This is a genomic window from Paenibacillus sp. 32352 (genome assembly GCF_002042965.1).
In the GTDB taxonomy this organism is placed as follows: domain Bacteria; phylum Bacillota; class Bacilli; order Paenibacillales; family NBRC-103111; genus Paenibacillus_S; species Paenibacillus_S vulneris.
The window spans coordinates 1-230,686 of the sequence record NZ_MZNT01000002.1; the positions used below are offsets into that span (position 1 = coordinate 1).

General features: G+C 49.0%; 214 protein-coding genes, 1 pseudogene and 2 riboswitches (1 of these 217 cut by a window edge). Of the genes and pseudogenes, 176 read left to right on the forward strand and 39 right to left on the reverse strand.

Annotated features, from left to right (window positions below):
* A partial coding sequence (locus B1728_RS04435) for a group II intron maturase-specific domain-containing protein (RefSeq protein ID WP_306293508.1) occupies window positions 1–317 on the forward strand: 317 nt, incomplete at its 5' end.
* 116 nt (window positions 318–433) lie between these two features.
* On the opposite strand, the gene B1728_RS04440 is transcribed toward B1728_RS04435, so the two are convergent.
* The gene (locus tag B1728_RS04440; protein WP_079908992.1) at window positions 434–1,435 is read right to left on the reverse strand and encodes an inorganic phosphate transporter; all 1,002 of its coding nucleotides are present in this window, start codon (window positions 1,433–1,435) and stop codon (window positions 434–436) included.
* A gap of 27 nt (window positions 1,436–1,462) precedes the next feature.
* A complete protein-coding gene (locus tag B1728_RS04445) occupies window positions 1,463–2,083 on the reverse strand; it encodes a DUF47 domain-containing protein (protein ID WP_079908993.1) in 621 nt (206 codons plus the stop codon).
* Between the two features lie 266 nt (window positions 2,084–2,349).
* Between B1728_RS04445 and B1728_RS04450 the strand changes: the two genes are divergently transcribed.
* The 18 genes from B1728_RS04450 to gyrA all read left to right on the forward strand — a co-directional run bounded on the left by B1728_RS04450 (window position 2,350) and on the right by gyrA (window position 29,781).
* The gene (locus tag B1728_RS04450; protein ID WP_079908994.1) at window positions 2,350–3,648 is read left to right on the forward strand and encodes an amidohydrolase; all 1,299 of its coding nucleotides are present in this window, start codon (window positions 2,350–2,352) and stop codon (window positions 3,646–3,648) included.
* Between the two features lie 51 nt (window positions 3,649–3,699).
* Window positions 3,700–4,191, forward strand: a complete 492-nt coding sequence (locus B1728_RS04455) for a cell wall elongation regulator TseB-like domain-containing protein (protein ID WP_079908995.1) — start codon at window positions 3,700–3,702, stop codon at window positions 4,189–4,191.
* A gap of 257 nt (window positions 4,192–4,448) precedes the next feature.
* Window positions 4,449–4,982, forward strand: coding sequence for a hypothetical protein (locus tag B1728_RS04460; RefSeq protein ID WP_079908996.1), 534 nt, complete (start codon window positions 4,449–4,451; stop codon window positions 4,980–4,982).
* The gene (locus B1728_RS04465; RefSeq protein WP_079908997.1) at window positions 4,975–6,477 is read left to right on the forward strand and encodes an AAA family ATPase; all 1,503 of its coding nucleotides are present in this window, start codon (window positions 4,975–4,977) and stop codon (window positions 6,475–6,477) included. The genes B1728_RS04460 and B1728_RS04465 overlap by 8 nt, the downstream gene beginning before the upstream one ends.
* A 290-nt stretch (window positions 6,478–6,767) precedes the next feature.
* Window positions 6,768–8,372, forward strand: a complete 1,605-nt coding sequence (locus B1728_RS04470; protein ID WP_256865271.1) for an N-acetylmuramoyl-L-alanine amidase family protein — start codon at window positions 6,768–6,770, stop codon at window positions 8,370–8,372.
* Between the two features lie 13 nt (window positions 8,373–8,385).
* Window positions 8,386–8,928: a GerMN domain-containing protein gene (locus tag B1728_RS04475; protein ID WP_079908999.1), complete on the forward strand. Its 543-nt coding sequence runs from the start codon at window positions 8,386–8,388 to the stop codon at window positions 8,926–8,928.
* Window positions 8,929–8,980: 52 nt separating this feature from the next.
* Window positions 8,981–11,716, forward strand: a complete 2,736-nt coding sequence (locus B1728_RS04480) for an S-layer homology domain-containing protein (RefSeq protein WP_079909000.1) — start codon at window positions 8,981–8,983, stop codon at window positions 11,714–11,716.
* Between the two features lie 223 nt (window positions 11,717–11,939).
* Window positions 11,940–12,605, forward strand: coding sequence for an endonuclease III (gene nth / locus B1728_RS04485; RefSeq protein ID WP_079909001.1), 666 nt, complete (start codon window positions 11,940–11,942; stop codon window positions 12,603–12,605).
* A 38-nt stretch (window positions 12,606–12,643) separates the two neighbouring features.
* Window positions 12,644–12,916, forward strand: coding sequence for a hypothetical protein (locus B1728_RS04490; protein WP_028548615.1), 273 nt, complete (start codon window positions 12,644–12,646; stop codon window positions 12,914–12,916).
* 133 nt (window positions 12,917–13,049) lie between these two features.
* Window positions 13,050–16,721, forward strand: coding sequence for a dynamin family protein (locus tag B1728_RS04495; RefSeq protein WP_079909002.1), 3,672 nt, complete (start codon window positions 13,050–13,052; stop codon window positions 16,719–16,721).
* A gap of 336 nt (window positions 16,722–17,057) precedes the next feature.
* Window positions 17,058–18,905: an ABC transporter ATP-binding protein gene (locus tag B1728_RS04500; protein WP_079909003.1), complete on the forward strand. Its 1,848-nt coding sequence runs from the start codon at window positions 17,058–17,060 to the stop codon at window positions 18,903–18,905.
* Complete coding sequence (locus B1728_RS04505; protein ID WP_079909004.1) at window positions 18,902–20,746, forward strand: ABC transporter ATP-binding protein; 1,845 nt, start codon at window positions 18,902–18,904, stop codon at window positions 20,744–20,746. Before B1728_RS04500 ends, B1728_RS04505 begins: the two co-directional genes overlap by 4 nt.
* A 102-nt stretch (window positions 20,747–20,848) precedes the next feature.
* Entirely contained in the window at window positions 20,849–22,222 is a 1,374-nt protein-coding gene (locus B1728_RS04510) for a M23 family metallopeptidase (RefSeq protein WP_079909005.1), read from the forward strand.
* Window positions 22,223–22,484: 262 nt separating this feature from the next.
* The gene (locus B1728_RS04515) at window positions 22,485–23,309 is read left to right on the forward strand and encodes a GDSL-type esterase/lipase family protein (protein ID WP_079909006.1); all 825 of its coding nucleotides are present in this window, start codon (window positions 22,485–22,487) and stop codon (window positions 23,307–23,309) included.
* A 46-nt stretch (window positions 23,310–23,355) separates the two neighbouring features.
* Entirely contained in the window at window positions 23,356–24,318 is a 963-nt protein-coding gene (locus B1728_RS04520) for an ABC transporter ATP-binding protein (RefSeq protein WP_079909007.1), read from the forward strand.
* Window positions 24,311–25,303, forward strand: a complete 993-nt coding sequence (locus tag B1728_RS04525; RefSeq protein ID WP_079909008.1) for an ABC transporter permease — start codon at window positions 24,311–24,313, stop codon at window positions 25,301–25,303. The genes B1728_RS04520 and B1728_RS04525 overlap by 8 nt, the downstream gene beginning before the upstream one ends.
* A gap of 61 nt (window positions 25,304–25,364) precedes the next feature.
* A complete protein-coding gene (parE, locus tag B1728_RS04530; RefSeq protein ID WP_079909009.1) occupies window positions 25,365–27,338 on the forward strand; it encodes a DNA topoisomerase IV subunit B in 1,974 nt (657 codons plus the stop codon).
* Window positions 27,339–27,345: 7 nt separating this feature from the next.
* Entirely contained in the window at window positions 27,346–29,781 is a 2,436-nt protein-coding gene (gyrA, locus tag B1728_RS04535) for a DNA gyrase subunit A (RefSeq protein WP_079909010.1), read from the forward strand.
* On the opposite strand, the gene B1728_RS36125 is transcribed toward gyrA, so the two are convergent.
* A complete protein-coding gene (locus tag B1728_RS36125; protein WP_179135885.1) occupies window positions 29,778–29,945 on the reverse strand; it encodes a hypothetical protein in 168 nt (55 codons plus the stop codon). The genes gyrA and B1728_RS36125 overlap by 4 nt on opposite strands.
* A gap of 260 nt (window positions 29,946–30,205) precedes the next feature.
* Between B1728_RS36125 and B1728_RS04540 the strand changes: the two genes are divergently transcribed.
* From B1728_RS04540 to B1728_RS04555, 4 genes are all read left to right on the forward strand, one after another.
* Window positions 30,206–30,613: a MarR family winged helix-turn-helix transcriptional regulator gene (locus B1728_RS04540; RefSeq protein ID WP_079909011.1), complete on the forward strand. Its 408-nt coding sequence runs from the start codon at window positions 30,206–30,208 to the stop codon at window positions 30,611–30,613.
* A 38-nt stretch (window positions 30,614–30,651) separates the two neighbouring features.
* Window positions 30,652–30,733, forward strand: a riboswitch (ZMP/ZTP riboswitch).
* Window positions 30,734–30,796: 63 nt separating this feature from the next.
* Window positions 30,797–31,633, forward strand: coding sequence for a bifunctional 5,10-methylenetetrahydrofolate dehydrogenase/5,10-methenyltetrahydrofolate cyclohydrolase (locus B1728_RS04545; RefSeq protein WP_079909012.1), 837 nt, complete (start codon window positions 30,797–30,799; stop codon window positions 31,631–31,633).
* A gap of 230 nt (window positions 31,634–31,863) precedes the next feature.
* The gene (locus B1728_RS04550) at window positions 31,864–32,625 is read left to right on the forward strand and encodes an ABC transporter ATP-binding protein (protein ID WP_256865233.1); all 762 of its coding nucleotides are present in this window, start codon (window positions 31,864–31,866) and stop codon (window positions 32,623–32,625) included.
* On the forward strand, window positions 32,618–33,367 hold the full coding sequence (locus B1728_RS04555) for an ABC transporter permease (RefSeq protein WP_079909013.1): 750 nt from the start codon (window positions 32,618–32,620) through the stop codon (window positions 33,365–33,367). Before B1728_RS04550 ends, B1728_RS04555 begins: the two co-directional genes overlap by 8 nt.
* 183 nt (window positions 33,368–33,550) lie before the next feature.
* Here the strand turns inward: B1728_RS04555 and B1728_RS04560 are convergent, their stop codons facing one another.
* The 3 genes from B1728_RS04560 to B1728_RS04570 all read right to left on the reverse strand — a co-directional run bounded on the left by B1728_RS04560 (window position 33,551) and on the right by B1728_RS04570 (window position 36,369).
* Window positions 33,551–34,252, reverse strand: coding sequence for an RluA family pseudouridine synthase (locus tag B1728_RS04560; RefSeq protein WP_079909014.1), 702 nt, complete (start codon window positions 34,250–34,252; stop codon window positions 33,551–33,553).
* Window positions 34,253–34,255: 3 nt separating this feature from the next.
* Window positions 34,256–35,119, reverse strand: coding sequence for a class I SAM-dependent methyltransferase (locus B1728_RS04565; protein WP_079909015.1), 864 nt, complete (start codon window positions 35,117–35,119; stop codon window positions 34,256–34,258).
* Between the two features lie 125 nt (window positions 35,120–35,244).
* Complete coding sequence (locus B1728_RS04570) at window positions 35,245–36,369, reverse strand: peptidylprolyl isomerase (RefSeq protein ID WP_079909016.1); 1,125 nt, start codon at window positions 36,367–36,369, stop codon at window positions 35,245–35,247.
* A 330-nt stretch (window positions 36,370–36,699) separates the two neighbouring features.
* Between B1728_RS04570 and glgB the strand changes: the two genes are divergently transcribed.
* The 5 genes from glgB to B1728_RS04595 all read left to right on the forward strand — a co-directional run bounded on the left by glgB (window position 36,700) and on the right by B1728_RS04595 (window position 43,335).
* Complete coding sequence (gene glgB / locus B1728_RS04575) at window positions 36,700–38,625, forward strand: 1,4-alpha-glucan branching protein GlgB (protein WP_079909017.1); 1,926 nt, start codon at window positions 36,700–36,702, stop codon at window positions 38,623–38,625.
* A gap of 4 nt (window positions 38,626–38,629) precedes the next feature.
* Window positions 38,630–39,796, forward strand: a complete 1,167-nt coding sequence (locus B1728_RS04580; protein ID WP_079909018.1) for a glucose-1-phosphate adenylyltransferase — start codon at window positions 38,630–38,632, stop codon at window positions 39,794–39,796.
* Between the two features lie 15 nt (window positions 39,797–39,811).
* Complete coding sequence (gene glgD / locus B1728_RS04585; RefSeq protein WP_079909587.1) at window positions 39,812–40,912, forward strand: glucose-1-phosphate adenylyltransferase subunit GlgD; 1,101 nt, start codon at window positions 39,812–39,814, stop codon at window positions 40,910–40,912.
* A gap of 63 nt (window positions 40,913–40,975) precedes the next feature.
* Window positions 40,976–42,406 carry a glycogen synthase GlgA gene (glgA, locus tag B1728_RS04590; RefSeq protein WP_079909019.1) on the forward strand — a complete coding sequence of 477 codons (1,431 nt, stop codon included), beginning with the start codon at window positions 40,976–40,978 and terminating at the stop codon, window positions 42,404–42,406.
* An 89-nt stretch (window positions 42,407–42,495) separates the two neighbouring features.
* Entirely contained in the window at window positions 42,496–43,335 is an 840-nt protein-coding gene (locus B1728_RS04595; RefSeq protein ID WP_079909020.1) for a Cof-type HAD-IIB family hydrolase, read from the forward strand.
* Here B1728_RS04595 and B1728_RS04600 read toward each other — a convergent pair.
* From B1728_RS04600 to B1728_RS04610, 3 genes are all read right to left on the reverse strand, one after another.
* The gene (locus B1728_RS04600) at window positions 43,330–43,554 is read right to left on the reverse strand and encodes a hypothetical protein (RefSeq protein WP_144027760.1); all 225 of its coding nucleotides are present in this window, start codon (window positions 43,552–43,554) and stop codon (window positions 43,330–43,332) included. The genes B1728_RS04595 and B1728_RS04600 overlap by 6 nt on opposite strands.
* Before the next feature lie 329 nt (window positions 43,555–43,883).
* A complete protein-coding gene (locus tag B1728_RS04605) occupies window positions 43,884–44,498 on the reverse strand; it encodes a nitroreductase family protein (protein ID WP_079909022.1) in 615 nt (204 codons plus the stop codon).
* Between the two features lie 425 nt (window positions 44,499–44,923).
* A complete protein-coding gene (locus B1728_RS04610) occupies window positions 44,924–45,178 on the reverse strand; it encodes a hypothetical protein (protein ID WP_079909023.1) in 255 nt (84 codons plus the stop codon).
* A 131-nt stretch (window positions 45,179–45,309) separates the two neighbouring features.
* Between B1728_RS04610 and B1728_RS04615 the strand changes: the two genes are divergently transcribed.
* Both B1728_RS04615 and B1728_RS36135 read left to right on the forward strand, forming a co-directional pair.
* Window positions 45,310–46,011, forward strand: a complete 702-nt coding sequence (locus B1728_RS04615; RefSeq protein WP_144027761.1) for a PIG-L deacetylase family protein — start codon at window positions 45,310–45,312, stop codon at window positions 46,009–46,011.
* A gap of 32 nt (window positions 46,012–46,043) precedes the next feature.
* Complete coding sequence (locus B1728_RS36135; RefSeq protein WP_179135889.1) at window positions 46,044–46,217, forward strand: hypothetical protein; 174 nt, start codon at window positions 46,044–46,046, stop codon at window positions 46,215–46,217.
* Between the two features lie 33 nt (window positions 46,218–46,250).
* Here the strand turns inward: B1728_RS36135 and B1728_RS36140 are convergent, their stop codons facing one another.
* Window positions 46,251–46,421, reverse strand: a complete 171-nt coding sequence (locus tag B1728_RS36140; RefSeq protein ID WP_179135890.1) for a hypothetical protein — start codon at window positions 46,419–46,421, stop codon at window positions 46,251–46,253.
* 131 nt (window positions 46,422–46,552) lie between these two features.
* On the opposite strand from B1728_RS36140, the gene B1728_RS04620 reads away from it, so the two are divergent.
* The 12 genes from B1728_RS04620 (at window position 46,553) to B1728_RS04680 (ending at window position 58,354) form a co-directional block, all read left to right on the forward strand.
* Entirely contained in the window at window positions 46,553–47,020 is a 468-nt protein-coding gene (locus B1728_RS04620; protein ID WP_079909025.1) for a DUF2306 domain-containing protein, read from the forward strand.
* 157 nt (window positions 47,021–47,177) lie between these two features.
* Window positions 47,178–47,720 carry a histidine phosphatase family protein gene (locus tag B1728_RS04625; protein ID WP_179135891.1) on the forward strand — a complete coding sequence of 181 codons (543 nt, stop codon included), beginning with the start codon at window positions 47,178–47,180 and terminating at the stop codon, window positions 47,718–47,720.
* A gap of 116 nt (window positions 47,721–47,836) precedes the next feature.
* Window positions 47,837–49,537: a molecular chaperone HscC gene (locus B1728_RS04630; protein WP_079909027.1), complete on the forward strand. Its 1,701-nt coding sequence runs from the start codon at window positions 47,837–47,839 to the stop codon at window positions 49,535–49,537.
* The gene (locus B1728_RS04635) at window positions 49,537–51,513 is read left to right on the forward strand and encodes a J domain-containing protein (RefSeq protein ID WP_079909028.1); all 1,977 of its coding nucleotides are present in this window, start codon (window positions 49,537–49,539) and stop codon (window positions 51,511–51,513) included. Before B1728_RS04630 ends, B1728_RS04635 begins: the two co-directional genes overlap by 1 nt.
* Before the next feature lie 23 nt (window positions 51,514–51,536).
* Window positions 51,537–52,184 carry a DUF1266 domain-containing protein gene (locus B1728_RS04640; RefSeq protein WP_179135892.1) on the forward strand — a complete coding sequence of 216 codons (648 nt, stop codon included), beginning with the start codon at window positions 51,537–51,539 and terminating at the stop codon, window positions 52,182–52,184.
* Between the two features lie 414 nt (window positions 52,185–52,598).
* Window positions 52,599–53,324 carry an FAD-dependent thymidylate synthase gene (gene thyX, locus B1728_RS04650; RefSeq protein WP_079909031.1) on the forward strand — a complete coding sequence of 242 codons (726 nt, stop codon included), beginning with the start codon at window positions 52,599–52,601 and terminating at the stop codon, window positions 53,322–53,324.
* A gap of 6 nt (window positions 53,325–53,330) precedes the next feature.
* Window positions 53,331–53,735, forward strand: a complete 405-nt coding sequence (locus B1728_RS04655) for a GNAT family N-acetyltransferase (RefSeq protein ID WP_079909032.1) — start codon at window positions 53,331–53,333, stop codon at window positions 53,733–53,735.
* 51 nt (window positions 53,736–53,786) lie between these two features.
* Window positions 53,787–54,137 carry a VOC family protein gene (locus B1728_RS04660; RefSeq protein ID WP_079909588.1) on the forward strand — a complete coding sequence of 117 codons (351 nt, stop codon included), beginning with the start codon at window positions 53,787–53,789 and terminating at the stop codon, window positions 54,135–54,137.
* A 104-nt stretch (window positions 54,138–54,241) separates the two neighbouring features.
* Window positions 54,242–54,637: a DoxX family protein gene (locus B1728_RS04665; protein ID WP_079909033.1), complete on the forward strand. Its 396-nt coding sequence runs from the start codon at window positions 54,242–54,244 to the stop codon at window positions 54,635–54,637.
* Between the two features lie 69 nt (window positions 54,638–54,706).
* Entirely contained in the window at window positions 54,707–55,249 is a 543-nt protein-coding gene (locus B1728_RS04670) for a hypothetical protein (protein ID WP_079909034.1), read from the forward strand.
* Between the two features lie 418 nt (window positions 55,250–55,667).
* On the forward strand, window positions 55,668–57,857 hold the full coding sequence (locus B1728_RS04675) for an ABC transporter ATP-binding protein (RefSeq protein WP_079909035.1): 2,190 nt from the start codon (window positions 55,668–55,670) through the stop codon (window positions 57,855–57,857).
* Window positions 57,857–58,354, forward strand: coding sequence for a DUF1854 domain-containing protein (locus tag B1728_RS04680; protein WP_079909036.1), 498 nt, complete (start codon window positions 57,857–57,859; stop codon window positions 58,352–58,354). The genes B1728_RS04675 and B1728_RS04680 overlap by 1 nt, the downstream gene beginning before the upstream one ends.
* Window positions 58,355–58,457: 103 nt before the next feature.
* On the opposite strand, the gene B1728_RS04685 is transcribed toward B1728_RS04680, so the two are convergent.
* Entirely contained in the window at window positions 58,458–59,189 is a 732-nt protein-coding gene (locus B1728_RS04685; RefSeq protein WP_079909037.1) for a TylF/MycF family methyltransferase, read from the reverse strand.
* 336 nt (window positions 59,190–59,525) lie between these two features.
* On the opposite strand from B1728_RS04685, the gene B1728_RS04690 reads away from it, so the two are divergent.
* Complete coding sequence (locus B1728_RS04690; protein ID WP_144027763.1) at window positions 59,526–60,020, forward strand: P-loop nucleotide/nucleoside kinase family protein; 495 nt, start codon at window positions 59,526–59,528, stop codon at window positions 60,018–60,020.
* A 422-nt stretch (window positions 60,021–60,442) separates the two neighbouring features.
* Here the strand turns inward: B1728_RS04690 and B1728_RS04695 are convergent, their stop codons facing one another.
* Complete coding sequence (locus B1728_RS04695) at window positions 60,443–61,429, reverse strand: ABC transporter substrate-binding protein (RefSeq protein ID WP_079909039.1); 987 nt, start codon at window positions 61,427–61,429, stop codon at window positions 60,443–60,445.
* A 226-nt stretch (window positions 61,430–61,655) separates the two neighbouring features.
* Here B1728_RS04695 and B1728_RS04700 point away from each other — a divergent pair, with 226 nt between their 5' ends.
* The 5 genes from B1728_RS04700 to B1728_RS04725 all read left to right on the forward strand — a co-directional run bounded on the left by B1728_RS04700 (window position 61,656) and on the right by B1728_RS04725 (window position 67,697).
* Entirely contained in the window at window positions 61,656–62,222 is a 567-nt protein-coding gene (locus B1728_RS04700; protein ID WP_079909040.1) for a TetR/AcrR family transcriptional regulator, read from the forward strand.
* Window positions 62,223–62,441: 219 nt separating this feature from the next.
* Window positions 62,442–62,999 (forward strand): riboflavin biosynthesis intermediates N-glycosidase, encoded by a 558-nt coding sequence (locus B1728_RS04705; protein ID WP_079909041.1) that lies wholly within the window; start codon window positions 62,442–62,444, stop codon window positions 62,997–62,999.
* Between the two features lie 164 nt (window positions 63,000–63,163).
* Window positions 63,164–65,302, forward strand: coding sequence for an ABC transporter transmembrane domain-containing protein (locus B1728_RS04710; RefSeq protein ID WP_256865272.1), 2,139 nt, complete (start codon window positions 63,164–63,166; stop codon window positions 65,300–65,302).
* Window positions 65,303–65,484: 182 nt separating this feature from the next.
* The gene (locus B1728_RS04715; RefSeq protein WP_079909043.1) at window positions 65,485–66,360 is read left to right on the forward strand and encodes an AraC family transcriptional regulator; all 876 of its coding nucleotides are present in this window, start codon (window positions 65,485–65,487) and stop codon (window positions 66,358–66,360) included.
* A 209-nt stretch (window positions 66,361–66,569) separates the two neighbouring features.
* Window positions 66,570–67,697 carry a sensor histidine kinase gene (locus tag B1728_RS04725; protein WP_079909045.1) on the forward strand — a complete coding sequence of 376 codons (1,128 nt, stop codon included), beginning with the start codon at window positions 66,570–66,572 and terminating at the stop codon, window positions 67,695–67,697.
* Between the two features lies 1 nt (window position 67,698).
* On the opposite strand, the gene B1728_RS04730 is transcribed toward B1728_RS04725, so the two are convergent.
* Window positions 67,699–68,133, reverse strand: coding sequence for a GNAT family N-acetyltransferase (locus B1728_RS04730; protein WP_256865234.1), 435 nt, complete (start codon window positions 68,131–68,133; stop codon window positions 67,699–67,701).
* 201 nt (window positions 68,134–68,334) lie between these two features.
* Here B1728_RS04730 and B1728_RS04735 point away from each other — a divergent pair, with 201 nt between their 5' ends.
* The 3 genes from B1728_RS04735 (at window position 68,335) to B1728_RS04745 (ending at window position 70,301) form a co-directional block, all read left to right on the forward strand.
* On the forward strand, window positions 68,335–68,916 hold the full coding sequence (locus tag B1728_RS04735) for an SUKH-3 domain-containing protein (protein ID WP_079909046.1): 582 nt from the start codon (window positions 68,335–68,337) through the stop codon (window positions 68,914–68,916).
* Window positions 68,917–68,989: 73 nt separating this feature from the next.
* Window positions 68,990–69,802, forward strand: coding sequence for a helix-turn-helix transcriptional regulator (locus tag B1728_RS04740; protein WP_079909047.1), 813 nt, complete (start codon window positions 68,990–68,992; stop codon window positions 69,800–69,802).
* A 76-nt stretch (window positions 69,803–69,878) separates the two neighbouring features.
* On the forward strand, window positions 69,879–70,301 hold the full coding sequence (locus tag B1728_RS04745) for a VOC family protein (RefSeq protein ID WP_079909048.1): 423 nt from the start codon (window positions 69,879–69,881) through the stop codon (window positions 70,299–70,301).
* Between the two features lie 67 nt (window positions 70,302–70,368).
* Here the strand turns inward: B1728_RS04745 and B1728_RS04750 are convergent, their stop codons facing one another.
* Window positions 70,369–71,679 carry an ABC transporter substrate-binding protein gene (locus B1728_RS04750; RefSeq protein WP_256865235.1) on the reverse strand — a complete coding sequence of 437 codons (1,311 nt, stop codon included), beginning with the start codon at window positions 71,677–71,679 and terminating at the stop codon, window positions 70,369–70,371.
* Between the two features lie 371 nt (window positions 71,680–72,050).
* Here B1728_RS04750 and B1728_RS04755 point away from each other — a divergent pair, with 371 nt between their 5' ends.
* From B1728_RS04755 to B1728_RS04775, 5 genes are all read left to right on the forward strand, one after another.
* On the forward strand, window positions 72,051–74,126 hold the full coding sequence (locus tag B1728_RS04755) for a thioredoxin domain-containing protein (RefSeq protein ID WP_079909050.1): 2,076 nt from the start codon (window positions 72,051–72,053) through the stop codon (window positions 74,124–74,126).
* Between the two features lie 111 nt (window positions 74,127–74,237).
* Window positions 74,238–74,424, forward strand: a riboswitch (cobalamin riboswitch).
* Window positions 74,425–74,564: 140 nt separating this feature from the next.
* Window positions 74,565–75,332, forward strand: a complete 768-nt coding sequence (locus B1728_RS04760; RefSeq protein WP_079909051.1) for an energy-coupling factor ABC transporter permease — start codon at window positions 74,565–74,567, stop codon at window positions 75,330–75,332.
* Entirely contained in the window at window positions 75,329–75,613 is a 285-nt protein-coding gene (locus tag B1728_RS04765) for an energy-coupling factor ABC transporter substrate-binding protein (RefSeq protein ID WP_079909052.1), read from the forward strand. Before B1728_RS04760 ends, B1728_RS04765 begins: the two co-directional genes overlap by 4 nt.
* A complete protein-coding gene (gene cbiQ, locus B1728_RS04770) occupies window positions 75,606–76,409 on the forward strand; it encodes a cobalt ECF transporter T component CbiQ (RefSeq protein WP_079909053.1) in 804 nt (267 codons plus the stop codon). Before B1728_RS04765 ends, cbiQ begins: the two co-directional genes overlap by 8 nt.
* Complete coding sequence (locus tag B1728_RS04775; protein WP_079909054.1) at window positions 76,406–77,278, forward strand: energy-coupling factor ABC transporter ATP-binding protein; 873 nt, start codon at window positions 76,406–76,408, stop codon at window positions 77,276–77,278. The genes cbiQ and B1728_RS04775 overlap by 4 nt, the downstream gene beginning before the upstream one ends.
* 188 nt (window positions 77,279–77,466) lie before the next feature.
* Here B1728_RS04775 and B1728_RS04780 read toward each other — a convergent pair whose 3' ends face one another.
* The 3 genes from B1728_RS04780 to B1728_RS04790 all read right to left on the reverse strand — a co-directional run bounded on the left by B1728_RS04780 (window position 77,467) and on the right by B1728_RS04790 (window position 80,296).
* Window positions 77,467–79,398, reverse strand: a complete 1,932-nt coding sequence (locus B1728_RS04780) for a glycosyl hydrolase family 18 protein (protein ID WP_256865236.1) — start codon at window positions 79,396–79,398, stop codon at window positions 77,467–77,469.
* Between the two features lie 153 nt (window positions 79,399–79,551).
* A complete protein-coding gene (locus tag B1728_RS04785) occupies window positions 79,552–79,827 on the reverse strand; it encodes a YxcD family protein (RefSeq protein ID WP_079909055.1) in 276 nt (91 codons plus the stop codon).
* A gap of 31 nt (window positions 79,828–79,858) precedes the next feature.
* The gene (locus tag B1728_RS04790) at window positions 79,859–80,296 is read right to left on the reverse strand and encodes a hypothetical protein (RefSeq protein WP_079909056.1); all 438 of its coding nucleotides are present in this window, start codon (window positions 80,294–80,296) and stop codon (window positions 79,859–79,861) included.
* 155 nt (window positions 80,297–80,451) lie between these two features.
* Here B1728_RS04790 and B1728_RS04795 point away from each other — a divergent pair, with 155 nt between their 5' ends.
* The 5 genes from B1728_RS04795 to B1728_RS04815 all read left to right on the forward strand — a co-directional run bounded on the left by B1728_RS04795 (window position 80,452) and on the right by B1728_RS04815 (window position 84,706).
* Window positions 80,452–80,988 (forward strand): DUF309 domain-containing protein, encoded by a 537-nt coding sequence (locus B1728_RS04795; RefSeq protein WP_079909057.1) that lies wholly within the window; start codon window positions 80,452–80,454, stop codon window positions 80,986–80,988.
* Window positions 80,985–81,725: a response regulator transcription factor gene (locus B1728_RS04800; RefSeq protein WP_079909058.1), complete on the forward strand. Its 741-nt coding sequence runs from the start codon at window positions 80,985–80,987 to the stop codon at window positions 81,723–81,725. The genes B1728_RS04795 and B1728_RS04800 overlap by 4 nt, the downstream gene beginning before the upstream one ends.
* Complete coding sequence (locus tag B1728_RS04805) at window positions 81,718–83,154, forward strand: sensor histidine kinase (RefSeq protein WP_079909059.1); 1,437 nt, start codon at window positions 81,718–81,720, stop codon at window positions 83,152–83,154. The genes B1728_RS04800 and B1728_RS04805 overlap by 8 nt, the downstream gene beginning before the upstream one ends.
* Window positions 83,155–83,419: 265 nt before the next feature.
* Entirely contained in the window at window positions 83,420–84,025 is a 606-nt protein-coding gene (locus B1728_RS04810; protein WP_079909060.1) for a SadB/YajI family lipoprotein, read from the forward strand.
* Window positions 84,026–84,151: 126 nt separating this feature from the next.
* On the forward strand, window positions 84,152–84,706 hold the full coding sequence (locus B1728_RS04815; RefSeq protein ID WP_079909061.1) for a beta-class carbonic anhydrase: 555 nt from the start codon (window positions 84,152–84,154) through the stop codon (window positions 84,704–84,706).
* Between the two features lie 70 nt (window positions 84,707–84,776).
* On the opposite strand, the gene B1728_RS04820 is transcribed toward B1728_RS04815, so the two are convergent.
* Window positions 84,777–85,103, reverse strand: a complete 327-nt coding sequence (locus B1728_RS04820; protein WP_079909062.1) for an iron-sulfur cluster biosynthesis family protein — start codon at window positions 85,101–85,103, stop codon at window positions 84,777–84,779.
* Between the two features lie 141 nt (window positions 85,104–85,244).
* Here B1728_RS04820 and B1728_RS04825 point away from each other — a divergent pair, with 141 nt between their 5' ends.
* The 8 genes from B1728_RS04825 to B1728_RS04860 all read left to right on the forward strand — a co-directional run bounded on the left by B1728_RS04825 (window position 85,245) and on the right by B1728_RS04860 (window position 94,199).
* The gene (locus B1728_RS04825; protein WP_079909063.1) at window positions 85,245–86,765 is read left to right on the forward strand and encodes a carboxypeptidase M32; all 1,521 of its coding nucleotides are present in this window, start codon (window positions 85,245–85,247) and stop codon (window positions 86,763–86,765) included.
* A gap of 209 nt (window positions 86,766–86,974) precedes the next feature.
* On the forward strand, window positions 86,975–87,982 hold the full coding sequence (locus B1728_RS04830; protein ID WP_079909064.1) for a FecCD family ABC transporter permease: 1,008 nt from the start codon (window positions 86,975–86,977) through the stop codon (window positions 87,980–87,982).
* A gap of 1 nt (window position 87,983) precedes the next feature.
* On the forward strand, window positions 87,984–89,027 hold the full coding sequence (locus B1728_RS04835) for a FecCD family ABC transporter permease (protein ID WP_079909065.1): 1,044 nt from the start codon (window positions 87,984–87,986) through the stop codon (window positions 89,025–89,027).
* Window positions 89,028–89,049: 22 nt separating this feature from the next.
* Window positions 89,050–89,925, forward strand: a complete 876-nt coding sequence (locus B1728_RS04840; protein ID WP_079909066.1) for an ABC transporter ATP-binding protein — start codon at window positions 89,050–89,052, stop codon at window positions 89,923–89,925.
* Window positions 89,926–90,152: 227 nt separating this feature from the next.
* Entirely contained in the window at window positions 90,153–91,166 is a 1,014-nt protein-coding gene (locus B1728_RS04845) for an ABC transporter substrate-binding protein (protein ID WP_079909067.1), read from the forward strand.
* 45 nt (window positions 91,167–91,211) lie between these two features.
* Window positions 91,212–92,003 (forward strand): ABC transporter ATP-binding protein, encoded by a 792-nt coding sequence (locus tag B1728_RS04850; protein WP_079909068.1) that lies wholly within the window; start codon window positions 91,212–91,214, stop codon window positions 92,001–92,003.
* Window positions 91,996–92,847 carry an ABC transporter permease gene (locus B1728_RS04855; RefSeq protein ID WP_079909069.1) on the forward strand — a complete coding sequence of 284 codons (852 nt, stop codon included), beginning with the start codon at window positions 91,996–91,998 and terminating at the stop codon, window positions 92,845–92,847. The genes B1728_RS04850 and B1728_RS04855 overlap by 8 nt, the downstream gene beginning before the upstream one ends.
* A gap of 383 nt (window positions 92,848–93,230) precedes the next feature.
* Window positions 93,231–94,199, forward strand: coding sequence for an aromatic acid exporter family protein (locus B1728_RS04860; RefSeq protein WP_079909070.1), 969 nt, complete (start codon window positions 93,231–93,233; stop codon window positions 94,197–94,199).
* A gap of 79 nt (window positions 94,200–94,278) precedes the next feature.
* On the opposite strand, the gene B1728_RS04865 is transcribed toward B1728_RS04860, so the two are convergent.
* Window positions 94,279–94,914, reverse strand: a complete 636-nt coding sequence (locus tag B1728_RS04865) for a hypothetical protein (protein ID WP_079909071.1) — start codon at window positions 94,912–94,914, stop codon at window positions 94,279–94,281.
* Between the two features lie 223 nt (window positions 94,915–95,137).
* Here B1728_RS04865 and B1728_RS04870 point away from each other — a divergent pair, with 223 nt between their 5' ends.
* From B1728_RS04870 to B1728_RS04935, 15 genes are all read left to right on the forward strand, one after another.
* Window positions 95,138–96,178 carry a YheC/YheD family endospore coat-associated protein gene (locus tag B1728_RS04870; protein ID WP_079909072.1) on the forward strand — a complete coding sequence of 347 codons (1,041 nt, stop codon included), beginning with the start codon at window positions 95,138–95,140 and terminating at the stop codon, window positions 96,176–96,178.
* 282 nt (window positions 96,179–96,460) lie between these two features.
* A complete protein-coding gene (locus tag B1728_RS04875; protein ID WP_079909073.1) occupies window positions 96,461–97,027 on the forward strand; it encodes an outer spore coat protein CotE in 567 nt (188 codons plus the stop codon).
* A gap of 142 nt (window positions 97,028–97,169) precedes the next feature.
* Window positions 97,170–98,609, forward strand: coding sequence for a putative amidoligase domain-containing protein (locus tag B1728_RS04880; RefSeq protein WP_079909074.1), 1,440 nt, complete (start codon window positions 97,170–97,172; stop codon window positions 98,607–98,609).
* Between the two features lie 74 nt (window positions 98,610–98,683).
* Entirely contained in the window at window positions 98,684–101,458 is a 2,775-nt protein-coding gene (gene mutS, locus B1728_RS04885) for a DNA mismatch repair protein MutS (RefSeq protein WP_079909075.1), read from the forward strand.
* A gap of 42 nt (window positions 101,459–101,500) precedes the next feature.
* Window positions 101,501–102,673: a S41 family peptidase gene (locus B1728_RS04890; RefSeq protein ID WP_179135893.1), complete on the forward strand. Its 1,173-nt coding sequence runs from the start codon at window positions 101,501–101,503 to the stop codon at window positions 102,671–102,673.
* 40 nt (window positions 102,674–102,713) lie between these two features.
* Window positions 102,714–102,956: a hypothetical protein gene (locus B1728_RS35680; protein WP_483310969.1), complete on the forward strand. Its 243-nt coding sequence runs from the start codon at window positions 102,714–102,716 to the stop codon at window positions 102,954–102,956.
* A gap of 5 nt (window positions 102,957–102,961) precedes the next feature.
* On the forward strand, window positions 102,962–105,049 hold the full coding sequence (mutL, locus tag B1728_RS04895; protein ID WP_079909076.1) for a DNA mismatch repair endonuclease MutL: 2,088 nt from the start codon (window positions 102,962–102,964) through the stop codon (window positions 105,047–105,049).
* Window positions 105,050–105,847: a class I SAM-dependent methyltransferase gene (locus tag B1728_RS04900; RefSeq protein WP_079909077.1), complete on the forward strand. Its 798-nt coding sequence runs from the start codon at window positions 105,050–105,052 to the stop codon at window positions 105,845–105,847.
* The gene (gene miaA, locus B1728_RS04905) at window positions 105,841–106,812 is read left to right on the forward strand and encodes a tRNA (adenosine(37)-N6)-dimethylallyltransferase MiaA (RefSeq protein ID WP_377740741.1); all 972 of its coding nucleotides are present in this window, start codon (window positions 105,841–105,843) and stop codon (window positions 106,810–106,812) included. Before B1728_RS04900 ends, miaA begins: the two co-directional genes overlap by 7 nt.
* An 11-nt stretch (window positions 106,813–106,823) precedes the next feature.
* Window positions 106,824–107,063, forward strand: a complete 240-nt coding sequence (gene hfq, locus B1728_RS04910) for an RNA chaperone Hfq (RefSeq protein WP_028548519.1) — start codon at window positions 106,824–106,826, stop codon at window positions 107,061–107,063.
* A gap of 287 nt (window positions 107,064–107,350) precedes the next feature.
* Window positions 107,351–110,188 (forward strand): transglycosylase domain-containing protein, encoded by a 2,838-nt coding sequence (locus B1728_RS04915; RefSeq protein ID WP_079909079.1) that lies wholly within the window; start codon window positions 107,351–107,353, stop codon window positions 110,186–110,188.
* 161 nt (window positions 110,189–110,349) lie between these two features.
* On the forward strand, window positions 110,350–111,054 hold the full coding sequence (locus B1728_RS04920) for a peptidylprolyl isomerase (protein WP_079909591.1): 705 nt from the start codon (window positions 110,350–110,352) through the stop codon (window positions 111,052–111,054).
* A 193-nt stretch (window positions 111,055–111,247) separates the two neighbouring features.
* Window positions 111,248–112,210, forward strand: a complete 963-nt coding sequence (locus tag B1728_RS04925; protein ID WP_256865238.1) for an ADP-ribosylglycohydrolase family protein — start codon at window positions 111,248–111,250, stop codon at window positions 112,208–112,210.
* On the forward strand, window positions 112,210–112,605 hold the full coding sequence (locus B1728_RS04930; RefSeq protein ID WP_079909593.1) for a VOC family protein: 396 nt from the start codon (window positions 112,210–112,212) through the stop codon (window positions 112,603–112,605). Before B1728_RS04925 ends, B1728_RS04930 begins: the two co-directional genes overlap by 1 nt.
* Window positions 112,605–113,312, forward strand: coding sequence for a YdcF family protein (locus B1728_RS04935; protein WP_256865239.1), 708 nt, complete (start codon window positions 112,605–112,607; stop codon window positions 113,310–113,312). The genes B1728_RS04930 and B1728_RS04935 overlap by 1 nt, the downstream gene beginning before the upstream one ends.
* A gap of 74 nt (window positions 113,313–113,386) precedes the next feature.
* Here the strand turns inward: B1728_RS04935 and B1728_RS04940 are convergent, their stop codons facing one another.
* Window positions 113,387–114,169 carry a GNAT family N-acetyltransferase gene (locus tag B1728_RS04940; RefSeq protein ID WP_079909080.1) on the reverse strand — a complete coding sequence of 261 codons (783 nt, stop codon included), beginning with the start codon at window positions 114,167–114,169 and terminating at the stop codon, window positions 113,387–113,389.
* Window positions 114,170–114,495: 326 nt separating this feature from the next.
* Between B1728_RS04940 and B1728_RS04945 the strand changes: the two genes are divergently transcribed.
* From B1728_RS04945 to B1728_RS04980, 8 genes are all read left to right on the forward strand, one after another.
* Entirely contained in the window at window positions 114,496–115,089 is a 594-nt protein-coding gene (locus B1728_RS04945) for a histidine phosphatase family protein (protein ID WP_079909081.1), read from the forward strand.
* Between the two features lie 258 nt (window positions 115,090–115,347).
* The gene (gene spoVK, locus B1728_RS04950; protein ID WP_079909082.1) at window positions 115,348–116,346 is read left to right on the forward strand and encodes a stage V sporulation protein K; all 999 of its coding nucleotides are present in this window, start codon (window positions 115,348–115,350) and stop codon (window positions 116,344–116,346) included.
* Entirely contained in the window at window positions 116,343–117,665 is a 1,323-nt protein-coding gene (gene hflX / locus B1728_RS04955) for a GTPase HflX (RefSeq protein WP_079909083.1), read from the forward strand. Before spoVK ends, hflX begins: the two co-directional genes overlap by 4 nt.
* A complete protein-coding gene (locus B1728_RS04960) occupies window positions 117,658–118,905 on the forward strand; it encodes a methionine gamma-lyase family protein (RefSeq protein WP_079909084.1) in 1,248 nt (415 codons plus the stop codon). Before hflX ends, B1728_RS04960 begins: the two co-directional genes overlap by 8 nt.
* Window positions 118,906–119,004: 99 nt before the next feature.
* On the forward strand, window positions 119,005–119,418 hold the full coding sequence (locus B1728_RS04965; protein WP_079909085.1) for a MerR family transcriptional regulator: 414 nt from the start codon (window positions 119,005–119,007) through the stop codon (window positions 119,416–119,418).
* Between the two features lie 92 nt (window positions 119,419–119,510).
* A complete protein-coding gene (gene glnA / locus B1728_RS04970; protein WP_079909086.1) occupies window positions 119,511–120,848 on the forward strand; it encodes a type I glutamate--ammonia ligase in 1,338 nt (445 codons plus the stop codon).
* Window positions 120,849–121,027: 179 nt separating this feature from the next.
* A complete protein-coding gene (locus B1728_RS04975) occupies window positions 121,028–121,642 on the forward strand; it encodes a TetR/AcrR family transcriptional regulator (protein ID WP_179135895.1) in 615 nt (204 codons plus the stop codon).
* A 54-nt stretch (window positions 121,643–121,696) separates the two neighbouring features.
* On the forward strand, window positions 121,697–122,608 hold the full coding sequence (locus tag B1728_RS04980; RefSeq protein WP_079909088.1) for an alpha/beta hydrolase: 912 nt from the start codon (window positions 121,697–121,699) through the stop codon (window positions 122,606–122,608).
* Window positions 122,609–122,682: 74 nt separating this feature from the next.
* On the opposite strand, the gene lexA is transcribed toward B1728_RS04980, so the two are convergent.
* The gene (gene lexA / locus B1728_RS04985) at window positions 122,683–123,306 is read right to left on the reverse strand and encodes a transcriptional repressor LexA (RefSeq protein ID WP_079909089.1); all 624 of its coding nucleotides are present in this window, start codon (window positions 123,304–123,306) and stop codon (window positions 122,683–122,685) included.
* Window positions 123,307–123,452: 146 nt separating this feature from the next.
* Here lexA and B1728_RS04990 point away from each other — a divergent pair, with 146 nt between their 5' ends.
* The 4 genes from B1728_RS04990 (at window position 123,453) to B1728_RS05005 (ending at window position 125,766) form a co-directional block, all read left to right on the forward strand.
* A complete protein-coding gene (locus B1728_RS04990) occupies window positions 123,453–123,815 on the forward strand; it encodes a LysM peptidoglycan-binding domain-containing protein (protein WP_256865240.1) in 363 nt (120 codons plus the stop codon).
* A 153-nt stretch (window positions 123,816–123,968) separates the two neighbouring features.
* Window positions 123,969–124,154 carry a DUF896 domain-containing protein gene (locus tag B1728_RS04995; RefSeq protein ID WP_179135935.1) on the forward strand — a complete coding sequence of 62 codons (186 nt, stop codon included), beginning with the start codon at window positions 123,969–123,971 and terminating at the stop codon, window positions 124,152–124,154.
* Between the two features lie 249 nt (window positions 124,155–124,403).
* A complete protein-coding gene (locus B1728_RS05000) occupies window positions 124,404–124,913 on the forward strand; it encodes a hypothetical protein (RefSeq protein WP_079909091.1) in 510 nt (169 codons plus the stop codon).
* 58 nt (window positions 124,914–124,971) lie between these two features.
* Window positions 124,972–125,766, forward strand: coding sequence for an HAD family hydrolase (locus tag B1728_RS05005; RefSeq protein WP_079909092.1), 795 nt, complete (start codon window positions 124,972–124,974; stop codon window positions 125,764–125,766).
* A 131-nt stretch (window positions 125,767–125,897) separates the two neighbouring features.
* On the opposite strand, the gene B1728_RS05010 is transcribed toward B1728_RS05005, so the two are convergent.
* On the reverse strand, window positions 125,898–126,440 hold the full coding sequence (locus B1728_RS05010; protein ID WP_079909093.1) for a 1,2-dihydroxy-3-keto-5-methylthiopentene dioxygenase: 543 nt from the start codon (window positions 126,438–126,440) through the stop codon (window positions 125,898–125,900).
* A 264-nt stretch (window positions 126,441–126,704) separates the two neighbouring features.
* Here B1728_RS05010 and metH point away from each other — a divergent pair, with 264 nt between their 5' ends.
* Complete coding sequence (gene metH, locus B1728_RS05015; protein ID WP_079909094.1) at window positions 126,705–130,148, forward strand: methionine synthase; 3,444 nt, start codon at window positions 126,705–126,707, stop codon at window positions 130,146–130,148.
* 81 nt (window positions 130,149–130,229) lie between these two features.
* A complete protein-coding gene (rnz, locus tag B1728_RS05020; protein ID WP_079909095.1) occupies window positions 130,230–131,195 on the forward strand; it encodes a ribonuclease Z in 966 nt (321 codons plus the stop codon).
* A 175-nt stretch (window positions 131,196–131,370) separates the two neighbouring features.
* Here the strand turns inward: rnz and tlp are convergent, their stop codons facing one another.
* The gene (gene tlp, locus B1728_RS05025; RefSeq protein WP_079909096.1) at window positions 131,371–131,598 is read right to left on the reverse strand and encodes a small acid-soluble spore protein Tlp; all 228 of its coding nucleotides are present in this window, start codon (window positions 131,596–131,598) and stop codon (window positions 131,371–131,373) included.
* 118 nt (window positions 131,599–131,716) lie between these two features.
* On the opposite strand from tlp, the gene B1728_RS05030 reads away from it, so the two are divergent.
* The 19 genes from B1728_RS05030 to B1728_RS05120 all read left to right on the forward strand — a co-directional run bounded on the left by B1728_RS05030 (window position 131,717) and on the right by B1728_RS05120 (window position 149,379).
* Window positions 131,717–132,073: a CidA/LrgA family protein gene (locus B1728_RS05030; RefSeq protein ID WP_079909097.1), complete on the forward strand. Its 357-nt coding sequence runs from the start codon at window positions 131,717–131,719 to the stop codon at window positions 132,071–132,073.
* Window positions 132,060–132,752, forward strand: coding sequence for an LrgB family protein (locus tag B1728_RS05035; protein ID WP_079909098.1), 693 nt, complete (start codon window positions 132,060–132,062; stop codon window positions 132,750–132,752). Before B1728_RS05030 ends, B1728_RS05035 begins: the two co-directional genes overlap by 14 nt.
* 154 nt (window positions 132,753–132,906) lie before the next feature.
* Window positions 132,907–133,695 carry a GNAT family N-acetyltransferase gene (locus B1728_RS05040; RefSeq protein ID WP_079909099.1) on the forward strand — a complete coding sequence of 263 codons (789 nt, stop codon included), beginning with the start codon at window positions 132,907–132,909 and terminating at the stop codon, window positions 133,693–133,695.
* 45 nt (window positions 133,696–133,740) lie between these two features.
* Entirely contained in the window at window positions 133,741–134,715 is a 975-nt protein-coding gene (locus B1728_RS05045) for an LpxL/LpxP family acyltransferase (protein WP_079909100.1), read from the forward strand.
* Window positions 134,716–134,814: 99 nt separating this feature from the next.
* Window positions 134,815–135,783, forward strand: coding sequence for a metal-dependent hydrolase (locus B1728_RS05050; protein WP_079909101.1), 969 nt, complete (start codon window positions 134,815–134,817; stop codon window positions 135,781–135,783).
* A 193-nt stretch (window positions 135,784–135,976) separates the two neighbouring features.
* On the forward strand, window positions 135,977–136,213 hold the full coding sequence (locus B1728_RS05055) for a hypothetical protein (RefSeq protein WP_225947991.1): 237 nt from the start codon (window positions 135,977–135,979) through the stop codon (window positions 136,211–136,213).
* Window positions 136,214–136,745: 532 nt separating this feature from the next.
* The gene (locus B1728_RS05060) at window positions 136,746–138,068 is read left to right on the forward strand and encodes an ABC transporter substrate-binding protein (protein ID WP_179135896.1); all 1,323 of its coding nucleotides are present in this window, start codon (window positions 136,746–136,748) and stop codon (window positions 138,066–138,068) included.
* Between the two features lie 121 nt (window positions 138,069–138,189).
* Entirely contained in the window at window positions 138,190–140,436 is a 2,247-nt protein-coding gene (locus tag B1728_RS05065; protein WP_079909597.1) for a DEAD/DEAH box helicase, read from the forward strand.
* 103 nt (window positions 140,437–140,539) lie between these two features.
* Window positions 140,540–141,982 carry a ribonuclease H-like domain-containing protein gene (locus B1728_RS05070; RefSeq protein WP_079909103.1) on the forward strand — a complete coding sequence of 481 codons (1,443 nt, stop codon included), beginning with the start codon at window positions 140,540–140,542 and terminating at the stop codon, window positions 141,980–141,982.
* A gap of 127 nt (window positions 141,983–142,109) precedes the next feature.
* Window positions 142,110–142,919: an Fpg/Nei family DNA glycosylase gene (locus B1728_RS05075; protein ID WP_079909104.1), complete on the forward strand. Its 810-nt coding sequence runs from the start codon at window positions 142,110–142,112 to the stop codon at window positions 142,917–142,919.
* A 10-nt stretch (window positions 142,920–142,929) separates the two neighbouring features.
* Complete coding sequence (locus B1728_RS05080; protein ID WP_079909105.1) at window positions 142,930–143,769, forward strand: deoxyribonuclease IV; 840 nt, start codon at window positions 142,930–142,932, stop codon at window positions 143,767–143,769.
* 124 nt (window positions 143,770–143,893) lie between these two features.
* Window positions 143,894–144,220 (forward strand): cyclic-phosphate processing receiver domain-containing protein, encoded by a 327-nt coding sequence (locus B1728_RS05085; RefSeq protein ID WP_256865241.1) that lies wholly within the window; start codon window positions 143,894–143,896, stop codon window positions 144,218–144,220.
* 12 nt (window positions 144,221–144,232) lie between these two features.
* Window positions 144,233–145,003 (forward strand): ABC transporter ATP-binding protein, encoded by a 771-nt coding sequence (locus B1728_RS05090; RefSeq protein WP_179135897.1) that lies wholly within the window; start codon window positions 144,233–144,235, stop codon window positions 145,001–145,003.
* Complete coding sequence (locus B1728_RS05095) at window positions 145,003–146,037, forward strand: 23S rRNA (cytidine(2498)-2'-O)-methyltransferase RlmM (protein WP_079909107.1); 1,035 nt, start codon at window positions 145,003–145,005, stop codon at window positions 146,035–146,037. The genes B1728_RS05090 and B1728_RS05095 overlap by 1 nt, the downstream gene beginning before the upstream one ends.
* Before the next feature lie 29 nt (window positions 146,038–146,066).
* Window positions 146,067–146,696 (forward strand): class I SAM-dependent methyltransferase, encoded by a 630-nt coding sequence (locus B1728_RS05100; protein ID WP_079909108.1) that lies wholly within the window; start codon window positions 146,067–146,069, stop codon window positions 146,694–146,696.
* A 30-nt stretch (window positions 146,697–146,726) separates the two neighbouring features.
* Window positions 146,727–147,917: a C40 family peptidase gene (locus B1728_RS05105; RefSeq protein ID WP_179135898.1), complete on the forward strand. Its 1,191-nt coding sequence runs from the start codon at window positions 146,727–146,729 to the stop codon at window positions 147,915–147,917.
* Between the two features lie 121 nt (window positions 147,918–148,038).
* Window positions 148,039–148,779: an MBL fold metallo-hydrolase gene (locus B1728_RS05110; RefSeq protein ID WP_079909110.1), complete on the forward strand. Its 741-nt coding sequence runs from the start codon at window positions 148,039–148,041 to the stop codon at window positions 148,777–148,779.
* Window positions 148,780–148,790: 11 nt separating this feature from the next.
* Window positions 148,791–149,048 carry a hypothetical protein gene (locus B1728_RS05115; protein ID WP_079909111.1) on the forward strand — a complete coding sequence of 86 codons (258 nt, stop codon included), beginning with the start codon at window positions 148,791–148,793 and terminating at the stop codon, window positions 149,046–149,048.
* 37 nt (window positions 149,049–149,085) lie between these two features.
* The gene (locus tag B1728_RS05120; protein WP_079909112.1) at window positions 149,086–149,379 is read left to right on the forward strand and encodes a hypothetical protein; all 294 of its coding nucleotides are present in this window, start codon (window positions 149,086–149,088) and stop codon (window positions 149,377–149,379) included.
* Between the two features lie 20 nt (window positions 149,380–149,399).
* Here B1728_RS05120 and B1728_RS05125 read toward each other — a convergent pair whose 3' ends face one another.
* Entirely contained in the window at window positions 149,400–149,822 is a 423-nt protein-coding gene (locus tag B1728_RS05125) for a hypothetical protein (protein ID WP_079909113.1), read from the reverse strand.
* A gap of 381 nt (window positions 149,823–150,203) precedes the next feature.
* Here B1728_RS05125 and B1728_RS05130 point away from each other — a divergent pair, with 381 nt between their 5' ends.
* From B1728_RS05130 to B1728_RS05185, 12 genes are all read left to right on the forward strand, one after another.
* Window positions 150,204–151,334 carry a P-loop NTPase family protein gene (locus tag B1728_RS05130; protein ID WP_079909114.1) on the forward strand — a complete coding sequence of 377 codons (1,131 nt, stop codon included), beginning with the start codon at window positions 150,204–150,206 and terminating at the stop codon, window positions 151,332–151,334.
* Window positions 151,324–152,547: a TadA family conjugal transfer-associated ATPase gene (locus B1728_RS05135; RefSeq protein WP_079909115.1), complete on the forward strand. Its 1,224-nt coding sequence runs from the start codon at window positions 151,324–151,326 to the stop codon at window positions 152,545–152,547. Before B1728_RS05130 ends, B1728_RS05135 begins: the two co-directional genes overlap by 11 nt.
* A 33-nt stretch (window positions 152,548–152,580) precedes the next feature.
* Window positions 152,581–153,501 carry a type II secretion system F family protein gene (locus tag B1728_RS05140; RefSeq protein ID WP_079909116.1) on the forward strand — a complete coding sequence of 307 codons (921 nt, stop codon included), beginning with the start codon at window positions 152,581–152,583 and terminating at the stop codon, window positions 153,499–153,501.
* Between the two features lie 6 nt (window positions 153,502–153,507).
* On the forward strand, window positions 153,508–154,371 hold the full coding sequence (locus B1728_RS05145; protein ID WP_079909117.1) for a type II secretion system F family protein: 864 nt from the start codon (window positions 153,508–153,510) through the stop codon (window positions 154,369–154,371).
* Between the two features lie 34 nt (window positions 154,372–154,405).
* Entirely contained in the window at window positions 154,406–154,624 is a 219-nt protein-coding gene (locus B1728_RS05150; RefSeq protein ID WP_079909118.1) for a Flp1 family type IVb pilin, read from the forward strand.
* Window positions 154,625–154,733: 109 nt separating this feature from the next.
* Window positions 154,734–155,666 carry a hypothetical protein gene (locus B1728_RS05155; RefSeq protein WP_256865242.1) on the forward strand — a complete coding sequence of 311 codons (933 nt, stop codon included), beginning with the start codon at window positions 154,734–154,736 and terminating at the stop codon, window positions 155,664–155,666.
* 52 nt (window positions 155,667–155,718) lie between these two features.
* On the forward strand, window positions 155,719–158,004 hold the full coding sequence (locus B1728_RS05160; protein WP_079909119.1) for a hypothetical protein: 2,286 nt from the start codon (window positions 155,719–155,721) through the stop codon (window positions 158,002–158,004).
* Window positions 157,968–158,720: a TadE/TadG family type IV pilus assembly protein gene (locus tag B1728_RS05165; protein ID WP_256865243.1), complete on the forward strand. Its 753-nt coding sequence runs from the start codon at window positions 157,968–157,970 to the stop codon at window positions 158,718–158,720. The genes B1728_RS05160 and B1728_RS05165 overlap by 37 nt, the downstream gene beginning before the upstream one ends.
* Window positions 158,717–159,229 (forward strand): A24 family peptidase, encoded by a 513-nt coding sequence (locus tag B1728_RS05170; protein ID WP_179135899.1) that lies wholly within the window; start codon window positions 158,717–158,719, stop codon window positions 159,227–159,229. Before B1728_RS05165 ends, B1728_RS05170 begins: the two co-directional genes overlap by 4 nt.
* Window positions 159,230–159,255: 26 nt before the next feature.
* Window positions 159,256–160,938 carry a DUF6382 domain-containing protein gene (locus B1728_RS37185; RefSeq protein WP_306293509.1) on the forward strand — a complete coding sequence of 561 codons (1,683 nt, stop codon included), beginning with the start codon at window positions 159,256–159,258 and terminating at the stop codon, window positions 160,936–160,938.
* Between the two features lie 3 nt (window positions 160,939–160,941).
* Window positions 160,942–161,829: a PP2C family protein-serine/threonine phosphatase gene (locus tag B1728_RS05180; protein ID WP_079909122.1), complete on the forward strand. Its 888-nt coding sequence runs from the start codon at window positions 160,942–160,944 to the stop codon at window positions 161,827–161,829.
* A 70-nt stretch (window positions 161,830–161,899) separates the two neighbouring features.
* Entirely contained in the window at window positions 161,900–162,190 is a 291-nt protein-coding gene (locus B1728_RS05185) for a Dabb family protein (RefSeq protein ID WP_079909123.1), read from the forward strand.
* A gap of 42 nt (window positions 162,191–162,232) precedes the next feature.
* Here B1728_RS05185 and B1728_RS05190 read toward each other — a convergent pair whose 3' ends face one another.
* Window positions 162,233–162,625: a hypothetical protein gene (locus B1728_RS05190; protein ID WP_079909601.1), complete on the reverse strand. Its 393-nt coding sequence runs from the start codon at window positions 162,623–162,625 to the stop codon at window positions 162,233–162,235.
* A gap of 137 nt (window positions 162,626–162,762) precedes the next feature.
* Complete coding sequence (locus B1728_RS05195) at window positions 162,763–163,095, reverse strand: ASCH domain-containing protein (RefSeq protein ID WP_079909124.1); 333 nt, start codon at window positions 163,093–163,095, stop codon at window positions 162,763–162,765.
* A 103-nt stretch (window positions 163,096–163,198) separates the two neighbouring features.
* Here B1728_RS05195 and B1728_RS05200 point away from each other — a divergent pair, with 103 nt between their 5' ends.
* From B1728_RS05200 to B1728_RS05215, 4 genes are all read left to right on the forward strand, one after another.
* Window positions 163,199–164,239: a M42 family metallopeptidase gene (locus B1728_RS05200; protein WP_079909125.1), complete on the forward strand. Its 1,041-nt coding sequence runs from the start codon at window positions 163,199–163,201 to the stop codon at window positions 164,237–164,239.
* A 72-nt stretch (window positions 164,240–164,311) separates the two neighbouring features.
* Window positions 164,312–166,240: an ABC-F family ATP-binding cassette domain-containing protein gene (locus B1728_RS05205; protein WP_079909126.1), complete on the forward strand. Its 1,929-nt coding sequence runs from the start codon at window positions 164,312–164,314 to the stop codon at window positions 166,238–166,240.
* 18 nt (window positions 166,241–166,258) lie between these two features.
* Window positions 166,259–167,236, forward strand: coding sequence for a C39 family peptidase (locus B1728_RS05210; protein WP_144027766.1), 978 nt, complete (start codon window positions 166,259–166,261; stop codon window positions 167,234–167,236).
* Window positions 167,237–167,345: 109 nt separating this feature from the next.
* A complete protein-coding gene (locus tag B1728_RS05215; RefSeq protein ID WP_079909127.1) occupies window positions 167,346–168,959 on the forward strand; it encodes an ABC-F family ATP-binding cassette domain-containing protein in 1,614 nt (537 codons plus the stop codon).
* Window positions 168,960–169,078: 119 nt separating this feature from the next.
* Here B1728_RS05215 and B1728_RS05220 read toward each other — a convergent pair whose 3' ends face one another.
* Window positions 169,079–169,288, reverse strand: a complete 210-nt coding sequence (locus B1728_RS05220; protein WP_079909128.1) for a hypothetical protein — start codon at window positions 169,286–169,288, stop codon at window positions 169,079–169,081.
* 78 nt (window positions 169,289–169,366) lie between these two features.
* Between B1728_RS05220 and B1728_RS05225 the strand changes: the two genes are divergently transcribed.
* From B1728_RS05225 to B1728_RS05260, 8 genes are all read left to right on the forward strand, one after another.
* The gene (locus tag B1728_RS05225) at window positions 169,367–169,918 is read left to right on the forward strand and encodes a hypothetical protein (RefSeq protein WP_144027767.1); all 552 of its coding nucleotides are present in this window, start codon (window positions 169,367–169,369) and stop codon (window positions 169,916–169,918) included.
* Window positions 169,919–169,968: 50 nt separating this feature from the next.
* On the forward strand, window positions 169,969–170,280 hold the full coding sequence (locus B1728_RS05230; protein ID WP_179135900.1) for a thioredoxin family protein: 312 nt from the start codon (window positions 169,969–169,971) through the stop codon (window positions 170,278–170,280).
* Between the two features lie 57 nt (window positions 170,281–170,337).
* A complete protein-coding gene (kapB, locus tag B1728_RS05235; RefSeq protein WP_079909131.1) occupies window positions 170,338–170,721 on the forward strand; it encodes a kinase-associated lipoprotein KapB in 384 nt (127 codons plus the stop codon).
* Between the two features lie 34 nt (window positions 170,722–170,755).
* On the forward strand, window positions 170,756–172,132 hold the full coding sequence (locus B1728_RS05240; protein ID WP_079909132.1) for a sensor histidine kinase: 1,377 nt from the start codon (window positions 170,756–170,758) through the stop codon (window positions 172,130–172,132).
* Window positions 172,129–172,782 (forward strand): response regulator transcription factor, encoded by a 654-nt coding sequence (locus tag B1728_RS05245; protein ID WP_079909133.1) that lies wholly within the window; start codon window positions 172,129–172,131, stop codon window positions 172,780–172,782. Before B1728_RS05240 ends, B1728_RS05245 begins: the two co-directional genes overlap by 4 nt.
* A 152-nt stretch (window positions 172,783–172,934) precedes the next feature.
* Window positions 172,935–174,011, forward strand: a complete 1,077-nt coding sequence (locus B1728_RS05250; protein ID WP_079909134.1) for a Gfo/Idh/MocA family protein — start codon at window positions 172,935–172,937, stop codon at window positions 174,009–174,011.
* 32 nt (window positions 174,012–174,043) lie between these two features.
* Window positions 174,044–174,541, forward strand: coding sequence for a hypothetical protein (locus tag B1728_RS05255; protein ID WP_079909135.1), 498 nt, complete (start codon window positions 174,044–174,046; stop codon window positions 174,539–174,541).
* A gap of 144 nt (window positions 174,542–174,685) precedes the next feature.
* A complete protein-coding gene (locus B1728_RS05260; RefSeq protein WP_079909136.1) occupies window positions 174,686–175,414 on the forward strand; it encodes a YhcN/YlaJ family sporulation lipoprotein in 729 nt (242 codons plus the stop codon).
* A 66-nt stretch (window positions 175,415–175,480) separates the two neighbouring features.
* On the opposite strand, the gene B1728_RS05265 is transcribed toward B1728_RS05260, so the two are convergent.
* Window positions 175,481–176,167, reverse strand: a complete 687-nt coding sequence (locus B1728_RS05265; protein ID WP_079909137.1) for a response regulator transcription factor — start codon at window positions 176,165–176,167, stop codon at window positions 175,481–175,483.
* A gap of 314 nt (window positions 176,168–176,481) precedes the next feature.
* On the reverse strand, window positions 176,482–176,802 hold the full coding sequence (locus B1728_RS05270; protein ID WP_079909138.1) for a winged helix-turn-helix transcriptional regulator: 321 nt from the start codon (window positions 176,800–176,802) through the stop codon (window positions 176,482–176,484).
* Window positions 176,803–177,105: 303 nt separating this feature from the next.
* Here B1728_RS05270 and B1728_RS05275 point away from each other — a divergent pair, with 303 nt between their 5' ends.
* The 16 genes from B1728_RS05275 to B1728_RS05350 all read left to right on the forward strand — a co-directional run bounded on the left by B1728_RS05275 (window position 177,106) and on the right by B1728_RS05350 (window position 195,848).
* Window positions 177,106–178,011 (forward strand): ATP-binding protein, encoded by a 906-nt coding sequence (locus B1728_RS05275; protein WP_079909139.1) that lies wholly within the window; start codon window positions 177,106–177,108, stop codon window positions 178,009–178,011.
* Between the two features lie 50 nt (window positions 178,012–178,061).
* A complete protein-coding gene (locus B1728_RS05280) occupies window positions 178,062–179,993 on the forward strand; it encodes a vWA domain-containing protein (RefSeq protein WP_079909140.1) in 1,932 nt (643 codons plus the stop codon).
* Between the two features lie 58 nt (window positions 179,994–180,051).
* Window positions 180,052–181,230 carry a formate-dependent phosphoribosylglycinamide formyltransferase gene (purT, locus tag B1728_RS05285; protein ID WP_079909141.1) on the forward strand — a complete coding sequence of 393 codons (1,179 nt, stop codon included), beginning with the start codon at window positions 180,052–180,054 and terminating at the stop codon, window positions 181,228–181,230.
* Window positions 181,231–181,274: 44 nt separating this feature from the next.
* Complete coding sequence (locus tag B1728_RS05290; protein WP_079909142.1) at window positions 181,275–181,763, forward strand: acyl-CoA thioesterase; 489 nt, start codon at window positions 181,275–181,277, stop codon at window positions 181,761–181,763.
* A gap of 59 nt (window positions 181,764–181,822) precedes the next feature.
* Window positions 181,823–182,611, forward strand: a complete 789-nt coding sequence (locus tag B1728_RS05295) for a TIGR00266 family protein (RefSeq protein WP_079909143.1) — start codon at window positions 181,823–181,825, stop codon at window positions 182,609–182,611.
* A 48-nt stretch (window positions 182,612–182,659) separates the two neighbouring features.
* Window positions 182,660–182,932, forward strand: coding sequence for a hypothetical protein (locus tag B1728_RS05300; RefSeq protein WP_079909144.1), 273 nt, complete (start codon window positions 182,660–182,662; stop codon window positions 182,930–182,932).
* 74 nt (window positions 182,933–183,006) lie between these two features.
* Window positions 183,007–184,710, forward strand: a complete 1,704-nt coding sequence (locus B1728_RS05305; protein WP_079909145.1) for a sensor histidine kinase — start codon at window positions 183,007–183,009, stop codon at window positions 184,708–184,710.
* A gap of 4 nt (window positions 184,711–184,714) precedes the next feature.
* On the forward strand, window positions 184,715–186,244 hold the full coding sequence (locus B1728_RS05310) for a response regulator transcription factor (protein ID WP_079909146.1): 1,530 nt from the start codon (window positions 184,715–184,717) through the stop codon (window positions 186,242–186,244).
* A gap of 97 nt (window positions 186,245–186,341) precedes the next feature.
* The gene (locus B1728_RS05315) at window positions 186,342–187,052 is read left to right on the forward strand and encodes an ABC transporter ATP-binding protein (RefSeq protein WP_079909147.1); all 711 of its coding nucleotides are present in this window, start codon (window positions 186,342–186,344) and stop codon (window positions 187,050–187,052) included.
* On the forward strand, window positions 187,036–188,079 hold the full coding sequence (locus B1728_RS05320) for an efflux RND transporter periplasmic adaptor subunit (RefSeq protein WP_256865244.1): 1,044 nt from the start codon (window positions 187,036–187,038) through the stop codon (window positions 188,077–188,079). The genes B1728_RS05315 and B1728_RS05320 overlap by 17 nt, the downstream gene beginning before the upstream one ends.
* 26 nt (window positions 188,080–188,105) lie before the next feature.
* Window positions 188,106–191,027 carry an ABC transporter permease gene (locus B1728_RS05325; protein ID WP_256865274.1) on the forward strand — a complete coding sequence of 974 codons (2,922 nt, stop codon included), beginning with the start codon at window positions 188,106–188,108 and terminating at the stop codon, window positions 191,025–191,027.
* Between the two features lie 2 nt (window positions 191,028–191,029).
* On the forward strand, window positions 191,030–191,950 hold the full coding sequence (locus tag B1728_RS05330; protein ID WP_079909150.1) for an ABC transporter ATP-binding protein: 921 nt from the start codon (window positions 191,030–191,032) through the stop codon (window positions 191,948–191,950).
* Entirely contained in the window at window positions 191,928–194,057 is a 2,130-nt protein-coding gene (locus B1728_RS05335) for a hypothetical protein (protein ID WP_079909151.1), read from the forward strand. The genes B1728_RS05330 and B1728_RS05335 overlap by 23 nt, the downstream gene beginning before the upstream one ends.
* Before the next feature lie 105 nt (window positions 194,058–194,162).
* The gene (locus B1728_RS05340; protein ID WP_079909152.1) at window positions 194,163–194,651 is read left to right on the forward strand and encodes a metallophosphoesterase family protein; all 489 of its coding nucleotides are present in this window, start codon (window positions 194,163–194,165) and stop codon (window positions 194,649–194,651) included.
* A gap of 40 nt (window positions 194,652–194,691) precedes the next feature.
* The gene (gene ytxJ / locus B1728_RS05345) at window positions 194,692–195,033 is read left to right on the forward strand and encodes a bacillithiol system redox-active protein YtxJ (RefSeq protein WP_079909153.1); all 342 of its coding nucleotides are present in this window, start codon (window positions 194,692–194,694) and stop codon (window positions 195,031–195,033) included.
* 11 nt (window positions 195,034–195,044) lie between these two features.
* Window positions 195,045–195,848 carry an alpha/beta hydrolase gene (locus B1728_RS05350; protein ID WP_079909154.1) on the forward strand — a complete coding sequence of 268 codons (804 nt, stop codon included), beginning with the start codon at window positions 195,045–195,047 and terminating at the stop codon, window positions 195,846–195,848.
* Window positions 195,849–195,896: 48 nt separating this feature from the next.
* Here the strand turns inward: B1728_RS05350 and B1728_RS05355 are convergent, their stop codons facing one another.
* The 4 genes from B1728_RS05355 to B1728_RS05370 form a co-directional block, all read right to left on the reverse strand.
* Window positions 195,897–200,669, reverse strand: coding sequence for an AAA family ATPase (locus B1728_RS05355; RefSeq protein ID WP_256865275.1), 4,773 nt, complete (start codon window positions 200,667–200,669; stop codon window positions 195,897–195,899).
* On the reverse strand, window positions 200,551–201,024 hold the full coding sequence (locus tag B1728_RS36705) for a hypothetical protein (protein ID WP_079909156.1): 474 nt from the start codon (window positions 201,022–201,024) through the stop codon (window positions 200,551–200,553). The genes B1728_RS05355 and B1728_RS36705 overlap by 119 nt, the downstream gene beginning before the upstream one ends.
* 150 nt (window positions 201,025–201,174) lie before the next feature.
* The gene (locus B1728_RS05365; RefSeq protein WP_079909157.1) at window positions 201,175–201,618 is read right to left on the reverse strand and encodes a MarR family winged helix-turn-helix transcriptional regulator; all 444 of its coding nucleotides are present in this window, start codon (window positions 201,616–201,618) and stop codon (window positions 201,175–201,177) included.
* A 99-nt stretch (window positions 201,619–201,717) separates the two neighbouring features.
* Window positions 201,718–202,863 carry a polysaccharide deacetylase family protein gene (locus B1728_RS05370; protein WP_079909158.1) on the reverse strand — a complete coding sequence of 382 codons (1,146 nt, stop codon included), beginning with the start codon at window positions 202,861–202,863 and terminating at the stop codon, window positions 201,718–201,720.
* 218 nt (window positions 202,864–203,081) lie between these two features.
* Between B1728_RS05370 and B1728_RS05375 the strand changes: the two genes are divergently transcribed.
* The 3 genes from B1728_RS05375 to B1728_RS05385 all read left to right on the forward strand — a co-directional run bounded on the left by B1728_RS05375 (window position 203,082) and on the right by B1728_RS05385 (window position 206,622).
* Window positions 203,082–205,229 (forward strand): S-layer homology domain-containing protein, encoded by a 2,148-nt coding sequence (locus B1728_RS05375; RefSeq protein WP_079909159.1) that lies wholly within the window; start codon window positions 203,082–203,084, stop codon window positions 205,227–205,229.
* 137 nt (window positions 205,230–205,366) lie between these two features.
* A complete protein-coding gene (locus B1728_RS05380; RefSeq protein WP_079909160.1) occupies window positions 205,367–206,275 on the forward strand; it encodes a TIGR01777 family oxidoreductase in 909 nt (302 codons plus the stop codon).
* A 29-nt stretch (window positions 206,276–206,304) separates the two neighbouring features.
* Entirely contained in the window at window positions 206,305–206,622 is a 318-nt protein-coding gene (locus tag B1728_RS05385; protein WP_079909161.1) for a hypothetical protein, read from the forward strand.
* A gap of 36 nt (window positions 206,623–206,658) precedes the next feature.
* Here B1728_RS05385 and B1728_RS05390 read toward each other — a convergent pair whose 3' ends face one another.
* Together B1728_RS05390 and B1728_RS05395 are read right to left on the reverse strand one after the other, a co-directional pair.
* Complete coding sequence (locus tag B1728_RS05390) at window positions 206,659–208,812, reverse strand: DNA topoisomerase III (RefSeq protein WP_079909162.1); 2,154 nt, start codon at window positions 208,810–208,812, stop codon at window positions 206,659–206,661.
* A gap of 111 nt (window positions 208,813–208,923) precedes the next feature.
* A complete protein-coding gene (locus tag B1728_RS05395; protein WP_079909163.1) occupies window positions 208,924–209,763 on the reverse strand; it encodes an AraC family transcriptional regulator in 840 nt (279 codons plus the stop codon).
* A gap of 136 nt (window positions 209,764–209,899) precedes the next feature.
* On the opposite strand from B1728_RS05395, the gene B1728_RS05400 reads away from it, so the two are divergent.
* Together B1728_RS05400 and B1728_RS05405 are read left to right on the forward strand one after the other, a co-directional pair.
* A complete protein-coding gene (locus tag B1728_RS05400; protein ID WP_079909164.1) occupies window positions 209,900–210,904 on the forward strand; it encodes a Gfo/Idh/MocA family protein in 1,005 nt (334 codons plus the stop codon).
* A gap of 13 nt (window positions 210,905–210,917) precedes the next feature.
* Entirely contained in the window at window positions 210,918–211,859 is a 942-nt protein-coding gene (locus B1728_RS05405) for an aldo/keto reductase (RefSeq protein ID WP_079909165.1), read from the forward strand.
* A gap of 281 nt (window positions 211,860–212,140) precedes the next feature.
* Here B1728_RS05405 and B1728_RS05410 read toward each other — a convergent pair whose 3' ends face one another.
* A complete protein-coding gene (locus B1728_RS05410) occupies window positions 212,141–212,287 on the reverse strand; it encodes a DUF4023 domain-containing protein (protein WP_079909166.1) in 147 nt (48 codons plus the stop codon).
* Between the two features lie 161 nt (window positions 212,288–212,448).
* Here B1728_RS05410 and B1728_RS05415 point away from each other — a divergent pair, with 161 nt between their 5' ends.
* From B1728_RS05415 to B1728_RS05445, 6 genes and pseudogenes are all read left to right on the forward strand, one after another.
* Window positions 212,449–213,069, forward strand: a complete 621-nt coding sequence (locus tag B1728_RS05415) for a class I SAM-dependent methyltransferase (protein WP_256865245.1) — start codon at window positions 212,449–212,451, stop codon at window positions 213,067–213,069.
* 22 nt (window positions 213,070–213,091) lie between these two features.
* Window positions 213,092–213,955, forward strand: a complete 864-nt coding sequence (locus B1728_RS05420; RefSeq protein ID WP_079909168.1) for a carbon-nitrogen hydrolase family protein — start codon at window positions 213,092–213,094, stop codon at window positions 213,953–213,955.
* Between the two features lie 16 nt (window positions 213,956–213,971).
* The gene (locus tag B1728_RS05425; RefSeq protein WP_079909169.1) at window positions 213,972–214,640 is read left to right on the forward strand and encodes a GNAT family N-acetyltransferase; all 669 of its coding nucleotides are present in this window, start codon (window positions 213,972–213,974) and stop codon (window positions 214,638–214,640) included.
* Between the two features lie 179 nt (window positions 214,641–214,819).
* Window positions 214,820–215,458 carry a superoxide dismutase family protein gene (locus tag B1728_RS05430; RefSeq protein ID WP_079909170.1) on the forward strand — a complete coding sequence of 213 codons (639 nt, stop codon included), beginning with the start codon at window positions 214,820–214,822 and terminating at the stop codon, window positions 215,456–215,458.
* A gap of 158 nt (window positions 215,459–215,616) precedes the next feature.
* A pseudogene (locus tag B1728_RS05435) lies at window positions 215,617–215,766 on the forward strand (DUF3900 domain-containing protein); the annotation flags it as partial.
* Window positions 215,767–216,047: 281 nt separating this feature from the next.
* Window positions 216,048–216,680, forward strand: coding sequence for a pyridoxamine 5'-phosphate oxidase family protein (locus B1728_RS05445; RefSeq protein ID WP_079909172.1), 633 nt, complete (start codon window positions 216,048–216,050; stop codon window positions 216,678–216,680).
* Window positions 216,681–216,823: 143 nt separating this feature from the next.
* Here the strand turns inward: B1728_RS05445 and B1728_RS05450 are convergent, their stop codons facing one another.
* The gene (locus B1728_RS05450) at window positions 216,824–218,533 is read right to left on the reverse strand and encodes a vWA domain-containing protein (protein ID WP_079909173.1); all 1,710 of its coding nucleotides are present in this window, start codon (window positions 218,531–218,533) and stop codon (window positions 216,824–216,826) included.
* Window positions 218,534–218,566: 33 nt separating this feature from the next.
* The gene (locus B1728_RS05455) at window positions 218,567–219,868 is read right to left on the reverse strand and encodes an AAA family ATPase (RefSeq protein ID WP_079909174.1); all 1,302 of its coding nucleotides are present in this window, start codon (window positions 219,866–219,868) and stop codon (window positions 218,567–218,569) included.
* A gap of 147 nt (window positions 219,869–220,015) precedes the next feature.
* Between B1728_RS05455 and B1728_RS05460 the strand changes: the two genes are divergently transcribed.
* The 4 genes from B1728_RS05460 to B1728_RS05475 all read left to right on the forward strand — a co-directional run bounded on the left by B1728_RS05460 (window position 220,016) and on the right by B1728_RS05475 (window position 224,379).
* The gene (locus B1728_RS05460) at window positions 220,016–220,492 is read left to right on the forward strand and encodes a glutathione peroxidase (RefSeq protein WP_144027770.1); all 477 of its coding nucleotides are present in this window, start codon (window positions 220,016–220,018) and stop codon (window positions 220,490–220,492) included.
* A 161-nt stretch (window positions 220,493–220,653) separates the two neighbouring features.
* Window positions 220,654–222,348 (forward strand): sensor domain-containing protein, encoded by a 1,695-nt coding sequence (locus B1728_RS05465; protein ID WP_079909176.1) that lies wholly within the window; start codon window positions 220,654–220,656, stop codon window positions 222,346–222,348.
* Between the two features lie 172 nt (window positions 222,349–222,520).
* Window positions 222,521–223,363: an ATP-dependent sacrificial sulfur transferase LarE gene (larE, locus tag B1728_RS05470; protein ID WP_079909177.1), complete on the forward strand. Its 843-nt coding sequence runs from the start codon at window positions 222,521–222,523 to the stop codon at window positions 223,361–223,363.
* Between the two features lie 23 nt (window positions 223,364–223,386).
* Complete coding sequence (locus tag B1728_RS05475) at window positions 223,387–224,379, forward strand: 2-hydroxyacid dehydrogenase (RefSeq protein ID WP_079909178.1); 993 nt, start codon at window positions 223,387–223,389, stop codon at window positions 224,377–224,379.
* A 154-nt stretch (window positions 224,380–224,533) separates the two neighbouring features.
* On the opposite strand, the gene B1728_RS05480 is transcribed toward B1728_RS05475, so the two are convergent.
* Entirely contained in the window at window positions 224,534–226,690 is a 2,157-nt protein-coding gene (locus B1728_RS05480; RefSeq protein WP_079909179.1) for a HelD family protein, read from the reverse strand.
* A gap of 196 nt (window positions 226,691–226,886) precedes the next feature.
* Between B1728_RS05480 and B1728_RS05485 the strand changes: the two genes are divergently transcribed.
* The 4 genes from B1728_RS05485 to B1728_RS05500 form a co-directional block, all read left to right on the forward strand.
* Window positions 226,887–227,843 carry an ABC transporter permease gene (locus tag B1728_RS05485; RefSeq protein WP_079909180.1) on the forward strand — a complete coding sequence of 319 codons (957 nt, stop codon included), beginning with the start codon at window positions 226,887–226,889 and terminating at the stop codon, window positions 227,841–227,843.
* A gap of 32 nt (window positions 227,844–227,875) precedes the next feature.
* Window positions 227,876–228,748 (forward strand): carbohydrate ABC transporter permease, encoded by an 873-nt coding sequence (locus B1728_RS05490; protein ID WP_079909181.1) that lies wholly within the window; start codon window positions 227,876–227,878, stop codon window positions 228,746–228,748.
* A 121-nt stretch (window positions 228,749–228,869) separates the two neighbouring features.
* Window positions 228,870–230,438, forward strand: a complete 1,569-nt coding sequence (locus B1728_RS05495) for a type 2 periplasmic-binding domain-containing protein (RefSeq protein WP_079909182.1) — start codon at window positions 228,870–228,872, stop codon at window positions 230,436–230,438.
* A gap of 67 nt (window positions 230,439–230,505) precedes the next feature.
* Window positions 230,506–230,686 carry the 5' portion of a response regulator transcription factor gene (locus B1728_RS05500; protein WP_079909183.1) on the forward strand. Its footprint extends 839 nt past the window's final position, so only the first 181 of its 1,020 coding nucleotides appear in the window; the start codon lies at window positions 230,506–230,508; its stop codon lies off the right edge, out of view.

The following is a 230,686-nucleotide window of genomic DNA, read 5'->3' on the forward strand; positions in this document are numbered from 1 at the left end:
TCACCCGGCTCAACCGATACCTCATGGGATGGATGGGATACTTCCGACTCGCTTCGGCGAAGAACCATTGCAAGAGATTCGACCAATGGATTCGACGACGATTGCGAATGTGCCTCTGGAAACAATGGAAGCGTGTGAAAACTCGCATTCGTGAACTTCGAGCACTCGGAGTCCCTGAATGGGCGGTCTTAAAAATGGCCAACTCCCGGCGAGGAGCATGGGAAATGTCTCGAAACACAAACAACGCCCTTCCGACGTCCCACTGGGAATCGAAAGGGCTGAAAAGTTTACTTTCTCGTTACTTGGAGCTTTGTTAACCTTTTGGAACCGCCGTATGCGGACCCGCATGTACGGTGGTGTGAGAGGACGGGGGTTAATCCCCCCCTCCTACTCGATTATAGGGAACTTAAAGTATCCGGTGTTATTTTATATCTTATGAGGTTAATTGGAAAATGATTTTGAAAATGATGAACGATAGAACCATGCTGATAGGGATTGTAATGACCCAGGTCATAACCATTTTCGTAACGGTGGCCCACTTCACGTCATAGAATCTCATGACTGCGCCAGTCCCGATAATGGATGACGAGATAACATGCGTTGTGGACAATGGCATTCCCATCGCTGTAGATACTTGAATCACGATGGAGGAGTTCAAGTCCGAAGCAAAGCCGTTAATAGGTTCGATCTTGATCAGCTTTTTACTCATGGTTTTAATGATTTTCCAACCGCCGATAGACGTTCCTAGGCCCATTGCCGTAGCTGCACACAATTTAACCCATAGCGGAACATCCAGTGTATCTTGATAGCCTAGAGCCACCATACCGAAGACGATAATCCCCATTGCTTTTTGCGCGTCGTTGCCTCCATGGGAGTACGAAAGCAGTCCGGCGGAGAAAATTTGAAAAATCCGGAAGGTTCGGTTCAGCTTTGATCTGGAGTGATTGCCGCTAAGAAGAATGAGCTGACGGATAATCCACATGATGATAAAGCCTGTAGCAAAAGCAATGATTGGAGAAGCGACCAAGATAATAATAATTTCCTTGAAACCGCTCCAATTGACAGAAGATGCACCTGCACCTGCGATAACGGCACCGGCAAGAGCGCCGATCAACGTATGAGAGGAGGAAGAAGGGATGGCAAAGTACCATGTGATGAGGTTCCAAATAATAGCCGTTAATAATGCCGCGATAACTACTTGTACACCATTATCAATGGTTGCCGGGTTGGCAACCTTACCTCCGACCGTTTTAGCAACTTCTGATGAATAAATAGCTCCTACAAAATTCAAGGTAGCCGCGAAGAATATGGCGAATTTAGGTGACAACGCTTTGGTTGAGATGGAAGTTGCAATCGCGTTGGCCGTATCGTGAAAGCCGTTGATGAAGTCAAATATCAGGGCTAGCGCGACAATGATGATTAAAAGGGTTAACATAATTACCTCCTACCAAGTTCGAACAGCTTACGAATAACGCAATACGACGCTTTCCAAAATATTTGCGACGTCTTCACAGGCATCCGTTGTTTGTTCGAGCCGCTCGTATAGCTCCTTCAATTTGAAATCATGGTAAGGATCTGTCGGGTTCATAAAGATTTCTCTTATGCCCTCGCGCATCAAACGGTCCGCTTCATTCTCGAGACTGTTGATTTGAACAGTATGCTCCGTAATTTGCATATATTTCTTTTTGGACAGCAGCTTGAAGGAGTCCAGGATATGCTGGCAGCTATCGACGAGAACAGCGGAAAATTCTCTCATATAGTTGTCGCTGACGTTAATGTTCATGTAATCAAATCTGGCGATGGATGCCTCAATTCCATCTATTACGTCATCCACCTTGGAAGCAAGCTCCATAATGTCCTCGCGTTCCAAAGGAGTAATGAACACTTTGTTCAACCCTTTGAAGATTTGGTGCGTAATTTGATCGCCCTTATTTTCCAAATCCTTCAACTGAGGATAAAAGGCTGCAGGCGGTTGATCTCCCATGACGGCATTGCGGAATATTTGCGCCGCGTGAAGAGTGTTCTCTGATGCTTTAATCAACAGCAGCAAAAAATCGATGTCGTTCTTCTTGGCAAAAAGCATGAAAGAGCCTCCCTCAAAATTGTATCTTAATGAAAACTTCATATTCTAACGCAAATTATGTAGAAAAAAAGCGATAAAATTCACACAAAAATAAAAATAACACAACATACTAATGCTTTGCAATCATAGTTTATCCAATTGAAGATATGTTCATGAATCTGTTTATATGTTGTCACAACCCTGCGATTTCGCCAGCCCGCTTGATTTATAGAGTTCGAAGTTGTACAGTGAAGATTGATGCTACGGTTCGAAAGGATAAGGTGATCATGAAAAAAACGATTATAACAAACGGAACGTTTCTTACAATGAACCCCGAGAAGCCTGTAATCCAAGGCTGCATGGTTTTGGAAGGCAATCTTATTACATATATAGGTGAAGAAGCGCCGCAGCCGCTCGATACATATGATGAGCAGATCAACGGCAAGGACAAGCTGTACATGCCCGGTCTGGTGAATACACATTGTCACGCGGCGATGTCTCTTTTGCGCGGCTATGGCGATGATCTTGCTCTTCAAGTATGGCTTCAGGAAAAAATGTGGCCGATTGAAGGCAAGTTTACCGCTCACGATGTCAAATGGGGGACGCAGCTGTCCATTCTGGAAATGATAAAAGGCGGAACAACGACGTTCGTAGATATGTACGATCATATGAATGAGGTGGCCCAAGCCGTTGAGGAAAGCGGTATGCGCGCCTGCCTGACGCGCGGTGTTATCGGATTATGCCCGCCGGAGGTTCAGGACGCCAAGCTGAAGGAAGCCACTCAGTTCGCCCGTGATTGGCACGGAAAAGCTGGAGGACGCATTACAACTATGATGTCTCCTCACGCCCCTTACACTTGCCCTCCCGATTATATTGAGAAGATTGTGCAAGTCGCCCATGATTTGAATTTGCCGCTGCACACCCATATGTCGGAGACCGCTCGTGAAGTCCAGGATAACGTCGATCAATACGGGGCGAGACCGGTAGCGCATTTGGAGAAGCTCGGTTTGTTCTCCAGACCTGCTTTGGTCGCTCATGCGGTACACTTAACAGACGATGAGATTCAAGTGCTGAAACAACATGATGTTCGGGTATCGCATAATCCGGGAAGCAATCTGAAGCTGGCCAGCGGCATCGCACGAGTGCCTGAATTATTGAAGCAAGGTGTGAAGGTGTCCCTTGGCACGGACGGAGCGGCAAGCAACAACAATCTGGATATGTTCGAGGAGATGCGTTTGGCTGCTTTGATCCATAAAGCTGTTACAGGTGATCCTGTAGCTGTTCCCGCAGAAGCGGCAATCCGTATGGGAACCATCGATGGGGCCCAATCCATCTGGCTGGAGGATGTAGGTTCTCTCCAACCGGGGATGAAAGCTGATTTCATCTCCCTGAACCTGAATCAGCCTCACTTCTTCCCTAAAACCAACTACATTTCGCATGTTATTTACTCTGCTTCGGCGAAGGATGTTGCTGATGTGTGGGTAGATGGACGAATGCTGGTGAAGAACGGGGAATGCCTTACATTGGATGAAGAAAAGGTGCTTTACGAAGCGCAGCGCTGCTTTGAGAGACTTACGAGTCAATAATCGCAACAGTAGTGCAGCATTAGCGGGAAATAGTTGCAGGAGGTTCCCTCTATGAAAATCAAAATAACCATTGCAGCGGTGGCTGTTATCGGACTTATTTTGTTTTTTGGAGGCCGGTTTATCAACGCGGTGCAAGAGGATGAATGGAAAATTCAACGAAATGCAGTGCAAACGGCTTATCAAAAAACTCTACTGACGAAAGCTGTAAAAGTGGAAAGGTTCGTCGGAGAAAAGCCCTATACGGTAATTCGCGGGGAAGATAAAATCGGGCAGCAGCTCATCGTTTGGGTAGGGGAAGATGAAATTTATTCCCAGATGGCAGCAGACGGTGCGTCGGAGGATCAGATCAACTCCACGCTGGAGTCGAAGCATCCCAACGCGGATATCTTAAGAACCATACCCGGAGTGCTTGGCGGTAAGCTTATTTGGGAAGTATTGTATAAGCTGCCGGCAGACGAATCCGGAAGCGAGAAATATTATTACGATTATTATTCATTTAATGATGGAGCCTTTTTGGATACATGGCGTTTGAGTATTCAATAACATGGAAGCCGATGCAGGTTTCGGGAAACAACCCCGGACTGGCAGAGGCTTCTTTTTTCATGTGATTCAATATAATTCAGGAACCCGCCCCAATAGCATTTTAGTCTGCCCCGGTGACAGGGCTTCGCTTTGTGGTATTCATGCTGGAGAAGGAAAGGGTTCATTACCACACATTACATCAACCATTTTGATATATCATGTGATATACTCAATGTATGCTTTTTGATATATCACATTAGAAAGGGGGACGTCAGCTAATGAAGTTACGTCTCTTACCTATAGTATTGAGTGTTGCTATTTCTGCTACCGTGTTGTTTGGCGGTTGGTTCGCATATCAAAGCTTTGCCATGGAGAATCCTTTGGCAGGTGTCGTAAAATCTACCCCGGGTGTTGAACTGGTAAGTACAAAGATCAATACAGATGATGCCGAAATCGAAGTGAAGCTGCAGCCAGGCACTAGCTTGCGAGAGGTATATGATAATATAGAAAATAAAGGCTCTTCCATTATCGGGAAAAAAGCCTTAAAGCTTAAAGTAGTCAATGAATCGTCGCAGCAGCTGGACCAATGGTGGTCATCCGCTCTCTTTGATGTTGCCCAAGCTATGGAAACGAAGCACTATGCTGAAATTCCGACTACACTACAATCCCGTGTCGCGGGTTCTTCGAATTTGAAAATTTCTACGGAAATGAACGATAAATTCGTGTTTGTTACCATGACGGACGGAGACAAAAGCAAATTCGTAATGCTTCCTCGCACACCGGAGAAGATGGGGGTGTGGCCGAATGAGTAAGATTTATAAGGAGATCTTTATTGGGGCTATTCCCGTTGTCATTATTTTTCTCTTCTTTATCGGCGTCAATGCGTTACCGTTGGTGTTTCTTGCAGTTATTTTAGGAACCATCTTCTATATGAACCAGATGCGCAGTGCCAGCGCAGGCTTTGGCGGCCAGGGCAAATCGCGCAGACAGCAAGCCCCGAGCTACTTGACCTTTGATGATATAGGAGGCCAGCAGCGGGCCAAGACCGAGCTCAAGGAGGCGCTGGATTTCCTGATCAAGCATGAAGAAATACGCAAGCTAGGGATCCGTCCGCTTAAAGGGATATTGCTTGAGGGTCCTCCCGGAACGGGGAAAACCTTGCTGGCCAAAGCAGCTGCTCATTATACGAATTCGGTATTTATGGCAGCCGCAGGCAGTGAGTTTGTGGAAATGTATGTCGGTGTCGGCGCAAGCAGGATCCGTGATTTGTTCAAGGATGCACGTAATCGTGCCGTGAAGGAAAATAAAGACAGCGCCATCGTGTTTATTGACGAGATCGATGTTATCGGCGGTAAAAGAGACGGCGGGCAGCATAGAGAATATGATCAGACCCTGAACCAGCTCCTGACGGAGATGGATGGGATTCATACGACGGAAAGCCCGCGAATTCTGATTATAGCGGCAACCAACCGCAAGGAGATGCTGGATAGCGCCTTGCTGCGTCCAGGCCGATTCGACCGTCATATTGAAGTGGATTTACCGGATAAGAAAGGCCGTCTGCATATTTTGAACATTCACGGCAAAAATAAACCTTTGGCACCGGAAGTGAATCTGGAGCATGTTGCCGAAGAGACTTTCCAATTTTCCGGAGCCCAGCTTGAAAGTGTTATGAACGAAGCTGCAATTTACGCTATGCGTGAAGAGTCGGACTTTATCCAACAAAGCCATTTGTCCCAAGCAGTGGATAAGGTCATGATCGGGGAAAAAACAGACCGCGAGTCTACGAAAGAAGAACGGGACCGGGTTGCCCTCCATGAATTGGGGCATGCTATAGCAGCGGAAGTCGTACGCCCGGGCTCGGTATCTCAGGTGGCTTTAAGCCCTCGGGGAAAAGCTTTAGGATATGTACGTCATAACCCGCAGCAGGATCAGTATTTGTATACCAAGGAACAGCTGGAAGAGCAGATCATCATCGCCTTGGGCGGAGCTGTGGCCGAGGAAATGTTCTACGGCGGACGTTCCACAGGGTCGCGCAACGACTTCGAACAGGCGCTGCATCTGGTACGGACCATGATGGATTCCGGCCTGACCAATCTTGGCATTATCGATCGCCAAATGGTAACGAAGGAAGAGCTGATGAAGGAAAACACAGCTATTCTTGAGCAGCTGACCGTGAGAACGCGTGAGCTTCTGGAGCAGCATCGCATTGTTTTTGAACAATCGCTGTATATCCTGGTCAAGGAAGAAGTATTATCGGGAGACCAATTCCGCGAGCTGCTGGAGCATTCCAAACTGCAGACTGCATAAACGATGAAAGCAAGAGCTTGAAGCACAGGCGTAAGCCGGGCAGCTTCGGGCTTTTTTTATTTTATAAACGGGATTGTTTTACATCGTTTTCCATAATGGTTCATTGTTGGCAAGAAATGCGGAGGATTAAGGGGAAATCTATCAATTCTCGCAACTTTTTCCCCTTTTTTAAGTCTATAATTATGGTAAGTTTCGCCATAATGAGATCATTTATGTCATAATAGAATCTATCGTTACAAAAAATTTATATACATAAACTGAGGTGTATGATGAGAGTAATAACTACGTTGATGTCTTTTTTGCTGGTCTCTCTGCTTGCTTTTCCGATGATGGCATTTGCCGCCGTACCCAAGATCCAGCTGTACCTGAACGGTAAGCAGCTCGCGGCGGAAGTAGCTCCCCAAATCGTAAAGGATAATACGATCGTCCCTGTTCGGATTATCGCGGAATCTACAGGAGCCAAAGTCCAGTGGGACGGAAAGAACCGCAAAGTCACCGTAGATAAGTCAGGCACCAATATCCAACTGTTTATAGATAAGCAGGATGCTTTGGTGAACAATAAGAGCTTTAAACTTGAAACCGCACCCATGATCATTGACGGCAATACGATGCTGCCTCTTCGTTTTGTCAGCGAGCAGCTCGGGGTCAAGGTCACATGGGATGAGCTAACGCGCTCGGTATTTTTATTTCAGGCCGATGAGGACGTGAAGGAGGTTGTTTCATCCCCTGTAGAGGGTGGAGAAACTAAGCCGGATTCAGGCGCAGTGGCTGCACCGGGCGATAGCTCCAAGCAGCCGGTAGTAAACGGCAAGCCTTCGAATGAACCGGGGGATAAACCGGCCGCCAAACCTGGCGATAAAGCCAGCGAGGGGGATGCATCGAAAGATAAGCCATCGGATAAGGACAAGAACAGCGGGGCTTCTACCGGCAAAGAAACAGCCGCTTCTTCGGATAAAACCGGCTCATCTGGTTCCCAGGAAACCGGTCAGGCTAAGCCAGGAGAAAAAGCCAAGGAGCCTGTGACAACCGTTCGCTCCATTAGTCTTCAAGGAGACCAGTTCGTCGTCAAAACAAGCGGGGCAGAGAGCCAGCCCAACGTAACCAGAATGTCTAATCCGAACCAGATTGTTATCGATATCCCGTACAGCCAATTGGATCCATCCCTGAAGCTGAACGAAAAAGGCGAGGGTACCATCAAAGGGAATGAAAATAATGTCTCGCAGGTACGATATTTGCTATTTTCAAAAGAATCGTCTATCGTTAGAATAATAATAGATTTATCTAAAAAAGTAGATTTCAAGCTGTCTTCTGCCAAAACACCGAATCAGCTGACATGGACATTGTCACAGGCCAAGGAGAAGTACAAGGTGGTCATAGACCCTGGACATGGAGGAAAGGATACGGGAGCAGTCTCCGTCGCGAAACGCCATGAGAAGGATTTCGTATTATTTCTAAGCAAGAAAGTGAACAAGTTATTGGAGAAGGAATCCAAGATTGAGCCCGTTATGACACGCGAGGACGACACGTTCGTGGAGCTGGCGGACCGGGTCTCATTTGCCAATGAGATGAAGGCGGATCTATTCGTTGCGATTCATGCCAATTCTGCGGGAAAAGAATCTGTTGCAGGTACAGAAACCTATTATTATACCGAGCAAAGCTTGCCTTTTGCCAAAATCATGCATGAGCAATTGCTGAAATCTACGCAATTTCCCGACCGCAAGGTGAAGCAGAACAATTTCTATGTTGTGAAGAACACGACCATGCCTTCACTTCTGCTGGAAATTGGCTTTTTGACCAACCGTTCGGAAGAAGCAGCTATGTTCCAAGAGGAATTTCAGGATCAGGTTGCCGCGTCTATCGTTGCTGCTATCAAACAGCAGTTGAATATCGACTAAGGAGAGGATAGCGATGCAGAGACGGTACCTACACGGCGCCCTAGTCGGTTTATCGTTAGTAGTTTTATTGTCCGCCTGCGGACAAGCCAAGCCATCCCCGAATGCTTCCGGCGATTCCAAGGCCGGCACGGCTACCGTTCAGTCACCGGCTCCGGGAGCCGAGACGAACCAGACAAAGATTAAAGTCTATTTCGGTGATGAAAACGGCGAGCAGCTGGTAGAGCAAGAGAGCACCATTTCGTATAAAGACAATAACGAGAAATATGCTTCTGCTCTAAAAGCCTTGACCACAAGTCCCGACAGCAAAAGGATTGCGTTGTTGAAGGGCTTTACGTTCCATACGGTTTCGTTGAAGGACCAGACGTTAACCGTAGATTTGTCTATGGCGCCGGAATCCAGATTAGGTGCAGGCGGAGAAGATTTGGTGCTGCAGGCTTTGAAAAAAACGATGTTTCAATTTTCAGAGATTCAAAATCTGGATATATTACTCGACGGCAAAGCCGTTGATAGTTTAATGGGACATATGGAGCTTCCGCATCCGATGAAGCGCGGTTAACCGCGCTTTTTTCGGGGGCTTCGCACATCAGTTAACCGAGAGGAGCAAACACATGAGCAACAAGCAAAAGCATACGAAAAAAGTAGCCGCAGGATTAATAGCCTTATCTGTACTTGCCAGCAGTCCTGTATACGCTGCGGAACCAGTCAAGTCGAACAGTACGGTTACAACTACGGCGAGCTCGGCATTTACGGATGTCAGCAACGATCACTGGGCGATCAAGCATATAACGAAATTGGCCGCATTAGGAATCATTCAAGGTGTGGATAAAGGAAAATTCAGCCCGGACACCCAAGTCTCCCAGCAAGACGTTGTAATTATGGCAATTCGCATGATGGGTCTTGAGGATGAGGCGTTGAAGAATAAAACCGAGACCATCCTGCCTGTCACTCTTGATCAAACGTACGCCAAGCCATACATAGCCTATGCATTCGATAAAGAGCTTCTCGACGTGAAGGAGGAAACGGAGGCATCCGGATCCAATTCCAAGACGGCATGGGGTTCCCGTCCTGCGACACGCGAGTGGGTAGCCAAGCTTGTTATACGCGCCATCAACAAGCAGGACCTGGCAAAACAAAAAAATGCGGACCCATCCATATTCAGTGACTCGAAGGATATGTCTTCCTGGGCAGTCGGTTATATCAACGCGGCGGTAAGCCTGGGCATTGTCAATGGAGTTGATGACAATAACTTCCAGCCGAAAGGCAATGTAACCCGAGCCCAAATGGCAACCTTCCTGAGCAGAGCGGATAAAGAGCTGACGACTCGCTCCGACCGCGTCGTGATCGGTTATATGATGAGCTTGAAGGATCGCAAGATGACGATTCTTGATAAGAAGGGCAAGACGACGGAATATACGGTTTCTACCGACACGGCTTTCTATAATGCCAAGGACGATAGCCGAATCCCGTCAACGCAATTGAAAGAAACGAATGAAGTGTACGTCATTCAATCCCAAGGGAATGCGGCCTATGTAGAGCTCACGAATGATGCGGAACAAATGGAATCTTACGAGGGAACGCTGGATCAGCTATACATTCCTAAGATGATGGTTTCCATCGCCCAGGGCAGTAACAAGGACCTGAAGGAGCTGGAGCAGAATGTCACGGTTACCGATAAAGACGGGGGCGGTCTAAGCCTGAGCTCTATTCCTATCGGAAGTATTGTCGAGCTGAAACGCAATCTTCTTATTCCTAATGCCAAATATTCCAAAATCATTGTTAAGCAGGTTCCGATCAGCAAAAATGCATCCGGCTCTATCGTAAGCATTGACAAAAACGCCAGCACCATTACGTTCATGGAACAAACGACCGGGCAAAACGAAACCTTCCCCTTCAGCGTAAAACTGGCAATTACTCTAGCAGGCGGAGCATCCGGGGATTTGTCCAAGGTTCGTGTCGGAGATGTTGTTTCCTATGAGATTAAAAATAATGAAATCGTTGGCTTAAAGGTCAACCAGCAGGCTGATGTTGGAAGCTCTGTCGAAGGTACTATGACCAGCGTAAGCGACGATAAAAAAATACTGACGATTAATAAGCAGGACAATTCGCTAGGCGCTTACTATATCGCGGATAATGCCATCGTATCCATCGACGGACTAGGCAGTGCAGGTCTCTTTGATCTTGAAGTAGGGGATACGCTTAAGCTCGATCTGGTGAATGATAAGGTCGTGAAAGTTTCGGTGACAAGCCGATCCATCAAGCAGCTGGCCTTCGCCAAAATTGTCAACTACGATGCGGAGACAAAGCTCTTGACTGTTACCGATGACAATGGTACTCCTTATGCTTATAGAATGACCGATCAAACGGGAATCAGTTATTGGGATGCTCCGATGAACCTGGCTGATTTCACGGATAAGTTCGTTAAGACCAAGGGTACGAAGGTGGATCTCAAGGTATCCAAGGATAAGATTGTGAGCATTAAATATGCCATGAACGCGGAAGGCACCGTGACCCAAATCAATTCGGAGGCTAACCAAATTACTTTGCGTGCTCCGGGAGGCCAAAATGTAACCTTCGGCTTGATGAATGCTATTGGAGTTGAATCTCTGGCCAAGCCGGGAGCGACAATAAAGGATTTGAAGGTTGGCGACAATGTCGTCGGCACTTTGAACCGGGATCAAGATCTCATTACACTCATCCAAGTGAAGAAAACGGCTGTATATAAAACGCTGATCAGCAATAAGACAGAAAGACAATTAAGCGTGAAAGACGAGAGCGGCGGACTGCTTGTATTCACAGTTGATAATAATGATAAAATCGTAAATCCGGGAAAAGCCACCCATAGCTTTGAGGATATTCTTATCGATGAATACATCAAAGTAGCCTATACGGGCAAAAAGCTGGAAAGCGTAGAAATGCTGAATACCGTTCGCGGTAAAGTAACCGGCGTAGATGCTGGTTCGGGAACGATTACCGTACAAGATTATTACAGTGGTGTTCAGGTCTTGCCAGTCGGTAAAAAGTTCGTCATTAATCAAAACGGAACGGCTTCGGCAGATTTGAACTCGATTAAAGTTAATGATCGTGTGGAGATCATTAAAGATGCCAACGATCAGCTGATTATCTCGAAAGCTACAGCTTCAAAACGTAAGGTAGCATCCTACGATTCGGTTCTGAACCTGATGCAGCTGAAGCCGGGCGGCTCCAACGAGAAGACAAACTACAATTTTTATGCAAAGGCTTATCTGCATCAAGGTACCACTACAGTTGCTCCGGGTTCATTTGCTGAAAATGATGAAGTTACGATTTATGTTCTGGATGATAAAATTTACGAGATGGAAAAATAAGTTTACTTTTTCGTCGAAACTAAGGAACTTAGATTAAGAGAGCACCGTCTAAAGGGGAGAAGCCTTTAATGATCTTCCCTTTGACGGTTTTTTCTGTTTTCCTGACTAATTTTTTTGTAAATTTTCTAGAAATGTTCGCATTTTGTCGGATGAAGTCATTGATTCCTTTCTCATGTTTCGGTAAACTGAATTTTATACTACTAGAAAGAGGTAGCTTGTAACTATGAACAAAAAGCAGGTTCGCAGCATTCTAGATACGATCGCCGAGATGTTTCCGGATGCCCATTGCGAGCTTAATCACTCCAATCCATTCGAGCTGACTATCGCCGTACTCTTGTCGGCGCAATGTACGGATGAAACCGTCAATAAAGTGACTGCTGATTTGTTTCAAAAGTACAAGCGGCCCGAGGATTATCTTGCCGTTCCCATAGAAGAGCTGGAGCAGGATATTCGCAGAATCGGGTTGTTCCGAAATAAGGCGAAAAACATTCAGGCGTTGTGCGCCATTTTATTGGACAAGTACGGTGGTGAAGTACCTGAGCTGCACGAGCAGCTGGTCGAGCTTCCTGGCGTTGGCCGCAAAACGGCTAATGTGGTTGTATCCAATGCTTTCGGTGTTCCCGCCATTGCAGTTGATACCCATGTCGAACGCGTGTCTAAGCGTCTGGGCATGGCGAATTGGAATGATTCGGTTCTTGAAGTGGAAAAAAAGCTGATGAAGCTGGTTCCGCGTGATGAATGGACATTGACCCATCATAGGCTCATATTTTTCGGAAGATATCACTGCAAGGCACAAAACCCGCAATGCGATAGCTGTCCACTGGCTGATGCATGCCGTGAAGGAAAAAAACGTATGAAATCCGGTAGTCGTAGGAAACCTATACAGTAGCAATCTTTACCACAGCAAACAATAAGGATGGGATTATTATGAAGTGCATATCGGTTTATACAAGCAATTTCGAAGTGTTCTCTGACATCTATGAAGAAATATTGAAAACGCCATTGGCCGAAAATGAAGAGAAGCAAGTGGAAGGCGTAACGGTAATGGAATCCGGAGACGTTCCTGATAATTATTTGGACCGCATGAAAACAAAGCCGGAAGTTGTCGTGATGAAAGTGAAGGATAAAGATATTACGATCTTGCAGCATCGCAATTTGTTTGAAATTTTTATTCCTGTTAACGAAAGTGTGGTACACTAAAAACCGAAGAAATTCGGTTTTTTTTGTTGATTGGGGAATGCCGAACGACGAACCTTATCGCACGAAGGAAAATATGTTGTAAAAAAATAAGGCGATTAAGGACGGTAGACTAAAGAGATACGGGGAGAATGGAATGAGCAATTTGACGGTTGTTGGGGATAAGATGGAGAGCACCATTCGTGCACTGCTTGAGCAGGTAGAGAAAGAGAAGGATGCAGAGAACGGGAAGAAGATCAAACAGCTGCTGCAAAAAGCACAAAGCGGCAGCTTCTATATAGCGTTTTGCGGACATTTCTCGGCGGGCAAATCAAGCTTGATCAATAAGCTTTGCGGACATCAACTGCTTCCTTCAAGTCCGATTCCTACCAGCGCCAACATTGTGTCCATTACCAATGGGGAATCCGGCGCCAGAGTCGTTCACAGGGCGGCGGATGATGCAGAGCCTAAAGTGCAAACGGTCCCGCTTGCGGATCTTGCCGCATACTGCAAAAATGGCGAGGATATTGAAACGGTTAACCTTCGCTATCCGATTCCGTTCCTTGGGGAGCATGCGGCTTTGTTGGACACGCCGGGAATCGATTCGACGGATGATGCGCACCAGCTGGCTACGGAGTCGGCGCTGCATTTGGCTGACGTTGTATTCTACGTGATGGATTATAACCACGTCCAATCGGAGATTAACTTCGCCTTCACGAAGAAAATGAAAGAGTGGGGCAAACCGCTTTATTTGCTGATTAACCAAGTAGATAAACACAGGGATCAGGAGCTTTCGTTCGAGACTTATAGAGCGGGAGTCAAGGAAGCTTTTGCGAATTGGCACATTCAGCCGGATGGAATTTTATATACTTCGGTTAAGGTTCCGAACCACCCGCACAGCGAATGGGGGAAGCTGGATTGGCTTCTTGGCAAGCTGATCGAAAGCCATAAGCCCCTATCGGCGCTTAGCCTGGAAAAATCAGCGAAGCATTTGGCCTCGGAGCATGCCCGCAAGATGGCCGAGCGCAATGAGCCGGCCAAGGAGCAGCTGCGTGCTCAATTGGCCGCGGATGAGGAATCCGGGAACGCGCAGCAGCAATGGGCGGAATTGAGCAAGGAGCTGGCTGAAGCGGAGGCGAAGCCGGAAGCGCTGCGGACTTCCCTGCGCAAAGAGATTGGGCATATATTGGATAACGCCAATATTACGCCTGCGATTACGCGCGATTTGGCTCACGAATATTTACAGAGCCGCAAGCCCGGATTTAAAGTGGGATTTTTCGCAGGAGCCGCGAAAACGGCAAAGGAAATAGAGCGCAGATTGCATGCGTTCCACAGTGATTTCTCCAATCAGATCGCTACGCAGATAGAGCGCCATTTGCAGCAGACCATATCTAAGGCGGCAGATGCAACAGCGTTGCTGCATGCAGATCAGGTGAGAGAAACTGTTGAGCGTCTGCACGTGGAGATCGAACCGCAATGGCTTGCAGAGCAGGTGAACGAGTCGGCCGGCTTCGGCGGTGACTATACTTTAAATTATTCAAAGCAGATCGCATCCGAGGTGAAGCTTCTATACCGTAAGTGCGCGTTTGATCTGGTAGATGAGCTGTCGGAGGCTATGGCAGCGGCTCTGAAGTCGAAGATTGGCGGCCTGAAGGAGCAGCTCGATGGCCTTGAGGGGCGCCTGGGCAGCCTGCGCGAGCTTGAGCGGCTTGCAGCAGCGGAGGAGGCTTACGCAGCCCAGCTGCAGGCGCCTCTGGCCGCGCTGCATGCCTCCGCGCCGCAGCTGCCGGACCCGGCGGCTGCTGTCGCCGCAGGCGCCCCTGCAGCGCCGCAGGCCGCCAGCGATGCCGGCGCTGCTGCGAGCGATGCGCTCGCGGCGGTGGCCGTCGCGGCGAACCGCAACGCGCGCACCGGCGCTGCTCCGCTCGCGCAGGGCGGGCATCGCGCCCGCTTGCGCGAGGCTGCGGCTAAGCTCGCGGACGGAGCGCGTGAGCTTGCGGGTCTCTCGCAGCTGCAGAGCATCTGCCGCTCCTTGCAGGAGAAGGCGGAGCGGCTTGAGAACAATCGCTTCACGATCGCGCTGTTCGGCGCGTTCAGCGCGGGCAAATCCTCGTTCGCCAATGCGCTGATCGGCGAGCGAATTTTGCCGGTGTCTCCAAATCCGACCACCGCGGCTATTAACAAAATCATGCCGCCGGAGCCAGAAAACGGCTGGCCGCACGGAACGGCCAAAGTCAAGATGAAATCGATGGAGCGTCTGACGGACGATGTCCGGTATTCTCTGGAAGTACTCGGCATACCGACCACCGATTTTCAGGACGCGTTAAAAGCGATTCATCGTTTATCGGCGGATCAGGTATCAGCCAAGGGCAAGCCTCACTATACGTTCTTGAAGGCCGTAGAACGGGGCTGGTCGGCGGTAGAGCAGGACATTGGCGGCGAGCTGAAGGTAGATGCCGAGCAATTCGGCCATTATGCCGCAGATGAATCCAAATCGTGCTTTGTCGATTTGATTGAGCTGTATTATTCCAATCCTTTGACCGATCAGGGGATTGTTCTGGTGGATACGCCTGGGGCGGATTCCATCAATGCGCGCCATACGGGCGTTGCCTTTAACTATATCAAGAACGCGGATGCCATTCTGTTCGTGACTTATTATAATCATGCATTCTCGCATGCGGATAAGGAATTTTTGCTCCAGCTGGGCCGGGTAAAGGATAGCTTTGAGCTGGATAAAATGTTCTTTATCGTCAACGCGGCTGATCTTGCATCGTCGGCCGAGGAGCTGGAAGGCGTGGTTGCTCATGTGGAGAGCAATTTGCAGCAGCACGGAATTCGACATCCGCGAATTTATCCTTTATCAAGCTATTACGCTTTGGAAGGCAAGCTGCAGCGGAGCGACGAAACCATTCAAGCCTCCGGCATCGCAGCGTTCGAGACAGATTTTGTCCGTTTCTCGCTCGAAGAGCTTACAGAGATTGCGATCCGATCCGGCCATGGTGATCTGAACCGGGCTGCCGATGTGTTAAAGCAATGGATTGTCAGTGCCCAATCCGACGAATCCGAGCGGCAGAGCAAGGCCCGCGCCATTCGTCAGGCGTTGGATGAGGCCGTTCAGCTCCTGCAAGGAATCTCGACAGAGCCGGAGGAACGGGAGCTTCGCAAGGAAATTGAGGAGCTGCTCTACTACGTGAAGCAGCGCGAAGTGTTCCGGTTCGGAGAGCTGTTTAATCTGGCCTTCAATCCTTCCGTCTTTGCCGAAGAAGGCAAGGATGTGAAGAGTCTGATTCAAGCGGCATGGGACGATCTGCGGCGCATGATTTCCTTTGACCTGTCCCAGGAAATTCTCGCTACGACCTTGCGGGTTGAGAATTCGATCAACAAAACCGCCAAGAAGCGGAGAGAACAGTGGATGCAGTCCTTCGGAGCGGATCTTGCGGATTTCCAACCGTCGGCTTATGAGCCGCATACTTTCACGCCGCTGGAAGAAACCGAGCCATTTGGCGCGCAAGAAGCGGTTACGGTGAAGTGGCTATCCGGCTTCTATAAGAATGCGAAGCATTTCTTCGAGGGAGACGGCAAACAAAAGTTACGTACCGAGCTTGAAGCCAGGTTGAATGATCCGTTAACGGGCTATGTGCAGCGGCAATCGGATCGGCTGGAGCTTTTCTATCAGGAGCAGCTTCAGGCTTGGTATAAGGATATGTCTGCTCAGCTGCAGCAGGAGCTGACAGAGTATGCTGAAGGCCAATTGGCCGCTTTGGAGATGCAAATCGATATCGGCGAGCTGCATCAGAAGCTGGGACGCCTGCAGCAAATACTCGGGTAAAAAACGGTTATAATGAAACATTATCTTTTTTCAAAGCGGTGGAAGAAATCGGTTGTCCAAGTCAGGACAGCCGATTTTGCCTGTTTTGTTGAAAGGGTTTTCATTTGGCGAGATATGCCAATAATCCTATGATATAAGTGGATTGTTCTGGCATTTTGTGAGGAAATGCGTTATTTTCTCCCGTTAAGGAGATTTATGACAGCATTGGATGTTGCTGTACCCCAGGGATGATGATAATATTCAAAAAAGCGAACGCTTTCGAACGCAGAAACTAGCTGCCTCGAAAGCAATTTTTGCTTAAAGCGGCCTTAAGTGCTGCTAATGGAGGGGGACACCATGGAAGTCTTTAGGCAGTTAAAGGAGTTTTACTGGTCAGAGAAGAAGTATCTGTTCGCATCGATCTTCTCATTAATGACCGCAACGGCGCTTGGTTTGGTCTATCCGAATCTGCTTCGTTATTTGATTGATGATGTGATTGCGAAGAAAAATTTTTCCGTGGTGCCGTACTTGTCTTTGCTGGTTGTCGGGGTCGTAAGCTGTAAGGCGCTGTTTCAATTTCTTCACGGCATGAGCAGCGGGAAATTAGGGAACAAGACCGCATTTAATCTAAGGAATGCGCTGTACAAGAAGCTGCAGTATTTGTCGTTTCAGTACTACGACAAAGCCCGTACAGGGGATTTGATGTCTCGTCTGACGGCGGATTTGCAAGCGGTAAGGGATTTTGTCGGATTCGGCTTCGTGCAAATTTTAAACGTTTTCATGATGTTTACCTTCGGGACGATTATGATGATGACGATCAACTGGAAGCTGACTCTCGTTACGATGATCTTTATGCCGTTTCTTGTTTTTACCGCGATCCGGTTTGAAGGCAAGATTCATCCGGCGTTTCGTTCGATTCGAAAATCGATGAGCTCCATGACAACCTCCGTTCAGGAAAATATTACAGGGGTTCGTACCGTGAAATCGTTTGCCCGCGAGCCTCATGAAATCGACAAGTTCTCGGAGCGAAACGAGGAATACAAGGTTAACAACGTAACGACTTCTGGAATATGGGCAAAGTACTTTCCTTTGATGGAGTTGTTCGCGAATATGAGCGTCGTCGTCCTGTTAGGGATCGGCGGCATGATGGTCATCAACCATTCAATCTCGCTTGGCGAGCTTGTTGCCTGCTTCAGCTTAATTTGGTACATCATCGGTCCGATGTGGGGGATCGGATTCCATATTAATAACTTTACCCAATCCAAGGCGGCTGGGGAGCGGATCCTCGAAATCTTGCACCAATACGTCCACGTGAAGGATAAGGACAACGCCGTTGCCCTGACTTCGGAGCAAGTGAGCGGACATGTGCATTTTGAGAACGTAACGTTCGCCTATACGGATAAACAGCCGGCACTGCAAAATTTTGAGCTGGATGCTCCTGCCGGTTCTGTTATCGGCCTGCTGGGGGGGACGGGTTCAGGGAAATCAACGGTCATTCAGCTGCTGCTTCGTGCTTATAACGTCAAGGAAGGGCGCATAACGCTGGACGGACGGGATATCCGCGATGTTACCTTGGAAAGCCTGCGCGACCAGATGGCCATTGTGTTCCAAGAGACGTTCCTCTTCTCGTCGACGATTCGTAATAACATCGCTTATGGCGTAAAAAATGTATCGATGGATCAAATCATACACGCCGCCAAGCTGGCAAAGGCCCATGATTTCATTATGGAGCTGCCGCTCGGCTACGATACCATTGTCGGTGAACGCGGGCTGGGACTCTCTGGCGGGCAGAAGCAGCGGATCGCTATTGCGAGGGCCCTGCTCAAAAATCCAAAAATTTTGATCCTAGACGATGCCACGAGCGCGGTGGATATGGAGACGGAGCATGAGATCCAGCAAGGCTTCCAGGAAGTGATGAAAGGCCGGACGACATTCATCATTGCCCATCGTATCTCCTCGCTGCGTCATGCGGATGAAATCCTCGTACTGGATCAGGGACGTATCATGCAGAGAGGCACACATGAACAATTAATGCAGCAGGAAGGTCCTTATCTGGACACGTACCATATCCAATTCGCCGATCATCCCGATGAATCGGAAGAATCATTCGCAGCAAAGGACGCACAAGGTCAACCTGAGCCGCAGCAGGCCGCGAATCAGGTGGCAGCAGCAGGACATGTCAAAATGAGGGGGTACGCACAGTGAGCAAGTCTGCAAAATCGGCGACCGCAAAGGCTAACCCGACTGGGCAGGAAGGTCAAAGGTTTGTCTATCAGGACGACGAACAGTTAGATAAAGAATTCGACTGGGTCCAGGTGAAGCGGCTCAGTCAGTACATAAAGCCCTATTCGAAGCAAATTCTTCCCGTTATCATTACGATGATGATCGTAGGCGCCCTTACCAAGCTGCTAAATCCGCTGCTGATCGCGTACGCGATCGACCATGCGCTGCGTGAAGGAAACACGAAGCTGCTTCTGCTGTGTGTGAGCGGGATGCTGGCGCTGTATCTGATTCAGTGGGCCGCCAACAATTACCGCATTCGTTACACCAACATGATAGGGCAAAAGGTCATCTATGATTTGAGACATGATTTGTTCAGCCATGTACAGAAGCTCTCCTTCAAATTTTTCGATAAATGGCCGGCAGGCTCGATTCTGGTAAGGATTACGAACTATGTCAACTCCCTGCAGGATTTGTTTACAAACGGGGTTGTCAACCTGCTTATTGACTGTGTTCAGCTCATTGGTATTATCGTGATTCTCCTGTTCTATAACATTAAGCTGGGCACCGCGATCATTGTTACCGTTCCGATCATGTTCGTCATCTCTACGAAGCTTCGCGTCCATATCCGCCGTTCCTGGCAGGTTGTGCAGACGAAGCAATCGAGAATCAACGCGCATTTGAACGAATGTATTCAAGGCATCAAGGTAACGCAAGCCTTTACGCAGGAAAAGGAAAATATCGCATTCTTCGATAACATGAATCTTGACAACCATAAATCCTGGAACCGGGCTTCGACCTTAAACCAGTCGTTCAACCCGATTATTGAAGTGACGGGAGCCATCGGCTATTGTATTTTGTTCTGGTTTGGTGCTCATTTGATTCAACAAGGTGAGATTACGGTAGGCTTGCTGGTAGCTTTTGCAACTTATATCGGGCACTTTTGGGAGCCTATCAACCGGCTTGGACAAATGTATTCCCAAATGCTGATTGCGATGGCCTCCTCCGAGCGGATTTTTGAATTCATCGATGAAAAGCCGAATGTGGAAGAAGCGCAAGAGGCTAAAGTACTACCTCGAGTTCAAGGGGATATTGAGCTTAAAAAAGTCGAATTCGAGTATGAGCCGGGCAGACTTGCGCTCAAAGGCATCGATCTCAGCGTTAAAGCAGGCCAATCCATAGCGCTCGTCGGCCATACCGGATCCGGTAAAAGTACGATTATCAACTTGCTCTGCCGTTTTTACGATGTCACTGGAGGGTCTATTACGATAGACGGCCATGATATCAGGGATGTCGCGATTTCCAGCCTGAGATCCCAGGTGGGGATTGTGCTTCAGGATACCTTTATTTTCTCGGGAACGATTAAAGATAATATTCGTTTCGGACGTTTAGACGCGACGGATGAAGAGATCGAATTCGTGGCTAAAGCCGTCCGGGCGCATGATTTTATCGTCAACCTGCCTCAAGGCTACGATACGGAAGTACAGGAGCGCGGCAACGTGCTGTCAATGGGTCAAAGGCAGTTAATTTCCTTTGCCAGGGCGCTGCTCGCAGATCCCCGCGTGCTGATATTGGATGAGGCGACCGCAAGTATCGACACGGAGACCGAGCTGAAAATCCAGGAGGCACTGAAGACGCTGCTGGCCGGTAGGACCTCCTTCATTATCGCGCATCGGTTATCGACAATCCGCAATGCCGATCATATCGTCGTTCTCGATCATGGGAACATTATGGAGCAGGGCAATCATGAGGAATTGATGAAGCAAAAAGGCATCTACTACGGCTTGATTCAAGCGCAGTATCGTTTTCTGCGCGAGGTTGGATAACGAAGAAGGCACCTTACAAGGTGCCTTTTTTGTGCTATTTGACGAGCGTCAGGAATAGGATAGGGAGGTGGACATTTCAAAACCTGATTGCGGGAGGTACATGTGGATTACATAGTAGGCTGGAAGAATAAATGGTTGGTCGTCGGCTTTAGCTTTATGACGGTGCTCATTATATTTTTGTCCTCTGCTTATGTCTATATGCTGAACCATATGGTAACTCGTTATCAAGTTTTTGTGGGAACGGAAAGAATTGGAGCCGTTGATTCGACGGACGTCGTCCGCGACTGGCTGTTCCGGAAGCAGGAGCAGGCCAGGCTCTCGTTTCCCTCCGTGCAGACGGAGCTTCGTATCGGAGATATTCATTATGTCCGGGAACGCGAATACAAGGCGGCATTTGATAATGCGCAGGTATTGGAGAAGCTCGAACAAAGAGCGACCGTTCGGACAAGCGGCGTTCAGATTCTTATCGACGGCAAGCCTCTTGGCGTTTTAAAGGATGAGGAGGCTGTGAACGCGCTGCTGAACCGGTATAAAACTAAATTTGTGTCCCCTGACTCTGCGTCGAATCTCCAATCCGTAGAGTTTGTTCAACAGGTGGAGCTGGCGAAGCTGGAAATCCGGCCCGAAGAAGTCGCGAACAGTGACGAGCTGCTTGCGGCCATCGAAACGGGAGGTGTCCAGCCGATTCAATATACCGTTCAACGCGGGGACTGTGTGTCTTGCATCGCGTATAAGTTCCATATCAGCCAGAAAGTAATCTATGATAACAACCCATTTATCAAAAATTCAGTTATTCATGTCGGAGACGTGCTGAATCTCACGGTTCTTCAGCCTTTGCTTGCCGTAAAAACGGTTGAGCGGCATGTCGAAACGGTCGATGTGCCTTATGATATAGAGTACATAGAGGATAGCACCATGAAAGCCGGAAACCAGGAGACGATGGAGATTGGTGAAAACGGTTTAATGGAGAAAAGCTACCTGATCACCAAAATTAACGGCGAGCTTGTTGGAGAGAGTCTTTCCGGGGAAAAAACGATTCAGCCGGCCAAGAAAGCCGTGGTGAAGAAAGGTACGAAAATCATTCCGGGAGTTGGGACCGGTACGTTCATATGGCCGGTTTATCGTCCCAAGCTGACCAGCGACTATGGTCAAAGGTGGGGCTCGTTTCACCCGGGCACGGATATGGTATCCGAACAGTCGAACATTATGGCGGCAGACTATGGGACTGTCAGCTTTGCCGGATGGAAGACCGGGTATGGCAACTGCATCATCCTCGATCATCAGAACGGATACAGCACGTTATACGGGCATCTAAGCAAACTAGCGGTTACAGAAGGGGAAAACGTGCAAAAAGGCGAAAAAATCGGAATCATGGGAAGTACGGGGAATGCAACGGGGGTCCATCTGCACTTTGAGGTGCGGAAAGGTGACGTACAGCAAAATCCGCTAAAATATCTCGGGAAACTATCTGATTAACGCAGTTGGAACGGAAAAGAAATGCAGGCAACACGTAGTTTGAAGCGGGAAGCCTGGGGTTATAATAGAATGCAGGAACCGGGATTTGATGGAAATCTCCCGGTTTTTTGCTGTTTCCGGAAACTCTGCAAGGCTTATACCTATTGCGTTCGCATGAATCACCTTTTTACGGGACGCACATTTGCAAATCTGCTCATAAACCGCTACTCTAAAATGAAAGCGACTTTTATATGTCGAATGTTGGTAAAGGGGAGAAGTTGTCTTGCTATCCACTCGATTTTTGTGGCGAACCGTCGGGTTGGCCGCATTATTGTCCACTTTGCTGTGCGTATTTGGCTTTGTTTATGCAATCAACCAGATTATTTATCCAAAGAAGGTAGAGCAGACGGAGGCTGCACCCCCGCAGGAGGCGGCCAAGCCCCAGGACTCGTCGCTTGTTTCGAAGGATAAGATCCAAATCGTCGCCTTAGGCGATTCCTTAAGTGCGGGAACCGGCGATTTATCGGGAAGAGGCTATGTCGGTCAAACAAAGGAAAAGCTGGAGAAGCAGCTCGGTAAGCCGGTGTTTATTCTCAATAATTTTGCCATACCGGGATTTAGAACCGGCGATATTTTGAAGGATATGGCAGCGAAAAAAGACATGAGCACCGCGATCGCCCAAGCCGATCTGATCCTGTTAACGGCGGGAGGCAACGATTTGTTCGAAGGCGGGCAAGGGATCTTTACGGGGCAGAAGGATGAGGGCTTTAACCCTAAAGCCGCGCTGGACAGAATGCCGGAAGCGTTAAAGCGGCTGGAACAGATTCTGGATACGATCGCCAAGCAAAATCCGAATGCTATTGTTTGCTATGTCGGGCTATACCATCCGTTTCTTGATTTGGATGAGAAAAGAGAAGGCTCGCTGCTGATTCAAAAATGGAATCAGGCGGCATTCGAAATCGCGAACCGCTATCCTCATATGGTGGTCGTCCCTACGGCGGATTTGTTCGAGCTGAATCTCAACAAATATTTGTATACGGATCATTTTCACCCTAATCAGGACGGCTATGAAAGGATAGCCGATCGAATCGTCCAAATCGTCAAATAGCCAAAAGTGCATCACCGGACCATGAGATAAGGGAGAGAACAGAGCAATGGGAAGCCAACCGGAAGTTGTCCTGTCAGTCAATAATGTCAAAAAAACGATTAAGAAAAAGCAGATTATCAAGGGAGTCTCGTTTGAGGTATACGCAGGCGAAATCTTCGGGTTTCTTGGCCCTAACGGCTCGGGGAAAACGACGACAATCCGCATGCTGGTCGATCTCATCACCCCGACGGAGGGGTCGATTACGATTTGCGGGCATGATGTACATAAAAATCATGACGAAGCGCTCCAATATGTCGGTTGTATCGTTGAAAACCCTGAGCTGTACTCCTATCTAAGCGGATGGGAGAACCTGGAGCACTTTGCCCGGATGCTTCCCGGAATCGATGAGCAAAGGATTCAAGAAGTGGTCGATATTGTCGGGATGGATGCGCGGATTCACGATAAGGTGAAAACCTACTCGCTCGGGATGCGTCAACGGCTTGGAATCGCCCAGGCGCTGCTGAACCGTCCGAAGCTGCTGATACTCGACGAGCCCACGAACGGTCTTGATCCTCAGGGGATCAAGGAGATGCGGGAATTTATCAAGAAGCTGGCTCAAACGGGCTTAAGCTTGTTCGTTTCAAGCCACCTGCTGAGTGAAATCCAACAGATGTGTGATCGGGTAGCGATCATTACGCACGGGGAGGTCATCAAGGTCGGCGCGGTAGAGTCACTGATCGATGAGTCGGCAAGCCGTGTGATTTGGCGTGTAGCGCCGGTAGTGAAGGCCGTTCAGCTGCTGGAAGCGAAGCCGGATATTCAGGTGCTGGAAATCGTTCTGAAGCAGGAAGAGACTGGCGGGGGAGATGCGGCTGTACACGATATTATTACGCAGCTGAATCCCGATGACATTCCTGCATTGACACGTGCTATGGTAGAGGCCGGTATCCAGCTGTACGGGGTCGAAACGAAAAGCCCTACGCTCGAGGATTTATTCTTAAGCTTAACGGAGGGGAAACGTATTGGTTAGCGTATATCCGTTAGTGAAAAACGAATGCATCAAAATTATAAAAAAGAAGCGGCTGTTAGTCGTGCTGCTCATCTTGGCCGCCCTCATCCCGATGTTTACTTATGCCCAGCTGAAAGTATCCCAAAATAATCTTAAGCAGTTCGGTACTACCGACTGGCGGGCGGAGCAAAGGCAGAAGATTGTCGACTATACGAGAAGCATCGGCAGTGCGCGTGTTCCGGAAGAATGGAAGCAGTTCCGCAAGGTTGAAGTTATGCTCGCGCAATACTACTTGGATAAAGATGTGAATCCGGCGTCGCCAAACGGGGTAACCTTTACAAGAGAATTTATTAAAAACGCAGTGGGGCTGTTCATTCCGCTGATGGTCATGGTTATCGCCTCAGACCTCGTGTCCTCCGAGCATTCGACGGGTACGATAAAGCTTCTCTTGACAAGGCCCGTCGGAAGATGGAAAATCTTGCTGAGCAAGCTGATCAGTTTAGTTTTATTTACATCGCTGGTTGTTACCTGTACCGCACTGCTTTGTTATTTGATTTCAGGCATTGTGTTTGGCTACGGCGGCTGGGACATGCCTGTATTTTTCGGCTTTAAAATTGTCGGCTCCGAGGTGGACACCTCCTACGTTCGGCCGGTGCAGCAATGGCTGTACTTAATCATGGAGTTCGGCCTGGTGTGGTATGCGGCGATCATTGTAGCTGTCATGTCCTTGATGGTTTCCGTGCTAATCCGCAGCACCGCCGCGGGAATGGGACTTATGCTCGCCGTGCTGATCTCCGGCACCATCTTGACAAATATGGTATCCTCTTGGGAGACGGCAAAATATTTATTTATGGTCAATTTGCGTCTGACCGACTATTTAACGGGCAGTCTGCCGCCGATAAAGGGCATGGATTTACCGTTTTCTTTGATGGTTTTGACCGTTTGGGGAGTCGTATCTATTATCGTATCCTTTACGGTTTTCACGAAAAAAGATATATTGAACTAACACAACGAGATGTTATAATGCACAATAGAACTAGAGCTTCAGGAGTAAAGGGGGGGCTTCGATGACGGAACAGGTAGATTTGTTTACCGACTCCACCACCGAGCGCACGGACTACGGCGCCGATGATATACAAGTACTCGAAGGACTTGTGGCGGTCCGCAAAAGACCGGGAATGTACATAGGCAGTACAAGCACTTCGGGTTTGCACCATCTGATTTGGGAAATTGTCGATAATGCCGTCGATGAGCATCTTGCCAAATTTTGTACAAAAATCGACGTGACGATACATAAGGACCAATCGATAACGGTTCAGGATAATGGCCGCGGGATCCCGACAGGCATGCACAAGATAGGAATCCCTACGCCGCAAGTCGTCTTTACGATTCTGCACGCCGGAGGCAAGTTTGGCGGAGGAGGATACAAGAAATCCGGGGGCTTGCACGGCGTAGGTGCTTCCGTTACGAACGCGTTGTCTGAATGGCTGGAGGTTACGATCTATCGGGAAGGTAAAACTCATCGTCAACGGTTCGAGTATTGGGTTGACGACAAAGGCGTAGAGCATGTCGGCGAGCCGACAACCGGTCTTGAGGTCATTGGCAACACCCGGCAGACAGGAACCAAAGTAACGTTCAAACCGGACAAAAGGGTGTTCCAGGGCGGAACGTCTGTTAACTACGATACGCTGCTGGAGCGCTTACAAGAGATTGCCTTTCTTAATTCCGGCTTGCAGGTGACGATTAAGGACGAGCGTTCCGATAAACAGGAGACGTTTCAATACGAGGGCGGCGCCAGCCAGTTCGTCAAGTTTTTGAATGAAGAAAAAAATGTGCTGCATGAAGTGATTCATTTTAGCGCTGAGAAGGACGATATCGAAGTCGAAGTGGCGCTGCAGTACAATGACGGCTATACCGAAACGATCGTTTCCTTCGTGAACTCGATTCCGACCCGCGGCGGCGGTACGCATGAAACGGGCTTCAAAACGGCATATACCCGCGTTATGAACGATTACGCCAGAAAATCGGGCATCTTGAAGGAAAAGGATAAAAACCTTGACGGCCAGGACCTGCGTGAAGGCATGATGTGCGTAATCAACATTAAGATGGGGGAAGTAGAATTCGTCGGCCAGACGAAGGATCAGCTGGGCAGCGCTTCGGCTCGCAGCATAGTGGATTCCGTCGTATCGGATAAGATGGCGGTTTTCCTGGAGGAAAATCCGCAAGTAGCGCAAATGATTATGAAAAAAGCCGTTCAATCCGCCAAGGCCCGCGAAGCCGCGCGGAAGGCGCGTGAAGAAGTGCGCAGCGGCAAAAAAGGAAAGAGCGAAAGCTCCAATCTGGGGGGCAAGCTGACGCCGGCTCAATCCAAGGATTATTCGCGTAATGAGCTGTTTATCGTGGAAGGTGATTCCGCCGGCGGCTCTGCCAAGCAGGGGCGGGATTCGAAGCATCAGGCGATCCTGCCGCTCAAGGGAAAACCGATGAATCCGGAAAAGGCCAAGCTGCTCGACATCATGAAGAACGACGAGTATAAGGCGATCATTGCCACCATCGGGGCTGGCGTAGGACCGGAATTCGACGCATCAGAAAGCAACTATGCGAAGATCATTATTATGACGGATGCCGATACAGATGGCGCTCATATTCAAGTGCTGCTGCTTACGTTCTTCTATCGCTATATGAAGCCGCTGATCGATTCAGGCAAAGTATTTATTGCTCAGCCGCCGCTGTATAAGCTGACGAAGAAATCAGGGAAAAATACTACAGTCCGCTACGCGTGGACGGATGAGCAGCTCCATGTACTGACCAAGGAATTGGGCAAAAACGTGGAACTGCAGCGTTACAAAGGCTTAGGGGAGATGAATCCGGATCAATTGTGGGAAACGACGATGGACCCGGCAACCCGGACGCTGCTGCAGGTGAAGATTGAGGACGCGGCTAAAGCGGAACGGCGCGTTTCGACGCTAATGGGGGAAAAAGTAGACCCGCGGAAGCGTTGGATTGTCGAGAATGTCAACTTTACCGAGTTCGAGGAGTAGGTGAATCGTGACGATACTGGAAAATTTTTTACCCGCATTTTTGGAAGAAGTCGTTGGCGACCGGTTCGGTCGCTATTCTAAATATATTATTCAAGACCGTGCGATTCCCGATGTGCGGGACGGCTTGAAGCCGGTGCAAAGACGTATTTTGTATGCGATGTATGATTCGGGCAACACCCCGGATAAACCGTACCGCAAGTCGGCCAAAACGGTCGGTGACGTTATGGGTAACTATCACCCCCACGGAGACGCTGCGATCTATGAAGGTATGGTACGGATGGCGCAGCCGTGGAAGATGGGCCATATGCTGGTTGACGGCCATGGCAACTGGGGCTCGATCGATGATGATCCGGCCGCGGCCATGCGTTATACCGAAGCCCGACTGTCAGAAATCGCGATGGAGTTATTGCGGGATATCGAGAAGCGTACGGTGCTGTTCAAGGACAACTTCGATAACACAACGAAGGAGCCTGTAGTCCTTCCTGCACGCTATCCGAACCTGCTTGTCAATGGAGTCAGCGGGATTTCCTCCGGCTTTGCAACGGAAATTCCTCCTCATAACTTACGAGAGGTTATTGATGCGTGCATAGCTTTGATGGATCGGCCTGCGATGCCGATCGACGAGCTGATGCAGATCATGAAAGGTCCGGATTTCCCTACAGGCGGCATTATTATGGGCTCCGAGGGAATTCGCGAGGCATTTGAAACGGGCAAAGGGCGCATACATCTAAGATCACGGACCGAGATTGAGACGCTGCGCGGCGGCATCCAGCAGATTGTTATTACGGAGATTCCGTACCAGGTCGTGAAGTCGAGGCTGGTCACCGCGATGGAGAATATCCGTCTGGAGAAAAAAATCGAGGGCATCTCCGTCGTAAGAGACGAGAGCGGCCGCGATGGTCTGCGCATCGTAGTGGAACTGAAGAAGGAGGCCGATGCGCAAGGTATCTTGGCCTACTTGTTCAAAAAGACGGATTTGCAGGTCACCTATAACTTCAATATGGTGGCGATTGTAAACAAAACGCCGAAGCAGCTGGGTGTCAGAGAGATTCTGCAAGCCTATATCGAGCATCAGAAGGAAGTTGTGACTTTTCGCTCCCAATATGAGCTTGAGAAGGCTGAAGACCGCGCGCATGTACTCGAAGGCCTAGCCAAGGCGCTAAACATCCTGGATGAAGTCATTGCGACGATTAAAGCGTCGAAGAACCGTCAAGACGCACAAAACAACTTGGTTTCCCAATTCGGCTTTACCGAGCGCCAGGCGGATTCCATTCTTACCTTGCAGCTGTACCGCTTGACGAATCTGGAGATTCATGCGATTGAAAAGGAATTGAAGGACGTACAGAAGACGATCGCGCAGCTGCGCGGTATTCTGGGCAGCGAGAAGAAGCTCATGGCGGTCATTAAGGATGAAATGACCGAAATTCGTAATAAATACGGCATCGACCGCCGTTCCGACATTCAGAACGAGGTTGAGGAGCTGAAGGTCAATCTGGAGGTCATGGTATCGGCCGAGGATGTTTTTGTTACCCTATCCAACGAAGGCTATATTAAACGGACGAGCAAGCTTTCTTTTACCCGTTCCGGTGGGGAACTGGAGAAGACCGGCTTGAAGGAAGGCGATTATGTACGTTATTTGCTGGAAGTGAACACACTGGATAACCTGTTGATCTTTACGCAGAGAGGCCAGTATTACCTCCTGCCGGTGCATCAGGTCCCTGAGTATAAATGGAAGGAAAACGGAACGGCCATAGTCAATGTCATTCCTACGCCTAAAGAGGATCGGATCGTCAACGTCATTCCGGTACGGGATTTTGACGAACCGGGCAAATCGCTTGTATTCGTAAGCAAGCGGGGACAGGTGAAGCGTACGGAGCTGAAGGAATACATGACGAATCGCTCGATCGGCATCGTAGCCAGCAAGGTAGGAGAGAACGATGCGATCCTGGACGTTCGCGTCAGTACGAATGATCAAGATATTCTTCTTGTAACGAAGCAAGGAATGGCTATCCGTTTCAGAGAGGATGAAGTGAACCCGATGGGACGCGCCGCAGCCGGGGTTCGCGGAATTCAGTTAAAGGATGATGACGAAGTCATCAGCGCTGAGTGGATTGATGGGGAGGAGGGAGAACTGCTTGTCGTCACCGATCTCGGGTATGCCAAGCGTTCACTGATCCTGGATTATCCGGTTCAAGGCCGGGGCGGTAAAGGAATAATCACGTTCGAATTCAAGGACGGCAAACGGGTCAAGCCTAACGGAACAGCATTAGTGAAGGCATATGCCGTGAAAGAAGAGATTCTGCTTACCGCGGTATTGCAAAGCGGTGAACGGGTATCCTTCTCGTCGGAAAGCACGCCGATTGAACAGCGTAAATCAACCGGCCGGCAAGCCGTTCCTATCTCCAAAACGGATATGATTACGGATCTGCTCAAGATCGATTAATCGTAGCTGCTGTAATCGGAGTCCAAACGCTCCAAGCATTTCAACATAAGCTCCAGTACGACCCACACAGGCATGGGCTCATCCAATTTATCCAGCCATTGTGGGTCGTTTATTATTCCTTTTTGCAGCGCCTTTTCTCCAATCAACTGCTTCCACGTTTCCATTCGCATATCACTCCTCCGCATGAATTGACAAGCTCCGCTTCTCTTGAAAAGCCCATGTAGCAATATATGTTGAATAGGGTCTAATGTTCCTCTTTTTTATCGTTTAATGTCTTAAAGTATTTATGCTGTTAACCTTTAAACCGCGCGATGACAATGGTATAATAAGGTTACTAGCCAAGAAAACTCGGATCTAATATAGCAGAGCACGCAGCAATAGAGAGAATCGATTCAAAGAATAGTAGATGCAGGAGTGATGATCAGTGATTACTCAGGAATTTGCTAAGTTGTGGTGGAAATTATCCAAGGATTTGCGTAATCATATGGAAACCGAGCTGTCACCTACCTTGACGGAAGGACAGCTAACGGTTTTGGAGCTATTGTCCGGTCATGAGAGGATGAAGCCGTCGGATTTTATAGAATACCTGGATACGACACCCGCAGCGATCACTACATTGCTGGACCGGATGGAAAAGGCCGGATTAATAAGCAGGGAACGCGACGGCAAGGATCGGCGCATCGTTTGGGTACAGGTGACGGATAAAGGGAAACAGGAGTGCGAGCGCGGAGTTATTATCCGCGAACGGTTTTTACAGAGCTATTTGAGCCGTATTTCCGCTCATAATCAGCAGCTGCTCGTTTATTTGCTCGGAAAAGTGGCTAACGCCTAGTTGCCTTCTAGGGAAATTAAGGGTATTATAGGGATAACTGAGCTATGTGTAACTGGCGGAACATGGGGAACCATGAGGGAGCACATAGGATATTTGTGGCCGTACGCCTGGGCTAAGGTAAGAGGAATGCTCCTCTTGCCTTTTTGCGTTTTTACCACTTCCAAATGGAAAGGATGACGGAACATGAGCATCATTTTGGATGGCGCAAGTGTAGCTGCACGTATCAAGGAGCAGCTGGAATCAAGAATTAGGAGATTGACCGAACGGGGAGTCATCCCGTGCTTGGCGACGATTCTGGTAGGTGACGACCCGGCATCGGAGACCTATGTCCGTATGAAGGGAAATGCCTGTAGAAGACTCGGGATGGAATCAAGACGCATTCACCTTGAACCGGGCACAACTACAGAGCAGTTAGTAGAAGTCATTCGACAGCTGAATGAGGATTCGACCGTCCACGGCATATTGCTTCAGCATCCGGTACCTCATCATATTGATGAACGGGCGGCATTTGAGGCAATTCGTATCGAGAAGGACGTAGATGGGGTAACGACGCTTGGTTTTGCGCAGACGGCATTCGGGTTCGGCCTGTACCCGTCCTGCACTCCTGCGGCCATTGTGGCGATTCTGGATGCGTATCAGCTTCCAATCGAAGGCAAACATGCCGTTGTAATTGGCCGAAGCCCTATTCTGGGCAAGCCGGTGTCCCTGATGCTGTTGAACCGCAATGCCACAGTTACGATCTGCCATTCGAAAACGAACCAATTATCCGACATCGTCCTATCGGCGGATATCGTCGTTGCAGCGGTAGGAAAGCCGAGGTTCGTCCAAGGCAGCTGGATCAAACAGGGAGCCGTTGTTCTCGATGCAGGCTACAACCAAGGGAATATCGGCGATGTTGATTACGAGGCCTGCCTCGGTATCGCCGGTGCCATAACTCCGGTACCTGCGGGTGTAGGTCCTGTGACCATTGCGACACTGTTGAAGCATACGGTAGACGCGGCGGAGAGATGCGACTTATAAGATGGGTTAAAACCGTTCGGGAGGATGCTCCTGGACGGTTTTTTCAATATCTATAGAGGATTTACATTTTGGGGCTTCACGCAAGGCGCCTGAATCTACTTCGTGGCCAAGCCATCCTTAAGGTGGCTCATTAGTTTGGGCTGTGCGAAACCTTATGGAAAAAGTTATAATATATAGAGTTTTTGTTATCGGTCAGACATTTATTTTTGGGCGGCAGGAAGGAGTACCTAGTGAATGATTATCCGGTTTTAGAAATAAACGGCTTGAAAAAAAGCATCCAGCAGCAGGAAGGATGGAAATGTTTATTTTCCAATGTGAGCACACGCGTAGCGGAGCCTTCGATAATCTCACTCCTAGGGTTATCGGGTCAAGGAAAAAGCACGCTTCTGAGGATTATTGCGATGCTGGATGCCGCGGAGGAGGGCACGATTCGGTACGATGGGCGTTCTTCGACGCAGTGGAACCCGCAGGCTTGGCGTAAGAAAATTGGCTTCGTTGCACAGCATGCAGTCATGCTGGAAGGCTCTGTAGAGCATAATCTGAAGACGGTCAGTCTTTTGCATCGGCAGTCCTTCAATGCGTCATTAGCGATGGAATTGATGCGGAATGTTGGTCTGGAGGAAATGGATTGGAGCAAGAACGCGCAGGATTTATCCGGAGGAGAGAAACAAAGAGTAGCGTTGGTCCGTTCCTTGCTGATGCAGCCGCAACTACTGCTGCTGGACGAAATTACGGCTTCCCTGGATTTGCACAGCAAACAGGCTGTGGAGAAGCTGCTGCAAGCGTGGCATGAGAAATACGGAACCTCCCTGATCTGGGTTACCCATGATCTGGAGCAGGCGCGTGCAACGAGTCACAGAGTATGGTTTATGGCAGAACACACTTTGCTGGAAGACCGTCCAACCAGTGATTTCTTTGAGAGACCGGATACGGAAATCGGGCAAAAATTTCTCCAGGTCACAAAGAGCGGTGAAGGAGGCACTTATGAATAATGTGGCATTAAGCTTCACGCTTGTATTTATTGCCATAACGATCCTGATTTCGATGTGGCAAAAGCTAGGCTTGGGCAAAGAAATTGCCATCGGTACGGTCCGTTCTGCCGTACAACTGCTGTTCATCGGCTATGTGCTTCAATTCGTATTTAACGCCCGGCAGCCAGTGTTTTTAATTCTCATCTTGTGCATGATGATCGCCGTAGCTTCCTGGAATGCAGGCTCGAGGGGAAAAGGGCTCTCCGGCATCCGATGGCGAATCGCCATTGCGATTTCTACGACGGAAGGGCTAACCATGGCACTGCTGCTTGGTTTGGGAATCATAGAGAAGACCCCTCAATATATTATTCCAATCAGCGGGATCACCATAGGAAGTGCAATGGTCGTATCCGGCCTCTTTATTAATCAAATGAAGCGGGAGGTTCAGGCGTCCAAGGGGGAAATTGAGGTGCTGTTGTCGCTGGGAGCGACGTCGCGCCAGGCGATACACGAACCGCTGAAGCGATCCGTCAAATCCAGCATGATCCCTACGATTGACGGGATGAAAACAGTGGGTCTGGTCCAGCTGCCCGGCATGATGACCGGGATGATAGTCGCGGGAGCGGATCCGGTTCAAGCCGTTAAATATCAAATTCTTATTATGTTTACTCTCGTATCGTCGGCTGCATTAACCAGTATTATACTAAGCTTACTAAGCTATAAGCTGTGGTTTACGAAAGATGATAGACTTCGATCGCTATAAGTCCGGTTGATCCGGCTGTTGAAAGTGGAAAGAACGGCGGCAAATCGCTGTCCGTTTGGACCTTGGAGAGGTTAAAAAAGACAGCGGAGACCGCTGTCTTAGTGATTGGAAATCATGTCATACAGTAGGAAAGCTCTCATTGAGTTATGACATGGATGCCGCAATGCGGATCAGATTAGCTCATTACTGGAATCTATCGCCCCAAAGAAACCAAGGATACGCTTTGGGCGGATTCGAGCGAAAGCGCAGCGTTTCCTTTGTAGTAGGGTGCTCGAAGCTAAGCTCGGTTGACCAAAGAGCGATTTGCTGCCCGGGCTTCGTCAGGTGAGCGCCATAGCGCTGGTCACCAACGAGCGGACAGCCTATCGCAGAGAATTGAACCCGGATTTGATGAGGTCTCCCGGTGTGAAGCTCAACCCGGACAAGAGAGAGTCCTTCACTATGATCGACAACCGTATAATCCAATATAGCTTCTTTGGCTCCAGGTTTGTTAGGCGGCACTACGGAAACGGTGTTCGTCTTGGAGTCCTTGAGCAAGTAATGGGTCAAGGTTCCTTGCGGCTGTTTCGGCTTGCCATTCACCACGGCCGTGTAGATTTTGCGTATGGAACGGGTTCGAACGGCATCGGATAGCCGCGAGGCGGCTTTGGAGGTTTTGGCAAATACCATAACGCCGCCTACAGGCCGATCCAACCGGTGAACGAGTCCCAAATAGACGTTACCGGGCTTCTGATGCCTGTGTTTCAAGTCCTGCTTAATCATCGTAAGCAAATCCGGATCCTGTGACTGGTCCTCTTGGGTCGGGACATTCACCGGCTTAACGACGACAATTACATGATTGTCCTCATATAATACCGGAATGGAGGGGAGAGAGGCTTGACCCATAGGTTAAGCCTCCCAGCGTCCTAGAATGCCGCACGGGAGCATAAGCTTGGAAGCTGTAATCGGGAGTCCGATTTCGCCGCAGGTAATATTGCCTCCGTAGGATCTGCCCATGGACATGGCCAATATATTTTTCAGCACGGTTGCCGAAATCCCCGTTGTGTAGGAGTTGATCAGCATGAAAAGCGGCTTGTCCGACATAATTTGCATGCAGGACTCTACGAATGGGTAGAGGTTGGTTTCGAGCTTCCAAGTCTCTCCGTTAGGACCACGGCCATAGGAAGGCGGGTCCATAATAATGGCGTCGTACCGGCTGCCGCGGCGCTGCTCCCGCTGGACGAATTTGAAGACATCATCCGTAATAAACCGGACAGGACGGTCGCCGAGCCCGGACAGCTGCAGGTTTTCCTTGGCCCATTGAACTACGCCCTTCGATGCATCCACATGACATACTTCCGCGCCGGCATAAGCGCAGGCTACGCTGGCTCCACCGGTGTAAGCAAATAAATTCAGAACGCGAATGCTGCGTCCGGCCCCCTGAATCTTATCGATCATCCATTTCCAGTTCGCCGCCTGCTCCGGGAAAAGACCGGTATGTTTAAAGCTGGTCGGCTTGATATGAAATTTCAGCTTATCGTAGGAGATGGTCCAGCGTTCCGGAAGATCCCGTTTATATTCCCATTGACCGCCGCCGCTGGAGCTTCTATGATAGTGGGCATCGGCGTTTCGCCATTGACCGGTTTCCTTGCCAATCGGCCAAATGATTTGCGGGTCAGGACGCCGAAGAACGATTTGTCCCCAACGCTCCAGCTTTTCCCCGTTACCCGTATCGATTAATTCATAATCTTTCCAATCGTGTGCTGCAAACATGACGTTACCTTCCTTCTAGGGCTATACCCATGCATATCTTTGATCCTACCACATTTTACACTAATTGCTTGCACAATGCCATGCAAGAAGACCGGGGAGCGTCCCCGGTCTTTTGGAGTGTTTATTTATTTGGGCAAATCCACATGCTCAATCAAGGCAGGCAGCTCTTTTGTCATGAATTGATTGTAGTTCTTATCGATGAGCTGATTTTTGATGGTTTCCTTCACATCGTCATAAGAACGCGTGGTGCGAGACTCTACGCGGATGATGTGGTACCCGTACTCGGTTTCTACCGGATCGCTGATTTTGTTCAGCTCGAGAGAGATGGTCGCTTTCTTGAAGGCATCCGTCCATTTGACTACAGGCTCGTTCGTGTACAAGCCTCCGTTGTCGCTGGAGCCGGGGTCTTCGGAGTACTGTTTGGCCAATGCAGCGAAATCCCCGCCATTTTTCAGCTTATCCTGAACCTCCTTAAGCTTCTGGGAAACTTCGGCCTCCGTGCGTGCCTTTCCGTTGTCATCTTCCTTCATAATCAGAATATGACGTACCGAGGCGCTGATAATGGACTCGTCGTTATTTGCCACCGCCTGGTCGTAAGCCGCTTTGACAGTAGGCTCGTCCGCCTTCGAATCGAGCCATGTCTGGGTAGCTACCACACCCTGAACATAGTTACGGATATCCGACTCGGTAATTCCTTGTTTACTCATGTCAGCCGCACGAGCGTCAAGAAATGTTTTGGCTTCTGCGACTTGCTTATCCGCGGACTCGAGGGCTTCCGCGCGATCCGTTTCATTTAATTTAGCATTGATGATGCGGGAAGCGATAATCTGGTTAATAACATATTGTTTGAATGCATCGTCAGGTTCTTTGGCACCGTATTGCGGATTGGTCATACGAAGAATGTAGGCGAATTTCTCGTAATCCCCGCGGGTTACCTGGCCTCCTTCATAGGTGGCCACAACGGCAGCCATATCGACTTTTTTGCCGACCCATACGGTTTGGGTATCGCCGTCCCATTGGACTTCCTTGCCGAGGGCTTCGCTGACGAAGCGGAGCGGCACATACGTGGTCCCGTTATAGATAAACCCTTGACCCTGTTCTTCGGTCGGCGTTTTCACGATTCCGTCAAACATATATTTGATGTTTTGAAAATATACTTCAATCTGTGTCCCGCTCGCATAAGCGACCGATCCGGTCAGCATGACGCCAAGGGATAGTCCAAGCACGAGCCCTTTAAACTTGTCGTTCATTGGGGGAATTCATCCTCTCTTTTACTAACTCATGATATAGTCCAGTAGAAGATATTCAAGCTCAAGCAGCAATTTCCTGCATACCTGTTAGAAAAAGGTCAACTAATGTCAATTTTATAGAGATCCGATCGCTTTTTAGCGGAGCTTGTAAAATAAAGATTTTCTTCGAGAATACATAGGAAATGAAATAAAAATTTACCATGTAGTGGAAAATAAGGATGTTTTCAGAATTGCTGTAGAATTTGAAAAGTACGGAAAGGAATTTGCAGCCCGATGTAGTATTTGATTAATAGAGGCCGCAAAATTGAACAAAAAGGGGATGTATGACCTATGATGAGCGTAATCCCCGGTCCGGAAGATCTTTACCTCTTCCATGAGGGGAGCTTATTCCGCAGTTACCGGGTGCTGGGAGCGCATTTTACGGAACATGAAGGCACCCTTGGCGTTCGGTTTACCGTCTGGGCGCCGCATGCCCGTGAAGTCCGAGTCATTGGGGATTTTAACTTTTGGAACGGAAGCAGCCACGTTCTCCGTAAGGTGAGTACCTGGGGAGTATGGAGCTTGTTCGTTCCGGGAGTCAAGGAAGGCGAGTACTACAAGTACGAAATCGTAACCGCCCAGGGCACATTGGTATGGAAGGCGGACCCGTATGCTTTTTACTCTGAGCTGAAACCGGGTACGGCCTCGCGTGTGACATCGTTGGAGGGCTATGAGTGGCATGACCAGGAGTGGCAGCACAAGCAGCAGTCCCCCTATGCACAGCCTATGAACATTTATGAAGTCCATTTGGGAACATGGAAAAAGAAGCCTGAAGACCAGTATTACTCCTATCGGGAGCTGGCTGATGAGCTGATCGACTATGTCGTGCATATGGGATACACGCATGTGGAGCTGCTTCCCTTGGCCGAGCATCCGTATGATCGCTCATGGGGATATCAGGCTACCGGGTACTATTCGGTCACGAGCCGATTCGGAACTCCGAAGGACTTCATGTATTTCGTGGACCGATGCCATCAGTGCGGAATCGGCGTTATTATGGACTGGGTTCCGGGTCATTTTGTTAAGGATGATCACGGACTGCGCCATTTTGACGGCCAACCTCTCTATGAGCACAAGGATCCTTCGAGAGCGGAGAAGCCTCAGTGGGGGACGATGTCGTTTGACTTTTCCAAGCCTGAGGTGGTTAGCTTCCTTATTTCCAACGCCCTCTTTTGGATGGATGTGTTCCATATTGACGGATTGCGCGTCGATGCGGTAGCCAGCCTGCTGTACTTGAATTTTGGCAAGCCGCGCAATGAATGGATTAAGAATGAGCAGGGCGGGGATGAAAATCTGGAGGCGATCGCTTTTTTGAAAAAGCTGAACCAGACCGTGTTTGCCCACTACCCTAACGCGCTCATGATGGCTGAGGATTCCAGCGATTGGCCGCTTGTAACTGCTCCGGTTCATTCCGGGGGTCTTGGCTTTAATTACAAATGGAATATGGGATGGATGAACGATATGCTCCGCTATATGGAGACCGACCCGTATTTCCGCAAAGGCAAGCATAATATGCTTACCTTCTCATTTATGTACACTTACTCCGAAAATTACGTGCTGCCTCTATCGCATGATGAGGTGGTTCACGGCAAAAAATCACTACTCAACAAGATGCCTGGTGACTATTGGCAAAAATTCGCTAACCTCAGGGTGCTGTTCGGCTACATGATGGCGCACCCCGGCAAAAAGCTGCTGTTTATGGGCGGCGAATTCGGTCAGTTCGATGAGTGGAAGGATCTCGAGGATTTGGATTGGGAGATGCTCACCTATGACAGCCACCGCAGTATGCATCAATACGTCCACGATTTAAACCACCTTTACTTGCAGGAGAAAGCGCTATGGGAGCTGGACCATAGGCCCGAGGGCTTTACCTGGATCGACCCGCATGACCGCGACCAAAGCATCGTTACCTTTATCAGACATTCCAACGACCCGGATGATTTCTTAGTTGCCGTTTGTAACTTTACACCGGTAACCCACGCCAGATACCGAATCGGCGTACCTTATGCAGGAGAATATAGGGAGCTCTTTAACAGTGATACCCCTGTCTATGGCGGGTCCGGACAGTTGAATACGGGCAAGCTGAAAACCGAGAAGGTGGAGTGGCATTCACAGCCCTTCAGTTTGCATATCACGATTCCACCGTTAGCAACCGTCTTTATAGAGCCTGTCAAGATTCGACGTAAAGCAATCGCTGGTAAAAGAGAAAGGGGATAGGTTGATGCGAAAAAAAGAGTGCGTGGCCATGCTGCTTGCAGGGGGAGAAGGACGTCGTTTAGGCGTATTGACCAGTAAATTGGCTAAGCCTGCCGTTCATTTTGGAGGGAAGTACCGGATCATCGATTTTACGCTTAGCAACTGCACGAATTCAGGAATCGACACCGTTGGTGTACTTACACAATATCAACCATTGGTTTTAAATACATATATCGGCATTGGAACCCCTTGGGATCTTGACCGCAAAAACGGCGGCGTTACGGTGCTGCCTCCCTATATGGAGCAGCAAGGCGGGGATTGGTATAAAGGAACGGCCAATGCCATTTACCGGAACATATCGTTTATCGAACAATACGATCCGGAGTATGTGCTGGTGATATCAGGCGATCACATCTATAAGATGGATTACGATATGATGCTTGATTTCCACAAACGAAAAGGCGCCGACGCAACGATCGCCGTCATCGAGGTGAAGTGGGAGGAAGCCAGCCGCTTCGGGATTATGAGTACGGACGATGATGACCGGATCATCGAATTTGCCGAAAAACCGAAGGAGCCCAAGAGCAACCTGGCTTCGATGGGCATTTACATATTTAACTGGCAGGTGCTCAAATCATATTTGGGCAAGGATGAGATGAATCCTGATTCCAGCAAAGACTTCGGCAAGGATGTCATTCCGCTCATGCTGCGGGAGAGGTTAAATATGTTCGCCTATCCATTCGAAGGGTACTGGAAAGACGTGGGTACGATAGAAAGCCTGTGGGAAGCCAATATGGATTTATTGGAGAACCAGCCGTTATTTAATCTGAATGATCCCGAATGGCGTATCTATTCCGTCAACCCGTGCCAGCCCGGGCAGTATGTGGCTCCAACCGCACAAATCCGCCGCAGCTTGATTAATGAAGGATGCAGCGTGCTCGGAGAAGTAGACCATTCCGTCTTGTTCTATGGCGTGCAGGTCGGGGAAGGAAGCTTTATAAAAGATTCTGTCATCATGCCGAATGTACGCATCGGGAGTAACGTAAAAATATACAAGGCTATCATTGGCGAAAACACGACGATAGAGGACGGCTGCGTTATTGGCGAGCCTGACGAGCAATCCAATATTATTTTGATCGGCAGTAACGAGACTATCACAATGGCAGCAACGATGGCCAATTTGAAAGGGTGAGTTCTTATGAAGCGTATGATGGGCGTAATCAATCTGGTGAACGAGCCGGATGATCTGGAAGAACTGACCTACTCTCGCTGCGTGGCCTCCGTGCCTTTTGGAGCGAGATACCGATTGGTCGATTTTACGTTATCTAATATGGTGAATTCTGGCATCGAGAATGTTGCGGTGTTTACGCAGCATAAATACCGCTCCCTGATGAACCACTTGGGCTCAGGCAAGGAATGGGATCTGGATCGCAAGCGGGGCGGACTATTCCTGCTGCCTGCGATTCTTCATGAGACGACAGGCATGGCGCGCGGCGATTTATTTCAATTTTATAGCCATCGGGATTATTTCTACCGCGCCCGGGAAGAGTATGTCGTTATTTCACGCAGCCATATCGTGTGTAATATTGACTTGAACGACGTGTTGGATCAGCATCTGGAGAGCAATGCGGATATTACCGTTGTGTATAAGCAAGCGGACGATGAGGAATTCGCCAAATTCCGACGGCTTGCCGTCAAAGAAGACGGCCAGGTCACTGTAATGGAGGATCAATCCGGCCGCCTGCGTAACGACAGCATTTCTATGGAAATGTATGTCATGAGCAAGGAGCTGCTGCTTGATATGGTAGAATCCTGCCTGGCGCAAGGATACGATCATCTGGTAAGAGACGGTATTATGAAAAATATCGATAAGCTGAGCGTCTACGGCTATATGCATCAAGGGCATACTGGCATAGTGAATACGATTCAAAGTTACTATAAACACAGCATGCAGCTGTTGAATCCGAAGGTATGGCGCGAGCTGTTCTTCCAGAAGCACCTGATATATACAAAGGTTAAGGATGAGCCTCCGGCGCGGTATGCGGAGAATGCTCATGCTCGCAATGCTCTGATTGCCAATGGGTGCACAATTGAAGGCAAGGTAGAGAACAGCATATTGTTCCGGGGCGTAAAAATACGCAAAGGGGCTTATGTAAAGAACAGCATCATCTTGCAAAACTGCGAAATTGAAGAAAATGTCATTATAGAGAATGCGATTCTGGACAAAGATGTGTTTATTAGTAGAGGTCGTGTACTGACTGGAGACAAACAAGCACCGTTTATCGCTTCCAAGACCAAGGTTATATAGAAAAAACAGCGTGTTGGAAGAAGACTTCCAGCACGCACTATAATAAAGGAGTGGTAGGAAGCCATGAAAGTGTTATTCGCTGCGTCGGAAGCCGTACCTTTTGCCAAAACCGGAGGCTTGGCCGATGTTATCGGATCGCTGCCGAAGGAGCTGGCCAAGCAAGGGATTGACGTAAGAGTTATACTGCCGAACTACGAGGATATCCCAGAGGTCTACACCAAAGCCATGGAGACCGTGGCGACCTTTACTCTGGAGATGGGATGGCGGCAGCTGTACTGCGGGATTCTGAAGCTGGAGCATGACGGCATTATCTTTTATTTTGTCGATAACGAATATTATTTCAAGCGCCGTGGCTGTTACGGATATGGCGATGATGCAGAGCGTTATGCCTACTTCTGCAGGGCGGTTATGGATTCGATGCAGCACATCGATTTCATTCCGGATATTCTTCACTGCCATGACTGGCAAACGGGGATGGTTCCTGTGCTGCACAGAGTTCACTTCAGCTATCAGCCTGAATATGCGAACATCAAGACGATCATGACTGTTCATAATTTAAAATATCAAGGGGTGTTCGCCAAGGAGCAGTTCAAAGACTTTTTTGCTCTAGGGGACGAGCATTTCACCGGGTATGCGTTAGAGCAGTATGGAGGCGCTAGCTTTATGAAGGGCGGGCTGTTATACTCCGACTTTATTACTACCGTTAGCCCTACCTACGCTCAGGAGATACAGACACCGTTCTATGGAGAATATTTGGACAGTCTTATGCGAAGCCAGAGCGGAAGACTTCTTGGCATCATAAACGGAATCGACTACGAAGAATTCGATCCGATGACCGATCCGCATCTGGAGGTCAATTACCGTGACTCCCTTCCGAAGAAGCAAATGAACAAACTCAAGCTGCAGGAGAGGCTGGGATTGCCGGTTAATAAGGATGTGCCGTTGATCGCTCTGGTAACGCGTCTGGTGGAGCAAAAGGGCCTTGCGCTTATCGACCGCGTCATTGAAGAATTAATCCAGCTGGATGCGCAATGGGTTATTCTGGGTACCGGCGAACATCGTTATGAGCAGCTGTTCCGGTGGGCAGCCGACCGTTATCCGGACAAGCTGTCGGCGAATATTCTGTTCGATGAAGGATTAGCTCGTCAAATGTATGCCGGCTCAGATTTGTTTCTGATGCCGTCCCAGTTCGAGCCCTGCGGGATTGGACAGCTTATAGCCATGCGCTATCGCTCTGTTCCTATAGTCCGTGAAACCGGCGGGTTGAAGGATACCGTGCAGCCCTATAATGAATCTACAGGGGAAGGAACCGGGTTCAGCTTCGCGCATTATAACGCTCATGATATGCTGTATACGGTGGAAAGAGCTGTACAGCTGTACCATGACGAAGAGGCTTGGACCCGAATCATGGCGAACATTAAGAAGAAGGATTTCAGCTGGCGCAAGTCTGCGCAGCAATACGCTGCCCTGTACGACCAGCTGGTAGAGGCATAAGCGAGACGAGGAATATGCAACGACCTTAAACCAACGCCGTCACGGCGTTGGTTTACTTATTCCTGCACAAACCGGAGAGGGGATTCCGATTGAAAACCAAATATGTAGTCACCGACTTGGATGGTACACTGCTTCGTTCGGACGGCGTGCTGTCTTCCTTTGCCACGAACGCCCTGAATCAGGCGTTGGATCATGGCATTATCATTACCTATGCAACAGCCAGAAGCTATAAGAGCTCTACAACCGTAGCAGGGAATGTGGATTGGAAATATCCGTTAATCTTATACAATGGGGCCCTCTTATTCGATCCTGTCGGCATGAAACAGCTGGATGGAGCGTTTCTTAGTCCAAGCTTGACCGGGCAAGTGATCCGGTTAGGCAAGTCGTTTGATTTAAGTCCTCTTTGGTTCGCCTTAGACGAACCGTTCGAGGAGCGGGTGTTTCATGAACGGCTGAAGCGCAAGGGTGAATTGCAGTTCGTCTCCAGCCGTCCTAACGATCCGAGATTCCAGGAGCTTCCGGAGCTTCTTCATTCAGATCGGTATTCTACGCTAACTCTTACCTATATTGGGTATAAAGAAGAGCTCGAGCCTTTGATGAATGCAATCCGCCAACAGTTTGGGAACACTATTCATCTTCATTTCATGCCGGATGCCTATATTGCAGATCATTATTTTCTTGAAGTCAGCCACCCCAAAGCTAATAAAAAGGAGGGGCTGCTGAAGTGGGCGCAACGGATTGGATGTGACCCGGGGGACATCATTGTGTTCGGCGATAATTGGAACGATATCGGATTATTTGAAGCAGCCGGAACCGCCATTGCCGTTGCGAATGCCCAGAAGGAGCTTAAAGCGATTGCGGATCAGATTATTGAATCGAATGAGGAAGACGGTGTAGCTAACTATGTGCTGAACTTGATTCCGTCATGAATGATCAGCAGCCAGGTCATCATAATACATCGTTTCATTATTAAATGAACGATTGATAGACAAGAACGTATGGATGAGCTCGAAGAGCTCGGATTGATCCAATTGCAAAGACACGGTTTCTTCACTCGACGGATGGGCCGAAACGTTAAGCAGGATGGATTTGTGATCCTGATCGACTTGAATTTCCCATTGGTCTTTTTTTAGTACGCTTTCCCACACGTGCAATCACGCTCCCCTTTTTTTGCTATAGGCTCATGCTTGTTCCATAATTGGACATGATATTCATTATATGATTTCTTTTTCACAAATATGTCTTCGTGATAGAGCAACCCTTGTTTGGAAGCTTCAAGTTTTTTCTTTGTGTTGTGTGATAGACAAACACTCAAAAAAGAGAGCAGTTGAAAGATAAATTGCCGTAATGAATTGAAAAAAGCGGAGCAGCCTATGCTCCGCTTTCGTATACCATGATAGAATTCATTATTTTCGGGGCTCGCGCAAAGTGCCTGTATCAGCTTCGATGCTAAGGCAATCGCTTTTGCGGGAATATATTATTTAGACACGCTTCCTTCAAAAATAACCTCTTGAAGCGGCCGGCGGTTATTAGGTACCTCGCGCTCCTGGAGAGGCTCTGGCAGTATACCTACATCGCCCTGGTAGCCCAGCGTTACTACGGCGTGCAGTTCGAATTCTTCCGGAACGTTCAGTAAAGAACGCGCCAATGTCTTATCGAAGCCGCCGATAGCATGAGTAGCCAGACCGAGTAATTTGGCTTGCAGCGCCAAGTACCCCCAGGCTGTGCCGGCATCGAAAGTGTGAGCCGGATTCGCATCTCCATTAGCTCTTGTTTTGTCGGAAGCAACCAATATCAGGACTGGGGCTTTATCGGCCCATGAACGGTTGAATTCATTTAGAAATTGGTGGAATACGGCCAATTGCTCCTCTGTTTTAGCTACGATAAACCGCCAAGGCTGATCGTTGTAGGATGACGGAGCCCAGTGAGCAGCTTCCAAAACGGTGAAAAGGTCGGCATCCGAAACTTGTTGATTGGAATAGGCACGAGGCGACCATCGATTCAGAAACACCGGGTTAATAGGATACTCGGATTGCCGATGGGCTTGAACCTCTTCTTGAACCTGATTAAGAACCAAACTGGATTGACTCATATAATAATACCACCTTTCCAATAGGAATTATATGTAATATAACATACTTATCATTAGTAAGCAACCGCACTATAATAACTTCTTATAGTAAACTATACCTTACAGCGAGAACCATTTGTCATGATTTACAGATATTTCACAAAAATCTGCATGATTATCATATTTTCTTCATAAAAGTATGTGTAAATGGAAGTGATAAAGAAAAAAAGAGGTGCGGCCATGTATTATTGTATCTGTTGTAAATATTTGCATTCCTTTCACCATACAAAGGAAGAAGTTGTATTTAAAAGCGGGTTTCACTATGTACAATCCAACCTGTATCCTGCAGGATTATGCGGATTAGGTAAGCTTTACACGAAAGAGGATCAGCCTGCAACGGCTTAAGAATCAAAAAAGCCCCTCATGGAAGAGGGACTTTCGTGCTATTAATAGATAGGGCCAAAACGGGGTCTGTCCAATAAAGCGATAACCAGCAAATCAAATAGAACCAATGGAATGATGAACGGGAAAAAGGAAATGGTAGCTTGGTTGCGTCCGCTCGGACGAATGGCTTGAATATACACTTTATCGTGCGTTACTTTCATGATTTTTCCTTCATAGGTATCTCCTTGTACGGTTGTGATCCTGACGTTTCGATGCATATATTTTTTGCATTGGTTATAGGGATGGGAATGGGACATAATAACCCTCCTTTCTAGCGGGACATGATATACTATATGCGATTCTATTAATGAAGGTTCGGGATTCATATAGCTCTACTACCCTTATTTCTATCGCGCAGAATTGATATAATAAGTGGGAGGAGATGATGATGATGGGGCGAACGGCCGCTTTTATTTTTGCGCATCCGGATGATGAGTCTTTTTTGTGCGCTTGTTTAATTAAACAGCTTGCAGAGAACGGGGAGAATCCTGTACTTCTGCTGGCTACCCGAGGCGATGCCGGAAAAAAGAATGGCGATGTAGCCCATTTGACGAATGAGGAGCTTGGAACGCTTCGGGAGCAGGAGATGGCTGCTGCGGCTAACATTATTGGTATAAGCAAAGTCGAGCACCTGGGATACCCTGACGGGAAATTAAAGGAGGTAGAGGAGAACGAATTCGTGGGGCGTGTGGTTGATTTTATTCAAGAGCATCAGCCTCAAGTGGTCGTCACCTTTCCGGAGGACGGAGGCAACTTTCACCCCGACCATATGACGATTTCCAAAATAGCGACTTCGGCCGTTCTAAGCGGGCGGTGCCCATCGGTTCAGAAGCTTTATTACATAGCCTCCAGCACGCTGCAAGAGAGCGGCCATCATCCTTCTATTACGTTGGATACGGAACCATATTGGTCCATGAAAGCAGAAGCGCTGCGAGCGCATCAATCGCAAATTTATGCGATTCAGAGATATTTCGGCGATCTGGAGTCGTTTCCGGAGAATCGCCGGTATGAATCCTTTGTTCTTGCGTGGGAAAGAGGTGCTTGGTACCCTGCAAGATTAGAGCAGTCGATTTATGATGGGATCATCTGATAGAGGCTGAACCAAAAGGGGAGAAGATTCAATTGACAAGGCAATATGCTATCGATATGGCAAAAAAGTTATTTAGAGAAACCGAGAAGTCCCATTACGTCATATGGTTTCCGGATTCGAACGAATATGTTGTTATGGATCAAGACGAATTTGCCAGAAATAAAGACGAACTGAATAGATCGGTTGTATTCAGCATTGAAAATTGATGGAAGTACAGGAGAGGAGGGGTTCCCCTCCTGCTATTCCCATCCCTTGGGTTCCGTCTTCGGCTTCTTGAACAGCGATATTTTTTGCCACCATTTTTGGTGCTGATTCTCGTTCAGAATGCACCTTACCTGCTGCATCAACAGCTTGGCCCTGTCCTCACCGCGATAAAGCTTCAGTTCTTCGTAAAATTTTTCCGAATCCATTGATTTCACCTGATGTATGTAATTTGCGTAGAGCACTATCGTAGCAATTAATTGCAGCCAATTCAAGAATAGAACTGGGAGGTCAAGGGAATACCAGCGAACCGACATAAGAAATGAGGAAGTTATTAGACGTGAATACCTATGGTTTGATCCTGACGCTCCATATCGTTGCAGGCACAATATGCCTTATAACGGGCGCGATATCTGCTTTCGCCCAAAAAAGAAAAGGGCTGCATACTGCCGTGGGTGAGCTTTATCACGCTTGCTACGTCGTTATTCTTCTAAGCTCCGTTATCATGGCTGTCATGCATTGGGCGGAGAGCGTCTATTTGTTTTACATCGCCATTTTTTCATACGGGCTGGCCTTTTACGGGTATATCGCCAAAAAAAGACGCCGTCCCGGATGGATAGGACAACATATCGGCGGGATGCTCGGTTCATATATCGGGATCATAACCGCTGTACTAGTCGTTAACGGACATCACATTCCTGTGCTGAATCAGCTGCCTATTCTGGCCATCTGGTTCCTGCCCACCATTATAGGAACCCCGCTTATTGTTATGGTGGGGAGACGATATAAACGAAGGAAGAAGGCTTGAGGAATCAAGCTTTTTTTTCGTTTCGGGGTCTCCCGCAAAGCAGCCGAATCGGCTTTGAGGCCAATCCCACCTTGCAGTATTGTCACTGCTGGATATTACGACCAATTCTGGTATGTGTTATGATAGAGTGTATAGGCCTAATAAGGGGGAACGAGCTATGGCTGTTTTTTATCTCGTCAGACATGGAGAGCCGGATTGGGGCTTGAAAGAGGAGAAGCAATTGCAAGGAGCGATGAGAGACTTCGTTCCGTTGACCGCGACGGGAGTGCTTCAAGCTGAGAAGGTGATGAACTGTCATCCGTATTTACGGGAGTGCGATCTGATCCTATCTTCACCGTATACGCGAGCGCTTCAGACAGCTGCCATCATGAACCGAACGTTAGGCAAACCTTTGCAGGTAGAATTTGACCTTTATGAATGGACTCCGGATCAGTGGGAGGCAGCTTCGGCCGATGAAATTCACGAGCTGTGGAAGGATTATATGCTTCACGACGGTTGCTGGCCGGAGGGAGAAACGCGGCTATGGGAGACCAAGGCAAGCTTATGGAGTCGAATTAATGGGGTTCTTGCCCGATACGAGAGTTATTCCAACGTCGTCGTCGTCTGCCACGGGATGGTTATTTCCACTCTATTGGGGCTTGCTTCGACGGAAATCGAGCTTTGCGGGGTTTATGAGTACTGTCATAGCCGAATGCCTTAAAACAGGCTCCCCAGGTAGGCAGACTTTAAAAACAAGCTTCAAATTCCGATAAATAGCTTTATGGAAACGAGAGGGTTTTCCTATTACAACATAATTTTGAAACGGGGTAACAGACAATGACAATGATTGGTATTGATTTGGGAACTACGAACAGTCTGGTTGCCTATTGGACTGAAGAAGGGCCCAAGATTATACCGAATGTGCTCGGGGAAAATCTGACCCCTTCCATAGTCAGTGTAGATGAAAACGGAGAAATTCTGGTCGGGCAAATCGCGAAGGAAAGGCTAATCACACACCCGGAACTTACAGCAGCTGCCTTCAAGCGGTACATGGGGACGGAGAAAATATTTCGTCTTGGCCGGTACTCCTTTACCCCTGAGGAGCTGTCTTCGTTCGTCGTCAAATCTTTGAAATCCGACGCGGAAGCGTTCCTCGGCCAAGAGGTGACAGAGGCGGTCATCAGTGTTCCTGCTTACTTTAATGATACGCAGCGGAAGGCGACCAAGAAAGCGGCGGAGATTGCCGGTCTTAAGGTAGAGCGGCTTATCAGCGAGCCGACAGCGGCGGCCATTGCCTACGGACTGCACCAGGAACGGTCGGATACAAAGTTCCTTGTCTTTGATTTAGGCGGAGGCACCTTCGATGTATCGATATTGGAGTTTTTCGAAGGGGTTATGGAGGTGCAGTCCATTGCCGGGGATAACTATTTGGGAGGCGAGGATTTTACTCAGCTCCTCGTTTCCTATTTTTACGAAACCAAGGGTATCGACTACCAGGAGCTGGATTTCAAGGCGCGTTCCGCGCTATTCAAGCAGGCGGAGCTGTGCAAGCGTGCATTGGGCAGCAATCCAACGGGACAAATGAGCTTTACCTGGCAGGATCAGGAGTACGAGCTGACTTTGGATCGTGCCGGTTTTGAGAAAATTGCCGGCCAGCTCATATTTCGTCTGCGGCATCCCATCGAACGCGCGCTGCGGGACGCTTCCCTCTCGCCGGATGAGTTGGATGCGGTCATTCTTATTGGCGGAGCAACGAGAATGCCAGTTATCAAATCGGTTGTCAGCAAAATATTCGGCAGGCTGCCGTTCAGCCAGATCAATCCGGACGAAGCGGTAGCTCTCGGGGCTGCCATTCAGGTTGCGCTTAAGGAAAGAAACGAGGCGCTGAAGGAAGTCGTTCTGACAGACGTGTGCCCTTATACATTAGGCATCGAAATAACGAAGCGATTGGGGAACGGCCACTTTGACGACGGTCACTTCAGTCCGATCATTGAACGCAACACACCGATTCCCGTGAGCAAGGTGGAAAGGTTCTACACTATACACGATCAGCAAAAAGCGATCCAGGTCGTTGTATTCCAAGGGGAGAGCCGTAAGGTAGACCAAAATATTAAGCTTGGCGAGTTGTCCGTTCAAGTACCCCCGGATGAGGCAGGCAGGCAAGCGATCGATGTCAGATTCACCTATGATATTAACGGGATTTTGGAGGTGGAGGTGACTTCGGTTAGCACCGGGGTCAAGCAGAAGACCATCATAGAGAAAAATCCGGGCAAGCTGACGCAGCAGGAAATCGAGAACAGATTGAAGGAGCTGCAGGATATCAAGATTCACCCCCGTGAACGAACGGAGAACAGGCTGCTTCTTGCCATGGGAGAAAGGCTGTATGAGGAAGCGTTGGGAGAGAAACGGGCGGAAATTGCCTTTTTGCTGGAGCAATTCGAAAGGGTTCTGGCTTCTCAAAACGAGCAGGAGGTTAAAAAGGCTGCCTCAACACTCAAGAAGCAGTTAGAGCATTTGGAGAGGTGGCGTGACTTTTAATGCAATTGTGGGACATACTCGGGATGGAACCGACGGACGATGTAGCTGCCATCAAGAGAGCGTATGCTGCCAAGCTGAAGCTGCATCATCCCGAAGAGGACCCGGAGGGCTATCAAAGGCTCAGGGAGGCTTATGATCAAGCCGTAAAATGGGCTAAAAAGCGAAGCAAGGAGCGCAGTTCCGAACAGGAACAACATAAGCTCGAGGCCTCCGCAGCCTTGGATTCGGAGCAAGCAGAAGCCTATGGAGGGAACGAAGAGCCTGAGGAGGACGAATGGGAAGAGGACGACGAGTATGATGACGAGGAATATGAGGAGGAATCGGATCAGCCTTTTCAAGTTCGTAGGCTATTATCCTATATTGAACGGAACGAACCTCTGGATGCCAAAAGTCCGGTAGATTCGTTTCTGTCGCAGGTAGAGGCATTATACCGGAATTTTAACTCGCGGGTGGATACAAATGCTTGGATAGAGCTGTTGAATGCGGATGTCGTATGGAACGTAAATTTACAAAGCAGCCTGTCCCAAAGCATGCTTGACTTTTTGGAGGAAGAGCATTATTTCTTGCCGGAGGCCGTATGGAGGCTCCTCGAACAGGCGTTTCATTGGAAGGAGCAGGCCGCCCAAGATCCGGATTGCTTTCAGGAGCATTACCCCAAAGTATATGCCTACGCTGTAGCACATGAACAGCCATTGCACAGGGGATATTCGGTTCTTCTCCAAGCTTCGGATCTGGATTATGATGCTTTTCTAGCTTATAGGGAAAAAGGTCTGCTTGCTTTTCTGGAGCAAAATTATCATTTGGCCGCAAGCCTGCTAAAACAAGCGGAAGAACGGTTCGACTCTGATCCCGATGTCATTCGGCTGCAAATGGAATGTTCGATACGGTTAGGTCATTGGGAAGATGCGTTGTATGCATGCAACCAATTAATGAAGGTAATACCGGATTCGCTGGAAGCGTATTTGAGCCGGGCGCGGGTTAGGCTTGAAGAGGGACATGCCAGGGAGGCATTGCAGGATCTCTCCAGGGTTCTCGAGCAAGCTCCAAGCCACACACTCGCTCTTTCCCTTGCCGGGAGTTCTTACAAAAAGCTTGGGGAGCCTGACAAGGCGCTGGAATTATATCAACGTCTTCTGCAAGCGGACCCTAATGATATCGAAGCTATGCTTTCCATAGCGGAAATTCAGGCGCAAAAAACAGAGGAGCTGCAAAGGCGGGGAGGAAGCGGGAAGAGAGCGGAGCTGAAGCGGCTTAAGGTGGAGCTTGGAAGGACTCCGCTAGGATTTAGATTGAAGCGAAGCGCCTACTTGCTCATTGGAGGAAAGTGGTTCACTTTGATTGCGATCCTTGCACTTCATATTTTCATTTCTTCTTCCTTTGTGAAGCATACGGGGGAATCTCCCCTGGGTTATATAGCCAATCTCGTAAAGCCTGTGGAGCTAAAGAAGATTACCTCAGCAGCCGACCTGGAGCTTCTACCTCCGAAAGTCAATGCCGTGAAGATGCAGCTGTCCAACGCGGCTTACATGGGGATTAATGAAGTGGTGACGAAGGACGCTAACGGAAAGCCTCTAACATTGTACCTTTCCACAGCCGAGGTAGAAAAACAGGGGCTGTCATCCCAGGTGGAAGGCTACCTGAACATCGGTTATTTGAATGGAGACCCTATTCTTATCGTCAGCAATTATAAGCAGGCCAAGGACATCTATGATAACAAATCGATTGAAATCAGTGGAACCGTTCGTCCGCTGGAATCGGAAGAGATGCTGGGAGAATACGATAAGTGGAAAAAGAAATTCCCTAAAACGGTACAGAATCCGTTATATGAAAAATATTTGGATTCAAAAAAGAAGCCCGTTCCTGCCCGGACCAGCCTTCCGTTCCGCATCTACGTATATACTTTTATTTTGTTTCTGTATTACATTTCATTATTTAAAGAAGTGAGAAGAGTGTGGAGGTTCCTCCGCTATACTTAATGAATAAAAAGAGAGGATCAACAATGAACCCTGGTGCCGAGCAAATCAAATTAGCTTCCCTGCCTTATGTAGAGGCTTTGACAGCCATGTGTATTGTAGGACGGGACGGAGACTACCATGTACAAAACCCGGAATGGATTTATTCGAAAAGAAGCTTTATGCGCAACATGTTCGCCCACTGGGGAGTCGGAAGCTCGGACGAGCTTAAGCAGAATATAGAATGGTCCCTAGCAACGGGTCAAAGAAAAGAATTTGATGATATGACCCTGCTGCTGTCTTCCCTTTCGGAACAGGACAGAATGCGGTATTTGGAATCGCAAAAAGGGGATACGGCTCAAAGCTTTAAGATGTCCATCGTAAACAGCTATCTTGGGAGAATGCCCGCTGGAGGTATAGCGGCTAACGACTATACGTGGGCTGTCTTTAAATGCTGCGCGGGACATAAGATGGATTATTTAACCGAGGATGAAAAATGGACTTATATAGGAGACATTATCCAATTGGTCAAAAGTCAGTATTCGAATTGGAAAGACTATCTGATCAGCTTTACTGTTGGCGGCGCTTTTAATTCCACGCTTCAAAGCAGCGATTATATCAGCGAAAACCGGGCAATTATAACTAAGCTGCTGGTATCTGATTACAGTCCCTTGCGGCAGGCGATTTTAAAGTAGCGGGGGAACAAAGGAGGCGGGTTACCTTCTGGGTTTGTTGAAAAAACTGTGGGGCTTGAAAAATTGCGTCGGTACCCCGGTAGGGTATCCCCCTCCGGTCGCTGTTGTTCTCGGGAAATTTTGATTATATTCGCCATATAGCGGGAATTTCCCGAGAACAAAGGCGAACGCTATCGCTCCTACAGTGGACACCCCACCTATAACCTTTTGCATTTTTCGTATGATAAAGTTCCTCAACAACCAGGGAGGCGGATTGCAGCCTCTCTTTGTTTTTTGGGAAAATAGGAAAGGAAAGACAAGATGGAGATAAAAGAAAGCATGGACACAAAGCAAGAAGAGTATGGTATAATCTCCCTGTTCTGACATCGATTATTCATGACTTATCAACCCTTCTAGAAGGAGATGCATATTTTCATGTCGTTTATTCAAGTGCTGGATAAAGGTTACGTAAGGCTTGTTAATCATATGGGATCGGATTTATCGGTTGTGAACGCAGCGCGCGTGTCGTATGCCAAAGAATCGAAGGAGCTGGAGCCTAAGGATATCCGGTTACTTCAATTTTTGGCAAGAGAGGGCCACACGTCGCCTTTCAGGCATGTAATGCTGCAGTTTGAGGTCTACGCCCCGTTAATGGTGGCCAGACAATGGTGGAAGTATGTTGTCGGTTCCGCTCATATGGAAGGGACGGGTGACAGCCTGGAAGGCTGGAATGAATCCAGTCGAAGATATATTACGGAGGAGCCGACCTTCTATATTCCCGGGGATGAAGAATGGAGAAGCAAGCCGGCTAATTCCAAGCAAGGAAGCGGCGAACCGATAGATAAAGAAATCGGCATGAAGCTGACACAGCAATTAATCGATTATATCGAGCTGGGCATTCAAAAATATGAAGAGGCGCTCAATAACGGAGTATGTGCAGAGCAGGCGAGGTTATTTTTGCCATCGTACGGTATGTATGTTCGTTGGTATTGGACGGCTTCTTTGCAATCCGTGTGTCATTTTCTGAATCAAAGGCTGGAGCATGACGCTCAGAAGGAAATACAGGAATATGCAAAAGCTATTTTGGAGCTGAGTAAGCCGTTATTTCCTTATTCCGTAGCAGAGCTAATGCAGCAACATGCTGCTACCGGCCAGGAGTAATCAGGGATGGAGCTGAGCTTCCAAGATAATGCGGGATGTACCGCTGTAGAGGTCGCAGAGCTATTCAGGCGTTCCGGTATTCGCAGGCCGGTTGATGATTTGGAACGGATTCAACGGATGATAGCTCATGCAGATGAAATATTAACCGTAAGGGATGGCTCCAAGCTAGTCGGTATAGTTAGAGCGGTAACTGATTATGCGTACTGCTGCTATATTTCGGACTTGGCTGTAGACCGCGCCTATCAGGGAATGGGGATCGGCAGACAGCTTATCAAGAGGTTAAAAAAGAAGCTGGGGGAAGAAGAAATTCAGTATGTGCTGACCTCGGCTCCCAAGGCAGTCGGATTTTATGAAAAAATAGGCTTTGAACGGTCCGACAAGGCTTTTATAATAAAAAGGAAGAAAAACTAGAGTGCCCTAGGTTCATACGAAGTTGCCATTGAATGGAGGCTGGTGATGGGAATGATCGTCAAACGTATTGTAGCCAATATAGCTGCTCAGGATATTGCTGCGGCCAAGAGCTTTTATCACGACATTCTTGGTCTTGATTTATGGATGGATCATGGCTGGATTGCGACCTATGGATCCAATCAGGAGATGAATGTTCAGATTAGTGTTGCATCCTCAGGGGGCTCCTCGACACCAACGCCTGATTTATCCATTGAGGTCGATGATGTTGATGTTGCTTATGGCCTGATGAAGGAAGCGGGATTTCGTATTGAATACGGGCCTGCCAATGAACCTTGGGGTGTCCGCCGCTTTTATGTCAGGGATCCGTATGGCAAATTGATTAATATACTCACTCATACTTAAGTGGACTTTTACCCTGATTCTTAAAAACCGCAATCCATAAGAAATACGGACGATAGTTGCATGCTATGATGGGTTTATCAAAATTGTAAGAGAGGTTGATGACCATGAATGTAACGATCTCAAAAGGCCGGCTGTGGACGGGAAGAATCTTGAGCTGGGTAACGATTCTGTTTATGCTGTTTGATGGTGTGTTCAAATTGATCAAGCCCGCTCCGGTTATTGAAGGAACCGTCACGCTGGGCTATGCCGAGCATCATATTATGGTAATAGGAATTTTGGGGCTGATTCCGACTATTTTATACGCGATCCCGCGCACATCGGTTTTGGGTGCATTGCTGCTTACCGCTTATTTTGGTGGTGTGGTTGCGACACATATACGGATGGATGCGCCTCTGTTCACCCATACTTTATTCCCTATCTATCTGGCAGTTCTGACCTGGGGCGGCATTTGGTTAAGGAATGACAAAGTGCGAAAGCTTCTTCCTTTCATTCAAGCCTAAAAAGCTTAAGGACCCTCCACTGGAGAGGTCCTTTTTGCAGATAGTTACCATTAACAAAGGGGGCTTGCCATGAACGAGCATTATTTATATCACTATTACGAAGCGGATAGGGGGGCTTTTCGTAACTTATCCAGCTTAAGCGATGAAGAGGCGAATAAAGTCATGAATGACTTAAAACGGGACCCCGCGTTGTTCGCTAGTCGACGTTCGGATTCCTATTTGGCCGTTAGGCGTGAATTGGAGCATAAAGCCAGAGAGCTGTTTATAGCGAAAGGCGGAAAACCGCTAAATCGTTATCCTCATTATATGACGCTAGGTCCGTGTAACTGGATCAAGGAATGGTATAAAAGCGGGGCCGAGCTCCGGATCGCTTTGAGAGAATTTGATGATCGCAGCATAAGCTTCACTTATGGGGACTTATTTCCTGCTATGAGATATAACGACGGCAAGCCGTACCGAGGAAACGTCTATACCAAATCAGAAATATTCGGTTTGATTCAGGAGTTCGGATTTCCCCAGGAATGGAATGCGGACGGCACCTGCGGACCGGAGAGATATATCGAGGTTCAGATATGGGATGAGGCAGTCATCGGGAAATATGCCTTAAGATAAGATTCAGTCCAGTATTGGCTCATATTCGGTCCACGATAACCCGAATCGTTTCCAGCCTCATTGAACTCTCCCTAAGGCATTTTTATCCTCCCGACAGTTAGACATATTTCCCTTATTATTCCATAAGGCATGGGTCATGTATAGGGGTTCATGATGCACTAATTAAGAAGATAAGGAAAATAATGGTTTACAACCCCAAGGCGTTTTGTTAAAATACTCGATGGGGAACGTATGTTTGTTTTTTGTTTGGGGTATTTTGTTATAAGTGATCTTTCCCTTGGTATTTTGCAAGCCGGCATCATAAGATAAGTAAGGTCAGAGGAGTCAATGACTCTCAGCGATTCGAAGATTAGCTCCCTGCAGAGACATCAGAATCGGTTTCAAACCAGATGCGCTCAGGTAAAGGAGAGAAGAATTCATGTCCATTTTGGAAAAGCTTCCGCAGGCCATTGAAGCCAGTCTGCCGGCACAGCCCTTATTCGCCGCGTTGGCTGATGTGGATGAGGAAGGTCATTACGGTGAGCGTTGGCTCATTGTTATGGATGATGAAGTAAGGGTTTTCAATGCGCAAGGAGTGGGTCTTAAGGAGTTGCCCATCTCGGGGATAACCGAGTGTCGTCTTGTATCGGCGATAGGAGGTGGCACCTTAATTGCCGATACGGCAAAAGGGCCGGCAGCCCTTATCCGTTATACCTCCAGCCATGCGGGAAAATTCGGATTCGCAGCGAAGCTGATTAAAGCGCTGTCAAACCAAGAGGAGCTTCCAGTGGCATCCGTGAAGGATTTGCCCAGAAGATGCTCCCAATGCGGAACGCCTTTGCTAGAGGGAACGCAGGTATGCTCCGTCTGTACCGATAAAGGCAAGGTGGCTGCGAGGCTTCTCAGCTATGCGAAGCCTTACCGCGTACAGATGACAACGGCAGCACTAATGCTTATTGCCGCGACTTTAATGGAGCTAATACCGCCATTTCTTACCAAGATCATAGTGGACGATGTGCTGCAGCCCAAGAGCTTCGGACTCGCGCTTCTCTGGTTTGTGCTTGGACTTGCAGGAGCCAGAGTCATGCTGTCCTTGATGCAAACCCTCAGGGGCTATATGGGAGTATGGGTCGGAGGCAAGCTGATGGGGGATATCCGCAAAGATATTTATTCCTCGCTCATGCGGCTGTCTCTTGGGTTCTTCGATCGCAGACAAACCTCGCAGTTTATCGGCCGGGTTAACAGCGATGCGGAGGCCATGCGGCAATTTTTAACGGACGGAGTCATGTGGATTACAGGCCAGGTGTTGATGCTCGCCGCGATCATTACGATGATGGCCAGCCTGGATTGGAAGCTTGCCATTTATGCGATTATTCCTACTCCACTGATCGTCATAACCTCCATGATCATTTGGCCGACGATCCGTGCGCGTTGGTATAGGCATTGGAGAGCCATTAATCGGCTGAATATGCTGGTGGGTGATGCGCTGCAGGGGATTCGCGTCGTGAAAGCGTTTGGTCAAGAGCCGACGGAGATGAGACGATACGGTGATGCCAATAAAGATCTGGTCGAGCAAAATATTCGTGCCGACGGCATGTGGCAGGGGGTATTTCCTTTATTTGCCCTGATCTCGACCTCTGGCGCTATATTGGTGTGGTATTTTGGAGGCTGGATGGTGCTCCGCGATGAGATTTCACTCGGTACCTTGATGGCTTTTACCGCTTATCTCGGCATGCTGTTCGGACCGCTTCAATGGTTCAGTCAAGCGTTGAACTGGACCAGCAGAGCGATGGCTGCCGCAGACCGCGTTTTCGAGATTATGGATACGCCGTCGGATGTACCGGACGATATAGAGCCGGTTCTGATGGATTGGGTAGAGGGGCGAGTGGTGCTTCATCAAGTATCTTACGGCTACGAGGCTCACCATCCGGTATTGAAAAATATCGACCTGAACGTAGCCCCCGGCGAGATGATCGGTCTGGTCGGTCATTCCGGTGCAGGGAAATCAACGTTAATCAATATGATCTGCCGCTTCTATGATCCGAACCAGGGACATATTACAATAGATGGGATTCCGCTTAAGAAGATTAAGCAGGAGGATCTGCGGAAAAAAATCGGCGTGGTCCTGCAGGAGACCTTTCTGTTCGATGGGACCATCACGGAGAACATCGCCTATTCCAAGCCGGATGCTACGCCGGAAGAGATCATGAGAGCGGCCAAAATCGCCAATGCCCACGATTTTATCGTTCGGCTGCCCGATGGCTACGATACGAAGGTAGGGGAGCGGGGGCATCGTCTTTCCGGTGGTGAAAAGCAGCGTATCGCAATTGCGAGAGCCATTGTGCATGATCCGCGGATTCTTATTCTGGACGAAGCGACAGCTTCGGTCGATACCGAGACCGAAAGGCAGATTCAGGAAGCCATTTCCCGCCTTGTAAAGGGTCGCACCACGTTCGCGATTGCCCACAGGCTTTCTACGTTAAGAAACGCTGACAGGCTCGTTGTGCTGGATAAAGGACAAATTGTCGAGATAGGTACCCATGAGCAATTGATTGAAAAAAAAGGAGCCTATTACAAGCTGGTAGAAGCCCAGAGAGAGCTGTCCAAAATTAAGGGGGTGCAGAGCTGATGCGTGATCCATATGAAATTGTTCTGCTGGATTCCCGTAACGTCTGGCTCGGAAGAAGCGCGGGAGGCGTCCTGATGGCTGTTATCGATGGGGTAGAATATCCGGAAGTTCTCTTATACCGTGCCTACCCGTTCTCGAGGCCGACCGAATACATCTCCGTACGCACCCCCAAAGAGGAAGAAATCGGCATCATTCACAAGCTTAACGAGCTTGAAGCGGGCAGCAGGGAAGAGGCGGAGAGAGAGTTGAATCTGCGGTATTTGATTCCCCGAATAACTCATATTGAGAAAATAGCCCAGAAGCCGGCATTATGGATTTGGAAGGTGGAGACCACGCTAGGACCGATGACACTGGCTCTGCGCAATCTTCATGAGCATCTCCAATCACCTGCACCGGGACGCTATTTAATCTCCGACATTGAGGGCCGCCGCTGCGAGATTGAGGATATCAACGCATTGGACTCGCATAGCCGTAAGCAGTGGAGCAAAATATTGTAGGTCAGGTTCAAATGCCAAAAAGCTATTGCTCTTTTTAAGGAGGCAATAGCTTTTACATTTTGCATTCTTTCACGTTGATTATCCTTCCATTTCCTGGTAGGTGTTATCTCGATTTTCTCCAATACACGCCATAATAATCAATAGGGACAATAGGTTCGACGATGTTATACTGTGCCCTAAAGTCGTGAACGGCTGCCGCGCAGTTGGGTAAGCCGTAATCATCAATAATAAGGTAGCCGCCGACAGACAGTTTTGGATAGAGGCTAGTTAGGCTTTGCATCGTAGACGAATACATATCTCCGTCCAATCTGGCAATAGCCAGCTTTTCGATGGGTGCAGTAGGTAAGGTGTCTTTAAACCATCCTTTGAGGAAGCGAACCTGCTGGTCGAGGAGATCATATTTGTGGAAGTTGCTGGAAACCTCATAAAGGGATACCTTCAGGTAGTCAATGGTATGGAAGATGGCGCCTTCATCTACAGGATAATTTACGAGGTCCGGGGCAGGCAGACCTTCGAAGGAATCGGCAACCCATACGGTTCGGTCTGTAATACCGTAGGCTTTGAGGAACCCCCTCATAAAGATACAGGAGCCGCCTCGCCAGACACCCGTTTCAATAAAATCTCCCTCAATGTTATCAGCGATGACCGACTTCATGCATTCATGCAATTGGTCCATCCGGATTCGGCCTATCATACTGTGAGCTATAGCAGGCCAATCAAGCCCTTGTCTTCGGTTCTCCGGGGTAGCCCCTTGTTCATGCTCGATCCATATTTCATATAAAATGGTTTTCTTTAATAATTCCAAGTAAAGCTCTTGTGCTGAAACAGCGGTCATGCAGGCAACATCCTCTCCACATTTCGCTACGATAAAACCAATATATTCGTTATTTCCAAATGTGTATAAGCTATTGCCGTATAAAGTCACAAAAAGCTATGCTGATTGACGGGAAACGATACCAAACATAAAAAGGCTTGCCGGAGAACTTGTCATAATCCGGAGAGCCTCTGCAAGGAGAAATGAAATATTGTCAGCAGTTGTTAAGCCGATTGGTATATTTGGAGAGCATCACCCAAGCATAGGGAATGGAATGAATAGCTTAAATCAAACCTTACCTTTCAGAAGATAGACTATGGATATAATATATATTTATGTAATTATTAGGGGGGGCATATGATGAATAAAATTCCATTGTTTATTGTCACTGGAGCGAGTGGTGTTGGAAAAACAACGGTTATGCAAGAGCTGCGCACTATAATGCCAGAGTTTGACGTATTTAGCACCGATCTTGATAATTTCGGAACAACAGCCTCCAAGCTGGGACACCAGGATAGGTTTAACATTTTGTTTCATTTTGCCAATGCGGTTGCAAAATCCGGAAGAGGAACAATCATTTGCGGCACGCTGCTGCCTTGGGCAGCTGAGAAGTGTGATACTTACAGTAAATTCAGTGAAGTATGCTTTATTAACTTACATTGTGACGATGCTACCCGTAACCACCGTTTGCGTAACCGGGCTGATAAAGCAATTTGGACTGAGGATAAGCTAAAGGAGCATGAAGAATTTGCTCAGTGGCTAATTCATAACGCAGAAACAGCATACAACCCGCCCATGCCCACGATTGATACTACATCAACCCCCCCCCTCACAAGTGGCAGAGCAAATTAAACGATACGTCTTAAGTAAATGGGATGATCGCAAAAGGGATACAGAGGATAAGGTTGAGGGATAAGATAGTTAATCAAACCTCCTTGTTAAAAAAAACGGTCAGGCTGTCGAGAAACCCTATCGTACAGAAAAATGCGAAAGGCAATAGGTGGGGTATCTCCTGGAGGAGCGATAGCGTTCGCTTTTGTGCTCGGAAATCACCGCTGTATAGCGATTATAATCAACATTTCCCGAGAACAACAATGTCCGGAGGGGACACCCTACTGGAGTACCGAAGCCATTTTTCAGGTTTCTCGACAAACTCAGCCGCCTTGTTAAAAAAGGCAGTTTTATTTTGTTTTTAACCGACAACATTGCCAAGAAAAAAAGCTTTCTTCGATGAGAAGAATATTCCCACGAAGAAAGCCTGGGTTGTTGAAAAATCAAAGGCTCAGCTTTTCGAATCTGGTTGTAATATCCTTTATTAACAGCTTCGCTGCCAGGATGCCGCCGGATGTGTTCCATATAGGCTCATTGACATTGAAGGCCCGCTGCTTTTTGACGACGTTCAGGTTTTTGCCGAGAGGACTATTCAGCCATTCTTCAGCTGTCTTGGTTGCCCCGGTTTCTCCTTCACGATCGGAAGTGAAATAGAAGAATACATCACCATCCAGCACCGACATTTGCTCCGTAGTAATATCGGCGGAGAAATCATTTTTATCTTGCGACTCAGGGCGCGCAAAGCCCAGCTGTTCCAATATGACGCCGGCAAAATTATTTTTGTAATAGACGCGAACCTTTCCAGGCTGGAAACGCGCCAATGAAATGCGCATTTTCGTTTTATCGCCAAGCGCCGCTTTGGCCTGCTGGATCGCTTGGTTATAGCTGTCGAGGCTTGCTTTGCCTTCCGCTTCCTTATTTAAGGCTTGAACATACAGCTTGAAATTCTCAACCATGCTGTCGCCGAGATTTTCTGTAAACACGGTAGGAGCTATGCTGGATAGCTGAGGGTACACCTTTTCCTGACGAACCTTGGTTCCGAGGATGAGGTCCGGCTTGAGACTTGCAATAAGCTCCAGATTCGGCTGGGTTTCGTCCCCTACAACCTGAACCCCGGTCATGTGGTCCTTGATATGATCGAACCACGGATCACCAATCCACGATTTAACAGCCCCGACCGGCTTGATCCCAAGCTCGAGCAAAGATTCCGTTCCCTGGTTCGTCAGCACGACTATGCGTTGGGGGGTACCGGATATGGCCGTTTCTCCCATAGCATGCTTGACCGTGCGTGTAACCGGCGTGGATGCTGTGGCTTTGTTGTCTTCAGGTGCTTTGGTAGCTGTCGGACTTGATGGGGTGCCGCAGGCTGAAAGCAGCAAGGACAAGACAAGAATGATGGTTAGCGACACCCATTTTTTTGAACGTAACAACAGAAAAATCCCCTTTCATTTCCTTTTGATGTATAATGATAATCATTATCATTTAAAAATACGCAGACGAATGCCTTGAATTAACGGAACAGTCGTTTACGAAAATGCATAAGGTTACACGTGTAACTTATGATATAGTTGTAACATTAATATAAAAATAATGATCACGCAATGCTTGCTGCATGGATTTTTATCAAAATGGACAGATAAGGGGAAGTGTCACACTTTGAATGAGCAAACCGGCAAACAGGCTTTACGGTCACAGGAATGGATGCAAACGGCTTTATTCCAGCTTATGGAGAAGAAGCCCTATTCCATGATATCGGTAACAGAAATTACAGAAAGAGCTGGGCTTGCCAGACAGACCTTCTACCGGAACTACCAGGACAAGGATGAGATTCTCCTTCAATACCTGCATGGATTATGGAAGGGAATGCGGGATAACGCAGCAAAGCCGGCTGCTTTCGACGAGGAGATGTTCGTCACTCTGTTCCGTCATTGGAAAGCCAATGCTCCTTCCTCGCTGCTGCATAACATAGAATTAAAGGACCGCAAAATCAGACAGCTTATGTATAAAAGCATATGCGATTTTTTTGACGAGTTGTCTGAACAAATGATACAGGAGAACACCCAGGTCACTGAAGGTGCCTACCGGTTCTATGCCCATAAGTCGCTATCCTCTGTGGTTCATATGATGCTGATGGAGTGGACCTTGAATCAATTTCACCTGGCGCCGGAGGAAATCGGACGGATGGTAAGTCATTTCACCGATTCGATTCGGAAGCATCTATAGATCTAAGGTGATATGTTTGGATTTATCGAGCCAATGGAAAAATGCGGTGTAAACCTGTTGACAAAACTCGCTAAATCCTATATTTTGATAGTAACAATATGATAATAACAATTTAGAAATAATAAAAACCATGAATAGAACTGTTTCATTAATGCTAGTGTTTTGTTGAGATATAGGGACAGCAGGTCGATCGAGTTATGGCAAGGGAGTGGAGATTTGATGATCTACAATATGGAGGATTTACAAAAGGCTTGGCAAGCAGGGGAAAAGCCAAAGTTCGTGTTCTTCTGGGGGCATACTCCGGCGGCAAACGGCACTGTGAATGCAAGCTGCTTTAGCCAGTGGTGGAGCAGCCATTTTACTGTGGAAGATGTGACCTACTGCTGTACAGAGCAGTATATGATGGCGGAGAAGGCGCGATTATTCGGAGACAATAACATGCTAGAAGCCATAATGAACACAATCTATCCGAAGGAGATGAAAGCGTACGGCCGGGCAGTCAAATCTTTTGATTCCAGGGTTTGGGACAGTCGATGCTATGAGATTGTTAAGCGCGGGAATATGGCGAAGTTTGAGCAAAATCCGGAGCTTTGGAATTACATGAAAACAACAGGCAATCGAATCTTGGTGGAAGCAAGCCCCGTCGACCGGATCTGGGGAATCGGGCTAGCCAAGGATGATCCCTGTGCGCATAATCCAATGAATTGGCAAGGCAAAAATTTGCTCGGATTTGCTTTAACCGAGGTGCGGGACCATTTGTCCAAGCAATTAGTGTAAATCATGTCCCACAAACCTGATCTTTGTTTAGTCTGCAAAGATCTTTTTCTTTTTCATACAGTAATTCCGGCAGCCATCGTCCTACTTATCTGTAATACCGTTTACAGCCAGTTTAAACTGCGGTAATCTAGTATAACGGGGAGGCGCGATCCAGATTGAACGTTATGTCCACATTACTGCAGTATGTAATGAAATATAAGCTGCTGAGCGTAATCTTTATTCTCAGTATAATCATAGAAGTCGCCTATGCAGTAGCGGCGCCTCTGAGTCTTAAATATATGGTAGATGATGCATTTATTCCCAAAAATCCTCGTATATTTCTTATCATTTTGGGTATTTTGGTTGGCGGGGGCTTGTTGAACATTGCAGCAGGGTTAAGCGGGGATCTATCCTTGGGCAGGCTGAGCGGAGAGATGATTCGCGGCCTGAGAATGAAGCTGTTCCACCATGTGCAACTGCAATCGCTGCCCTTTTTCCAGAGGTACCGTGTCGGTGACTTGGTAACCCGCTTTGCTTCGGATATGGGTTCTATAGAACGGGTCATCCGCGGGGTGATGCCGCTGCTATTAAGGGAAGCTATGAGCGTTACGCTAGGAATTGCTTTACTGTTATCGCTTGAATGGAAACTGACGCTTGCTGTTCTTGTTGGCTCTATGCTCATGATTGTTGGTCCCAGATGGATGCAGCACAGGGCGGAGCATGCGAATATCCGCTTTAAGGAAGCACAGGAGCGATTCTCTAACACCATTGATGAGATGGTTAAAGGCCATAAAACGATAAAAGGACTGCACTTGCACAATCGGTTCAAGGCACTGGCGGCCAGGCAGATTCAAGAGCTGCTTACCTTGGGGTTCAAGCTGCACCTAACCAATTCCATCATGGAACGGATGCCGCTAACGACGCTGCTTATTTTGAATGGAACTATGATTGGCTTCGGGGGTTATTTGATCTTCCATGACGAGATGACAGTTGGGGGCTTTATGGCCTTTTTTACCTTATTTATGAATGTCGGGCAATCCGTGTCCAACCTGACGTACCTGTACCCTAACTGGATTGAATCGCAGATCAGCTTCCGGCGTATCGGAGACCTGTTCAACGAACGTCCCGAGGTCATTGAGGCGGCCCAGCCAATAGACCTTCCTATAACTGTACCATCCGTTTGTATGGATCGGGTTGCCTTTGGCTACAATGATCACATTCTTCAATTAAAAGAGATAAGCCTGCATATCGAGGCGGGGGCCTATGTTGCTTTTGTCGGGTCGAGCGGGTCTGGAAAAAGTACGGCCTTACAGCTCCTAGCACGGTACTTCGATCCGAGGCTAGGAACCATCTCTATTCATGGTCATGATATAAGATTGGTGAGCGAGAGTTCTTTACGCAAGCTGTCTACGCTTGTTTCCCAGGATACGTTTTTATTTCATACAACGGTCCGTGATAATCTGGTGCTGGACGGCGAGAATGTTTCTGATGAAGAAATGATGGAAGCCGCTCGAATGGCCAAAATTCACGACGTCATATCCGCATGGCCTGAGGGATACGATACATGGGTTCATCAAGAAGGCGGGACCTTATCCGGCGGTGAGCGGCAGCGTATGGCTGTTGCAAGGGCACTTCTAAGGCGGCCGAAGCTGCTCCTGCTTGATGAGGTCACGTCCGCGCTGGACCCGGCCACGGAAGCAGACATCAATCAGCTGATTCAGCAGCTGCGCGGAGAGATGACCATCGTCTCGGTTACTCATCGGCTAGCATCCGTCATCCATGCCGATCGGATCTATGTATTCGAGAAGGGACAGATTGTTGAATCCGGAACTCATCAGGAGCTTCTTCAGCTTCACGGGACCTATCTGACGTTGTGGGAGAAGCAGCATGGCTTCCATTTGTCGCAGGATGGACTTAGCGTTACGGTGGATGCGGAAAGACTGTCCAAGCTTCCGTTCTTCGAAGGAATTGGAGTGGAGCTGCTCCAAAGCATAGCTCCGTTATTTATAACCGAAAGAATCCCGGAAGGGGAGACGATCATTCGTCAAGGTGAAGAGGGAGCTAAGTGTTACATCATTGTCCGAGGCTCGGTGGAGATCTTGAAGCATGTGGACGGCGAAGGGAACAAGCGGGTCGCGGTTCTCCAGGATGGCGATCATTTCGGCGAAATTGCGCTGCTTACTAACAGTCCCCGTAATGCGACCGTTCGCTCCATAAGTCCTGCCGTCTTACTATCCGTACGACGTGAAGAATTTCATCAGTTAACCAAGCTCTACCCGCAAATGCTTCAAACATTGGAGAGGACCCTTCTGCAGCGCATGTGATCTAAAGCAAGGCCATCATGATTACCCCATCTTTTGCAAGGTGGGGTCTCTTATTTATCCGTTGAAGGGGCACGGACCGATTGGAATGGAGATCATAGAAATTCCGCCGATGATGTTGTGCATGAAATGTCGGATGGTTGAAGAAAGCATCTGCTAATCTAGATGTGAAGGAGGGGAAGCCGATGAACGTGCTAGACCATATGAACAAAGCGTTGAGCTATATTGAGGAGCATCTTGCAGATGAGATTGACTTTCAGGAAGTATGCAGGCTCGCATATTGCTCGGAATATCATTTTCGAAGAATGTTCTCATTCCTTGCCGGTGTGTCGCTGTCTGAGTATATCCGGCGCAGACGGCTTACTCTTGCCGCATTGGAGCTTACGAACAGCCAGGCCAGAGTCATCGATATTGCCATTCAATATGGATACGATTCAGCGGATTCATTTGCAAGAGCCTTTCAAAGTCTGCATGGCATTACGCCGTCGGAAGCAAGAAATAAAGGCCAGTCGTTAAAGGCGTTTCCCCGCATGTCCTTTCAACTTACTGTTCAAGGAGGAAGCGAAATGAACTACCGTCTGGAAGAGAAAGAGGCTTTTCGTATTGTCGGGCTGAAGAAGAGAGTTCCCATCCAATTTCATGGGGTTAACCCGGAGATTGCATCTATGTGGAAGAGCTTGACCCCGGAGTCCATTGCCGAGCTGAAACGGCTTTCCAATGTAACGCCATCGGGCTTGATTAGCGCGTCCGTGAACTTTGCCGAAGGCCGGATGGAAGAGAAGGGGGAGCTGGACCATTATATCGGCGTGGCAACGACACAGCAATGTCCGGCTCATTGGGAGGCGCTCGAGGTGTCTGCAACGACCTGGGCGGTTTTTGAAGCTGTCGGCCCATTCCCACAAACGCTCCAGCAAATCTGGGGCCGTATCTATTCCGAATGGTTTCCATCCTCCAGCTATGAGCTGACCGAGGGTCCGGAAATTCTGTGGAACGAGCATAAAGATACCTCTTCCCCGAATTATAAAAGTGAAATCTGGATTCCCGTCGTCAAAAGAGCCTAAACGATAGCAGCTTCACCCCATCATGAAGGATATGGAGTTTCCTATTGAGGAAAAACTTCTCCATATCCTCTTTTTGTTGCGGTTCTTCATTGAATTGTCTTTTTTGCTGCCAATTCGGTACAATAAGCATAACCACGATTTTTTAGAAAATGCGGAAGGAATAGGCTTCATCCATTTCGGTTCCGCTTGGGGAGTGAACCTTTGATTTCATGGCTGAAATGATTCGCAGCTTCCGCTCGAAAATGATCCTGCTGTTTGGCTTGAGCATGTTATTTTCCGGAAGTATAACTTATTTGCTCTATAAAATTCTACAAATGTATTACCACACGACCAAGTATGAAGATCCTTTGACAAAGGTTCGTTTTTTCATGAGAGAGGTAGGCGATATAAACTGCTTCTTGCTTATTTTTGTCCCCCTTTCGGTCTTATTTTTCTTTCTTCTGACCAAACGATACGCCATGTATTTTCACGAAATTTCGAACGGTATTTACCAGCTGGCTAATGGTGACTTTAACAGTCGAATTTATATTCCGACCAATGATGAGTTCGGGGATATTGCCAGAGACATCAATCTGGCGAGCGAAAAGCTAAAGCAGGCGGTGGAGAGAGGAGATTTCGCGGAAACGAGCAAGGAGCAGTTAATCCTGAATCTGGCCCACGATTTGCGTACGCCTCTTACCTCCGTGCTAGGGTATCTGGATTTTATTTTGAAGGATGATCAGCTGAGCCAGGAACAAGTGCAGCATTATACGAGCATTGCTTTCACCAAGTCGCAGCGGCTGGAGAAGCTGATTGACGAGCTGTTCGAGGTGACCAGAATGAACTACGGCAAGCTGACGATCGAGATGAATCCGCTTGATCTAAGCGAGCTGCTCAGCCAAATGAACGAGGAGCTGTACCCTCTCTTTGAGAAAAACAACCTGATCACCCGTTTGGAAGTGGCTCCGGGTCTCAACATTAGGGGGGACGGTGACATGCTGGCGCGAGTGTTCGAGAATCTACTGACGAATGCCGTACGGTATGGGAAAGACGGTAAGTTCATCGATATTATAGGCCATAAGGAAGAGAAGGAAGTGGTTGTTCAAGTCGTAAATTACGGTGATCCTGTCCCGTCAGATGAGCTGCCACATATCTTTGATATGTTTTATACCGGAGACAAAGCAAGAACCCATCAAGAAGGAAGTACAGGGCTTGGCTTATTCATTGCAAAAAACATCGTCGTTAAGCATCATGGAACCATTTCAGCCCAAAGCAGCCTGATCCGTACGTTATTTGAGGTGCGATTGCCTGCGGAAGGCTCAGCATCAGGGCCCAAGGCCAATTCTCGTCAGGAATGATTTAAAAGGGCAAATCCTTGATGAAGGTAACCCGGTGAAAGTCGGCTTTGAAAAAATCCTTTTCCAATAAGGTTTCTTTAAAACCGATATTTCGGTAAAAATGTAAGGTATCTTCGTTACCGATATGACCAAGTGTATACAAAATAACCTGATCTTCCCCCAGCGAATGCAGCTTATTGCAGATCGTCTTGATCAGTTGAACGCCAATACCTTGACGCTGGCGGTTCTTACTCACGGCGACTCCCACGATCTCATATAAACCGGCTTCTTCGTTCAATACGTATCCGGCATGACCCGCAACTTCATCCGCCTGAGCAACATAATATCCGCTTCTTCTATCGTCACGGGCGTTCAAGTACTCGTTCCAACGTTCGGGATATCGACTTCTAACAAATGCGGGGAATTGAAGCGGATGCTCAGCCATGATTTGATCCACGACATAGGGATCTCTTTGTTCTAATGGACGAATAAGAATAGAAATAGGAATCACTCCTTTTAAAATATTATCATGCGGTTTACCAAACCCTGCGAATTCCTTGTTTTCAATGACTGACTATGACAAAAATTACCATGAAATATATATATCAGATTCCTGAAAACCTAGCAATGCTTTTCATAGAGTCGGGGAGGAGGACAGATGGAACAAGCCATGAAGAAACCGAACAAGAGGGAGCAGATGAAATTGCTGCTGAAAAAAGCGGGTTGGCATGAAGGCAGGCACGTAGATATTTCGGGCTTTGAACGACGCTGCAAGGAACAAGGCATTGATTTATTCGATAGCGCCAAGGCTTTTCTGCAAGAGTTTGCCGGCATTGATGACACCGTCTATTTCAAATATCATCATAACCAAGATTCTTCATTCTCCGATTCCTGGTACGATTATACGTTTGATTTCACGCCGGATGCGCTTGAGGAGCTAACTTCAACGGAAGATTATCATGACATAGTGAAATTTGCTCAAGAGGACTGCTTCCGTTTAGGCGAATCGGGCTATTACTATCCTGCCGTTGCAGCCATCGGGCGGTCGGGCAAATTGTATTTCAAGCATGATTATGAAGACGTGGTCCGTGTTTTTGACGATCTGCTGGAAAGCATGGAGCATGAATTAAACGGGCATGAGCTCGTCCTTTCTTCGCTGTTCGAAGAAAATAGGGTCATAGTTTCCACTCTGTGGGGAAAACGCGTTTCTCCCGAAAAACGGCCGAATCCTTTCCAATAACGTTAATGCCACGGAGTATACAAATCGAGGAAAGAAACAAACCTTACCAATCAAAAATAAGGTGGGGAATGCTATGCGACGGTTTTACCCTATCCAGCCGCCTGTCCTTCAACGCAGATTCTCGGAATCTTCTCCTTACCAGTATCGCGAATACATGCCGGGTAAAGGCTTAGAGTCTTATGTGGCTTGTTATTGGACTTTGCACACTTGTGCAGCAAATTATAATGCTTTGCACCGTATCATACCGGACGGATGCGTAGACATTATTATGGATCTCCAGGCCACCTCTACGTCAAAAGGTGCCTTCGTGGTAGGAATCATGACCAACTATGAAACGATGACCTTATCTGCACCGACATCCATGTTCGGGATCCGATTTTATTCCGATAAAGTATCTCGGTTGCTGAGATATCCGGTTTCTGAGCTGACAGGAAATCCCGTACTACTGACAGATTTATGGGGAAGGAAAGGGGAGATATTTGTAGATGAAGTACATTCATCGGAGGGTATTTCCGAGATAATCGAACAGGTTGAGTCCATTTTGCAGACATGGCTGCTGAATTTAGACGATTCTTCCCATTCGCTTCTGCCAACCTTCATGCAGTACATCTATGCTAATCGGGGCAGCACGACGGTTCAAGCTTTGGCGGATCAACATTGTTACAGCGAACGGACGGTTAGAAGAATCTTTCAGGAAGGGCTGGGGATCAGCCCGAAAGAAATGCTAGATATCATTCGGTTTCAATATCTATTACGGGAATGGTATGGCGGCAACCGTATCCCTTTCAGTGAAATGGCTTTATCCTACGGCTACTATGATCAACCGCATTTTATCCGCCAGTTCAAACGTTTCTATGGAATGACTCCCGGAGAAGTACTTGTGTAGTTGTCCGTTTTTTACAATCAAACCAGGTTTGCCTGTGAAATAATAGAAGCATAACTATGGAATGGAGGATAACGAAATGAAGCCGAGTATATCTGTGCTGACACTAGGAGTAGATGACTTAGAGAGGTCGTTGACCTTTTACCGGGATGGTCTGGGGTTGCCCACACAGGGGATCATAGGCAGGGAATTTGAGCATGGGGCGGTTGCCTTTTTCGATTTGCAAGCGGGTGTAAAATTAGCCATCTGGAATCGCCGCGACCTCTCCCACGAAGCCAAGGTTCCATTGTCAGCGCCGAGCTCTACCGAAATGACGATCGGGCATAATGTGGGCAGTAAGGAAGAAGTGGACCGAATTATGGAACTGGCCCATAAGGCCGGAGCTGTTATAACCGATCCTGCGCATGATACGTTCTGGGGAGGTTACTCCGGTCATTTCATGGACCCGGACCATCATTTGTGGGAAATCGTCTGGAACCCGGCGTGGGAATTTGAAGTCTGATCTTCGGATGATCCGCTCAGGACTAGGATGCGGCTGCAGACATGGGTCGGCAGCCGCGTTGCGTTCTCTACAAATGGGGGTTACCCATGCCCTGCTTTTCCATATCCTTGGCTTCTTGAATCGCTTCGTTCATCTGATCCTGAACCATCCGCAGCGCCGTCTGGCTGTCCTTCGACTCCTTAAAGATCAGAGGCTCGAAAACCGAGGAAGTCTTGGGATCGATAAAAGTCAGACCCGGTTTGCGTGGAGCAGGCATGGCGCTCTTTAAGGCAAACAACGACTGCAGATTTTTACCTTTCAGCTCCGGCAAACCTTGCCCGTACGCTTGTTGAACGGCCGGGCTGAGTAAGGGAGAACTGATGCCTTGCTTGGCGCGTTCGATTTGAACTTCTTCCGAAAGAAGATAAGCAATAACCTGGAAGGCAAGATCTTTCTTCTGGGATTGGTTCGTAATAAAAGCACCTACCGAATAGGGCTGGTATTTAGCTTCTGGCGCCTCCGCGAACACGGGAACGGAAGTGACGTCGAAATTCAAATTCTTAGTCTGCATCCAGCCTACGAGGCTCTCTTCCACATCCACCGCCATAGCCATATGGCCTCGGGGAAAGTCCTTCACCGTAGTGAACTGGTTGCCGGGAATATCGTAAAACCGCCTGAGATTGTCTACAATCTTTACGTCCGAGACCATGGAAGCCTTATCTTCCTCTGGATCCAGCGCGGGCTCGGAAAGCTGGTTATAAGTCATGTAGTAGGCAGGGTGCTGCTGAAAGCCTTTATAGGTAATTTCGCCTTCCTGACGAGTCAGCTTCTTCGCCAATTCATAGATCTCGTCATACGTCATCCCTGGTTTAGGGTAATCCACCCCAAACTTTTCAAAGATATCCTTATTGTAATAAAGCAAATAATCGCTTCCTTCAAATGGTAGAGAATACAGCTTTCCGTCCGACGAATTGACCGATTGACGGAGCCAGGCCGGATCCAATTTGCCGGTATCGAAATTGTACTTTTTGACCAGCTCGGTCATATCCCATTCTAGATTGTTCTTGCGGATAGACCGGTACGTGTTCCGCCGGGCATCCTCCAGAATAATGTCGGGGATCGTTCCCGCAGCAATCAAATTCTCGTACCGCCTGCCCGGATTATCCCATTGAACATGCTTAATCTTGATATCGAGAAAGCGCTTTCGAATAAACTGTCCGATAAGCTTGTCAAAGTTTTCTTCCTTGGTGTAGCGTTTGTTAAACAATTGATCGCCCGTAAAAATAAACAGTTCGTTATCCGCGGATTCGGATATTTTGTTCGTTTGCGGATTTAGCTCAGAAACTGCCGGTACATCCTTGCAGCCCGCCAAGACAGCGATGGTAAGGCCGATCAACAAAGGTAGGGAAAGCCTCCTGCTATACATGACAAAACTCCTTTCATTTTCGATTTGTGGGATCACAGGATTCCTAGTTAGCTCACCTCCGAAAATTAGTTGGACATACAACCACTTACTGTAACTTTTTCTAACTTTAATATGGAACAAAATACAAATCATGCAGAAGGAGCTATTAAATCTGAGGTGGGTCTTGAAAAAGCTGCTGTCCTTGCAGGGCTTGGAATTGAATTTCGTTGGGCAGACAAATAAAAATCACCGTTCTTGCCGCAGCCAAACCTCCGCACCCTATGGAAGGTTTTTTCTTTTCAAGGTGGTATGCTAAACTGGAATCTATAACAAAAATATTCCAGCAACCAAGGAGGTGAGGCCCCATGACAACGAACGGCAAATCCAATAAATTAGCCAAGGAGAAGTCGCCATACCTGCTTCAGCACGCACACAACCCGGTAGACTGGTTCCCTTGGTCAGAGGAAGCTTTCGAAATCGCCAAGCGCGAGAACAAGCCCATCTTCTTATCCATCGGGTATTCAACCTGCCACTGGTGCCACGTCATGGCGCACGAATCGTTCGAGGACGAGGAAGTCGCGGCTATTCTTAATGAGCATTACATATCGATCAAGGTGGATCGCGAAGAAAGACCCGATGTGGATCATCTCTACATGACTGTATGTCAAGCGATGACCGGGCAGGGCGGATGGCCGCTGACGATTGTGATGACGCCGGAGAAAAAGCCGTTTTTTGCCGGGACGTATTATCCCAAAAACCGTCGCTACGGGCGTCACGGAATGATGGATATTTTGCCGCGGCTCGCGGGGAAGTGGAAGGAAGACCGGGAGCGGGTGATCGAGACCAGCGATCAGATTGTGACGGAAGTGGAGCAGCGGATGCTATCGAACCTGAAGGGCGAGATCTCGGAGCGCACGCTGGATCAGGCCTATGCCCAGTATGAGGAGCTATTTGACTCCACGTATGGCGGTTTTGGCGATAAACCCAAGTTCCCTACCTCACATAATCTTTCGTTTCTTATGCGCTATTACCATCGCACCGGCAAAGAGCTTGCGCTGCAGATGGCAGAGAAGACACTGGATGCGATGCAGCGGGGCGGTATGTATGATCATGTCGGCTTCGGATTTGCAAGATACTCTGTAGACGAGAAGTGGCTGGTCCCGCATTTTGAGAAAATGCTCTATGATAACGCGCTGCTGGCCTGGACCTATCTGGAAGCCTACCAGTTGACAGGCAAGACGAAATATTCCCGTACGGCCGAAGAGATATTCGCTTATGTGCTTAGGGATATGACCGACCCGGCAGGCGGCTTCTACTCTGCGGAGGATGCCGACTCGGAAGGGCACGAGGGGAAGTTCTACGTATGGGAGCAGGATGAGATCCTGAAGGTATTGGGCCCCGAGGACGGCGAGCTTTATTGCGACCTTTATGACATTACCAAGGAAGGCAATTTTGAAGGTCAAAATATTCCTAACTTGATCCAGCATGATGTGGAGACTTATGCCCGGCTCAAAGGATTGGATCCCGATCTATTATCTGAAACCATCGGGAGATGCCGACAAACCTTGTTTGCATACCGTGAGCAGCGCGTACATCCGGGTAAGGACGATAAAGTGCTGACCTCTTGGAACGGACTTATGATCATGGCCTTGTCCAAAGGCTATAAAGTGCTGAAACGGCCTGAATATCTGGAAGCGGCTGCCAAGGCAGCTCGTTTTATTGTCTCCCGATTAAGGCGTCCGGATGGAAGGCTGCTCGCCAGATACAGGGATGGAGAAGCGGCATTCGCCGCATACCTGGATGACTATGCGTTCCTGGTATGGGGGCTAATCGAGCTGTACGAAGCATCCTTTGAGCTCGAATTCCTGCAGCTGGCTGTGGAGCTTAACGGGCAGATGATCGAATTATTCTGGGATGAGGAACATGGCGGCTTGTTTTTCTACGGAAGCGACAGCGAGCAGCTGTTTTCCCGGAACAAGGAGATATACGACGGTGCGCTGCCTTCCGGCAATGCGGTGGCGGCCATGAATTTCTTAAAGCTCTCCAAGCTGACTTATGACGCCAGGCTGTCGCAGATTGCCGAGAGGCAATTGCAAGCCTTCGCAGGCTCGGTTGAACGGTATCCGACAGGGCATTCGATGCTCCTGATCGCTCTGGATTATGCGTACAGTCCTTCCAGCGAGATTGTCATTGCCGGCGATCCGGAATCCGGGACAACCAGGGAGATGCTTGCTGCGGTGCGCCAAGGCTTCAGACCCCACTCCTCCGTATTCTTGGTCCCGCCGGGGGAAGAAGGCGAGAAGGTTCGTCAATTCCTCCCTGTAGTTCAGGACAAACAGGCAATCGGCGGCAGGCCGACGGCGTATGTTTGTGAGAATTTTGCATGTCATTCCCCGATTACGGATTTGGAAGAGCTGGAAGAAGTGCTGCATTCTTCTTAAGAACGGCCTCCTTAATGGAAAGCCTCCTTTTTTATCAAGGAGGTTTTTTGTATTCCAAGAAGGAATTCGACGACATACCACGAATATGGAATAGCGTTACTAATATTATTGGATCATGAATATCCATTAGGTGCCTTTGTGAAGACAAAGGGTAACAGGGAATCGGGTGCAAATCCCGAGCGGTCCCGCCACTGTAAACGGGGAGTTTCTTTCATAATGTCACTCGGTGCAACGCCGGGGAAGGCGAAAGAAGCAACGATCCGTAAGCCAGGAGACCTACCTGATGGTATGCACCCAGATCCCTTCGCGGAAAGGAGAGGTGTACGAGAATGAATCGGCAAACATTAGAGGTGTTGTCGTATTTTCACGCGTACCCGTGACCTATCCTGCTGGATAGGTCTTTTTGTTTCATCACATTTATTATGGAGGATGTATCGGATGAGTAGAAGAAAATGGGCCAGCAGCCTGCTGCTGGTGTTAGGGTTCGTCTTGTACCTGATGGTTAATGAGCCGCAATCGGCTTATGCCATGCATATTATGGAGGGCTTTTTGCCGCTCGGCTGGGCTGTGTTTTGGTGGGTCGTCTTCATTCCTTTCTTTATTCTAGGATTGAGAGCTTTAATCCGCATTACGAAAGAAACCCCTGAGCTCAAAATTATGCTGGGCTTGGCCGGAGCGTTCACCTTCGTATTATCTGCCCTGAAGATCCCTTCGGTCACTGGCAGCAGCTCGCATCCGACCGGAACCGGTCTCGGAGCTGTGATGTTCGGCCCTCTGCCGATGAGTGTATTAGGCTCCATTGTATTGCTGTTTCAAGCCTTGCTATTGGCACATGGCGGATTAACGACGCTGGGAGCCAACGCGTTCTCGATGGCTGTTGCCGGACCGGTCGTAGGGTATTTTGTCTACAGATGGATGATGCAGGCGACAGGGAAACAAAAATGGTCCATTTTCATAGCAGCAGCTTTGGCAGATTTATCCACCTATGTAGTCACTTCCATGCAGCTGGCGCTGGCATTCCCGGCGGAGCAGGGGGGTATCGCGGCTTCCTTCGTGAAATTCGGTGGTATTTTTGCCATTACCCAAATCCCTCTGGCTATCAGTGAAGGCCTTCTGACGGTATTGATCTGGAACTGGCTTCAAGCTTACAGCCCGAATGAATTGTCCCTGCTTCAACGCAAAATGAAAGGAGCCCGCGAATCATGAAAACCAGCTCGAAAAATATGCTGATACTGGCTGCCGTAGTCTTATTGGCCGCTTTACCATTGCTGCTTGTCAAAGGGGATTTCGGAGGCGCGGATGATGCGGCCGAGGAAGTGATCAAATCACTGCATCCGTCCTACGAACCTTGGTTCTCTTCCTTCATAGAGCCTCCTCCGGAAACGGAAAGCATGCTGTTTGCCCTGCAGGCCGCCCTGGGAGCCGGGTTTATCGGATACACGATCGGTTTATTCAAAGGAAGAGCGACCAAGCGTAACCATGATTAAACAAATCGACGTCATTTCTTATAGCAATAAGCTGCGAGCCGTTTCTCCCATGTGGAAAAGCGGTTTCGCTGCTCTTTTGCTCCTGCTGTCCTATCTGTCTCATCCTGTTGTTCAGCTTCTGATGTTCATCTGGATTTCGGCATGGATTGCAGGTTATGCCAAGGTTCCGCTCAGGTTATATAGTACACTTCTGTTCAGTTCGCTTCTATTGTTTGCAGCAAGCTTGCCCGCTTTATTGTTGGAAATTCATTCATTTGAACAAGGGCAGTTCCGGGCAGAAGGCCTGACGCTGCTCGCTTATTCTCATTGGTCTCTGAGTTTGAATCCATCGGGCGTAGAGCTGACGGTGAAGCTGCTGTGCCGAATTATGGCTTGCGTAGCCGCATCCATGCTGTTGATTCTGACTACACCCATGCCGGAGCTGTTCCAGGTCATGAAAAAGCTGCGGGTGCCTTCTCTGGTGCTCGAATTGATGCTGATCACTTATCGCTTCTTGTTTCTTCTGCTGGATACGGCTCATGACATGTATACCGCTCAACGGGCTAGGGGAGGGCAGCAGGGCTTCACAGGAAGACTGAGAGACACGGCCCTGCTAATCGTCCGGATGTTTGCCAAAACCATGCAGCGCTATCAAGGGCTGGCGAACGGAATGGTGTCCCGGGGCTTCACCGAAGAGATTCGAATGGCCCCTTACCAAGTCGGGGAGGTACCGGCAAGGTATAAGTGGGAAGGCAGCATCGGTTGGATTTTGCTGGCAGGGTTGGAATGCTGGCTTAGATGGAGGGAAATCGGATGAAATCGATATTGGAAGCACGTGGTCTAAGCTACAGCTACCCGGGCACAGCCTCTCAGGCGCTTCAGAATCTGAACGTGAATATACCTGAGGGGAAAAAAACGGCGATCTGCGGCCATAACGGCTCGGGGAAGTCTACCTTTTTTTTACAGGCCATTGGCATTCATCGTCCGGTGGAAGGGGAGCTGGTCTGGAAGGGGAAGCCGCTTTCCTATGATCGAGGTACACTCAGGCAGCTCAGGCAGCAGATCGGCCTCGTATTCCAGGACCCCGAACAGCAGCTGATATTGAATACTCCCGCAGAGGATATCTCTTATGGGTTGCGTAATGCCGGTATGAGGGAAGAGGAGATTGTCCGCCGAACGAATCAGATGCTCGTCGCTATGGAGCTGGAGCAGCTGGCGGATCAACCGATGCATCACTTGAGCCTGGGGCAAAAGAAAAGGGTTGCGCTGGCCGGTGTATTGGCGCTGGAACCGGAGCTGCTGCTGCTGGACGAGCCGACCGCCTATTTGGACCGGCGTTCCGAGCAGCAGCTGATAGAAGAGCTCGACCGCATACACCTGCAAGGCATTACGGTCGTCATGGCTACGCACGATATGAATTTGGCCTATGCCTGGGCTGATTGGGTATTGGTCATGGATAAAGGCCGGTGTGTGAGGGAAGGGACACCGTATGAAATATTTCGCCAAGAAGAGGAGCTGAGGCTGCTCGGCTTGGAGCAGCCCATACTTCTGGAATTATGGAGCGCGCTGCCTGAATCCTTGAGACAAGGGAAGGAAGCTCCCCGTGACGTGAAATCATTTAAACGGTTCATGCAAATAAACGGTGCAGACCTATTTCAAAATGCAGCAGGGACCATGAGAGCGTAGACCCAGGCCGTTTGCTTGGCATCCGGACCTACTGGAAAGAACAAAGCTCCAAACGGATAGCGACAACAATTCGTCGCATCGTTTGGAGCTTTTTTACATAGAAAATAATATAAGTACGGGACTCCCGCAAAGTACCTGAAGCTGCGTCAAAGCCAAGGCTAATTTTGTGAGGTTTTCTTATGCCATCATTATTTTTCCTGAATCATTGTTTTCCACAGATCAGCTGTATCATAGCCTAGACGCCAAGCGGCAACGCCGGCCAAATTGTATTTCTTTGCCAATTCCAGACGGGCTTTGACCGTATCCTCATTTTCCAGCCAGAATACGTAGGTATCCCCATCCTGAGTATACTGCACCCGATACTGCTGGAACTTGTCATCCCATGTTTTCGTCGCATTTTTGCTTGCCATCAGGGCAGGCAAATCTTTCATTAATAGCGCGCGGTTATTAACAAGATTGCCGGAGCTGTCAATCTGCCATTCACGAACATAGAACGGAATGCCGATGATCAGCTTGTCCCGCGGGATGCCGTAAGCGAGAAATTCCTGAATTCCTTCCTCTACCCACTGCAAGCCTGCAACGGAGCCGGCTTCCGTACTTCCTTTCCAATGCTGGTCATACGTCATGGTGATAATATAGTCGACAATGCCGCCGAGCTTTTCATGGTCGAATGCGGTTTGGGCATTCCATTTGGCGCTGCCGCGAGGCAGGTCGATGGAAATCAGGAGCCCTTTCTGGTGGGCGGTGTCGGTCAATTTTTGAATGAAGCCGGTGTATGCGGCCCGATCTTTGCCCGATAAGCTCTCAAAATCGATATTCAAGCCGTTGACGCCAAGAGCGGACGCTTTGTTAACTATAGCATTAATGAATTTAGTCTGTGCGTCTGCACTGGACAGGAATTGAGTAGTCAGCGCGGAATCGAACTGATTGCTCACTAGCGGCTGAACCGAGTAGCCCTGGGCTTTAAGCCACGCAACCGTATCCTTGTTCGACGTATCCGTTAAAGCGCCTGAAGCATCCGCTAATGTAAAGTAGGTCGGTGAAACGACATCCAGCCCGGCAGTGTTGCTGACCTGACTCCGGATCGTATCATTGCTGGAGCTTCCGTTCCAGCCCCAAAATTGCAGCTTGTTGAAATTATCCCAGATCTTGGTGCCGTCATCCAGAAGGCGAATGGACGCGTTGCTGTAGCCCATCGCATAGCTGACCGCATTAGTAATGCTGGAGGAGTCCGAGATCCAGTTATCGCTCTGATATACCTGATAATACGGATAATTAGACCATATGACCGGCTTGGAGCCTGGCTGTCCCGGATCCTCATTCACAATATTCGTATGGGCATACTGCTGTGCGTAACGGATAGCATCCTCTACGTTCAGGAAGGAGTCCAAATACTGGTTGTATTGATACACCTTATACGTCTTGACGTTGGAAAATACAATTTGATTCCCCTTCGAGGTGTTCACAACGGTCGAGTTGGACCATTTCAAAGATTCCTGGATAGCGTCCTCCAGGTAAGCGAACGACCATGCGTCGCTGGTATTCGTTCCTTGGTAGACGCGATAGATTCGATCTCCGGAACGGAGCGCAGCCTTGGTATCGGCGGATAGGTTATCCCATACCCACTGGTGATTGGTCAAATCAATAATGTGGGAATTGCTCCATTTGGCCGCTTCCGCCATAGCCTCGTTTAGCGTCGCGAACTGCCACGAGGAAATGGTGTTATCCCCTTGATATACCTGATATTTAGGGTAATTATTCCACACCCAACCATCCGATTGCAGGTCTCTTATGCTGGCATGCGTCCAGTTAGCCGCTTCCCGTTTGGCCTGGTCCAGTGTAGCGAATTCCCAGGAGGAGCGGCTGTAGCCGTTTTGATATACTTTATAACGGGGGTAGTTGTTCCATAGCCATTTGCGGGAAGCAATATCTTCCACGTGACTGCTGGCAAATTGCTTAGCATAGTTCTCCGCAGTCTTGTAATCGGAGGTTTCGAGCAAAATCCGGTCGTCCTGATAGACCCGGTACTTGGACGTCTTGTCCGCAGCCATAGCATGTCCAGCGGAAGAAAGGAACAAAGCCATGACAGATACGATCAGTACGGTCTTGCGATTCAACATGCATCAGCCTCTTTCTACTAAATCTATCCTATTAAACGCTCAACCACCCCAAGAAGTTGCGATGGTAATTAGTAGAAAGTAAGATTCGCAGCTTTTGCAATACAAAAAAACCCCAGGCAGGAGCTGAATGGCTCTTGCTTGGGGGCGTGACAGCTAGGCTATATCCGCAACGATCTCATCTTCAAGCTTCAGCTGGATTTGATCGCGGAATACCCGGATGTTCATCTGAGTCAGCAAATACCGCTCGATCGCCTCCAGGATGTTGGCGGCGATAATAATTTGACTTCTGCCTTCCGAGAACACTTCGGCGGAAAAGCCGTAATCATCGTCAAACATTAGCTCCACTTCAACCTGATTAGGCTGAATTTGCTTGCGCTCCGCAAAATGAACGCAAATCGCATTAATAATATCCTGTTCCGATAATCTCATAATAACTAGGACCTCGCCGTTTCTTTCAGAATTAATAGCGTTTAGGCTGGTTGTTGAATTTGCGCTTATCCCGGAAATATTGTACCAGCTTGACCACGATGGCAATCAGAGCGAAGATCGCCAAGATATTGACCAGCAATCCGAGAATATTGCCTAGCATTCCCATGTTGCCGAACAATCCGCCAAACAGCATGCCGGCCAGACCGCCGATGAGCATCCCCTTGAAGAAGCCGCCGCCGCTAAAAAATCCAGGCTTGGTAGCTGTCGTAGGATTCGTCGTTCCGTTGGTCGTCTGCTTCGAAGCAGCAGGATCGTTCTTGTTCACACCGCTATTCGGTGTTTGCGTCGTGTTGCTCGGGCTGTAGCTCTTCTTCGGCGACTTGTACTTAGCCGCATCCGCAACGCCAACCGCACTGAACGAGAAAGCTACGGCACAAGCCATCATGATGATTGATAATCGTTTCCACATAGTCTTGACCCTCCAAGTAATTTTGTAAAAATAGAGCGTTTCTAAAAGTTACTACGAATAATCTGGGCAAAGGTTTCAGTTTTTATCCCTTCTTGGTACAATGGTACTAGTAAAATATAAAAAACTATTATTCAACCATAAGAGGCGGTTGCTTTATGTCACAATATCCTCAAGCTTATATCGATTATTTAATTTATTTCCACGCGGAACGCGATTATTTCGAATGCCATGAGGTTATGGAAGCTTACTGGAAGGAGCATCCGGGAGACCCGCTGGCTTCTTGCTATGTCGGTCTTATTCAAATTGCCGTTGCACTCTACCATCAACGGAGAAATAACCTGAACGGAGCGCGAAAAATGATGGCCAGCGCTATGACGAATCTGACTGACGAAGGAATGCAAGCGCTTGGCATCGATCCGAAATCGCTAAGGTCAATGCTTCAGGAACGGCTGACCCAGCTAGCTGCCGAAGCTCCCGTTTTCGAAGATATCAATCTGCCTTTAACGGATGTACAGCTTGTAGAGGCTTGCAGAAAACACTGCGAGGAAAGCAGTCTGCATTGGCAATGCGTCAGCGACTTCTCCAATGGAAGGCTGATTCATAAGCATAAGCTTCGTGACCGGAGCTCTGTCATTGCAGAAAGGGAGCAAAGCCGTTTGAATAAAGCGCAGCAGCGGGGTAGATCCTCATGACCAGTCTGACGAAGCTTGGCAAAGTCGTCGTCGTAGACGATGAACCGAATATTGTAGAAGTGATCCGATTATATCTGGAGCATGCAGGTTACGAGCCTTTTATCGTGTATAGAGGCAATGATGTGATGCAGATGATTCGGGAGCAGACGCCGGATATCGTACTGCTGGACGTCATGCTGCCAGACAAGTCGGGCTTCGAGCTATGCAGTGATATCCGCAATGAACCGGGGCCGCTGTCAGCTACGCCTATTATTTTCCTGACGGCCAAGGGGGAATCGATCGATAAGCTGAGGGCGTTTAACCTCGGTGTAGATGACTATATTGTCAAACCGTTCGATCCTAACGAGCTCATCGCCCGAATCAAGGCTGTGCTTCGCAGGACGCAGGCTCAGACCGCTTCTGTGATGTCATCCTCGGCGAAACCTCTCAAAACCATTCTTCGGATAGGGACACTCATGGTGGACCCGGAGCAGTATAAAGTGACGATCGGAGGGGAGCGGATAGATCTGACGCCCAAAGAAATTGAACTGCTCCATTTCCTGGCTTCCAACCCGGGCCGAGTCTACTCGAGGGAAGATTTGCTCGGGTATGTGTGGAATTTTGACTTTAGCGGCGGCACGCGAACAGTCGATGCCCATGTCAAAAATTTGCGCAAGAAGCTCGGCACGAATCCCGACTGGGCCATTCAAACTTTATGGGGCATAGGATACTCCTTCGAGGTCTCCCGTCATGCTTAAACGCTGGTACCGAAGCTTTTATATCAAGATCTTTTTGTCGTTCCTGGCGACATGTATCCTGTTTTTTATCGGATTGGCGCTCTTTTGGAACAGTTATTTCACAGATCTTTTATATAAGGACAAGAAGGATTTGCTTTCTTCCCGGATGGCCGAAGTGACCAAGCTGCTGCCTTCCGTTGCGGACGGGACGATCTCCACTCGGGAGCTTCGCTTCGGCATTAGAATTATCGCTAGAAGCATCAACGGCCAGGTGTGGCTGATCGATGCCAAAGGAAATGTGCTGAACGGATCGTCGGAGCGGGAGGGCACGGTCATACCGAGTGCGATGGACAGCTTGTTTATCGAAGGACTGAAGGGCCAGACCGGCTTCGTTGCGGGACAATACAAGTTTGAGCACCGGCCGCGGGAAGGGATATTGACGTATTATGCCCCTGCGCAAATGAACGGACAGCCGATCGTTGTGTTTTTGAATGTTCCGATATTGGAGGTTAGCGAGGCGCTGGCTACCGTGCGCTGGAATATCATTGTCCCGCTGGTGTTCTCGTTGATTGCCGTTGCTATCATTCTGTTTATTTTATCCCGCAAGCTGGCCGGACCGCTCCAGCAGATGAACCGTGCGGCGCTTGAGGTGGCCGGAGGGGATTTCTCCACGCGCGTGCCCGTCACATCGGAGGACGAGGTCGGCGAGTTGGCGAAGAGCTTTAACTTCATGGTGGACCAGCTGGTTCAATGGGAGGATGCGCGGCAGGAGTTCCTGGCTAATGTATCCCACGAGCTGAGATCCCCGCTGACGACCTTACGCGGCTTCATTATTGCGATGAATGACAAGGTCATTCCCGTAGAGAAATACGATCATTATTTGAAAATATGCGACAATGAGGTACAGCGGCTGCAGCGTCTTGTGAACGACCTCCTGGACCTGGCAAGAATTCAAAACGGCAGCGATGTATTTCAGACGAGGCCGATCTCGTTAAATGAAGTGCTGGGCCACGTTCTTACGCTCATGAAATCCCCGATTCACGAGAAGCAGCTGGTGCTTCACGAGTTGATTCCTTATAAGGAAGAACCCGTTATGGTCGAGCTGGACACGGACAGGTTTATTCAAGTCATGCAAAATTTAATCTATAATGCGATTCAATTTACGCCGACAGGCGGGATCATCACGGTAGAAATGTACAAGGAAGGCGATCAGGCCGTCATCTGGGTCAGGGATACAGGTATCGGGATGGAGCAGGAGGAGCTTCATCGAATCTGGGATCGTTTCTATAAGGTGGAGCATTCCCGTACATCGGTATCGGGCGGAACGGGTCTTGGCCTTACCATCGTCAAGCATCTGGTCAGCGGGATGAAAGGGAGCATCAGCGTGACCAGCAAACCCGGCGCCGGGACCGATTTCAAGCTGATGTTTCCGTTGAGTGAGGAGATGTGATTTTTACATAATTTTCACAAATCACTCATAATTTCATCAAAGTTAGCAAGTATCCTGTCTCTATACGAATAGAGCGGGATTTTTTTTCGCATGGGGAAGTGAGGCCATACATGAGCGGGCCTTGCAAACGATTGCTTCCTTTACGATCATTATTCCGCCGCTACGCGGTTATGTTTCCATGGCAAAAGACGTCGGCAGAGAATAATCACATGGAGAACCGCTTGTTCGAAATGGACGGCAGCGTCCTTGATACAGGGGGTGGCTTATGTTCACTTGTTTCACCCGGTTGGGAATATGGATATGTATCGCCGCAGCCCTGTTGGCCGGATGTGTCAGGAAAGAACCGGTCAAACCGTCGCAGCAGTCCGCCTCAACGTTGAAACAGGAAGATGTCCAGAGCGACAAGGAAAGGGAAATGGTGATTCTGTTTCAAGGTCTGGTTCAAATGGATAAACAGGATCATCTTGCGATTAATAGAAAACAAGCCGAGGAGCTGCTTCCTGCGGTCAGACGCAATAGCAGTATGGGCGAGCTGTCCATGGCCGAACAGCAGATCATCGTAGGCATTCTGACTGTCGAGCAGAGGCGGTTTGTTACGGATTATCAAAACAGTGTTCATGATCATATTCAGGCGATGAAGGACAGGAAGGATATGGATGAGCTGAATAAGGAGGAAAGGGAACGTATGGTTCAGGAGTTCCAGCTTCGCCGTCAAGAGCAGGGTCATCAGGAGCACAACGCTCAGGAAAGCAGCAATGCGGACTCTGATGCTCCATTGCCCCCATCGGATCCTGCAAGAAAGTCATCAAACAACGTAGAGCAAAGGCTGATTCGCCTGTTAGAAAATAAATTGGAGGAAGAGAAAAAGTGACTAAAGTTTGCAAATAAAGGAGTATTTTTTCTTGAAAATAACGCTGAAAAGCGATAAAGTAATTCTCACAGGACAATCTGTTGAGACAGTTTCTGTAAACGGCTATCAGAAGAGGTGTGAAGTTCTATGAGTAAATTACTACAGGAAATTCTTGAGTACAATCGGTTCTTTGTCGAGGAGAAGAAATACGAGCCTTACTTGACGTCCAAGTTCCCGGACAAGAAGTTCGTTATTCTAACCTGCATGGATACCCGGTTAATCGAGCTTCTGCCGGCTAGCATGAATATTAAGAACGGTGACGTGAAAATGATCAAGGCGGCCGGCGGCGTTGTATCAACTCCATTCGGAGGCATCATGCGCAGCTTGATCGTAGCCATTTATGAATTGGGCGCTGACGAAGTGTTTGTTATCGGACACTACGATTGCGGTATGAGCCACTTGAATCCGGAAGCAACCAAGAAGAAATTTGTTGAGCGCGGCATCAAGGAAGAAACGCTCCAAACTCTTGAGTATTCGGGTCTGAACATCGAGAGATGGTTGAGAGGATTTGACGATGTAGCTGAAAGTGTTAAAAACAGCGTGAATCTCATTAAGCATCATCCGCTCGTACCAGATATTCCGGTTCACGGCCTGATCATTGATCCGGCTACAGGCAAGCTGGACGTCGTATCGGCTGACTAACTGCTGAGGGCAGTGCACGGCCAGCTTCGATACATGTCGAAGTGCTGGTCGCGCCTCTCTTGCCCGGCAGTTAGTGGGTTCTCTTATCAATCAGGCGCATGTAGGCGTTGTAGATTTGGCCGCTGCTTTTTAGAATATAGCCTCCATTGTCGCTGTAACCCAGTGTCATTCGCTCTTCAAAATAGACCTCATGCTTTTTCTCATACAATACCTCGTAAGGGGTACCCTCCGCAGTCAGGTCACGATCATCCGCCTTATCGACAATCCATAAAGTAGGAACGCCGCTCACCGCGCATCCGCATCCTTCCGAATCGTACACCAGCTTCAGCTTCTCTTGCCCATTGATTTGATGTTTTTGCAGCTGTTCGACAGCTTGCTCTGTAAAAGTAATATGCATAAGTAGTCCTCTCCTTTTTGTACCCATTATTGTAGCATAGATGGCCCTTGGATGTCTTCGAGCTTATAGCAGGGAGTCGAGTTGCTTCTCTTTTCCAGACGAAGTATCATTTAGATATCGCTTTGAAAGGGGTGCTGTCCAATGAGTAAGCCAGGATTTGAACAGAAGCTGACAGATTTCAAGGAATATTTGAAAAAAATGAAGAGCTACGAGGAAGCCATTGGCCTCTTATATTGGGACATGAGGACAGGAGCGCCCAAGAAAGGCATTGCGACCCGTTCGGAAGTTGTCGGTATGCTGTCAGGGGAATATTTCGCCTTGTCCGTGTCTGAGCAAATGGGAGAGATGCTGGAATATTTCAAAGAACCGGATACCTATGCGCAGCTCAGCCGAACCGATCGCACGATCGTCGATGAATGCAAAAAGGAATATGACCGAAGCAAAAAAATTCCACAAAAGCTGCATCAGGAATACGTCGTATTGACCTCGCAGGCCGAATCCGTGTGGGAGGAAGCGAAGGAAGCGTCCGATTATAAGATGTTCCAGCCGTACTTGGAGAAGATCGTGGCGACCAATCTGGAGTTCATTAAGCTATGGGGCTATGAGGGACATAAATACAATACGCTGCTGGATATGTACGAGCCCGGGATGACTGTATCCAAGCTGGATCAGGTATTCGGCGCCCTGCGGGATAAGGTGGTTCCTCTTCTGGCTGCTATCCAGCAGTCGAATCACAAGCCGACGACCGGATTTCTTCAGCAAACGTTTGAGAAGGAGAAGCAAAAGCAGTTCAGCTTGTTCATTCTGAAGCAGATGGGATATGATTTTGAAGCGGGACGGCTGGATGAAACGGTGCATCCGTTTGCTACGGGGCTGAACCCGGGTGATGTAAGAATCACCACGCGGTATTTGCTCGATGACGTGAACAGCGCACTCTTCGGAACCATTCATGAAGGCGGCCATGCGTTGTATGAGCAGAATATTTCGCCGAAGCTCATTGGAACACCGCTCTGTACGGGTACGTCGATGGGCATTCATGAGTCGCAGTCCCGCTTCTGGGAAAATATGATCGGCCGCAGCCGTCCTTTCTGGAGACGTTATTTCGGCGATTTGCAGCAAAATTACCCGGGGCAATTCGATTCGGTCTCCGTGGAGGATTATTACCGCGCGACGAACGAAGTGAAGCCTTCGTTGATTCGTATTGAAGCGGATGAGCTCACGTATAACTTACATATCATGGTTCGCTATGAGATTGAGAAGGCGCTGTTCAGTGAAAGCGTAAGCGTTGCGGATCTGCCGGATGTTTGGAATGAGAAGTATAAGGAATACCTCGGCGTCGTTCCTGATAACGATGGAGAAGGCGTTCTGCAGGATGTTCATTGGGCAGGAGGCTCGTTCGGCTATTTCCCGTCCTATGCTCTCGGGAACATGTACGCGGCGCAAATTGGGAGGACGCTTCGTAAGGAGCTGCCTGATTTTGACCAGCTCATAGAAGGGGGCAAGCTGCTTCCGATCAAGGACTGGCTCACCGATAAGATTTATCAATATGGCAAAGAGCTGTCACCGAACGAAATCATCCTGCAAGTAACGGGGGAAGAATTGAACCCTGATTACCTGGTGGATTATTTGACAGAGAAATACTCGGACATCTATAAGCTGTAAAGCATCCGCTCCCATATAAAGGGATACGTTATATTTATAGGAAGAAGCCCGGCGCAAGAGCTTAGATAAGAGCTCCGCCGGGTTTCTTTTTTGCATAAAATCATGATAATGATTTTCAAATTCATTGACAATTGATAACGATTCTCATAGAATGAAAAAGAACCAATTATTCCTTCATCATATTACTAGAGAGACAAAAGAGGATCTGCATGAAAGCTTTATTTCGAAGTACCCGGGCCAAAGTCGCCGGACTTATCTTTTTTATGATCCTGTGTGCCGTTTCCTGCGCATGCAGCGTTATGTTCGGGGTCAATAACTATTCTTGGAATACAATAGTGGAGGCCTATACGGCCTTTAACAATTCTAACGATCATCTGATTATTCAAACCGCAAGAGTACCGAGGGCGCTTATCGCCATAGCGGTTGGTGCCAGTCTGGCGGTTGCCGGAGCGTATATGCAAGCTCTAACCAGAAATCCGCTGGCTTCGCCGAGCCTCTTCGGCGTCAATTCGGGGGCCGCCTTTTTTATTGTGCTGCTGGTTGGCTTCGGACCTTCGGCTTCGATGATGACGCTGACTTGGGTCGCTTTCCTGGGTGCCGCCATAAGCGCGGGTATCGTGTATATGCTCGGATCATTAGGAAGAGACGGGCTGACCCCTGTGAAGGTTACATTGGCTGGTTCGGCCGTCACAGCCTTCTTCTCTTCTTTAACGCAGGGCGTCCTGCTGACGAACGGAAAAGCATTCGATCAGGTGCTCATTTGGCTCGTCGGCTCGGTTGCAGGAAGAGAACTGAGGATGCTGGGTGCTGTAGCGCCATACCTTGTTATCGCTCTGGTGGGAGCCTTGATTCTTGCCCGCCATATTAATATTTTGGCCATGGGTGACGATGTCGCCAAAGGCCTTGGCCAAAGAACGGCTTACATAAAGCTTGCCGCAGCCGTCATTATCGTCATATTGGCAGGGGGCTCGGTGGCCGTAGCGGGGCCTGTCGTCTTCGTAGGCATCATCATCCCGCATATTGCCCGTTATTTGGTAGGCAACGACTACCGCTGGCTTGTGCCTTATAGTGCGGTACTCGGGGCCATCTTGATTCTTGCCGCCGATGTGGGCTCCAGATTTATTGCGATGCCGAAGGAAGTTCCTGTAGGGGTTGTCACCGCATTGCTCGGCGTTCCTTTCTTCGTGTATATTGCACGTAAAGGAGGGAGATCGTAGTATGAGCAAGTATTTGACAGTACGCAGTAAAAAAGCCGCCTTCTCTTTTCTTATTAGCAAGAGAATGTTATGGGTCATATTAGGCTTGATCATCGTTAACGCGATTGTGTTTGTTATAGGAACCGGTGTTGGCTCCGTAAAAATTGCGCCGCTCGAAGTTATCAAAGTGTTATTCGGAGTCGGCTCGGGTACCGAGACATTGATTGTGAACTCACTCCGACTGCCGCGGATGATTATTGCCGTATTAGTCGGCGCTTCATTGGCGGTATCCGGTGCGATCCTTCAGGGATTGATCCGGAACCCGCTGGCTTCTCCCGATATTGTCGGCATTACAGGGGGCGCTTCGCTTGGTGCGGTCTGCTTCTTCTTTTTCCTGGGCAGCACGATGAGCATTCAGTGGCTTCCGCTAAGTGCCATTATAGGCGCTTTTGTCTCTACGTTTCTTATTTATATACTGGCCTGGAAGAAGGGCGTATCACCGCTTCGTATGGTCATGATCGGAATCGGGATGTCCTCGGCCTACAGCTCCATTTCCTACATGCTTATGATTTCCGGCCCTGTCATTCTGGCCAATAAGTCAATGACCTTCATGACGGGCAGCATTTACGGGGTTTCCTGGGAGAAGGATGTCTGGGTCATGCTTCCCTGGGTCGTCGTGCTTCTGCCTATCGTGCTGCTCTTGGCTAGGGAAGTGAACGTGCAGGAGCTGGGGCAGGATATTGCCGCAGGAGTGGGCAGCGCCGTACAGGCCAAACGGGCTTTGCTTATTCTGCTCAGCGTTGCGTTAGCTGGAGCGGCAGTAGCCATTGGAGGCACGATCGGCTTTATCGGCTTGATGGCGCCGCATATAGCGCGCAAGCTCGTTGGCCCGGCCTTCGGCGGAGTACTGCCTGTGTCGGCATTGGTCGGCGCATTCATATTACTAATAGCGGATTTGGCGGCAAGAACGCTGTTCTCGCCCCTTGATATACCTGCAGGAGTATTTACGGCGGTAATCGGCGCACCTTTCTTCGTCTATTTGTTGTATAAAAACCGCCATTCATGAAGATTAAAGGAGATGACTTCGGATGCACGCTTTGGAAGCCAATGGCTTGAGCTTATCCTATGGAACCGTACCTATATTTCAAGATTTGAGTGTGAACATTCCAAAAGGAGAAATCACCGTGCTCATCGGCAGCAACGGATGCGGGAAGTCTACGCTGCTCCGTTCTTTGGCCCGCTTGCTAAACCCGCAGAAAGGGACGATTGTTCTTGACGGGCATGAGCTGGCTAAGCTTCCTACCAAGGAGATTGCCAAACGGTTAGCGATATTGCCGCAAGGCCCAACGGCTCCGGAAGGACTTACCGTATTGCAGCTGGTAAAACAGGGGAGATACCCCTACCAAAGCTGGCTTCAACAATGGTCGCATGAAGACGAGCGGATGGTGCGCATGGCGCTGGAGAAGACCGGCATGACGGAATACAGCGAGCGTACGGTAGACTCATTGTCAGGCGGTCAGCGTCAAAGAGCGTGGATTGCCATGACTCTGGCCCAAGGAACCGATACGGTTCTGCTGGATGAGCCTACCACCTATTTGGATTTGACGCACCAGGTCGAGGTGCTGGATCTGCTGTATGAGCTGAATGAGAAGGAACGCCGTTCCGTCGTCATGGTGCTTCATGATATTAATTTGGCTTGCCGGTATGCACATCATATGATTGCCGTAAAGAATGGGGCTATCTGGGCGCAAGGGAAGCCGGAGGATATCGTCACGGAGGCCATGATCAAAGGGGTATTCGAACTGGAATGTCAAGTATTGAAGGACCCGTTCTATGGCACGCCGCTGTGCATTCCCTACGGGAAGGGCAGAACTGTCGGTCTGGAACCGGAAGCACCCGAGGCGTCCGCCAAGCAGCCAACAGCGAATCAACGTACAGAAGCTCGTGTACCTACGACTGCTTAGGGTCGAATCTTTTAAGCAAATTAGCGAAACCGTCTTACTCTCTTCTAATGAGGGTACAGGCGGTTTTTTTTGTACATTAAAGAGCTTATGATTCTAGGGTTTCTCTGATCAAAGCACTTGAATCGGCCTTGAAGGCAAGCCCAACTTAGCAGGGTTATGGTTTTAACCTTTTTATGGGCTAGTGCATAGACTATCACATCAAAGAAAACAGATGGAGGGACTTGCCTATGAACAGGAAAAGATGGAGTGCGGCCATAGCCATCCTTCTTGCGGTCGCTATGTCATTGACCGCCTGCGGACCTAAGAAGGCCGAAGAGGTCACGAAGGTGCGGATCGGAGAAGTTACAAGGTCCATATTCTACGCACCGGAGTATGTAGCGATCGCAAAAGGATTTTTCAAGGAGCAGGGGCTGGAAGTAGACCTGACCACAACGTCCGGCGGGGATAAGACTATGACGACGCTTCTTTCCGGGGGGATTGATGTGGCGTTGGTCGGTTCGGAAACGTCGATTTACGTACAGCAGCAGGGCAGTGGCGACCCGGTTATCAACTTTGCCCAATTGACTCAGACGGACGGTACGTTCCTTGTGGCGCGCAAGCCGCAAAGCGGCGCCTTTGACTGGAACACATTGAAAGGCAAGACGTTCCTGGGTCAGCGTAAAGGCGGCATGCCGCAAATGGCAGGTGAATTTACTTTGAAGAAGCATGGCATTAACCCGCAGAAGGATCTGAATCTCATCCAGAACGTGGATTTTGCCAATATCCCTTCCGCTTTTGCTTCGGGTACGGGAGAGTATGTGCAGCTGTTTGAGCCCCAGGCCACAGTGATAGAAAAGGAAGGAAAAGGGTATGTTATTGCTTCCTTCGGTGTAGAAAGCGGCAAATTGCCGTATACCGTCTTCATGGCGAAGAAAAGCTTTATCGATAAAAACAGCAATACGATTCAAAAGTTCACCAATGCGATTCAAAAAGCGCAAAACTGGGTGCAATCGGCCAGCGTCGATGAGATTACCGACACGATAACTCCGTTTTTCCAGGATACCGATAAGCAAATTATAAGCGGAGTCGTCAAGCGCTATAAAGATCAGGGCTCATTCGCTACCGACGGCATTATCGACGAGCAGGAATGGAACAATTTGCAGGATGTGATGCAGGCTGCCGGAGAATTGAAGCAGCGTGCGGATTATAAAACACTGGTCAACAATCAATTCGCTGAGAAGGCGAAGCAGTCGGTGAAGTAATGATGCTGGTAAGACCAACTTGCGATTCGGGAGGAGGGGTATCATATGCAAGCCGTTGTGGAGCTGGATGGGCTATCTCATGTATATGTAAACGGCCGCGGAGCGACAATGGCTCTTAAGGAAATCAGTCTGCATGTGAATCAGGGGGAATTCGTCAGCATAATAGGCCCCAGCGGCTGCGGGAAGACAACGCTGCTCTCTCTGATCAGCGGGCTGTTGACGCCGACACAGGGGAGTGTGCGCATATCCGGGGAGTGGATCGAGCAGCCGTCCCCCAAAGTAGGCTACATGCTGCAGCAGGACTACTTGTTTCCATGGCGCACCATTTATGAGAATGCATCCATTGGGCTCGAACTAATGGGAAAGCGTGGAGCCGACTCCAAAGCAATCGTCATGGAGCTGCTGGATGACATGGGGTTATCGGACTATGCGGACAGCTACCCTCAGCAGTTATCCGGGGGCATGCGGCAGCGGGTGGCTTTGGTACGGACATTGGCGACGGAACCGGACATCCTGCTGCTCGATGAGCCGTTCTCCGCTCTGGATTATCAGACCAAGCTGCAGCTGGAGGATCTTGTTGCCGTTACGCTGAGATCGCGCAATAAGACGGCTGTGCTTGTCACTCATGATATTTCCGAAGCGATAGCGATGAGTGACAGGATCATCGTGATGCAGCCTCGTCCAGGGAGAATTCGCGCCGCGGTGGAGGTTCCACGGGCGATACGGACGGCTTTGCCGCTGAAGGCAAGAGAGGAAGCCGGATTCCACGATCTGTTCCATCAGCTGTGGGGGCAATTCGAAGAAATGGATGCGGACAGGAGGGATTCGAATGAGTGAGATAACTCCATTGAACCCGTCTTCCGGCAGTGCCAACGACGAGCAGCTGACCCAGCGGGAATATAAACGTTATCAGGCACGGGCGCGCAAAACAACTCGGCAGGTTCGGCTTACCCAATGGACCTTATTGCTGCTATTTATGGGATGGTGGGAAGCCGCAGGACGATTGCAGTGGATCGATACGCTGCTGTTCAGTTATCCGAGCCGGATCGGCGCGCTTCTTTACACCAAGCTGTTGGATGGTTCCTTGCTGCTGCATGTGGGGGTAACCCTGTGGGAGACGATTGCCGGCTTTCTGTTAGGAACCTTGTTCGGTACAGCCATCGCTACCTTGATCTGGTGGTCTCCTTTTCTTTCACGGGTGTTGGATCCCTATATCGTTGTTTTGAACAGCTTGCCGAAGGTAGCTCTAGGTCCCTTATTTATCGTAGCATTGGGACCCGGAGTGCTATCCATTATAGCGACCACCTTGTCTATAACCGTTATTATTACGATTTTGACGGTGTATGGAAGCTTCAAGGAGGTTGATCCCAACTATACGAAGGTGATCCGAATCTTCGGGGGCAATAAGCGGAAAGTGTTTCAGCATGTCATCCTGCCGGCTTCCTATCCGACCATCGTTTCCACGCTGAAGGTGAACGTCGGTCTGTCATGGGTCGGGGTGATCGTCGGCGAGTTTTTGGTATCGAAGGAAGGCCTCGGTTATTTGATCATATATGGCTTTCAGGTGTTCAATTTCACCTTGGTTATCGGCAGCGTCATTATTATTGCGCTTGCGGCAACCGTGATGTATCAGGGCGTTGCCTACCTGGAAGGCAAGCTGATAGGGAATAAGCGGCGCTAATCTTCTTTAAAGCTTCGAAAGGAGCTTGGTTGTTGAAAAAACTATCGGAAAAATGGTGAAAGGTGAAAGGTGGGGTATTCCCTGTAGGAGCGATAGCGATCGCCTTTGTTCTCGGAAAATCACCGCTATAAAGCGAATATAATCAAAGTTTTCCGAGAACAACAGCGACCGTAAGGGGATACCCCACCGAGGTACCGACGCGATTTTTTCAGAACATCAGGTTTTTCAACGGAATCAATCTTCGAAAGAAGCTTTTTTTCCTCCAGTTCCTTGGACAAGCGCTGCTCACGACTCATTGGCGGGTATTTTTGCCGGAGATGGGGAAAACGATAAGAAGAGCCATATTCGATCAGAATGGCAAACGATTGAAGAGAGGTTGTTCTATGGGTATCCGCGTCATCAAAACGGCCGTAGCCGTTCTTGCCTCGATCTATATCGCCCAGTGGTTCGGGGTTCGATCTCCGTTATCCGCCGGTTTGCTGGCGATTCTGGGTGTCGATGTGACCAAGAAGAAGGGCTTGCGAACATCCTTTCAACGCATTGCCGCCTCTCTTGTCAGTGTAACCTTATCATCCATCCTTTTTGGCGTGTTAGGATTCGAGATATGGGTCATCAGCTTATGTATCTTAATATTATATCCGATACTTGTCCGATTAAAGTTAAAGGAAGGGGCTGTAACAAGCTCTGTCGTTATGTTTCACATCTTTATGGCAAAGCCGATCACGATTGATCTCATATTAAATGAAGTCGCCTTGCTTCTGGTCGGGCTGGGTACGGCAACCCTGATCAATATTGTGTACATGCCACGGGAGGACAAGCAGCTGCACGCAATCAGGAAAAGGCTGGAGGTATGCTTGTCCGGCATTCTTATGCAAATCTCTATGCATTTAAAAGATACTGATTATATCTGGAGCGGAAGCGAGCTATTGGAAGCGCAGGAATTGCTGGAGCAGGGGCTTGAAGCTGCTCGTCGTTCCATGGAGAATTCTTTGTTACAAGAGGAGTCGTTGTGGACGTCTTATTTTATTATGAGAAATGAACAAATGGATTCCATAGACCGCATGATTCAGCTGGTAGCTCAAGTATACAAAACCTTGCCGCATGGAGAGCTATTGGCCGCTGTGTTTGAACGGTTAAGCGAAGACGTCAAGGTAGACTATTACACCGGGCGATCCGAAAAGGCCATGGAGTCATTAATCGGAAGCTATAGACAAATGCCTCTCCCGCTCAGCCGCGAGGAATTCGAGGTGCGATCAGCGCTGCTGCAGCTCATGATGGAGCTGAAAGCGTTCCTCGGCGTGGCCAAACGGGAGAAGAAGCAAATAACCGCTGAAACTATGAAGAAGGCGTAGATTACATCTAGAAGGAGGTTGAATAAGGGGAGGATGGTTATCCGGTCTCTCTCCCCCGAATCAGCTCGATAGAAGCCTGTTAAGCTAATTTTTCGATAACAATAGATGCACTTACAACAGGCGTGCCGCCGCCGATAGTGCTTTCCAGTGTCAAGGCGCCCATGTTATCAATCCGATTCAACGTTAAGGTTCCGCCGGCAGTTAAGCGTGCAACGACCTGACCTTGATAAGGCTGATTGCCTGCGCTAGTACCGTAATTGCTGCATGGAACCAAGGTTGCTGGAGCAGGTCCTGCTCCGTCTGGGTCAAAAAATAAACCGAATGCATTATTTCCTGGTGTAGGAAATACTTCCCAGCTAATGTTATAAGTCCCGGTTTCAACGATGTTGATGGTTGACGGCGAGGTGAAGGTAACTGCAGTACCCCCGATAACGGAGTTGTTAAACGTTACGGCTCCTCCTTCGCCACCCGGGGTTGGTGCTGCGGCAACAATCTGATCCACGGTGCTGCACAGGAACGCAAACGATGCTATTCCTCCGGCAGGCCCTGGAGGTCCTGCTGGTCCAGTCTCACCTGTCGGTCCCGTCGGCCCAGTTGGTCCGGTCTCGCCAGTTAGTCCCGTCGGCCCTATGGGTCCTGGAGGCCCTGGAGGTCCTGCTGGTCCTTGAGGTCCTTGGGGCCCTGGAGGTCCGGGAGGTCCCGGTAATCTACCCATACTAATCACACTCCTCAATTATTTCCAAGCGGCGACTATCAAGGCAGGGCGAAGATTCCCTAGCATCTATCTAGTCTAAGAACAACGTATTCAGCAGGAATGGATTTGGTGCGAAATCTATGTAAACGCATATTTTCTCACCCATTGTATTGTTGTCCATACCTGTCCTCTCCGGCGACATACATTAATTTACGACTCTCTTGGGACAATGAGGAGGAAAGTGATGAATAAGACAACCGGTTACGTCGGAATTCTGGTTGCAAGCCGTAAGCAAAGAAAGTATATGCTGAAGCAATATCTTGACAACAATGCTTCTAATATGAAGCTTTATTGTTTCACACCTACTTCCATTAACTGGGGACAAAAGAGAATCGTTGGGCTTCATCGGTTGAATGGCCAGTGGGTTGAGTCCCTCTTTCCATTTCCTCAAGTCGTTTATAACCGCTGCTACAACAGGGATTCCAAGCTCATCGAACGTCTGGAAGCCGTCATAGGACGCAACAAATGCTTTAATCATATCAATCGGTTCAATAAGCATATCGTTTCTAAGAAGCTAAGCCGTTGGCTTGCTCCCCATTTGCCGGAAACGGTTCTATATGATAAGGAATTGGCCGTACATTTTTTGGGGACCCACAGACATATGTATTTTAAACCTTGCTTCGGAAACAAAGGGAAGGGGGTTTATCGCGTAGAGCTGAAGGATTCAGGGGAAATCGAGATCGGATACCATCATTATACACCGCATATTATAGTAGGGGATATGGCGCAGTTTCAAGAAAGAATCCAGCAGCTTCTTGGGTCAAGGCCGTATGTTATGCAAAAAGGGATTCATGTAAAACCGTTAGGAGAGCAGACCTTTGATATCCGCGTGCTTGTCCAGAAAAATAAATCGGGTCAATGGGCTGTTACGAATGTGGTCAGCAGAATCGCGCATAAGGGCTATTTTAATACAAGTATTTGTGAGAACGTATGTTTATCGCAGGACATACTTACACAGCTATACTCTCCTGAAGAGATGAATGCTATTCTATGTTCTATCTACGATACCAGCTTGAGAGCAGCGGAAATTCTGGAGATTGACGGCAGGTATCATCTAGCGGAGCTTAGTGTGGATTTCGTGTTGGACAACGAGGGACATGGCTGGATCATTGAAGTGAACGGCAAGCCATCCAAAGATTTGTATGATGGGATTCATAAGCGGTATCGAGTGTATAAACGGCCTATGGAATATGCAAAATATTTGTCCAAACATAGGTCCAATTGAAGAGAGTAATCCACTTCCCTTTTCTATAAAAGGGTTTTTTTGTTTTTAGGGGAGTGGCAGTTAGCAAAAAGAATGTCTCTTGAGACAGAACCATAGGGGAATATCTTCATGATGAAAGAAGGAGGGCAAGACGGGGGATTTTGTTGAAGAGATTTCAAGCTTTGAAAGGCATTTCATAATGAATTTACGAATAATATTAATTCACGTGAATTTGTTTTATCAACATTTGCCTATGTCCTGCATACAATTGTAATGAATGATTGTATGGAGGAGGTTGAAAAGATGTCAATAGATAAAGATTTGCATTACAGAGAGATCTATACGAAGGCTGTCTGCGGCAAAGGTCGTAAATTTTCGCAAGTAACGAACACGGTCACACCACCTCATGCTCCGACGAGTATTTTGGGTGCTTGGATCATCAACAACCAGTATGATGCGGTGAAGTCCGGAGATCACGTGGAAGTAGTGGGTACTTACGACATCAACATTTGGTATTCGTATGATAAAAATACCAAAACCGATGTTGCGAAAGAAACGATTTCTTATGTGGAAGCAGTGGGTCTTTCTTATCTCGACAAAAAGCACAGACCGTCAACGGCCGAAGTCACGGCAATGGCCACTCAAGAGCCGAATTGCGTGGAGGCGAGCATTTCCTCAAGCGGCGACAGTGTCATCATTCGCGTGGAGCGCGAATTCAAGGTCGAAATGATCGCGGAGACCAAGATTTGGGTTGTGGTGAACCCTCATGGCAGCGATGATTACGAGGACAAAGCCGTAGACTTCGACGATGCGGAGGACGGGGATTTCGAGGATCTGGATCCTGATTTCTTAGATGACGATTTGAACTGATTCCTGATTTCATTATATGTAGCTGAAGTTCATTTCGGGAGAGGGCGTCAGCCCTCTTTTTTGTTTCAAAGGTTGTTCGCCTAAAAAATAGGCATGAGTACAGCTGGATGGCATAGGAATCCCCCAAAGGAGGCTGCTAATCATGGGTGTATATATCCTGCATTCTAATGAACCGACCTTGCATTTGCTTCTGGAACGAGTCGAGGTTCCGCACGGAACGAGATTGGCAGCTTCTTCGGAATCCGCCTGTGTCATCCACTGGGGCTGTTTTCACGCGGAAAAATCAGGCCGAAGCGTTCTGCAATCGGTCAAGTATATATTACGTGCTTCCAATCCGAGGAGGGCGGCAGACATTCTGCAGCTTCACGGGATTCGTATGGCCGACGGGGAGGAAGTCGGGCAGCTGCGGTTTACCTATGAATTTCTTATCCCTGTCTTCCATCTTCAGGCGCTTGCGCTGTTTCAAAAGTCGAAGGGCGTGTTCATCGGCATGCCCCATCCGCTGAATCAGCAGCGCGAGACGGAATTTGAAGAGGTGGGGAGCGAGACCTCCTCCTACCACGGGATGAGAGCGAAGCGGGAGGCCATCAAGAGCATCTATGCATTGGGTCTGGATTATGGCGTTGTAAAAGTAGGAGTTCGTCCTGGAGGCGAACTAATCATATTGGAAGTTTCGGCTGTCCCCGAGCTTACGGAGAGGCTTGCCGAGCTGTTTGCCGATGCCATTAACCGGTATGCTAAGGAATTGGAGACCAGCTCCGATAAGCATGCCGATGAGGTCATGGTAGGGGCGGACCCGGAGTTTTTGCTGCTCAATGCTCAAGGAAAGGTCATTTTTGCTGACAAATTCATGGACAAAGAAGGTCCCATCGGCTGCGATGCGATCGTTCTTCCGAACTTTCGTAAAATCTATCCTTTGGCAGAGCTTCGTCCTGAGCCGAGCAAGGATATTAGGCAGGTCGTCATGAATTTGCGACGTACGATGCAGCTGGCGGCAAGAAGCATCAACGACGGCAATTTGCATTGGGTCGCGGGAGGGATGCCGGTGAAGGGCTTCCCTCTTGGAGGGCATATCCATTTCAGCGGCGTTAGATTGAGCAGCGAGCTGTTGAGGGTGCTGGATAATTATTTGGCTCTGCCGATTGTCCTGTTAGAAGGAGAAACGACGGGAGGAAGAAGGCCGAAGTACGGATTTTTAGGGGATTTTCGCAGGCAGCGCCACGGCGGCTTCGAATACAGGGTTCTGCCAAGCTGGGTCATATCTCCGACGGTGACCAAGGGGGTACTGGCGCTTGCCAAGCTCATTGCGGATCATTACCAGATGCTTCAGGCAAGACCGCTTTCCGAGACGGATGTGCAGGAGGCCTATTACAAAGGTGATAAAACGCGGATTCGCCCCTTAATCCCGGCATTGTGGAGCGATCTTATGAGACTGCCGGGTTATCGCAGGCACGAGTCGTATATTGCTCCTCTCAAATCGCATTTATTGAAAATGAAAGCATGGAACGAGCAGGAGGATATCCGCCCCAAATGGAAAATCGGGCCTTTTCAGAGAAAAGAAGAATCGTCTATTAATTCGTGATATAATAGGGAGCAAGCTAGTAGAAGCAGCTTACATAAAGCAAGTCAGAGATGAAGTAGCATGGAGGAACGAGCATGGCCAAATATACGCCGATGATCGAGCAATACCTCAGCGTCAAGGCCGAGGTGCAGGATGCTTTTTTGTTTTTTCGCCTAGGCGATTTTTATGAAATGTTTTTTGAAGATGCAGTTAATGCCTCCAGGGAACTAGAAATTACACTGACCGGAAGGGAAGGGGGAGCCGAGGAACGCATTCCCATGTGCGGCATTCCCTATCATTCGGCGGATAACTATATAGCCCGGTTGATAGAAAAGGGGTACAAGGTTGCGATTTGCGAGCAGGTGGAGGATCCTTCCCAGGCGAAAGGCGTTGTGAAGCGGGAGATCGTTCGCATTGTGACTCCGGGAACAGTGATGGATTCAAGGCTTCTGGGAGAGTCAAGCAACAATTACATGGTGTCGGTGACGGAAACCGGACACGGCATGTACGGCTTCGCGGCTTGTGACATTTCAACGGGCGAGCTGTTCGTGACCCGCTTGGAAGGGACGCTCTCTCTTGTTGCCGATGAGATGAATGTATATCATCCCTCGGAGCTCCTCGGAACGCCGGAGCTGCTGGAGCGGCTCAAGGAGCACATGTCCGCCTCAGCGGGACAATCGCTGGTCATCACTCCTAGACCTGGCAGCAAGGTACATAACGGCATTCAGCTTAGTGATTTTTTTGCGGCCGAGGAGCTGTCTGCCCTTCATAGAGAGGGCCAAGCCTGCGTGGAGCAGCTCATGCTGTATCTTACAGAAACGCAAAAGAGATCCCTTGTGCATATCAAGCACATCCGGGTCTATGAGCCGAATCAATATATGATTATGGACCCGTTCACAAGACGGAATCTGGAGCTTGTGGAGACGGTTAGAGACCGGACCAAGAAGGGGACGCTGCTGTGGCTCCTGGATAAAACGATCACGGCTATGGGCGGCCGTCTGCTGCGCAGATGGATCGAGAAGCCGCTCATGAGCGAATCGGCGATTCAGGAAAGGCTTGAGGCGGTGGACAGGCTCTATCATCAGCTGATTGTCCGCGATGAGCTGAAGCAAGCCTTGAAGGAAGTATATGATCTGGAGCGCTTGGTGGCGCGTATCTCCTACGGCAGCGCGAATGCAAGAGATCTGCTCGCGTTGAAGTCATCGCTGCAGCAGGTTCCGAGGCTTAAGCAGGTGTGTGAAATGTCGGGCTCCGAGACGCTGACGAAGCTCACCTCAAGAATGGACCCCTGCCAGGATGTCATGTCCTGGATTGAAGAGGCCATAGCGGAGGAGCCTCCGGTGTCCGTTAGAGACGGCGGTATGATTAAGCCGGGCTACCATGCCTACCTGGATCAGCTTCGCGAAGCCAGCACGAACGGGAAACGCTGGATTGCGGAGCTGGAGAAGCAGGAGAGGGAGCGCACCGGCGTCAAGTCGCTTAAGATCGGTTATAACAAAGTGTTCGGATACTACATTGAGGTTACGAAAGCGAACTTGTCCTCCCTGGAGGAGGGGCGCTATGAACGCAAGCAGACCCTCGCTAATGCGGAGAGGTTCGTCACCCCGGAGCTGAAGGAAAAAGAAGGACTTATTCTCGAAGCACAGGAAAAAATGGTGGATCTCGAATACGAGCTTTTCATGCAGCTGCGGGACAAGCTATCCGCTCACATTACAAGGCTTCAGCAGCTTGCCGAGCTGATTGCGACGGTAGACGTATACCAGTCACTGGCAGCGGTAAGCGCGGCGAACCGTTATACGCGTCCTCAGATCGGAGAATTTTACGAGCTTCAAATCCAAGAAGGACGGCACCCCGTCGTAGAAGCCGTCATGCAGGACGGCGTGTTCATTTCCAACGATACGAAGCTTAGCACGGATGAAGGGCATATGCTGCTGATTACCGGACCGAATATGGCAGGAAAAAGCACCTATATGCGTCAGGTTGCCATCATCTGCCTTATGGCCCAAATCGGCTGCTTCGTGCCCGCCGAGTCCGCTAAAGTCCCGATTCTGGACCGAATCTTTACAAGAATCGGTGCGGCCGACGATTTGATAGGCGGTCAGAGCACCTTTATGGTCGAGATGATGGACATTCAGGTGATGACGGAGAAAGCGACGGACAAAAGCCTGGTCATCATCGACGAGCTAGGCAGAGGCACCTCGACAGGGGAAGGAATGTCCATTGCTCAGGCAGTCATCGAATACCTGCATGATCGCATAGGCTGCAAAACGCTGGTGTCCACCCATTTTCACGAGCTCGCTCATCTCGAAGACACACTGAAGGGCCTGCGGAACTGCTGCATGGCCGTTAAGGAAAGCGGACGGCAGGTCACCTTCCTGCGCAAGCTGATTCCGGGCGCCGCGAGCACTAGCTACGGTATCTACTGCGCCCAAATTGCCGGGCTGCCTAACGGCATCATTGACCGTTCCTACGAGCTGCTTCACGCTTTTGAAGCGCGTGCTGACCTGGTACAAGGCCATGCACAGGCGGCTGCAGCCATGGAGGATGCAAGGGATAAGGCACCGGTAACGCAGGGGGATAGCGATCACTCTTCACATGAACCGGCAGCTGCGCAGGAATCGCAAGGCGTTGGCGAGAAGGCGGATTCATCTGTGATACCCGCACTGACTCCGTCCGAGCAGGTTAAAGAGACCTCCTACGTTCAATTAAGCCTGTTTCAAGAAGCGCAGCCGGTGTCGGACAAGTCGAAGAAAAAGACGGATCCGCGAATGGAGCAGGTTGCAGAGCAACTGAAAACGACGGATTTAATGAATATGACACCAATGATGGCCATGAACTTTTTATATGAATTGAAAAGACAATTATCATAAAGCTCTAAATTCCAGTTTCCTATCTTGAAAGGATGAATGTCTATGAACAGGATCGGCAACCGATCCATGGTACGGCGCACCGCTGCTGCCCTAATCTCTCTTTCCTTATTATTTCCAACGGTTCCTACGGTATTTGCCGCCGACAAATCGGATGCCGATACGACACGCCTGACCGAAGTGCTGGATCTGATCGAGCAAAATCATGTCAGCGCCCCGAGCAAGCAAAAGCTGACCGATATCGCGATTCAATCGATGGTGGAGTCCTTGAATGACCCATACACTATTTATTTCACACCGGAGGAACTGAAGCAGTTTCAAAATTCGTTGGAAAATAATTACGTAGGCGTCGGAATCCGCGTTCGGGCGGAGGACAATAATGCCTATGTAACCGAGGTGTTCGACGGGCCTGCGCAGAAAGCAGGGATGCTTCCCGGGGACAGAATAACCGCTGTTAACGGCGAGTCGGCCGAAGGGCTAAAGCTGGATGATGTCACCAAGAAAATTTTGGGACCGGAAGGTACAGCTGTATCTGTTACGGTGGAGCGCAATAAGCAGTCTCTGGTCCTTCAGATGACCAGACAAACGATTCAGGTACCTGTCGTCACCCATAAACGGTTCGATCCGGGGGTCGGATATATTCGCGTCACCGGATTTTCAAGCGAAGCCGACGAGCAGACCGCTGCCCAGTTGGCCGAGCTAAAGCAGCAGGGAATCCAGAGTCTGATCCTGGATTTGCGAGATAATCCGGGCGGCCTGGTCGAGTCCGCTCAAAATATGGCCAGACTGTTTGTAAAGGAAGGCGTGCTGATTCATACCAAAGATAAAAACAATGTGGATACTCCGGTCAAGTTCTCCAATGGGACAACCCAGCCGTTCCCTCTGTATATCCTGGTCAACGAATACAGCGCCAGCGCTTCGGAGGTTCTGACGGGAGCCTTGCAGGATTACAATGTGGTGGCCAAAGTCATCGGCAAAAAGACGTTCGGCAAGGGAAGCGTTCAGTCCGTTTATCCGCTCTCTAGCGGGGGCGCGTTGAAGGTGACGATAGAAGAATACTTGACGCCGAAGCTGCGCAAAGTGAACAAAGTCGGACTGAATCCCGATGTAGAAGTCGATGGAGAAGTGCCGCAGCTCATTACGGCGCTGCATGAGGCAGGCGTTAGCAGCGTGAATGTGGAGCTGAGCAAAAAAAGGTGTATCCATCAACAAGATTGACGTAGAGGACAGCTTTAACGTTGTTCGTGACAACGGAGAACTGTATGTTCCTTCCAGATTGCTTAGCTCACTGTTGAACGCATCGATCCAATGGAATGCCGAGCAGCAGGCGGTTGAGGTGTCCGTGAATGATTCGAAGCATACTTACAGCACCGCAGACGGTTCGCTTCTGCTTCAGAACGGGTCCAGCTATTTGAATATGAACCGCTTTAAGCAGGACTTTCCAGAACTGAATTGGTCCGATACGGACGGTCAAGTGGAGTTAAGCGTTACTAAGGGGTAATAGCTATGGGTAAAATAAAAATTTTGGATGAGCATATTGCCAATCAGATAGCAGCCGGCGAGGTTGTGGAGCGGCCCTCCTCCGTAGTTAAAGAGCTGGTGGAAAATGCCATTGATGCGGGAAGCACCCGGATTGATGTCGCGATCGAAGAAGGCGGACTTGAGCTCATTCGCGTTACGGATAATGGCACCGGCATGGAGAGGGACGACTGTGAGGTTGCCTTCTTCCGGCATGCGACTAGCAAGATTGCGAGCTCTCAGGATCTGTTCTCGATACGGACGCTGGGCTTTAGGGGGGAGGCGCTGCCAAGTATCGCGGCGGTGTCGAAAGTAACCTGCGTGACTTCCACGGAAACGAACGGCCTGGGCTACAGGATGGTCATCGAGGGAGGCACGGTCAAGGAATTTACGGACGCCGCTTCCCCGAGGGGCACGGATATACAGGTGCGCGAGCTGTTTTATAACACTCCGGCCCGGCTCAAATATATGAAGACGATACAGACTGAGCTTGGCCATGTTTCGGACTTTATCTACCGGTTAAGTCTGGCCCATCCGGAGATTGCTTTCACTTTGAAGCATAACGGGGGCCAGCTGATTCAAACGCTGGGTAACGGAGATATGCTGCAGGTGATCGCGGCCATCTATGGAACGGCAGTGGCCAAGAATATGCTGCTGATCGAAGGGGAGCATCTCGATTATTCTATTCGGGGATATATCGGCAAGCCCGAGACGACGCGGGCCAACCGTAACGGCATCTCGACGGTTATCAATGGAAGATATATCCGCAATTACACCCTGATTCACGCTCTAATGCAGGGCTATCATACCTTGCTGCCCATTAACCGCTATCCGATAGCCGCTTTTCATATCGAGACGGATCCGACGCTTGTCGATGTTAACGTCCATCCGGCGAAGCTGGAGGTGCGGTTCAGCAAAGAGCAGGAGCTGATTCAGTTCGTTGAGGAGCAGGTTCGGCAGGTCCTGAATAAGCAGGTGCTTATTCCTTCCGCGGCCACGGCAGGCAAAACGAAGAAAGAAGCATTCGTGCAGGAGCAGATGGAGCTGTACCGGGCTTCTGGCCTGCCTCCGGTTCCGCCTGAACCGGTAAGCGGGCAGGCAGCTTCTGTTGAAACCAGCGAAGCGTTTCGGTCTGGAGCACCAGGAGCATGGGGAGCCGGCACGGCCGGCAGTATTCGCGAAATGCACCCTTCGGGTCCAGCGGAACCGTCCATTGCACAAGCAAGATCAGTAAGAAGCAATGAACCGAAGGAAAGCTATGGCGGCCGTTATGACGGTATCAGCGGATCATCGGCGGCTGGATCCTACAGCTTCGACCCATCGAAGACTCAAAGCAGTGGATATGCCCAGAGCCAGTCAAGCCTTCGGTCGGGAACAGGTGCTTATGGGGATCGTACCCCTGAACGTACCCAGGCTGAGCAAGCGGCGGCGAGCAGTGCTCTGCTTCGATCCATTACAGTGGATCAGGAGCAGGAAGCCCCCTCGCTTCCGGCTTTTCCGAAGCTGTACCCGATCGGGCAGATGCATGGGACCTATATTGTTGCGCAAAATGAGGAAGGTTTATTTTTAATCGACCAGCATGCCGCGCATGAACGGATCAATTATGAGTATTACTATGAAAAGTTTGGAAAGCCTGCAGAAGCCAGTCAAGAGCTTCTGGTGCCCATTACATTGGAATTTACGCCCTCCGAGGCAGAGAGGCTGAAGGAAAAACTGCCTATGCTGGAGCAAGCTGGGGTTTATTTGGAGCCGTTTGGTGGAAATGATTATTTGGTAAGAGCCTATCCTCATTGGTTCCCTTCAGGCGAGGAACGCGCTCTGGTTGAGGAAATGACCGAATGGCTGTTATCCGAACGTAAAACCATTGATCTAGGAAAGCTGAGGGAGAAGGCGGCGATTATGTGCTCCTGCAAAGCGTCGATCAAAGCGAATCAAAGCTTGAGCACGCTCGAAATCGAAGGCTTGCTCGATCGGCTGGCAGCTTGCAGAAATCCCTATACTTGTCCGCACGGACGTCCTATCGTCATCAGCTTCTCCACATACGAGCTGGAAAAAATGTTTAAGCGGGTGATGTAGTTGCTGATTACAACCTCGTATGATCCACGACAAGAGCAGCTTGCGCTCGCACAACGGCTTTTGGAGCAGCTGAAGCAGATGGAAGGAGTTACAGGACCGCTGCGGATCGTACCAAGAGCCCGGCTCTCTCTGCCCCAGATGAGGGAGCGTTATAAAGAAATGGACATCGTGCTTGTATCCAGAGAGCGAATAGAGTATTATCATGAACAGCAGCCTGCAATGTTTTTTCATCCCAGCACGGCAGCGATTCGGATCAAACGGCTGCTGAATGGGGAACAGGATACTTTGCTGCACTTGGCTCAAGTCCAGCCGGGGGATACCGTATTGGATTGCACCGCTGGTTTAGGGTCAGACTCCATCGTGTTTTCATTTGGAGCCGGTGAAGCCGGAGCGGTAACGGCATTGGAAAGCAGTCCGTTACAATGCTTGCTGCTGCAGCACGGGCTGGGCTCATATTATTCCGACATTCCCGGAATGATAGAAGCTATGCGGCGAATCCGAACGGTTCAGACGGATCACCTGGACTTTTTGCGTCAGCAGAAGGACCGGTCGTTCGATGTCGTATACTTCGATCCGATGTTCCGCAAGCCGATTCATGAATCAAGCTCCATTCGCTCCATTCGGGGGATTGCCGATTCAAGAGCGCTCTCGGAGGAAGCTGTTGCCGAAGCGCTGCGGGTTGCCCGGAGGACGGTTGTCATGAAAGAACATCGGGATAGCGGTGAATTCGCCAGACTGGGCTTCACAGAATTGCACCGCTCAACAACGAAAATTGCTTACGGAGTGATAAGATTGTGACTGAGGCTTTGAGAAAGCCTGGGCTTCTTGTCCTTGTCGGACCTACTGCGGTTGGCAAGACGAAGCTGAGTATCAGGCTGGCATCCGAGTACGGAGCCGAGATTATTTCGGGCGATTCCATGCAAGTGTATCGCGGAATGGATATCGGTACGGCGAAAGTAACGCCGGAGGAGCAAATGGGAGTGCCTCATCACCTGATCGACATTCATGACCCGGATTATCCTTTTTCCGTTGCGGAGTTTCAAGAAAGGTCCCGTAAGCTGATTACGGAGATTCACGATCGGGGCAGACTTCCTTTTATGGTAGGAGGCACCGGTTTATATGTTGAATCGGTCTGCTACGACTATCAATTCAGCGAAAGCGGCTCGGATGAAGAATACCGGGAAGAACAGCGCCTGTATGCCGAGAAGCATGGGAATGAAGCGTTGTGGGAAAGGCTGCGCGAGGTGGATCCGGAGACGGCCGAAAGGCTGCATCCCAACGATCAGCGTCGAATAATAAGAGCTCTGGAAGTATTTCACTTAACAGGAGAACGGCTTTCGGAGCAGCTAAAGGTACAAAAAAAACAGTCTCCCTACGAACTATGTATCATCGGGTTGACAATGGACAGAGCTTTACTATATAAACGTATTGAAGAGCGTATCGATCTCATGCTGGAGCAAGGTCTGGTGGAAGAGGTGCGGCGTCTTCGAGACCAAGGTTACGGAACACAACACATTTCGATGCAGGGACTTGGCTACAAGGAGATTTTGGGCTATTTGGAAGGGGCAGCGACCCTGGAAGAGGCGGTTGTTCAGCTGAAGCAGGATACCCGAAGATTCGCCAAGCGCCAGCTCTCGTGGTTTCGCCACATGAAGGATATCGAGTGGGTTGATGTGAGTAATCTGGAAAATTTTACTGCCCACTTGGATCAGATTCATGCTATAATAGCAGATAAGCTAAAAATCGAACGTCAATTTATTTGAGGGGGCCCATGATGAACAAATCGATCAATATTCAAGACACATTTTTGAACCAGCTGCGCAAGGAAAATATCCCGGTTACCGTCTATTTGACTAATGGGTTTCAAATTCGCGGTATCATCCGTGCGTTCGATAATTTCACCATCATCATTGATAGCGAAGGCCGCCAGCAGATGGTTTATAAGCATGCCATATCAACCTTTACTCCACAGCGTTCCGTTTCATTGATGCAGGATAACAACGCCGAAGGCTAAGACCCTGCTGCATTGGAAGCCAGGACGTTAACGCAACATTTCGGCTCTTTGAACCGTCTAATTTCATAACGTCCATAAGAGCAACCCATGCAGTAAGGGTTGTTCTTTTATTACCACATCCAAATGTCTAAGTTCTATACAGCGCTAAGCGCGAAGTAACGGCATTTGGATTGGCGAATAAACTTACATCTAAACGTGGTCGCTCATCTTCAAATGACCTCGATAGATGTTTATTTCACCACATCCAAAGACCAGCTTGATAGAGACAAAAGAGGTGACGGAGAGAGATGACTGCTGCGAAGAAACCACCATCGGGGAAACCGAAGAAAAAGAAGAAAAAAAGCAAGTTTAGTGCAGGAAAAGCTTTGATGTTTACGTTTATCGCCGCCGTATTAGCTCTGATATGCGCTTTGGGCGTCTATATTTTTATCATCATTAATGGCGACAAACTGCTGAAGGAAAATATCGACAAGCTGGATATGGACGAAGCTTCTCACATCTATGATGTTAGCGGAAATGAAATAGCGACATTGTCGAGGGAGAATCGCGAGGTTGTACAGCCCGAAGATATTCCCCTCAAGTTGAAGGAAGCCTTTATAGCGACGGAGGACAGACGCTTCGGTCAGCATTCCGGAATCGATTTCCTGGGGATCGGCCGTGCCTTGGTGAAGGACATTGTGGCAAGGAGCGCGGTCGAGGGCGGCAGTACGATCACACAGCAGCTGGCCAAGAACGTGTTCTTATCCAGTAACAAAACGTTTTTCCGTAAAGCTACGGAAATGTCGATCGCGGTTGCGCTTGAGAATAATTTTAGCAAGGATGAAATTTTGACCAAATATTTAAACCGTATTTTCTTTGGGAACCGCGCTTTCGGCGTGAAAGTGGCGGCCAAAAAGTATTTTAACGTTTCAGATCTAAATCAGCTGCAATTATGGCAGATGGCGACTCTGGCGGCTATTCCGAAAGCGCCCAGCACTTATAATCCTATATCCAATCCGGAAAAGTCGAAGGAACGCCGGTCGGTCGTATTGAAGCTGATGCAGGATCAAGGGTATATTACAGAGGCCGAGCGGGCCCAGGCGGAGGCAGTCGAATATGTACCTCCCAAAACAGCTGCAAACAACAGCAATGACTATTTGGCCTTTACCGATTACGTGCTGAATGAAGCGAACGATGTGTATGGGCTCACCGAGGACGATGTGCTGACCAATGGTTACAATATTTATACGACTATGGATTCTACGGCGCAAAAAATTATGGAACAAACCTTTGCGAACGATAAGTTTTTCCAGAAGGACGGTCCGGAACAAAAGATGCAGGGAGCCATGGCCATCGTCAATAATGAGGACGGCGGACTCGTTGGTATCATCGGGGGAAGAGATTATGTGGCCCGCGGCTTGAACAGGGCTACAATACCTCAACAGCCGGGATCCTCGATCAAGCCGATTATTGCGTACGCTCCGGCTATTGAAAGCGGCAAATATACGCCTTACAGCATGTTGCAGGATAAGGAAGTGTCGTATAGCGGTTATTCTCCTCGAAATTACGATGGAGTCTACCGCGGGCAGGTCTCGATGTTTGACGCCGTTAAGCTTTCCATTAATGCTCCTGCGATATGGCTTCTGAATGAGATCACCGTGAAGAAAGGGATGGATTTTGCCGTTAATATGGGCATTCCGCTCGATCCGGTGAAGGATCGAAACTTGGCTATCGCTTTGGGTGGATTGACCAAGGGGGCAACTCCGGTTCAGATGGCAACGGCGTATGCCGCATTTGCTAACAACGGCTATTTGAACAAGACCCATTCGATTATCAAAATTCAAAACGATAAGGGCGAAGATCTGTATACATTCAAGCAAGAACGGAAATCCGTCATGAGTCCGAAAACGGCTTACTATATGACGCAGCTTATGGAGGGCGTAGTAGGTCCCGGAGGTACAGGGGCGGCAGCTAAATTCAACCGTCCGTTGGCCGGGAAAACCGGATCTACGCAAAACGTCATCAAAGGGCTCGAGAAATACAATCGTGACCTGTGGTTCACGGGGTATACTCCGGAATGGAGCGCAGCAGTATGGATCGGCTTCGATAAAGCAGACGCGAAGCATTACGTTACGATGAGCAGCGGTGCGCCGGCCGTTATCTTCAAGGAAGTTATGCAAAAGGCGCTGGCGAATAAGCCGATGACGCAGTTTAAAAAGCCGGATAATGTTCCGGAACTGGGTGCGCCGCCTAAAGCTATAGGTGATTTGAAGGCGGAGTATGACAAAGATACCCGGTCGGTCATGCTGAGCTGGACCGGCGTAGGGGACAACGTGTCCTATCAAATCTTCCGCAAGGAAGATAAGGATAAGGATTTCCCTGCCGAACCGGTGCTGATGACCCCAGGAACTCAAGTGAAGGACATTGCCATTCCGGGAACCACGTTTCAATATGTAGTGGTGCCGCTCAATCCGGACAGCGGATCCGCTGGCGCGCAATCTAACGTGGCTACCGTAGTCGTCCCAGGCGATACCAATGCGGATGGCTTGGGTCAAGGACAGCCGAATGGCCAAGGACAGGGTCACGGCCCGAACGGCAACCAGGGCCAAAATGGGAATCAGGGACCGAACGGCAACCAAGGTCAGAATGGAAATCAAGGCCAAAACGGCAAGCCCGGACAATCCGGCACTTCTACGGATGGCAAAGGGCAGAACGGCGGAGCTGCCGGCGGCAGCGGATTGCCTGGCCAAACAGGCAATAACGGTCAAAGCCAAGGCCAAGGGCAAGGGAACAATCACGGTACTGGAAGCAATACCGGGAACACGAACCAGGGCTCCGGCCAAGGAACCACTGGCGGATCCCAAGGCACTCCGCAGCCGGGCGGGACGCCCAAGCCCGGCGGCAGTACCGGCGGCACCGGGGGAACCGGCGCCGGCGCAACCCCTGGCACCGGGTCGCAAGGCTCCGGTGCCGGAAGCACCGCTGCCCCGGGCACGGGCAGCGGCAGCGGAGGCGCAGCAGGGGGCACAGCCCCTGTAACGCCTCCGCCGGGGGCGGGCGCGCAAGGCGCTACCCCGCCGCAGGGCAGCACCGAAGCGGCAGTGGCTTCGCCGCCGCCGAGCGGTGCTGCAACAGGCACGCGCTGACCGTGCGTGCCGTACCCACAGAGCCGGTTCATACGGCTCTGCAAGAGCAAAGCCTCCAAGAGTCCATCTTGGAGGTTTTGTTAATTTTTGGCCAGTCGTAGTATAATAGGGGATGTGGACTTGTCCATAAAAATCACATGTATGGAGTTGAAGGATGGAACATGAAAGCATCACTAGCAGCCAAGATTTCTAAATGGGCTTCCCTTGCCGTGGTATGCGCGTTATTGCTGTCCGCTTGCGGCACCAAGCCGGCCCCGGACCAAGGAAAGACGAGCGCAGGACAACCAACGGCGAGCCAACCGCCTGCAACCCAGGCATCGCCGCAACCTCAGACCAAGAAAAGCTGGTCTTCTCCACCTGAAATGAAAATCGACCAGAACAAAACCTATCAAGCTACGGTGACGACGTCCAAAGGGACATTCAAAATCGATTTGTTTGCCAAAGAAGCGCCTAAAACCGTGAATAACTTTGTCTTCTTATCCAAAGAGGGCTTCTATAACAATGTCGTATTTCACCGCATCATTCAATCATTTATGGTTCAAACAGGTGATCCTGAAGGTACAGGGCGCGGAGGTCCCGGATATAAATTTGAAGATGAGCTGAAAACGAGTCATCAATATGAGCCGGGAATTGTAGCGATGGCGAATGCAGGATCGAATACGAATGGCAGCCAATTCTTCATTTGTACCGGCGAGGACAGCAAGAACCTGAACAAAACGCCGAACTATACGATCTTCGGAAAAGTGTCCGAAGGAATGGATGTCGTACAACAAATTGCCGCGACACCGGTGGAATCGAACGGAAGAGAAGTGAGCAAGCCGACTGAGAAAGTAACCATACAGTCCATTGACATTACCGAAAAGTAAACCACAAAGACATTAAAAGAACGAGCGGGATCGATTTGTACAATGGATTTAATGATACCCGGTCCTCGGCTTGCATACACATAGGAATGAACATGAGCAGCGTGGAAGAGGTTCCGCGCTGTTTTCCTTCTGACGGTGATTCGTGCCTGCACACCAATAGCGAAGGGTCAATGGACGAAAGGAGAGGAAGTCTGTGACATCATTCATAACCAAATCGGAGAGATATCAAGGCTGCTTGCTTGGACTGGCCGCCGGGGATGCCTTAGGTACGACACTTGAGTTTCGTCCGCCCGGCAGCTTCGAGGCTATAACCGACATGATCGGAGGAGGCCTGTTTCAATTGGAGGCAGGACAGTGGACGGATGATACTTCCATGGCTTTATGCTTGGCGGAAAGCCTGCTCCACTGCCGGATGTTTCATCCGGCGGATCAAATGGAGCGCTACGTTCGCTGGTACAGGGAGGGGTACTTAAGCTCCACCGGGACCTGCTTTGATATCGGGAATACGGTGAGAGCAGCATTGGAGCGGTATGAGGAGACGCTGGAGCCCTTCAGCGGCTCGATCAAGCGGATGGCGGCAGGGAACGGGGCATTGATGCGCTTGGCTCCGGTTCCAATGTTTTTTGCCAGTCATCCGGAGGAAGCGCTAATCCGTTCCGGAGACAGCTCCCTGACTACGCACGGGACGGTTCTGTCCGTAGATGCATGCCGCTACTTCGGCGGGCTCATTGTTGGGGCTCTGCAGGGCAGGAATAAGGAAGAGCTGCTATCGGCCGGTTTTTCACCGGTAGAGGGTTACTGGGAGCAGCGTAGTTTGGTGCCGGAAGTCGATCAGGTCGCCAACGGCTCCTTTAAATCCAAGCAGCCTCGGGAAATTAAAGGAACGGGTTATGTTATCGATTCACTGGAGGCGGCATTGTGGGCGTTTTATCGCAGCAGCAGCTTTGAGGACGGCTGCCTCATGGCCGTAAATCTAGGGGACGATGCGGATACCACAGGAGCCATCTACGGGCAGCTGGCAGGCGCCTATTATGGGGTCCGTGCCATTCCTCCCGATTGGCTGAACAAGCTGACGATGAGGTCCTACCTGGAAGAAACGGCTGTCGCATTGATGCAAGCCTCCGAGGATTCTGCCCGACGGGAGCGTGTTCTATGATTCCCGTAACGGGGTTCAATCATGTTACGCTGAAAGTGAACGATCTTGCGCAGTCTCTGCCGTTCTACCTGGATGTCCTGGGAATGAAGCTGGTCCACCGGGGACTAAGCGACGTTTATTTGGAATGGGGGACTGCCTGGATATGCTTGCTGCAGCGTCCGAATGATCCATCGGGAGCAAAGTCATGTACAAGCGGCATGGATCATCTGGCATTTTCTATTGCAGAGGCTGATTTTCCTGCTGCAGTCGTGAGATTGCAAGAAGAAGGTGTCCCTATCGTCAGAGGACCAATCTGCCGGGGCGGAGGCTGGAGCATCAATTTCCTCGATCCCGATGGCATAGAGCTGGAGCTGTTTACAGGCACATTGGCGGAGCGGATGAAGGTGTGGACATAGTGCGGTTAAAGGGAAAGAAGAAGACCAGTATATTTTCAAGATGGATTATCATCCTAAGCCGGTTGCTTCGTTTGCTGCTTGCCTTGTGTATTCTCGGGCTGGCATGGGCTGTGTTTTTACTTTGGAAAATGGAGTCATTCCCCGATAACCCGCAGGCGCGCGGCGATGTAGGCATCGTGCTTGGCGCGGCATTATGGAAGGACACGCCCAGCCCGGCTTTGAAGGAAAGACTTGACAGAGCGGTGGAGCTGTACCGGTCCGGCCGTATTCCCCGAATTATCGTCTCGGGCGGTCTGGATTCTGTCTACTCCAAGCTTACGGAAGCCGAAGGAATGAGGAATTATTTGCTCACACAAGGTATTCCAGCTGGCGTGATCACCATGGAGACTCAATCTACCAGCACTTATGAAAATTTATTGTTTTGTCAACAGCTGCTCAAGCAGCAGGGCTGGACTTCCGCCGTGATTATAACCCACAGGTACCATGCCGTTCGGGCCATGGATATCGCTGCATTTCTTGGGTATGAACAGTTTGAAGCCTCCCCAGTGGATAGCAAGGTTCTGATGATGTATTGGTACAAAAGCCGAGAGACGTTAGCCTGGACCAAGTGGGAATTGGATAAGCTACTTATCCGGATAGGATTGGAGTCAAAGCCGATGGATTCTTCCGCTATCAAAGCGGGGTTCATCGGCTCTTCTTATTTCTAGACATATTATTCGGGGGTTACTCCGACGTTGTATAAATTTTCTTTTAAAGGATTATCTCGACGAGGTCTCGCATGCTAGGCAAGGATTTCTCGCCGGTAATGATACTTGTACAGTGGACGGAAGCCAGCGCTTTGGTACAGCCGGACTGCGGCCGTGTTGCTCTCGACCACTTGCAAATACATGCGGACAGCCCCTTGGTCCAGGCTCCAGCATGCTAACTGATGGAGCAGGGAACGGCCTAGGCCTTGTCTGCGCATGGAAGGGTGAACGACTACGTTGAGGAGAGCCGCCCAATCGCCTTGAATTACGGATGTGCCTAAGGCAGCAGTACGCTGGTCACGGTGCATGCTGACGAATCCTTTGGGGGACTGGATTCCGGCTAAAACCCGATTATAGAAGGCGTATGTATGAGCACCGTAATCCTCTGCTTCCAAAAAATCGGTCAGCCATATCCGGTTATGTTCATCTTGAACGGTATATTGGAGCGGGAGCTCTTTTGCAGGAGAAGTAAGTTCCATCATTTGTTCTATATCGGCAATCATGACGGCGCTCTCGCCCTCTTTGACAAAGGAAAGACCTTCCAGCAGTGAATCCAGCCCGTCCGGAGAAGCTTCACTAATCTGGATAATTAGCGGTAAGTCTTGTTGAATATAAAAATTTCGAACCTCTTCGAGCCATGCTGGATTGTTGGGGATGGTCCCAAAGGTTGATGTCCATACGCTATTGGCTCTTTTGGTCGTACCCTCGGAGACACGGACTAGCCAGTCTGCATAAGGATGAGCGGTTAGAGCAGGCCAGGTGTGAACAGCCAAACGTTCTAAGGAAGCTATGAGGCTTTGTCGTTCCGTCTTGTTCAAGATATCCCTCCTTGGTTAGTGTAATATAGAATAAAAACACAAAATTATGTATAAATATACACTTGTATCAGCGTGTAAGTCAATTAGATATTGGAGAGTCGAAGCTTCAAAATGAGAATCCCTGTTACGCGGGGTATGGTATAATATGGATCATGGATTTCAAGAGCAACCAGTTTCTTTTCAGATTGTGAATGGTGTTAATTATTTACATCATTAACTATTAAATTATTTACATCATTAACTATTAAATTATTTTCTTGAATACAGTGTATCGGTAAGCCTGATTACCGCGCAAACTGCATTTTTATCCCAAAGGAGGGAGCAGGATGATGTCTTACGATTCGGAGGACATGCAGCAAATGGGACATCACAGTGACAAGCAAACCATTTTTTTGATTCGGCACTGCAAAGCGGAAGGGCAGGCGTACGATGCTCCGTTGACAGCAGAGGGCGTTCTTCAAGCTGAACGGTTATCCGCTTGGCTTGCAGCGTATCCTATCCAATATGTAGCGTCGAGTCCCTTTACCAGAGCAGTTCAAAGCGTGAAGCCTTATGCAGAAAAAATGAATAAACCTCTGATGACGGATGTGAGATTCTCCGAAAGGAAGCTAAGCGAAGAGAACAGGGAGGATTGGCTGCAGTGCCTGGCACGCACCTTTGAGGAACCGGATTTATGCTTTCCCGGAGGGGAATCCAATAGAGAGGCTGCGGGACGTGCGGTTGAGGCTATAATCGGGCTGCTTGAGCTGGGGTACAGCACCTATGCGGTTGCCTCGCACGGCAATCTTATTGCGATCTTATTAAACTACTATGATAGCCGGATAGGGTTTGAGCAATGGAAGCAGCTATCGAATCCTGATGTGTTTCGGTTAACCTTCCGGCATCGTCAGTTAGAAGAGCTGCAGCGGGTATGGGACTAGAATCGTCCCGACGATAGTTCTGAGATTATTTGGGTAGTAACGATTTTCTACCACAAAAGATCAGGCGGTTTGTTTTATAATCAGAATCAGAAACGCTCCCATGCTTAGGAGAGGGGGAGGGACCCCATGAAGGAAACGGTCCGCTTTCCGGCCGGATTTTGAATTTTTGCAAATTGGCCTTACAATAAGAAAAGAAAATGGGCACATTCACCTGGGCTTCTGCGTATACTGCTAACACCAAGTAAAGAGGTGATACGCATGAGTGGACGTGTCGTACCGACGGATCAGATCCAGATTACGAAGAATGCCCATCAAATCAATGTGGTATTGCGTAATCCTGAACCGGTAAGTATGAGCGCCGAGTCAGAGCCTCACTTTCATGGCAAACCGCTGTCCCAGCAAGGGCAGTTCGGGGAGATCATGAAGGAGCTCGATCGGATGGTCGGTTTGGACAACGTAAAGGAGCTCGTCTTCGAGATTTATGCGCTGCTGCGCATTGCGGGTTTTCGGGCTGAAGTCGGGCTCATGGCCAATAGCCAGGTGTATCATATGATATTCAAGGGGAACCCGGGAACCGGCAAGACGACGGTTGCGCGTATTATCGCCAAGCTGCTGCAAACTATGGGTGTGCTGAACAAAGGGCATCTGATTGAGGTGGAACGCGCCGATCTGGTAGGCGAATACATAGGGCATACAGCCTTGAAAACTAGAGAATTGGTCAAGAAAGCGCTGGGAGGCGTTCTATTTATTGACGAAGCCTACAGCTTGGCACGCGGTGGAGAAAAGGATTTTGGCAAGGAAGCGATAGATACGCTGGTCAAAGCAATGGAGGATCATAAAAACCAGTTTATTCTCATACTGGCGGGGTACTCGGTGGAAATGGAGCAATTTTTGCAAACAAATCCAGGACTCCCGTCCCGATTCCCCATCCAGTTGGATTTTCCGGATTACACGGTGGATCAGCTGATGCAGATTGCAGAGATGATGGTGAAGGAAAGAGAGTATGCGCTGACCCCTCAGACTGAAATGAAAATACGTCAGCAAATCGTCAATGAGAAGCAGCAGAGCGATAGCGAAGTGGCGTTCAGCAACGCGAGGTATGTTCGCAACCTGATTGAAAAAGCCATGCGAAATCATGCGGTTCGATTGCTGAATCAGCATACGCAGCAGCCAAGCAAGCAGGATCTGATGACGATACGACCTGAAGATGTTAAGCTGGAGCGAAAACCTGCAAAGGAGAACTATAAATTTATATGAAACCAACAACACATACGATTGAACACGAGCAAGAGAGAGCTGTATTAGTCAGCCTTGTTACTCCGGATTTGAAAAGGCAGGAGGCCTATTCACCCGAATATTCCTTGAATGAACTGGTGAGTCTTGCGGAGACGGCCGGAGTGATTGTCCTTGATACATTGTCGCAGAACCGCGAGACGGTGGATACCAAATGGTTCATCGGGAAAGGAAAGGCCGAGGAGCTGAAGCAGCTATTGGATGAACATAATGCGAACACGGCGATCTTCGATCAGGAGCTCTCCGGCGCGCAGGTCCGCAATCTGGAGCAGTTTCTCGACGTTAAGATCATCGACCGCACCCAGCTGATTCTTGATATTTTCGCCGGCCGGGCCAAAACGCGGGAAGGCATTATTCAGGTGGAGCTTGCACAGCTCAGCTATTTGCTGCCGCGGCTTTCCGGACAGGGCGCCAACCTGTCCCGGCTTGGCGGCGGTATTGGTACGAGAGGACCGGGGGAAACGAAGCTGGAGACGGACCGCCGTCATATCCGCAACCGGATCAGCGAGCTGAAGCAGCAGCTGCAGGAGGTTGTACGGCACCGGACCTTGCACAGAGAGCGCCGTAAGAAGACGGGAGTTTTTCAGGTAGCTCTGGTAGGCTATACCAACGCGGGGAAATCCACGCTGTTAAAGCAGCTGACTCAAGCTGATGTATATGTGGAGAATCAGCTTTTTGCTACCTTGGACCCGACCTCACGCACTTTCGAGCTGCCGGGAGGCAAAGAAATCGTGCTGACGGATACGGTAGGGTTTATTCAAAATTTGCCGCATGATCTTGTAGCCGCATTCCGCGCGACTCTGGAAGAGGCCTGCGAAGCCGATCTGATTCTTCATGTCGTGGATGCTTCCTCGGAAATGATGGATACTCAAATGAAGGTCGTGGATCAGGTTCTAAGAGAGCTTGGCGCTCACGGCAAGGAACGGATCACCCTGTTCAACAAAGTGGATTTATGTACACCGGAACAGGTGGAGATGCTGACGACGGAAGGGGAATTTTTGCGGATTTCCGCTTACCGTGAGGAAGATTTGCAGCGGATCGGCGAGCTGATTGAAGCGCGGCTTATGGGAGAATGCAAGACGTTCCGTATCCCTGCGGAAAAAGGCGACATGATCTCTCTGGTCTATCGTGTAGGCGAAGTGCTGGAGAATGAGGTAGATGGCGGCGACATGCTGCTGCAGGTAAGAGTGAACAATAAAGAATATGATAAGCTGGGGTATTTATTGGCTGCATACGCCATGGATCAGGCACAGAATGAGGGAGAGAATTCGGAGCATGTTTAACGAACGCATTACGGCATGGATGGAGCGTGCCGAGCAGGTTATTGAAGAGAAGGTCAAAGAAATCGACCGTATTGTGGATCAAAATCAGTGGAAAGTAATTCGCGCCTTCCAAAACCATAAGGTCAGTGATTACCATTTCTCCGGTTCTACGGGGTATGGTTATAATGATCGCGGGCGCGAAGTGCTGGATTTGGTCTATGCGGAGGTGTTTGGAGCGGAGGCCGCCTTGGTGCGGCCGCATTTTGTGTCCGGGACTCATACGATAGGAACGGCGCTGTTCGGAGTTCTAAGACCGGGGGACGAGCTTCTGATGATTACGGGCCGTCCTTACGATACTCTGCATAAAGTGATTGGGAATCCTGGCGACGGGAAAGGCTCCTTGCAGGATTGGGGCATTGCATATGGTGAAGTGGCGCTTCTAGAGGACGGCTCGCCTAATTATGATGAAATCCGTACACGGGTTACAGAACAAACGAAAGTGATCGGCATTCAACGGTCCCGCGGCTATTCGTGGAGACCGTCTTTTACGGTGCAGCAAATCGGTGAGATGGTGCGTTTTGTCAAGCAGCTGAAACCGGACGTAATCGTATTCGTAGATAATTGCTATGGCGAGTTTACCGAGCTGATGGAGCCAACTCAAGTGGGTGTAGATCTGATGGCGGGCTCGTTGATCAAAAATCCCGGCGGAGGTCTTGCCGCTACGGGAGGATATATCGCCGGTAAAAGCGAATACGTAGAGCTGGCTTCCTACCGATTGACGGCTCCGGGTATTGGCGGCGAGGTTGGAGCTATGCTGGGAACGATTCGCAGTATGTACCAGGGCTTCTTTCTGGCGCCCCATTTGGTCGGACAGGCCGTGAAGGGGTCGATCTTTGCGGCAGCCGTGTTTGAACAGCTTGGTTTTACCACGCATCCTCACTGGAATGATCCTAGAACCGATTTGATTCAAGCGATTCAATTTACAAGCGATCGGCACCTGATTGCCTTCGTACAAGGGATTCAGCAGGCGGCCGCCGTGGATGCGCATGTCGTTCCGGAGCCTTGGGATATGCCAGGCTATGAGCACCCGGTCATCATGGCTGCAGGCACCTTCATTCAAGGGGGCAGCCTGGAGCTGTCTGCCGATGCGCCTATCCGCGAGCCTTATATTGCCTACATGCAGGGCGGGCTAACCTATTCCCACTGCAAGCTGGGTGTGCTTACCGCATTGCAAAATATGATAGACCGCGGCCTACTGTAATTAATGCTGACACATTTCATAAACCTAACATAACTTGACACATTTATGTAGTGAGGTTACAATGAAGCTAGGTTTTTAGATTACAGGGGTGAACAGGTCATGAGTGATGATATTCGCCGTAATATGGCGCTTTTTCCGATTGGAATCGTAATGAAATTGACCGATCTGACCGCTAGGCAGATCCGGTATTATGAACAGCATGAGCTTGTCATTCCGGCAAGAACCGGAGGCAACCAGCGGCTATATTCCTTTAATGATGTAGAGCGTTTATTGGAAATCAAGGACTTGATCGAAAAAGGGGTCAACATTGCTGGCATTAAGCAAGTGCTCCTGCCTGTCTCCAAGGATTCGGAGGAAGCAACTGTACTGAACGAACAGTCCGAAGTGAAGCGAAGAGAATTAACGGATACTCAGCTGCACCGTATGCTGAAGCAGCAGTTGTTAGGCGGCGGCAAGCGGCCGGGTCAAGTATCCTTGATCCAAGGCGAGCTATCGCGCTTCTTCAAGAAATAAAAGCTTCTCTAGAGCATGTTCCGATTGTGTAAGAGTTCGTCTTACGAACATGCTCTGTTAGTTTACATAATCTCAAGGAGGAGAAATGGACCGTGACTGAGAAAACATACACAAAAGAGGATATTTTGCGCATAGCAAAGGAAGAAAACGTTCGGTTTATCCGCTTGCAATTTACTGATTTGCTGGGGACGATCAAGAATGTGGAGATTCCGGTAAGCCAGCTTGAGAAAGCATTGGACAATAAAATGATGTTCGACGGCTCCTCTATCGAAGGCTATGTTCGTATCGAGGAATCCGACATGTACTTGTATCCGGATCTAAGCACATGGGTCATTTTCCCATGGGTAACGGAAGACCGGGTCGCCCGCTTGATTTGCGATATTTATTTGCCGGATGGCCGGCCGTTCCCTGGAGACCCTCGCGGTATTCTAAAGGCTGCGCTGAAGGAAGCCGAGGAAATGGGCTACACTGCAATGAATGTAGGACCTGAGCCGGAATTTTTCCTGTTCAAAACCGACGATAACGGCAATCCGACCATGGAATTGAACGATCAAGGCGGATATTTTGACCTGGCTCCAATGGACCTGGGTGAAAACTGCCGCCGCGAGATCGTATTGACCTTGGAGGAAATGGGCTTTGAAATTGAAGCCTCCCACCATGAAGTGGCTCCAGGCCAGCACGAAATCGACTTTAAATATGCCGATGCTATTAAAGCGGCGGATCAGATTCAAACCTTCAAGCTGGTTGTTAAGACGGTAGCAAGACAGCATGGTTTGCACGCCAGCTTTATGCCGAAGCCGCTGTTCGGCGTCAATGGCTCGGGTATGCACTGCCATCAATCGCTGTTTAACGGCAAAAGAAATGTGTTCTACGATGAGAGCGATAGACTGGGTTTAAGTGCTGAAGCCCGACATTACATGGCAGGCATTTTGCATCACGCTCGCGCCTTTGCGGCCATCACGAATCCTACGGTGAACTCTTATAAGCGTCTTGTGCCCGGATATGAAGCTCCTTGCTATGTAGCATGGTCCGCAAGCAACCGCAGCCCGATGATCCGTATTCCGGCTTCCCGCGGCTTAAGCACTCGCGTGGAGGTGCGTAATCCGGACCCTGCTGCCAACCCGTATTTGGCGCTAGCTGTCATGCTTAGAGCCGGTTTGGACGGTATTAAGAACAAAATGCAGCTTCCTCCTCCGACAGACCGCAACATTTATGTCATGTCCGAAGAGGAACGCGAGGAGCAGGGCATTCCTAGCCTTCCAGTTGATTTGAAGCAGGCTCTGGATGAGCTGCTTCGGGATGATGTCATCTGTGATGCCCTAGGCGATCACGCACTGGCCCATTTTGTAGAATTGAAAGAGATTGAATGGGATATTTATCGTACTCAAGTGCATGCTTGGGAGCGGGAGCAGTATTTGACGCTATACTAAGCTAAGATAAATCTCGCTGAGTATTCGCTATGGCCCGGGACCTTCTGGTTCCGGGCTTTTATGGTGTGCTGGCGCGCAGAGGCGATTCGCAGCAACATGATTTCAAACCATATATTTACAAATGGAAAATAAAGTTATATACTAGTACTGAACAATCAGTACTAAATGAGGGTGAGCAAATGACACGAACGAATACACCCGATGCGAGGAAACGGATTTTACAAGCCGCCACCCGGGTATTTGCAGAGAAAAGCTTTGAAGGAGCCAGGATCGATCAAATAGCGGAGGAAGCGCATGTTCCCAAATCCTTGATTTACTACCATTTTAATAGCAAAGACCAAATACTGGAAGTGTTGTACGAGGATTTCATCCGGGAATATCGTGAGCTGCTTCAGATAGCGAAGACCGATACTCATGATTCTAAAGCAAACACTATGCAAAGCAGGCTGCAGACGATTTATAGGGAGTTTGCGGTACAAAATTCCGATGTGATCCGTATCATGTTTATCGATTCGCTCAAGAAATCCAACGAACAGCCGGTCATCTATAAAGTAGTGGAAACGATGATCCAGGCTGAGCAATCCCGGATGGGTCTTGCCGAGACAGATCAAGCGTATGATCCTGACGAAAGACGGATCGCGGAATTTTTTACGGGGATTATCCCTCTGTTCGCGTATTTATGCTATTCGGAATCGTGGATTCGTTATTTTGATATTGAGAAGAAGCGGTTTGATGAATTATTCCTTTCCATTTTCATGTCTTCACATGGAGCTTACCATAAGGATCATCAGTAATTTTTTTATTTATTAATACTGAATATTCAGTACTAAAACGTGGGAGGAAATGACATGAAATCATCCAGCAAGGAAACTCTGGCGGCCATTAAGCAGCATCTCAGGCAATCGTTTACCTTTACCCGAAAAACCGTAGAACAAATTCGCTCGGAGGAAAGGGAGGCAGTTCAAGCGCTGCCCAAGCTATCTGGTGTGAAGACGGAACGAGTTATGGTCGGCCATATCCAAGGGGAATGGGTTTTGGCCGGAGAGGCGGCCGAAGATGGTAATGACGCCATCTTGTACTTTCATGGCGGCGCGTTTATCTCGGGCTCTTGCGATACCCATAGGGATCTGGCGGCCCGAATCTCCGAACAGAGCCGTACCCGAGTGCTTGTCATTGAGTACCGTCTTGCTCCCGAGCATCGTTATCCTGCAGCTAATGAAGATTGTTTAGCAGCCTACCGTTGGCTGATGCAGCAGGGAATACCCAGCAAGCAAATCATGCTTGGGGGAGACTCTGTCGGCGGCTGCCTGGCATTGATGACTTTATTGACTTTACGTGATGCAGGAGACCCGCTGCCGGCTGGAGCTTTCCTGCTGTCACCCCATACGGACTTCATATACTTTGATAGTGAATCCTATATCAGCCATGCGAGCTCGGACCCGCTAGGTAGCCTGGAAAGCTCCAGGTTGTGTGCGGAGTATTATTTGGGCTCCTTATCGCCAAAGCCGCCGTTAATGTCGCCATTAAACCAGAATCTGCAAGGGCTGCCTCCCTTACTTATTCAAGTAGGGGATCAAGAGGTGCTGCTCGACGAATGTGCCCGATTGGCAGACAAAGCAAGGGCTTCCGGGGTTAATGTCACGTTTGAGGTTTGGGATCAGATGTGGTGCGTTTTTCAGCAATTGGCAGGCATCTTGCCGGAAGGTGAGGAGGCTATACGGCATATCGGCGGGTTCGTCACAGGCCGTTTGCATAAATAGAAGGAATATAAAAGAAGCCAAGGTACAGGTGCCGCCTGCATCTTGGCTTCCTTCCGTTATACTCGGGAATCATCTTAGTGAATGTCGCGAAATACGCCTACAACACGGCCAAGAATGGTCACATGCTTGAGTCGAAGGGGCTCCATGGTGGAATTCTCCGGCTGAAGGCGGATATGATCCTTCTCCTTGAAGAAGCGCTTGACCGTGGCTTCGTCATCCTCCGTCATGGCAACGACGATATCTCCATTATTAGCCGATTGCTGCTGGCGAACAATGACGTAGTCCCCGTTATGAATCCCTGCCTCAATCATACTGTCGCCAATTACGCTGAGCATAAACACGTTATGATCTCCGACATAATGCGAAGGCAGAGGGAAGTAGTCTTCAATGTTCTCCGTAGCCGTAATAGGTACACCAGCTGTTACGCGTCCGATCAAAGGTACCCTGGAAACGGAAAGAGCGAATTGGCTTCCTTCCGTCGATGAGCCGTCCGTAATTTCAATAGCGCGAGGCTTGGTAGGGTCTCTGCGGATCAGACCCTTCTTCTCCAAACGCTCCAAATGTCCGTGAACAGTCGAACTGGAGGCTAGTCCAACGGCTTCTCCAATTTCGCGTACGGATGGAGGATAGCCTTTATCTTTCACTTCGTTCTTAATAAATTCCAATATCGCCAGCTGCCGATTGGATAGTTTGCTCATCAAGTATCACTCCAGTATTGGTAATAATTAACCAAATTATATCACAGAACCGGAGTTCGTACAAACATAAGTTCGAAAAATAGCATTGACACAAACAAATGTTCGCGTTATTATAAAAACAGAACAAATGTTTGGGGGTCGTGATCATGTATATGAATGAACAATTACTTACAAACTCGGTTGTCTCGGTGCAAGGAAACAGACGGAGAGGGGAAAATCCCAACGGTACCAAGAGGAGAATGAGGGGGCTGTTTGTCATTGCGTTAGTGATCCTGATAGCCAGCATTTGCCTTTCCTTTATTGGCGGGAATTCGGACGCATTTGCGGCTGACACCGGAAGCCATCTGGAGCAAACCGTCGAAGTCGTCAAAGGAGATACGCTATGGGGGATTGCGAGCAAGTACGCGGGAAAGGGACGCAATGTCCGTGACTATATGTACGAAGTGAAGAAAGTGAATGACTTGAAGTCTAATGTACTTCAAGTAGGTCAAGTCCTGGTTCTGCCTTAAGCCTTGTTGTTCTTACTTCTGTTTCGACTGCACTTGACAATCGAATCCTGTAATGTCAAAGTATAATTTGATGCATTTTTAGCTGTGCTTGAGAAAGAGCCGGAATGCGCCTGAATCAAGCCTGACATGACCAGGAGGATTACAATGAACGAAATGGAACACGATCAGTACATTAAACGGATTAATGAGTTGGCACGCAAAGCGAAATCAGTGGGGCTGACAGACGAAGAGCTCGAAGAACGCAACGAACTTAGAAAGCGTTATATTAACGCATTTAAGAGCAATTTGCGCAACCAGCTGGAGAACATCAAATTCGTTGATGATGACAACAAGCAATAATTAGGGGGACTTCATTTCATGCAGTTTGGAGCAGTGGAGCAGAGCAATATGGCATTTTCCAAGCAAGTCTTGGGTATGACGATAATACAAGATCCGGTTTATACACCGGGATATCGCACTGGCTCATGTTTCGATAACTGAATAGATGATTCCTATGTTGGATGGTTTGGTAGTATCTGCCTTCTTGATACTCCGGGTACTCCAACTTTTTGGCGTATTCATACAGTACTTTTATAAGGAGATTGAGATATGTCTCGTAAATGGGAACGGATGGTTCTTAAAAACTCTAAGAAGGTCAATAAGGCCCGGGCCAAGCAAGGCAAGCCTTTATTGAGCGAATCCTCCTCGGACGGAGCGGTTACGTTACGCGGGAGAAGCTGGTTCATGCCTTTACTGCTGGTTTGCGTCGGCATTTTCTGCTTTATCGCTTTTCGCAATAACTACCAGAACGATAGTTTGTATTGGGTGACCGGCGGGAGCTATATGGTCTTAGGTTTATTTATTTTCCTGGTACGCCGGCCCTTCCTCAAGGTCGGTAAGGACTACCTCGTTTCGCGGCGTTTTGGAGGCGATCGGCGGGTAGAGCCTGCGCAGATCCAGGAAATCGTTATTCAAAAAGACGCTGTAGCGATAGCTTTGACTACGGGCAAAAACAAATGGGTATTTACGAAATTGTTCCACCAATTTAATATGGAAGAGTTGTCGGAGCAGCTTAAGCAATTTGCGGCTCGGAATCATGTAGAGCTGAAGAACGAATAATCAATGGCTTCGACGGGAACCACTACAGATTTTATGGGGAAAAGGATGGAAGACTAGGATGAGCATTCAAGCGGTTTTATTTGATTTGGACGATACGCTGTTGTGGGATGACCGGAGCGTAAAGGAAGCTTTCCAGGCGACTTGCGAGGAAGCGGCCAAGCATTATTCTCTGGACCCTGCGGCTTTGGAGGAAGCGGTTCGTAAGGAAGCGCGTGCTTTATATGAATCTTACGAAACATTTCCATTTACGAAAATGATCGGAATTAATCCGTTTGAGGGACTCTGGGCTAATTTTACCGAAGGCGAGAACGAGAACTTCCGCAAGCTGCAGAAGCTCGCTCCGACCTACCGGACGGAATCCTGGACACGCGGACTTAAAGCATTGGGCATCGATGACCCTGAGCTGGGCTACCGCTTGGGCGAGCTGTTTCCAGCTGAGCGTCGTAACCGGCCGATTGTCTATGAAGAAACCTTTGAAGTGCTGAAGCAGTTAAAAGAGAAGTACAAGCTGCTGCTGCTCACTAACGGCTCGCCGGATTTGCAAAATGAAAAGCTGGCAGGAGTACCGGATCTGGCCCCATATTTTGACCATATCATTATTTCCGGGAATTTTGGTGAAGGAAAGCCTGCTGTCTCTATATTTAACCATGCAATGGAGCTTCTTGGGATTACAGCAGATCAAGGAGTTATGATTGGGGATAAATTGACTACAGATATTTTGGGCTCCGGACGTGTAGGCATGCGAAACATGTGGATTAACCGTCATGGAATTAGCCGTACGGATGAAATCATTCCTGCTTACGAAATCAAAAGCTTGCGTGAAATTCAGGGCATTATTCAATCTATTGGTTAATTGTTATAACGACAAAGACCCTCAGTTCGAGGGTCTTTTCTAATCATTACAGCCATTTTATAATATCGGGGTTCCCCGCAAATTGTCTGAATCGGCTTCGAACCAATACCCTACTGAGTGGGGTTATTTGGTTAGGCCTTTTGGAAGGTAGGATCGTCGAACGGATGAGCAATCCAGCCCTCAGTTTCAATAAATAAACGAACGGCTACGATTTGGCGATTGTCCATCAAGGTGAAGAAATGAGGCTTGTGCTCAGGAACGGAAATAACGTCGCCGGCTTCCAGCTCAACGTCGAAGTAGCCTACATCATCAGTGCCTTTGATAATGAAGATCCCTTTACCTGCCGTAATGGCGCGAACTTCATCTTCGGTGTGCGTGTGAACCTGCTCGAACTTTTTCAGCAATTCGTCCAGATTCGGAGTCGCATCGGATAGTGCGATGATGTCCCAAGTCAAGTAGCCGCGGCGGCTTGCAAGGTTTTTGATCTCAGGCTCAAAAGTAGATAAGATCTCAGCCTTTTCTTCATCGCTAAGAATAAATTTTTTCTGCAGGTGGGCCGGAAGCTTGCCTGGATTCCAATGCTCATACAATACTTCTTGCTTATCCAAAAATGCTTTAACATTTTCTTCGCCGGAGATGCGTTCATTAGTGCTGCGAATGCGAATTTCTGCCATGCTCATCCCTCTTTCAAATCATAAATTAGTTCTTTACTTATTATAGTGTAATTTTTGATATCTGTCGATTGGATATTTGCGATAATTCCAATAGGGATTATAAGAAATACAGATGGACACCTGTTCGGAATACCTTTTCATTGACGAACGTTTCTGTTAAACTTAGGGTTACATTATTCGCCTTTTTGTGATATACATGATGGATATAGAATAGACATGCAAGGAAGAAGTTGTCGGAAGGACGCAGGTGAAAGGAAGAGAGCAATGAATAAACCATCCTTGAAAGAGCAGCTCCAAAAGAAAATTATGATTCTGGACGGCGCGATGGGCACGATGATTCAACAGGAAAATCTGACCGAGGCTGATTTTGGCGGGGAGGATTTAGATGGCTGTAACGAGTACTTGGTCGTTACCCGTCCGGACGTCATTTCCAAAATTCATGAAGCTTATTTGGCCGCTGGTGCGGATATTATTGAAACCAATACTTTCGGTGCTACCAGCGTAGTACTGGCTGAATATAATTTGCAGGACCGTGCACGTGAGCTTAACCTGCGGGCCGCTGAGTTGGCAGTGGAGGCAGCACGGAAGTTCAGCACGCCGGAATGGCCGCGCTATGTTGCCGGAGCGCTTGGACCAACGACCAAGACCCTGTCGGTAACGGGCGGCGTTACTTTTGATGAGCTGGTAGACAGCTACTATGAGCAAGCCTTGGCATTAATCGAATCAGGCGTCGACGCCCTTTTGCTTGAGACATCCCAAGATACATTGAATGTAAAAGCGGGAAGTATCGGTGTTCGCAAAGCCATGGAGACGACGGGGATTGAATTGCCGATTATGATTTCCGGGACGATCGAGCCGATGGGGACTACGTTGGCCGGTCAGAATATCGAATCCTTCTATATTTCCCTGGAGCATCTGAAGCCGGTCTCTATCGGACTTAACTGTGCTACAGGACCTGAATTCATGAGAGACCATATTCGGACTCTGTCCGATTTGGCAACGACCGCTGTCAGCTGTTATCCGAATGCCGGCTTGCCGGATGAGAACGGGAAGTATCACGAATCTCCGGAATCACTTGCGAAGAAGCTGGCCGGCTTTGCCGAGCAGGGATGGCTGAATATTGCAGGCGGATGCTGCGGTACTACGCCGGATCACATCCGCGCCATGGCTGAGCTTCTGTCCCAATATAAACCAAGAGAGAGTGCCAAAGGGCATCTCCCCGCTGTATCCGGGATTGAGACCGTTTATCTTGAGGATGCAAACCGCCCTTACATGGTTGGAGAGCGCACGAACATTTCCGGATCCCGTATGTTTAAACGCCTCATGAAAGAAGGCAAATTCGAAGAAGGGGCGGAAATCGCGCGTGCACAGGTGAAGAATGGTGCGCAGGTCATCGATATTAACGTACAGGACACCGATATTGACGAAGCTTATACCATGGAAAACTTCTTGAAGGAAGTCGTCAAAAAGGTAAAGGTTCCTTTGATGATTGACTCGACTTATGACCATATCATTGAATTGGGATTGAAATATTCGCAGGGGAAAGCAATTATTAACTCCATTAACCTTGAGGATGGCGAAACCAAGTTCCAAAATATCGTTCCGCTCATTCATAAATATGGCGCTGCGGTTGTTATGATTCTTATTGATGAACGCGGTCAAGCCGTATCCCGTCAAGCTAAGATGGAAGTTGCGGATCGGGCTTACGAGCTTCTGACAAAAAAATATGGCTTGAACCCGTCCGATATCATCTTTGACCCGAACATGTTCCCTATCGGTTCCGGAGATCCTCAATATATCGGCTCCGCCGTGGAGACTATCGAAGGCATTCGGATGATCAAGGAAAAGTATCCTGAATGCAAAACGATTCTCGGGTTGAGTAATATTTCCTTTGGGCTGCCGCCAGCTGGCCGTGAGGTGTTGAACTCCGTCTATTTGTACCATTGTACGAAGGTCGGATTGGACTACGCCATTGTAAATACGCAGAACCTGGAACGTTATGCTTCGATTCCGGAGCATGAGAGAGAACTGGCGGAGCGGTTGATCTTTGATACGAATGACGAAACGTTGGCTGAATTCGTTGCGCATTTCCGTGAGAAGAAAGTCGAGAAGAAGGAAAAGATCTCGAATCTGACGCTGGAAGAACGTCTCGGTTCTTACGTTGTGGAAGGAACCAAGGAAGGCTTAATTCAAGATTTGAATGAGGCTATGACGAAATATACACCTCTTGAAATCATTAACGGACCTTTGATGAGAGGGATGGAAGAGGTTGGCCGCCTGTTCAATAACAACGAGCTGATTGTTGCGGAAGTGCTTCAAAGCGCAGAAGTTATGAAAGCTTCGGTTGCCCACTTGGAACCGTTCATGGAGAAAACGGAAAGTGCCGTGAAAGGTAAAATTTTGCTGGCTACGGTAAAAGGCGATGTCCATGATATCGGGAAGAACCTTGTAGAGATTATTTTGTCCAATAATGGATACCAGATTATTAACCTGGGAATCAAAGTACCGCCGGAGCAGCTGATCGAAGCTTACCGTAAGGAAAAGCCGGATGCGATCGGTCTGTCTGGTCTGTTGGTAAAATCAGCGCAGCAAATGGTCATTACCGCGCAGGATTTGAAGAATGCAGGGATTGACGTACCGATTCTGGTCGGCGGCGCTGCGTTAACCAGGAAGTTTACCAAAACCCGAATTGCTCCGGAATACGAAGGCCTGGTCCTGTATGCGAAGGACGCGATGGATGGACTGGATATCGCCAATAAGCTAAGCGATCCTAAGCAGAGAGAAGAATTGGTCCGAGAACTTAGAGAAAGCATGGAATCCGATGTGAAGGAAGCGGGTAAAAAGCCGGATACCATGCCGGAACTAACCCGGGTCAGAACATCGAGCGTAGACCGTACCTTGCCCGTTCAAGTACCGCCGGATCTGGAGCGCCGCGTCTTGCGGGATTACCCGATCAGCCATATCATGCCTTACATCAATATGCAGATGCTGTTGGGGCATCATCTGGGTCTGAAAGGCAAAGTTGATAAGCTGCTGGCAGAAAAAGATCCGAAAGCTATGCAGCTGAAGGAAACGGTAGATGGGATATTAGCCGAGGCGCAGAAAGAAAATATTATTCGCGCACACGGGATGTATCAATTCTTCCCTGCCCAATCGTCCGGGAACGATATTTTGGTTTACGACCCTAACGATATCACGAAGGTGCTGCAGAAGTTCAGCTTCCCGCGGCAGGAGACGGAGCCGTATCTCTGCCTGGCGGATTATTTGAAATCTACGGACAGTGGAGAAATGGATTACATCGGTTTCCTCGTGGTGACAGCGGGTCACGGCATTAACGAAAAAGCCGCTGAATGGCGTGAGAAGGGAGATTATTTGCGCTCCCACGCTCTGCAATCGACCGCGCTGGAAATCGCGGAAGCCTTGGCGGAACGGGTACATGAAATGATAAGAGACACCTGGGGCTTCCCGGATCCGGCTGAGATGACGATGCAGGAGCGATTCGGCGCCAAGTACCGCGGACAACGCTTCTCCTTTGGCTATCCGGCGTGTCCGAACCTGGACGACCAGCAGCAGCTGTTTGCGCTTTTGAAGCCGGAGGACATTGGAGTCCATTTGACCGAGGGCAGTATGATGGAGCCGGAAGCTTCGGTTTCGGCGATTGTTTTTGCACATCCTCAGGCCCGTTATTTTAATGTAGAGAAAGTTTAGGCATGATAAATGGAGTGGGGTTCGCTAAAGTGGACTCCGCTCTTTCCCTATAATCCAACATAATGAAACGGAGCAGCTTACGTGGAAATTTATTTTTTGGGCACAGGGGCCGGAATGCCTTCCAAAGAAAGAAATGTGACTTCCATCATCCTGAATTTGCTTGCGGAACGCAATGCTTATTGGATGTTTGATTGCGGTGAAGGTACACAGCATCAGGTGCTTCATTCCCCGGTCCGGATCGGAAAGGTAGAGAAGCTGTTTATCACTCATTTGCACGGAGACCATTTATACGGATTGCCGGGGTTATTGACGAGCCGATCATACCAAGGGGGAGATTCGGGCACCCCATTCACTATTTACGGTCCGAAGGGAACGGAAGCATTTGTACGAACCGCCCTGGACGTCAGCCAAGCGCATTTGGGCTATGAGCTGGAGATTAAGGAATTCACCGTATCTGAGGAGACCGTGCTGTTTGAAGACGAGCAGTTCATCGTCAGTGCTGGGCCCCTCGTACATAGAATTGACAGCTATGGCTACCGTATCGTTGAGAAATTACAGAAAGGCCGGCTGCTGGTTGAGAAATTAAAGGAGCTGGGCCTTACGTCCGGTCCATTGTTTGGGCAAATCAAGAAAGGCATGGATGTCGTGCTTGAAGACGGTAAGCAGTTGAAGGCAGCGGATTTCATCGGCCCTTCTTATCCCGGACGGGTCGTAACTATTCTGGGAGATACGCAGCCCTGCGAGTACTCTTTGAGGCTGGCAAGAGGAGCGGATGTCCTGGTGCATGAGGCAACCTTTGCGGAGCAGAAGAAGGACCTGGCCGTTGCTTATGATCATTCCACTGCCATGGACGCGGCAAGAACGGCCAAAGAAGCAGGGGCGGGCATGCTCATATTAACCCACATCAGCTCACGGTATCAAAAGGATGAGGCTGAGGTCCTTACAGAGGAAGCGCGCCAGATCCATCCCAATACGCATTTGGCGAGAGACCACGCATCCTATGAAGTGTTGCGCAAAAACAAAAGAGAACCCGAGAATTTGCCGTAAAAAATGGAAGTGCCCCATCGAGGATGGGGCCACAGGTTTTTGAAAAAATCTATTCTGCGTGAACTATGCTTGATATGGAGGTGGCGTATATTGGCGGTAGTTCAAGCCCTATAGGTTTTTTCAACAGAATGGCCCCATCGAAGATGGGGCTATTTGTGAATCCGGCATGTTGATGTTATTGCGACTCTCGATGAGCGGTTTCGTCTCTCATTTCTTCGCGGAATGCGTCGAGACTTTGTTCTCTGCGCTCATTTTTAGCTTGCAGGGTTTCTTTCTCTTGAGGACTGATTTCCTCGGCATGTTCCGCTAAATATTCTTCGGTTTGCTCCATATTTTCAATAGTGTTGTTGATGCTTTTTTGCAAATGTGCCGCATTGTCAGCACGATTATCCGGTTTTGCCATGAGTACATTCAGCTCCCTTATCATATTCATATGGGTATACGGGATTGCATACCAAAAATACGATTCCACGTTAGGGCAAAAATTATTCATCATGCTTCGGATACGAAAGGAGACAGCTATGCTAGGGATTACCATTCTGGTCGGATTTTATTTCCTGGGGTATGTTTTGCATGGGGCCGCGCATATTCCTCTGCCAGCTAATGTGATTGGACTTATTCTATTCACACTGTGCCTGTTTCTTAAGGTCGTTAAATTGGAGTGGGTAGAGGATGCCGGTCAATTTTTAATCAAGCATATGCTGCTGTTCTTCGTTCCTTTTGTGGTGGGGACGATGGTCTTTTTTCAATACATAGGGATTTATGCGGTTCAACTGTTGGTCAGTTTATTCGCGAGCACAGCGGGAGTACTTCTCGTAACGGGATGGACCGTTAAATGGATGAACCGTAAGGGGGAGAAGCAGCATGAGTCTCGATGAATTTGCCTGGCAGCCTTTGTTCGGGATAGCGCTGTCTTTGATCTGTTATACCGTTTCGTTATGCTTGAACCGCAGGTATGCATGGCTTCATCCTCTATTTTTGAGCTCGGGCTTGATTATTGCTTTTTTATTGGTAACGCAAATTCCTTATGAAGCCTATCAGAAGGGGGGCGACATGCTGGTCTTTTTCCTGGGTCCGGCGACAGTAGCACTCGGCATCCCGCTGTACAAAAATGCGCTGCGCATCCGCGAGCATCTTCGGGCGATTATGGGAGGCATCACCGCAGGAGCGATCAGTGCACTTGTTCTGGCAGCCGGTTTCGTTTGGAGCCTTGGCGGCTCAAAGGAGCTTATGGTAACCATGATGCCCAAATCGGTAACCTCCCCGATTGCATTGGAAATATCAAGGCAAGCCGGGGGAATCCCGGAGCTTACGGCGGTTCTGACTGTCTTGACCGGATTAATAGGAAGTATGTTCGGTCCATACCTGTTAAGGAAATGCGGGGTCCGTGATGATATTTCTCTAGGAACCGCTATGGGCACGGCTGCTCACGGGATTGGTACGGCGAGGATTATAAGAGACTCGGAGCTTCAGGGCAGCATCAGCGGTTTTGCTATGGGGATTGCCGCTATTATTACGTCCATCCTTTTTATTCCGCTATATTCCTGGCTTCGTTAAAGGTAAACAGAGTGCTTTCCAGCGCTCTGTTTTTTTGCTTGGAGAAAGGCGTCATCCTTACAAAACATTAACAACACGCAAACGCCCGTTTAATAATCGTTTGTTACGCTTACTACGTAGTCCATTCCACTTTCCTGAGAAAGGCGTGTTGTCCATGGTACAAACGGCTGCTCAAATCAGCCCTCAGTCTTCAAACTTGTCCGTCAAACTGGCTACCCATTCTGATGAATTGGAGCAGGCTTTGCGTTTAAGGTATCAAGTTTTTGTTGAAGAGGAAAAGAACATGCGGTTGTTGAACGACACCGGCTTGGAACAGGATGAATACGACACGTATTGCGATCATTTGATTGTTAAAGATATGGATTTGGATCAGGTTGTCGGAACGTACCGGCTGCTTCCGGGAGAACGCGCACTGACCGCCAATGGCTTTTACTCGGAAACAGAATTCGATTTGTCCTTATTTCAGGAGCATAAGGCCCGCTCATTGGAGCTTGGGCGCAGCTGCATTGATCCGGCTTACCGCGGCGGCAAAGCGATCCAAATGCTGTGGGAGGGCATAGCACGATATATTGCAGACCGTGATATTCAGTATTTAATCGGGTGTGCCAGCGTTCACCTGCATTCCTTGGAGGAGCTTAACTTGATCTACAGCATGCTAAGAAATAAACAAGTGATCACAGACCGATTCGGCATCCGGCCCTTGCCAACACACCGGATTCAGGGCCTGGAATGCTCGGAATATGAACTGACCGACAAGGAATTGTTTCGCAGGCTGCCGCCTTTGATGAAGGGATATCAGTGGCTGGGTGCGGAAATCGGCGGGGATCCGGCGTATGATGAGCTGTTTGACACAGTCGATTTTTTCATAGTGCTGGAAAAAGACCGCGTGACTCGCAAGTACCGGAAGCATTTCTCGCTGGACGGAAATACATCGGGGGAGTAAGCGCCTACAACACCTTCATTCAGGGAACGATTTGGAGGGAGATCATTGTACGAGTGGATCGGAATCATAACGAAACATCGCCGATTGTGGGCAAAAGTAGCTTGGGGATGCTCTTTGTTCCCGAACACTATACTGCTGCTTTTGTGCAAATGTCTTGGAGACGTATGGTATGCGCTATCCCGTAAGGGTCTTGCAGTCCGGGTGCAAAGCAATATGCAAGATTTGCTGAACGAACGTTCCGGAAAGAGATTGCGGGGGTACTGCAGGTCTTATTTTCATAATCTTGTCATCACGATGTTTGAGCTTTGGATAGAGTCGTACCGATTGGAAAAAATGGCGGGTCAACGATTTCAGGCGGAAGGGGAAGAGCATCTGGAAGAAGCCTTATTATTAGGCCGTGGAGCTATTGTGTATACGCCTCATGTAGGCAACTTCTTTTATTACTATTGGTATCTATGCCAAAAGTACCCTTGTCTTACTATCGTCACGAGCGGCAGCGAGGAGCTTCAGCCGATGTACCATCGTTTCCGCGATATGGGGTGTGCCGGACTCGATTATGACGCTACCCCGCCGTTAGAGCTGATTCGCAAGCTTCGCCATCATTTGGCTGCTAGTGGGGTCGTGTTCCTATTGGGCGATTTTTACCGGCCGACCTTCCCGCTATCGCGCTTTTTTGGCAAAAGCACAAGAACCCCCGAAGGGGCCGCGTCGCTCGGGATCGATTATCAGGTGCCTATCATTCCGTTTCATGGTAGACGAATCCGCCGATTTGTTCATAAGCTGACCTTTGAACAGCCGGTCCATCTGTATGCCAGTTATCAGCGGACGCAAAGAGCGGAGGCGACGAAGGTACTGAATCGCTATATGGAACGGGTCATCCGCGAGGCTCCGGAGCATTGGTTTTACTGGTTCAACGCCGAGGAACGGTGGGAAGAGGGAAGTCGTCATGCAGCGGAGCACAACACCCTATCTATGGATACTTCTGATGAGAAGAATAGCCACACATCCTATTCTGCTTGAGGCCGGCAAGTACCTTGAGCCAAGAGCCATCATGCTTCGCCGATAGGCAATAATCAAAGAAAGAAGGTTGAGCTTCAGGCATTCCTGTAGGAGGTGCGCATGGACACAGCGAGTCATCTATTGTTCGGGGCAACGTTAGGAGGGCTGGCGCTCCTGGATCCTGTCGTTGTACAACATCCTGTTCTTGCTCATGCTATTATGACGGTCACGCTAATAGGGTCGCATGCCCCGGATTTCGATTCGATTGCAAGGCTTAAAAGCTATACGGCCTACATTCGAACGCATCGCGGCATTACGCATTCCCTGTCCGCTCTTTTTATTTGGCCTCTGCTTTTGTCTGTACCTATAGCAAGCTATTTTCATGTCTGGACTTATGTTCCTTTACTATTTAGTTGGGCGATGGCAGCCGTAGTATTTCACGTTCTTTTAGATTGGTTCAATGTATATGGGGTCCAGTGCTTCCGGCCGTTGTCGAATAAATGGAAACATTTGGATGTCCTATCCTTGTTTGAGCCCTTTCTCTTTGTGATCCATAGTGCGGGGGTGATCATGTGGTCCGTCACTGGAACGACAGGCGAAACGGGATGGCTATTTCTCGGGATATATATCATCACTTTCATGTATATCTTGATGCGGGCTTATCAGCATGGCAGGGCCGTCCGGCAAGCCGAACAGATTCTGGGGGAAAGAGGGGCTTGTCAGGTTCTTCCTACCTGGAGATGGAGCCGGTGGCAAATCGTTACGGAAACGGAGAAGCATTTTTTCACGGGAGTATTGGAGCGGGGGGTTCTTGACATTCATGACATTTATGAGAAAAGACCCTCGGACACTATCGTGCAAGCAACACTTGCGGCTGACGGGGTTCAAGCGTTTCTATATTTTGCTCAAAGGGTTCTTGTCCGCTGCAAAGAGGAAAACGACGGCTATCTCGTCGAATGGCGGGATGTCCGGTTCTGGTACAATCACAAGCTTCCGTTCGGAGTCGACGTGCAGCTGGACCGCAACCTTAATGTGGTGAACCACACCCTGGGCTGGAGGAAAAGGGTATGGGATCCGCCATACGTGTGAGAAGGCCTGAGAAGGCCTTTTTTCGCGGCTAAGCATGTTGGTAATTGATAGTGTGAGATCTGCATTTCCCGGGTCATGATAGAGAGGCGGCTCGCGGCAAAATGGTATAGAGCTTGAAGAGCATTGATTCGAATTCTTCTGCTAAAAATGGAATGAAGATCCTCTTATTGGGGAACAATAGAGGAAGTGAAAAATGATAGTCGAGAGGGTGGACGCTATGGATTTTACAAGTCACGATATAGCTATTATCGAACAAGCGTTGCAACGGGCGATCAGCTCGGAACCAAAAGGCTCGAAGGTCAATCACTACCGGGAAGTGTTAAGCAAGCTGCAAAACAAGGCGGAAGCCGCCATGAGCATGCCAGGCAAGCAAACGATGGAGCATGACGGTTTGAGGTATGACTACGACGATTCGTCGGATCTACTCTAAAACTTTTCCCGGGAAAGCGCAGGAAACGACATAATATTCAGAAAATTTAAACTTTACTTACACCATACTTCGACTGCTTTCCGGGAGTTACGGCTTCAAATAACATCAAATTAGTACGGTATAACGATGATCTGTCGAAATCATGAACCCTGACGGTACTTACTGTGAGGGTTATTTTATTGGAACACAGAACCAGGATTCAGTCCTTGAAGCATTTGCGGGAAAAAGAATCGTCCAAGAAATCAACGGGAGAAAAGCCTTGACAATTAATTAGCGAGGAACTATAGTTATTAAAAAATAAGTTGAATAAGTACGGCGAAGGATTGAGTCTTGGAGAAAACCTTATCCGTAAACATGCCCATCATGGTTGGTGGCGTTGTTTACTATGATAAGGTTTTTTTATCTTTTGCTACTGCCGGTAGGACTGGAAAGCGACTATCGAACCGCGAGTTTAGCAACTGGTATCATCTTTGTTGTAAGGCTTTGATAAATAATGTAAGCGTAAACATCTATGCTCAAGGGGGAGAATTGTATGATCAAACCGCTGAAAAAAGTCACTTTGTTAAGTCTTATCGCTATGATGGCATTAACCGGCTGTACATCGGATAGCAAGCCTGCGGCAGAATCGAAGCCGGAGGAAGCTGAATTTAAAGTGTCGACAGAGCCCGTTACACTAAAGTTCTATGTGAATGTAACCCGGTTATCGCCGCCTGAGTACAACAAGTTCTTTGTAGAGCCGCTCCAAAAGAAGTATCCGCACATTACGCTGGAGAAGCTGGAAGGGGATCTGGAAAAGCTAATTCTTGCCGGTGAGACACCGGACCTTATTTTGTCCGATAATGACTGGCATATGCCGCTCGTTGCCTTGGATCTGCCGGCAGATTTAACGGATTTGGTCAAAAAATCCAAGCTGGACCTCGGCAAGTTTGTCCCGGAAACGGTTCAGGCTATCCGGAACCTGGACCCCAACGGGAAGGAGCTGCAGGGAATTCCTTTCAGCCGGAATACGGGAGTATTATTTTACAACAAAGATATTTTTGATAAGTTCGGTGTTCCTTATCCGAAGGACGGCATGCTCTGGAGCGATGTGCTGGAGCTGTCCCGCAAGTTAACGAGAAAGGATGAAGGGGTTCAATATATCGGCTTCGACCCGCGTTTTCCCGATCATATGATCAGCCAGTACTCACAGCCGTTTGTTGACCCCAAAACGAATAAGGCGCTGATTGATATCCCTCTGTACCATAAGATTCTTGAAGTGTTCCGCGCGAATTATGAGCTGCCCGGCGTTGTCGACGGGAAATCGTATGCCTATGCAACCGGTACGTTTATCAAAGAGAAAAGGTTGGCCATGATGCCGGAGTGGGCTTCGAAAATCATCAGTGACCTTCTTCAAGCCGAGGAAGACGGTCAGGCTCCGAATTGGGATATGGTGACGAATCCCACCTTCGAGGATCAAGTAGGAAAGGGACGTCATGCGCTGACGGATATGCTCGTTATTACGAAAGGCAGCAAGCATAAGGAGCAAGCGATGCAGGTCATCGACCTGCTTACTTCTTCGGAGATACAGATGCTGGTTAGCAAGTATTCGCGGATAACCGTTCTGAATGACCCGGAAATCATCAAAGCCTTTGGCACGGAGAACCCGTCGCTCAAAACGAAAAATACGGCGGCCATATTTAAATATCCGCCGGCTCTTACGCCGACACCGAATAAATACGACAAAGAAGTTCAAACGTTAATTCGTGATATGCGTCAACCCATTGCTCTTGAGAAAAAGGATATCAACACAGTGCTTAGAGAAACGCAGGAAGCGGCCGACAAAAAAATCGCTGACCTGATGAAGCAGCAAAAATAAGAGCTTATCCGAAACATTGACCCTGACATTTATAAGGCCCCGAACTAGGGGCTTTTTTATTTTGCCTACGGGCGTTATAATAAGGGGAACAGTCGTTCTGATGAGGTGTGATGAAAGTATGATTCGAAAGAAGTCGCTGTCAGACTTAATTCAAGTATTCAAAGCAAGTGAAAATATAGTGAACTGGCATACATTTGAACCGCAAGAAGCAAAGACGAGACCTATTCCCGAAAGCGTAGACCCGAGATTAAAAGCGGCGCTGAGTAAGAGAGGCATTGGCCAATTATATACTCACCAATACACAGCCTATGAAACGATTCGTAGAGGCGAAAATATCGTAGCTGTAACCCCGACCGCTTCGGGAAAAACCTTATGCTACAACCTTCCGGTATTACAGGCAATTGCCGAAGACGATGGCAGCCGTGCCCTGTATTTGTTCCCGACGAAGGCTCTGGCGCAAGATCAGAAAAGCGAATTGAACGAGATTATTGATGAAATGGGAATCGACATAAAAAGCTTTACCTACGACGGCGACACTTCCCCGGCTGTCCGGCAAATTGTGAAGCAAGTCGGTCATATCGTCATTACGAACCCGGACATGCTTCATGCGGCAATTCTTCCGCACCATACCAAATGGGTAAGCTTGTTCAGCAACCTGAAATACATTGTCATAGATGAACTGCATACATACCGGGGCGTCTTCGGCAGCCATGTAGCGAATGTGATTCGAAGGCTCAAACGAATCTGCAAATTTTACGGCAGCAATCCCTTATTTATTTGCACGTCCGCGACCATCGCGAACCCGAAGGAATTAGCAGAGCAGCTGACGGGGAACCCTATGCGGCTTATTGACGATAACGGTGCGCCCAAGGGAAAAAGACACTTTGTATTTTATAACCCGCCTGTCACCAATAAAGCACTTAACCTTCGAAAAAGTGCAACGGTAGAGGTCAACCATTTGGCCAGGGAGTTTTTAGCGAATAAAATACAGACGATTGTTTTCGCCCGAAGCCGGGTACGGGTGGAGATTATATTAAGCCATTTGCAGGAGCTGGTAAAAAACGAGATCAGCGCAAAATCCATAAGAGGATACCGGGGCGGTTATTTGCCGAAGCAGCGGAGGGAAATCGAGAAGGGATTAAGGAACGGGGAAATCCTCGGCGTGGTAAGCACCAACGCGTTAGAGCTGGGTGTAGACATTGGGCAGCTGCAGGTTTGCATTATGACGGGATATCCCGGAAGCGTCGCAAGTACATGGCAGCAAGCAGGCCGTGCCGGAAGACGGCATGGGGAGTCGCTCGTCATCATGGTAGCGAGTAACACGCCAATTGATCAGTACATTGTGCAAAATCCGGAATATTTCTTCGACCGGTCCCCGGAATCTGCGAGGATTAACCCGGAAAATCTCATTATTTTGGTAGATCATCTGAGATGTGCGGCGTATGAACTTCCATTTAAGAAAGGCGAAGAATTCGGGCCTTTAGAAATCGAAGAGCTTTTGGAATATCTGGTTGATGAAAGAGTGCTGCATTATTCGGGAGATACGTTTTACTGGGCGAATCAGTCGTTTCCCGCAAGTGAGGTAAGTCTGCGTTCGGCTGCACAGGAAAACGTCGTAATAGTGGACCAATCTGACACGGCGAACGTAAAAATCATCGGGGAAATGGATCGCTTTAGCGCCATGACTCTTTTGCATGATGAGGCTATTTATTTGCATGAAGGTGTACAGTATCAGGTCGAAAAGCTGGACTGGGAGCATAAAAAGGCTTATGTGAGGGAAGTTGATGTGGAGTATTACACGGATGCAAACCTGGCAGTGCAGCTCAAGGTATTGGAGATCGATAGGACGGAAAGTAGGGGAGCTGCGGCGGTTAACTTCGGGGATGTTGTCGTGAACGCCATGCCGACGATTTTTAAGAAAATCAAATTAACCACGTTCGAAAATATCGGGTATGGCCCCATTAACTTGCCCGAAGAAGAACTGCATACCAGTGCTACTTGGATAGAATTGAACAAAGTGGATGAGAGCATAGGAACGAAAACGCTGGAGCAGCTGCTTTTGGGGATATCGAATGTGTTAAGACATATCGTTCCCATCCATGTCATGTGCGACCGAAGCGACATTCACGTCATTTCACAGATTCGGGCCGCGCATACGCAGCTGCCTACGATTTTCATTTATGACCATTATCCGGGCGGAATCGGATTGGCCGAGGACGTTTATAAGCGGATAGACGAGATCAAAAGTGCCGCAAGAAACTTGATTCGAAAATGCCCTTGTACCGACGGCTGCCCTTCCTGCATCGGTACGGAAGTAGAAGGGATGAACGCAAAACATATGAGCATTCGGCTATTGGAGCAAATATGAAGCATCGAGGGTGTATGATATCTAACGGCCTTGTACATATGGCGGCGGGATTAACAGGAGAAAAGCTGTTGTTGAAACTGCTTGAACAACGGGAGGTGCAGCAATGAGCAGCTTGCGCGAACGTCTTCTAAGGCATAAGAAGCAGGAAGCGGGTACAGTGAAGCAGGCAGCCGTTCCAGATGAGGCAGCGGATTCGACCGCGAGTAGTGAGTGGAATATCGTGGAAGCACGGATGGCTCATAACGAATGGGGATCGTTCGTACTGCGCCGCCGCGTGTATGAGAGCTCCTTCAAGCACGGGTGTTACGCCTTGGGGGATTTGGTCGGGCAATCGGATTCGTTAATGACCATCCTGTTAAAGGGCGATCTCGATGCTCAGGAGAGCAGCCTGCCGTATAACAAGCTGTTGTATCTGGATACGGAGACTACGGGACTTGGAATTGGGGCGGGGAACATTCCCTTCATGATCGGTATCGGATTCTATGAGGGCGATCAATTTGTCGTGGAGCAAATGTTCATTCGGAATCCCGCAGAAGAATTGGCCATGCTTCATCATCTGCAGGAGAAGCTCGTGGCCTACCCTTATCTGGTTTCATACAACGGCAAATCCTTCGATTGGCCGCTTATTAAGAACAGATATATTATGAACAGGATGCCTTCAGAGCCGGATATTGCGGGCCATTTGGATTTTCTCTACCCGTCGCGAAGTCTTTGGAAGCATACGCTTCCGTCCTGCCGGCTAGGGAAGGTAGAGGAGGAGCGGCTGCAAGTAATACGCCATGAGGATGTTCCCGGTTCTCTAGCTCCAGCGTTATATTTTCAGTATTTATCAGAGAACGATGTTTCTATTGTAAAAGGGGTTTTCATTCACAATGAGCTCGATATTTTATCGTTAGCCGGGCTCTCGGTGCATTTCTCCCGGGTTATACAGGGCAAGATCGATTGGACCCTTATGGGGCTTGAGGAACAATACAGGTTAGGTTTGTGGCTTCATAAGCTGGGGCTGGAATGGCGTGCGGAGCAGATCTTCGACCACTTAAGTGAACGGCTGTTCCAAGCGGATACGGAAGAGACGCAGGATGATTATTTGCTGCCGCTCGCCCAGGTGTTTAAGCAGCAGCACCGCTACGAAGCCGCTTGCCGGCTGTGGGCGGCGTATATTGAACGTAAAGGGCATCGCAGCCTGGCATCCCTGGAGCCGTACATTGAGTTATCTATGCACTATGAGCATAGGGAAAAGCACCTGCCGCGGGCTCTTATGTATGCGGAACAAGCGCTGGATAAAGCTTGGCAGCGTGATTCGTTAAGAAGGCCGCAGCGTACAGTCACTAGCCCGCGGCGGGGAAGCAAGGGGCTATCCGCCGAAGAACGCAAGCAGCAGTCCGAAATAGCCGACCTGGAAAAACGAATTGCAAGACTTCGCAGCAAAGCGGTAAGGATGAAAGGTTCGGACGGAACTGGAGCTATATCCAACGCTGCCTCCGCCAAAAGGCGCCGAAAGGCCGCCGTCGGGAATCAGGAATGGACTATGGACAGCTTGATCTAAAAAACAAAGCTGGAAATCGGCAATAAACCTAAGAAAGAGCGGCAGTAAGAGCATAAATCGTCCTCTTAATGGAAATATTTGAAAGCAACTGCACTGACGGTTCCATTAAGAACATGGAGGTTATACGATGCCCGAGCTGCCGGAAATGGAAAATTACAGGCTGCTGTTAAATCAAAGATTAATTGGCAGGATCATTACGGATGTTCAAGTGGAACGAGAGAAATCTATCAATGTTCCCGTTCCCGTATTTCAACGCGCACTGATCGGAGCTTCGATCAGAGAGATCGAGCGCAGAGCGAAGCATTTGCTGTTCCACCTAAGCTCTTCTAATATGCTTGTTCTTCATCTAATGCTTGGAGGGATGATGTTTTACGGTACGGAGGAGGAAAAGCCGGACCGGACCGTGCAAGTAACGTTAAGCTTCGGCGCTATGCATCTGTACTTCATTGGCCTGCGATTAGGGTACTTGCATTACCATTCATTGGAGGAAGCGGACCGGCTTCTCCAGAAGCTCGGACCGGAGCCTCTAAACGCCGAATTTACGAAGGAACGATTCGCTCAGTTGATGCGGAAGCAGAGAGGGACTTTAAAATCCGTACTGGTAGACCAAGGGGTTATAGCGGGTATCGGCAATTGTTATTCGGACGAAATTTGCTTTGAAGCGGGACTTCTCCCCTCCAGACGGAGCCAGCAGCTCTTGGATAACGAGATGGACCGATTATACCACTCCATGAGGGGAGTCCTTGCTGAAGCGACTCGCAACGGCGGTTATATGGAAATGCCGTTGTTTGCGGAGGACCGGTTGACCGGCGGGTATGATAAGCAGTGTAAAGTGTATGACCGGGAAGGAGAGCCTTGTGCTCGATGCGGCAGTCCTTTGGTGCGTCAGGATGTTTCTTCGAAAAAATCGTTTTGCTGCCTGCATTGTCAGCATTAGGGGGTACGGAATGAACATAGGATGCCATATCAGCATAAGAAACGGTTTTTTGGAAGCAGCCAAAACGGCCTTAAAGCTGGAGGCGACAGCTTATCAATATTTTCCGAAAAATCCGCGAAGCCTGACGGTGAAGCAATGGAACGCTAAGGATGCGGAAGCCTGTGCGCGTTTTTGCCGGGAGAACGGGATTTATTCCATTGCGCATTCCCCTTATCCGACGAATCTGGCTGTAGATGATCCGGGTCTGCATACGGCTACGGTGCAGTCGCTGCGCAACGATTTGCAAATAGCCGAAGCGTGCGGATCCGTTGGAGTCGTTGTCCATTTTGGCAAATATAAGGGAACGGACCCGTTACAAGGCTACAAAAATATTATACAATGTCTACATGATGTGCTTTTCGACTGGGAAGGACGAGCCAAGCTGCTAATCGAGAATCAGGCAGGCGACGGATCTTTGATGGGAACGACACTGGAGGAGCTTGTGCAAATTCGCACATTGAGCGCCTTTAAGGAGCATATCGGCTTTTGTTTTGATACGTGCCACGCCTTTGCAAGCGGATTATGGCCTATAGGCCATGAGGGATGGAGTCAGCTGAAGGACCAGGCCGTCCGTTTGGGATATTTTGATCATTTGCTGGCTGTTCATCTAAATGATTCCGTGTATGAAGGCGGGCAGTTCAGGGACAGGCACGCTATGATCGGCAAAGGGTACATTGGAGAGCAGCGGTTTCGTGAGTTTCTGCAAACGATAGACGGGTTTGACCTTCCGGCTATATTGGAAACGCCTGTTCTTCGAGGGCATACCCATGCCGGGGAGATTCGTCTGGTACGCGAGCTGGCCCCAAACTAGCACGGTTTCGCAAGAGGGTGGCTTCCCTTACTACATATTTTTTTGTCAATACATAGTTGTTGTTCCCGTCAAGGGATCTGTGCTTTCCTTTCTAAGGAGATGATCAATTATCATTAATGTATTCATGGATGATCTGAGGGCTTGTCCCGAAGGATTTGTACTGGCTCGTAACTCAGAGGAGTGCAGACTTCTTCTGGATGAGTGTGACATTAACGTGCTTTCGCTGGATTTTGATTTGGGTTGGGATCAGCCGACAGGAATGGATGTGGTTCTGTATATGATCTCGGCGAATCGTTATCCCCAGGAGATCTATCTTCACAGCTCCAGCATCGTGGGCAGAAAACAGATGTACGAGCTGTTATACCAGAACAAGCCGGAAAACGTAAAATTGGCTAGCGGTCCCGTACCGTATGAAATGCTGCTCCACATCGCTAAAACTAGACAAGAATAGGTTGTGATTGTTATGCAAATCATTTCTTTGGAAAACATTCATTTTATCCGTGAAGAGCGGGCGATATTATCTGAAGTCGGTATTCAGATTGAACAAGGACAGCACTGGGTCATTCTTGGGAAAAACGGATCAGGCAAGACGACCATCCTGGAGCTGATCAACGGATATCAGTTCCCGAGCAGCGGGCAGGTTCGCGTGTTGGATCATATTTACGGCCAATGCGACGTTCGTGAGGTGCGCAAGCAAATCGGCTATATCAGCCAATCATTGTACGAAAAGCTGAATCCCGGCGATCCGGTCTGGGAAGTTATCGCTACCGGTGAATACGGGTTTTTGCGTTTTTATGAAGAGATTCCTGCGGAAGTACGCGGGAAAGCGTTGGAAATGCTGGAGGAGGTAGGCTTGAGGCATCTTGCGGATCAGCCCCTGGGCACTCTATCCCAAGGCGAGCGGAAGAAGATAATGCTGGCCCGCGCCTTAATGACCAGTCCTAAGATTCTTATTATGGACGAGCCTTGCTCCGGACTCGACTTGTACGAAAGGGAGCGGCTGCTAGAGACCATTAACCGTCTCGGCAAGCAGCAAATTACAGTAGTATACGTGACGCATCATATCGAAGAAATTATGCCTATGTTTTCTCATGTAGCTTTGATTGATCAAGGGAAAATAATCGCGTCGGGTCCGAAGGAGGAGGTTCTTAACGAGGAGAATCTTCTAAAGACCTTCCAGGTTCCCGTAGCGATGGAATGGTTTCAAGGACGTCCTTGGATTAAGGTGCTATAATGACAGAACAAACCCATTCAAGAAGTATGTTTATAGGAACGTCAAATCATGGCTTCGGCCAGCACGCGCAAGAAGAAATCAGACGATTATTTGAAACGCAAGTCCAGTTTCGTCATATTATACCTGCTGAGGTCTTTACATTTACGATTCAGGAAGACAAAGCGTCCGTCATCGAGAAACTGATCCATCATGAGCCTATGTTTTTGAGACATATGCAGCCGGTTGATGCCGAGCTGGAATGGGACGGCTCGATGGAGGCGCTGCTTCATCCTATAGCTGAATCCCTTAAGCTGGAGGAAGGCTTAAAAACGGCCGTACAAGTGCGAAAAACAGAGCAGGTGAGTTCGGAGGTATCCCTCGGGGATTATAAGCGGGCTATTGACGAGGTTTTGGAGAAGGAACATTCCATTATTCCGGTTGTTAAAGACGCGGATGTGATCGTATCGGTCTTTTTGACTGCGGACAAAGCCTACTTGGGTGTGTCCAAGCCCGAGCATAACCTGAGCGATTGGTCCGGAGGAGCAATTCGCTTCCGCAAGGAAGAAGGTCAAGTGTCCAGAGCCAAGTTCAAGCTGCTGGAGGCAGAAAGAGCATTCGGCCTTGATTTTGAGCAGTACCGGTCAGCGCTGGATATCGGAGCGGCACCCGGAGGATGGACCTCATTGCTGCTGGAACGAGGGATGAAGGTGACGGCTGTCGACCCTGCGAAGCTCGACCCGAGCTTACTGCGCAATCCCAAGCTTACTTTTCTTCAGAAAAATGCAGCCGACGTGACCTTCCAGCCGCAATCGTTTGATCTTCTCGTATGTGACATGAGCTGGAGTCCGCGTCAAATGGCCAAATTGGTCAAGGGGCTGCTGTATGCTCTTCAAACAGGCGGCACGGCTATCATTACAGTTAAGTTGATGCATAAGAAGCCATTCCAAACCGTTCGCGAGCTGGTGGAGGATCTTTCTCCCGAGCTGGCTCTTCAAAAAGGGAAGCAGCTATTCCATAATAGGGAAGAATTGACGGTATTCTTTATTAAAGCTTAGTTTTTCGGAGAAAGGGGAGGGTAGCTCTAATGCAGGCGGGGCAACCGTATTGGGATCATATTTTTGCAGAACCGCAAGACAGCAAGCCGGACTATGATGATTGGCTCCTGAAGCATAAGGGATTGTTAGAGGCTTCCCGTGAGATTCCAATACTCGACTTAGGCTGTGGAGCCGGCGGCGATACGTTATGTTTAACCGAGCTTGGCTATCGGGTTATTGCCTGCGATTTCTCCGATGTGGCATTGAGCCGCGTCAAAATGCATATTCCTTCTGCAGAGGTCCGTAAAGTGAATTTGGCAGAGCTTCTGCCCTTCGAGAAGAATAGCGCTCAAGTTATAGTTGCTGATTTGAGTCTTCACTATTTTTCTTGGGAAAAGACAGAAGCCATTTTTAACGAGCTTCAGCGAGTACTTGTCCCGGGCGGTCACTTGCTCTGCAGAGTCAATTCTATTCAGGATGTACATTTCGGCGCAGGCGAAGGCAACGAAATAGAACCTCGCTTTTACGAGCAGAATGGCCAATTCAAGCGTTTTTTTAACCGGGACGATCTGATTCGTTTGCTGAGCAATTGGCAGCTGGAATTTATACAGGAAGCGACTATGAATCGTTACCATAAACCTAAGAAGTTATGGGAATTTGCTGCCGCTAAGCCAAAATAGAATAGCTGGATGTATGGGGGGGAATTAGCAGTGAGAAGGCTCCTTGTTCCAGTCGGCTTGTTTCTCGTCATTGCTGCTTTGGGATTGCTTTTTCTGCCGCGGGACACGTACAATCCGCAGCGTGTGACCCAACGCGGTTCATCCATGATGCAGATGGAGAATCAAGTCAAAGCGCAGGCTGCTGCGGTGATAACGACTCACTGGGAAGGGAATGCCTACGCCATACCGGACGATCCGGAGCTTGAGACAGATTCAAAGGCGCCGCCCTTATGTGAAGGTAGTTCATTAAGTACGCCCCGGCAGGTCGTTGACGTGCCTGTTGCCACCCTGTGGAGTCAACCGAACCAGGCCAGAGCCATAGATCACCCTGCGCTACAAAAACCGGCCTCAATAAAGTCCTGGCTCCGAAAGATGAGCATTCCTGATAAGCTGTGGCTGGTGGGGAAGCTTGAAACCCAAGCGCTTCTAGGTACGGAGGTGGCAGTGCTGGGGGAGCAGGGGGATTGGGTGCAGGTGACGGTACCGGATCAAGCTACCCCTAAAAATGAGAATGGATATCCCGGGTGGGTTCACAAGGTACAAATTGCAGAACGGACTATTGCCTATGATGCTTGCCCCGTGGCTGTTGTATCCAAGTCGACGGCATGGCTCTACGAGGATGCTGTAAGTGACCAGTCGACGGAGGAAATCAGCTTTAACACGAAGCTGCCGATTCTTACGGCAGAGGGCTCCAGGGTTGGTGCAGCAGTTAGAGAAGGAGAAATTCGGTGGGTCGAAAAGGCGGATGTCAAGATCATGGAGCCATCTATGCCGGCTGATCAATTAACTCTGCAAGTCACAGGGGGAGAACTGGTGATCACCGCTAAAGGCTTCCTGGATCTCCCGTATCTTTGGTCTGGAACGTCAGGCTTCGGCTTCGATTGTTCCGGGTTTACTTATGCCATACATCAGTTTCACGGGATTGACATCCCGAGGGATGCCAAGGATCAAGCTAGACAAGGAACGGCAGTGGCTTTGGCTGATATAGAGCCTGGTGATTTGTTGTTCTATGCTTATGATAAAGGAAAAGGAAAAGTTCATCATGTGTCTATGTATATCGGTGACGGCAAGATGATTCATTCCCCGAGAACGGAACGAAGCATTGAAATCATTTCTATTCATACACCGTCCTATGCTCAAGAATTTGCCGGAGCCCGCCGTTACATGGCAATTTCTATTTAAGCCATGATTGATTCTTACTTTATGACTTACCGCATGAAGCACCACTTCCCAAGACTTTGTCTTGTCAGTGAGTGCTTTTTCCATAGCTTACAATCAAAACGAAATCGTGGGGGGATTAGCTATGCGTTTGACTGTATTGGGGCCATGGGGAGCGTATCCTGCTGCCGGAGAGGCAAGTGCAGGGTATTTAGTGGAGCATCAAGGACATCAGCTTCTGCTCGATTGCGGCAGCGGAGTCCTGTCTGTTGTACAAAAGCATACACGCCTGCAGGATTTATCCGCTGCCATCATTAGCCATCGGCATCATGATCATATTGCAGATTTAGGATGTTTGCAGTATGCTTGTCTGATTGATTCGGATCTACGTCGCAGGGAGGAACCCTTACCCATTTACATTGCAAGTGATGGTTTGAGCACGAATGAGCCCTACCGATCTATGAAAGGTTCCGAAATCCGGTCAGTATCGGAGCATGACGTGCTGCATCTTCATGGAATGGAGTGCTCCTTTTTCAAAACATTTCACGAGGTTTATTGTTTAGGTATTAAAATAAAAGCCGGCGGCAAAACGATTGTCTACACTGCGGATAGCTGCTTTGACGAATCCTTGATCAGCTTCTGTCAGGGGGCCGATGTGCTTATAGCCGAAACTTCATTCTATGCGGAATTTCAAAATGCCAGGCAGTATGGTCATATGAATACAACGGAAGTAGGCTACTTAGCCAAAATGGCCCGGCCGGGTAAAGTCATACTGACTCATCTTCCGCATTTTGGAAATACAGACCAGCTTGTAGATGAAGTATCGCAGCAGTATGACGGAGAAATTTTCTTAGCCAAATGCGGCTTGAATTTCGAGATTGTGTAAGGAGGACCATTATGAGTGAAGAGCATCAACATCAATATGATGAGCTGCGTGCAGCCATGTATCGCTTGTTCAAGGATGCGGGATATGAAAATATAGATTTATTACGCTGTATCGATGCGCTGGAACGGGAGCAGGAATACCAGCAAAAGCTGCAGCTGCTAACCCAAGAGAACCTTCGATTGAAGGAGCAGGTAAAAAGATGGAGGACCGCATCGGTCCTGAAGGAAGGCAGTATGTCCAGCAGGCTGAGGGATGCACTAAGAGAGTAGACTAGAGACGGTAGAAAGAGGAAAGAGGTGACCTTATATGAGCGGCGGTTGGATTGCTGTCATCGTCATTGGTCTCATGATTGTACTCGGAGTCTTGTTCATTGTCTCGCGTAAGCAAACCGCTGCAAAAGCAAATCCGAAAACGAATGTTATTCGAATGACGGAGTTCAAAAGACAGGATAAACGCTCATCTGCCCATCTGCAGAAATGCTCCTATTGCAAAAAGAAAACGGACCGATTAACCTTTTATGCCGGTGTTCACGGATCCGCTGTTGGGGTTTGTAAAGAGTGCAGATCCAAGGCTGAAAAACAAGATCTGCTGCCGTTATAATAACGATGGTCTACGGTGCCTCATTGCAATTGTCCAGATTGACTGTTAGAACCGGCTTGCCGGGACATCAGATCCATACTCCAATCTATCATCCCGTTCATCATGCTGAGAACGAGGTTAATAGCATCTTCATCGCTAAGGGGCTGGCTTTTGGTATTATTCGAGATGTACTCTTGCATCTTGGTTTCTAATTGACTGGTCAAATCCTTCAGCTTGGCGAAGTCTTTGGCGATGTCGCTTATGGAATTGGAGCCCGAATTGGAACTGCCGCTGTTTTGCTGCTGCTGCGATTGGCCTCCGCTTGATTGTTGGCCCCCTTGGCCGCTGGAATCGTCCGATTGGCTCTGGAGCAATTCTTTAATTTGCTGAAGTTCGTCGGTTAAGGATTGCTGCTGTTCCGTAATTTGCTCGATTTGCCCCTTCAGTTCACGATTGCTGATCATCACTTGAGCTCCTTCATCGTATTATGAGGTTAGTATATCCATGAGCCGTTAATTTAACCAAATAAGACCATAAGTCCATTCATGAAATAAAAATGACTAAAATAGTTGAAAAAACCATATTTTATGTTATTATATATACAAATACATTACCGCAAGCGGAAGCACCGCTGTTCAAGAACTTTTTCTTGTTCAGTTGGTGCTTTTTTTGTGCGTTCGTTTTTAGGAGGCGATATGGAAATAACGAATAAAGTCAAAGCAGCCATTGTCGTTGCCATCATTTCGGCAGTTTTGGTGGTAAGCGGAATATTACAGCTCAAGGGGGCGATGTAATTCTCAGCGGACAAGGGACTTGATCAACAGAGGGGGAGGGGCACAACAGAAATGTCCAAAATGAAGCTGGTCGTATTGGATACAGATTCCTATTTTATAGAACGCATCACAGCATACATCCGTACCTCGGATTTTGCTTCGACGTTTACTGTCTCTGCTTTCACGAATAAAGAACAAGGCTTTGCCTATATCGAACAGGCAAGCGAGCAGTATATTCTGCTTGTCCATGAGAGCTTCATGCCTCTGCCTGAGAGGGTTTTTCAAAGACAGAGCGGCTGCATGCTCATCCTGAGTGACTTTCCTGCTTCCGGGGATATCGTGGAGTACCCGGTTCTGTGCAAGTTTCAACCCTTAAATCAGCTGTTGGCTCATGTGATTTCTCATTATAATGAGTTCACCTCGAGTCAAATGCTGAAGGGGGACAAGGAGACGCAAGTGGTCTCCATCTATTCCGCTGTAGGCGGGAGCGGGAAAACATTAACCGCCCTGCATCTTGCAAGAGAATTATCGTTGGCGGGAAGAAGGGTGTTTTATCTCAGCTTGGAACAGCTGCCATCGTCCATTTGGGTTGAGTCCGATACAGGGGGAGAGGAGGATTCTTCCTTTTCCCGGATGCTTTACTACGGCAAGTCGGACAGCAAGCTGCAAATTGCCAAAGTGGAGCGATATAAGAAAAGGCATAGCATCTGGGGCTTCGACTATTTTCCCGGCAACTGCGAGCCGCTCGAGCTGGCGGAAATGTCCGCAAAAGATACGGAGATGATGGTCAGGGCAGTCCTTGCCTCTGGCGCGTACGATTGTGTGCTGCTTGATTTGGACTCAACCTTGTTCCCGCGTATCGAGGCTGCGTTGAAGATCAGCGATCATATCTTGTGGCTGATTCAGGATGACTGCATTCAATGGGATAAATGCTCAGTAAGAATGCAGCAGTGGATGGATAGGCAGGAGGAGCCGGCGTGGTCGCATAAATGCAGTCTGATTGTTAATAAATTCAACGGGGCATTGAGCAGCAGCGAGAGGAAGCTGCCTCTTCCGATTTCCGGTTATTTGCCGTACATACCCGAATGGAAGTCCTACGCCCGATTAGACATCGTTCATATACGGGGGACGTTCAGCGAAAGCCTGACCTCACTGGATTGGTTCCGATCAACGGCATTGGGAGGGAAGGCAGATGTGGGCTGACGAGATCGTTATAGAAATGAAGCAAAGAGTTAAAGAAAAGCTGGATTTATCGGTCTCGCTATCTGATGAACAGCTGATGGACCTGATTGAACAGGAAGTGTTTTCCTATTCCTTTGATCAATATTTTACGGCCGGCCAGAAGCATCAGCTTATTATGCGGTTATTTCATTCCTTTCGCGGATTGGATATTTTGCAGCCGCTGGTCGATGACCCGACCGTATCGGAGATTATGATTAACCGGTATGATCAAATTTTTATCGAACAGGATGGCCGAATTAGCTTAACGGAAATGAAATTCGAAAGCAAGGAGAAGCTGGAGGACGTTATTCAGGCTATCGTGGCACGAGTGAATCGGGCCGTCAATGAGGCCAATCCTATTGTAGATGCCCGATTGCTGGATGGGTCGAGGGTGAATGTTGTATTGTCTCCTATTGCGCTGGAAGGGGCGGCGATGACCATCCGAAAGTTTCCGGAATCGCCGCTGACCTTGGACATGTTAGTAGCCAAAGGATCCTTGACTGATGCTGCAGCTTCTTTCTTGATCCGACTCGTCCGGGCAAAATATAACCTCTTCATTGGCGGCGGAACCGGCTCGGGAAAGACCACCTTTCTCAATGCATTATCACAATACATTCCTGATGACGAGCGGCTGATTACGATCGAGGACTCCGCTGAGCTGCAGATCCGTACGGTACCCAATCTGGTTCGTCTGGAGACTCGAAACGCCAATACCGAAGGCAAGGGAGAAATCACGATCCGTGACTTGATTCGCTCTTCCTTACGGATGAGGCCTAATCGCATCATCGTCGGTGAGGTCAGGGGGGCAGAGGCGTTAGATATGCTGCAGGCAATGAACACGGGGCACGACGGCAGCCTGTCCACAGGACATGCCAACTCAACGGAAGACATGCTAAGCAGGCTCGAAACGATGGTGCTTAGCGGCGCAGCTCTTCCTGTTGAGGTGATTCGCAAACAGATTTGTTCTGCGATCGATGTCATGATTCACCTTCAAAGGCTGCGGGACCGTTCACGCCGTGTGACGGAGATTAGCGAGATCGTCGGTATGGAGGGAGGGGAAGTCAAGCTGAACCGGTTGTTTGAATTTGTAGAACAGGGAGAGGATGCCAGCGGGAAGGTCATTGGAGAGCTTAGACCTACAGGCAGCGCTTTAATGCATACGGATAAACTGGCTAGGGCAGGTATCGTCGTATAAATGAAAACGTTAATTGATTAAAGGAGACAGAGCTTGAGTTATATCATTCTTACCGCTGCTGCGGGGGCATTATGTTGGGTGGCTTTGACACTTTTTCAAAACTTGGCCAAGAAGAAAACAGATCCGTTACTGGACAAGGATGGCCACAAGCTGAAATGGAAGCCATCATTGGCCTATAGAAAGACTAAAGGAGACGATACAGCTGCTTCGACGTTAACCCGGTACGATGAGTATTCATTGAGCCTTACGGAAAGGTGCATTTGCATAGTTATCGGCAGCTTGGTGTTGGGTATCATAGGATATGTTTTTTATAAAAATGCAATCGCCGCAATGGTGCTGGGCTGCGGGGGATTGTATTCCCCGGTTATATGGCGTAAGCAAATGATCCGCAAGCGTCAAGCTCAGCTTCAGCTGCAGTTCAAGCAGGCTCTTTCCTCTCTATCTTCTGCTCTGGGTGCGGGAAAATCGGTAGAATCGGCCTTCAAGGAGGCATTGACGGATCTGCGTCTTCTCTACCCCGATTCCAACGCGTTTATTGTTAAAGAGCTGGAGACGGTAAACCGGCGGATTGAAAACGGAGAAACGGTTGAAGCAGCATTAAAGGATTGGAGCGATCGGGCGAAGGTGGAGGATATTCAGCAGTTTGCCGACGTATTCGTAACCTGCAAGAGGACCGGCGGCAACCTGGTGCAGGTGATCCGACGAACCGCTGCCATCATTCAAGAGAAGCTGGATATTCAACAAGATATTCAAGTCATGATGGCGCAAAAGCGATTTGAATCCAAAGTGCTGACATTCGCCCCTTTAGTCGTTATAGCTTTATTGAATTTTAGTTCACCGGATTATATGGAGCCGTTATATCAAGGAACAGGACTACTGATAATGACTACAGCGTTACTGATCCTGATCGGCTGCTATGCCATTACGAAATGGATTATGGATGTTAAGGTGTGATGCCGGATGGCGATGCTTATAGCTTTGAGTATCGAGCTAATTGTAGGTTTGCTGATTTTCTGGACTGCGTATCCCCGATATAGCGGCTTTGTGAAGGAGCATCGTAAAGTATTGAAGCTTTATTGGCTGGCACCCCTTGCTTTAGCTTTGATGGATCGCCTCCGGCTGACAGACCGATTCGGAGATGCAATCTCACGCGTACATCAGCAGATGATCGGACTATATGGCAGCAAGCAGGCTCTGATCCGCACCAAATGCTTTGCGGCCGATGTCCTGTCGGTCAGTATGTTCCTGTTGATCGGTTGTACGCTCGTTGGGGTAGTAGCTGAGAATAACGAGATGCTTGGTTATGGAGCTATCTTGATACTGTTTCTCCCTTTTGTTCTGTACAAAGAGTTAGCGAATCAGCTTCGTAAAAAAAGACGCCAGATGCTGCTGGAGCTGCCTGAGGTGTTGAATCAACTCGTTCTATTGGTGAATGCGGGAGAAACCGTGCAGAAGGCGCTTCAGCGCTGCATAGAGAACAAACCGGACATCGACAAAAATCCTCTTCTGGCAGAGCTTGCTATTGCTGCATATGAAATCCGTATGAATGTCTCCTTCAGCAAAGCGATGGAGGATTTTAATAAAAGATGCGGCGTTCAAGAGGTTTCATTGTTCACTACGACATTGTTATTGAATTATAAACGAGGCGGCGACGAGCTCGTCATGTCCCTGAAGGAGCTGTCATCGACACTGTGGGAAAAAAGGAAATCGTTAGCCAAAACCCTGGGCGAAGAGGCATCCTCGAAGATGGTATTCCCCATGGTATTAATATTTCTGGTCGTCATGGTTGTTGTTGCCGCACCGGCTATATTGCTTATGAATTAGTTTGAGTTTGTACAACTGGAGAGGAGTAAAGCGAATGAATGGGTTAGGTCAAGGAATTCGAAAATTTTGGAACGAGGAGGAGGGGCTGGGTACACTCGAAATATTGCTCATCTTGGCAGTGCTAGTCATCATAGCAATAGCTTTCCGTAAGTGGATCATGCAATGGGTGAAAGGACTGTTTGACTCGGCTAATGCGGAAATTACCGATCAATCCGGCACGATCAAGAATGATGCGGATAAAATCAGCCCTTAAATTACAGTCAAGGCAGGATGGTGCACGAATTCTTCCTAAACCAGGACAGGCGAACGCGTACAGGTTTGTCAATGATACGAAAGGAAGCTTTACGATAGAAGCGAGCTTTGTGCTTCCAGTGATATTACTAAGCACGCTGTCTCTGCTGTTTCTCGCTCTCTATGTTTATCAAACCTCGTCTGCATTTCAGAATGCAGGCGTGGCTGCCGATCGCGCCGCTTTCATCTGGGATAACAGTAAGAAGGATGTCATTACAGGGGACTACCCCGTAGATCAGAATGATGGATTATATTGGAGACTTCACAGCGACAGCATGTCGGATCTTTTCCGGTTTCTTATCCCGAATGCAGCGGCGCAAATAACGCTTCCTGCTGCAACCAAAGGCAGCGATACCGGACCTGAAGGAAAATTGACGAAAGTGGGCCGCAGTTTATCCCCAGAATGGAGCGGCACGATGAGTTACTTGAATAGCGGTATCTCTAGGGAAGTGACTGTGAATCTGGAAAAGCCGTTTCGTTCGCCGCAATTTATGATTAGGAAGCTGCAGCAGCAGGTAACCTCGACTGCGTCGGCACAAGTGGTCGATCCGGTTGAGGGGATCCGGCTCATTGACTTAACACGGACCTTTATTCAAGAAATCCAGGGTAAAATCAAGCCTGACGCCGCATTAAAGGCCATGGTTGAGCCCAAATCAGTACCCGATCCTGCCGCTGCCATAAACAATCACGAGAGTGCGGCCAGCTATTTGCGCACGTTGGTGAACGGAAAGGAGCAGACCATGGTTGTCAATGGCTCGACCAAAAGGGTAGTCGATGCATTGGATGCGAATAAAGTCGCCCATCAAGCCTACTACACCTTTAACGAGAACCAGCTCAGGAAGGAACAAATGCCCAAGGATGCGGCGCTGCTGAGAGATGGGGGTCAAGTAACCGGAGTTGTCTGGCATTTCTTCAAGCTGTCCAAACAGGACAAGGTCAAGCTGTCTAAAGGTCTTCGGCAGGAGCTGGAGCGTCAGGGTATCGTTGTGGTCATTCATGAATGACAGAACGATACCAGGCAATCTTGCCAAACATGCAAGCAGGAAGGAGGGATGAATGCTGTTTCGGTTGCGGCGGTTATGGAAAGAACAGGGGGGAGCGGTGTCCTTATATCTACTATTGATTCTTGTTCCGGTATTTTTATTTTGTGCGCTGTTAATTGATTTTGCCCGTATTCAGGTTGCTGATAAGGAAGCAGAAAATGCAGTGAAAACAGGGGTTCGCTCTACGCTGTCCTCCTTTTCGCCGAAGCTGCAGTCCTATGGGCTGTATGCCTTGAATCAAAAGCCGGATGAATCCAAGGCGCTTTTTTTGAAAGTAGTTGAAGGAAATGTATCTCAAGCGGTTGCATCGAACTCCTTTCAGTTTATTGATCAGAAGGTAGAAGCCGACAGCTCAAGTCTGACATCGATGTATTCTCTCGGCAATCATATGGTATTCAAAAAACAAATAGTAGAAGAAATGAAATACCGGGCGCCGATGATTTACTCCTTGGAAATGGCGGATAAATTCAAGAAAACGGGACTTGCATCTACGATGGGTCAAGCCTCCCAGTTTTCCCAAAATGCCGCGAAAATCGAGAAGCTGATGGAGGAACGGGACGATGAGCTGGACAGGGCGTGGAAGGAATGGTCGGCGATATACCAAAAAGCGGTGGCGATGCATCCCTTCTATAAGACCCAGCTGGAAGCCCTGAATAAATTAAGCGACAAAATCGGGCTGCATACCATTGTAGAGGTCAGGCAATCCATTCAAGACTCCAAAAAGCAGCTGGTTGATTTGCGGGACGATATGAAGCGTATTGATGGAGATATTCGCTCTCTAATGCAAGCGGGCTCATCAGCCGCATCCGCGATAGATTCTCTTTATGATCTTAAGGACCGTCTTCAGGATGAAATCAAAGCTGTGAATGATCGAATTAAGGATTTGGAGCAGCTGCTGGATGACTTACTGGAATATGCGAAGCTGCTGGCCTTTTTGAAGGTGAAATCAACCGGCGATTTGAATGAATTAAAGGATTTGCTTAAAGCATTTGAAGCTTCTTTGAATAAAGCCAAAAAAGCGAATGATCAGTTGAATGCAGAGCTAGGTCTTGTCCAATCCCAAAATACGGCTTCAGGCTCTTATGATGCCAACCAAGTATTTCAAGCCATCCATATGATTTCCCGCTCCGAGCTTGATGATTACGGCAGCAAAGCGGCTTCTACCGTTGCTCTTTTCTCGGGATTGGAATCTCAGTTATCCAGCGTCATTCTGTTCGATGCGCAAAATTACCGCAATGCAGACCAGGCGATCCAATCGTTCTGGAAGCAAGCTCAGGAGCTGCACTCGGCCCAAAGTGCAAAGGAGTCGCAGAGAAATAGCAAGAAGCAAGCGGTAAATACAAGCAAGCAGGAGCAGAGGAAGAAAGCGCAGGCTTATCTCGATCAGGTAAAGGCAGCTCTTGGAGGCTGCAGCATTCTTGGGTCAACCGATGCATTCAAACAGCATTACATAACGCTTCAGGGGGACCCTGGCAAAGGAACAAAGGGATACTATCAAGCATATATGGAGACCAATCAGGAAGCCAACTTATCTCAGCCTGTTCCATCCATAGAATTGGATAACGCGGACAAAGCCGGTTTTAGCGCGATGAAATTGATTTCGGATTTCACCAGTCTGCTTATGGATGTTAGGGATGAGTTTTATGTGGATGAGTTTGCTGTTAGTAAATTCAATTACCGGACCTTCGGTCTTGAGAAGGACAGCAATGGCAATGTGAAGGGGGCTTTGGAGCCATCGGAACCAGGGAAGCACAAGCTGGCGAATCAGGAGCTCGAATATTTACTGTACGGCGGCAATTCCTGCGCAAGCAACTACTCGATGGCATATGCCGAGATGTTCGCCTTCCGGCTTGCAGTTGATACGGCAGAGGCATTACTGGAGCCTAAAAACGAAGTCTTGAATCTCGGCTCGCCGTTGCTCGTTTTTCTAGCAGCCGTAGCTGAAGGAGCTATTCATGCTCAACAGGATATGGCGAAGCTGACCCAAGGGGAGATGGTTCCTTTATCGAAGAAGCTGGGCAGCTTTTTCACCATGGGCTACAAGGATTATTTAAGAGTGTTCTTTTTGCTGCACAGCCGGGATAAAGTTCTGTTATCTCGGATGCAATCCTTAATTCAATTAAATACCGATATCGACTTGCTTCAGAGCACCACGTATATTTCCGGCACTGCATCGACCTCCATCCGCTTGTGGTTTTTACCCGGACTGATGCAGCAGCTGGGAAAAGCCGGACTTACTTCCTGTCAGGTTAAGCTCGGCAGATGCCAGATTACCAAGACGGGGGTGATGGCGTATTGAAAGCCGGCGGCAAGCCTTGGATTGAACGGGTACCAAACAAGGCGACCTGGAGGGATGACCAGGAGGGCGGCATCGTGCTGGAGGCTGCGCTCGTCCTTCCATTATTCCTGTCCTTTATTTTAGTTCTGATTGCTTTTATTCAAATATCGCTTGCAGAAATGGCGCTGCAATCCGCCGTAACCGACACGACGAAAGTCGTGGCAGCCAATATGTACCCGGTGGATCTGTTGTATCAGCAAGCTAGAAGCAAATGGAACCAGAGCGCAGCGAGCGGGTGGATTGATAAAGTCGTTGGTCAAATCGAATCCGCTAAGCAAAAGGCAGTGGATGCGGAACAGTTCATCGAGGATTATGAACGTTGGATTCCGGACCCTGTCGTTCAGCTGGTGGAATGGGAGAAAACCTATCGGGAGCATTTGGAGAACCTGGGAAATGCGAAGACCGAGGAGGCCAAGAAGCAGCTGGAGGAGGCATACAAACCCTTGTTGAGCAAAGCCGTAACACCGCTGGTCGCTCATTATGCGAATCCGGCACGGATAAAAAAAGACAGGCTGAAGGTGACGAAGGTGATCCTACCGGATCTCGAGCATAAAGAAAACGCATTTGTCGGCATTGAGGCTCAATACGAAGTACCGTTATCGATTCCATTTTTCAAGAAGACAGTCATTGTTCGCAAGCAGGCGTTCGAGCGCGCATGGGTTGGAGGAACCGGATGATCTTTACAGTGCTAACTTTTGGTATGATTATCACCGCTTTTACGACGGATATATGGCGGCGTAAGATTCCTAATTGGCTTACCCTATCGGGTTGGGTTGCAGGGATGGGGCTTCATACGGCGATTTCCGGAGGATCAGGCGTTCTATATGCCCTTGTGGGCACGGCTCTCGGGTTCATACCGATGCTGATCCTTTATCTTATTAAGGCGGTAGGAGCGGGGGACGTAAAGCTGTTTGGGGCTATCGGCGCACTGGCCGGAGGAGAGATGGTTCTCCAGAGCATGATATATTCGATATTTTATGCCGCGTTGGTGGGATGCATTATTTTGATATGGCGGCGGCTTTGGAAGCAGACGGGGCAGCGCCTTGCAGCTATGCTGTTCCATTTGATTGCTTTGAAGGATACATCACAATGGAAGCCTTACCTTTATTCCTCCCATCATTTACGGTTTCCGTTCATGTGGGCCGTCCTCCCTGCCGTGATCAGTGTGTATATTCAATTATTTTAAACTTTTCGATGGAAGGAGGTCCGAGTGTGAATCAGTCGATTTACGGTCTACAGGTCGATTACCAGAATCAGAATGGCCATTATATGGTGCTCTATAAAGAAAACGGTTTGCGTAAAGACGAGCTCTCTGCTTTTCAAATGAACATGCTTCTGATGAACCGCATTCCCCGGCTGCTGGAGCTTCATGTGGAAGAAGTAAATCATAATACCAAGCTTTATTATAAGATTACTGACAAAAGAATGCTGTCCCATTGGCTTCGCCTGGGGAGTCTGTCCATTAAGCAGTTTTTTACCTTGCTATATACGATCGTCGATACGCTAACGGAAAGCGGCGTTTATATGCTTGAAGAAGGCAAATATATTCTTAAAGAAGATTATATTTATTGTGGGAATGATTTAACCGATATATATATTACGTACCTGCCGATGGAAACCCTGGTAGATAAACAAACGGTCTCCGTCGATTTGCAGCATTTAGCCTCCAGGCTGGTGCATAAGGTCACTGAATTGAGCGGCAGCGGGTACCAGGAGCTGATGAATTATCTTATGGATGAATCGTTTCATCTGCCTGCATTAAGACAGCTTCTCCTTAAACATATGAATCAGGCCGGCCAAGAGAGACAAGATGAGATGATTATGCAACAGGCTGCCTTGCATCGGCCGTTAGCAATGCAAGCTCCGGAGCTTGAAGATGCAAGAGTTCAACAAGCCTCAGGAACGATGACGAAGCATGAGGATGAAGAACTGCCTAAATGGACTCCGCTGATCCCTTTTGCATCTGCACAGGGCGCTGCTCCTGATAAAGGAACTGACCAAGGGGAGAGCCGGATACCGCTCTCGGATGCCTTATCATTGAGCAAGGGAGAATCGTCCCTGGTACCATCTCCTAACAAGCTGAAGCTTCCGGTGATGCTGATCGGAATCTTACTGTGCTGTTTGGTATGGAAGCTGTATTTGGAGCATCCTGGAGAGCCTTGGCTTTATATCTGCATAGGGTTGACGATGTTCATTGCAGATATGGTATTCGTCGCCTTATGGATATGGAAGCCTGCTGTACGAAGCTCTGAAGTCAATGGGAATGCTGCAGCGCAAGAACCGGCACTGATGGCGGAACAAGCGATTCCTGAAGCGATCTTATCCAAGCTTGGTTCCAAGACCAATAAAGACCAAAGCTCGGAATTAGCCGCATTTTTGAAGGGGCTGCCCAAGGAACCGGACGCCAAAGAATCGGCCTGGAAGAAGCTTTCAGATGTTCAAAAAAGCTTTACACCAAATGAAACCAGCTCCATGAAAAGTCCGGGTAAGGAATCGGACCATTACTACCAAGAGTTGGAGCATCGCACGACCCTGCTTCCGAAATCGGATGCCACCGTTTTGCTGAATAGCCCGATAAGTCCAGCAGCCTCCGCTTATCCGTATCTGGAAACGAATCAATCGGGTCATGCGTCCAGAATAAGTCTTATGAAGCCATGCTTTGTCATAGGAAGGGCAGGGGATGGAGTCGACTATGAGCATAAAGAAACCGGCGTCTCCAGACTTCATGCCGAGTTTGTTCGGGAAAACGGCCAATATGGAGTGAAAGATCTCGGCTCACGAAATGGCACTTATGTCAACAATGAATTGCTTGCACCTTATCGGGTATATTCCTTGAACGATGGGGATATAGTCCGGATTATTAATACCGAATTTATTTTTAAAATGGGGTTGTAGCTGTTGAGAACAACTTTTGCCGTCCATTGGCACTATGGGATAGCCACACATTCCGGCTGGTTTCGGATGATGAATGACGATCGGTCTCTGCTTCGAATCGGCACTACGGAGCAAGGGGATCCGTATGCCGTTGCGGTGATTGCCGATGGTGTCGGGGGAATTGGTGACGGAAGCCGGGCAAGCGATGCGGCGATGGATCACGTAAGACATTGGCTGGACAATCAGCTGCCCAAGCTGCTGAAGACAGCGAGCCTGAGAGGAGCATTCATTCAATCCACCAAAAAGCTGCTTCACGAAATCAATGTGTCGTTGCTTGAGATGGGAAACCATGCAGGAAGTCAGATGAGCACGACACTGACCCTGCTTTTTCTGCTGAATGAAACCTATATTCTATGCCATATAGGTGATTGCAGAGTTTATTATTTTCATCGGCAGCGGTTGAAGCAGCTTACCAAGGACCATTCCTGGGTTGCCGAGCAGGTACGCAAGAGGAAAATGACTCCTAAGCAGGCCCGCAGACATCCTCATCGTCATGTGCTTCTGCAGTGCCTTGGCGTTCAAAAGGAGCTCAACATACAGTATCGGAGCGGTTTTTATAGCCCGAACAGTCTTTTTCTGCTGTGTACGGATGGGCTATACGATCGGATGTCTCACTCCAAAATCGAGTATTTTTTGAAGGACAATGAATCATCGGAGCTGAATCTCCAACAGGTCAGTGACCTGCTGGTCGATAAGGCGCTGGATCAGCGTGCAAATGACAATATCAGCGTGCTTCTGCTTTCGCCATTAAACAGACCGCTGACTCTTCTTCAGCGAATACGTGAAAGACTGAAACGCTGTGATTATCTATTCCCTGCGGATTGGAGGAAGTGGTATAATAAACGATCATGATGAGGAAAAGCCGAAAGCTGACCTTTGATGTCGAATACCATTTCTTAATCGAGAAAGGAAGAAGTTGATTATGCTTACTCATGTTGTCTTTTTTAAGCTGAAGGACCGCAGTCCGGAATCTGTTCAAACGACCGTAAATGTGTTGAAGAACATGGAGGGTAAAATCCCTGTACTAAAATACATAGAAGTAGGTACGGATGTGCTGCATTCCGAAAGATCCTATGATATTGCGCTGATCACTAAATTTGATTCCCTGGAAGATTTAAGCGTATATGACAATCATCCTGTCCATGTGGAAGTAAAAGCCCATATGAAGCAAGTGCTGGATGGGACAAGCATTTGTGTCGATTTCCAATCTTAATGGCATAATTAAAACAAAAAAACCGGTTCAGGTGAATGACCATCACCACAGAGCCGGTTTCATTATCATTAACCACAGCATGACGAACAAGACAAACATATAAATATACAAGGAACGGGCCAGCTTGTTGACCAGTCTGACTCTATCATGATCCGGCTGACGCAAGCGGCGTATGGTCGGGGAAAAGGCGCGGGCCATAAATATAAGCGAAGCGATCAATACGATCCATGTGCCCAAGATAAACGGTGTGGTCCAAGGCCATCCGCCAAGCCACAGCAGTAAAAGTCCGGAAACTACCAGAACATGACCGGAGTGCTTCGATAATCGGACGACAAATTGAAACGAGTCCAGATACGAGGAGAGAACGGGTTCTTCCGCTTTGCGAAGTTTGCCGAGCATCGGGATGAGGACGAAAAAAGGACCAATGGAAATCATTGCGCTTACTGCATGAATAAAGACTAGCCAAGGATACAAAGAATGAGCCTCCAAACTTGAAAAGGTGAATAAAACAGTGTAGCATTCATTTTATTGATGTCTACACTGTTTTTTTGCATTCCTGCTGCCGCAGCGGTTTATTGAACCCGGCGGAACTCATGAACCCAGACTTTCATTTGAGGAAGCCAAGGCATTCCGGCGTGCATGGATAAAATATAATTTTTGTATTCTTCCACATTTTTGAAGCCTTCGGTTTGTACCGCTTCATCTGTAAGCTCACCGAGGGATTGCTGATATACTTTATGTACTTCGAATTTATGGCCTTTAAGCTCCATAATTTCGCCTGGATCGGCGTAGCGTCCATTACGGCGCGTCGATGTTTTTTCGCCGCGGATCACTTTCTCCACATCGTCTTCAACTGTAACTAGACGTTCGATGGAACAGGTTTTTGGTGGCAATGTTTCAGACATACGGTAATTCCTCCCTGATTTTATTCATTTGTTAGCTTACATGAAAATTTTACCGATAGCAAATAAAGGTCGAAATTTGATACCAACCAAGGAGATGGGCTGTATGAAATCCAAAATCAATCAAACTTATGTTCTTGATCTGCTGAAGCATTTGCTTCTTACGCCTAGCCCAAGCGGATTCTGCCAAGATGTCATGAAGCTTGTCGCGGAAGAAGCGGGAAAGCTCGGTTTTTCGATATCCTATACGAACAAAGGTGGAGGCATAATTACAGTACCTGGCCGTCAGGAAGGAAAGGTCATCGGCTTGTCCGCTCACGTAGATACATTGGGTGCCATGGTCCGCTCTATTAAAAAAGACGGCTCCCTGCGTTTTACGTCGGTCGGAGGCTATATGATGGGCTCGGTGGAAAATGAATACTGCCAAGTCCATACTCGCAGTGGCGCGACTTACGAAGGGACGATCCTGACCACAAAGCCATCGGTCCATGTATACCCGGACGCAAGAGAGTTCAAACGCGAAGAAGCTTCCATGGAGATTCGCCTGGATGAAAACGTGCGATCCGAAGAGGACGTCAAGAATCTGGGCATCAGCGTTGGAGATTTCGTGTCGTTTGACCCGAGGCCCCGTTTTCTTGATAACGGATATATCAAATCACGGCATCTGGACGATAAGGCCGGTGTTGCCGCGTTATTCGGTATGCTGGAGCTAATGAAGAGAGAGCAGCTTGCTCCGGCGTATCCGCTTCAGCTTTTTATCAGCACTTATGAAGAAGTGGGCCATGGCGCAGCGTACTTGCCGCCGGAGATCGATGAGCTGCTTGCCGTCGATATGGGGGCTATGGGCGACGATTTATCCTGTACCGAGCATGATGTCTCGATCTGCGCCAAGGATTCATCCGGTCCATACGACTACAATATGACTTCCAAACTGATTGACCTGGCGAAACGGGAAGGTCTGCAGTATGCCGTAGACATTTACCCGCAGTATGGTTCTGACGCTTCAGCGGCGCTTCGCGGCGGCAGCAACATCCGGGCTGCCTTGATTGGCCCCGGGGTTCACGCCTCCCACAGCATGGAGAGGACTCATAGCGAGGCGATATGGAATACGATTGCTCTGTTGACGGTGTACGTGACGGAAGCTTAGAAGAAGCATTCCCGGGAATGAAGAAGTCATAGGTGTTGCGCAACCAACGGAAGATAAAAGGGGCTGTTTGTCATGAATATATTGACTGTAGAGCATTGGAATAAAAGCTATGGCGAGAAAGTGCTGTTCGATGATATTTCCTTTCAAATTAATGAAAAGCAAAGAATCGGTCTTGTCGGCGTGAATGGAACCGGCAAATCGTCGCTGCTTAAGGCGATGGCGGGCCTGGAGCCGGTGGATTCTGGCAAACTGATCCATTCGAATCACTTTCGGGTAGAATATTTGCCGCAAAATCCGGAATTCGATCCTGAATCCACCGTGCTGGAGCAGGTGTTTTACGGTGACAGCCCGTTAATGCAGACGCTAAGGGACTATGAAGAGGCCCTTTCCTCCTTGCAGGAGGCTCCCGATGATGAAAAGAGACAATCGCGCCTGTTCGCCGTGCAGCAGCGAATGGATACCTTGAATGCATGGGAAGCCAGCACGACAGCCAAAACGGTATTAACCAAGCTTGGGATTACCGATTTCTCACAGAAGGTCGGCGTTCTGTCAGGAGGACAGCGAAAGCGTGTTGCGATGGCGCGGGTGCTGATTCAGCCTGCAGATCTGCTAATACTGGATGAGCCTACGAACCATATTGATCATGATACGGTGGAGTGGCTGGAAGAATTTCTTGCCAAATGGAAGGGCGCTCTGCTTCTAGTCACGCATGACCGGTACTTCCTTGACCGTGTAACGAATCGGATTATCGAATTGGACCGGGGCAAGCTGTACAGTTATGAGGGCAATTATGCCACGTTTCTTGAGAAAAAGGCGGAGCGTCTCGAGCGCGAGGCGTCGGAAGAGGATAAGCGCCAAAATATGCTGCGGCGCGAGCTGGCTTGGCTGCACAGAGGGGCTAAGGCAAGGACGACGAAGCAAAAGGCGAGAATCGAGCGCGTAATAGAATTGCGGGACCGGAAGGTGGACGGACCGGCGGAGAAGCTGGATATGACGCTTGGCGCCAGCCGGTTGGGAAAAAAAGTCATCGAGCTTGATGGAATCGCTAAGTCATTCGATGGCCGGAAAATGATCGATAACTTCAGTTATATTGTTCTCCCGGACGATCGAATCGGTATTATAGGGCCTAACGGAAGCGGAAAGTCGACTTTGCTTAACATGCTGGCGGGGCGTTTGCAGCCGGACGAGGGATTGATAGAGGTAGGAACGACTGTAAAATTAGCCTATTATACGCAAGAAAATGTAGAAATGGATCCCAAGCAGCGTGTTATTGAATATATCAAGGAAGCGGCTGAGGTGATCCGGCTGGCTAACGGAGAATCCATAACAGCATCTCAAATGCTTGAGAGATTCCTGTTTTCATCCTCTTTACAATGGACGCCTATTGGCAAGCTGTCTGGCGGCGAGAAACGCAGACTGTATTTACTCCGTACCCTGATGGGGGAGCCAAACGTGCTGCTGCTCGATGAGCCGACCAACGATTTGGATATTCAAACGTTGACGATATTGGAAGAGTATTTGGAAGACTTCCCGGGCGCCGTTATCACGGTTTCTCATGATAGATATTTTCTTGATCGGACCGCGGATCATTTGTTTGCGTTTGAAGGCGGCGGACAAATTCGCCATTTTTACGGCAATTATACCGAGTACATGGAAGCAGTACGGCAAGAGGAGCAGGCGGAAGCGAACGACCGCAAAAACCAGAAGCCGGCTAATACGGTCACAGTTGCTGCAGGCGCAGGGGATAAAAGAGAATCACAAAGGCCCCGCAAGCTGTCCTTCAAGGAGCAAAAGGAATGGGATGAAATTGAAGGGAAAATTGCAGCGCTGGAGGAGAGGCTGGAAGCCGTTAAAAAAGAGATTCATCTGGCGGGAAGCGATTATGGCAAGGTTCAGGAGCTCTACTCCGAGGAGCAGCAGCTGAATGAACAGCTGGAGCAGGCTATGGATCGTTGGGCAGAGCTATCGGAGCTGGTGGAACAAATCGCTTCGAACAAATAAAGAAGGGAGTGCAGAGAGATGAAGAAAGGCAGGAATCGGATCGTATGGACATTGGCGGCCTCAGCATGTGCGGTCATGGCGATATCCTTCGGTTACTTGGTACCGAGGGATGAGCCAACCATTCAACAGCCGACAGGATCTGCCGATCCGCCGGCCGTTCTTCATACGATGCAGCTTCAATTTCAAAGCAGGAGCTTGCCTGGGAGTATTGCAGAAGGGACACGCATTACTGAGCCGGATGTGGAACAGTACCCTTTCCGGCTGTATCAACAGGACCGGTTTCTCCTGGCATATACCAGTTATCCGGATGCCGTTAACGCGGCTAAAGGACTATCCAATACTGGCGTCTACTTTAAATCAAAGGACAAGCTCCTCTGGTCATCAGATGAACCTCTTGCTTCCACTGCTCAGACCGAAGCTCCGTTAATCTATCAGATGCCCGAACTGGACCGAGGATGCGAAGTCACGAGCTTGGCTATGCTGTTACAATCAGCGGGCGTAAATGTCGATAAAATGACCCTGGCTGATGAAATCCGAAAAGACCCGAATCCGTTTGAAATCATCGGTCACGAAATTCATTTCGGCAATCCGAACGAAGGCTTCGTAGGCGATATCGCTTCGTTCGATCACCCGGGATACGGAGTGTACCATGGTCCTATTATGGAGCTTGCAAAGCAATATTTGCCCGGCCGGGCGGTAGATGCTACAGGCAGCAGCTTCGATGATGTATTAAGGCTTCTGGAGGCAGGATCACCGGTATGGGTAGTTACCAACATGGAGTATACCACGTTAGATGAGGACGCCTTCGAGACCTGGGAAACAGAGGACGGCGGCATCGATATTACGTATAAAGAGCATTCCGTTCTGATTACGGGCTATGATGAAGATACGGTTTATATTAATGATCCGCTTGGAGAGACGGAAGAAGTTGACAAAGCCGATTTTATATCTGCATGGGAGCAGATGGGACGGCAGGCAATAGCTTATGTTCGATAATTTCTGTATTTTCGCAATAATATTGGGAAAGAACGGCCATTTTGTGGTATAATCTGTGATTGGAAGCTTAAGGGCTAAGGGCAATAATCAAAGAGAGTAGGTATTAGGTATGATTACAGTTAATAATGTCACCTTACGATACGGTAAAAGAGCCTTGTTTGAGGATGTTAACATCAAATTTACCCCGGGTAACTGTTATGGTTTGATCGGTGCGAACGGCGCGGGCAAATCGACATTTCTCAAAATTTTGTCCGGAGAGCTGGAGCCGAACAAAGGGGAAGTAAGCATTACTCCGGGCGAGCGTATGGCTGTGCTGAAGCAGAACCACTTCGAATACGACGAAATGGAAGTCTTGAAGACCGTTATTATGGGTCATGCACGCTTGTTCGAGATTATGGAAGAGAAAAATGCGCTATACTCTAAGGCCGATTTCTCGGAAGAGGACGGAATGCGTGCCGCCGAGCTGGAAGGCGAATTTCAGGAGCTGGACGGCTGGCAGGCGGAATCGGATGCCGCTGAGCTTTTGATCGGGCTTGGTATTTCCAAGGAATTGCATGACATGAAAATGAAAGATCTGGGCGGTAACGAGAAGGTCCGCGTCCTTTTGGCGCAAGCCTTGTTCGGCACCCCGAATATTTTGCTGCTTGACGAGCCTACGAACCATTTGGATATTGAATCGATCAACTGGCTGGAAAACTTCCTTGCTAAATATGAAGGTACAGTTATCGTTGTATCTCACGATCGTCACTTCTTGAATCAGGTATGTACCCATATTGCGGATATCGATTTCGGTAAAATTCAGCTTTACGTCGGTAACTACGACTTCTGGTATGAATCCAGTCAATTGGCTCTGAAGCTGACCCGCGAATCGAACAAGAAGGTAGAAGAGAAGCGCAAAGAGCTGGAAGCGTTTATTCAGCGCTTTAGTGCGAATGCATCCAAATCCAAGCAAGCGACCTCCCGTAAAAAGCAGCTCGAAAAGCTGACGTTGGAGGATATCAGGCCTTCGACGCGGAAATATCCTTTCATTAAATTCCAACCGGAGCGGGAAGCGGGCAAGCAGCTGTTGTCGGTCGAGAAGCTATCGAAGACGATCGACGGCGAGAAGATTTTGAACAACATCAGCTTCACCTTGAATAAAGGCGATAAGGTAGCGCTGGTTGGTCCTAATGGCCACGCCAAAACCACCCTGTTCCAAATTTTGATGGGTGAGCTGGAGGCCGATTCGGGCGAATACACTTGGGGCGTTACGACAACACAAGCCTATTTTCCAAAAGACAACTCTGAGTACTTTAACGCCGATTTGAATTTGGTAGACTGGCTGCGTCAATATTCCAAGGATCAGGACGAATCGTATATCCGCGGCTTCTTGGGAAGAATGCTGTTCTCCGGCGAGGAAGCTTTGAAGAAAGCCAGCGTACTCTCCGGGGGAGAAAAGGTTCGCTGCATGCTGTCCAAGATGATGATGAGCGGCGCCAATGTCCTGCTTCTGGACGAACCTACGAACCACTTGGACCTGGAATCCATCACTGCATTGAACAACGCCATGGTAGATTTCGATGGTACGATGCTCTTCGTATCGCATGACCATCAGTTCATCCAAACCGTAGCTAACCGGATCATTGAAATTACACCGAATGGTTTGATTGATAAAATGATCACCTATGATGAATACCTCGAGAGCGACGAAATCAAGAAGCAGCGCGAACAGCTTTACGCTTAAGAACGTAAAAAAAGGATGAGCCGGAATACCCATGCTCATCCTTTTTTAGCCATATTGCTGGTTTACAAGTGAAAACGTGACGCCCAAATACGGCGGATCCCTCAGGTTGTCGAAGAGGATTAGCTTCCGCCGGTACGACGGCGTTGATTGTTAGGCTTCTTGTTGTTTTGGCTTCTCATAACAGCGCTGTTGCCGCCGCGTAGAGGCGCGCCTGCTTTTCCATCGTTTTGGGCTTGCTTTTTCTGGGCAAGCTTGTTTTTAATAGCGTCCGCCAGACTGACTTTTTTCGGTTCTTGTCCGGATTCGTTAGTTTGATTCACGTCCGACATGGTGCACACCTTCCTTGAATTGGATGATATCATTGTACTGATTTGTCCTGAAGGAAGCAAGTGAAAAATATATAAAACATGACAAAGAGGTTAGAGAGCAATATGTTCGACCCTACCATATTTGATAATTTGAAGGTTGTATTCGAAGGTGCCATGTATGATATGGATTTGACAGGAGATGTTCAAATTCTGAATCGTACCGATCGCGTGGAGCTATCGACAATGTCTAGAAGCTTCGGTATGGAAGCGATTCGACGTCCCCACGGCTTCGTTAAAGGCAGCTTCGTATTGAAGGCATCGCTGGCGGACTTGTCAGCGGAACTCTTGTCAGAGCAAGGAAAACAACCCGGCTGCAGCCTGGAGCTCAGGTTCTCCTTCCCCGTACGAGAGATGCAGCAGGATTGCGCTGTCGCGGAGAATCTGATGAGATCCATTTGGGGAGAGGGCCCATCTATCCAACAGAAGGTTTATTGGGTCTACGGGGAAGATCAGAGCTTGATGCGGAATGAACTCACTCTTCAGTTTATCCGTAAACTGGATGAGAGACAAATTGATGACATTCCGAGCCTGATGGATCATCTCGTATTAAGCATGGAACGGCTGGACCAGCAGCATTTTCATAAATCCTGATAGATTCTGTAAGGCATCTTAGACATCATTATGAAGGGGAGGTCCCGAGGGTGGAGGAATGGTCTGAGCAGCAGATTAAGCAGCGGTTAGAGGCATCAGACGAACGTCTTTTTATTTACTTTTATACTCCGATGTGTGGTACATGCAAAGTAACGGAAAGAATGCTTCAAGTCGTATTGGCCATGGAACCGAATTTACCTTTGGTCAAATGCAACGCTAACTATTGTCCCGGCTTGACCCAAAGCTGGAAGGTCGAAAGCGTACCTTGTATTGCAAGCATCGAACGCAGAAGCCTAACCCGAAAGCGATACCGCATGCAGGGTGTAGCGGATCTTTTGCAGTGGTTCCAGGAATCTGCATAACCCTTCGGCCTATGTTTGAAGGTACATAACGCAATTGAACTAAAGGAGGAATATACTATGAATGAACCGCTCGAAATGGGAAGTATCGTTTCTGCCGAATACAAAACCGGTGAGTACATCGGAGAAATTGTTGAGATACCGTCTGCCTCCAAAGCGGCTGTAAAAATATTGGCTGTAGTAAAGCATCCGACACAAGGGGACTTGCACAATCCAATGAACCCCGATGTGGCTTTCTTTCATCAACGGAGGGCGCTGGCGTATCAGGAGATCGCTTTGATGCCGCAGTATACCATAAAGCCTTACCGCGGTACCGTTCCGGAATATGCGGATTCTCTAAGAAGAGCTCTGCAATCCGAGCTTCAAACGCTGCAGCAAACCGTCAAATGGGCACAGCGCTGTGTGGAAGAGCTTGAGCAATTGAAAAAGGAATACTCACTGTAGCCTTACAAATTGAAATACTGGAGTGTCGGACGGAATGCTGTTTGTGCTTATAGGCTTATGGACGATCGGCCTGTTATTGATCGTAACAGATCCGAGGCGGTTAACGACCCGGTGGATCGCAAGTATTGCTTTTACCGGCGGTTCAGGCGGCTTATCGGCTGTCATCCATGATTATTGGATTCCTAGCTTTTACGACAGGGGCTGGCTGACCGAGCCCGTTGCCGATCTGATGCTTCGCGCCGAGAGTATCAGCTCCCTGGTATGCTATTACGGACTGCCTTATACGTTCCTTATGTTTACGATCGTCTACCATCCCAATTATTCCGTGTGGCCAGTCCGCAATAAGCGTTTTTCCTGGATTTTGATTGTGCCTGTTCTTTTGTCCTTTGCTTTTGAGCCTGCAAGCGCAATCGATCCGATACCCTACCATTATGTAACCTGGTGGACCACACCTTATATTTTGGCAGGGATTGCTATCTTGATTCATGCGACAGTAAAGGAACGGAATACCTTTTTACGGAAGCATCGTATACTAACTACATTGGCTGCTGCGCCCGCCTTGTTCTTTGCCTTATTCACTTTATACATTTTACCGACGTTTTTCGGGTTATATGAATGGTGGCGCTATAATGCCTGGGTGATCGGCTTCACGCTTGCGGTTATCCTCATTTCAAGCTTTCGTTACGGGTTCATGGGACTGCAAATTTCGATTCAAAACCAGAAGCTCGATTACACATTAAGAGCCATTACATCAGGGACCGCAATCTTGAACCATGCCATTAAGAACGATGTAGGGAAAATTCGCTTGTTCAGCGAGAAAATCAAATCGGAAGCCTATGAGTCCGACCCGGAACAGCTCGTTAACGATATCGAAGTCATTATGAACGCTTCGCAGCACATTTATGATATGATATATCGTATCCAGGGCCAAACGAAGGATGTAGTCATAAAGCCGGAGGAGCTTCGATTGGATCAAATGCTCGAGGCATGTGCCGGCATGCTGGACCCTGCAATGAGTCATATAGAGGTCGAAAAGGATTTTCGCTGCACAGGCAAGCTATGGGGAGATAAAGCGCAGCTGAACGAGGTGTTCACGAATGTCATCTCCAATGCCATTGATGCTATGCCTCAAGGCGGTAAGCTGGTCCTTAGGCTGACTGAAACCAAACGCAATATTACCGTAGAAGTCAAAGATACCGGGATAGGCATGGACAAAAAGCTGTTAAAACAGGTGTTTGACCCGTTTTTCACAACGAAAGCCGGGAAGAAGCTGAATTTTGGACTTGGCCTTTCCTATTGCTACCATGTGATTCAGAAGCATAAAGGGACAATGGATATGCACAGCAAGCAGGGAGCAGGGACTTCGGTATTTATTCATTTTCCTAAAAAGAAAGGAGTCAGACCTACATGAGTCGGATACGATTGGTTATTGTGGAAGACGACCAGGACTGGCTGCGCGGCTTGACCAGTTACTTGAAGAAGGAAGAGGATATAGAGGTCATTGGATCGGCATCCTCCGGCCAGGAGGCCGTAGAGCTGTTGGAGCAAGTAGAAGCGGATGTCGTGCTTATGGATATTATGATGTCGGATAACCCCGACGGTATTTGGGCCGCTGCGGAGATCGTTCAATGCACCAGCTCCAGAGTCATCATGCTTACTTCGATGGAGGAAAAGGAATTCATATTCGAAGCGTTCAAAGCAGGAGCCGTCGACTACATGGTGAAATCCAATTTTACGGAAATACCTCAAGCCATCCGGAACGCTTACGCCAACCGGAGCGCGATTCATCCAAGTGCGGCAGCTCAAATGCGCGAGGAGTTCCGGCGTCTGAAAAAGCTGGAGCACGAGGTGAGAGTTAAAGAGCTGCGGAATCTGTTGACGCCTACTGAAATTCAAGTGCTGGACTTGATAGAAAAAGGGCATACGCAGACTCAAATCGCTGACAAGTTCGTCGTTTCGATACGTACGATCAAAGTGCATGTAGGCAACATTTTGCGCAAGCTGGGCGGCAAGAGCAGCAAGGAGGCAGCGCAGAAGGCCAAGGATATGGGAATATTATAAAGCGGCTTATTACTGCTCTTAAAGGCGGTTTTAAGCCGTTTTTTAACAGGAAAAAGGTGCTTCGAAGGGGTGCGATTTTCAATAGCGCAAATCGTCCGGCATGTGTTATAGTTAAATTCAGTTTGATATAGATGATGGGAGGAACCACTGCAATGAGTTTGAACAGCAAAATTCAAATCGGTATTATCGGGGCCGGAAATATCGGCAACGTCCATATGAACGGGATCAAACAAATGCCTGAGGCGGCGATTACGGCCGTTACGGATGTTTACTTGCCTTTGGCGGAAGCGCGTGCAAAAGAGCACGGAATTCCTCACGTCTACAGCAGCTACGAGCAGCTTCTTGAAGATCCGAATGTCGATGCTGTGATCATTGCCGTTCCTAACGAAATGCACGCCGCGATAGCGATTGCCGCATTGCAGGCTGGGAAGCATGTGCTTCTGGAGAAGCCAATGGCGATTAACGCCGCTTCGGCCAAAGAAATTGTCAAGGCTCACCGCGCATCCAACAAGACCTTAATGATTGCCCACCAGATGAGATGGGAATCTATTAACATGCAGTTAAAAGAACAGATCGAAAAAGGAGCGCTTGGGCATATATATAATATCAAGACAGGCTGGATGAGACGAAAAGGCATTCCGGGATGGGGAACCTGGTTTACCCAAATGTCCAAATCCGGAGGCGGCCCTTTGATTGATATCGGGGTTCATATGCTGGATTTGTCTCTCCATTTCATGGGCAATGCAAAGCCTGTATCGGTATTTGGAACGACGTATTCCGAATTCGGTCCTAAACGCCGCGGGATAGGTACTTGGGGAACGCCTGATTGGAACGGGCATTATGATGTTGAAGACCTGGCGACGGCATTGATCAAGATGGATAACGGCAGCACCTTGTCGCTCGATGTTAGCTGGGCGGCCCATACGGATATGCTGGACAACCAACCGTATATTTATGTTATGGGTACAGAGGGTGGAGCATCGCTTCGTGGCGGCAAAGGCAAGCTGTTTGCCGAAATTTATGACCGCACGGCGGATGTAGAATTAATCGCACCAAATCAGGATGAGGGCTCGCGAATACGGTTAAGCCGGCACTTCCTGGAGTGCATCCGCGAGGGCAAAGAACCTTTAACCTCCGGATTATCCGGACTCACGAACAATCTGATACTGGAAGCTATCTACGAATCGTCGCGTACAGGTCAAGTCGTCAATTTGGATTGGAACTTTTAGTCATCGGCAATTCGATAGGGAGTGAGAATACGATGGTCATGTCATTCACCGATTTGAGACGAGTCCCTTCGGAATGGCTTCAGGAACGTCTTGAGACGGTCAAAGCCTTGAAGGACGATAACCTTGAAATGTACGAGGTGGCCAAGGATAAGCTGACCGGCGAGCATTATCTGCATTATGCTTATCTTCATAAACAAGTTGCAGCAATCGGCCCCGAAAGCAGCGGGGAAGAAATATTTCATCATCTGATGCCGATTGACAGCGATGATGTGCTGGGACTGGTATTTGGAGAACAGTCCTACACTTATCCGGATAACTGGACAAAAATGTTTTTACGCAACGGCCCGGACGGAGATTATGTATGGTTTGATCCTTCCTACACGGATCAGGAAGCGGAAAGCGAAGAAATCGGCGCCAGTCTGCAGGAGCAGCTTATGAGATTCAAGCAGTCTCCCGAGAGATCGGAGGAAGCGGTCCGCAAGCTTTTGGAGGAATTGGACCGGACGCTCGGCAAGGACGATAACGGATAATGCATTCAGTGGGGAGACGCTTCCAAAGAGGCGTCTCTTTTTTTATGCCTCGATAGAGGTTTTCTTATTCCGTGCCCGCATATTTTCCTGCTCATAACTCATCCTAACGATGTAGAACATCCAAGAGATGAGGAGGGAAAGCATTTGAAATGGCGTTCAACCGTATGGCGGGCCGGATTGATAGGGAGTATGCTGCTTCTTGCAGCCGGCTGCGGTCATGATCAGAATCGCAACAAGGAGCTGGGGGCAGGTCTTGAGTCTAAAGATCATCATGCTCTTTATGACAGGGGCACTTTTAATAATGAGAACAGTACCTTGGGGGTTAAGCCGAAGTGGGAGAATGCCCAGCCTTCAAGGCCTCAAGCGGATAATCCCGGAGCGTTCCAGCAGCTGGATATGACGAATTATCATTTATCCAAAACCTTCCGGTTTGCGCCGGAGCTCTCGAATCAAATTGAAAAAATGCCGGGCGTTCACCAGGCAACCATTTTGCTGACAGAGACAAACGCTTACGTTGCAATCATTCTGGATGGACATAACATTGATGCGGAAGCTCATCCGGAGATGATGGCGAATCCTATTTCCCCCAAAGGCGGGGTCGGGTTATTCGGCATGAATAAAGGGAATGGAATGATGAACTGGGGGGATCCGGCAGGCTTAACCCATTCCATGGCTTCGCGCATTAAAGGACAGGTGCTGGCAATGGAGCCTAGGCTGCAGCGGGTGTTTGTGTCCGCAAATCCCAATTTTGTGCAGAGAATACGTTTTTATGTGAAGGAATATCAAAAAGGCGTGGATTTATCGGTCTATATGAATGAATTTAACACAATGATTCAGCGTGTATTCCCGAATGATACCAACACGAGAAGATAACAAAATAAACTCCTGAACCATGCTCGCTGTTACAAGGTAACGGCACGGGTTTTCAGGAGTTTTTTATTAGGGCTCAAATTTATAGCCGACACCCCAGACCGTTTTGATGTGCTTAGGGTCCTTGGGGTCTTTTTCTATTTTTTTGCGAAGATTCGTAATATGTACGTCAACCGACCGCTCGGTAACGAAAGCATCCATGCCGCGGATTTTATTCAGAAGCTCTTCCCTGGAAAATACTTTGCCCGGGTGCAGCCAGAAATGCTTCATCATCTCAAATTCGGAGTACGTTGTTTCCACTACAGTGTTATGCAAATATACGCAGCGCCTTTCCATATCTACACGAATAGCTTGTGTATCTGCACTTGGTTTGGCATCAGCGGCTGCTTTATTCATGGTCGATCTTCGCAGCAAAGCGCCGGTTCTTGCGGCCAGCTCCCTCATGCTGAAGGGCTTGCACAGATAGTCATCCGCCCCGATGACCAGAGCCTTCACCCGTTCGGAAACCTCGCTCTTGGCAGATACCATCATGATGGGGACAGGGGATTGGGCGCGAAATTCCCTGCAGAGCTCCATCCCGTTCAAATCGGGCAGCATCACATCCAGAATGATCACATCAGGTTGGACCGTGCGAAACAGCTCAGCTCCTTGCTGACCGTCTCTTGCAATATGCACTACATAATCTTCCTCTGATAAATAAATGGAAATCATATCCGCAATACTATGATCATCTTCAATCAGCAATACGGTTGCCATGAATTCCTCCTATATATGTGAATGATAAATAATGAATCGGATTCCCTTAATAATACAGATGAAAACGGTTTACTTCAATGGTAGGTCGTTACTTACTTTAACGGAAACTGCTTGCAGGAACAAGCTTCATTTCTCCTGCCAAACGTGTCAAATTTATGAACATAAATAAATCAGCTGCCAATCAAGAGCGCTTTGCAGCAGAAGACGCGTCTTCCGGCATGCGGCCAAAGTCCTGACTAGCAGCTGTTTATCCATAGTAAGGTAGAATACCATTCATTATCGACATATGCCCTGCAGCGGCTGTCAAGAGCATATTATATGTTTAACCAGCTTTCACCCCACAGGTGTACAGCGGCCATTACAGGTTCCAATGCTTTGCCTTTCTCCGTCAACTCGTATTCGATGCGAACGGGAGTCTCAGGATATACATGGCGATAAATAATACCGGCGGCTTCCAGCTCCTTGAACCGTTCCGCAAGCATCCTGTCGCTCATTCCGGGAATCATTTCCGAGATGTCCTTGAAGCGTCGGGGGCCGCTCAAGAGCGACTGAATAATTAAGCCTGTCCAGCGCTTTCCTAACAATTCAAAAGCGGCTTCAAATTTGGGACAAAGCTGATGATTATGGTCGGCCATAACTATCATCTCCTTCATATCTATAGTTTAACATAAGTTACTTGATAAAAGTAAGCCCTTTTCTCCAAAATGCCACAATAAAAAACATAGTTTGGACCTGTCTATAATCAGTTCATACGGCTATCTTACTTTTATTATACATTTTTACGCCGAAATTAGCATAGTCCGGAAGGGAGTCGGGGTGATAATTCGGGAAAAAGCCTTGTTGTTATGAATGTTTTTTCGCTCAGGGTGTTGAAAATTTTCACAGGGTGAAGTATAACAACCGTAGGTAATTAATGAATTCATGAGAGGATAGATATCATGATCGTAGCAGATCCGTGGGCAACGTCCAAGCTGCCCGCTCCATTGTTGAAGCAAATTTTGGAGCGCCGCGAGTTTCTCCGGCATTCTCTGGATGCAGAGTCTTTGAGCCTCGTGGGCGAAGACGGGTACAAGCCGCCGAATGAGCAGATCCTCCAGGATGCTCTTGTTTCCATGGCACTAGGGAAAAACGTATTGTTAAAAGGGCCAACCGGTTCGGGAAAGACAAGACTGGCCGAAACCTTATCGTATTTGTTCGGGCAGCCTGTTCATGCCGTGAACTGCTCCGTGGATCTGGATGCGGAGGGCTTGATCGGATTCAAGACACTTGAAGCCGAGCAGGGGCAATCTGTAGTCAAATTCGTTCCGGGTCCTATTATTAAAGCGATGACTCAGGGACATTGGCTATATATTGATGAAGTGAATATGGCAAAGCCGGAAACACTGCCTCTAATAAACGGCGTTCTCGATCATAGAAGGACGATCACCAATCCGTTCACCGGCGAAGTAGTTCGAGCCAAGGAGGGCTTCGGCGTCATTGCCGCCGTCAATATCGGGTATGTGGGCACAGTACCTATGAATGAAGCGCTCAAAAACCGATTTGTAGTAATCGATGTTCCTTATTTGCAAGGAGACAAGCTGCTGGAGCTTTTAAGGGAGCGCTCCCGTTTAGCAGATACAGATCTTTTGCAGCGCTTCGTACGATTATCAGCGGACTTGCAGGAGCAAATTCGCTCGGGTCAACTGTCGGATGAAGCGGCTTCGGTCCGTGCTCTTATCGATACCTGCGACTTGGCAGCCTATATTCCTCCTCCTAGGGCTGTACAACGGGCCATAGCGGACAAGCTCGACGATGAAAGGGAGCAGGTGCTGGTCATGAATTTGGCGGAGACCTATTTTGGTTGAAGCGGATAGACATCCATCATCAGACATCAAGCCGGAAGAGGAGAGCCTGAATGCGTTTTTTGGAAAATGAAGTGGACGCTTTCCTTCGCATGCAGCTGTTGGACTTGGCTAGAGCCTTGTCCGGATGGGAAGAGCTGCAGCTGGAATTATCTTATCTTTCTTCGTACAACGATAAGGACAAGCTTATTGCGGTCAGCCAGTTCTGGAGCTATTATCCCGAGCAGACGAAGCTGACGGGGATGAAGACGGATGTATATTTGCGGGCCATAGGAAGCGCGTGGTTTACGGATGCTAATGTTATTGCAGGTTATATAGATTGGACCCGGACTGCGAAACTCCCGCAATTGGCCAAGCAGTGGCTTGCCATGTGTGAGGAGGCCAGGCTGATGACCTTATGCAGGAAGCATAGGCCGGGGACTGCGGCGGGGTTTGACCTGCGTACCCGGATTCTGGGCAAGCATTACTCTGCGAAGCGGGATATGCACCGGGATCGCCGGGAGGAGGCGGATGCATTGCTTTGCGGCTTCGCCTCCGCTCTCCATAATAATGATTCGAAAGAGCTCTATATCCCGGACGGATTCAGATCAGAGCACCGGGAGTTCATGGAGGAGCTGCTGTACGCTGTCAGCACAATGGAGAGCACCAAGCAAGCCGCACAAAGCTGCCGTAGACTCATGGACCATCTGGAGAGGGACAATGCCTTAGAAGGCGACTCAAGGGCTCAATACTTTTCATTGCAGCTGCACAGCGGCACCGATCAGCCGTTATCCTGGGAATACATAGGCGAATTGAAGCGTAAGAAAAAGCTGAAAAGTCACACCGAGCTTCCCAAGGATTCGAGAGAGGATAAGCCGGAGCAGGGGGAAAGACTGCCAAACTGGCACCGCGAAACCGAGAAACAGGACGAGAGTCTGCTTCGTTTCGATATCGAGCAGGGCTCCAAATCCGGCCTAATCAGTGATCACGTACGCGAAGCGGATAGTGGAGATCAGGCCTTGGGGATTGTCCAAGGCTCCTCTCAGGCGTCGAGCCGCAATGAGCCTGAGCCGCCCAAGCCTCAGGCATTGGATCGTCTCGATACCGGATTTGCCGGTAAGGGCGACCCCTACGGGAGATTGAATCGAAAGGCAGTCCCTGTGTACAGAGACGCTGAAAGTCCAGATACGAAATCGCGTCTCCAATACGATGAAGTGCTTCGGGAAGTAACGCCGATGGTGAACAAGCTGAAGAAGACGATCCGAATGACCATGGAGCAGAAGAGAATAGCGCCGCGCAACGAGCTTCTGACAGGCAGATTGGGCAAAAAGCTGGTCCGCGCCGCGTGGGAGCCTCTTCCCAGATTATTTTATAAAAAAAACAGTCCTTCCATGGAGGTCGATGCCGTTTTTTGCCTTCTTATCGACTGCTCGGCCTCCATGTATGATAAAATGGAGCAGACGCATCGGGGCATCGCATTGTTTCATGAGTCGCTTCGTTCCTTGCGCGTTCCGCATGAAATCATCGGCTTCTGGGAAGACGCAGATAAGGTCACGGACAAGGAGAGTCCGAATGTCTTTCATATCATAACGGACTTTGACCGCAGTCTGCATGACACGTCGGCAGGTCCCAAGCTGCTTCAGCTGCAAGCGGAGCAGGATAATAGAGACGGATATTCGATTCGGATTGCTGTCGAACGGCTGATGAAGCGCTCCGAGAAGCAGAAGGTGCTGCTTGTGTTCTCAGATGGAGAACCCTCAGCTTCGGATTATCACGAGGACGGGATCATCGATACGTGTGAAGCCGTTCTGCAAGCGAGAAGAACGGGGGTCGAGGTGGTCAGCGTCTTTTTGGGCAGCGGTTCTGTGAAGGATACCGAACGGGAAACGATGCGAAACATCTATGGCAGATTCAGCGTTCAGGTGCCGGATGTATCGGGAATTACCGACCAGCTGGGACCGCTGCTCCGGAAGCTGCTCATGAACCAGCTCATGAACCAGCTCTAATTTAGAAAAAAAATTGAAGTCGGATGCAAGTATTCGAGGGTTGAGAGGAAGGATAACAATGTACGGATCACCATTATCAGGACAAGCTCGCAGAATGATGCTCCTAGGCTCTGGCGAGCTGGGCAAAGAAGTTGTCATTGAGGCGCAGAGACTGGGTGTCGAGACCATAGCCGTCGACCGCTATGCCAATGCGCCGGCCATGCAGGCAGCCCACCGTTCTTATGTTATCAACATGCTGGACGGGGAACAACTGCGCGATTTGATTTTGAAGGAAAGACCCGATCTGATTGTCCCTGAGATCGAAGCCATTGCGACGGATGTGCTGGTAGAGCTGGAGAAGGAAGGCTTCCGGGTCGTTCCTACAGCTACGGCAGCCCGGTTGACCATGGATCGTGAAGGTATCCGCAGACTGGCGGCGGAAACGTTAAAGCTTCCTACGGCGCAATTCGAGTTCGCTGATAGTCTAGAGGAGCTGAAGGCAGCTGTAGCCAAAATCGGAACGCCTTGCGTCATCAAACCGATTATGAGCTCGTCGGGTAAAGGACAGAGCATCTGCCGTTCGCTCGATGAGGTGGAGTCTTCCTGGAATTACGCCATGGAGGGCGGACGCGCCAAGAAAACAAGAGTAATCGTAGAGCAGTTTATCCATTTTGAATCCGAAATCACGCTGCTGACGGTTCGTTCCGTCTCAGGAACTGCTTATTGCGCGCCGATCGGTCACGTCCAAAAGGACGGCGACTATATCGAATCCTGGCAGCCGCATCCAATGAGCGAAGAGCAGATTGCTGAGGCACAGCACATAGCCAAGACGATTACAGATGCTCTCGGAGGCGCAGGGATCTATGGTGTTGAGCTGTTTTTGGCTAAGGATCAGGTCTATTTTAGCGAGGTTTCCCCAAGACCTCATGATACGGGCATGGTTACTATGGTTACTCAGGATTTGTCCGAATTTGCTCTGCATGTCCGGGCAATCCTTGGTTTTCCGATCCCTACAATCCGCTTGCTGACGCCTGGCGCATCGCATACGTTAAAAGCGGCTGAGGAGCATCAGACCTTTAGAATTGAAGGGATAGAAGAAGCGTTGAAGCTTCCGAATACCCAGGTGCGCGTATTCGGCAAGCCGGAGACGAAGGTTGGCAGAAGAATGGCTGTGGCGTTGAGTTCGGCCGAAGATACAGAAGAGGCCCGCCGTGTGGCCGCCGAAGCCGCGGGTAAGCTGAAGCTGATTTACAACTAAGTTACAGAACAGAACACCACTTGCCACCGTCTGGAGGAACAGCAATGAGTGAAGCAAAACCGGCAAGGATGTCACGTACGACGATGACGGACATTATTTTCCCGTCCGATACGAATTACCATGGCACCATGTTCGGCGGTATTGTCATGCGCTATATCGACAAGATAGCCACCATTGCCAGCATGCGCCATTCAAGAAGGGGAGTCGTGACGGCTTCAAGCGATAGTCTGGATTTTCTGGCGCCTGTCAAGGTCGGAGAGGCTATTATGCTGGAAGCTTACGTATCCTGGACCCATCGAAGCTCTATGGAGGTCTTCGTGAAAGTGGAATCCGAAAACTTGTTTACAGGGGAACGCAAGACGACGGCGACGTCCTTCCTAACGTTTGTCGCCCTTGATGACCAAGGGAAACCGACGCCGGTGCCCGCGGTTATCCCGGAAACCGATGAAGAGCGGCGTTTGTTCGATAGTGCGGAAGAGCGCTATCAGGCAAGAAAAAAACGCAAGGCGGAGAGGGATAATAACTCCCATTAAACGATCCCGATGCGCCGTTCGTTGAGGTATGGTATAGTAAAATGGGAGGGATTACCACAATGAATGCTCATGAAATAGATTACCGGATTATGGGATCGGAGATGCAGTACGTCGAGATTGAGCTCGATCCGAACGAGAGTGTCGTAGCTGAAGCAGGCAGCTTGATGATGATGGACGCCGGCATTCGAATGCAAACCATCTTCGGCGATGGCAGTGAAGAGAATAAAGGCTTTGTAGGCAAGCTGTTCGGGGCCGGTAAACGGTTGTTAACAGGGGAGAGCCTCTTTATGACCGTCTTCACCAATCATGGATACCAGAAGGAAAGGGTGTCTTTTGCCTCGCCATACCCGGGCCATATCTTGCCGATGGACTTGTCGCAGCTTGGCGGCAAGCTGATTTGCCAGAAGGATTCATTTTTATGCGCGGCTAAGGGAGTCTCTATCGGAATCGAGCTGCAGAGAAAGCTGGGAGCCGGCTTTTTCGGCGGGGAAGGCTTTATTATGCAGAAGATCGAAGGGGACGGAATGGCCTTCGTTCATGCCGGCGGAGCGATTTGTGAGAAGGTGCTGTCGCCTGGAGAGATGATACGGGTAGATACGGGCTGCTTGGTCGCGATGACCCAGGACGTGGATTACGATATCGAATTCGTTAAAGGGATCAAAACCGCGGTCTTCGGCGGGGAAGGGCTATTCTTTGCTACGCTCAAGGGACCTGGCCGGGTATGGATTCAATCCCTTCCGTTCAGCCGATTGGCGGACCGAATCGTATCGGCATCCCGAGCAGGCGGACGTAAAGAAGAAGGCAGTATTCTCGGCGGTCTGGGTAATCTACTTGACGGGGATAAGTAAAACAGGCTATTATTCAATATACATTACATAAGAGAGGTGCTGAAAAGAATGGCATATCAACCACAAGTCGTCGATGCCAAAATTGTCAGCAACAACCCGAAAAACGGATTGTTTGAAATTGTGGTCAATTTGAAGGATCGTACATCCTGCCGACTTATTTTTGAAAAGGATCCTGCTACAGGCGAAGCTATTGTGACGCATGTCAACCGATTGCAAAAAGAGCCTTGCCCTATTTGCCGCAAAGACTATTTGTGCAATTGCATGACCAGCTATAAGGATGAGATCTCTTCACAAGCGCTGCAGCTAGTTGGAACTCCTTAATGCCGAATAAACCCGTGGGCTATACGCTCATGGGTTTTTTTCAAAATTTGAGCACTATCGGGTGAGGATGGACTATGCTTCGGATTTTAATCTATATAACGATTACCTGCTGCCTGTTCGTGGCGGGTACGGTTGTGCTGTATTCGCACTTTTTCTCGTCCAATCAAAGAATGGAAATGTCGAGTCAGATAGGACAGCTGCATGGGCAAACGCTGCAAAGGCTGAAGCAAACCTTCAGCCAAGTGGATGTGATGGCCCGGAATGTAGGCAATGATAATGTACTGCAGCGGATGACTGAGGGAACGGTGGCCAGAGACTCGGCGGAAGAAAGAGCCCTCAGGGAGTACGCAGATCAGCTCATTAAACAGCAAACCTCACAGCTTCCCTATATTACGGATATGTGTATCACCGTAAACGATAACGGGTTTATTCTGTGTACCAATTCGGAAGCTGCGTCACCGATGCTGGATGCCCAGAAGCTACCGCTTCAAAAGCAGGACCGTATGATTGTCAAGAGGGAAATGGACAATGACGTGCTGGATGCTTCTGACCAAATTATTTTCATGGCTCCTTTGGTGGACCGCAGGTCCAATGTTGTTAAGGGCACCATCCAAATGGTCGTAGCGCTGGATTCGATCATGAAGGACATTTATGTGAAATGGCCGCTTCTGCATAATGAGCTCATCGACTCGGAAGGCACGTTGATGTACAGCCGGAAAGCCTCCACCCAAACAAAGGAACCGGATTGGAAGCTAACCGAGCCCGCCCAAATGCAGTGGAAGGACGATTCCATATGGTCGCAGCTTAGTGTGGATTTGCCGGGAACGATATGGGTCTCAAGGATCGAAGTGCAGCAGAGCGTCGATAAAGCAGAGGGACAAGCCATGCGGCAAACGCTGTTCTTCGTTGTCCTGATGCTATTGGCAGCCGTGGTGCTGAGCGCGTTCCTGTTCCGCTATTATTTCACGCGCCCGATGCAGCATTTGCGCGCTTTGATGAATCGTGCGGAGCTCGGGGATTTCAAAGCCTATTGGGTTCGAAAGAGCAGCCGCGAATGGGGCGAGCTTGGAGAAAGCTATAACCAGATGCTCAACAGGCTCGAAGAGCTGATCAAGCAGGTCAAGAAGGAGGAAGCGCTAAAAAAAGAAGCGGAAATGGAAGCGCTGCAATACCAATTAAATCCTCATTTCCTGTATAATACACTTAATACGATTAAATGGGTTGCCAAAATGCACAAGACTCCTCAAATTGCGGAAGTGGTGACCTCCTTGGTGCGTCTATTACAAGCCAGCCTTGGGAAAAAGGGGGATTTCATTACCATCCGTGAAGAAGTCGGATTGATTCATGATTATATGGAGATTCAATCCTTTCGGTACGGGGAGCAGGTAAAACTTCAATGTGAAGTGGATCCGCTAGCCCATGGCTGTCTCGTTCCGAGAATGATTCTTCAGCCGCTTATTGAGAACGCGATCATACACGGTATTGAGCCCGCGAAACGGGAGGGGCTTATTACAATTCGAGTATGGCTCGACGTGCCTCGGGATCTCCTCTACTGTCAAGTCGAGGATAACGGAGTCGGCATGACGCAAGCGGGGGGAACCGTTGATCACGCGTCTGCGGCAATGAGAGAACGGATGAGCGGGATCGGCCTTCGTCATATCCGGGAGAAGATAAAGCTCTACTATGGCGATGGCTATAGTATGCATATTAACAGCAAGCCAAGACAGGGGACGACCATACGTCTGACCATGCCTGTACATCAAAGCGAGGTAGGATAAAGTGATGAAAGTGCTTATCGTGGACGATGAACCGATTGTCCGCAAAGTTCTTAAAACGATGATTCGATGGGAGGATTACGGACTGCAATGGGGCGGAGAGGCGTTCGACGGTTTGGATGCTTGGGAGCGGTTGCAGCGTGAACCGGCCGATCTGGTAGTGACTGATATTCTGATGCCAAGAATGGACGGTTTGGAATTGGTCAAGCGTCTCCGCCAGGCTAATACGGATGCTGCGGTAGTCGTGCTGAGCTGTCTGGACGATTTCACCTACGTGAAGGAAGCCATGAAGCAGGGGGCTCACGATTATATTCTGAAGCCTGCGATGGAGCCGGAGCAACTGGCGGATATCCTGGTCGAAGCAAAGGAAGCGCTGATCAGGCAGCGGAAGGAGAATGAAGTACGAGAGCAGGTGCAGCGTCAGCTTCAGCTGTCCCGACAGGCGCAATGGGGAATGAGGCTTCAGAAATGCTGGCTTAGCGGGCAGAGGGACGCCGGGCTGGAGCAGGAGTGGTTTTCTCCGGGCAGAGCGTTAAGCAGCTGTATGATTCAATTTACACCGGATTCACAGCTGTCCGTTCTTGGCTGGCATTGGCCCGATGCACTTGCTTTTATCAGTCTGACGGAGCATAGGACCCTGCTGCTATATGAGGATAACGGGAGCCGCAGACTAGCGGATGTGGAAGTAACATTAACGGAACAGTTCGGGTTAAGTAAGGATCGTTATTGCCTGACGGAGGTTCAAGGAATTAGCGGCTGGGAGCAGCTTCAGAATCTGGTCGCTCTGCATGAAGCGGACAGAAACCGGATGTTTTATGGAGGAAAGCATGCCGGTTTCGACGATGCGCGCTTTGCTGCGGCAGCCCCTGTGGAATGGAACGGTTCCCTCCCTGTGGAGGAAAAACAAAACCTGTTACGGGCGATTACAGGTCATAATGAAGAGGCTATGCATTATTGGGCTCGGCAAATGATGGCCCACCTGGAACAAAATCACCCGCCTGCCGATACGGTCTACAGCTTTGTATTTGAACTGCTGGGACTGGCTGTCGCATTCGCCCGACAAGAGACGGACACAGATCTGGAGCCGTTTGAACGCCAATATGTTTCATCTGCGGCGGTGCAGTCCCATTTGACCATGGAATCGCTGGCTGCATGGTTTTTGGAGGCAGTGTCCAATCTGACTGCAATACTGCAATCCAACGTTCAATTGGCTTCGCGGAACCCTTTTGTCCGCAAGGCAATGAGCTTTATGCGAGAGCACTATCATTTGCAGATCAGCACCTCGGATATTGCGGACCATGTCAAGTTAAGCAGGAGCTACCTAAGCGATTTGTACAGCAAGGAAACGGGTGAGTCGTTGATCGAGACGTTAACGAATATTCGTCTTCAGGAGGCCAAGCGCCTGCTGCGCAATAAGGAGCGAAAAGTATATGAGGTGGCGGAGGCTGTCGGTTTCATCGATCCCAAGACATTCGCCAAAACGTTCAAGAAGATTGTCGGATGTTCGCCGAAGGAGTATGAGGAACAGAACAAATAGACACCAATTCCTAACAAATTGGTGTCTATTTTTATGGTCTGGAAAAGTTTACATTTAATATAGAGAACGCTTTCATTTAAGGAGTGACGTAATTGCCATGAATTTTCCGTTAATCAAGCATGACCCGGGCGAGCCGATCATACAGGCCGTTAGCGTGACCCGATCGTTCGGCAAGGGCTCGGCAGCCGTTCATGCGCTTCGCGGAGCCAATCTGAGCATCCCGCCAGGCCGGCTTGTCGCGCTAAGAGGACGCTCCGGCTCGGGGAAGACAACGCTCTTGAATATGCTGGGCGCTTTGGATCGTCCGACGGAAGGCGCGATTTATTTTATGGGGCAGGATGTCACCGTCATGTCGGACAAAAAACGCAATGAGCTGAGACGCACCCAGCTCGGGCTGATTTTTCAATCCTTTGCGCTTGTACCTTACATGTCTGCTTATGAGAATGTGGAATTCGGCTTACGTATAGCCGGTGTTCCTTCCTCCAAGCACCGGGAATACTCCGAGCAGGCGCTGGATTTCGTCGGCTTGAAGGCGAGAATGAAGCATCGTCCCTATGAGATGTCAGGCGGAGAGCAGCAGCGCGTCGCCATTGCAAGAGCGATCGCCCATAGACCGAAGCTGCTGCTGGCCGATGAGCCGACGGCGGAACTGGATAGCCGGATGGGACTGCAGGTGATGAAGGTATTCAAGGATTTGGTTCAGATGGAAGGCATGACAATTATTTTAACTACGCATGATCCGGCGATTATGGAAATTGTCGATCAAGTGTACGCATTGGAGGATGGACATATTGTCGAAGAAAGCTAACCGCCGCCGCAGCTCCCTTTTCACCGCCCTATTGGCGGCATCCGTGCTGGCCGCATTGCCGGGGTGCAGCTTGCTGCCTAAGGAAGAGCAGGCGCTTCAGCCCCCGCTGGTGAAGCCGGTCAAAGAAAATTTCGAGCTGTACGAGGTCAAGAGAGGCAATATAACGAAGCAGGTCAGCGGTGTCGGAACCTTCGCTTCAGATAAATTGCAGTATCTGTATTATCCGGAATCCGGCGGGCGTCTTAATGCCATTAATGTCTCATTGGGGTCCAAGGTTGCAAAAGGAGATGTCGTAGCGCAGCTGGAGAAAGGAGAAATAGAAGGAAAGATCAAGCAGCAGGAGCTGGTGGTCGAGAAGGCGCAAATTGCTCTGGAGCAAGCGAAGGAGGAGAAGCGCGGTGACGCTTTGACCATCCGTTCCAAGGTTCTTGATGTACAGAAGGAGCAGATTCAGCTGGACATGCTCAGGCAGCAGCTGGGCCGGACGAAGCTGGTATCCGATGTGGATGGCATTGTGACGTTCATCGATACCATCAAGCAGGGCGATGCGGTGACGGCTTATAAGACGATTATGACCGTATCGGATCCCAAATCGATGAAGCTGGCTTACGAATCTTCTAACTCAGCCGATCTGACTGGAATCCAAGTCGGAATGACCGCCGATTTGAAAATTAAAAACAAGCCATACAAGGGCAAGGTCGTCCAAATTCCAGCGACCGCACCGCAGTCCGATGTGAAAGCGATTGCAGATAAAAACTCCAAGTCGATCATCATTGTGCCCGATGAGCTTCCTGCAGAGGTTACGATCGGGACGAATGCGGATATCACCATCGTGACGGAGAGCAGGGAAAATGTGCTGATTATTCCTAAAGTGGGACTGCGTTCTTACATGGGACGCGATTATGTGCAGGTGCTTGAAGGCGAAAGCCGCAAGGAAGTCGATGTGGAAAAGGGAATCGTATCGGCAACGGAGGTTGAAATCCGCAAAGGGCTCAAAGAAGGACAAAAGGTGATTTTAAACAATTGAGGTGACGCTTGGTGGCAATCCTTGTGATGATCATGCGAAAGATGATCAAAAACAAATGGCTCGAACTCAGCCTGCTGCTGGGCTTGATCATCTCGGTCGGGCTTGTAAGCAGTATGCCTATTTATACGAACGCAATTTTACAGCGTCTGTTGATTAAGGATCTGGAGCTTCTGCAGGATAGCAGCCAGCAGTACCCGGGAATCTTTTGGACGTCGGTGTTTTTGAACAGCGAGATGACGCCGGAGCAATCCAGGCAGGCGATTCAGGAAGCGGACGAGTACATGGTGAAGACCGCACAGCCGCGGTTTAATCTGCCGATCAAATCCTATGTGACCGAGAGAGCCACGGACAAATATAACATGGTACCGGTTAATGCGGACAAGATCGATGCTTCCGTCAAACGGATGGCCGACATCACAACGCTAAGCGGACTGGAAGACCATGTAAGGATGATTGACGGGAAGTTTCCTTCCGCGGAACCGGTGAACGGTGTTATCGAGGTAGCCGTCGTGGATCAGACGCTGACGAATCTGAAGATGGTGGTCGGTCAGGAGTACACGATAGAGGATGAGTCGATAAACGACAAGTTTACTTTTAAAATAGTCGGTGTGATCGACCGCAAATCGTATGACGACGTGTATTGGTACAATGCTTTATCGAGCTATAACTCAAGCTTGCTGGTCGCTTATCCATGGTTTGAAAAGAATGTGACCCAGGAACGAAAGCTCATGCTGCGCTCCAGTATCTGGTACACCGCGGTGGACTACAGCCAGATGAAGCTGGATTCCATTAACCGGTTCATCTCGACCTACTCGAATACGGAAGATTTTCTTAGCGGAAAGTTCCCGAATTACTCGATGAAGGCACCGGCCTTGCAGACGATGAGCACGTATTTCGTCAAGGAAGAGAAGCTGCGTACCATGCTCTGGTCCTTGAACGTGCCTGTCATGATCATGCTCGCCTATTATTTGTTTATGGTTTCCAATCTCATTACGGACCGCCAGAAGACGGAAATCGCCGTATTGCGAAGCAGGGGAGCCAGCAGGCTTCAGATCATTATGAGCTATGTCGTGGAGGGCTTGCTTTTGGGCGGAATTGCGATCCTGGCGGGTCCATTCTGCGGCTTGACGCTGACCCGGATGCTCGGCGCCTCGAACGGATTTTTGGAATTCGTTCAGCGTGCGGCGCTGGACGTGCGGTTGAATAACGAAGCGTATCAGTACGGAATGATAGCGGTCCTGTGCTCCCTGGTCATGACTTTGCTTCCCGTGTTCTTTGCAACCCGCACCAGCATTGTCGGTCACAAACAGCAAATGGCGCGTCAAACCAAGCTTTCCTTTTGGCATAAATATTTCGTAGATGTAGTCCTATTGGGCGTTTCGCTCTATGGATTGCAAAATTTCAAGAGACGCATGGCGGATATGCAGTCCCTTGGATTGGAAGCAAGCGATTTGCAGATGGATCCGCTGCTGTTCCTGGTTCCTGCGTTGTTCATACTAGGCATGAGCTTTGTGCTGCTTCGGATTTATCCATGGATTATCCGGTTTATTTATCAGGCGGGCCGGCGCTGGTGGTCACCTTCCTTGTATTCGACCCTGCTGCAGGTCGGCAGATCCATTACGCAGTATCAAGCCATCATGGTATTCTTGAGCGTTACTTTGGCAACGGGGCTGTTCAGCGCAAGCGCTGCCCGAACCATCAACAAGAATACGGGTGAGAAGATCATGTACAGCAATGGCGCGGATATCTCCATGCAGATCAAGTGGGAAGACGATGCACCGCCGCCCGGGATGGAGATGGAGGATGAATCGGCCAGCTCGGATGACTCGGAGACCCCTGCGGTAACGGCACCTGTGGTTCCGGCGGTAAAGAAGAAGATACAGTATTCCGAACCGCCGTTCATGCCTATGACACAGCTTCCGGGTGTGGAGCAGGCCGCCAAAGTGTTTACGAAGAAGGATGCGAGCTTCACCGTAGGCAAGGAAAAAGCGAATGCGACCTTGATGGGGATTGATACCGATGATTTCGGGCGAACGGCATGGTTTCGCGGGGGGCTTCTCGATCATTCCTTCTATGAGTACCTGAACCTGCTGGCCTCGAGTCCTTCTGCTGTTCTAATCTCGAAAACGCTTGCGGACCAGTTTAATTTGAAGGTCGGAGACCATATTTATGTAGGGTGGAACGGAGTCGAAAATACGATGTTTAACGTGTTTGGCATTGTGGACTACTGGCCGTCCTGGAATCCGAATCCCAAATATGCCGATAAAAATACTTCAACAAGCACCGGCACAGGCGCAAATGCCAAAGCCAAAAAAGTATTGGCTCCCATGCTGATCGTAGGCCACCTGTCTTACATTCAGAACAATATGGCTCTGGAGCCCTATGACGTATGGCTGAAGCTAAAGCCTAACGCTTCCAGTCAGGAGCTGTACGATGCGGTGGAGCAGAGGAACATTCCCGTCACGAAGCTGAGCGACGCCAAGCAGGAGCTTATCCGATCCAAGAACGATCCGTTCCAGCTTGCGATAAACGGTGTGATGACCTTGGGCTTTATCATTTCCATAGTGATCAGCTTCTGCGGATTTTTGTTGTACTGGATATTGTCTCTTTCCAGCCGTGTGCTGCAGCTCGGGATATTAAGAGCGATGGGGATATCGTTCCGCCAGCTCATCTTTATGCTAATTGGTGAGCAGCTTCTTACCTCCGGAGCAGCTATAGGAATCGGGCTTATTACAGGCGGCCTGACAAGCAGACTCTTTGTTCCCATGTTTCAGCTTTCCTTGCAATCAACGAGTCAAGTGCCCCCGTTCCAGGTGACTTTTGATCCGCGAGATCAGTTTCAGTTGTACATTATCGTGAGCACTATGCTGGTCGTTGGTCTGATTATTCTTGGTACGATGCTGTCAAGAATCAAAATTCATCAAGCTGTGAAGCTAGGGGAGGACTAACCATGATTCACTGCGATAACCTCGTCAAAATATATAAAGTAGCCGATCTGGAAGTCGTTGCTTTGCAAGGCCTGGATCTTCATGTGGAGCCTGGAGAGCTGATGGCCATCATAGGCAACAGCGGCAGCGGCAAATCGACACTGCTGAACATGCTAGGGGGATTGGACCGCCCCTCTGCCGGACAGCTGTTGGTCGACGGGAAAGATTTGCTGAAATTTACAGAGAAGGACCTTGTGAAATACAAGAGGGAGACGGTAGGCTTCGTATGGCAGAACAATGCCAGAAACTTGATTCCCTATTTAACCGCGTTGGAAAATGTAGAGCTGCCCATTTTGCTCCAGGGAAAGCGCAAGCGGGAGAGAGCTCTGGAGCTGCTTGAGGCCGTAGGCTTAAGCCATCGTATCAAAAATAAGCTGAATCAGCTCTCCGGCGGGGAGCAGCAGCGGGTGGCGATTGCCATAGCCCTTGCCAACAATCCTAAGATGCTGCTGGCTGACGAGCCTACAGGCTCCGTAGACACGAAGATGGCGAATCAAATCCTGGATTTGTTCCGGGACTTGAACCGGAGAATGGGGTTAACGGTCGTTATTGTCACCCATGATCCGCTGTTAGCCAAGAAGGTCGACCGTGTCGTTGCGATTCGTGACGGCAAAACCTCATCCGAAATTATCCGGCGCAAATCGTATGCCGATGAGCTGGCAGAGCTCGAGCAAGGCTTGCAGTCGGATGAGGAAGATTCGCACGTGGAATACGCGGTTCTGGATAGAGCCGGACGGCTTCAAATACCGGGCGATATGCTGCAGTCCATAGGCGTTCAATCATCGAATAAGGTAAGGGTTCAGGTGGAGGAGGGCCGCATCGTTTTACTCCCTCCGGAGGAGGAGAAAGGGGAAAAGGAACATGAAATTATCGGCAAAAAATAAAATCCTGCTGCTTCTTATAGCAGCCATGACGGCATCGGCAGGGGTCATCCCGAGTCCCGTCACCATGGCGCAGGGGGAGAGCTACCAGAGGGATGAGATCGATGAAACGATGCGCCTGTCCTCCGTCTCCATAGCGCCTCACAGCAAAATTGAATTGAAAAACGCCGCGGTCATGCCATCCGACAACGGCAATATGTTATTTTTTACATTGAGCGTAACGAACGGGGAGAACAGCTCCATTTCCTTCCTTGACTATTGGGTCAAGGTATACAATACATCGGGTGCGGAGTTTACTCCGGACCTGATCCCCCAGGACAAGCTGAAGAAGGATATTCCCGCGGGCCAGCAGGTCGACTTCACCTTCTATGCGCCGGTGAATGATGCCACGGCACTGCAGGATCTATGGTTCCGGCTTACCCGGTGGGATTATAACAGCACGGAATTGGAGAAAGCGATCGGCGATATCCGCTTTCCCGATCAGTCGACAGACGTGCTTGCCCCTGAAGCCGTCAGCAAGACCGTCATGCTGGGCAATGTGCCGGTGGCATTGGAGGTAACCAAATGGAGCGCACTGCAAAACGATGCTTACCTTACACCTAAGCTGACATTAAGAGCTACGAATAAAGGTCAGGCCGCCGCCAAGCTTACCGGCTACCAATATTCGCTTAGAGCGTCCAATGGGGCGATGTACCCGCTGGAAATTACGGTGAATGGGGATAAGCAGCAGCTTCAGCCCGATGTGCCGCTGGACCTTCAGCTCAAGGCTTCGCAGCTTCCGGCTTCAGCGATCGGGGATCATTGGGACCTGGTCATTACGCAATCGGTGACAGTAACCAGCGATTTGAAGCTAAACCTGCCCGTAACGACGCTTAAGGTTTCCACTGAACAGCAAGCGCCGCCGAGTATCGGCTCCAGTGTCGAGTATGCCAATAAGGACGGGGTATATCAGCTGCAGGTGGAGAAGCTCGATCGTATGCCATGGGATGATCAGGATGTACTAAGTGCGGATTTGTCGATGACTCATCATCAATCGGATGCGCTTCCCTTTCCGGACATCAAGGCGTACTATGAGCTGGACGGAGGGGTGAAGGTGGAGGCCAAAGCGGTAAAAACCGATAGAGCCGTCGGCGTTCCTCCCGGCCAACCCGTACATTTCCAGATTGTCGGCAAAATTCCTTATACCTATCCTTTTGCGGCAACGAAGCTGGTTCTGCAAAATAAACTAGGCGAGAATGAAGTGGAGGATATGGCTCAGTTTATGCTTCCGCCATCCGAGATCAAGCTTCCGGTTGTTGCCTTCGGCCAGCAGCAGTCCATTACTGGAACGGGAAGAAATACGTTGTACGCACCTCGCGAAATCAATTCCTACACCGACGGAAAGAGCGATATGCTGGAGGTTCAGCTGGAAGTATCCAATATGGAGAAGCGTTCCAATGCCGTACCGAAGCTGACCGCCTTCTTGAAAACGCCGGATGACGCGTTATATCCGACCAAAGTCCGGGAGGTAAAGCAGAAATTAAATCCGCAGGGGAAGGCGCTAGTTTCATTCTCGGCGAAGCTGCCGAAAGGATTCGATACGAAGGGGCTGCGGCTTGTTGTAGGTGAATCCGTTACGGAGCAGAGGCTAAGTCTTACGGAGGACAAGGCAGATGCTTATATCAATGCCGTGGAGATGGAACTCCCGGTTGAAAAGCCGATTGTCAATACTGGCTTGAAGGATGTTGCATTCGACCAGTATAGCATTTCTTTAAGCAAGATGAGCACCTGGCTGGATAGCACGCAGTTGCGGGTCAATTTCCAGTATGATTTGAAAAAAGACAGCTTCTTTGAGACGAACAACGACGGCAGCAAGCTTATTATTCAATTTGCCGATATGAACGGCAACATGACTTATGAGCAGAAGTATTACTTGGAATCGGCCCCGGATAAGGACGATGTTCGACTCGAGCTGGGTGAGCATAATTACAAAATGATTATTAAGGACAGCGATCTATTAGGCAAGATTGGATCGCTCAAGCAGTATAAGCTATCGATCATTCATGAGTTCCAGGGGATGCGCAAGCTGTTGGCATCTCAGACGATGGATTGGTTCGCTATTACGGATTAGAGCGGGCTTGCCATCAACCTTAAGCACCCTATGCGGTGCTTTTTTCTTGTATGCAAGTTATGGTAGAATGGAGGAATGAGCGACATAGGAGAGGAGGGGATCGGGATGCGCATTGGCGTAGTATCCGATACGCATATGTTCCGTCGTGCCAAGCAGCTGCCGCAGGCCTTGCTGGAGGGTTTGCGCGGGGTTGATTTGATCCTTCACGCCGGCGATTGGGTGGATCCGGGGGTAGTCCGGCTTTTCGAGGCGATAGCCCCGACGGATGGCGTTGCGGGTAATAACGACGGAGCAGATATCATTGAGCGCTTTGGACGCCAAAAGGTGTTGAACCTGTCCGGCTGGAGGATCGGGCTTGTTCATGGAGACGGCGGGCGCAAATCAACGCTGGAGCAGGCTATTGATGCTTTCCGCGATATGAGCGTAGATGTTATCCTATTCGGCCATTCCCACATTCCTTACCAGGGTATGCATGACGGGACGCTGCTGCTCAATCCCGGTTCTCCTACCGATAAAAGACGCCAGTCGCAATACTCTTACGGCATCATGGAGCTAGGCTCAACGATACAAGCTACCTTATATTATTATGATTAATTTGTAAGCAGCTATTTAACAATAAGTGGAGGGAATCAACATGACACAATGGAAAGAAATCACAACCCAAGAGGAATGGAATGAACATTTCGAAGGATCTGCCAATAAGCCGATCGTTGTCTTGAAGCATAGCACAGCTTGTCCGGTAAGCTTTAATGCGCTGAAGGAATACGAAGCTTACTTGCAAAATAAACCGAATTCTGATGTGGACTATGTGCTTGTCAAGGTCATTGAATCCCGTCCAGTCTCCAATCAAATTGCCGAGGATACCGGTGTAAAGCATGCTTCACCGCAAATCCTGTACATCAAAAATAAAGAAACCATTTGGAACACCTCGCATTGGGCCATTACCGAAGAACATATGACTGCTGTTCTTGATTAGGAAGAACGAGTATGAGCATAAGACCGCATCCTTTTTTCTCCGGAGCGCTTTTTGCGCGTAAATCGTGCTTTGTATATTTGCCGGATGACTATGAGACAAGCGAAGAGCCGTATCCCGTCATCTATTTGCTCCATGGTATGTATGGGAGTGAGTCCCATTGGCTTCTTAAGGGGAATGCGGAGTCGACGCTGAACCGGATGATGCAGGAGGGATCACTGCGCAAAAGTATTGTTGTTTTCCCTAATGACGGAGGCTACGGGTTAGGCACTTTTTATATGAACTGGTACGACGGTACCGGAAACTTCGAGGATTATTTTATTTACGATTTGGCGAAGGAGATCGACAAGAGCTTCAGAACCGTTCCGGACAGGGCACATCGTGTTCTTTGCGGCTTATCCATGGGGGGCTTCGGCGCATTTTCTTTAGCTCTTCGCCATTCCGAGCTCTTCGGTGCCGCGGCAAGCTTGTCCGGTGCCGTTACTTCCACGGCGATGATCACAAACCAATATTCGCGCAGCGACATTTCGCGGATGATCGGGCCTCTTCACGGACCTTATGCTCAGAGCTATGATTTGCAAAAGCTGGCTGAAGCTCAATTGACAAATAGTCAGCGACCGGCATTGTACTTTAACTGCGGGACTGAGGATTATTTGTATTCGATGAACGCGGCTTATCACGAGCATCTGGAACGGATCGGATACCAGCACATCTATCAAGAATTTCCCGGTGAACATAACTGGGATTACTGGTCGGAGCACCTGCCGGATGCTTTGCGATTCCTGGAAGCATCGTTTCAGCAAATGACCGATAAGTAAATGGAGACACCACTCTATCTATGCCAAAACCCCTTAGGACATATGGTCCTAAGGGGTTTTGGCTGTGGCGACAGGCGACTTCTTCTTCAAATAGACAGTGAAGGTGGTACCGACGCCTTCCTCAGAAGAGCACTCAATAGAGCCTTCGTAGTGCTGCAGGTAATTGTGAACGATATGAAGCCCGAGACCGGAATTCGTCGATTCGGATTTCGTAGAGAAGCCCTTTTCGAATATTTTGGTACGGTTCCGTTCAGGTATGAAGGAGCCGCTGTTAAAGATCATCAATTTATACCGTTCTTCCTGCTCCTCGATCGTGAGGCGGAGGGTTCGCAGCGGATCATCCTCCGGGATGGCTTCAATAGCATTTTTTAATAGATTGTGGACTATGCTGGAAAAGTAGCTGATAGGCAGAGTCAATCCGTCAAACGTACAATCCAGCTGGCCGCTGACCTGCAACTCGATTTTCTGCGAGATGCAGGGGATGCTGATATTGTTTAGTACGACTCCCAATACAGGGAATTTAACGGAGTTGACCACCGATTGCTGGACGATTTCCTTGCACCATACGGAAATATAGTCCTTGGCCATATCATACTTGTTCATCATAAGTAACGCATGAACCGTCTGTACGTTATTAATTAACTCGTGCTGAGCTTTGCGAATGTTCAGCATCGTAGCCTCGGAGGATTGGACCCAGCGTTCCTTTTCATCCAACTGCAGGCGAACGTTCTTTTCCCGTTCCTCGAGCAGCTGCAGCTTATAATCCTTGTGCTCCAGATTGGTATACAGCTTGGCATTTTCAATAGTACCGGCTATCTCGGATGCGAGGAGCTTCAATGTATCCAATCGCTGCTCTTGAAACACATGGCTTGCCAAATTGTTTTCCAAATACAGAACGCCGATCATTTTACCCAGTTTGATAATAGGCATAATCAGGATTGACATAGGCTGATGCGCCCGAATATAAGCGTCCTTCGGGAACATATCGGAAGATGCCGCATCATGAAGCAGCAGAGGCTCTTCCTTGCGAACAGCAAATTGGATGGCGGAAATCGCCGCATGCTCGTACTCTTCGATCGGTACGGAATGTAGCGCCATGAACGGACGATCCGGCATTTTTTCCACTTCGACATACAGCTGATGGTCCCGTTCGAGAATGAGCAGCCCTTTTTCGGCGCCCGCGTTTTCTATCACAATATGCATGAAGCTTTCCAGCAGCTTATGAAAGACCGCTTCGTTGGACAACACATGGGAAGCCTTTGCTACTGTGGATACATCAATTGCCGATTGAGAGACAGGCGTCCGGTTAACCAGGTACGGATGCTGGTCTTCCAGCTGAGCCACCTTGCGAACGGCACCCCATTTACTGTACAGCGCTTTCGCTTCCGTCCAATAGGCACGAGCGATTTTAAGCCTCCCGCTCTGGGTGTAGAATTTGGCGGCGCACTCGTTGGCGATAGCCTCGAGCTGAAGAAATCTATGCTTGTTGGCATGAAAGATTGCCTGCTCATACAGCTCTGCCGCAATGACGGAGTTGCCGGAGATTCGATTCATTTCCGCCTCGAGAAGGAGCTTCTGAGGGGCGAAATTATCCGGCGAGTGCACGCTCCATTTTTTTATGGCAGCCAGATGCTTTTTCAGCTTGCGCCAGTAACGCTTCTGATCGGCGGCCGCAGCTTTGGGATGCAGCGCGCAAATCACGAGCGAGCTCATAAAGTAGTACATTTGCACATGTATGAGGCCAAAGACGGATTGGAGGCTTTCCTCCATCATCTTCATCGTTTGCTTAGCTTCATCCAATCGGTCCAGAATGTAGTAGGCTTGAAGCTGCAAAGCGTAGAATGTATGAACCGTTGCCTTGTTCGTGAAGCTCTGCAGCTGCGCGCATTCCTCTGGGGTCATGAATGGTTCCATGATATCAGGAATGCTGGTACTCGGCTGGAGCTTGGGTTCGTCGCTCATGAACAGCATGAAGCGCTGCAGCACCATAAAGATATAGATCGTATCCTGATCCTGAGCCCGTTGAATAAACGGGTGATACAGCTCGGTTTCATTGAATACGTCATTCAAGGGATCCCCCTTAAACAGACGAAGGAAAAAGCTGAAGGTGATAGAGTAGCCCGCATATACCAGGTCGCCTGATTCGACGCCGAATTGGTAGGCTTTCTTTAAATAATAAATGTTGTTTTCTATATGCTGAGTCATATTGTTCGTAAACGCCCCGAAGCCGAAGTACACTTTACATTTGATGGGCAGATGATCCAAAGCGTCACACAGCATCAGTCCAGCCTTGCCGAACTTGCTGCCATTCTTCAAATCGCCGAAGATAGAGCTGATAATTACCCCGTAAGTAGAGTAGGCCAGAGCTGAACCTTCCGAATTCCCGTTCCTTAGCGAGTAGTTAAACATCTTCAGCATGAGATAAATATACAGCTCGGAATTCAGGTAATACGTCGGTGCAATCAGGTTCACCATCAGCTTCATGACGGCCTTATGGTCCTCATCGACCATTTGCGGCAGATCGAATAAATCTGAAGGATGCTTGGCCATCATATGCCATTTGGTTCTAACCAGTTCGATGAGAATCGAGCTTCGCTTCACGTTGGACTGCAATGGAATATGGAACAGCCGCAGTCCTTCAAGCCCCATGGCCATCGCTTCTTCATGGAGCCCAAGATTGGTATAGAGCACCATCATCAGGTTGTATGCATCCGCTTTTTCCAGTCTTGTACGCGCATGATTCAGAATGATCTGGAAGGAACGCTTCGCAGACTCGAAATGTCCGCATAAATATTCGAGCTCCGCAAGCTCCAGATAAATCGCAAACGACAGTTCATACTGATTCGTCCAGTGGTTGGGCTCCAGGAGCTGAACGGCTTGTGTTACATATTTTAATGCGGTTTCATATGCCGTGTTGGATTTGGCTTTGCCGCTGGCCTGCATGTTGAAGCGGGCCAACTGTTCTTTTTCTTCAATAGAAGATAATAAAGGCTTGCCCAAATTCAAATGGTTGGCGACTTCAAACAGCTGCTCCTCCAAATCCTCAGATGATAACCCCTGAAGCATCATCTGGCCAATTTGGTAATGAAGCTCCTTTTTCTGTTCCTTCGGCACAAGCGAGTAGACAGCTTGATGCACCCGGTCATGCAGGAAGGAATATTTTATCGACGTATGGGGATACGCGTCGCGCCTTAATGCTACGATTAGCCCCTCGTCTATCGCGCGCCGAAGCTCCTGATTAATAAGGGCCACATCCTGAGATGCAGCCAGCGAGAGCAGCTCCGGCCGGAATACGTGGCCTATACAAGCGGCCTTCATTAATAACTGCTGTACGGATTCCGGCAGCCGGCGAATTTTGCCGATCATGAAATCCACGACATTATCCGTAATGTGAAGCTCATTTATTTGCTCCAGATCCCATTGCCAGCGGCTAAGCTCATAATTGAAGCGGAGAAGCTGCAGGTCATAAAGTGACCTTATAAATTGCTTGGTAAAAAACGGATTGCCCTTCGTTTTGTTCATAACCATCCGGGCCAGCCCATCCAGCTCATCCTCGGACACGACCTGCAGCGTATCCTGAATAAGACTTTGGACCGCTTTATGGCTGAGAGCCTCCAGCTCCATACAGGTCACTCGAATATGCTGCATTCGCTCCAGCTTATCGAGCATCCCTTGGAGGGGATGATCATCGTTCACCTCATTGCTGCGATAAGTGCCGATAAAGAGACAATGATTGAAAGCAGGCTGCGCAGCCAATTCTTGAACCAATTGCAAGGAAGCCGGATCGGCCCACTGCATATCATCAATAAAGATGACGAGCGGGTGCTCCCTGGTGGCAAACACGGCCAGGAACTGGTTGATGGTCATCAAAAACCGATTGTTCGTTTCGGCAGGAGGCAGCTTGGATAAAGGAGGCTGACTGCCCAAGATTTTCTCCATCTCCGGTATCATGTCTATTAACACTTGTCCGTTCGGGCCGACCGCATCAAGAATTTTCTTTTTCCATAGCTGGAATGACGCATCACTTAGGGTCAGCAGGAATTGAATGATTTGGAGTCCTGCCTGATGGATCGCTTGAAAAGGCAGGTCCCTTTTAAACTGCTCGAACTTGCCTAGAACAAAGAGACCGTCTTCCTTCTGGATCGATTTCTGAAATTCCTGAATCAGGAACGACTTGCCGACACCGGACAAGCCGGAGACGAACACGATTTCTTTACTTCCCAGAATGACTCTATGGTAGGCATTGCGGATGTCCTGCAGCTCGTTATCCCTGCCATAGATATAATCGGGTATTTTAAAAATATCCGTGGGCGTTCCATATCCAATCTCGATGGGACCGATGGTTCCGTCATGTAGAAGCTGTTCCAGACATACTTCCAAATCCCGCCGTAAAGCATATGCGCTCTGATATCTTTGTTCCGGATGCTTGGCCAGACATTTCATAATGATATCGGACACCGGCTTCGGAACGGCAGGCAGTATATCGGCAGGCGGGAGGGGCTGTACCGCCATATGCTGATGAATCAGCTCGCTCGTATCGCTGCCGGCAAAAGGAAGCGTACCGGTTAACAGCTCATAAAAAATAACGCCTAATGCGTAAATATCGCTCCTGTACTCCGCGTTACGTTCCATGCGCCCGAACTGTTCGGGAGCCATATAGGGAAGCCTGTAGGCCATATACCCTTCATCAGGTTCATACATGCTAACAGAGGCGGAATAAGGTGCAGCTGAATATAGGTCCGTTAATCGGATCGTTCGATCCGCTTCTATAATAATCGCATGCTTGGATAGACTCAGGTGAGCATACTTGGCCTGATGCAGCCTGCGAACAGTGTCGGTAATATCTGCGGCCAAACGCAAAAAAGAGCTTCAATTCCATAGGACCCGAAGCTGCTAGCTGAAAAAGCGGATGACCATCTGAATGCTCCATTAATAGGATGGTCGTATTGTTATAAGATTCCAACCGGATCGGCTTCATTAGCACGTCCAGCTGGATATGCTGTCCGTTTTCATATTCGTTTGTAATCCATTGGAGCTCCTGCTTGGTCGGGAATTCCGATTGAAGCATCTTCATCCAATTTTTTTCCTGGGTGGAAGGATTGAAGCCGCGGTATAAGGTGAACGGCTCGTGATCGTACCATTTTTCCATTTGAAATTCGTTTATGGTCAATGACAAGCGGGTAACCTCCGATTACTTCCAATTATTATTATTTTACTTTTTCCCCTAATAGGAAGCAACAGGAAAATGCTAAAACAGACAATTGCACTCAAAAACCGACTTGCTTCGCGAAAAAGAGGCAAATATCTTCAAACTTAAGCTTACCCTTCATGAATTCCGCATATTTTTATTCAACCGCTCCGTAAGCCGTTCCATGTAGCCGATCAATTCGGACTGCTCTTGCTTCGTAAACTGATTGAAGGAATCATTGAGCGCTTCTATCCACAGAGCTTCCGTCCGGCGGATCAGGTCTTTGCCTTGCTCGGTTAGAGCTACATTCTTCACCCGTGCGTCCGGCTGGCTGCTCTCACGAAAAACGAGCCTGGACTTCTCCAGACGATCTATCATTTGTGACATGGTGCTTGGCCTGACATCCAGATGTACAGCCAGCTGTCCGATGGTGCGCGTTCCGTTACGATGCAGATGCCGGAGCAGCAGCCACTGTATCCGTGTCAAGGAATCCGGCTGCTGGTCAAACACCTTGGAGCGGAGATGCCGGTTAATGGTTTGCATATGCGTGATAAATTGCTCTAGTGCTTCATTATTATTCATAGAACAGCCTCCATTTAGTAGTATTATATAGTTTTACTAAATATGCTGACAACAGCAAAAAGGAGGCAATGAAAAATTGCCTCCTGTAAGATATGCCGACTATTGTTGTTTGACAGGCGTAAGCCGTTCGGAAAAAGTCTTGCTGATAGGATTGAAAGCGATTCGGATGCCCATGGCTTTCTGCAGATCATTAAACTGAATTTGCGCATGGCGGCGTTTCAAGGTAATAGGTGAATCCAGATCAATTGGCTGATCCCCAAGCATAACGACGCTGCTGCCTTTGCGAGTTGTCCAGTGGTTGCCGTTATAGTAGAAGTTAATGGTTCCGTCATGATCCTGAATCATGGTACCGCCGATTTGTCCTACGCTTTCGCGAAACGGGATATAGCCGAAGGCTGGATCCAGACTGACGACCTTACGCATAATCGTTCTGTGCAGCTCATCCGGGGTAATGCTTGGGTTCCCGCCTGTAATCCGGGGAATCTGCATAGGATCATCGTTTCGTGTCGCCATTTCGCTGACGGTTGTAAAGCCGTACTCAATACCCGCTTGATGCACGAGAGCTGCCGCGTTAGGGTCCACGCCTCCAAAGGGGTAAGCGTAGGTACTAACAGGTCCGCCATTGACCTGCGAGAGCTTGTTTTTGCAGGTATTCGTATCGGAAATGACTTTATTGGCGTAATCCGTACTGTTTTCCAGCGTACCATTAGCGTTTTGCCTGCTTGTCAGCATCGGTTGACCGTTGATTTGCTCATGAAGGCTATCGGAGTGGCATTCAAACTCGATATTATCTTCAGGATGACTCAGGATTTCGCTGAGCTGCTGCCTGGTCATGAAAGGGATGTTGCTTCCATCGGGATTGTCCAAATAGCGCGTAATGATGAAGTTAACGGCCGGGATATGCATTTCCTTCAAGATCGGATAGGCAATGTCGTAAAAGCTGCGATAGCCGTCATCGAACGTGACGAGCACGGCATTATCAGGGACCTCGCCGCCGGCCATGTAATGCTTAAACTGCTCGAGCGTGATGAAATTGTAATGTTTATCCGCCAAATATTCGAGCTGCTCCCTGAATAGCTTGGGCGTTATGGTGACGCTGCTTTTGGCGGTGTCGCTTAAATGATGGTACATGATGACGGCAACCTGATCCTCATACATATCATTAGGCGAGCTGGAGCTGATGAATGGTAGAATAGAAACACCGATAAGTAATAGAAATAAAACTTTAACCGATAGCATTTTCATGGGACCCAATCTCCTGAGTTAGTAAGCTACAAGTACAGATTATAAAGGAGGAAAACGCACTTTGTAAATCGACTTTTTTCGCGTAGGTTCGAGGAATGTTTTCTATCAAAAATGTTAACTTTACCACAAAATGATAGAAAGCGATTGTAGCATGTGAAAACCCTGTAATATAATGTCGATGCGCGAGCGAAATACATAGGATTAAGGGATGGGTGAACATGCAGTTAAAGAAAATGTTGGCTTCTGCACTAATTTGCTGTCTTACTGTAGGTTCCGGATGGACAGCAGCGGGCGCAGAAGGGACGGGGCGCACCTTCGCCGATGTGGATGGTCACTGGTCCAAGGCGGAGATTGAGTACTTGTCCGGCAAAGGGATTATTGACGGGGTGGAGAAGGACGGAAAGCTCTGGATCCTTCCGGACAAAACGATTACCCGCGCCGAGTACGTCAAAATCTTGGTGGGGGCTCTGAACAAGAAGAATGCTGACCCCCAAACGGCCTCCTTCCGTGATGTGAGCGCTGATCACTGGGCGTTCAAGTATGTGGAGACAGCCAAGAAGGAAGGGCTTGTAGACGGTTATGAGGATGGAGCGTTTAAGCCGGATGCCGAAATAACCCGAGCCGAGCTGGCTGCACTGCTAGTCCGGGCATATCAGTTGAAGGAAAAGCCGGATCAAACCGTCGTGTTTGAGGATGTAAGCACAAGCAATTGGGCATACAGCGTTATTCTAGCCGCAGCATCGAACAAGCTGTTTGAAGGCACGGTAGAAAACGGCAAAACATGGTTTAAGCCTGCTGCGGCGGCAACCCGCGCAGAATCGATGACGGTCATTGCAAGGTACATGAAGCAGCTGGAGGCTTCTGCAGCCAAAGAAACGGATGAGAAGAAGAACCCAGTTACGACTCCGGATACGACGACACCAGGAACCTCCGGTTCTACAGGCTCAAGCTCCGGTTCCGGATCGGGCGGTGGAGGCTCGCGTCCAAGCAGCGGGAGCGGAGTGAATCTTTCTTTTAGTGGAGCGGATTTGGTAGCGACGATCGGCAAAGGCAACCCCATTGCCGGGACGGACGGCCAGGGCAATTCTGTTGAGCTGACAGGACTTAGTCTGTCCGGCTTTAGAGGAAGCGCCGGCAGCATTAGTGTGGAGGCATTGCCGCAAGCCAATGTGTTCAAGAATGCGAACACAGTTGTTCCTGGTATTGTAGGGCCTGTCATCGAATTCAGCACGAACGGAATTCCGTTCAACAGCGCTACATTAAGCTTCCAGATTCAATCTACCGGAAGCAGTCAAAATCTGGTCGCTGCGTACTACAATGAAACGGCAAACAAATTTGAGTTTCTGAATACGACGAATGCCGGCGATGGAACCCTCAGCTTTGTAACCAACCATAACAGTAAGTACGTTCTGATTGACAAGCTGGCTTGGGAGCAGGCCTGGAAGAACAACTTGTCCGTAACATCGGGCGTATACAAGCCTTATGTGGACTATGCGTTTATTATCGACAGCTCCGGCAGCATGAGCTGGACCGATCCTAACGATCTCCGCAAAAAAGCGGTCACGGATCTTGTATATTCGCTGAACTACAATCCGAATTCGTCTTTCGTAACGGAAACGGTAACAGTGCTCGGCAGCGTGTACACGAATACGGTTCATTCCGAGTCGGACCGCGCGGCGATTATCGATTTTGACAGCTGGGCACAGGTATACTCCACGTTCTCTGCAGACGGGGCTACAGTAGCCGGTGCGGTTTACCAAATCGATAGCTCCGGCGGAACGAATATTTTTGCCGGATTGAAATTAGCTTATGAACAATTTGAACAGCACGGCGATCCGAATCATCGTTTTGTCGCAGTGCTTTTGACGGATGGGCAAGACCAGGATCCAAAGGGAACGAAGGATTGGAACATGATTCAATCCGCTTACGGTAAGGGTGTAACGCTCGTAACCATGGGATTGAGCAGAGAAGTGGACCGCTTGTACCTTGAAAAGATGGCTCTGCTGGGAGGCGGCCAATACTTCCAGGTGCTCACTGCCGAGGAACTGGAGGCTTCCTTCCGAACGGTAGTGGAGACGACACGTCATAATGAATTCGTTGACGCGGACCAAGACGGGCTGGACGATTACTATGAGGTAACCGGTATGCTGCTCGAAAACGGCATGCTGATAAAAACAAGCATCGATCCGGTAAACGGTAAGGATACGGATGGAGATGGCTTCACAGACGGTGAGGAAATGGGTCAGCCGGAGGATGTAGTCATCACAGCCGATATGGTACCAGCTGGAAGTGATTTGGTAGGCAAAACGGTAAAAATGTTTAAACAAATGAAAAGCTCGCCTACGGATCCTAACGACAAGCCTTAATTAGATAAAGCTGCATCTATTGCCAAATGTTAAGCACAAGCCGAATTTTGCGGTTTGTGCTTTTTATTTATCGGAATTTATGTTATATAATGTTTTTATGTATTCATTATTTTTTTATTGAAAGTGAGAAGTCATCAATGAAAATTGCCATTGCAGGTGGTTCAGGCTTTATCGGCCGGCATTTGACGGAGTATTTCCTCAAGCAAAAATGTTCGATCATCCTTATCTCGCGGCAGCGCCAAACTCCTAATCACGTACTCATAAGGAACGTAACCTGGTCGGATCTGGAGAAAGATGTCAAGGTGCTGGAGGGGGTTGATGCCATCGTCAACTTGGCAGGTGAATCCATCAACCAGCGCTGGACAAGTGCAGCTAAAGAAAGAATATTACATTCCCGATTGGATACGGTGAACCGAATTGCCGATATCGTCTCCCGATTGGAGAACAAGCCGGCCGTTGTCGTCAACGCTTCGGGGATATCTATATACGGAACGTCGGAGACGGAATCGTTCGTTGAGCATAGCGAACCTAATGTGAAGGACTTCCTCTCCGGAGTAGTGGAGAAATGGGAGAAGGCGATGGATCAAATCCAGGACACACGCCTTGTTAAGCTGCGTCTCGGTATCGTTCTAGGAAAAGACGGGGGCGCCTTCCCAAAGATGATGCTTCCTTATAAGCTAGGGGTTGGGGGCAGAATCGGCAGCGGAAAGCAAGTGATCTCGTGGATTCATATTGAAGATTTGTGCCGCTTGATCGAATTTAGTATCGAAAATGAAGACATTATCGAGCAGCTGAATGCCACGGCTCCTCAGCCCGTAACCAATGATGAGTTCGGCCGTACGCTCGCTCGGGTTATGAGAACCTCGCACCGTTTCCCTGTGCCTGCTTTCGTAATGAAAATCATGTTCGGAGAGTTGTCGGAGCTCCTGCTCAAGGGTCAAAGGGTATTCCCGTATCTTGCTACCGAGTATGAATTCGAGTTTAAATATCCTACTTTGGATATGGCACTGCAGGACTTGGTCGGAGCAAAGGCTCAATTGAAATAAAAGACCGGATGAATGGACGAGGTTAACCTATGATACAATACGGTTCAGTCGATGTTAGGGAATTGAAATTTATGAATATGAGGTCGACGATCGAGCTGCGGGATGAGCAGTGGGTCGATGTCGAGGTGCGCTTTGACCTGGATGCGGGCAGCGAATTGCCGGAGGAGCTATCAGACTTAAGCGCGCTGCTGATTTGCACCTATTCCGGAGGAATCGCTCAAGTCGTTCCGCAGGATGAGGGACGTGACTGCGAGTTTCAGTTTACGGAATCGGAAAAGGAACAGCTGCGGTTGTATTATGAGTATGAAGTGAAGCCGTTGCTACTCAGCAAGACCGGCGTTCAGTAGGCCATAGAAACAAAAAGAAGATTGGGCGAATTCGCCTCAATCTTCTTTTTGTTGTTGCAGTGCAGCCTTCAATGCGTCGCCTAAGCTAGAGCCGAGGCTGGCATTATCGCTGTATTGATTGATCAGCTTGGCAGTGTTGCGTTTGGCCGCCTTGCCGCTTACGCGATTGTCGTTATTGAGCATTTCAATCACGTTACATTGGCGGCATTGGGCATATTTCCCCGCTTTACCCGTATGAATCTCCATTTTCTTATGGCACTGAGGACAGCGCTTATTCGATAGCATAGGTTCCGCTGCTCTTTTATAGCTGCATTCACGATCGACGCAAACGAGCATTTTGCCGCGGTTGCCTTTGATTTCCTGCAGTGACTTGCCGCAATCCGGGCATTTCGACGTCGTCAGATTATGCGGCTTATACTCCGTAGTGCTGTTCTTGACCTCACGGACCATGGACATGGTTTGTTCGCGGATCCCTTGAAGAAAGGCTTTCATATTGCCTTTCCCTTTGGCAATCTGCTCCAGCTCTTGCTCCCAGCGTGCCGTTAAATCCGGCGACCGCAGGGCAGGGGATACAAGCTCGATTAGCTGGGCTCCCTTGCCTGTAGGCTGTAAAATATTCATTTTACGCTCGATCGTATCGGTCTGAAGCAGCTTCTCGATGATATCCGCTCTGGTGGCAGGCGTTCCCAGGTTATGCTTTTCCATTATCGATAGCAAGGAGGCCTCCGTATAACGGCCGGGAGGCTTGGTTGCATGCTTCTCCAGACTGCAACGCGCCTCCTTTAGTACATCTCCGATTTGCAGCTGTGGTAACGATTGCTGCTGCGTGCCTTGCTCGTCGTCCTCATTTTCATCATTGTCACCCGATGCAGAGGCTGTGTCTTGCCCATATACGGTCTTCCAGCCTGCGTCTTTGGTAACCCGGCCCTTGGCAAAAAAGCTTTCCCCGGCAAGCTCCACAGTGACCGCGGTTTCATCGTATCGGAATACCGGATAGAACAAGGAAATAAACCGCCGGACGATCAAATCGTACAGCCTGCGCTCATCTGCTGACAGGGTATGGAGCAATGGCGCTTGCTCCGTAGGAATGATGGCATGGTGATCGGAAACCTTGCTGTCATCTACGATTCGTTTGGTTATAGGCAGCGGCTTGCGAAGCAGCGGCTTTACCAGCGGAGCGTAAGGCTGAACGCTTAAGCTTTCGAGACGGCCTTGCAAGGTCGAGACCATATCGCTTGTCAGATGCCGTGAATCGGTTCTTGGATAAGTAACCAGCTTGTGCTGTTCGTACAGTTTTTGCAGGACATTGGAGGTTTGCTTGGCCGAAAATCCGAATTTCCGGTTGGCATCCCGCTGCAGCTCGGTCAGGTCATATGCGAGCGGCTGGGGTTCATTCTTTTCAACCACTTTAAGTTGTGTTACCTTGGCTTGGCTGTTTTGCAGCCGCGCCAGCAAAGCATCAGCAGCGGCTTTATCAAACAGCCGTCCGTCCGGCTGGTTTTTACCGCGCCATAATCCATGAAAACCCCCGAAATAAGCCTTCAGCATCCAATAATCTTTGGATTGAAAGCTGCGGATTTCACGCTCCCGATCCATCAATATGGCAAGCGTAGGGGTCTGCACCCGACCGGCTGCCAGCTGTGCATTGTATTTGCAGGTGAGGGCACGCGTTACGTTAAGCCCTATAAGCCAGTCCGCCTCTGCACGGCATACTGCCGATTGGTAGAGCGGGTCGTAATCGCGTCCGGGTCTGAGCTTGGCAAAGCCTTCTTTAATAGCCTTGTCGGTCTGCGACGATATCCAGAGACGGCGGAACGGCTTGCGCCACTTAACGAGCTCCATAATCCAGCGGGCTACGAGCTCGCCTTCTCTTCCTGCGTCAGTTGCGATAATAAGCTGGTCCAAATCGCCTCGCTGCGCCAGCTGTGAAATAGCGCGGAATTGAGGCGTCGTTTCTTTGATCAGCTTCAGCTTCATCCGTTCGGGAAGCAGTGGCAGATCCTCAAGGTTCCAGGCTTTATACTTGGCGTCGTAATCCTCAGGCTCCGCCAATGTGACCAAGTGGCCCAGCGCCCAGGTAACGACGTGTTGGGGTCCTTCCATGTAATGCTTATGCTTCTGATTACAGCCGAGCACGCGTGCCAGTTCTTTGGCTACACTCGGCTTTTCGGCTAATACAAGTGATTTCATACCTTCTCCTTATGCGGTAAAAAAATGGTTTCTTTCCTTTAGTAAAGCTCCTGTAAACTACATTACTGTAAAATACGCCGGTTGTCCATTTACGCAGCTGGAGGGAGGAGGCTACTTATTCCAGTAAAGCTCTCTATACTCTGTCGGTGTCATGCCTTCCTGCTCGAGAAACTTTTTATTGAAATAGCTGGTGCTCGGGTACCCTGCCTCCAATGCAATTTGCCGGACGGTTAGCTCGCTCTTCTCAAGCAGCCATTGCTTGCTCATTTGCAGACGGCTCAGCGTGACGAACGTCATGGGAGTCATCTGGGTTGTCTTTTTAAACAGCTTACAGAAATAATAGGTGCTCACACCGGCTTCACGTGCCCAGTAATCCAAATCAAACGGTTTGCAAGCCTCCTGCTGCAGTCTGGGCAGCAGCTGGACGATCCGGTTGGTCGTCTCCTCATTCTTGCTGGTGCTGAGAGGCACGGCTTGATTGACAAATTCAGCGATGACGGCATAGGTCAAGGTGGACAGCTTCGTGAGGTGGAAGAACGCATTTTCTTCGGCTTCGACCAGCAGGTCATGCATAGCTTGCTCCAGCGGCTTAGGCTGGCGTATGGACCAAATATGCGACCGGTGAAGTCCTGTTTCTATCAAATAGTCCTTGACTTTAGAGCCGTAGAAATGAAGCCATCGCACATCCCACGGGTCGTCAGGGCTGGAATAATACCGCTGCTGTTGAAGCGGGAAGTACAGGAAGGAGTCGCCTGCCTGCAGCGTGTGAAGCTCATTGTCGGCATATACATAGCCTTTGCCGCTGGTGACCAGGTGAATACTGAAATTATTCAAAGCACCTTCCTGCCGCTCGACCGTATGCCCCGCATCGTTCTGGTACCATCCGACTGACTCCGGCAAACAAAAATAACCGTGCTCCAATAAAGTGGGAAGTGAGCGCTGGCGACGCATGGACATCTTCTCCTTGAAGACAATATTGTTGTATAGAAGTGCAATAAGTTGTTATTTTCATTTTAAATATTGTTCAATATAATGGCAATATAGTACTACATTATAACTTAGCCAAAGCAAAGGAGCTGGGAATGCAATGAGTCAAACAAAGCTGCGCTGGGGAATTCTGGGCTGCGCGGGGATTGCCAAGCGTGCGGTCATACCGGGCATTCAGCAGTCACAGACGGGAGTAGTTTCCGCAATTGCAAGCCGCGGAGAAGAGAAGGCCAAGGAAACAGCGGCCCAATTAAATATCCCTGTGCATTACGGAAGCTACGAGGCCTTGTTGGAGGATGACCAAATTGATGCCGTTTACATACCGCTTCCCAATCACCTTCATAAAGAATGGACCATTCGGGCCGCTGAAGCCGGTAAACATGTGCTGTGTGAAAAACCTTTTGCCCTGAATGCCGCGGAAGCGGAAGAGATGATAGCGGCTTGTGCGAAAGCCGGAGTCAAATTCGCCGAAGCCTTTATGTACCGTCATCATCCCCGTTATGCAATGATCAAGGATGTCATACAGTCGGGGGAAATCGGCACGATCCGAGGCATGCGCGGAGCGTTTACATTCAACAACGCCAAGGATGCCAACAATGTGCGCTACAAGCAATTCATGGGCGGTGGCTCCTTGTATGATGTGGGTGTATATCCTATCAGCGCGGCGCGGTTCATTCTCGAGCAAGAACCACAGGCTGCCACGGTGCACGCTTTCTTCTCGCCGGAGCACGATAACGTCGATATGATGGCATCGGGGTTGCTCGAATTCGCGGACGGCGTTGCCTTGACCTTCGACTGCGGCATGTGGGCCGCCGGACGCAATGTGCTGGAGATTCTGGGAACGGAAGGCCGCATCGAGGTGCCAAGCGCCTATGTCGTTCGGCAGAACGCGGATGATCATTTCTTCGTCACAGTCAAAGGAGAGCGCAGGGAAGTATCGGTTCCCTATGTGAACCAATATGCGCTTCAAGCCGACGACCTGGGACGAAGCGTTCTCGAAGGCAAGCCTCAGAAGTTTGACCCGTCCGATGCTGTACTCAATATGCGTGTCATCGATGCTTGTTTGAAATCTGCACAAGAACGCGTTCGCGTTACTTTGGGATAAGGAGCTGAAGGATATGGAAACGATCCGTATTGAAGGCTTGCAAAAGCCGGTATCCAATTTGATTCAGGGCTCGGATTTCTTCACTCATGCTGTTTACGATAAAGTATGTGACGTACTGGACAATTACTTCGCTATTGGCGGCAATACGATCGATACGGCTCACATTTACTGCGGGGGTCAGAGCGAAGAAACGATCGGCAAATGGATTAAGGAGCGCGGCAACCGTCAGGATGTGGTCATTCTGACCAAAGGAGCGCACCACAATGCCGATGGTCCGAGAGTGAATCCAGAGGCTATCCGCAGTGATCTGGAGAAAAGCCTTGAGCGTCTGGAAACGGATTATATCGACCTGTACGGCTTGCATCGGGATGACGAGACGGTTCCGGTCAGCGTAATTATAGATGCCTTGAACGAGCATATTCAAGCTGGACGCATTCATGCGATAGGGGCTTCCAATTGGACTTATCAGAGGCTGCAGGAAGCCAATGATTATGCGCGTGCCAATGGGCTTAAGGGATTTACCTTCAGCAGCCCGAACTTGAGCCTGGCCAAGCCGAACGAGCCTCATTGGAAGGGCTGTGTGTCGGCGGATGCAGAGACCTGCCAATGGCATGAGAAGACGCAGCTGCCGCTGCTGTCCTGGTCATCGCAGGCAAGAGGCTTTTTTACCGGGCGGTATGCTCCCGATAAGCTGGATGATAAAGAAATCGTCCGCATTTACTACAGTGATGCGAATTGGGAGCGTTTGCGCAGGGCACAGGAGCTGGCTGCCCAAAAGGGAGTCACAATGATTCAGATCGCTCTCGCGTATGTCCTGAATCAGGCTTTTCCTACAGCCGCACTAATCGGGGCGAGAGATATGGCGGAATTGACCTCCTGCCGTGACGGAGCAAGAATCCGGCTGACCGCGGAGGAAATGAACTGGCTGGAGCATGTGGATACAGTAGAGGCCTAAGGTTACCTTATATTAAACACTTTAAAAAGCACCCGAATGCGGGTGCTGAGTCTGTCGAGAAACCTAGTTTTGCGAGAACTTTGCTAAATATGGAGGTGGGGTATTCCTCGGAAGAGTTTACGTCCGCCTTTGAAACCCGTGAAAATACCACTAAATCTGATCCCTTTCACGGGTTTCAACAGCGGCTGGAGGGGCATACCCCACCGTAGTATATTAGCAATAGTTCAAGCCTTATAGGTTTCTCGACAATCTGAGCACCCGAATGCGGGTGCTTTTTTCATCTAATTCCCATTACGATGCTGCTTGTTAGGCAAAGACTTATCCGGATGTCCGTCCCCTTGGTGCTTGCGGTTTTTTTCGTCCTTGGCTTGCGTATCGTGAACCTTCTCGATCCAGCTCTCTGTATCTCCGGTCAAGTTATTCTTCATGGATAAGTTCCCCTCCTTTCATCGTTTCGTAGTATGCCCTTGAACCGTGGTTTTCTTGTATTATTGATGATATAATGTCTGAACAAAAGTTATGATCTGGAAGCGAGCTGATACAGCGAATGGACCCTCGCGAGCTTTTCGGCGAAATGGATATATACTTATTGGATCAGTTATTAAAAGGCCGAATAACGGAAGAAATGAAAATTCTGGATGCCGGGTGCGGCACGGGACGAAACCTTACTTATTTCTTGCGCAGCGGATACTCTATTTTCGCCGTGGACAGGTCGGAGGATGCAGTTCAGCAGGTCAGGAAGCTGGGCAGGACGCTTGCCCCTGAATGGGAGGATGAGCAGGCACGGGTAGAGGCTGTTGAAAAAATGAGCTTTGCCAATGATAGCTTTGACGTCGTGATCAGCTGCGCCGTTCTTCATTTTGCCCTGAATGACCTGCACTTCCAACAAATGCTTCAGGAGCTCTGGAGAGTGCTTCGGCCGGGAGGTCTGCTGTTCGCGAGGCTGGCTTCAAGCATTGGCATCGAGGACCGCGTGGTCCGTATAGAGAATGAACAGTATAAGCTTCCGGACGGGACAATCCGTTATCTTGTAGACGAGCAGCGATTGGTCAAAATGACGGAGAAGCTTCAAGGTATCCTACTGGAGCCAATAAAAACCGTCAATGTGGCAAATCAGCGATGTATGACAACCTGGTGCCTGAAAAAGCCTCATATTTTATTTTTTGATCCTATTGAAGAAAGCGGTATAGAGAAAGAATCCCCGGCTTAGCCGAAGTAAAGGAGTTAAAACAATGAAATTGAGAGTATCAGCGGTGCAATACCATTTACATACGATTGGCAGCTTTGAAGAATTTGCCGCGCAAGTTACGCACTACGTAAAAACCGCGGAGGAATTCGAAGCGGACTTCGTCCTTTTTCCCGAATTGTTTACGACCCAGCTAATGTCCATCGGCGGAGGCAAGAAGCACCCGGAAGCGTTGACGATTGAGGAGCTGCCTGCCTTTACGGATTCGTATAAGGAGCTGTTCGTCTCGTTAGCCGGGCAAACCGGAATGCATATTATTGGCGGAACCCATATTATTGAAGAAAAAGGACGCTTGTATAACACCGCTTATCTATTTTATCCAGATGGACGCATCGGCGAGCAGCGCAAGCTTCATATTACGCCGACAGAAGTGAAAGAGTGGAACATGCAAGCCGGCGATGCGCTGCATATATTTGATACGGACAAAGGGAAGATCGCTATCCTGATCTGCTATGATATCGAATTTCCTGAAATCGTAAGAATGGCCCGAGCACGCGGGGCTGACGTCATCTTCTGTCCTTCTTGCACGGATGACCGGCATGGCTTCCATCGGGTCCGCTATACCTGCCACGCCAGAACCATTGAGAATCAAATTTATGTCGTGACCACAGGAACCATTGGTTCTCTCCCTACCGTAGACTTTATGAGAGGGAACTACGGACAAGCGGCCGTTATTACACCTAATGATGTGCCTTTTCCTCCCGGCGGCTTGCTCGCTGTAGGCGAAATTAACCATGATATGGTGATCACAGCGGATTTGGACTTGAGCCTGCTGCATCAAGTGCGGGAAAAGGGGTCCGTAACGACATGGCGCGACCGCAGAACGGATTTATACACGGATTGGAGCTAGAGAGGAGTAGGGACTCTTGTATCATAAAGAACTGTTTGTTTTTGATCAGGACCGCCCTATACCGGCGCTTGTCCGTTCTTATACCAAGGCAGATTTTGCCGATCTCATCCATATTCAAGAGCAGAGCTTTCCGCCTCCATTTCCATCGGAGCTGTGGTGGAATGAAGAACAGCTGAACCAACATGTGACCCTGTTTCCGCAAGGCGCACTCTGTGTAGAGCTGGAAGGCAAGATAGCAGCGTCTATCACCGGATTGATGATCGACTTTGACCCTAATCATGCGGAACATACATGGGAAGAGATAACGGATGGCGGCTACATTCGCAATCACAATCCGAATGGGAACACGCTGTACATCGTCGACATCTGTGCGCTCCCTGCCTACCGGAAGCTTGGTCTAGGCAAGCTGCTGATGCAATCGATGTATGAAGTCGTTATTGAATTGAAGCTCCAGAGACTGCTTGGGGGAGGGCGTATCCCCGGCTACCATCTTCATGCAGCTTCCATGACACCTGAGCAATATGTCGACTCGGTTCTTGCTGGTAGGCTGAAGGACCCGGTGCTTACCTTTCTTATGCGCTGCGGAAGAACTCCAGTGAAACTGATCCACGGTTACTTGGAGGATGAGGATTCTCACAATTGTGCCATGCTGATGGAATGGAAGAATCCGTTTCTCCGATCGTGATGAAAGTAAATTCATATTTTGCGGGTTTCCATAGTGGCTGGAGGGGTTACCCAATCGGAGTATATTAGCAATTGTTCAAGCTTCCCAGGTTTCTTAACCGTCTGAAATTTATGTTTATTTATTCTCCATTAGGTAAACAATGATAGAGGAACATTTTTGAACCAATGGAGGATAAGAGCATGAGAAAATGGGTTAACCGCGGAGCTCTGATGCTTAGCTTCGCGCTGGTGCTTACTTCAGGTTGTGAATGGAAATCGGTGTCTACTTCGGCATCGACGGACCTTGAGCATCCTGGACATCATGACGGATCTGCTGTGGAAGAAAGTGCTGGATCCAATTCTATGGCGACCCAGGCTAATGAGCCGGTGCCTGCTCCGAAGACGATCGACATCATCAACAGCAAAGGGTCCAAAATTGGAACAGCCACACTCACTCAGGTGCCTGAAGGAGTAAAATTCCAAGTCGACGTAGCCGGCATGACGCCTGGCAAACACGGTATGCACATTCATGAGACAGGAGTATGCACTCCTCCGGATTTCAAATCGGCAGGGGAGCACTTCAATCCTGAGCATAAGCACCATGGCTTTGATAATCCGCAAGGCTACCACGCAGGAGATCTACCGAACCTGGAGGTTGGCTCTGACGGCAGAGGAAGAGCGGAGGTTGTAGCTCCGAAATTGACCCTCGCCAAGGATAAAGCGAATTCGCTGTTCAAGACCGGGGGCACCGCGCTTGTTATTCATGAGAAGGAAGACGACTATAAGACGGATCCTTCGGGCAATTCCGGTAACCGCGTAGCATGCGGCGTTATCAAGTAATGACATTTTTTGGGCGGTAAGCATTGCCGCTTGAGAGAACCTGTGATACGATGTTTAAGCACCCGCCTTAATGGCTGAGCAATCAGTCAATGGGGTGGGTTTTTTACTTGCTACGGGGTAGATTTATATTGGATGAAGTTTGAAGTAGAATAGATTTCTTCACCAAGATTGCCAAGCGAAGCGCGGAGTGCAATCCGAAAGCGGAGCAGGTACCGACCAAGATCGGCCGGTTTACAGTGGAGCCCGGCTATGACTTGCACAGCAATCCGAATTATAATCAGTTTGCCCGCTTGCGAACGGCCGACTCGTAGGATGCTTATGTTTAGCAAACGGAGGAAGAGGCGGAGTATTAAGGAGGGAATGATGGATGTTTCATTGGGGAACTGCAATAGTTCAGTTGATTAATCTCATCTTGATATTACTCGTACTTTATGTCATCTATACTCTTATCCGTAATTCCAATAGAAGCACCAAGAGCCTGGGCAATATCGAAAAGTCCTTACAACGGATCGAAGAGCATTTGAAATCACCTGCAGAGCAGGACGCTGGGCGTAAATAGCATGCATTAGAGAGGTGGGATAGTAAGACTATGACTCAAGGAGCTTCCGGGTTTCAGCAGGTTATCTCCTCAGAGCAGGAGCTAAGAGATATTCTAGGTTATCCGAGCGAGGTCGTGAATCGTAAAGTCGTCTCGGCGATAGATTCTCATTGCAAGGATTATATTGCCAGATCGCCGTTTGTTCTTATAGCTACGGCAGACGGAGAAGGAAAATGCGACGTATCGCCGAGAGGGGATGCCCCAGGCTTTGTCCTGGTTCTTGACGAGCAGCGTCTGGTGATCCCGGAAAGGCCGGGCAACCGCAGGATGGATTCCTTGCGGAACATCGTTTCGAATCCGAATATCGGCTTGATATTCCTCATTCCCGGTCTGGAAGAGACGCTGCGGGTCAACGGCAAAGCCTATGTTATCAAGGATGAGGCGTTGTTGAATCAGATGCAGGCCCACGGCAAGGCTCCCTTGCTCGGAATCGGTGTCGAAGTAGAGGAATGCTATATGCACTGCGCCAAAGCCTTCAAGCGCTCGATGCTGTGGAATCCCGAATCCTGGCTCGATAAAGAGCAGCTTCCGGTACCGGCACGAATTCTTGCGAAGCATACGGGGTCGACGGAGGAGCAGATTACCCGTTCCCTCGATGAAAGCTACAGACTGCGCTTATATTGATTTCATAACCAAAACCCGCTAATGCTAGATGCGATTAGCGGGTTTTTCTTTGATCTTATTGAATAGACATCTTGGTCCATTTCCCTGCGAATACCGCGTTGGCGGCAATGGATGGATTTAATTTATAGGATACTTAGTGCTATCTACCGCTTGCGGAACACATCGAGAAGCAGCTCGTCCTTGACAGGATCCTGGGTTTCCCATGTAGCGGCGAAACGAACCTGATGGGAAACGCCGAGAATATCGTAGGCATTCACCAAGTGCTGTCTGGCATTGCCAATGATGAGCGTGTGGAGGCGTACCTGCTTTTTCCTGCCGAGCTCGAAGAGCTGCTGCCGCACCTCGGCTCCTATGGTTCCGATACCGTCCGTCACCATAACGAAATCCGCATCCGGAAAGCGGGGATGATGCTCGACCAGCTCGATTCCGCGTTTGATCGGAGCGTCAAAATGCGTTCCGCCCCCAAATGCGAGCTGGGATATGGAGTAGAAGGAGGGCCAATCCGGCTTGCGCCAATAGAGCGGCTGCTCGACCAGCTCGCCTCTTGTTCCGAACAGAAGCAGAATGAAGTCACGGCGCTCCAGAAGACTGAAGGCGGCGAAGGTGGCGGTGAAGATTTGGGCAAGACGAAGCTTGCTGCCCCGCATGGAATGGGATGTATCCAGCATACAGATCACAGGGCCTCTTTGCGGCTCGTCCGTCCATCCGTTGATGTTATAGGTGAGCAGCTTCCGATCCAGCCATTTTACGGTAAAATACAGCTCATAATCTTCATCGGCCAACAGACTGGCTTCACTGGGCAGCATGTGCGCGATTTGGCCGGATTGCCGCAGATCATCATATGCTTCCGGAATATGGGGCGATTTCATCTGTTTACGCATCACTTTAAGATGCTGAAGGTTGCGCCCGACCTCCTGGAGAAAGGCGATAAGCTCCGGATGTCTTTTCAGCTTGTCAACCCATGCCATGTAATTGGCGAACTCCTGACGGTGAAGCCGTCCGAGATCGCTTCCCCACCGGCGGTTGGCAATGCGTTGACTGGCTTGCAGCAGCTCATGCACGTTCAAGCTCTCCTGATCCTCTGTGGAGAGAGATTCCTTCAACGACCGGTTCAGCCATTGGCCTAGCTGATCCTCCAGCTGCTGAAACATTTCCTTGTCCCGCTTCGTAAATCGCTCCAGCTGCTTCTCGCGCTGCTCCAGCTCTGCCTCGGTCTTCTTCAGCTTCTGCCTGGCTTTGTCCCGCTTGGTAAAGTCGGTCCGCATCTGCTCCTGAAGCTCCTCAATGCGCTGTTTTAGCTGAACAATTTCTGCTTCAACCAGCGGACGGGTATCTAGAGCGGCCTGCTTGTCCTCTACATTTTTTTTGCCCTGCTGCAGTGTATAACCAACCAGCTTAAGCTGCTCAATCTGCTTCTCGGACAGCCGCTCTTGAAGGCGCGAGTCGTCCTGCCCTTGCTGCCGTATGCGTTCATTGAACCCGATGGAGAGATGCTGCTCGTCCTTTTTCCTCCGTTTGACCTCCTCGGCATAACTGCCGGTTAACCACATTAAGCTTTTTAAAGCGGTCTTGAAGGAGGCGTTGACCTCGCCAATCGTCCTGGGGTGAATCGTCCTGTAGAAAAATTGTCCCCGAAGCTGTTGAACCAGCCACCGGTGAAATGGGGGCTCATCCATCGTTGCATCATACTGCGGCTGCGGCAAATAAAAGCACATGAAAAAATCGGCAAACAGCTCTACGGAAAACCATTCCGTTGTTGCCTTGGCTTCACGTATCCATTCCTGCGCCGTTCGGGAGGAATGCACGTAACCGTCAAAGACGAAGCGATCGATACGCGCGCATTGGATGATCATTGAGGTTCACCGCCGGTCACTGTGATGGTCTTGCTACAAAGTATAATCGTACTGGACGCCGGGAATCTCACGGTCAAACAAGGTCCGGTACAGTCCCTGAATGGTCTGCAGAATACGTTCGCCTTGAATTCGCAGATGGGTATACTTCACCGCAAAACGGTCTGTTTGCGTAAGCAGAAAGTTTTGGTTGCGGATATAGCCGGGCAAATCCTTCTCCCGCTGCTGCCACTGAACCAGCTTACCTCTCAGCGCTCTCGCCGTATCCTCCAGTTCGACCCGGCAATTTTCCAGCTTCTGCTTCATCTGCTCCTGGGCGTCCTTATTCATGCTGCCACCGACTTCCTTCTTGAATTGAAAGGCGTGGAGCTCGTCTTCAAGGCCCAACCAGTGCTTGGTGGTCTGATCATAGGTGCGCAGCGGCAGCTCTCTTTCCGATTCCTGCTTTAACGCTTCTTGGAACTCCTTTTGAAACAGCTCTTGCAGAACGGTCAAGTCCTCCGGATAATCCCACAGCATATGCGGGGTATAGACGGTATCCCAGACGTTGACGTTATCGCGTCCATTCAATGCCGCCGAGGTCTTCCACACTTGCCCGATCTTTCTCCATCTGCGGTCGGAGAGAGAGTATTCCTTGGCCTCCATTTCCGTCTTTAACCGGAACAGCATATAGACGAGCGACTCTGGAATCGTTACCTGGCCCGCTTTGGAGCGAACAGTCTCCACGTCCTGAAGCGAAAGCAGCGAAGAGAGAGGCTCCGTCGGCAGCTGAAACATACGTTCATAGCTGGACATTTGCTTAATAAATCCAACCTCATAACGTATCAGAAAACGGTCGTACAGCGCAGTGAGCTGATCATTATCCTCCGGCAGCTCGTTCGAGGCAGCCATCAAGAAAACGAGAGGCGACTGCTCCTTTTCCCGTCCGTTGAAAAATATGCGTTCGTTTAAGATAGACAATAGCGCGTTCAAGATGGCGCTGTTCGCTTTAAAAATCTCATCAAGAAAAGCAAAATGGGCGGACGGTAAATAGCCTTCCGTTTGACGGATGTATACGTCCTGCTTTAATTGCTGAAGGGATACGGGACCGAACATTTCGTCCGGCGTCGTAAACCGGGTCAGCAGATAGTCGAACCAACGGCCGCTGCCGAACAGCTGGGAGACCGCTCTCGCTAGCTGGGATTTCGCCGTTCCCGGCGGCCCGATCAGCAGAACATTCTCATTGCTCATTAATCCAAGCAGGAGCAAACGGATCAATTCCTCCCGCTCGAGGAATCTGCTCTCCAGCAATCGGATAGCCTGCTCCAGCTTATTCTGTATGTTCTCAATCTCATTCATTGGGGAATTTCCTCCTTCGGGCGGCATGGCAGTTATAACCTATTTATTGTATCAAAATCGTCCCCGATATACGAATGGGAGGAGGATTTTTATTCCATTCTTATTCATGATATGATGAAGAGTAAGTAGAAGAAGGAGGTATGGATCATGGCATCGATCTATTCGGTATCGGTTCAAGCAGCAGACGGAAGCACCAAATCCATGAGCGAGTATAAAGGCAAAGTGCTGTTAATCGTCAATGTTGCCTCTAAATGCGGCTTTACACCTCAATATGCCGGTCTGGAGAAGCTCAATCAACAGTGGAAGGAACGGGGACTAGTTATTCTCGGTTTTCCCTGCAACGATTTTGGCGGACAAGAACCGGGAACGATGGAAGAAATCCAGCAATTTTGCAGCACCAATTATGGTGTCAGCTTTGAAGTATTGGACAAAATCCAAATTTTGGGCGAAGACAAGCATCCTTTATATCAGCTGCTGACGGAACAGGCAGATCCGAGCGGCGAGGTCAAATGGAATTTTGAGAAATTCCTTATCGACCGGGAGGGCCATATTCAAGGGCGGTTTTCCAGCCGTGTTGCCCCGGAGGACCAAGAGCTGCAAGAAGCTATCGAGAAATTATTATAACATGTGCTGTAGGGCAAAGGATCACGGGGGCTGCCTCGCGGTCCTTTTTTAACTTTAAATGAGATAAAATTCTACATCATTCTGCAAAATTTGCAATCCTGACGACGTCCTTATGGTATAATAAACCAAAATCATGAACGGCAGGGTGGGAGTGATACATCATGAGTGTCTCGGAATCGATAAGTGCCATCACATCGCATCCTTTATTTGAATTAAGTGGAGATGCTATTATCCTGCTGGATCATTGCGGCTGTATCCGGCAAGCCAATCCCGAGTTTATCAAGCTGACCGGCTACGACTCCCTGACGATTATGAAGCAGTTATTTTATATTTTTCTTGAACCCGGGGGCTCTGCGTCTTTCATGGAGCAGTATAAACGGGCGCTTGCAGGAGAGATCCGCTCGATTGAATGTGATTTTCGCCACCGATCCGGGCATGTGCTGACCTTGCATTTCCGGTTTATTCCCGCCCGCAGCGGCCGGTATAGCTATTTGTTTCTTGTCATGAAGGATATTACGGAACAGAGGCTTACCGTTCAATTGATAGAGCATATGGCGTACCACGACACTCTGACCGGTCTTCCCAACAGAACCTTATTTCAAATTCAGCTGACGCAGACGATCGCTGCGGCCGGAAGCGAGCTGCCTCACGCTCCTTTTGCCATCATGCTGATCAATCTGGAACGGTTTCAGATTATTAACGAATCGTTAGGCATCAATTGGGGGGACATGCTGCTAAAGCAGGTTAGCGAGCGGCTGCAGCGCTGCATGACCCGTGCGGATTTGATCAGCCGGCTGGGCAATTATGAATTCGTTATTTTGTACAAGTGTCTTGACGAATCGATTGATTTAGCGGAACAGGTCAGAATCATTCAGCACCAGCTGACGGCCCCCTTCGCTGTATTTGACCGCGAGTTCGTCATTCCCGGAACGGTGGGTATCGCCCGGTACCCGCAGGATGGAACTGACATGAACGGCCTGCTGCGGCATGCTTCTTTAATATCGAAGGAGCAGAGGGAACAAGGTTATGCAGGGCATCGAATTCACGATGAAGAGCTTGCATCCAACCCTCTTCGCCGGCTTGAGCTTGAATATGATCTGCGCAAGGCGCTGGAGCGGGACGAATTCGAGCTGTATTACCAGCCGCAGTACGATATTCGAGGCAATAAGCTGATCGGCATGGAAGCGCTCATTCGTTGGAGGCATCCCAAGCATGGATTGATCTCGCCTGCATTGTTCATCCCGTTAGCTGAGGAAACCGGACTTATTATTCCGGTAGGAGACTGGGTTATCCGTACGGCTTGCATGCAAAACAAACGCTGGCAGGATGCCGGCTTGCCGAAGATTACGGTATCCGTTAATCTGTCGACGCGTCAGTTTCAGAAAACCGATCTTGTCGATGATATATTGAGCGCGATGGAGGAGAGCGGGCTCGAAGCGCAGTGGCTTGAGCTGGAAATAACAGAAAGCATGGCCATGGATAATGTCGAACAAGTGATCCAGAAGCTGAACATGCTCAAGCAGGAAGGAATCCGGATTTCCATGGATGATTTCGGTACGGGTTACAGCTCGCTCCATTACTTGAAAAAGATCCCTATCCATAAATTGAAAATCGATCAATCGTTCATTCGCGATATTACGATGGACCCTGATAATGCGGCTATCGTCACGACCATTATAGCCATGGCGAATCACTTGAAGCTGGATGTTGTAGCGGAAGGCGTGGAAACGTTGGAGGACCTGCAGTTTTTGCTGGAGCAAAATTGCGGTCAGGCGCAGGGCTATTATTTCAGCAAACCGCTGTCGTCTGTGGAGTTTGAAGGTCTATTGTGCCAAATATCTTCATCTTATAGATAAAATAATGCGCTCCTGTGAGCTTCCCTCTTTTTCAAAAAGTGAAAAAAGACTATAATGAATAAATCCAGGTACTAATTATGATTTCTATGCACACGATTGCAAAACGATTAGAGGCGATACCGGGACGATTAAAAGATACGGCTTCCCTCGGAAGCCTTCAGGAGGAATAAATATGGAGACCATGGAACAAAAATACGAGAAGCTTGGCCAAATACTGCGATCCATGGAGAAAGTAGTGGTCGCATTTTCCGGCGGCGTAGACAGCGCATTCTTGTTGAAGGCGGCAATGGAGTTTCTGGGACGCGACAACGTCTTGGCGATTACTGCTGATTCCGAAACCTATCCGGTTAGGGAGAAGGAAGAAGCTATAGCACTGGCGAAGGAGCTAGGAGCAGTGCATGAGGTGATTCATACGAGCGAGCTGGATATTCCAGGCTATGTGGAGAATCCGACGAACCGCTGTTATTTCTGCAAAAATTCGTTGTTCGACCACTTGATTCCTATTGCCAAGGAACGCGGCTTCGAGCATGTGATCTTCGGCGCCATTGCCGATGATTTGGGCGAGCACCGCCCAGGCTTGCAGGCTGCGCATGAGAAGGGAGTTCTTGCTCCGCTGCTTGAGGCAGGAATTAAAAAAGCTGAGATTCGCCATATGTCCCGCCAATTCGGATTGCGCACATGGGATAAGCCGTCCTTTGCCTGTCTGTCGTCCCGTATTCCGTATGGGGAAGCTATAACCGCATTGAAGCTGTCGATGATCGATCAAGCGGAGGATTTCCTGATCCAGCTTGGCTTCCGTCAGGTGCGGGTCCGTCAGCATGAGAATTTGGCCAGGATCGAAGTACCTGCTTCCGATCTGGCGGAAGTGCTCGCCGTGGCAGACACAGTCCACGCCAAGCTGAAGGAAATCGGCTACGCGTACGTTACACTGGACTTAAAAGGATACCGTTCCGGAAGCTTGAATGAGGTGCTGAGTCCGGACCAGCAAGCCGTACAGGCAGGATCAGCATCCTAATATCAGCAAGAGGAGGCAAGATCATGGCATCTAGACCGAAAATACTCATTACCCGTAAAATTCCTGCTGAATGCTTAGCCTATTTACAAGAGCATTGTGACTGCACCCTATGGGACGGCCAAGGATCGATGCCAAGAGAACAGCTTCTTGACAAGATTAAAGACTACGATGGACTACTTTTAAGCGGTACGCCTGTCAATGCCGAGCTGCTGGAACGCGCGCCGCGGTTGAAGGCGGTAAGCTCTATCAGCGTAGGCTATAACCATTTTAACATTGAGGAAATGAAAGCCAGAGGGGTCATCGGAACCCATACCCCTTATGTGCTGGACGATACGGTAGCCGATTTGGTGCTCGCTTTGATGCTGGCTTCGGCAAGAAGAATCGCGGAGCTCGATGCCTTCGTCAAGCAGGGCAAGTGGAGAAGGGGCCAGGTTCGCGAGGAGGACCTGTTCGGGATGGATGTTCACCATGCCACGCTCGGGATCATCGGCATGGGCAGAATCGGGGAAGCTATAGCCAAGAGAGCCGTACACGGCTTTGATATGAATCTGCTGTACTATAACCGCACCCGCAAGCCAGAGGTGGAGGAACGGTTCGGCGCGCAATATTGCTCGCTTGAGCAGCTGCTCAAGGAGTCTGATTTTGTTGTTCTGATGACTCCGTTAACGCCGGAGACCGTTCACTTTATCCGTAAAGAGCATTTTGAGCTGATGAAGCCTAGCGCATTCTTTATCAACGCATCCCGCGGCCAGACGGTAGATGAAGAGGCACTGATCGATGCTCTTCGGAACGGAATCATTCGCGGCGCGGGACTCGATGTGTTTGCCCAAGAGCCGACCTCGCCGGACAATCCGCTGCTGCAGCTGGATAATGTCGTCACGGTACCGCATATCGGATCGGCAACCGCTAAAACGCGGAACGATATGGCCATGGTCGCTTCCCGGAATTTGGTGGGAGCTCTTACCGGCGGTAAAGCCTACGTGGTTCCGGAGCTTCAAAGCTTGCTGAAAGCATAACAAATGAATCCTGCAAAGCACGACCTCGGATTCGAAGCTGATACAGATGCTTTACGTTGAGCTCATTTATAATATAACGAAAAAAAATACAGGATACCCGAATTCAGGTATCCTGTATTTTTTATGCAAAGATAGCCGCTTACTTCTGCATGAATTAACCCTGAACGACGAACTCTCCCGAGATATCGGCAATAAGCGGGGAAGGCTCGCCGCTGTACCATAGCTGAAGGGAGTGAAGGGCACGCGTGCATCCGACATACAGCAGCTTGGCGTCCTGAGGTGTGGCTTGGTAATTCTCTGAATCCGCGTCTACAATAATAACGGCATCGAATTCAAGTCCTTTTGCCATAAAGGAAGGTACAACCGAGATCCCCCCTTCATAACGCTGCTGGCCTGCGGAGATGAAATTCGCTTCCATTCCTGCAGCGCTCAGCTGCTTATGCAGCTCCTTGCAGCGTGCTTCGGTTCGTCCCAAGACCGCTACGGTGGACACGTCTCCAGATTGCAGTCGCTGAATCTCACGGATCAGCTCGGGAACGAGCCTCGGCCCGTCTCTATGCACTATACGGACGGTGTCGCCGCTGCGGAACACAGGAACCGCAAGCGCCGGCGTCTGCTTCCAGCCGCGAGTCAGCACTTCGTTGGCAAAGTAGATGATTTCCATGGTGGAGCGGTAGCTTCTGTTTAATTGGAAGTAGGAGGTTTTGCCTTCCTCGAACAAGGAGCTGAATTCGTTCCAATCGGTTATGCCTTGATAGGCGTGAATGCCTTGGGACAAATCCCCGAGGATAGTGAAGGACTGGTTACGCGTATGCAGCTGAAGCAGGGCGACCTGAAAGGGAGAGAAGTCTTGCGCTTCATCAATAACCGTATGGTCAAATGTAAGGTCACCATGGATGCCGGCAAACCTGGCGCGAATATACAAGAGGGGGGCAAGATCCTCCGGTTGAACGCGTTTTTTCTTAAGATAAGCTTCCGTATCCGCTCTTAAATCCTCTGTAAGCTCCGACTGCAGCTCCTTCGTCATAAAGCCGGATTTGCCGTCCGTCTGAAACAGTTCCTTATAGAAGGAGAAAGGAGTATAAGCGGTCCAATGCTTCGAATACTCGCGAAGCCTTTGCGAGCCTTTCTTTTTATAATCCTTTTTCAGATGAACCTCCCACGCCTTTTCGAGCTCCATCTCAAGCCAGCGCTTTATTCTTGCCAATACACGCTCACGGCGCTTCATCAGCGGCTCATGCTTATTTTCCACATCATACCATTTGAGAATGGCGGAATGAGGCAGCCGCGCTCCGTCCCAAGGCACAAAATCGGTTCGGGGAACCGCATGAGCTTCATACTGCTGCAGGACTCGGTCCAGCCACTTCATGAATGAAAGGGAGCCTTTGATTCGGCCAGGAGCCGTATCGTCCATTGGAGGGCGGTGGTCTCCGACCTGGAACCAGTAGGTCAACCGTTCGGCTTGATCCGCAAGCTTCACTTCATGCTCCAGAAGCTCAAGCGCCCAGTCGGTGAAGGTGGTCTGCTGAATGTGCCCGACACCCAGCTCAGGAAGTACGCCGGAAATATAATCGAGAAACATCCGGTTAGGCGCCAGGATGATCATTCGTTCCGCGCGCACCTGATCCCGGTATTGATATAAAAGAAAGGCGAGCCGATGCAGAGCAACGGTGGTTTTCCCGCTTCCCGCGACCCCTTGAATAATTAAAGCGCTGTTCTTGACCGCACGGATAATGGCGTCTTGCTCCGCCTGGATGGTCGATACAATGTCACGCAGCTTATTGTCCTTGTTCTCACCCAACCGATAGAGCAGGAATTCGTCGGTCACCGCCATTTGATCGCCACTTCGATCGTAGGTGTCGACGACCCGCTGCAGGATTTGCTTGCGAATGACAAGATTCCTTTTTAAATAAACAAGACCTTCTACCGTGCCCTCCGGAGAGTCGTAAGCAACCGCGTCCGTACCGCCTGTGAAGGAATAAAATAAACTAGCGACAGGCGCACGCCAGTCAATAACCATCAGATCCAAGGAGGATTCCTTCTCGACGCCGACCTTACCTATATATAATGGAGAGGGCTCGTTCTGGCCTTGCTCTTGAAAATCCAGCCTGCCAAAGTACGGCTCATTCCGGGCAACCGCCAGGTTGCGGCGTCTGGATTCACGAATCGATTCCAGCACTTGCTCCGTGTGGTCCTCTCCGGTATAGGGAGGAATCTTGCGCAGCTCCTCCAGCTGCTGGTCGATTTCCCCCAGAGTCTCTTCCAATTGCTGTAATTCCTCTTGATACGCACTATGCACACTGGATTCCAAAACGATAAACCTCCATTCGGTTCAAACCATGATTTTAAAGACAGGGTATATACTATATCACAGTAAGTTTGGGAAATGCAACCATTTGAAAACGTAAAAAAACACAACTGACTACAAACGAGTCCATTGTGGGACAAGCGGCCCCCAAGTACAATCAAAGTACAAAATCAAACATTGACTAGAGGAGGGGTGTCGAATGGCAAGTAAAATTCAAGCGTCTGACCGCGTTCAGGTCCAGTTCAAATCTAAAAGCCACAAAATGATGTTTTTTAAAAAATATTTTTCGCTGTATCTTCTTTCAATTCCGGGTATTATTTTCTTTTTAGTATTTAAATATGTGCCTTTGCTCGGCTCGATCATTGCCTTTCAAGACTACAACATTTTTAAGGGGATTAGCGGCAGTGAATGGGTAGGGTTGGCTCACTTCAAGAGAATGTTCGAATACACCGAGTTTCTGGTTATTCTTAAGAACACTTTGTTAATTGGTTTATACGATCTTGTGTTTGCTTTTCCGGTTCCTATCATTCTTGCATTGCTTCTAAACGAATTGCGCATTCAAACGTATAAACGAATTGTACAAACAGTTATCTATATGCCGCACTTTTTGTCCTGGGTTATCGTAGGCGGTATCGTGGTGGGGCTGCTTTCTCCAACGACTGGCTTCGTTAATCAAATACTGGCCAACTTCGGTATTGATTCTATCTACTTCCTGGGTGATAACTCTTATATTCGTACGATTCTCATCGGATCGGGGATCTGGAAAGACAGCGGCTGGGGAACGATCATTTATTTGGCGGCTATCGCGGGAATTAACCCGGATTTATACGAAGCAGCTCAAATCGACGGTGCCAGCAGATGGCGTCAAACCTTTTCCATTACGATTCCAACCATCCTGCCGACGATCACGATCCTGCTCCTTCTTCACATGGGGAACTTCCTGGACTTCGGGTTCGAGCGCGTATACATCTTCTTGAATCCGCTCAATAGCGAGAACGGGGAAATTCTAGATACGTATGTGTACAGAGCCGGTTTGGTCGACCGACAATACAGCTATACAACGGCTATCGGATTGTTCAAATCCCTGGTAGGTCTGCTGCTTATTATGGTGGGTAACACGTTCAGTAAAAAAGCTACCGGCGACGGTCTGTATTAATACCAGGAAAGTACTACGGAGGTGAAAACAGAATGGTCATAAGCAAGGGTGTACGTACGTTTAATGTCATCAATATTATCTTTTTGACAGTACTCGGTTTAACGATGGTGCTGCCATTACTGCACGTTATCGCACAATCTTTCAGTAACAGCGTAGCCATCAACAAAGGTCTCGTCTATTTCTGGCCGGTGAATTTCACAGGCGCCAACTATACCAGCATTTTGCAGGACAAGACGATCTGGATTGCATTTAGAAACAGTGTCATCATCACCGTCGGAGGTACATTGATTAACCTGGCGGCGACAGCATCTCTGGCGTACCCGTTGTCCAGACAGGAATATTTGGGTCGCAAAGTCATACTGATCATGGTGCTTATCACATTGATCTTCCATGCTCCACTAATTCCGAACTACCTGCTGCTCAAAAACATCAAGCTGTTGAACACGTTGTGGGTTCTTATGATTCCTACCGCCATCAGCGCATATAACTTGTTCGTTATGAGATCGTTCTTCATGAACTTGCCGAATGAGCTTTTCGATTCCGCGCGGATCGACGGCTGCGGCGAGATGGGGATGCTGTGGAGAATCGTCCTTCCATTGTCCAAGCCTGCCATGGCTACTATGGGAATCATGTACGCCGTATCCAACTGGAACACCTATTCAGCGGCCATTTACTACATCAACAGCCGGTCGTTAATCCCGCTTCAAGTAAGACTTCGTGAGATGATCATTACGGACCAGTTCGGAGCATCCGATTCGTCTGCATTGGATCAGGCAATTAACTTGTCACCTGAAGGCTTGAAAATGGCTGTTATCGTTATCGCAACGGTGCCTATTATGCTGGTATATCCGTTCCTGCAAAAGCACTTTATTAAAGGGATGCTGGTAGGCTCTATCAAATCATAAAAAAACACAACCTCCCGTAATTTTAACAATATTGATAATTGCTTTAGCAAGTTATAATAACGATGTAAACGCAATCAAAAATCAATCTGTTAGTAAGTACATTAAAGGGAGAAGGGGTACAATGAAAAAAACAGTTGGTCTTGTCATGGCTTCCGTATTGGCAGTCGGCTCCATAGCCGGCTGCTCCAGCGGGGCAGGGACGAAGGATGGAGACAAAGGAGGCGCTCCGGCAGCTTCTAAAGGTCCTTTGAAATTTTCGATCTCATTTCCTACGACTGTAGGGGACGGTTACGGCCAAAAGCAGCCCGATTTAAGTAAAGAGAAATGGGTTCAGCGCTTAAACAAGTTGACGAATACCGAATTGGATGTTAGGTTAATTCAAAGGGAAAAGATGAGCGTCTTGTTCGCGGGCAACGATATTCCGGATGTGCTTGGAAGCTTGGATTTGCCTACAGGTAAAGACATGGCGGGCTCTGTTGAAGCAGGCGTATTTCAGCCCTTGGATGACTTGATCAAGCAATACGCACCGACCCTTTATAAAAACGTTCCCAAAGCAGCCTGGGATTCCGTTACTTACAACGGCAAGATCTACGGGATTCCGGATTACTTGACGAATCCATCCCGCCGCGCGACTTATATTCGGACAGACTTGCTGGAGAAGACAGGATTGCCGGCTCCTAAGACAATCGATGATTTCTTGAACGTCATGCGTGCCTTTAAGAAACTCGGAGTTGAAAACCCTTACCAAATGCGTGAAAACTTCAAGTACGCGGATGTCGTCTTCGGAGCGTTCGACGTGCTTCCATACAAGGATCAGTTTGAACAGCAAGGTGATCAAGTCGTTCCGAAGTTCTTTGATGTAGAAAATATGCAAAAAGCTCTTCAAACCTTGAAAACCATGTATGATGAAGGCTTGATTCCGAAAGACTTTGCAACGATTTCCTCTACGGACTACAGCAAAAACATCAACGCGGGTAAAGCGGGGATGTGGTCTGCTAACTTAAGCGGTGGATTGTCCGGCTTCAGAACGAATATTACCGCTGTGGATCCTAATGCGAAAATCGACGTCATTCCTTCTCCGACAGGTCCGGAGGGCAAAGGCGGATACTTCTTGTACTCCCCGATGGTTCGTACGTTCTACATCAATAAGAATGTAGATAAAGAGAAAGCTATCGGCATCATGAAATACTTCGAGTGGATGCAAACCGAAGAAGCAGCCAAATTCTTCAGCCTTGGTGTTGAAGGAGAGAATTACACGGTTAAAGACGGCAAAATCTCGTACAAAGCTCCGGCGAACAAGGATGAGAAGGACGAAGAGGGCTGGCGTACAACGTTGTGGGTTGGACAAGATTCCACTTACAACAAGCTGCAATTGGAGCAGAACAAGGACGGTCAAGATACTTTGAAAGCGTTTGAAACCATCTTGTCCAAGGAAGGTCTTGGCGGTATCGGCTTCTATCCGGACTTGAAAGCCTTCTCCAAATATCCTGACTTAACTCCGCTTGGCGATACAGGTCCTAAATTGATCATTGACCATATGGTGAAAATGGTTTACGGTAAAGAACCTATCTCCGATTGGCCTAAGGTCATCGAAGAGTATAAGCAAAAAGGCGGAAACGATATTATTAAAGAAGCGACAGAGAGATACAATAAAAAAGACGGCGTTTCCATCTTCACCAATAAAAAATAGTTATCAAGCATCTGCCCTAGCGATAGGGTGGATGCTTTTCCCGTTTTACAAGGAGGGGGTTAACAGCATGCAGTTACTCATTGTAGATGACGAACCCATCAATCGTAAAGGATTAGCCCGTATGGCAGAGCAGTACCCGCTGCCCGCTTCCCATATTCATACGGCGGCGAACGGCCAACAAGCGCTTGAAATCATCAAGACTCAGGTGCCCGACATTATTTTTACAGACATCCGCATGCCGAAGATGG

Coding starts and splice junctions, on each gene's coding strand:
- B1728_RS04440 (WP_079908992.1), bottom strand. CDS start 1,435: ATGTTAACCCTTTTAATCATCATTGTCGCGCTAGCCCTGATATTTGAC.
- B1728_RS04445 (WP_079908993.1), bottom strand. CDS start 2,083: ATGCTTTTTGCCAAGAAGAACGACATCGATTTTTTGCTGCTGTTGATT.
- B1728_RS04450 (WP_079908994.1), top strand. CDS start 2,350: ATGAAAAAAACGATTATAACAAACGGAACGTTTCTTACAATGAACCCC.
- B1728_RS04455 (WP_079908995.1), top strand. CDS start 3,700: ATGAAAATCAAAATAACCATTGCAGCGGTGGCTGTTATCGGACTTATT.
- B1728_RS04460 (WP_079908996.1), top strand. CDS start 4,449: ATGAAGTTACGTCTCTTACCTATAGTATTGAGTGTTGCTATTTCTGCT.
- B1728_RS04465 (WP_079908997.1), top strand. CDS start 4,975: ATGAGTAAGATTTATAAGGAGATCTTTATTGGGGCTATTCCCGTTGTC.
- B1728_RS04470 (WP_256865271.1), top strand. CDS start 6,768: ATGTCTTTTTTGCTGGTCTCTCTGCTTGCTTTTCCGATGATGGCATTT.
- B1728_RS04475 (WP_079908999.1), top strand. CDS start 8,386: ATGCAGAGACGGTACCTACACGGCGCCCTAGTCGGTTTATCGTTAGTA.
- B1728_RS04480 (WP_079909000.1), top strand. CDS start 8,981: ATGAGCAACAAGCAAAAGCATACGAAAAAAGTAGCCGCAGGATTAATA.
- nth (WP_079909001.1), top strand. CDS start 11,940: ATGAACAAAAAGCAGGTTCGCAGCATTCTAGATACGATCGCCGAGATG.
- B1728_RS04490 (WP_028548615.1), top strand. CDS start 12,644: ATGAAGTGCATATCGGTTTATACAAGCAATTTCGAAGTGTTCTCTGAC.
- B1728_RS04495 (WP_079909002.1), top strand. CDS start 13,050: ATGAGCAATTTGACGGTTGTTGGGGATAAGATGGAGAGCACCATTCGT.
- B1728_RS04500 (WP_079909003.1), top strand. CDS start 17,058: ATGGAAGTCTTTAGGCAGTTAAAGGAGTTTTACTGGTCAGAGAAGAAG.
- B1728_RS04520 (WP_079909007.1), top strand. CDS start 23,356: ATGGGAAGCCAACCGGAAGTTGTCCTGTCAGTCAATAATGTCAAAAAA.
- parE (WP_079909009.1), top strand. CDS start 25,365: ATGACGGAACAGGTAGATTTGTTTACCGACTCCACCACCGAGCGCACG.
- B1728_RS36125 (WP_179135885.1), bottom strand. CDS start 29,945: ATGGAAACGTGGAAGCAGTTGATTGGAGAAAAGGCGCTGCAAAAAGGA.
- B1728_RS04545 (WP_079909012.1), top strand. CDS start 30,797: ATGAGCATCATTTTGGATGGCGCAAGTGTAGCTGCACGTATCAAGGAG.
- B1728_RS04555 (WP_079909013.1), top strand. CDS start 32,618: ATGAATAATGTGGCATTAAGCTTCACGCTTGTATTTATTGCCATAACG.
- B1728_RS04560 (WP_079909014.1), bottom strand. CDS start 34,252: ATGGGTCAAGCCTCTCTCCCCTCCATTCCGGTATTATATGAGGACAAT.
- B1728_RS04565 (WP_079909015.1), bottom strand. CDS start 35,119: ATGTTTGCAGCACACGATTGGAAAGATTATGAATTAATCGATACGGGT.
- B1728_RS04570 (WP_079909016.1), bottom strand. CDS start 36,369: ATGAACGACAAGTTTAAAGGGCTCGTGCTTGGACTATCCCTTGGCGTC.
- glgB (WP_079909017.1), top strand. CDS start 36,700: ATGATGAGCGTAATCCCCGGTCCGGAAGATCTTTACCTCTTCCATGAG.
- B1728_RS04580 (WP_079909018.1), top strand. CDS start 38,630: ATGCGAAAAAAAGAGTGCGTGGCCATGCTGCTTGCAGGGGGAGAAGGA.
- glgD (WP_079909587.1), top strand. CDS start 39,812: ATGATGGGCGTAATCAATCTGGTGAACGAGCCGGATGATCTGGAAGAA.
- glgA (WP_079909019.1), top strand. CDS start 40,976: ATGAAAGTGTTATTCGCTGCGTCGGAAGCCGTACCTTTTGCCAAAACC.
- B1728_RS04605 (WP_079909022.1), bottom strand. CDS start 44,498: ATGAGTCAATCCAGTTTGGTTCTTAATCAGGTTCAAGAAGAGGTTCAA.
- B1728_RS04610 (WP_079909023.1), bottom strand. CDS start 45,178: ATGTCCCATTCCCATCCCTATAACCAATGCAAAAAATATATGCATCGA.
- B1728_RS04615 (WP_144027761.1), top strand. CDS start 45,310: ATGATGGGGCGAACGGCCGCTTTTATTTTTGCGCATCCGGATGATGAG.
- B1728_RS36140 (WP_179135890.1), bottom strand. CDS start 46,421: ATGGATTCGGAAAAATTTTACGAAGAACTGAAGCTTTATCGCGGTGAG.
- B1728_RS04625 (WP_179135891.1), top strand. CDS start 47,178: ATGGCTGTTTTTTATCTCGTCAGACATGGAGAGCCGGATTGGGGCTTG.
- B1728_RS04630 (WP_079909027.1), top strand. CDS start 47,837: ATGACAATGATTGGTATTGATTTGGGAACTACGAACAGTCTGGTTGCC.
- B1728_RS04635 (WP_079909028.1), top strand. CDS start 49,537: ATGCAATTGTGGGACATACTCGGGATGGAACCGACGGACGATGTAGCT.
- B1728_RS04640 (WP_179135892.1), top strand. CDS start 51,537: ATGAACCCTGGTGCCGAGCAAATCAAATTAGCTTCCCTGCCTTATGTA.
- thyX (WP_079909031.1), top strand. CDS start 52,599: ATGTCGTTTATTCAAGTGCTGGATAAAGGTTACGTAAGGCTTGTTAAT.
- B1728_RS04655 (WP_079909032.1), top strand. CDS start 53,331: ATGGAGCTGAGCTTCCAAGATAATGCGGGATGTACCGCTGTAGAGGTC.
- B1728_RS04660 (WP_079909588.1), top strand. CDS start 53,787: ATGATCGTCAAACGTATTGTAGCCAATATAGCTGCTCAGGATATTGCT.
- B1728_RS04665 (WP_079909033.1), top strand. CDS start 54,242: ATGAATGTAACGATCTCAAAAGGCCGGCTGTGGACGGGAAGAATCTTG.
- B1728_RS04670 (WP_079909034.1), top strand. CDS start 54,707: ATGAACGAGCATTATTTATATCACTATTACGAAGCGGATAGGGGGGCT.
- B1728_RS04675 (WP_079909035.1), top strand. CDS start 55,668: ATGTCCATTTTGGAAAAGCTTCCGCAGGCCATTGAAGCCAGTCTGCCG.
- B1728_RS04680 (WP_079909036.1), top strand. CDS start 57,857: ATGCGTGATCCATATGAAATTGTTCTGCTGGATTCCCGTAACGTCTGG.
- B1728_RS04685 (WP_079909037.1), bottom strand. CDS start 59,189: ATGACCGCTGTTTCAGCACAAGAGCTTTACTTGGAATTATTAAAGAAA.
- B1728_RS04690 (WP_144027763.1), top strand. CDS start 59,526: ATGATGAATAAAATTCCATTGTTTATTGTCACTGGAGCGAGTGGTGTT.
- B1728_RS04705 (WP_079909041.1), top strand. CDS start 62,442: ATGATCTACAATATGGAGGATTTACAAAAGGCTTGGCAAGCAGGGGAA.
- B1728_RS04710 (WP_256865272.1), top strand. CDS start 63,164: ATGTCCACATTACTGCAGTATGTAATGAAATATAAGCTGCTGAGCGTA.
- B1728_RS04715 (WP_079909043.1), top strand. CDS start 65,485: ATGAACGTGCTAGACCATATGAACAAAGCGTTGAGCTATATTGAGGAG.
- B1728_RS04725 (WP_079909045.1), top strand. CDS start 66,570: ATGGCTGAAATGATTCGCAGCTTCCGCTCGAAAATGATCCTGCTGTTT.
- B1728_RS04735 (WP_079909046.1), top strand. CDS start 68,335: ATGGAACAAGCCATGAAGAAACCGAACAAGAGGGAGCAGATGAAATTG.
- B1728_RS04740 (WP_079909047.1), top strand. CDS start 68,990: ATGCGACGGTTTTACCCTATCCAGCCGCCTGTCCTTCAACGCAGATTC.
- B1728_RS04745 (WP_079909048.1), top strand. CDS start 69,879: ATGAAGCCGAGTATATCTGTGCTGACACTAGGAGTAGATGACTTAGAG.
- B1728_RS04755 (WP_079909050.1), top strand. CDS start 72,051: ATGACAACGAACGGCAAATCCAATAAATTAGCCAAGGAGAAGTCGCCA.
- B1728_RS04760 (WP_079909051.1), top strand. CDS start 74,565: ATGAGTAGAAGAAAATGGGCCAGCAGCCTGCTGCTGGTGTTAGGGTTC.
- B1728_RS04765 (WP_079909052.1), top strand. CDS start 75,329: ATGAAAACCAGCTCGAAAAATATGCTGATACTGGCTGCCGTAGTCTTA.
- cbiQ (WP_079909053.1), top strand. CDS start 75,606: ATGATTAAACAAATCGACGTCATTTCTTATAGCAATAAGCTGCGAGCC.
- B1728_RS04775 (WP_079909054.1), top strand. CDS start 76,406: ATGAAATCGATATTGGAAGCACGTGGTCTAAGCTACAGCTACCCGGGC.
- B1728_RS04780 (WP_256865236.1), bottom strand. CDS start 79,398: ATGTTGAATCGCAAGACCGTACTGATCGTATCTGTCATGGCTTTGTTC.
- B1728_RS04785 (WP_079909055.1), bottom strand. CDS start 79,827: ATGAGATTATCGGAACAGGATATTATTAATGCGATTTGCGTTCATTTT.
- B1728_RS04790 (WP_079909056.1), bottom strand. CDS start 80,296: ATGTGGAAACGATTATCAATCATCATGATGGCTTGTGCCGTAGCTTTC.
- B1728_RS04795 (WP_079909057.1), top strand. CDS start 80,452: ATGTCACAATATCCTCAAGCTTATATCGATTATTTAATTTATTTCCAC.
- B1728_RS04800 (WP_079909058.1), top strand. CDS start 80,985: ATGACCAGTCTGACGAAGCTTGGCAAAGTCGTCGTCGTAGACGATGAA.
- B1728_RS04805 (WP_079909059.1), top strand. CDS start 81,718: ATGCTTAAACGCTGGTACCGAAGCTTTTATATCAAGATCTTTTTGTCG.
- B1728_RS04810 (WP_079909060.1), top strand. CDS start 83,420: ATGTTCACTTGTTTCACCCGGTTGGGAATATGGATATGTATCGCCGCA.
- B1728_RS04815 (WP_079909061.1), top strand. CDS start 84,152: ATGAGTAAATTACTACAGGAAATTCTTGAGTACAATCGGTTCTTTGTC.
- B1728_RS04820 (WP_079909062.1), bottom strand. CDS start 85,103: ATGCATATTACTTTTACAGAGCAAGCTGTCGAACAGCTGCAAAAACAT.
- B1728_RS04825 (WP_079909063.1), top strand. CDS start 85,245: ATGAGTAAGCCAGGATTTGAACAGAAGCTGACAGATTTCAAGGAATAT.
- B1728_RS04830 (WP_079909064.1), top strand. CDS start 86,975: ATGAAAGCTTTATTTCGAAGTACCCGGGCCAAAGTCGCCGGACTTATC.
- B1728_RS04835 (WP_079909065.1), top strand. CDS start 87,984: ATGAGCAAGTATTTGACAGTACGCAGTAAAAAAGCCGCCTTCTCTTTT.
- B1728_RS04840 (WP_079909066.1), top strand. CDS start 89,050: ATGCACGCTTTGGAAGCCAATGGCTTGAGCTTATCCTATGGAACCGTA.
- B1728_RS04845 (WP_079909067.1), top strand. CDS start 90,153: ATGAACAGGAAAAGATGGAGTGCGGCCATAGCCATCCTTCTTGCGGTC.
- B1728_RS04850 (WP_079909068.1), top strand. CDS start 91,212: ATGCAAGCCGTTGTGGAGCTGGATGGGCTATCTCATGTATATGTAAAC.
- B1728_RS04855 (WP_079909069.1), top strand. CDS start 91,996: ATGAGTGAGATAACTCCATTGAACCCGTCTTCCGGCAGTGCCAACGAC.
- B1728_RS04860 (WP_079909070.1), top strand. CDS start 93,231: ATGGGTATCCGCGTCATCAAAACGGCCGTAGCCGTTCTTGCCTCGATC.
- B1728_RS04865 (WP_079909071.1), bottom strand. CDS start 94,914: ATGGGTAGATTACCGGGACCTCCCGGACCTCCAGGGCCCCAAGGACCT.
- B1728_RS04870 (WP_079909072.1), top strand. CDS start 95,138: ATGAATAAGACAACCGGTTACGTCGGAATTCTGGTTGCAAGCCGTAAG.
- B1728_RS04875 (WP_079909073.1), top strand. CDS start 96,461: ATGTCAATAGATAAAGATTTGCATTACAGAGAGATCTATACGAAGGCT.
- B1728_RS04880 (WP_079909074.1), top strand. CDS start 97,170: ATGGGTGTATATATCCTGCATTCTAATGAACCGACCTTGCATTTGCTT.
- mutS (WP_079909075.1), top strand. CDS start 98,684: ATGGCCAAATATACGCCGATGATCGAGCAATACCTCAGCGTCAAGGCC.
- B1728_RS04890 (WP_179135893.1), top strand. CDS start 101,501: ATGAACAGGATCGGCAACCGATCCATGGTACGGCGCACCGCTGCTGCC.
- mutL (WP_079909076.1), top strand. CDS start 102,962: ATGGGTAAAATAAAAATTTTGGATGAGCATATTGCCAATCAGATAGCA.
- hfq (WP_028548519.1), top strand. CDS start 106,824: ATGAACAAATCGATCAATATTCAAGACACATTTTTGAACCAGCTGCGC.
- B1728_RS04915 (WP_079909079.1), top strand. CDS start 107,351: ATGACTGCTGCGAAGAAACCACCATCGGGGAAACCGAAGAAAAAGAAG.
- B1728_RS04920 (WP_079909591.1), top strand. CDS start 110,350: ATGAAAGCATCACTAGCAGCCAAGATTTCTAAATGGGCTTCCCTTGCC.
- B1728_RS04945 (WP_079909081.1), top strand. CDS start 114,496: ATGATGTCTTACGATTCGGAGGACATGCAGCAAATGGGACATCACAGT.
- spoVK (WP_079909082.1), top strand. CDS start 115,348: ATGAGTGGACGTGTCGTACCGACGGATCAGATCCAGATTACGAAGAAT.
- hflX (WP_079909083.1), top strand. CDS start 116,343: ATGAAACCAACAACACATACGATTGAACACGAGCAAGAGAGAGCTGTA.
- B1728_RS04960 (WP_079909084.1), top strand. CDS start 117,658: ATGTTTAACGAACGCATTACGGCATGGATGGAGCGTGCCGAGCAGGTT.
- B1728_RS04965 (WP_079909085.1), top strand. CDS start 119,005: ATGAGTGATGATATTCGCCGTAATATGGCGCTTTTTCCGATTGGAATC.
- B1728_RS04975 (WP_179135895.1), top strand. CDS start 121,028: ATGACACGAACGAATACACCCGATGCGAGGAAACGGATTTTACAAGCC.
- B1728_RS04980 (WP_079909088.1), top strand. CDS start 121,697: ATGAAATCATCCAGCAAGGAAACTCTGGCGGCCATTAAGCAGCATCTC.
- lexA (WP_079909089.1), bottom strand. CDS start 123,306: ATGAGCAAACTATCCAATCGGCAGCTGGCGATATTGGAATTTATTAAG.
- B1728_RS04990 (WP_256865240.1), top strand. CDS start 123,453: ATGTATATGAATGAACAATTACTTACAAACTCGGTTGTCTCGGTGCAA.
- B1728_RS04995 (WP_179135935.1), top strand. CDS start 123,969: ATGGAACACGATCAGTACATTAAACGGATTAATGAGTTGGCACGCAAA.
- B1728_RS05000 (WP_079909091.1), top strand. CDS start 124,404: ATGTCTCGTAAATGGGAACGGATGGTTCTTAAAAACTCTAAGAAGGTC.
- B1728_RS05005 (WP_079909092.1), top strand. CDS start 124,972: ATGAGCATTCAAGCGGTTTTATTTGATTTGGACGATACGCTGTTGTGG.
- B1728_RS05010 (WP_079909093.1), bottom strand. CDS start 126,440: ATGGCAGAAATTCGCATTCGCAGCACTAATGAACGCATCTCCGGCGAA.
- metH (WP_079909094.1), top strand. CDS start 126,705: ATGAATAAACCATCCTTGAAAGAGCAGCTCCAAAAGAAAATTATGATT.
- tlp (WP_079909096.1), bottom strand. CDS start 131,598: ATGGCAAAACCGGATAATCGTGCTGACAATGCGGCACATTTGCAAAAA.
- B1728_RS05030 (WP_079909097.1), top strand. CDS start 131,717: ATGCTAGGGATTACCATTCTGGTCGGATTTTATTTCCTGGGGTATGTT.
- B1728_RS05035 (WP_079909098.1), top strand. CDS start 132,060: ATGAGTCTCGATGAATTTGCCTGGCAGCCTTTGTTCGGGATAGCGCTG.
- B1728_RS05040 (WP_079909099.1), top strand. CDS start 132,907: ATGGTACAAACGGCTGCTCAAATCAGCCCTCAGTCTTCAAACTTGTCC.
- B1728_RS05050 (WP_079909101.1), top strand. CDS start 134,815: ATGGACACAGCGAGTCATCTATTGTTCGGGGCAACGTTAGGAGGGCTG.
- B1728_RS05055 (WP_225947991.1), top strand. CDS start 135,977: ATGATAGTCGAGAGGGTGGACGCTATGGATTTTACAAGTCACGATATA.
- B1728_RS05060 (WP_179135896.1), top strand. CDS start 136,746: ATGATCAAACCGCTGAAAAAAGTCACTTTGTTAAGTCTTATCGCTATG.
- B1728_RS05070 (WP_079909103.1), top strand. CDS start 140,540: ATGAGCAGCTTGCGCGAACGTCTTCTAAGGCATAAGAAGCAGGAAGCG.
- B1728_RS05075 (WP_079909104.1), top strand. CDS start 142,110: ATGCCCGAGCTGCCGGAAATGGAAAATTACAGGCTGCTGTTAAATCAA.
- B1728_RS05080 (WP_079909105.1), top strand. CDS start 142,930: ATGAACATAGGATGCCATATCAGCATAAGAAACGGTTTTTTGGAAGCA.
- B1728_RS05085 (WP_256865241.1), top strand. CDS start 143,894: ATGGATGATCTGAGGGCTTGTCCCGAAGGATTTGTACTGGCTCGTAAC.
- B1728_RS05090 (WP_179135897.1), top strand. CDS start 144,233: ATGCAAATCATTTCTTTGGAAAACATTCATTTTATCCGTGAAGAGCGG.
- B1728_RS05095 (WP_079909107.1), top strand. CDS start 145,003: ATGACAGAACAAACCCATTCAAGAAGTATGTTTATAGGAACGTCAAAT.
- B1728_RS05100 (WP_079909108.1), top strand. CDS start 146,067: ATGCAGGCGGGGCAACCGTATTGGGATCATATTTTTGCAGAACCGCAA.
- B1728_RS05110 (WP_079909110.1), top strand. CDS start 148,039: ATGCGTTTGACTGTATTGGGGCCATGGGGAGCGTATCCTGCTGCCGGA.
- B1728_RS05115 (WP_079909111.1), top strand. CDS start 148,791: ATGAGTGAAGAGCATCAACATCAATATGATGAGCTGCGTGCAGCCATG.
- B1728_RS05120 (WP_079909112.1), top strand. CDS start 149,086: ATGAGCGGCGGTTGGATTGCTGTCATCGTCATTGGTCTCATGATTGTA.
- B1728_RS05125 (WP_079909113.1), bottom strand. CDS start 149,822: ATGATCAGCAATCGTGAACTGAAGGGGCAAATCGAGCAAATTACGGAA.
- B1728_RS05130 (WP_079909114.1), top strand. CDS start 150,204: ATGTCCAAAATGAAGCTGGTCGTATTGGATACAGATTCCTATTTTATA.
- B1728_RS05135 (WP_079909115.1), top strand. CDS start 151,324: ATGTGGGCTGACGAGATCGTTATAGAAATGAAGCAAAGAGTTAAAGAA.
- B1728_RS05145 (WP_079909117.1), top strand. CDS start 153,508: ATGGCGATGCTTATAGCTTTGAGTATCGAGCTAATTGTAGGTTTGCTG.
- B1728_RS05150 (WP_079909118.1), top strand. CDS start 154,406: ATGAATGGGTTAGGTCAAGGAATTCGAAAATTTTGGAACGAGGAGGAG.
- B1728_RS05160 (WP_079909119.1), top strand. CDS start 155,719: ATGCTGTTTCGGTTGCGGCGGTTATGGAAAGAACAGGGGGGAGCGGTG.
- B1728_RS05165 (WP_256865243.1), top strand. CDS start 157,968: ATGCCAGATTACCAAGACGGGGGTGATGGCGTATTGAAAGCCGGCGGC.
- B1728_RS05170 (WP_179135899.1), top strand. CDS start 158,717: ATGATCTTTACAGTGCTAACTTTTGGTATGATTATCACCGCTTTTACG.
- B1728_RS05185 (WP_079909123.1), top strand. CDS start 161,900: ATGCTTACTCATGTTGTCTTTTTTAAGCTGAAGGACCGCAGTCCGGAA.
- B1728_RS05190 (WP_079909601.1), bottom strand. CDS start 162,625: ATGATTTCCATTGGTCCTTTTTTCGTCCTCATCCCGATGCTCGGCAAA.
- B1728_RS05195 (WP_079909124.1), bottom strand. CDS start 163,095: ATGTCTGAAACATTGCCACCAAAAACCTGTTCCATCGAACGTCTAGTT.
- B1728_RS05200 (WP_079909125.1), top strand. CDS start 163,199: ATGAAATCCAAAATCAATCAAACTTATGTTCTTGATCTGCTGAAGCAT.
- B1728_RS05205 (WP_079909126.1), top strand. CDS start 164,312: ATGAATATATTGACTGTAGAGCATTGGAATAAAAGCTATGGCGAGAAA.
- B1728_RS05210 (WP_144027766.1), top strand. CDS start 166,259: ATGAAGAAAGGCAGGAATCGGATCGTATGGACATTGGCGGCCTCAGCA.
- B1728_RS05215 (WP_079909127.1), top strand. CDS start 167,346: ATGATTACAGTTAATAATGTCACCTTACGATACGGTAAAAGAGCCTTG.
- B1728_RS05220 (WP_079909128.1), bottom strand. CDS start 169,288: ATGTCGGACGTGAATCAAACTAACGAATCCGGACAAGAACCGAAAAAA.
- B1728_RS05225 (WP_144027767.1), top strand. CDS start 169,367: ATGACAAAGAGGTTAGAGAGCAATATGTTCGACCCTACCATATTTGAT.
- kapB (WP_079909131.1), top strand. CDS start 170,338: ATGAATGAACCGCTCGAAATGGGAAGTATCGTTTCTGCCGAATACAAA.
- B1728_RS05240 (WP_079909132.1), top strand. CDS start 170,756: ATGCTGTTTGTGCTTATAGGCTTATGGACGATCGGCCTGTTATTGATC.
- B1728_RS05245 (WP_079909133.1), top strand. CDS start 172,129: ATGAGTCGGATACGATTGGTTATTGTGGAAGACGACCAGGACTGGCTG.
- B1728_RS05250 (WP_079909134.1), top strand. CDS start 172,935: ATGAGTTTGAACAGCAAAATTCAAATCGGTATTATCGGGGCCGGAAAT.
- B1728_RS05255 (WP_079909135.1), top strand. CDS start 174,044: ATGGTCATGTCATTCACCGATTTGAGACGAGTCCCTTCGGAATGGCTT.
- B1728_RS05265 (WP_079909137.1), bottom strand. CDS start 176,167: ATGGCAACCGTATTGCTGATTGAAGATGATCATAGTATTGCGGATATG.
- B1728_RS05270 (WP_079909138.1), bottom strand. CDS start 176,802: ATGGCCGACCATAATCATCAGCTTTGTCCCAAATTTGAAGCCGCTTTT.
- B1728_RS05275 (WP_079909139.1), top strand. CDS start 177,106: ATGATCGTAGCAGATCCGTGGGCAACGTCCAAGCTGCCCGCTCCATTG.
- B1728_RS05280 (WP_079909140.1), top strand. CDS start 178,062: ATGCGTTTTTTGGAAAATGAAGTGGACGCTTTCCTTCGCATGCAGCTG.
- purT (WP_079909141.1), top strand. CDS start 180,052: ATGTACGGATCACCATTATCAGGACAAGCTCGCAGAATGATGCTCCTA.
- B1728_RS05290 (WP_079909142.1), top strand. CDS start 181,275: ATGAGTGAAGCAAAACCGGCAAGGATGTCACGTACGACGATGACGGAC.
- B1728_RS05295 (WP_079909143.1), top strand. CDS start 181,823: ATGAATGCTCATGAAATAGATTACCGGATTATGGGATCGGAGATGCAG.
- B1728_RS05300 (WP_079909144.1), top strand. CDS start 182,660: ATGGCATATCAACCACAAGTCGTCGATGCCAAAATTGTCAGCAACAAC.
- B1728_RS05305 (WP_079909145.1), top strand. CDS start 183,007: ATGCTTCGGATTTTAATCTATATAACGATTACCTGCTGCCTGTTCGTG.
- B1728_RS05310 (WP_079909146.1), top strand. CDS start 184,715: ATGAAAGTGCTTATCGTGGACGATGAACCGATTGTCCGCAAAGTTCTT.
- B1728_RS05315 (WP_079909147.1), top strand. CDS start 186,342: ATGAATTTTCCGTTAATCAAGCATGACCCGGGCGAGCCGATCATACAG.
- B1728_RS05325 (WP_256865274.1), top strand. CDS start 188,106: ATGATCATGCGAAAGATGATCAAAAACAAATGGCTCGAACTCAGCCTG.
- B1728_RS05330 (WP_079909150.1), top strand. CDS start 191,030: ATGATTCACTGCGATAACCTCGTCAAAATATATAAAGTAGCCGATCTG.
- B1728_RS05335 (WP_079909151.1), top strand. CDS start 191,928: ATGAAATTATCGGCAAAAAATAAAATCCTGCTGCTTCTTATAGCAGCC.
- B1728_RS05340 (WP_079909152.1), top strand. CDS start 194,163: ATGCGCATTGGCGTAGTATCCGATACGCATATGTTCCGTCGTGCCAAG.
- ytxJ (WP_079909153.1), top strand. CDS start 194,692: ATGACACAATGGAAAGAAATCACAACCCAAGAGGAATGGAATGAACAT.
- B1728_RS05350 (WP_079909154.1), top strand. CDS start 195,045: ATGAGCATAAGACCGCATCCTTTTTTCTCCGGAGCGCTTTTTGCGCGT.
- B1728_RS05365 (WP_079909157.1), bottom strand. CDS start 201,618: ATGAATAATAATGAAGCACTAGAGCAATTTATCACGCATATGCAAACC.
- B1728_RS05370 (WP_079909158.1), bottom strand. CDS start 202,863: ATGAAAATGCTATCGGTTAAAGTTTTATTTCTATTACTTATCGGTGTT.
- B1728_RS05375 (WP_079909159.1), top strand. CDS start 203,082: ATGCAGTTAAAGAAAATGTTGGCTTCTGCACTAATTTGCTGTCTTACT.
- B1728_RS05380 (WP_079909160.1), top strand. CDS start 205,367: ATGAAAATTGCCATTGCAGGTGGTTCAGGCTTTATCGGCCGGCATTTG.
- B1728_RS05385 (WP_079909161.1), top strand. CDS start 206,305: ATGATACAATACGGTTCAGTCGATGTTAGGGAATTGAAATTTATGAAT.
- B1728_RS05390 (WP_079909162.1), bottom strand. CDS start 208,812: ATGAAATCACTTGTATTAGCCGAAAAGCCGAGTGTAGCCAAAGAACTG.
- B1728_RS05395 (WP_079909163.1), bottom strand. CDS start 209,763: ATGCGTCGCCAGCGCTCACTTCCCACTTTATTGGAGCACGGTTATTTT.
- B1728_RS05400 (WP_079909164.1), top strand. CDS start 209,900: ATGAGTCAAACAAAGCTGCGCTGGGGAATTCTGGGCTGCGCGGGGATT.
- B1728_RS05405 (WP_079909165.1), top strand. CDS start 210,918: ATGGAAACGATCCGTATTGAAGGCTTGCAAAAGCCGGTATCCAATTTG.
- B1728_RS05410 (WP_079909166.1), bottom strand. CDS start 212,287: ATGAAGAATAACTTGACCGGAGATACAGAGAGCTGGATCGAGAAGGTT.
- B1728_RS05420 (WP_079909168.1), top strand. CDS start 213,092: ATGAAATTGAGAGTATCAGCGGTGCAATACCATTTACATACGATTGGC.
- B1728_RS05430 (WP_079909170.1), top strand. CDS start 214,820: ATGAGAAAATGGGTTAACCGCGGAGCTCTGATGCTTAGCTTCGCGCTG.
- B1728_RS05445 (WP_079909172.1), top strand. CDS start 216,048: ATGACTCAAGGAGCTTCCGGGTTTCAGCAGGTTATCTCCTCAGAGCAG.
- B1728_RS05450 (WP_079909173.1), bottom strand. CDS start 218,533: ATGATCATCCAATGCGCGCGTATCGATCGCTTCGTCTTTGACGGTTAC.
- B1728_RS05455 (WP_079909174.1), bottom strand. CDS start 219,868: ATGAATGAGATTGAGAACATACAGAATAAGCTGGAGCAGGCTATCCGA.
- B1728_RS05460 (WP_144027770.1), top strand. CDS start 220,016: ATGGCATCGATCTATTCGGTATCGGTTCAAGCAGCAGACGGAAGCACC.
- B1728_RS05465 (WP_079909176.1), top strand. CDS start 220,654: ATGAGTGTCTCGGAATCGATAAGTGCCATCACATCGCATCCTTTATTT.
- larE (WP_079909177.1), top strand. CDS start 222,521: ATGGAGACCATGGAACAAAAATACGAGAAGCTTGGCCAAATACTGCGA.
- B1728_RS05475 (WP_079909178.1), top strand. CDS start 223,387: ATGGCATCTAGACCGAAAATACTCATTACCCGTAAAATTCCTGCTGAA.
- B1728_RS05485 (WP_079909180.1), top strand. CDS start 226,887: ATGGCAAGTAAAATTCAAGCGTCTGACCGCGTTCAGGTCCAGTTCAAA.
- B1728_RS05490 (WP_079909181.1), top strand. CDS start 227,876: ATGGTCATAAGCAAGGGTGTACGTACGTTTAATGTCATCAATATTATC.
- B1728_RS05495 (WP_079909182.1), top strand. CDS start 228,870: ATGAAAAAAACAGTTGGTCTTGTCATGGCTTCCGTATTGGCAGTCGGC.